General features: G+C 58.8%; 212 protein-coding genes, 1 other RNA gene and 4 pseudogenes (1 of these 217 running past the window's edge). 103 read left to right on the top strand and 114 right to left on the bottom strand.

The genetic code is table 11. The features are described from left to right. The 7 genes from MME58_RS01330 to MME58_RS01300 form a co-directional block, all read right to left on the bottom strand. Positions 1-321: the 5' portion of a hypothetical protein gene (locus tag MME58_RS01330; protein WP_055005573.1), read on the bottom strand. The gene continues 231 nt to the left of window position 1, outside the view; the window shows 321 of its 552 coding nt (coding positions 1-321); its start codon is at positions 319-321; the stop codon falls past the left edge of the window. 150 nt (positions 322-471) lie between these two features. Then, the gene (locus MME58_RS01325) at positions 472-1,050 is read right to left on the bottom strand and encodes an RHS repeat-associated core domain-containing protein (protein WP_233590990.1); all 579 of its coding nucleotides are present in this window, start codon (positions 1,048-1,050) and stop codon (positions 472-474) included. Between the two features lie 264 nt (positions 1,051-1,314). Continuing rightward, positions 1,315-1,491 carry a DUF6124 family protein gene (locus MME58_RS27645; RefSeq protein WP_122239261.1) on the bottom strand — a complete coding sequence of 59 codons (177 nt, stop codon included), beginning with the start codon at positions 1,489-1,491 and terminating at the stop codon, positions 1,315-1,317. A 524-nt stretch (positions 1,492-2,015) separates the two neighbouring features. Next, positions 2,016-3,035 carry an ABC transporter substrate-binding protein gene (locus tag MME58_RS01315; protein WP_055005575.1) on the bottom strand — a complete coding sequence of 340 codons (1,020 nt, stop codon included), beginning with the start codon at positions 3,033-3,035 and terminating at the stop codon, positions 2,016-2,018. A gap of 45 nt (positions 3,036-3,080) precedes the next feature. After that, a complete protein-coding gene (locus tag MME58_RS01310; protein WP_055005576.1) occupies positions 3,081-3,947 on the bottom strand; it encodes an ABC transporter permease in 867 nt (288 codons plus the stop codon). A gap of 193 nt (positions 3,948-4,140) precedes the next feature. Then, positions 4,141-5,022: an ABC transporter ATP-binding protein gene (locus MME58_RS01305; protein WP_055005577.1), complete on the bottom strand. Its 882-nt coding sequence runs from the start codon at positions 5,020-5,022 to the stop codon at positions 4,141-4,143. Positions 5,023-5,038: 16 nt separating this feature from the next. Next, entirely contained in the window at positions 5,039-5,935 is an 897-nt protein-coding gene (locus MME58_RS01300; RefSeq protein ID WP_055005578.1) for a TauD/TfdA dioxygenase family protein, read from the bottom strand. Positions 5,936-6,154: 219 nt separating this feature from the next. On the opposite strand from MME58_RS01300, the gene MME58_RS01295 reads away from it, so the two are divergent. The 4 genes from MME58_RS01295 to MME58_RS01280 all read left to right on the top strand — a co-directional run bounded on the left by MME58_RS01295 (position 6,155) and on the right by MME58_RS01280 (position 12,284). After that, on the top strand, positions 6,155-9,253 hold the full coding sequence (locus MME58_RS01295) for an autotransporter domain-containing protein (protein WP_055005579.1): 3,099 nt from the start codon (positions 6,155-6,157) through the stop codon (positions 9,251-9,253). A gap of 366 nt (positions 9,254-9,619) precedes the next feature. Continuing rightward, complete coding sequence (locus MME58_RS01290; protein ID WP_055005580.1) at positions 9,620-10,981, top strand: DUF6861 domain-containing protein; 1,362 nt, start codon at positions 9,620-9,622, stop codon at positions 10,979-10,981. Between the two features lie 13 nt (positions 10,982-10,994). Beyond that, on the top strand, positions 10,995-11,612 hold the full coding sequence (locus tag MME58_RS01285) for a GAD-like domain-containing protein (RefSeq protein WP_054985511.1): 618 nt from the start codon (positions 10,995-10,997) through the stop codon (positions 11,610-11,612). Positions 11,613-11,666: 54 nt separating this feature from the next. Next, complete coding sequence (locus MME58_RS01280; protein ID WP_055005633.1) at positions 11,667-12,284, top strand: GAD-like domain-containing protein; 618 nt, start codon at positions 11,667-11,669, stop codon at positions 12,282-12,284. 120 nt (positions 12,285-12,404) lie between these two features. Here MME58_RS01280 and MME58_RS01275 read toward each other — a convergent pair whose 3' ends face one another. Next, positions 12,405-13,631 carry an MFS transporter gene (locus MME58_RS01275; protein WP_054985512.1) on the bottom strand — a complete coding sequence of 409 codons (1,227 nt, stop codon included), beginning with the start codon at positions 13,629-13,631 and terminating at the stop codon, positions 12,405-12,407. A gap of 116 nt (positions 13,632-13,747) precedes the next feature. Here MME58_RS01275 and MME58_RS01270 point away from each other — a divergent pair, with 116 nt between their 5' ends. Then, positions 13,748-15,010, top strand: coding sequence for an alpha/beta fold hydrolase (locus tag MME58_RS01270; RefSeq protein ID WP_055005581.1), 1,263 nt, complete (start codon positions 13,748-13,750; stop codon positions 15,008-15,010). Between the two features lie 171 nt (positions 15,011-15,181). Here MME58_RS01270 and MME58_RS01265 read toward each other — a convergent pair whose 3' ends face one another. The 4 genes from MME58_RS01265 to MME58_RS01250 all read right to left on the bottom strand — a co-directional run bounded on the left by MME58_RS01265 (position 15,182) and on the right by MME58_RS01250 (position 19,275). After that, positions 15,182-15,964, bottom strand: coding sequence for a MetQ/NlpA family ABC transporter substrate-binding protein (locus MME58_RS01265; protein WP_054985514.1), 783 nt, complete (start codon positions 15,962-15,964; stop codon positions 15,182-15,184). A gap of 200 nt (positions 15,965-16,164) precedes the next feature. Then, positions 16,165-17,115 (bottom strand): sigma 54-interacting transcriptional regulator, encoded by a 951-nt coding sequence (locus tag MME58_RS01260; protein WP_054985515.1) that lies wholly within the window; start codon positions 17,113-17,115, stop codon positions 16,165-16,167. Positions 17,116-17,195: 80 nt separating this feature from the next. Beyond that, on the bottom strand, positions 17,196-17,777 hold the full coding sequence (locus MME58_RS01255; RefSeq protein WP_055005582.1) for an alpha/beta hydrolase: 582 nt from the start codon (positions 17,775-17,777) through the stop codon (positions 17,196-17,198). Between the two features lie 214 nt (positions 17,778-17,991). Next, on the bottom strand, positions 17,992-19,275 hold the full coding sequence (locus MME58_RS01250) for an MFS transporter (protein ID WP_055005583.1): 1,284 nt from the start codon (positions 19,273-19,275) through the stop codon (positions 17,992-17,994). A gap of 637 nt (positions 19,276-19,912) precedes the next feature. Here MME58_RS01250 and MME58_RS01245 point away from each other — a divergent pair. After that, positions 19,913-20,905 carry an AraC family transcriptional regulator gene (locus MME58_RS01245; RefSeq protein ID WP_055005584.1) on the top strand — a complete coding sequence of 331 codons (993 nt, stop codon included), beginning with the start codon at positions 19,913-19,915 and terminating at the stop codon, positions 20,903-20,905. A gap of 74 nt (positions 20,906-20,979) precedes the next feature. Here MME58_RS01245 and MME58_RS01240 read toward each other — a convergent pair whose 3' ends face one another. The 4 genes from MME58_RS01240 to MME58_RS01225 all read right to left on the bottom strand — a co-directional run bounded on the left by MME58_RS01240 (position 20,980) and on the right by MME58_RS01225 (position 25,409). Beyond that, positions 20,980-22,209, bottom strand: coding sequence for a 2-octaprenyl-3-methyl-6-methoxy-1,4-benzoquinol hydroxylase (locus tag MME58_RS01240; protein WP_055005585.1), 1,230 nt, complete (start codon positions 22,207-22,209; stop codon positions 20,980-20,982). A 51-nt stretch (positions 22,210-22,260) separates the two neighbouring features. Then, positions 22,261-23,448 (bottom strand): 2-octaprenyl-6-methoxyphenyl hydroxylase, encoded by a 1,188-nt coding sequence (ubiH, locus tag MME58_RS01235; RefSeq protein WP_055005586.1) that lies wholly within the window; start codon positions 23,446-23,448, stop codon positions 22,261-22,263. Further along, a complete protein-coding gene (gene pepP, locus MME58_RS01230) occupies positions 23,445-24,779 on the bottom strand; it encodes a Xaa-Pro aminopeptidase (protein ID WP_055005587.1) in 1,335 nt (444 codons plus the stop codon). Before pepP ends, ubiH begins: the two co-directional genes overlap by 4 nt. Before the next feature lie 75 nt (positions 24,780-24,854). Next, complete coding sequence (locus MME58_RS01225; RefSeq protein WP_054985522.1) at positions 24,855-25,409, bottom strand: YecA/YgfB family protein; 555 nt, start codon at positions 25,407-25,409, stop codon at positions 24,855-24,857. Between the two features lie 150 nt (positions 25,410-25,559). On the opposite strand from MME58_RS01225, the gene MME58_RS01220 reads away from it, so the two are divergent. From MME58_RS01220 to MME58_RS01205, 4 genes are all read left to right on the top strand, one after another. Then, a complete protein-coding gene (locus MME58_RS01220) occupies positions 25,560-25,769 on the top strand; it encodes a TIGR02449 family protein (RefSeq protein WP_002551573.1) in 210 nt (69 codons plus the stop codon). Beyond that, positions 25,766-26,095, top strand: coding sequence for a cell division protein ZapA (locus MME58_RS01215; RefSeq protein ID WP_003317331.1), 330 nt, complete (start codon positions 25,766-25,768; stop codon positions 26,093-26,095). Before MME58_RS01220 ends, MME58_RS01215 begins: the two co-directional genes overlap by 4 nt. 30 nt (positions 26,096-26,125) lie before the next feature. Next, a non-coding RNA gene (gene ssrS / locus MME58_RS01210) (6S RNA) lies at positions 26,126-26,304 on the top strand. A gap of 94 nt (positions 26,305-26,398) precedes the next feature. After that, entirely contained in the window at positions 26,399-27,010 is a 612-nt protein-coding gene (locus tag MME58_RS01205; protein ID WP_055005588.1) for a 5-formyltetrahydrofolate cyclo-ligase, read from the top strand. 45 nt (positions 27,011-27,055) lie between these two features. On the opposite strand, the gene MME58_RS01200 is transcribed toward MME58_RS01205, so the two are convergent. Then, positions 27,056-27,208: a hypothetical protein gene (locus tag MME58_RS01200; RefSeq protein WP_004655149.1), complete on the bottom strand. Its 153-nt coding sequence runs from the start codon at positions 27,206-27,208 to the stop codon at positions 27,056-27,058. Positions 27,209-27,402: 194 nt separating this feature from the next. Between MME58_RS01200 and MME58_RS01195 the strand changes: the two genes are divergently transcribed. Beyond that, a complete protein-coding gene (locus MME58_RS01195) occupies positions 27,403-27,852 on the top strand; it encodes an EVE domain-containing protein (RefSeq protein WP_055005589.1) in 450 nt (149 codons plus the stop codon). A gap of 6 nt (positions 27,853-27,858) precedes the next feature. On the opposite strand, the gene MME58_RS01190 is transcribed toward MME58_RS01195, so the two are convergent. Next, entirely contained in the window at positions 27,859-28,266 is a 408-nt protein-coding gene (locus MME58_RS01190; protein ID WP_054985525.1) for a flagellar basal body-associated protein FliL, read from the bottom strand. A gap of 130 nt (positions 28,267-28,396) precedes the next feature. Between MME58_RS01190 and MME58_RS01185 the strand changes: the two genes are divergently transcribed. Further along, positions 28,397-29,389 (top strand): NADPH:quinone oxidoreductase family protein, encoded by a 993-nt coding sequence (locus MME58_RS01185; protein WP_055005590.1) that lies wholly within the window; start codon positions 28,397-28,399, stop codon positions 29,387-29,389. A 210-nt stretch (positions 29,390-29,599) separates the two neighbouring features. On the opposite strand, the gene MME58_RS01180 is transcribed toward MME58_RS01185, so the two are convergent. Both MME58_RS01180 and MME58_RS01175 read right to left on the bottom strand, forming a co-directional pair. Then, positions 29,600-30,235 (bottom strand): hypothetical protein, encoded by a 636-nt coding sequence (locus MME58_RS01180; protein ID WP_055005591.1) that lies wholly within the window; start codon positions 30,233-30,235, stop codon positions 29,600-29,602. Further along, the gene (locus MME58_RS01175) at positions 30,232-30,897 is read right to left on the bottom strand and encodes a TonB family protein (protein ID WP_371913021.1); all 666 of its coding nucleotides are present in this window, start codon (positions 30,895-30,897) and stop codon (positions 30,232-30,234) included. Before MME58_RS01175 ends, MME58_RS01180 begins: the two co-directional genes overlap by 4 nt. A gap of 275 nt (positions 30,898-31,172) precedes the next feature. Between MME58_RS01175 and glpT the strand changes: the two genes are divergently transcribed. Then, positions 31,173-32,522 (top strand): glycerol-3-phosphate transporter, encoded by a 1,350-nt coding sequence (gene glpT / locus MME58_RS01170; RefSeq protein ID WP_054985529.1) that lies wholly within the window; start codon positions 31,173-31,175, stop codon positions 32,520-32,522. Here glpT and MME58_RS01165 read toward each other — a convergent pair whose 3' ends face one another. The 6 genes from MME58_RS01165 to MME58_RS01140 all read right to left on the bottom strand — a co-directional run bounded on the left by MME58_RS01165 (position 32,523) and on the right by MME58_RS01140 (position 38,607). Beyond that, a complete protein-coding gene (locus tag MME58_RS01165) occupies positions 32,523-33,191 on the bottom strand; it encodes a gamma-glutamylcyclotransferase (RefSeq protein ID WP_054985530.1) in 669 nt (222 codons plus the stop codon). It lies immediately after the preceding gene. A 208-nt stretch (positions 33,192-33,399) separates the two neighbouring features. Further along, positions 33,400-34,368: a CDP-6-deoxy-delta-3,4-glucoseen reductase gene (locus tag MME58_RS01160; protein ID WP_055005592.1), complete on the bottom strand. Its 969-nt coding sequence runs from the start codon at positions 34,366-34,368 to the stop codon at positions 33,400-33,402. Then, the gene (ubiD, locus tag MME58_RS01155) at positions 34,368-35,834 is read right to left on the bottom strand and encodes a 4-hydroxy-3-polyprenylbenzoate decarboxylase (protein ID WP_054985532.1); all 1,467 of its coding nucleotides are present in this window, start codon (positions 35,832-35,834) and stop codon (positions 34,368-34,370) included. Before ubiD ends, MME58_RS01160 begins: the two co-directional genes overlap by 1 nt. A gap of 127 nt (positions 35,835-35,961) precedes the next feature. After that, positions 35,962-37,221: a transcription termination factor Rho gene (gene rho, locus MME58_RS01150; RefSeq protein WP_002551560.1), complete on the bottom strand. Its 1,260-nt coding sequence runs from the start codon at positions 37,219-37,221 to the stop codon at positions 35,962-35,964. Between the two features lie 231 nt (positions 37,222-37,452). Further along, complete coding sequence (gene trxA / locus MME58_RS01145; protein ID WP_054985533.1) at positions 37,453-37,782, bottom strand: thioredoxin TrxA; 330 nt, start codon at positions 37,780-37,782, stop codon at positions 37,453-37,455. A 120-nt stretch (positions 37,783-37,902) separates the two neighbouring features. Continuing rightward, positions 37,903-38,607 (bottom strand): FadR/GntR family transcriptional regulator, encoded by a 705-nt coding sequence (locus MME58_RS01140; protein WP_054985534.1) that lies wholly within the window; start codon positions 38,605-38,607, stop codon positions 37,903-37,905. A gap of 250 nt (positions 38,608-38,857) precedes the next feature. Here MME58_RS01140 and MME58_RS01135 point away from each other — a divergent pair, with 250 nt between their 5' ends. The 5 genes from MME58_RS01135 (at position 38,858) to ppx (ending at position 43,670) form a co-directional block, all read left to right on the top strand. Next, the gene (locus MME58_RS01135) at positions 38,858-39,643 is read left to right on the top strand and encodes a transporter substrate-binding domain-containing protein (protein WP_054985535.1); all 786 of its coding nucleotides are present in this window, start codon (positions 38,858-38,860) and stop codon (positions 39,641-39,643) included. A 29-nt stretch (positions 39,644-39,672) separates the two neighbouring features. After that, positions 39,673-40,338 (top strand): amino acid ABC transporter permease, encoded by a 666-nt coding sequence (locus tag MME58_RS01130; protein ID WP_055005593.1) that lies wholly within the window; start codon positions 39,673-39,675, stop codon positions 40,336-40,338. Beyond that, complete coding sequence (locus tag MME58_RS01125) at positions 40,335-40,985, top strand: amino acid ABC transporter permease (protein ID WP_054985537.1); 651 nt, start codon at positions 40,335-40,337, stop codon at positions 40,983-40,985. Before MME58_RS01130 ends, MME58_RS01125 begins: the two co-directional genes overlap by 4 nt. Next, the gene (locus MME58_RS01120; protein ID WP_055005594.1) at positions 40,972-41,706 is read left to right on the top strand and encodes an amino acid ABC transporter ATP-binding protein; all 735 of its coding nucleotides are present in this window, start codon (positions 40,972-40,974) and stop codon (positions 41,704-41,706) included. The genes MME58_RS01125 and MME58_RS01120 overlap by 14 nt, the downstream gene beginning before the upstream one ends. A gap of 461 nt (positions 41,707-42,167) precedes the next feature. Beyond that, positions 42,168-43,670: an exopolyphosphatase gene (ppx, locus tag MME58_RS01115; protein ID WP_054985539.1), complete on the top strand. Its 1,503-nt coding sequence runs from the start codon at positions 42,168-42,170 to the stop codon at positions 43,668-43,670. Here ppx and ppk1 read toward each other — a convergent pair. Further along, complete coding sequence (gene ppk1 / locus MME58_RS01110; protein ID WP_055005595.1) at positions 43,657-45,867, bottom strand: polyphosphate kinase 1; 2,211 nt, start codon at positions 45,865-45,867, stop codon at positions 43,657-43,659. The genes ppx and ppk1 overlap by 14 nt on opposite strands. Positions 45,868-45,883: 16 nt before the next feature. Then, positions 45,884-46,894, bottom strand: a complete 1,011-nt coding sequence (gene hemB / locus MME58_RS01105; RefSeq protein WP_054988096.1) for a porphobilinogen synthase — start codon at positions 46,892-46,894, stop codon at positions 45,884-45,886. 231 nt (positions 46,895-47,125) lie between these two features. Here hemB and MME58_RS01100 point away from each other — a divergent pair, with 231 nt between their 5' ends. From MME58_RS01100 to MME58_RS01080, 5 genes are all read left to right on the top strand, one after another. Next, positions 47,126-47,788: a DedA family protein gene (locus MME58_RS01100; protein WP_054988097.1), complete on the top strand. Its 663-nt coding sequence runs from the start codon at positions 47,126-47,128 to the stop codon at positions 47,786-47,788. Between the two features lie 208 nt (positions 47,789-47,996). Then, the gene (gene elbB / locus MME58_RS01095; protein WP_054988098.1) at positions 47,997-48,665 is read left to right on the top strand and encodes an isoprenoid biosynthesis glyoxalase ElbB; all 669 of its coding nucleotides are present in this window, start codon (positions 47,997-47,999) and stop codon (positions 48,663-48,665) included. A gap of 114 nt (positions 48,666-48,779) precedes the next feature. Then, entirely contained in the window at positions 48,780-49,838 is a 1,059-nt protein-coding gene (locus tag MME58_RS01090; RefSeq protein ID WP_055005596.1) for a PA0069 family radical SAM protein, read from the top strand. Between the two features lie 205 nt (positions 49,839-50,043). Beyond that, a complete protein-coding gene (locus MME58_RS01085) occupies positions 50,044-50,784 on the top strand; it encodes a carbonic anhydrase (protein WP_054988100.1) in 741 nt (246 codons plus the stop codon). A gap of 104 nt (positions 50,785-50,888) precedes the next feature. Further along, on the top strand, positions 50,889-52,421 hold the full coding sequence (locus tag MME58_RS01080; protein ID WP_055005597.1) for a SulP family inorganic anion transporter: 1,533 nt from the start codon (positions 50,889-50,891) through the stop codon (positions 52,419-52,421). A 105-nt stretch (positions 52,422-52,526) separates the two neighbouring features. On the opposite strand, the gene MME58_RS01075 is transcribed toward MME58_RS01080, so the two are convergent. Beyond that, positions 52,527-53,177, bottom strand: a complete 651-nt coding sequence (locus MME58_RS01075) for a hypothetical protein (protein ID WP_054988102.1) — start codon at positions 53,175-53,177, stop codon at positions 52,527-52,529. Between the two features lie 269 nt (positions 53,178-53,446). On the opposite strand from MME58_RS01075, the gene MME58_RS01070 reads away from it, so the two are divergent. Continuing rightward, entirely contained in the window at positions 53,447-53,935 is a 489-nt protein-coding gene (locus tag MME58_RS01070) for a cytochrome c oxidase assembly protein (RefSeq protein ID WP_055005598.1), read from the top strand. A 63-nt stretch (positions 53,936-53,998) separates the two neighbouring features. Continuing rightward, positions 53,999-54,631, top strand: a complete 633-nt coding sequence (locus tag MME58_RS01065; RefSeq protein ID WP_055005634.1) for an SCO family protein — start codon at positions 53,999-54,001, stop codon at positions 54,629-54,631. A 314-nt stretch (positions 54,632-54,945) separates the two neighbouring features. Here the strand turns inward: MME58_RS01065 and MME58_RS01060 are convergent, their stop codons facing one another. Genes MME58_RS01060 through MME58_RS01050 form a run of 3 tightly spaced genes read right to left on the bottom strand, consistent with a single transcriptional unit; the run spans position 54,946 to position 57,451 of the window. After that, positions 54,946-55,719, bottom strand: a complete 774-nt coding sequence (locus tag MME58_RS01060) for a MetQ/NlpA family ABC transporter substrate-binding protein (protein WP_054988104.1) — start codon at positions 55,717-55,719, stop codon at positions 54,946-54,948. Positions 55,720-55,769: 50 nt separating this feature from the next. Next, the gene (locus tag MME58_RS01055) at positions 55,770-56,444 is read right to left on the bottom strand and encodes a methionine ABC transporter permease (RefSeq protein WP_055005599.1); all 675 of its coding nucleotides are present in this window, start codon (positions 56,442-56,444) and stop codon (positions 55,770-55,772) included. Then, entirely contained in the window at positions 56,444-57,451 is a 1,008-nt protein-coding gene (locus MME58_RS01050) for a methionine ABC transporter ATP-binding protein (RefSeq protein ID WP_055005635.1), read from the bottom strand. The genes MME58_RS01055 and MME58_RS01050 overlap by 1 nt, the downstream gene beginning before the upstream one ends. A 361-nt stretch (positions 57,452-57,812) precedes the next feature. Between MME58_RS01050 and katE the strand changes: the two genes are divergently transcribed. Continuing rightward, a complete protein-coding gene (gene katE, locus MME58_RS01045) occupies positions 57,813-59,963 on the top strand; it encodes a catalase HPII (RefSeq protein WP_055005600.1) in 2,151 nt (716 codons plus the stop codon). Positions 59,964-60,244: 281 nt separating this feature from the next. Here the strand turns inward: katE and MME58_RS01040 are convergent, their stop codons facing one another. Genes MME58_RS01040 through MME58_RS01025 form a run of 4 tightly spaced genes read right to left on the bottom strand, consistent with a single transcriptional unit; the run spans position 60,245 to position 63,060 of the window. Then, positions 60,245-60,961, bottom strand: coding sequence for a PA5502 family lipoprotein (locus MME58_RS01040; RefSeq protein WP_055005601.1), 717 nt, complete (start codon positions 60,959-60,961; stop codon positions 60,245-60,247). Positions 60,962-60,999: 38 nt separating this feature from the next. Further along, complete coding sequence (znuB, locus tag MME58_RS01035; RefSeq protein ID WP_055005602.1) at positions 61,000-61,788, bottom strand: zinc ABC transporter permease subunit ZnuB; 789 nt, start codon at positions 61,786-61,788, stop codon at positions 61,000-61,002. Continuing rightward, the gene (gene znuC / locus MME58_RS01030) at positions 61,781-62,578 is read right to left on the bottom strand and encodes a zinc ABC transporter ATP-binding protein ZnuC (RefSeq protein WP_054988652.1); all 798 of its coding nucleotides are present in this window, start codon (positions 62,576-62,578) and stop codon (positions 61,781-61,783) included. Before znuC ends, znuB begins: the two co-directional genes overlap by 8 nt. After that, on the bottom strand, positions 62,578-63,060 hold the full coding sequence (locus MME58_RS01025) for a Fur family transcriptional regulator (protein ID WP_003425978.1): 483 nt from the start codon (positions 63,058-63,060) through the stop codon (positions 62,578-62,580). The genes znuC and MME58_RS01025 overlap by 1 nt, the downstream gene beginning before the upstream one ends. Before the next feature lie 67 nt (positions 63,061-63,127). On the opposite strand from MME58_RS01025, the gene znuA reads away from it, so the two are divergent. Beyond that, entirely contained in the window at positions 63,128-64,069 is a 942-nt protein-coding gene (znuA, locus tag MME58_RS01020) for a zinc ABC transporter substrate-binding protein ZnuA (RefSeq protein WP_082427267.1), read from the top strand. Between the two features lie 293 nt (positions 64,070-64,362). On the opposite strand, the gene MME58_RS01015 is transcribed toward znuA, so the two are convergent. Both MME58_RS01015 and MME58_RS01010 read right to left on the bottom strand, forming a co-directional pair. Further along, the gene (locus tag MME58_RS01015; RefSeq protein WP_055005604.1) at positions 64,363-65,313 is read right to left on the bottom strand and encodes a homoserine kinase; all 951 of its coding nucleotides are present in this window, start codon (positions 65,311-65,313) and stop codon (positions 64,363-64,365) included. Positions 65,314-65,349: 36 nt separating this feature from the next. Further along, complete coding sequence (locus MME58_RS01010; protein ID WP_054984732.1) at positions 65,350-65,637, bottom strand: DUF2782 domain-containing protein; 288 nt, start codon at positions 65,635-65,637, stop codon at positions 65,350-65,352. 74 nt (positions 65,638-65,711) lie between these two features. Here MME58_RS01010 and polA point away from each other — a divergent pair, with 74 nt between their 5' ends. Next, the gene (polA, locus tag MME58_RS01005; protein WP_054984731.1) at positions 65,712-68,477 is read left to right on the top strand and encodes a DNA polymerase I; all 2,766 of its coding nucleotides are present in this window, start codon (positions 65,712-65,714) and stop codon (positions 68,475-68,477) included. Between the two features lie 241 nt (positions 68,478-68,718). Here polA and yihA read toward each other — a convergent pair whose 3' ends face one another. Continuing rightward, positions 68,719-69,354, bottom strand: a complete 636-nt coding sequence (gene yihA, locus MME58_RS01000; RefSeq protein WP_054984730.1) for a ribosome biogenesis GTP-binding protein YihA/YsxC — start codon at positions 69,352-69,354, stop codon at positions 68,719-68,721. 294 nt (positions 69,355-69,648) lie between these two features. On the opposite strand from yihA, the gene MME58_RS00995 reads away from it, so the two are divergent. The 4 genes from MME58_RS00995 to MME58_RS00980 all read left to right on the top strand — a co-directional run bounded on the left by MME58_RS00995 (position 69,649) and on the right by MME58_RS00980 (position 74,097). Beyond that, entirely contained in the window at positions 69,649-70,293 is a 645-nt protein-coding gene (locus tag MME58_RS00995) for a thiol:disulfide interchange protein DsbA/DsbL (protein ID WP_054984729.1), read from the top strand. A 9-nt stretch (positions 70,294-70,302) separates the two neighbouring features. Next, complete coding sequence (locus MME58_RS00990; RefSeq protein WP_054984728.1) at positions 70,303-71,178, top strand: endonuclease/exonuclease/phosphatase family protein; 876 nt, start codon at positions 70,303-70,305, stop codon at positions 71,176-71,178. Continuing rightward, positions 71,175-73,226, top strand: coding sequence for a GGDEF domain-containing protein (locus MME58_RS00985; protein ID WP_055005605.1), 2,052 nt, complete (start codon positions 71,175-71,177; stop codon positions 73,224-73,226). Before MME58_RS00990 ends, MME58_RS00985 begins: the two co-directional genes overlap by 4 nt. A gap of 91 nt (positions 73,227-73,317) precedes the next feature. Continuing rightward, complete coding sequence (locus tag MME58_RS00980) at positions 73,318-74,097, top strand: N-acetylmuramoyl-L-alanine amidase (protein ID WP_055005606.1); 780 nt, start codon at positions 73,318-73,320, stop codon at positions 74,095-74,097. A gap of 45 nt (positions 74,098-74,142) precedes the next feature. On the opposite strand, the gene MME58_RS00975 is transcribed toward MME58_RS00980, so the two are convergent. Next, positions 74,143-75,930 (bottom strand): KinB sensor domain-containing domain, encoded by a 1,788-nt coding sequence (locus MME58_RS00975; RefSeq protein ID WP_054984725.1) that lies wholly within the window; start codon positions 75,928-75,930, stop codon positions 74,143-74,145. Between the two features lie 10 nt (positions 75,931-75,940). Then, complete coding sequence (algB, locus tag MME58_RS00970) at positions 75,941-77,287, bottom strand: sigma-54-dependent response regulator transcription factor AlgB (RefSeq protein WP_054984724.1); 1,347 nt, start codon at positions 77,285-77,287, stop codon at positions 75,941-75,943. 197 nt (positions 77,288-77,484) lie between these two features. Between algB and MME58_RS00965 the strand changes: the two genes are divergently transcribed. From MME58_RS00965 to MME58_RS00950, 4 genes are all read left to right on the top strand, one after another. After that, on the top strand, positions 77,485-78,324 hold the full coding sequence (locus MME58_RS00965) for a BON domain-containing protein (RefSeq protein ID WP_055005607.1): 840 nt from the start codon (positions 77,485-77,487) through the stop codon (positions 78,322-78,324). 242 nt (positions 78,325-78,566) lie between these two features. Then, the gene (locus MME58_RS00960; protein WP_082427269.1) at positions 78,567-78,854 is read left to right on the top strand and encodes a hypothetical protein; all 288 of its coding nucleotides are present in this window, start codon (positions 78,567-78,569) and stop codon (positions 78,852-78,854) included. Between the two features lie 58 nt (positions 78,855-78,912). Beyond that, a complete protein-coding gene (locus tag MME58_RS00955; RefSeq protein ID WP_002555679.1) occupies positions 78,913-79,077 on the top strand; it encodes a DUF1328 domain-containing protein in 165 nt (54 codons plus the stop codon). A 2-nt stretch (positions 79,078-79,079) separates the two neighbouring features. Continuing rightward, entirely contained in the window at positions 79,080-79,547 is a 468-nt protein-coding gene (locus MME58_RS00950) for an inhibitor of vertebrate lysozyme family protein (RefSeq protein WP_054984721.1), read from the top strand. A 288-nt stretch (positions 79,548-79,835) separates the two neighbouring features. On the opposite strand, the gene MME58_RS00945 is transcribed toward MME58_RS00950, so the two are convergent. After that, positions 79,836-81,146, bottom strand: a complete 1,311-nt coding sequence (locus MME58_RS00945) for an ATP-binding protein (protein WP_055005609.1) — start codon at positions 81,144-81,146, stop codon at positions 79,836-79,838. A 163-nt stretch (positions 81,147-81,309) separates the two neighbouring features. Then, positions 81,310-82,050 carry an osmolarity response regulator transcription factor OmpR gene (ompR, locus tag MME58_RS00940; protein WP_003318889.1) on the bottom strand — a complete coding sequence of 247 codons (741 nt, stop codon included), beginning with the start codon at positions 82,048-82,050 and terminating at the stop codon, positions 81,310-81,312. A gap of 299 nt (positions 82,051-82,349) precedes the next feature. Between ompR and MME58_RS00935 the strand changes: the two genes are divergently transcribed. The 3 genes from MME58_RS00935 (at position 82,350) to gshA (ending at position 86,889) form a co-directional block, all read left to right on the top strand. After that, positions 82,350-84,671 carry a Tex family protein gene (locus tag MME58_RS00935; protein WP_055005610.1) on the top strand — a complete coding sequence of 774 codons (2,322 nt, stop codon included), beginning with the start codon at positions 82,350-82,352 and terminating at the stop codon, positions 84,669-84,671. Then, positions 84,671-85,054, top strand: coding sequence for a PaaI family thioesterase (locus MME58_RS00930; RefSeq protein ID WP_055005611.1), 384 nt, complete (start codon positions 84,671-84,673; stop codon positions 85,052-85,054). The genes MME58_RS00935 and MME58_RS00930 overlap by 1 nt, the downstream gene beginning before the upstream one ends. A 242-nt stretch (positions 85,055-85,296) precedes the next feature. Next, positions 85,297-86,889 carry a glutamate--cysteine ligase gene (gene gshA, locus MME58_RS00925; RefSeq protein ID WP_055005612.1) on the top strand — a complete coding sequence of 531 codons (1,593 nt, stop codon included), beginning with the start codon at positions 85,297-85,299 and terminating at the stop codon, positions 86,887-86,889. 118 nt (positions 86,890-87,007) lie between these two features. Here gshA and argA read toward each other — a convergent pair whose 3' ends face one another. Then, positions 87,008-88,306, bottom strand: coding sequence for an amino-acid N-acetyltransferase (gene argA / locus MME58_RS00920; protein ID WP_054984717.1), 1,299 nt, complete (start codon positions 88,304-88,306; stop codon positions 87,008-87,010). Between the two features lie 126 nt (positions 88,307-88,432). Next, on the bottom strand, positions 88,433-89,581 hold the full coding sequence (argE, locus tag MME58_RS00915) for an acetylornithine deacetylase (RefSeq protein ID WP_054984716.1): 1,149 nt from the start codon (positions 89,579-89,581) through the stop codon (positions 88,433-88,435). Positions 89,582-89,744: 163 nt separating this feature from the next. On the opposite strand from argE (MME58_RS00915), the gene MME58_RS00910 reads away from it, so the two are divergent. The 3 genes from MME58_RS00910 (at position 89,745) to MME58_RS00900 (ending at position 93,772) form a co-directional block, all read left to right on the top strand. Further along, positions 89,745-91,112 carry a CYTH domain-containing protein gene (locus MME58_RS00910; RefSeq protein ID WP_055005636.1) on the top strand — a complete coding sequence of 456 codons (1,368 nt, stop codon included), beginning with the start codon at positions 89,745-89,747 and terminating at the stop codon, positions 91,110-91,112. 413 nt (positions 91,113-91,525) lie between these two features. Then, positions 91,526-93,310 carry a type IV pilus assembly ATPase TfpB gene (gene tfpB / locus MME58_RS00905; RefSeq protein ID WP_054984715.1) on the top strand — a complete coding sequence of 595 codons (1,785 nt, stop codon included), beginning with the start codon at positions 91,526-91,528 and terminating at the stop codon, positions 93,308-93,310. Positions 93,311-93,451: 141 nt separating this feature from the next. Beyond that, the gene (locus MME58_RS00900) at positions 93,452-93,772 is read left to right on the top strand and encodes a DUF2388 domain-containing protein (RefSeq protein WP_054984714.1); all 321 of its coding nucleotides are present in this window, start codon (positions 93,452-93,454) and stop codon (positions 93,770-93,772) included. Positions 93,773-93,840: 68 nt separating this feature from the next. Here the strand turns inward: MME58_RS00900 and gcvH are convergent, their stop codons facing one another. From gcvH to MME58_RS00875, 5 genes are all read right to left on the bottom strand, one after another. Further along, entirely contained in the window at positions 93,841-94,227 is a 387-nt protein-coding gene (gene gcvH, locus MME58_RS00895; protein ID WP_054984713.1) for a glycine cleavage system protein GcvH, read from the bottom strand. A 43-nt stretch (positions 94,228-94,270) separates the two neighbouring features. Continuing rightward, positions 94,271-95,353, bottom strand: a complete 1,083-nt coding sequence (gcvT, locus tag MME58_RS00890) for a glycine cleavage system aminomethyltransferase GcvT (RefSeq protein ID WP_055005613.1) — start codon at positions 95,351-95,353, stop codon at positions 94,271-94,273. A 153-nt stretch (positions 95,354-95,506) separates the two neighbouring features. Then, positions 95,507-97,123 carry an ABC transporter permease gene (locus tag MME58_RS00885; RefSeq protein ID WP_055005614.1) on the bottom strand — a complete coding sequence of 539 codons (1,617 nt, stop codon included), beginning with the start codon at positions 97,121-97,123 and terminating at the stop codon, positions 95,507-95,509. A 253-nt stretch (positions 97,124-97,376) separates the two neighbouring features. After that, positions 97,377-98,378 carry an extracellular solute-binding protein gene (locus MME58_RS00880; protein ID WP_054984735.1) on the bottom strand — a complete coding sequence of 334 codons (1,002 nt, stop codon included), beginning with the start codon at positions 98,376-98,378 and terminating at the stop codon, positions 97,377-97,379. 116 nt (positions 98,379-98,494) lie between these two features. Continuing rightward, a complete protein-coding gene (locus tag MME58_RS00875) occupies positions 98,495-99,205 on the bottom strand; it encodes a Crp/Fnr family transcriptional regulator (protein ID WP_054984710.1) in 711 nt (236 codons plus the stop codon). An 81-nt stretch (positions 99,206-99,286) separates the two neighbouring features. Between MME58_RS00875 and MME58_RS00870 the strand changes: the two genes are divergently transcribed. Next, on the top strand, positions 99,287-99,811 hold the full coding sequence (locus MME58_RS00870; RefSeq protein ID WP_055005615.1) for an Mpo1 family 2-hydroxy fatty acid dioxygenase: 525 nt from the start codon (positions 99,287-99,289) through the stop codon (positions 99,809-99,811). A gap of 61 nt (positions 99,812-99,872) precedes the next feature. On the opposite strand, the gene MME58_RS00865 is transcribed toward MME58_RS00870, so the two are convergent. From MME58_RS00865 to dadA, 6 genes are all read right to left on the bottom strand, one after another. Next, positions 99,873-101,804, bottom strand: coding sequence for an acetyl-CoA hydrolase/transferase C-terminal domain-containing protein (locus MME58_RS00865; protein WP_055005616.1), 1,932 nt, complete (start codon positions 101,802-101,804; stop codon positions 99,873-99,875). A 152-nt stretch (positions 101,805-101,956) separates the two neighbouring features. Next, the gene (locus MME58_RS00860) at positions 101,957-102,280 is read right to left on the bottom strand and encodes a c-type cytochrome (RefSeq protein WP_054984707.1); all 324 of its coding nucleotides are present in this window, start codon (positions 102,278-102,280) and stop codon (positions 101,957-101,959) included. Between the two features lie 23 nt (positions 102,281-102,303). Then, on the bottom strand, positions 102,304-102,852 hold the full coding sequence (locus MME58_RS00855) for a cupin domain-containing protein (RefSeq protein WP_054984706.1): 549 nt from the start codon (positions 102,850-102,852) through the stop codon (positions 102,304-102,306). 125 nt (positions 102,853-102,977) lie between these two features. Then, complete coding sequence (gene alr, locus MME58_RS00850) at positions 102,978-104,051, bottom strand: alanine racemase (RefSeq protein WP_055005617.1); 1,074 nt, start codon at positions 104,049-104,051, stop codon at positions 102,978-102,980. A 75-nt stretch (positions 104,052-104,126) separates the two neighbouring features. Continuing rightward, complete coding sequence (locus MME58_RS00845; RefSeq protein WP_055005618.1) at positions 104,127-104,480, bottom strand: RidA family protein; 354 nt, start codon at positions 104,478-104,480, stop codon at positions 104,127-104,129. Then, complete coding sequence (gene dadA, locus MME58_RS00840; protein WP_055005619.1) at positions 104,452-105,753, bottom strand: D-amino acid dehydrogenase; 1,302 nt, start codon at positions 105,751-105,753, stop codon at positions 104,452-104,454. Before dadA ends, MME58_RS00845 begins: the two co-directional genes overlap by 29 nt. A 157-nt stretch (positions 105,754-105,910) precedes the next feature. Between dadA and dadR the strand changes: the two genes are divergently transcribed. Next, positions 105,911-106,399, top strand: a complete 489-nt coding sequence (gene dadR, locus MME58_RS00835; protein WP_054984702.1) for a transcriptional regulator DadR — start codon at positions 105,911-105,913, stop codon at positions 106,397-106,399. Positions 106,400-106,471: 72 nt separating this feature from the next. On the opposite strand, the gene MME58_RS00830 is transcribed toward dadR, so the two are convergent. Continuing rightward, the gene (locus MME58_RS00830) at positions 106,472-106,825 is read right to left on the bottom strand and encodes a YkgJ family cysteine cluster protein (protein ID WP_055005620.1); all 354 of its coding nucleotides are present in this window, start codon (positions 106,823-106,825) and stop codon (positions 106,472-106,474) included. Positions 106,826-106,930: 105 nt separating this feature from the next. Here MME58_RS00830 and MME58_RS00825 point away from each other — a divergent pair, with 105 nt between their 5' ends. Next, a complete protein-coding gene (locus tag MME58_RS00825; protein WP_055005621.1) occupies positions 106,931-108,247 on the top strand; it encodes an NAD(P)/FAD-dependent oxidoreductase in 1,317 nt (438 codons plus the stop codon). A gap of 6 nt (positions 108,248-108,253) precedes the next feature. On the opposite strand, the gene MME58_RS00820 is transcribed toward MME58_RS00825, so the two are convergent. Continuing rightward, positions 108,254-108,505: a DUF1127 domain-containing protein gene (locus tag MME58_RS00820; RefSeq protein WP_054984699.1), complete on the bottom strand. Its 252-nt coding sequence runs from the start codon at positions 108,503-108,505 to the stop codon at positions 108,254-108,256. A gap of 174 nt (positions 108,506-108,679) precedes the next feature. Here MME58_RS00820 and MME58_RS00815 point away from each other — a divergent pair, with 174 nt between their 5' ends. Both MME58_RS00815 and MME58_RS00810 read left to right on the top strand, forming a co-directional pair. Further along, on the top strand, positions 108,680-110,101 hold the full coding sequence (locus MME58_RS00815; protein WP_055005622.1) for an aminotransferase-like domain-containing protein: 1,422 nt from the start codon (positions 108,680-108,682) through the stop codon (positions 110,099-110,101). 72 nt (positions 110,102-110,173) lie between these two features. Then, on the top strand, positions 110,174-111,754 hold the full coding sequence (locus MME58_RS00810; RefSeq protein WP_055005623.1) for a phospholipase D family protein: 1,581 nt from the start codon (positions 110,174-110,176) through the stop codon (positions 111,752-111,754). On the opposite strand, the gene MME58_RS00805 is transcribed toward MME58_RS00810, so the two are convergent. Next, complete coding sequence (locus MME58_RS00805) at positions 111,751-112,899, bottom strand: MFS transporter (protein WP_054984696.1); 1,149 nt, start codon at positions 112,897-112,899, stop codon at positions 111,751-111,753. The two genes, MME58_RS00810 and MME58_RS00805, sit on opposite strands and share 4 nt — an antisense overlap. A 112-nt stretch (positions 112,900-113,011) precedes the next feature. On the opposite strand from MME58_RS00805, the gene MME58_RS00800 reads away from it, so the two are divergent. Continuing rightward, entirely contained in the window at positions 113,012-113,263 is a 252-nt protein-coding gene (locus MME58_RS00800) for a hypothetical protein (protein WP_054984695.1), read from the top strand. 62 nt (positions 113,264-113,325) lie between these two features. Here the strand turns inward: MME58_RS00800 and MME58_RS00795 are convergent, their stop codons facing one another. Continuing rightward, positions 113,326-114,819 (bottom strand): aldehyde dehydrogenase, encoded by a 1,494-nt coding sequence (locus tag MME58_RS00795; RefSeq protein ID WP_055005637.1) that lies wholly within the window; start codon positions 114,817-114,819, stop codon positions 113,326-113,328. A gap of 235 nt (positions 114,820-115,054) precedes the next feature. On the opposite strand from MME58_RS00795, the gene MME58_RS00790 reads away from it, so the two are divergent. Together MME58_RS00790 and MME58_RS00785 are read left to right on the top strand one after the other, a co-directional pair. Next, positions 115,055-115,423, top strand: coding sequence for a cupin domain-containing protein (locus MME58_RS00790; RefSeq protein ID WP_054984694.1), 369 nt, complete (start codon positions 115,055-115,057; stop codon positions 115,421-115,423). Between the two features lie 80 nt (positions 115,424-115,503). Beyond that, positions 115,504-115,707, top strand: coding sequence for an I78 family peptidase inhibitor (locus tag MME58_RS00785; protein ID WP_054984693.1), 204 nt, complete (start codon positions 115,504-115,506; stop codon positions 115,705-115,707). A gap of 160 nt (positions 115,708-115,867) precedes the next feature. Here the strand turns inward: MME58_RS00785 and rpmG are convergent, their stop codons facing one another. Together rpmG and rpmB are read right to left on the bottom strand one after the other, a co-directional pair. Then, entirely contained in the window at positions 115,868-116,023 is a 156-nt protein-coding gene (rpmG, locus tag MME58_RS00780) for a 50S ribosomal protein L33 (protein ID WP_002551515.1), read from the bottom strand. Between the two features lie 11 nt (positions 116,024-116,034). Then, positions 116,035-116,268: a 50S ribosomal protein L28 gene (gene rpmB / locus MME58_RS00775; RefSeq protein WP_002551514.1), complete on the bottom strand. Its 234-nt coding sequence runs from the start codon at positions 116,266-116,268 to the stop codon at positions 116,035-116,037. Positions 116,269-116,631: 363 nt separating this feature from the next. On the opposite strand from rpmB, the gene MME58_RS00770 reads away from it, so the two are divergent. Further along, positions 116,632-118,218 (top strand): ABC transporter substrate-binding protein, encoded by a 1,587-nt coding sequence (locus MME58_RS00770; protein ID WP_054984692.1) that lies wholly within the window; start codon positions 116,632-116,634, stop codon positions 118,216-118,218. 121 nt (positions 118,219-118,339) lie between these two features. Here the strand turns inward: MME58_RS00770 and radC are convergent, their stop codons facing one another. Beyond that, positions 118,340-119,014, bottom strand: coding sequence for a RadC family protein (radC, locus tag MME58_RS00765; RefSeq protein ID WP_054984691.1), 675 nt, complete (start codon positions 119,012-119,014; stop codon positions 118,340-118,342). A 135-nt stretch (positions 119,015-119,149) separates the two neighbouring features. Here radC and coaBC point away from each other — a divergent pair, with 135 nt between their 5' ends. Genes coaBC through argB form a run of 4 tightly spaced genes read left to right on the top strand, consistent with a single transcriptional unit; the run spans position 119,150 to position 124,391 of the window. Then, positions 119,150-120,358 (top strand): bifunctional phosphopantothenoylcysteine decarboxylase/phosphopantothenate--cysteine ligase CoaBC, encoded by a 1,209-nt coding sequence (gene coaBC, locus MME58_RS00760; RefSeq protein WP_054984690.1) that lies wholly within the window; start codon positions 119,150-119,152, stop codon positions 120,356-120,358. 6 nt (positions 120,359-120,364) lie between these two features. Next, on the top strand, positions 120,365-120,820 hold the full coding sequence (gene dut, locus MME58_RS00755) for a dUTP diphosphatase (protein WP_005731629.1): 456 nt from the start codon (positions 120,365-120,367) through the stop codon (positions 120,818-120,820). Between the two features lie 51 nt (positions 120,821-120,871). After that, on the top strand, positions 120,872-123,457 hold the full coding sequence (locus MME58_RS27520) for a phosphomannomutase/phosphoglucomutase (RefSeq protein WP_054984688.1): 2,586 nt from the start codon (positions 120,872-120,874) through the stop codon (positions 123,455-123,457). A gap of 28 nt (positions 123,458-123,485) precedes the next feature. Further along, positions 123,486-124,391, top strand: coding sequence for an acetylglutamate kinase (argB, locus tag MME58_RS00745; protein WP_024674997.1), 906 nt, complete (start codon positions 123,486-123,488; stop codon positions 124,389-124,391). 126 nt (positions 124,392-124,517) lie between these two features. On the opposite strand, the gene MME58_RS00740 is transcribed toward argB, so the two are convergent. Together MME58_RS00740 and pyrE are read right to left on the bottom strand one after the other, a co-directional pair. Next, entirely contained in the window at positions 124,518-125,150 is a 633-nt protein-coding gene (locus MME58_RS00740; RefSeq protein ID WP_055005624.1) for a hypothetical protein, read from the bottom strand. A 10-nt stretch (positions 125,151-125,160) separates the two neighbouring features. Then, positions 125,161-125,802 carry an orotate phosphoribosyltransferase gene (pyrE, locus tag MME58_RS00735; RefSeq protein WP_054984686.1) on the bottom strand — a complete coding sequence of 214 codons (642 nt, stop codon included), beginning with the start codon at positions 125,800-125,802 and terminating at the stop codon, positions 125,161-125,163. An 82-nt stretch (positions 125,803-125,884) separates the two neighbouring features. Here pyrE and MME58_RS00730 point away from each other — a divergent pair, with 82 nt between their 5' ends. After that, positions 125,885-126,664: an exodeoxyribonuclease III gene (locus MME58_RS00730; RefSeq protein WP_002551505.1), complete on the top strand. Its 780-nt coding sequence runs from the start codon at positions 125,885-125,887 to the stop codon at positions 126,662-126,664. Between the two features lie 67 nt (positions 126,665-126,731). On the opposite strand, the gene MME58_RS00725 is transcribed toward MME58_RS00730, so the two are convergent. After that, the gene (locus tag MME58_RS00725; protein WP_054984685.1) at positions 126,732-127,100 is read right to left on the bottom strand and encodes a DUF4870 domain-containing protein; all 369 of its coding nucleotides are present in this window, start codon (positions 127,098-127,100) and stop codon (positions 126,732-126,734) included. A 20-nt stretch (positions 127,101-127,120) separates the two neighbouring features. Next, complete coding sequence (gene rph, locus MME58_RS00720; protein ID WP_003313989.1) at positions 127,121-127,843, bottom strand: ribonuclease PH; 723 nt, start codon at positions 127,841-127,843, stop codon at positions 127,121-127,123. Between the two features lie 313 nt (positions 127,844-128,156). Between rph and MME58_RS00715 the strand changes: the two genes are divergently transcribed. The 6 genes from MME58_RS00715 to MME58_RS00690 all read left to right on the top strand — a co-directional run bounded on the left by MME58_RS00715 (position 128,157) and on the right by MME58_RS00690 (position 133,453). Further along, entirely contained in the window at positions 128,157-129,020 is an 864-nt protein-coding gene (locus MME58_RS00715; RefSeq protein ID WP_055005625.1) for a YicC/YloC family endoribonuclease, read from the top strand. 13 nt (positions 129,021-129,033) lie between these two features. Continuing rightward, positions 129,034-129,678, top strand: coding sequence for a guanylate kinase (gene gmk / locus MME58_RS00710; RefSeq protein ID WP_054984683.1), 645 nt, complete (start codon positions 129,034-129,036; stop codon positions 129,676-129,678). Positions 129,679-129,824: 146 nt separating this feature from the next. Beyond that, on the top strand, positions 129,825-130,088 hold the full coding sequence (gene rpoZ / locus MME58_RS00705) for a DNA-directed RNA polymerase subunit omega (RefSeq protein WP_054984682.1): 264 nt from the start codon (positions 129,825-129,827) through the stop codon (positions 130,086-130,088). A 60-nt stretch (positions 130,089-130,148) separates the two neighbouring features. Beyond that, positions 130,149-132,254, top strand: a complete 2,106-nt coding sequence (spoT, locus tag MME58_RS00700; protein ID WP_054984681.1) for a bifunctional GTP diphosphokinase/guanosine-3',5'-bis pyrophosphate 3'-pyrophosphohydrolase — start codon at positions 130,149-130,151, stop codon at positions 132,252-132,254. Between the two features lie 25 nt (positions 132,255-132,279). Continuing rightward, on the top strand, positions 132,280-132,660 hold the full coding sequence (locus MME58_RS00695) for a RidA family protein (RefSeq protein WP_055005626.1): 381 nt from the start codon (positions 132,280-132,282) through the stop codon (positions 132,658-132,660). A gap of 55 nt (positions 132,661-132,715) precedes the next feature. Next, positions 132,716-133,453, top strand: coding sequence for a hypothetical protein (locus MME58_RS00690; RefSeq protein WP_055005627.1), 738 nt, complete (start codon positions 132,716-132,718; stop codon positions 133,451-133,453). A gap of 50 nt (positions 133,454-133,503) precedes the next feature. Here the strand turns inward: MME58_RS00690 and MME58_RS00685 are convergent, their stop codons facing one another. Continuing rightward, positions 133,504-134,352 (bottom strand): SDR family oxidoreductase, encoded by an 849-nt coding sequence (locus MME58_RS00685; RefSeq protein WP_055005628.1) that lies wholly within the window; start codon positions 134,350-134,352, stop codon positions 133,504-133,506. A 274-nt stretch (positions 134,353-134,626) separates the two neighbouring features. Between MME58_RS00685 and MME58_RS00680 the strand changes: the two are divergent. The 7 genes and pseudogenes from MME58_RS00680 (at position 134,627) to MME58_RS00650 (ending at position 142,232) form a co-directional block, all read left to right on the top strand. Further along, positions 134,627-135,067: pseudogene (locus tag MME58_RS00680) on the top strand (hypothetical protein). Positions 135,068-135,534: 467 nt separating this feature from the next. After that, positions 135,535-136,473, top strand: coding sequence for a tonB-system energizer ExbB (gene exbB / locus MME58_RS00675; protein ID WP_055005629.1), 939 nt, complete (start codon positions 135,535-135,537; stop codon positions 136,471-136,473). A gap of 3 nt (positions 136,474-136,476) precedes the next feature. Next, positions 136,477-136,902 carry a TonB system transport protein ExbD gene (gene exbD, locus MME58_RS00670; protein ID WP_010438030.1) on the top strand — a complete coding sequence of 142 codons (426 nt, stop codon included), beginning with the start codon at positions 136,477-136,479 and terminating at the stop codon, positions 136,900-136,902. After that, entirely contained in the window at positions 136,899-137,645 is a 747-nt protein-coding gene (locus MME58_RS00665; RefSeq protein ID WP_055005630.1) for an energy transducer TonB, read from the top strand. Before exbD ends, MME58_RS00665 begins: the two co-directional genes overlap by 4 nt. Positions 137,646-137,737: 92 nt before the next feature. Then, positions 137,738-138,661, top strand: a complete 924-nt coding sequence (locus tag MME58_RS00660; RefSeq protein ID WP_032614425.1) for a hydrogen peroxide-inducible genes activator — start codon at positions 137,738-137,740, stop codon at positions 138,659-138,661. Positions 138,662-138,672: 11 nt separating this feature from the next. Next, a complete protein-coding gene (gene recG, locus MME58_RS00655) occupies positions 138,673-140,748 on the top strand; it encodes an ATP-dependent DNA helicase RecG (RefSeq protein ID WP_054984676.1) in 2,076 nt (691 codons plus the stop codon). 86 nt (positions 140,749-140,834) lie between these two features. Further along, a complete protein-coding gene (locus tag MME58_RS00650; RefSeq protein WP_054984675.1) occupies positions 140,835-142,232 on the top strand; it encodes an aminoacyl-tRNA deacylase and HDOD domain-containing protein in 1,398 nt (465 codons plus the stop codon). Between the two features lie 42 nt (positions 142,233-142,274). Here the strand turns inward: MME58_RS00650 and MME58_RS00645 are convergent, their stop codons facing one another. After that, positions 142,275-142,676 carry a GFA family protein gene (locus MME58_RS00645; RefSeq protein WP_054984674.1) on the bottom strand — a complete coding sequence of 134 codons (402 nt, stop codon included), beginning with the start codon at positions 142,674-142,676 and terminating at the stop codon, positions 142,275-142,277. A 297-nt stretch (positions 142,677-142,973) separates the two neighbouring features. Between MME58_RS00645 and MME58_RS00640 the strand changes: the two genes are divergently transcribed. After that, entirely contained in the window at positions 142,974-144,281 is a 1,308-nt protein-coding gene (locus MME58_RS00640) for a CitMHS family transporter (protein WP_054984673.1), read from the top strand. Positions 144,282-144,471: 190 nt separating this feature from the next. Here the strand turns inward: MME58_RS00640 and MME58_RS00635 are convergent, their stop codons facing one another. Continuing rightward, positions 144,472-145,335, bottom strand: a complete 864-nt coding sequence (locus tag MME58_RS00635) for a type III secretion system major pilin HrpA (RefSeq protein ID WP_055005631.1) — start codon at positions 145,333-145,335, stop codon at positions 144,472-144,474. A 176-nt stretch (positions 145,336-145,511) separates the two neighbouring features. Beyond that, complete coding sequence (locus MME58_RS00630; protein WP_055005632.1) at positions 145,512-147,005, bottom strand: YifB family Mg chelatase-like AAA ATPase; 1,494 nt, start codon at positions 147,003-147,005, stop codon at positions 145,512-145,514. 406 nt (positions 147,006-147,411) lie between these two features. Between MME58_RS00630 and MME58_RS00625 the strand changes: the two are divergent. Both MME58_RS00625 and MME58_RS00620 read left to right on the top strand, forming a co-directional pair. Beyond that, positions 147,412-150,798, top strand: a pseudogene (locus MME58_RS00625) (toxin VasX). Between the two features lie 3 nt (positions 150,799-150,801). Continuing rightward, on the top strand, positions 150,802-151,545 hold the full coding sequence (locus tag MME58_RS00620; protein WP_082427066.1) for a permease: 744 nt from the start codon (positions 150,802-150,804) through the stop codon (positions 151,543-151,545). Positions 151,546-151,608: 63 nt separating this feature from the next. Here MME58_RS00620 and MME58_RS00615 read toward each other — a convergent pair whose 3' ends face one another. The 5 genes and pseudogenes from MME58_RS00615 to MME58_RS00595 form a co-directional block, all read right to left on the bottom strand. After that, positions 151,609-152,226, bottom strand: coding sequence for a hypothetical protein (locus tag MME58_RS00615; RefSeq protein ID WP_055004938.1), 618 nt, complete (start codon positions 152,224-152,226; stop codon positions 151,609-151,611). Positions 152,227-152,339: 113 nt separating this feature from the next. Next, positions 152,340-153,290: pseudogene (gene argE / locus MME58_RS00610) on the bottom strand (acetylornithine deacetylase); the annotation flags it as partial. Continuing rightward, a complete protein-coding gene (locus MME58_RS00605) occupies positions 153,230-153,700 on the bottom strand; it encodes an aminotransferase class I/II-fold pyridoxal phosphate-dependent enzyme (protein WP_122239341.1) in 471 nt (156 codons plus the stop codon). The gene MME58_RS00605 and the pseudogene argE (MME58_RS00610), both read right to left, overlap by 61 nt. A 59-nt stretch (positions 153,701-153,759) precedes the next feature. Further along, positions 153,760-154,761, bottom strand: a complete 1,002-nt coding sequence (locus MME58_RS00600; protein ID WP_055004937.1) for a taurine catabolism dioxygenase TauD — start codon at positions 154,759-154,761, stop codon at positions 153,760-153,762. A gap of 137 nt (positions 154,762-154,898) precedes the next feature. Continuing rightward, entirely contained in the window at positions 154,899-156,143 is a 1,245-nt protein-coding gene (locus MME58_RS00595) for an MFS transporter (RefSeq protein ID WP_055004936.1), read from the bottom strand. A gap of 77 nt (positions 156,144-156,220) precedes the next feature. Between MME58_RS00595 and MME58_RS00590 the strand changes: the two genes are divergently transcribed. Further along, the gene (locus MME58_RS00590) at positions 156,221-157,129 is read left to right on the top strand and encodes a LysR substrate-binding domain-containing protein (RefSeq protein WP_235812453.1); all 909 of its coding nucleotides are present in this window, start codon (positions 156,221-156,223) and stop codon (positions 157,127-157,129) included. Between the two features lie 42 nt (positions 157,130-157,171). Here the strand turns inward: MME58_RS00590 and MME58_RS00585 are convergent, their stop codons facing one another. Beyond that, positions 157,172-157,438, bottom strand: a complete 267-nt coding sequence (locus MME58_RS00585) for an accessory factor UbiK family protein (RefSeq protein WP_055004935.1) — start codon at positions 157,436-157,438, stop codon at positions 157,172-157,174. 417 nt (positions 157,439-157,855) lie between these two features. On the opposite strand from MME58_RS00585, the gene glnK reads away from it, so the two are divergent. The 4 genes from glnK (at position 157,856) to sutA (ending at position 160,663) form a co-directional block, all read left to right on the top strand. After that, positions 157,856-158,194: a P-II family nitrogen regulator gene (gene glnK / locus MME58_RS00580; RefSeq protein ID WP_002555808.1), complete on the top strand. Its 339-nt coding sequence runs from the start codon at positions 157,856-157,858 to the stop codon at positions 158,192-158,194. A gap of 33 nt (positions 158,195-158,227) precedes the next feature. Further along, positions 158,228-159,565 carry an ammonium transporter gene (locus MME58_RS00575; protein ID WP_054986748.1) on the top strand — a complete coding sequence of 446 codons (1,338 nt, stop codon included), beginning with the start codon at positions 158,228-158,230 and terminating at the stop codon, positions 159,563-159,565. Between the two features lie 241 nt (positions 159,566-159,806). Beyond that, a complete protein-coding gene (locus tag MME58_RS00570; RefSeq protein WP_054986755.1) occupies positions 159,807-160,232 on the top strand; it encodes a secondary thiamine-phosphate synthase enzyme YjbQ in 426 nt (141 codons plus the stop codon). Between the two features lie 98 nt (positions 160,233-160,330). Beyond that, entirely contained in the window at positions 160,331-160,663 is a 333-nt protein-coding gene (sutA, locus tag MME58_RS00565) for a transcriptional regulator SutA (RefSeq protein ID WP_054986747.1), read from the top strand. A gap of 71 nt (positions 160,664-160,734) precedes the next feature. On the opposite strand, the gene MME58_RS00560 is transcribed toward sutA, so the two are convergent. From MME58_RS00560 to lptM, 6 genes are read right to left on the bottom strand one after another with little or no spacing between them, the layout of a single operon-like run. Beyond that, a complete protein-coding gene (locus MME58_RS00560) occupies positions 160,735-161,427 on the bottom strand; it encodes an HAD family hydrolase (RefSeq protein WP_055004934.1) in 693 nt (230 codons plus the stop codon). Next, a complete protein-coding gene (gene xerC, locus MME58_RS00555) occupies positions 161,420-162,319 on the bottom strand; it encodes a tyrosine recombinase XerC (RefSeq protein ID WP_054986745.1) in 900 nt (299 codons plus the stop codon). The genes MME58_RS00560 and xerC overlap by 8 nt, the downstream gene beginning before the upstream one ends. Before the next feature lie 2 nt (positions 162,320-162,321). Continuing rightward, positions 162,322-163,056, bottom strand: coding sequence for a DUF484 family protein (locus MME58_RS00550; RefSeq protein ID WP_055004933.1), 735 nt, complete (start codon positions 163,054-163,056; stop codon positions 162,322-162,324). A 13-nt stretch (positions 163,057-163,069) separates the two neighbouring features. Further along, entirely contained in the window at positions 163,070-163,900 is an 831-nt protein-coding gene (gene dapF / locus MME58_RS00545; protein WP_055004932.1) for a diaminopimelate epimerase, read from the bottom strand. A gap of 4 nt (positions 163,901-163,904) precedes the next feature. Then, positions 163,905-165,152 carry a diaminopimelate decarboxylase gene (gene lysA / locus MME58_RS00540; RefSeq protein ID WP_054986742.1) on the bottom strand — a complete coding sequence of 416 codons (1,248 nt, stop codon included), beginning with the start codon at positions 165,150-165,152 and terminating at the stop codon, positions 163,905-163,907. A 9-nt stretch (positions 165,153-165,161) separates the two neighbouring features. Next, positions 165,162-165,308 (bottom strand): LPS translocon maturation chaperone LptM, encoded by a 147-nt coding sequence (gene lptM, locus MME58_RS00535; RefSeq protein WP_082427062.1) that lies wholly within the window; start codon positions 165,306-165,308, stop codon positions 165,162-165,164. Between the two features lie 206 nt (positions 165,309-165,514). Between lptM and cyaY the strand changes: the two genes are divergently transcribed. The 3 genes from cyaY to rnk all read left to right on the top strand — a co-directional run bounded on the left by cyaY (position 165,515) and on the right by rnk (position 166,630). Continuing rightward, positions 165,515-165,847, top strand: a complete 333-nt coding sequence (gene cyaY, locus MME58_RS00530; RefSeq protein ID WP_241409115.1) for an iron donor protein CyaY — start codon at positions 165,515-165,517, stop codon at positions 165,845-165,847. A 2-nt stretch (positions 165,848-165,849) separates the two neighbouring features. Beyond that, entirely contained in the window at positions 165,850-166,086 is a 237-nt protein-coding gene (locus MME58_RS00525) for a DUF1289 domain-containing protein (protein ID WP_241409114.1), read from the top strand. A 136-nt stretch (positions 166,087-166,222) separates the two neighbouring features. Next, positions 166,223-166,630 (top strand): nucleoside diphosphate kinase regulator, encoded by a 408-nt coding sequence (gene rnk / locus MME58_RS00520; protein ID WP_005743168.1) that lies wholly within the window; start codon positions 166,223-166,225, stop codon positions 166,628-166,630. A gap of 122 nt (positions 166,631-166,752) precedes the next feature. Here the strand turns inward: rnk and MME58_RS00515 are convergent, their stop codons facing one another. The 7 genes from MME58_RS00515 to rimA all read right to left on the bottom strand — a co-directional run bounded on the left by MME58_RS00515 (position 166,753) and on the right by rimA (position 174,588). Then, on the bottom strand, positions 166,753-169,599 hold the full coding sequence (locus MME58_RS00515; protein ID WP_055004931.1) for a class I adenylate cyclase: 2,847 nt from the start codon (positions 169,597-169,599) through the stop codon (positions 166,753-166,755). Positions 169,600-169,781: 182 nt separating this feature from the next. Continuing rightward, a complete protein-coding gene (locus MME58_RS00510) occupies positions 169,782-170,030 on the bottom strand; it encodes a TIGR02647 family protein (RefSeq protein ID WP_054986739.1) in 249 nt (82 codons plus the stop codon). Between the two features lie 217 nt (positions 170,031-170,247). Then, positions 170,248-170,526 carry a hypothetical protein gene (locus MME58_RS00505; protein WP_054986738.1) on the bottom strand — a complete coding sequence of 93 codons (279 nt, stop codon included), beginning with the start codon at positions 170,524-170,526 and terminating at the stop codon, positions 170,248-170,250. Between the two features lie 93 nt (positions 170,527-170,619). After that, a complete protein-coding gene (gene gltP / locus MME58_RS00500; protein WP_055004930.1) occupies positions 170,620-171,951 on the bottom strand; it encodes a glutamate/aspartate:proton symporter GltP in 1,332 nt (443 codons plus the stop codon). A 459-nt stretch (positions 171,952-172,410) separates the two neighbouring features. After that, complete coding sequence (gene rimK, locus MME58_RS00495; RefSeq protein ID WP_003318100.1) at positions 172,411-173,316, bottom strand: 30S ribosomal protein S6--L-glutamate ligase; 906 nt, start codon at positions 173,314-173,316, stop codon at positions 172,411-172,413. After that, positions 173,313-173,789 carry a retropepsin-like aspartic endopeptidase RimB gene (rimB, locus tag MME58_RS00490; protein WP_002555826.1) on the bottom strand — a complete coding sequence of 159 codons (477 nt, stop codon included), beginning with the start codon at positions 173,787-173,789 and terminating at the stop codon, positions 173,313-173,315. Before rimB ends, rimK begins: the two co-directional genes overlap by 4 nt. Before the next feature lie 16 nt (positions 173,790-173,805). After that, positions 173,806-174,588, bottom strand: a complete 783-nt coding sequence (gene rimA, locus MME58_RS00485) for a S6 modification regulatory phosphodiesterase RimA (protein WP_054986736.1) — start codon at positions 174,586-174,588, stop codon at positions 173,806-173,808. Between the two features lie 162 nt (positions 174,589-174,750). Between rimA and MME58_RS00480 the strand changes: the two genes are divergently transcribed. The 4 genes from MME58_RS00480 (at position 174,751) to MME58_RS00465 (ending at position 178,580) form a co-directional block, all read left to right on the top strand. Next, positions 174,751-175,158, top strand: coding sequence for an RNA-binding S4 domain-containing protein (locus MME58_RS00480; RefSeq protein ID WP_054986735.1), 408 nt, complete (start codon positions 174,751-174,753; stop codon positions 175,156-175,158). A 172-nt stretch (positions 175,159-175,330) separates the two neighbouring features. Further along, a complete protein-coding gene (gene hslO / locus MME58_RS00475; RefSeq protein WP_054986734.1) occupies positions 175,331-176,233 on the top strand; it encodes an Hsp33 family molecular chaperone HslO in 903 nt (300 codons plus the stop codon). Positions 176,234-176,412: 179 nt separating this feature from the next. Then, positions 176,413-177,957 carry a phosphoenolpyruvate carboxykinase gene (locus MME58_RS00470; protein ID WP_054986733.1) on the top strand — a complete coding sequence of 515 codons (1,545 nt, stop codon included), beginning with the start codon at positions 176,413-176,415 and terminating at the stop codon, positions 177,955-177,957. A gap of 128 nt (positions 177,958-178,085) precedes the next feature. Beyond that, the gene (locus MME58_RS00465; protein ID WP_223813409.1) at positions 178,086-178,580 is read left to right on the top strand and encodes a GNAT family N-acetyltransferase; all 495 of its coding nucleotides are present in this window, start codon (positions 178,086-178,088) and stop codon (positions 178,578-178,580) included. A 23-nt stretch (positions 178,581-178,603) separates the two neighbouring features. Here MME58_RS00465 and MME58_RS00460 read toward each other — a convergent pair whose 3' ends face one another. From MME58_RS00460 to MME58_RS00440, 5 genes are all read right to left on the bottom strand, one after another. Continuing rightward, the gene (locus tag MME58_RS00460) at positions 178,604-179,176 is read right to left on the bottom strand and encodes a hypothetical protein (RefSeq protein ID WP_055004940.1); all 573 of its coding nucleotides are present in this window, start codon (positions 179,174-179,176) and stop codon (positions 178,604-178,606) included. A gap of 138 nt (positions 179,177-179,314) precedes the next feature. Beyond that, entirely contained in the window at positions 179,315-180,022 is a 708-nt protein-coding gene (locus tag MME58_RS00455) for a hypothetical protein (RefSeq protein WP_055004929.1), read from the bottom strand. 129 nt (positions 180,023-180,151) lie between these two features. Next, the gene (locus tag MME58_RS00450) at positions 180,152-180,601 is read right to left on the bottom strand and encodes a hypothetical protein (protein WP_054986730.1); all 450 of its coding nucleotides are present in this window, start codon (positions 180,599-180,601) and stop codon (positions 180,152-180,154) included. Between the two features lie 438 nt (positions 180,602-181,039). Continuing rightward, a complete protein-coding gene (locus tag MME58_RS00445) occupies positions 181,040-181,753 on the bottom strand; it encodes a cupin domain-containing protein (protein ID WP_055004928.1) in 714 nt (237 codons plus the stop codon). 131 nt (positions 181,754-181,884) lie between these two features. Continuing rightward, positions 181,885-182,742, bottom strand: a complete 858-nt coding sequence (locus MME58_RS00440) for a GNAT family N-acetyltransferase (RefSeq protein ID WP_055004927.1) — start codon at positions 182,740-182,742, stop codon at positions 181,885-181,887. A gap of 534 nt (positions 182,743-183,276) precedes the next feature. On the opposite strand from MME58_RS00440, the gene MME58_RS00435 reads away from it, so the two are divergent. The 11 genes from MME58_RS00435 (at position 183,277) to MME58_RS00385 (ending at position 196,296) form a co-directional block, all read left to right on the top strand. Continuing rightward, a complete protein-coding gene (locus tag MME58_RS00435) occupies positions 183,277-183,945 on the top strand; it encodes a haloacid dehalogenase type II (RefSeq protein WP_055004926.1) in 669 nt (222 codons plus the stop codon). A 66-nt stretch (positions 183,946-184,011) separates the two neighbouring features. After that, a complete protein-coding gene (locus tag MME58_RS00430) occupies positions 184,012-185,286 on the top strand; it encodes an NAD(P)/FAD-dependent oxidoreductase (protein ID WP_055004925.1) in 1,275 nt (424 codons plus the stop codon). Positions 185,287-185,379: 93 nt separating this feature from the next. Then, positions 185,380-187,017, top strand: coding sequence for an ABC transporter substrate-binding protein (locus MME58_RS00425; protein WP_055004924.1), 1,638 nt, complete (start codon positions 185,380-185,382; stop codon positions 187,015-187,017). Positions 187,018-187,048: 31 nt separating this feature from the next. Beyond that, positions 187,049-188,005, top strand: coding sequence for an ABC transporter permease (locus tag MME58_RS00420; RefSeq protein WP_054986724.1), 957 nt, complete (start codon positions 187,049-187,051; stop codon positions 188,003-188,005). Then, positions 188,002-188,880 carry an ABC transporter permease gene (locus MME58_RS00415; RefSeq protein WP_055004923.1) on the top strand — a complete coding sequence of 293 codons (879 nt, stop codon included), beginning with the start codon at positions 188,002-188,004 and terminating at the stop codon, positions 188,878-188,880. Before MME58_RS00420 ends, MME58_RS00415 begins: the two co-directional genes overlap by 4 nt. Before the next feature lies 1 nt (position 188,881). Further along, complete coding sequence (locus MME58_RS00410; RefSeq protein WP_055004922.1) at positions 188,882-190,723, top strand: ABC transporter ATP-binding protein; 1,842 nt, start codon at positions 188,882-188,884, stop codon at positions 190,721-190,723. Beyond that, positions 190,720-191,031 carry a (2Fe-2S)-binding protein gene (locus MME58_RS00405; RefSeq protein ID WP_054986721.1) on the top strand — a complete coding sequence of 104 codons (312 nt, stop codon included), beginning with the start codon at positions 190,720-190,722 and terminating at the stop codon, positions 191,029-191,031. The genes MME58_RS00410 and MME58_RS00405 overlap by 4 nt, the downstream gene beginning before the upstream one ends. Beyond that, positions 191,010-192,419: an FAD/NAD(P)-dependent oxidoreductase gene (locus tag MME58_RS00400; RefSeq protein WP_055004921.1), complete on the top strand. Its 1,410-nt coding sequence runs from the start codon at positions 191,010-191,012 to the stop codon at positions 192,417-192,419. Before MME58_RS00405 ends, MME58_RS00400 begins: the two co-directional genes overlap by 22 nt. Next, positions 192,416-193,570, top strand: a complete 1,155-nt coding sequence (locus tag MME58_RS00395) for an NAD(P)/FAD-dependent oxidoreductase (RefSeq protein WP_055004920.1) — start codon at positions 192,416-192,418, stop codon at positions 193,568-193,570. The genes MME58_RS00400 and MME58_RS00395 overlap by 4 nt, the downstream gene beginning before the upstream one ends. Then, positions 193,567-194,724 carry an acetylornithine deacetylase gene (gene argE, locus MME58_RS00390; protein WP_055004919.1) on the top strand — a complete coding sequence of 386 codons (1,158 nt, stop codon included), beginning with the start codon at positions 193,567-193,569 and terminating at the stop codon, positions 194,722-194,724. Before MME58_RS00395 ends, argE (MME58_RS00390) begins: the two co-directional genes overlap by 4 nt. 114 nt (positions 194,725-194,838) lie before the next feature. Beyond that, the gene (locus tag MME58_RS00385) at positions 194,839-196,296 is read left to right on the top strand and encodes an NAD-dependent succinate-semialdehyde dehydrogenase (RefSeq protein WP_055004918.1); all 1,458 of its coding nucleotides are present in this window, start codon (positions 194,839-194,841) and stop codon (positions 196,294-196,296) included. A 1,520-nt stretch (positions 196,297-197,816) separates the two neighbouring features. On the opposite strand, the gene MME58_RS00380 is transcribed toward MME58_RS00385, so the two are convergent. Beyond that, the gene (locus tag MME58_RS00380; protein ID WP_054985428.1) at positions 197,817-198,746 is read right to left on the bottom strand and encodes a 2-hydroxyacid dehydrogenase; all 930 of its coding nucleotides are present in this window, start codon (positions 198,744-198,746) and stop codon (positions 197,817-197,819) included. A gap of 284 nt (positions 198,747-199,030) precedes the next feature. On the opposite strand from MME58_RS00380, the gene gabT reads away from it, so the two are divergent. From gabT to MME58_RS00365, 3 genes are all read left to right on the top strand, one after another. After that, positions 199,031-200,335, top strand: a complete 1,305-nt coding sequence (gabT, locus tag MME58_RS00375) for a 4-aminobutyrate--2-oxoglutarate transaminase (RefSeq protein WP_054985427.1) — start codon at positions 199,031-199,033, stop codon at positions 200,333-200,335. 81 nt (positions 200,336-200,416) lie between these two features. Continuing rightward, entirely contained in the window at positions 200,417-201,073 is a 657-nt protein-coding gene (locus tag MME58_RS00370; protein WP_055006186.1) for an HAD family hydrolase, read from the top strand. Positions 201,074-201,120: 47 nt separating this feature from the next. Next, complete coding sequence (locus MME58_RS00365; RefSeq protein ID WP_054985426.1) at positions 201,121-201,609, top strand: Lrp/AsnC family transcriptional regulator; 489 nt, start codon at positions 201,121-201,123, stop codon at positions 201,607-201,609. 37 nt (positions 201,610-201,646) lie between these two features. Here the strand turns inward: MME58_RS00365 and MME58_RS00360 are convergent, their stop codons facing one another. Then, positions 201,647-202,105, bottom strand: a complete 459-nt coding sequence (locus MME58_RS00360; RefSeq protein ID WP_054985425.1) for an REP-associated tyrosine transposase — start codon at positions 202,103-202,105, stop codon at positions 201,647-201,649. A gap of 563 nt (positions 202,106-202,668) precedes the next feature. On the opposite strand from MME58_RS00360, the gene MME58_RS00355 reads away from it, so the two are divergent. Next, positions 202,669-204,165: a methyl-accepting chemotaxis protein gene (locus MME58_RS00355; protein WP_055006181.1), complete on the top strand. Its 1,497-nt coding sequence runs from the start codon at positions 202,669-202,671 to the stop codon at positions 204,163-204,165. A gap of 15 nt (positions 204,166-204,180) precedes the next feature. On the opposite strand, the gene MME58_RS00350 is transcribed toward MME58_RS00355, so the two are convergent. The 9 genes and pseudogenes from MME58_RS00350 to MME58_RS00310 all read right to left on the bottom strand — a co-directional run bounded on the left by MME58_RS00350 (position 204,181) and on the right by MME58_RS00310 (position 217,135). Further along, positions 204,181-205,764, bottom strand: coding sequence for an ABC transporter ATP-binding protein (locus tag MME58_RS00350; RefSeq protein WP_055006182.1), 1,584 nt, complete (start codon positions 205,762-205,764; stop codon positions 204,181-204,183). A gap of 1 nt (position 205,765) precedes the next feature. Next, entirely contained in the window at positions 205,766-206,788 is a 1,023-nt protein-coding gene (locus MME58_RS00345) for an ABC transporter permease (RefSeq protein ID WP_055006183.1), read from the bottom strand. Beyond that, the gene (locus MME58_RS00340) at positions 206,788-207,855 is read right to left on the bottom strand and encodes a microcin C ABC transporter permease YejB (RefSeq protein WP_055006184.1); all 1,068 of its coding nucleotides are present in this window, start codon (positions 207,853-207,855) and stop codon (positions 206,788-206,790) included. The genes MME58_RS00345 and MME58_RS00340 overlap by 1 nt, the downstream gene beginning before the upstream one ends. Position 207,856: 1 nt before the next feature. Further along, positions 207,857-209,740 (bottom strand): extracellular solute-binding protein, encoded by a 1,884-nt coding sequence (locus MME58_RS00335; protein ID WP_055006185.1) that lies wholly within the window; start codon positions 209,738-209,740, stop codon positions 207,857-207,859. A 144-nt stretch (positions 209,741-209,884) separates the two neighbouring features. Continuing rightward, on the bottom strand, positions 209,885-212,710 hold the full coding sequence (locus MME58_RS00330; RefSeq protein WP_054985419.1) for a TonB-dependent receptor: 2,826 nt from the start codon (positions 212,708-212,710) through the stop codon (positions 209,885-209,887). A gap of 100 nt (positions 212,711-212,810) precedes the next feature. Further along, positions 212,811-213,212, bottom strand: a complete 402-nt coding sequence (locus tag MME58_RS00325) for an ExbD/TolR family protein (protein ID WP_002555939.1) — start codon at positions 213,210-213,212, stop codon at positions 212,811-212,813. Continuing rightward, positions 213,212-213,898, bottom strand: coding sequence for a MotA/TolQ/ExbB proton channel family protein (locus tag MME58_RS00320; RefSeq protein ID WP_003435083.1), 687 nt, complete (start codon positions 213,896-213,898; stop codon positions 213,212-213,214). Before MME58_RS00320 ends, MME58_RS00325 begins: the two co-directional genes overlap by 1 nt. A gap of 74 nt (positions 213,899-213,972) precedes the next feature. Next, positions 213,973-214,793, bottom strand: a pseudogene (locus MME58_RS00315) (energy transducer TonB). Between the two features lie 1,187 nt (positions 214,794-215,980). Beyond that, positions 215,981-217,135 (bottom strand): cysteine desulfurase family protein, encoded by a 1,155-nt coding sequence (locus tag MME58_RS00310; protein WP_054986932.1) that lies wholly within the window; start codon positions 217,133-217,135, stop codon positions 215,981-215,983. 360 nt (positions 217,136-217,495) lie between these two features. On the opposite strand from MME58_RS00310, the gene MME58_RS00305 reads away from it, so the two are divergent. Then, positions 217,496-217,966 carry an Lrp/AsnC family transcriptional regulator gene (locus MME58_RS00305; protein ID WP_002555835.1) on the top strand — a complete coding sequence of 157 codons (471 nt, stop codon included), beginning with the start codon at positions 217,496-217,498 and terminating at the stop codon, positions 217,964-217,966. Positions 217,967-218,048: 82 nt separating this feature from the next. Next, positions 218,049-218,303, top strand: coding sequence for a hypothetical protein (locus MME58_RS00300; protein WP_054986931.1), 255 nt, complete (start codon positions 218,049-218,051; stop codon positions 218,301-218,303). 110 nt (positions 218,304-218,413) lie between these two features. On the opposite strand, the gene MME58_RS00295 is transcribed toward MME58_RS00300, so the two are convergent. Beyond that, on the bottom strand, positions 218,414-219,088 hold the full coding sequence (locus tag MME58_RS00295) for an HAD family hydrolase (RefSeq protein ID WP_054986930.1): 675 nt from the start codon (positions 219,086-219,088) through the stop codon (positions 218,414-218,416). A 459-nt stretch (positions 219,089-219,547) separates the two neighbouring features. Between MME58_RS00295 and MME58_RS00290 the strand changes: the two genes are divergently transcribed. Beyond that, positions 219,548-220,438, top strand: a complete 891-nt coding sequence (locus tag MME58_RS00290) for a hypothetical protein (protein WP_054986929.1) — start codon at positions 219,548-219,550, stop codon at positions 220,436-220,438. Between the two features lie 105 nt (positions 220,439-220,543). Here the strand turns inward: MME58_RS00290 and MME58_RS00285 are convergent, their stop codons facing one another. From MME58_RS00285 to MME58_RS00265, 5 genes are all read right to left on the bottom strand, one after another. After that, positions 220,544-220,843 (bottom strand): hypothetical protein, encoded by a 300-nt coding sequence (locus tag MME58_RS00285; protein ID WP_054986928.1) that lies wholly within the window; start codon positions 220,841-220,843, stop codon positions 220,544-220,546. A 148-nt stretch (positions 220,844-220,991) separates the two neighbouring features. After that, entirely contained in the window at positions 220,992-221,357 is a 366-nt protein-coding gene (locus tag MME58_RS00280; protein WP_054986927.1) for a histone-like nucleoid-structuring protein, MvaT/MvaU family, read from the bottom strand. 459 nt (positions 221,358-221,816) lie between these two features. Beyond that, entirely contained in the window at positions 221,817-223,364 is a 1,548-nt protein-coding gene (locus MME58_RS00275; protein WP_054986926.1) for a M10 family metallopeptidase C-terminal domain-containing protein, read from the bottom strand. Between the two features lie 250 nt (positions 223,365-223,614). Further along, a complete protein-coding gene (locus tag MME58_RS00270; protein ID WP_054986925.1) occupies positions 223,615-224,385 on the bottom strand; it encodes an SDR family NAD(P)-dependent oxidoreductase in 771 nt (256 codons plus the stop codon). A 444-nt stretch (positions 224,386-224,829) separates the two neighbouring features. Beyond that, complete coding sequence (locus MME58_RS00265; protein ID WP_054986924.1) at positions 224,830-226,260, bottom strand: IS1182 family transposase; 1,431 nt, start codon at positions 226,258-226,260, stop codon at positions 224,830-224,832. Between the two features lie 756 nt (positions 226,261-227,016). On the opposite strand from MME58_RS00265, the gene MME58_RS00260 reads away from it, so the two are divergent. Beyond that, complete coding sequence (locus tag MME58_RS00260; protein ID WP_054986923.1) at positions 227,017-227,679, top strand: hypothetical protein; 663 nt, start codon at positions 227,017-227,019, stop codon at positions 227,677-227,679. A gap of 677 nt (positions 227,680-228,356) precedes the next feature. Here MME58_RS00260 and MME58_RS00255 read toward each other — a convergent pair. Both MME58_RS00255 and MME58_RS00250 read right to left on the bottom strand, forming a co-directional pair. After that, positions 228,357-229,121: a hypothetical protein gene (locus MME58_RS00255; protein WP_055004942.1), complete on the bottom strand. Its 765-nt coding sequence runs from the start codon at positions 229,119-229,121 to the stop codon at positions 228,357-228,359. A 157-nt stretch (positions 229,122-229,278) separates the two neighbouring features. Beyond that, positions 229,279-229,614, bottom strand: a complete 336-nt coding sequence (locus MME58_RS00250) for a hypothetical protein (RefSeq protein ID WP_016566852.1) — start codon at positions 229,612-229,614, stop codon at positions 229,279-229,281. Between the last annotated feature and the right edge of the window lie 1,072 nt (positions 229,615-230,686).

Here is a 230,686-nt window from a genome sequence, read left to right as displayed (position 1 = left end):
GTCTATAGGGTAAACGTTACTTAACCTGTAAGCAGTAGCATTATCATTCCCACAACTGTAGTCGCTGCCCATTTGCAAAAGTTGCTCCTTCCATGGAAGGCTGCATGTCATTTCCCACCCTCCAGGAGCATTGCTGTCTCTTTTCCATAATTCCAGCGCAGCGCTTTTACCGGCTGACGGTGGCACTTCAAGAGGTACTGTCGAGACGACCATGCGAGGCTGGCACCCCAGCAAGGCTGACAACACTGTCACCATCGCAACCGTCTTGATACGGGCACTGTGCGGCCTGCGCAATTTGCTGATATATCCCGCCGTCTTCATTTCATTACCTCTCCATGGTGTTAACACCGGAATTCCGTTTGGAGCAACATGGCATTACCTGTTGCAGGGAACCTCAGAGTGGCACAACGGGATGGCAGCCAATACTATCAAGCGTACTAGGCATTCAAGAGCCCCTCCCGATGCTATCTCTTAAAGCCGGGTTATTTGAATACTGTCCCGGATACTGACGGCCCGGCGTGCTGCGCGCTTGGCAAGCTCTGTGCGAGCAAGATTCACGCTGCGCGCAACCAGGGTCGGCACGGAAATAGCGACAGCAATCGCCGCCAACGGACGCGCTGCCTCTGAATCAGGATCAATCCTGCTGACAATATAGGAAGAGGCCCATATCACACTGGCTGTAAGCGCCCCTACCGCAACAGCTGCTGAAATCTTCTCGGTAGTATTGGCTGATCTCCGGGGCGCTGTCGCAATGGCGTCCAAATCAAACGTTGCATTCGGAGTGGGCTTCACTTTCACCCCTCGGAGCACTGCTTTAACTGATGACCGAGCCAGCAGTAAGCCAATGCCTGCATTAAGAAGCCCCGCAGCGATGTAGGTCGACGTAAGCAATACGTCTATGAACTCACGCCCGTCAGGATCGCTGCGATTGACCGGTTCCCCCGCACAGTACGCATACGCATTCAACCCGCCCTTGCCGAACGGGCTCAGGCTGTCGGGACTATTGAAGCGCATCAGCACCGGGTTATAGGCGCGATAGCCATTGCCCAACAGGTAGTGGCCGGTGATGGAATCAAGCAGCTCGCCATTGAACCCCGGCAGCGCACCAGACTGACGGGCTGCACGAGCGATAGCACCGGCGAGCGAGGTACGGGTCGCGATACGGTCCAGCGCATCGTAGTTGTATCGGCACAGGCTGATTTACTGAGGCATGACGAGTAACCGGTTGCGATGGATGAGGCAAGGCGTGCCTCACTGCCCCTCACAATGAAGGGTTAAGCAGGCATCAGCTACTCGTAGAATTGCTAGGTAACCTCAATGCCTCTGAACGCATTCCAGCGAGCGCTCGAGCTCGGCCTTGGCCTTGGCCTTGGCCATATTGATCAGATGCACCACCGAGAACGCCAGATCACGTTTCAGGCCATTGAGGCGGTCACCGGTTTCATGAGCGCTGGCAGAAGCACAGCTCAGTATTTCGCTGACCTGTATCAGGGAGTCTTCGAGGGATGAAGGGTTTGGGGGTCATCGCTTGTTCCTTTAGCTGAAAAGGCCACCGAATGCTTGCTGCCAAACAAACAAGGGTGGCGACTTTGACGCGGGTTAGCAGACCGGTGTGGAACAAGCGCAAGCAACCGGCGCACCCGAAGGTGCCCCACGCAAAGCCGCCATAAACGGCACTTGCGCCACTTGTATCCACAAACAGGCTGCTAAACCCGGTCGCTGAAAACCCAGCGACCGACGCAGCCTAGTGTGCAGATTTGGCAGGCGCAAGGCCTCGGGATCTTCTAGGAAAGGTCATACGCAGGAAAGAGAAAGGGCCGAAAGAAAGGTCCTGCAGGACAGGTTTTTCGTGAGCGGAAGTAACCTGATTCTTTCAGAAGAGGACGCAGAGCGTCCAGAACGGCATTCCTACGCGGAGCGTTGGAACGATAACTTATCTCCCGGACGCCTATCGTTCTTCACGCTGCGTGGGAATGCCGTTCGTGACGCTCCGCGTCATCCTCAACCCGCGACGATCAGCTACCCTCAGTGCCATGCGCTTCTTCGAAGAAATAATCCTTCCAGCTTGCGGCCTTGTTTTTCAGTACGCCCAGCTCATGCAGTTTCTCGGCGTAGATGAAGGTGCGCTGCGGCGTGACGGTGAAGTCGATTTCCGGGTCGGCGACGATTTTCTCTACCAGTGGCAACGGCAGTCTGGATTGCTCGACGCGGATGTATGTCTGCGCGGCAGCGGGCTTGTCGGCCTTGATGATCTTCTCGGCTTCGGCCAGCGCGTCGTAGAACGCCTTGTAGGTCTTGGGGTTTTCGTCGTGGAACTTCTCGGTGGTATAGAGCACGTTGAACGTCGCCTGACCACCCAGTACGTCATAGGAACTGAGCACCTTGTGAACGCTGGGGTTTTCCAGCGCCTGATACTGGAAAGGCGGGCTGGAGAAGTGCGAGTTGATTTCCGAGCCGCCCGCCAGCAATGCTGCAGTGGCATCCGGGTGCGCCAGGCTCACCGAGATGTTGTCGAATTTCTTGTAGTTGTCGTTACCGAATACCTTGGCGGTCTCGATCTGCAACGTACGCGACTGAAAGCCTACACCGGCGGCAGGTACGGCAATGCGGTCCTTGTCGGTGAAGTCCTTGATGGTCTTCACGTCAGGGTTGTTCGTCAGCAGGTAATTGGGCATCGAGCCCAGCGAGGCAATGGCCTTGACGTTCTGCTTGCCCTTGGTACGGTCCCAAACGGTCAGCATCGGCGGCACGCCTGCCGACACCACGTCCAGCGCACCGGCCAGCAGGGCCTCATTCATTGCGGTCGCGCCGGAGATGCTGTTCCAGTCGACCTTGATGTCCAGGCCCTGTTCCTTGCCGTGCTTCTCGATCAGCTTCTGATCGCGCACCACGTCGAGGATCAGATAGCCGATGCCGAATTGCTGAGCGATGCTGATCTTGCCTTCAGCCTGTGCGCCCGTGCCGAACAGTGCGCCGAACAGGCCAAGCGTGGTCGCCAACACAGTCAGTGTCGGGCGTTGAAATCGAGTTTTCATATGTGCTTACCCTGATTTTTCAATAAAAGACTGTGTAACGGCGCTTCAACGCTGCATGCCCCAGCGCTTGACGGTCAGACGCTCGATGTTGGCAAACAGCAGGTTCTCGACGAGCAGGCCGATAAGGATCACCGCCGCGAGACCGGCAAAGACCTTGTCGGTATACAGCTCGTTACGATTCTGGAAAATGTACCAGCCCAGACCGCCCTTGCCGGATGACGCACCAAACACCAGCTCGGCAGCGATCAGTGTGCGCCAGGCAAAAGCCCAGCCGATTTTCAGACCGGCGAGGATCGATGGCAGCGCAGCAGGGATCAGGATGTGCCAGACAAAGCGCAGGCCTTTGAGGCCATAATTGCGTCCTGCCATGCGCTGGGTTTCCGAGACGCCCAGAAAGCCCGCGTAGGTATTGAGCGCCAGTGCCCACAGGACCGAATGCACCAGCACGAAGATCAGGCTGTTCTGGCCCAGCCCGAACCACAGCAACGCCAGCGGCAGCAGCGCAATCGCAGGCAGCGGGTTGAACATGGCGGTCAATGTGCCAAGCAGGTCGCGCCCCAGCTGGGTGGACACTGCCAGGGTGGTCAGGGCGAAGGCCAGAACAATACCGATCAGATAGCCTTGGATCAGTACGGTCAGGGAGATCCAGACCTTGCCCGGCAGCTCGCCGGAAATCAGCCCGTCATAAAAGGCGGCAGCCGTTTGCAGAAAGCTCGGCAGCAGCAGATCGTTGTTCTGCACGCGCGCGGCCAGCTCCCAGAGCACGGCAAGGGCGACCATGATCACGCATTTGCGTACCCAGCTCAGTTGCCAGATGCGCTGGGCCAGCGGCAGGTCGCGGGCCAGATCTTCCTGAGTGAACGGCTCCAGCGTGACTTCGTATTCTTCGCGAACAGGCGGTGCGAGGCTCATGGTTTGGGTTCTCGGTAGTCGTAAAAAGCGTATGCAGAACGTTCTAATAAACGGGCTTTTGTGGGAGCGGACTTGTCCGCGAAAAAGCCGGTACGCTATCCGAAGATGCATATTCTGAACTACCGCCTTCGCGGACAAGTCCGCTCCCACAGAAGACCCGTTCGCTCCCACGCCCTACGGGCAGAAGCGCGTATCAATAAGCAATGCGGATGTCCTGAAAATTCAGCTCTTGCTCGACCGGTCCGGCATCGCCTTCATCAAACAGCAAACGATGAATGCGCTGGGCGGTTTGCTGGAAGCCGACGCCGCCGAGGCTTTTCAGGTCGTACTGGTGACTGTTGATTTCCGCCCGCACACGTCCCGGATGCGGCGACAGCAGCAGGATGCGGTTACCGACCACCAGCGCTTCTTCAATTGAATGAGTAACGAACAGCAGCGTGAAACGCACCTCTTCCCACAGCTCCAGCAGTTCTTCCTGCATCTTGCGACGGGTCAGTGCATCAAGCGCGGCGAATGGCTCGTCCATCAAAAGGATTTTCGGTTGCATGGCCAGGGCCCTGGCAATCGCCACACGCGCTTTCATGCCGCCAGAAAGGGTGTGCGGATAGGCATCGGCAAACGCACTAAGGCCGACTTTCTCCAGGTAGTAGCGCGCCCGCTCCAGCGCTTCGGGGCGTTTCAGGGTGCGTGACGCCAGCAGCGGAAACATGACGTTCTCGATCACGGTTTTCCACGGCGGCAACTGGTCGAATTCCTGGAACACCACGATGCGGTCCGGACCGGGCTCGGTGACCTGATGGCCCGCCAGACGTATCTCGCCCTCGCTGGGCCGAATGAACCCGGCCACCGCTTTGAGCAAGGTCGACTTGCCGCAACCCGATGGGCCGAGCAAGACAAAACGGTCGGCCGGGTCGACTTCGAAACTGACTTGATGCGTCGCTCGCACCACTCGTTCCGGAGTGCGGTATTCCAGGCTGACGCCGCGGACTTGCAACAAGGCTTCAGTGCTGTGCTGAACAGCCGGTTGCGGTTGGGCGCTCGTGCTGGCCGTGTGGCCTTGCGCGACAGCATTCATGAACAGCTCTCCTGAATCAAAATGGCGCAGTGCCTTGAATGGTCGTGCGATGCAGTTTGCGTCGCAGATGGGCCTGGCAGCCGGCAGCCAGATGAATCAGAGAACGGTTGTCCCAGAACACCATGTCGTTGGCTTGCCACTGGTGCCGATAGATGTGCTCGGGCTTCACGCTGTGGGCGTAGATCTCGTTGAGAATCTGACGACTCTCGTCTTCCGGCAGATCAAGAATCCGGGTGGTGAAACCTTCGCTGACAAACAGCGCCTTGCGACCGGTCTCAGGGTGAGTGCGGACAATCGGGTGGCTGACCTCGACCACTTGGGCCAGTTGCTCGGCGGTCAGGGTCGGACGCCAATTGGCGGCGTTATGACCTTCGGCGTAGCGTGCGGTGTAGCTGTGAACCGCTGAACGCCCTTCGACTGCATCGCGCAGGTGTTGCGGCAATGTGTCCCACGCCAGATGCATGTCTGCAAACAGCGTATCGCCGCCTTCACTTGGCAGCTCCTGAGCGTAAAGCATCGAGCCCAGGCTCGGCAGCTCTTTGTAAGACAGGTCCGAATGCCAGTATTTGCCGGCATCGCCCAGGCCCACAGGCTTCTCGTTCTCGACAATGTTGGAGACGATCAGGATTTCCGGGTGGTTGGCCAACAGAAACTGCTTGAGCACATGGATCTGCAGCACCCCGAAGCGACGGCTGAAATCGATCTGCTGTTGCGGCGTGATCTGCTGATCGCGGAACACCACGACGTGGTGATCCAGATGTGCCTGATGCACACGAGCGAAGTCGGCATCGTTCAACGGCCTGGACAGATCCAGCCCAACGATTTCAGCGCCCACCTTTTCGGTGAATGGACGCACATCGAACGATTGCGAAGCAGGTTGAGCGGACGATGAAGCGAGGGAGGCTGCTGGCATGAGAACTCCGACTCCAGAACAGTGTGACTTAAAGACGAAACTCTATAGATATAAGAAAGAGAATTTAAATACCGTTAAGGAATATCGATAGTTCTGAATGCGCCCTGTGGCTTTTTTGAGCGCTATGACTCACATAAATGTGTCACGACAGATACATCGCACTGTAAGACCGCCTTGCTAGGGTCGGCGCCTTATTCGAACTGAGTACAGGCGCTCGCCATGCGATGTAACAAACCGGTTACCCACGTAATGATGTCGTCGTTGATCCTTTCACTGCTTGCGGTATCGGTACAGGCAGCGAGCCGTGCAAATGACAACCGGATCAATGGGGTCGATCTGCTTTCCGGGTTCGATACCTTGTGGACGACCGGAGCGACCTGGGATACCGGCACGCCGGCTGCCCTTGGCCAGAGCCTGCTCAAGCGCAACCTGCAGATTGTGGTCGACCGCGCCAATTCGCGCACACTGGCGCAGGAAACCGCCGCCTACTTCGATGACCGCCGCGACCAGAGCTACAGCGCCATCAGCGGCCTGGGCTCGTTGAGCGATGCCTACAAAGCAGGTGCGGGTGCCTTCACAACCATCACGCAATTCGACGACAGCAACAAAACCGTCAAATACGACGACAAGGGCAACGGTGCGGGCAGCTCGTCTTCGGCACTGGGCAAGGTCGTCGATCTGGTTGGTGCCGTGCGCAATGATGCCTCCACGACACCGGCCAAGTCCCACTACCTGTATCCACGACCATGGCGGCAGAGCCTGGACGGACAGAATCTGGCATTCGTGGTCGCCCCGTCCCTGCGTCCGGCCGAAAGCACCACGCCGGCCAGTGACTCGGGGTTCCCGAGCGGCCATACCAACGCCGCCTACCTGTCAGCCTACGCATTGGCCTATGCAATTCCCGAACGGTTCAGCGAGTTGATGCTGCGCGCTTCGGAAATCGGCGACAACCGTATCGAAGCGGGCATGCACTCGCCCTTCGACGTGATCGGCGGGCGCATTACGGCGACCTATTTCGCCATCGACAACCTGTCCAATACGACCAACGCCCAACTGCGCGCCGACGCTCGCGCACAGGCGCTGGCCTATTTCACGACGCAGTGTGGCGGTGACGTCAACAACTGTATGGCGGCCATTGACCCGGCGACCGACCGCACCTCTCAACACGCACAGGACAAGGCGCTGTACACCTCGCGCATGACGTACGGTTTCGATCCGGTTGGCCCGACCAACCTGGCTGCGGTGGTGCCGACCAACGCCGAAGTGTTGCTCGAAACACGCTTCCCGTACCTGAACGCCAGCCAGCGTCGCGAGATTCTGGCGACCACAGAAATATCTTCAGGCTATGCGGTGATCGATCAGTCAGGTGGCTACGGTCGCTTGAACCTGTATGCCGCAGGCGACGGCTACGGTGCATTCAACTCCAACGTCACCGTCAACATGAACGCCAGTCTGGGTGGCTACAACGCCATCGACGCCTGGCGCAACGACATCAGCGGCAGCGGCGCACTGATCAAGAACGGCACCGGTAACCTGATACTGACTGGCAATAACACTTACTCGGGCGGCACGCTGATCAACGGTGGCACCCTGACCGGTCACGCCCAGGCCTTCGGCAGTGGCACGATCACCGACAACGCAACGCTGGTGCTTGATCAGTCAACCACCGACACCCTCGCCAATACACTGACGGGCAGCGGCGCGTTGATCAAGCGCGGTGCCGGTTCGCTTAACCTGACCGGCAACAGCACCCTGTCCGGTGCGACCACCGTGCAGGCCGGTCGACTGGCGGTGAACGGTAACCTGGGCAACTCCATCGTCAGCGTGCAGCAAGGCGCGACGCTGGGTGGCAACGGCAGCGTCGGCGGCATCAATGTCGCTCAGGGCGGCGTGGTGGCACCGGGCAATTCGGTCGGGCAACTGAACGTCAACGGTGACGTCAATCTGGCTCAGGGCTCGGTCTATCAGGTGGAATCGGACGCTAACGGCAATGCCGACCGCATTGTCGCCAGCGGTCGCGCGACCCTCAATAACAGCACGTTGTCACTGGTTGAAGGCGGTAACTGGCTGGCCGCGAGCCGTTACTCGATCCTCTCGGCAGCGGGTGGCGTCAGCGGCAGGTTCGTCGCTGCGCAAACCAGTTTCGCGTTCCTCACGCCGACACTGGACTACACCGCGACCGATGTCGGGCTGACACTGGATCGCAACGCACAAACCTTCGCCAGTCTGGCGACCACGCGCAATGCCAGGGCGGTCGCACAGGGCCTGGACAGCGCGGGCGCAGGCAATGCGCTGTGGCGTCAGGTGGTGCAGGATGATGCGTCGACGGCGCAGGCTACGTTCGGCGCGCTGTCCAACGAGCTGCATGCGTCGACACAATCTGCGCTGATCGAAGACAGCCGTCTGGTGCGCAACGCCATGAATGATCGCCTGCAGCAAGCGCAGTCCGCACAGGCATTCGGCAGCAGCACACAAACCCTCGCCGGCGATGCTTCACGTGGTGTGGTCTGGACTCAGGCCATCGGTGCGACCGGTCAAACCGACAGCAGTCGTGACGCCTCGGGCCTCGAAACCCGCAGCAGCGGCCTGTTGTTCGGCGCCGACGTACCGCTCGACGAGACCTGGCGTGTGGGCGCGCTGGCCGGGTTCAGCAACAGCAGCTTCGACCTGCGTCATGCCTCCGGCTCCACCGACAGCGACAACTACCACCTGGGTGTCTATGGCGGCGCGAAATGGGGCCAGCTGGGCCTGCGCCTTGGTGCCGTGCGCACCTGGCACGAACTGACTGCCAAACGCACACTGGACTTGCCAGGCTCGTCCGAGCACTTCAAGGAAGACTACAAAGCGGCAACCAATCAAGTCTTCGGCGAACTGGGTTATTCCATCGAGATGGGCAACGCGCTGCTTGAACCCTTCGCCAACCTGGCGCACGTACGCCTCGACACCGACGCCTTCGACGAGAACAGCAACGCCATCAGCCTGGAAAACAAATCCCAGGACAACCACATCACTTTCAGTACCCTGGGCCTGCGTGCAGCGACCCGTTTGAGCGCTGGCAGCGTCGTGATCAAACCCAACGCCACACTGGGCTGGCGTCGCGCCTACGGTGACGTCACCCCGGAAAGCCGCTCGGCCTTCAGCGGCGGCAGCACCTTCGAACTCTCCGGCGCCCCAATTGCCCGCAGCGCAGCCGTGCTCGGCGCTGGCGTGGATCTGGGGTTGAGCGATACGCTGAGCGTGGGCCTGAGCTATGACGGTCAGGTGAGCAACGACGCATCGGATCAGTCGCTGAATGCTCGGGTGACGCTGGCGTTCTAAGGCTGAAAGTCTTCAACTGTGCAGCTCTCAAAAAATCGACAAATCGCGGACAAGCGAAGCGTCGCCCGGTCCGTGCACATAACGCGCTTCTGCCCGGAAAGCGTGGGAGCGGACTTGTCCGCGAAGGGCTGCGAAGCGGCCCCAGAACCGGCCACCTTGGTTGTATCTGGTGTATTGAGGCGGCCGGTTTTGCTGCCGGTTCCCGGCAGTTCGCGGACAAGTCCGCTCCTACTAATTCAGAGAGCTGCATGCGGAACATTGCGACTCAACGCGTAGGACCCGTCAGAAACACCCAGCCTGCTTTGACTTCATTATCGACCTTCTCTATCGTGCGCCTACCAGCCGGAGCAGTCAGGGAGACGCCGAATGCCGTTATGGAGCATTGTGCCAACGTGGCTCGATATAGAACGGCGCTTCAGCCGAAGCATGGGCTACCAGCCTGGAGCCAGCTTCCAGCGCCAACTCAACAATGAGCCGGTTTCAACACTACAGCTCAACCTAAGACGCGTCGGCAATATCAGAAGCGCGTTCAACCGCGGCGAATTGGAAGCGGCCCGTCGGCTAGGGCGGCGTTTCGCAGATATCGACATCTCCAGCATCATCAACGACCTGATAGACGTGGTTAGCCAAATGGCCATGATCGTCGCCGGCAGTACACTCGTCGGGGGCGCCATAGGTGCAGGGATCGGCTTCGGTTTCTTTGGGATCGGCGCTATTCCTTCTGGCGCAGCGGGTGCCGCAATCGGCCTGGAAGTCAGCACCTGGATCCTGGCAATTCTCGGCCTGGCCTCCATCGCCGAATTTTTCGTCGACGGCCTTCCGCGGATTGTCGACCATTACGTGCGTGGCATCACAGTCGCCTGGGAAGGCACCCGTGGCGAGCCTGGCCTCAACCCTTTCGGCGGCGATGATCCCCAGGTTGTAGACCGCGCCGCCTATCACATCGCCCAAGGCCACGAAGAAGTGGTGGTGCTGCTACTGGGCGCCATCGTCGCCTACCTGACGCGCGGCCGAGGCAATGCAAGCGTGCTTGCCAATGAAATGCAAGCCAGTAAAAAAGGTGCGAAGCTGGGCCAATGGATGCTCCAGCACGAAGACGCCCTGACAAGACACCCCGACCTGCAAAACGCCGGCTCTCGTAAAAGTGCACTGGACAAACAGGAACCGCCACCGCCACCGCCCAATCGACGTGCGGACGAGCCCGATCCGAAAAGACCGTCAGGCATGCCTGAGCACAAGGTGCCATGCTTTAATTTAAGTAAAAAGCACCGCAACCTTGCTGACGAGTTTGATAATCAGCTAGAAGGACAGCAAAAGGGGTTGAATGACCTAACGGTGGAGGAGTATCTGAAAGGACGGAAGGCTTTTACGGATGGAGATGTTGTAAGGGATGCGAAGGTTGCGAGAGATGCACGGAGAGCATTTAGTCTTGATATGGAAAGTAAGTTTCGAGATCAATTGAGGTTGGAAGGAAAACCCCTTGGCGAGGTAGCCGCGCTAGCCAAGAAAATGGCTTCAGAAAAGATGGCGACTCTAGCAGCACTTCATAACCCAGACCTTTTTGCTGGAGGGAAAGACATTATAGGTGACTTTGGTGATCGGCGTATAAATTCGAGTATCGGTTCTCAATGGCCAAGCCGTATAGCTGGATTGGATGCCGCCGCTAGCGGCGTACCTGATTTTGATCGCAACACTACAAAAATTAATGCAAAACTTGAAAAATGCTGATAAGGAGCTAACTATGGATGAAGATTATGAGTTTTTCCTGCAAGGCTTCGGGCCTGTAATTGAGCGAAATGAAGTTCCAGCATCAAGTATATCCCGATACCGTAATAAACTCCCCAATCAACTGCTTGATTACTGGTCAGAGTACGGTTGGTGCGGTTACGCAGATGGGTTATTTTGGACCGTCAACCCTCAAGATTATGAGCACATACTTGACCAATGGATTTCTGGCACATCACTTTACCAGCAAGATAACTATCACGTGATAGCTCGGAGTGCATTCGGCATACTCTACATATGGGGAGAAAAGAACGGATACTGCTTAACTTTGAACGCTTATATATCAAGATATTCCACCCGCAAATCAATATTTACCGGAGAAAAACTCGACTTCGGAGCAAAGGCGTTTTTTTCATCTATGATCGCCGAGTACAATGATCTAGATGACCTATTCAAGCCAGCATTGAAAAGCCTCGGGGCACTTAAAAGTGATGAAATGTACGGCTTCGTCCCTGCCTTGGCGCTCGGCGGGCCAATGGAACTTAAAAACCTACAAAAAGTAAAAACCATCGAGCACCTAACGTTTCTGTCTCAGCTCTCGCCGCTACAGGACTGGGGATTTCCTGATGTCTAAATTCGGAAGCCACGAACTGGCTTTCTTTACGACTCTGTCAGTTCGGACCGCATGATGGACGAAGACTTTGCTTTCTTTCTAGAAAAATTCGGTCCTGCGATTGAACGACATGCAGCTTCAGAGGCAAGCATCGCAAGGTACAAAAACAAACTCCCTGAACAGCTATTAAGGTATTGGGAAGATTATGGCTGGTGCGGATACGCCGAAGGCCTATTTTGGACTGTAAACCCGCAGGATTATGAGGATCTACTCACCGATTGGCTTGCAGGTAAAGAAGTCTTCAAAAATGACAACTACCACGTTATTGCTCGTAGCGCGTTCGGAGAGTTGTATCTATGGGGCGAGAAAGGTGCTGACAGTTTGTCGATAACCAGCTACATGTCACGTTACTCTACTAACAATTCGATATTTGCGGGTGGAGAAGAGGATTACGGCATCAGAGTATTTTTCTCATCGATGCAGCTCGAGCATAACGACCTAGATAGTTTTTTTGAACCAGCACTAAAAAATCTCGGGCAGCTCCAATCGGACGAAATGTACGGCTTCGTCCCTGCCCTCGCCCTCGGCGGACAGATGGAACTGAAAAACCTGCAAAAAGTAAAAACCATCGAGCACCTAACATTTCTGTCTCAGCTCTCCCCCCTTCAGGATTGGGGATTTCCCGATCTTTGACTACAGCAATGAAATAAATTATTCACCGCGCTCTTGGCGTTGCATCGTGGACGAGCCCGATGCTTTTGCTCAAAAGCCCTGACTCCATCCAGACTCAGCGAAACGGATTCAGCTCCATTTTCATTTCCCGGCCTGCCGGTCAGCCTCAACAATCGAGGCAGAGAACGGGCTGCGGGCTTTTGCAAACCACCACATCGCACCTGCCCCGAGAAGGGAAGTCAGCACGGCCAGAATCAGGATGACCTGCCGGGTGCCCAAGGGCGCCGCCAGCAAAGCCACCAGCAAACCAGCCAGGGGCTGCGACAGGTTGTTGAGCAGCGTGATCACGCCCACTGTCTTGCCGAAATCCTGGGGCGGTATCACCCGCTGCCGGATGGTGCGCATGTAGACGTTGAACATCTTGTCGAAGCCGACGATCAACAGAAAACCCAGCGCATAGCCCATCAGGTTCGGGCTCAGGGCGCTGATAAATGCCCCGATCGCAATCATTGAATACCCGACCCCGCCCAGAACCCGCAGAGGCAGCACGACACGGGCCAGGAAGAACAGGATCACGATAGTGTTCACTGCCCCCGCCGCCTGTAGCCCTGCGTAGTTATCTTTGCCTGCGCTGTACTCGCCGATCACCATGGCTGCCGAGGTCGCCAGCGTGACGCCGACGATCAGGTTGACCCCTACTGCCAGCGTGATGATCTTTTTCAATTCTGCCAGGCCACGGATATGCCCGAACGCAATCCGCAAGGGCTGCAGCCAGATGTCTTGATGCTGCTCGAACACTTCCAGCTTAAAACGGCCAAGACGTTGCCACGCCAACATGCAGAGGTCTGCCAGCAGGAATAGTCCGGCGATCCAGAGCACTACCCAGTGCCAGGCCCACACTTCAAGCATCAGTGCCGCCACAAGCGGCCCGAGGACCAGCCCTGACTGGTCGGCGATCTGGGAATAGGACAACGTTTTGGTGTAGCTGTAGTGCTGAAAGATATGTGGCATGAGCACTTCGCGCGCCATGATGCCTTGCGTGGTCAGCACCCCGCACAATGCCGAGAGCACCACGAGCCATCCAATGCCACCAAAGAGTACGTAGAGCACCATCGCCAGCACGCAGAGCAATGCCCGGTAGACCTGGCTGATGTGCAGAATTCTGATCGGCGAATACTTGTCGCACAGCGCGCCGCACAACGGAAACGCGAGAAACCTCGGTAACGATTCGACGAAAAACGCCAGCCCCGCCCATGAAGCGCTGTTGGTGGTCTGGAACACCACCAGCGGCACAATAAACAACAGGATCTGATCCGCCAGCCTGGACAGGAAAAGCGAGATGAAGAAAGCGAGGTAATCCTTACGCATGAAGAACTCCGTTCAATACTGGCAGCGCGTACGACAGTTATCATCGCTCAAGTCATAATCGGCTTGATAAATCGATGCTGATGCGCCCTCTCCTGTCAGCTTGTGGAGAAATACCGATGAACTCATCGCCAAGGTATTCGGCCGTTCTGGCCACCCTGTTGATGGTCCTGCTCGCAGCTTGCAGCGCAGTGCCAGGTACTTCCATGAAAACTGTCGCCGCTGCCCAGTCAGGCCCGGGCGAAGGCGGTGTTCCCGCATTCTACACATGGCCTGATAAAGTGCCGTCGACACCGGGCCAACTGCTGCGCTCGGAACCGCTGACGGCCACGCAGAGCCTTGAGAATGCCGGACAGAATATCCGCATCCTGTACGCCTCGACAGACGGGCTCAACAACCAGCCAGTCGCAGTGTCAGGAGCCTTGTTTATGCCCAAGGGCACGCCGCCGAAGGGCGGATGGCCGCTGATGGCGTGGGCGCATGGCACGGTTGGTAGCGCGGATGTCTGCGCGCCTTCATTTGCCGGGCGCAGTGATCGCGATACGCGCTACCTGAATGAATGGCTCGGTCGGGGCTATGCGATTGTGGCGACCGACTATGAGGGTTTGGGGACGCCGGGGCTGCATCCATTCGGGCTGAGCAGCCCGTTGGCTTATGGTGTGCTCGACAGTATTCGCGCGGTTCAGAGGGCGAATTTCAATTTGTCCTCGCGGGTTGTCGTGTTTGGTCAGTCGCAGGGCGGTCGTGCGGCGTTTGCGACGGCTGTCTACAAGAAGACTTACGCTCCGGAGTTGAACATTGTCGGCGTGGTTGCGACCGGGACGCCGTATCCGATGGCTCAATCGCGCGAGAAACATCCGGCACCGGACCCCTTCCGCGATCAGGTCTCACCATCGCTGGCCTATAATCTGTTGCGACTGAGCACCGCAGCGCTGATCGATCCGTCGTTTGTGCCTACCGATTATCTGAGCGATCGCTCGAAGCCCGCGTTCGCAACCAGTCAGCGTGAATGCCTGCAAGCCATTGAGCGCAAGGTCGTCGCGGATGGACTGACCTTCAACAACAGTTTCAAACGCTCACCCGATCCGGCGCTTGATCAGGTCAACCGCCACTCGGACTACCCGACGCTAAAGACGGACATTCCGGTTTTTATAGGCACGGGCGGCAAGGATGTCATTTCACCTGTTCGCAGCCAGATCGCGCTGGTCAAGGATGCGTGCAAGGCAGGCGACCGCGTTGAGTGGCATTACTACCCGCAACTGGATCACTCGGGAGCGGTGAATGGCTCTCTGCCGGACTCGACACGCTTTGTCGAGAAAGCGTTTTCGGGAGAGTTTATGGCGGGGAATTGTGGGGCGACTGAGTCGATGCCTCAGCGCTGATCTTGAGCCAGGCACCTGGCGTTCCTCACGCTGCAGCGTGGGAATGCCCTGGGTGACGCTCCGCGTCACAAATCTGCATCGCGCCGCACATTCAAGATCGGACACGGAACGTCCAGAACGACATGCGACGCGGAGCGTCGCACGATCGTTGGGGGAACGAGAGTCAGTGGGTCAGAACGCAGGCAGTACCGCGCCGTCGTACTTCTTGTTGATGAAGTCTTTCACTTCCTGACTGGTCAACGCCTTCGAGAGTTTCTCGATGGCATCGGTGTGGGCGTTGTCTTCGCGGGTAACGAGGAAGTTCACGTACGGCGAATCTGCACCTTCGATGATCAGCGCATCCTTCTTCGGATTGAGCTTGGCTTCCAGCGCGTAGTTGGTGTTGATCAGGGCAAGGTCAACCTGGCTCAAAGCGCGTGGCAGTACAGCCGATTCCAGTTCGCGGAACTTGAATTTCTTCGGGTTGGTCGCGATGTCTTTCGGCGTGGACAGCGCGTTGGTCGGATCTTTCAGAGTGATCAGGCCACCTTTTTGCAACAGCAGCAGTGCACGGCCTGCGTTGCTGCCTTCGTTTGGAATGGCGATGGTTGCGCCTTCAGGCAGGTCAGCCAGCTTCTTGTACTTGCTGGAGTAGCCGCCGAACGGTTCGACGTGTACGCCAACACCGGTCACCAGGCTGGTGCCTTTGCCCTTGTTGAAGCCATCCAGGTAAGGCTTGGTCTGAAAATAGTTGGCGTCCAGGCGCTTTTCGCTCAACTGGACGTTCGGCTGAACGTAGTCAGTGAACACCTTGATTTCCAGGTCTACACCTTCCTTGGCCAACGTTGGCTGGATCAGCTTCAGGATTTCCGCATGCGGCACCGGCGTTGCGCCTACGACCAGTTTTTCACCTGCGTGCGCCAGGCCAATCGAGAACACAGCCGCCAGAGCGGTCAGCAAAAACGTCTTTTTCATGCAATGTCCTTAAGGAAATCCAAGAGCGTCATCCACAAATGACCGCTGATATTCAATGGTTTGCCGCAGCGATCCGAACCCTGCGACATCATGCTGACATTACCGGTGTTTTATATTCCGATAAAATACTTTTTAGTCGAGTGCTTATGCTTTTTTGCATCACGATCCATTGTGCCTGATGACAACCGGTATGGCGCGCCTCAAACCGTGCTTTTTTCCAGCTCGGAGGTGACTGTTTCCAGCAGTTGCCGGAGCGCAGAGAGCTGCTGACGATCACCCTTTTTGAGCAGCAGATGCGCCTGACGCTCGATCAGAGTAAACGGCGCGGCAATATCCGGCAGATTGATATCTTCAGCCCGGATTTCGTCACCGTTGCTGACCAGCAAAGCAAAGTGAATGACGTTCTCCAGCTCTCGGGTGTTGCCGGGCCAGCTGTGGGCCTCCAGCGTGCGTTGTGCGTCTTCGCTGATCAGTTGCACAGGCAGGCTGAGGCGCTGGCTGTAGATCCCGACAAAATATTCGGCCAGCGGCAGAATGTTGCCTGGCTGTTCGCGCAACGCCGGCAGATCAAGGCGGCCCTCGCTCAGGTAGTGATAAAGCCGTTCGTGGAATTTTCCGGCGGCAACGGCCTGCGCCAGATCGATGCTGGTGGCGGCTACCAGCCGCACATCGACCGGGCTCGGCTGGTGCGCGCCCACTCGCGTGACCTCGTGATTTTCCAGGGCGGCGAGCAGCTTGACCTGAATTGGCAGCGGCAGGTCGCCGATTTCGTCCAGGTACAAGGTGCCGCCATTGGCCGAACCGAACCAGCCTGCGCGGCTGCTGACCGTTCCACTGTGGGCTCCGGCGGCATAGCCGAACAATTCGGCGTCGGCATACGTCGGACTGATCGCACCGCAGTTCACTGAAACGAACAAACCCGAGCGATCACTGCCACGATGGATGTGCCGCGCCAGCAACTCCTTGCCGGTCCCGGATTCGCCGCGGATCAGCACCGGTAGCGAACGGGGTGCCAACTGTTCCATTTCTTCGCGCAGCCTGCGCGAGCGCGGATCGATGAACACCAGCGCCTTGGCACGAATGCTCAGCGGGCTTTTTTCTGCATCGGGAAAGGTCAGCAGCGGCTGACCGAAATTTTCGTGAAGGCTCATGACACACTCCCGCCTGAGCCCTTGCGACGGCTCAAGCGTTTAAAAGACAGGACCCGGCGAGTCCGATAAAAAACTGCCGTTCATGCGCGACGACGCGCGTGCTGCTCCAAACGGTTTTGCAGCCGGTACAGATAGGCGAAACCTTGCTCCCATCGCTGATGGCCGGATTTGACGTTGATATGCCCGGCCTGACTCAGAAACCCGACTTCTGCGCCCCAATGACGCGCCATTTCCATGGCACGCTGGGAGCTGACCGCCGGGTCGTTGTCAGAGCTGACAATCTGTGTCGGAAACGGCAACAGGTCAGCAGGGATCGGCGCAAAGTTACGCAATGCAGGCGGGCAATTGGGACGTTCGACGTCGGCTGGTGCTACCAGCAGCGCGCCTTGCACCTGACGCAGCGTCTCCAGCGGTGCGAGTTGAGCCCAATGTGCGACGGCCACACAACCCAGGCTGTGAGCGATCAGGATCACCGGCGTGCTGTGCGCTGCAATCGTGCGCTGCAACTCTCCCACCCAGTCCTCACGTCGTGGTTTCAGCCAGTCGGCCTGTTCCACACGCGTGCTGTTAGGCAGGCTGTTCTGCCAGTGGGTCTGCCAATGATCATCAGGAGACCCTTGCCAGCCTGGCACGATCAGATACCGGATCGACTCGTTATGCATGGATTCGCCTCCTGCATGTATGCGTTCATGAGACGAGTATAGGGATGGAAGTTATATTCGCTAAGGAATAAGAAGCTATTTATTAATTCCCAAAACGAATATCAGCCGTCAGACAAAAAAAGAAGCCGCCCCCTGCCTTCGAGGAACGGCCTCTAATAAAAAATCACTTTCAGGGCAAAGAATACCCAGGCTTCGTTACAGGATTACGACGACCTCACGTTGCGGCAACAGTACCAACGCCCTGCTCGCCGACGCCCAGCGCCACGGGTTCATCGTTCTGCGGGACTTCGCGGGCAACGTTCCACACTATGATCGCGGCAACGATATCGAAAATCGCCAGCACCACGAACAGCGGGCTGTAGCCGATCTTGGTGACCAGCACGCCGAATACCATGGTGAACGCTGCCGCACCAAAAAAGCCGAACATTCCGCCCATGCCGGTAGCGGTGGCCACCTCGTTTTTACCGAATGAATCCGAGGTGATCGAATACAGCGCGCCCGACAGGGTCTGATGCGCGAAACCGCCGATACACAGCAACGCGATAGCGGTATAAGGACTTTCGACCAGCCCGATACAGGCCGGACCGATCATGCATGAACAGCCAAACAGCATGACCATCTTGCGTGACGTGAACAGCGAAACCTTGCAGTACTTGTGAAACAGCGGGCTCAGATAGCCGCCCAGCACGCAACCGATGTCAGCCGCCAGAAACGGCAGCCAGGCGAACATCGCGACTTCCTTGATGTTCATGTGACGCTCGGTCATCAGGTACAACGGAATCCATGCATTGAAGGTCTGCCAGGCAGGTTCGGAAAGAATACGCGCTGACGCAATCGCGTAGAAATTACGGTTCTTGAACAGCCGCTTCCAACTGCCCCTCTGGGCCGGTGCATCCTTGAGGCGCGATTCCTGACCACTGAGGATGTAGTCGCGCTCGGAGTCGCTCAAACGCTTCTGATCGCGAGGGTGTTTGTACAACAGCAGCCACAGACCGCTCCACACAATGCCCAGACCGCCGACAATCAGAAACGCCAGTTCCCAGCCGCTTTGCAAAATGGCCCAGACCACCAGCGGGGGCGCAAGCAATGCGCCAAACGACGAACCGATGTTGAACCAGCCGATGGCGACCGAGCGCTCCTTGGCCGGAAACCACTCGGTCGTGGCCTTGACACCTGCGGGCAGGCCCGCCGCTTCGGTTAGCCCGAGCATGCCACGGAAGATTGCCAGACTCTGCCAGCCCGTTGCGAACGCTGCGGCAGCGCAGGCGGCAGACCAGGCAACGGCAAAAATCGCAAACCCCATCTTGGTGCCGATGGCATCAATGACGTAGCCCGCCACCGGTTGCATGATGGCGTAGCACAACTGCCAGGCGACGACGATGTGCGCGTACTGCTCGGTAGAAATGCTTAGCTCGCTCATCAGCGTCGGCGCTGCCACGGACAACGTGTTGCGTGCAAGGTAATTGACGACCAGGCCGGCTGTTACCAGCCCCACCATCCACCACCGAATGCCTTTTATCTTCATCTCTTCACCCTGGTTATTTTTAGATTGGCGATGAGCGTCCCGCGGCCACGACCGTGAGGCGGCTGATTTTATGTAACTTCAGATTACGGTCTTCTCTAAAACGATGTTCGATACATTTCGTCGACAATCGCGTGAAAAAAGCGATTTACGAGATGATCGAGGCTGTGCTGATGCCTGAAAAACCAGACTGGTCATGGACTCGTTACTCTTTGAATTATTTTTATGGTTGTAATTTTTCAAAAGCCTTATGTTGTCGTACAACATGGCGCATTTATAGTCATTTGCCGTGCCGGTGTCAAATGGCAGAAATGCCGATACCCCCGCTTGCCAAGCGCTAGCGGAGGTTTACTCGGAGGACGGTCTTTTTTTGTTATACGACGACTACGCAGTCGGTGCGTGACCATGTCCGTTTTGGTCTGTTCAGGGGTGCCTGATGGGGACCGCGCATGGGGATCGCAGTCCGTCAGCAAGAAACGCGTCTAAACACTTGCACAACTGTCACAATTGCTTTCATTCTTGATAGCGGCGTCAGGCAAGGGATTTGCCATTTGAATTGCTGTCGGCACTGGCCCGGCGCTGAATTACCCACATGTCAGGGAGAGGCGTCCGCATGCCTGAGCCAAGCAGTCTCGCCAGCTGGACCCCTGCGCTGCGCAAGCAGCTCGATGCACTGGGCGTAAACAGCGACGCGCTATGCCAGAGCGCGGGTCTGGACCTGAGCATGCTGGGTGATCCCGGTGCGCAGTTTCCGCCAGACGTCACTGCCGCACTTTGGCAACAAGCAGTGCAGGCCAGCCTCGAACCGGCTCTGGGCTTGCGTGTATCGCGTTTTGTCAGCCCGACGGCGTTTCACGCGCTGGGCTACACACTGGTTGCCAGCGGCTCACTGCGTGAAGTTTTCGAGCGCATCGTACGTTACCGCTCAATGGCTGAGGACTCTCTGAAACTTGATTTCAGAACGGTCGGCGAGCGCTATGAATTCCGCTTCGGCACGCCGAAATCGTGTCAGTTGCCGGCCCATGAGTTGCTCGATGCATTTGCCGCCATCTACGTGCGCACCTGTCGCAACCGCTTAGGCAGGGGCTACGCGCCGCTGGCTGTGCATCTACAGCGTCCCGCGCCCGACAATCCGCAACCGTGGCAGGACCTGTTCCGCGCACCGCTGGTGTTCGCGGCGCCGGAGAACTTGCTGGAGTTTGCTGGCGATCAGTTCGACAGCCACCTTGATGACGGCCCGGTACAAGTGAACGGGCAGGAACCCAGTGGCGATCCGTTGCCTTCGCTGATCTGGGAGCAGCGCGTGCGCTCTGCCATCGAGACTCTTCTGCCGGACGGTGAACCGACCGCCAGAAACATCGCCGAAGCCCTGCACCTGAGCACGCGCAGCCTGCAACGTCATCTGGCCGATGAGGGCTGCTGCTACGACCTGCTGCTCAATCAATGCCGCCAGAACCTGGCGTTGTTGCACATGAACGACCCGCAAAGCTCGCTGAGCGAAATCGCCTGCCTGCTGGGCTTTACCGACACCAACAGCCTGAGCCGCGCCTTCAAACGCTGGACCGGACTGACCCCTGGCCAGTATCGCAGCGGCGTGGTGCGCTGAGCGCTGAGGGGGGGGCGCACCCTCATGTCCATGCTCCGCGTGGGTATGCAGTTCTGGACGCTCCGCGTCCGATCCTAGCGTGCTTCGATCCGCGCCAGCTCAGGTAGATCCCCCGACAGCCCCAATGCCTCGCGCACGAAGAGCGCCTTGGCTTCGGGCATTCGGTTGACCATTTTCAAGCCGGTATTACGCAACCAGCGCAGTGGCAGCGGGTTAGCCTGGAACAGCCGTTCGAAGCCTTCCATTGCAGCCATCAGCGCCAGGTTGTGCGGCATGCGACGACGCTCGTAGCGACCCAGCACACGCATGTCAGACCAGCGTTCGCCGCGCACGGCAGCATGGGTCAGGACTTCTGCCAGCACGGCGGCGTCGAGAAAGCCCAGGTTCACGCCTTGCCCGGCCAGCGGGTGAATGGTGTGCGCCGCGTCGCCAATCAGGGCCAGGCCCTTGGCAACGTAACGCTTGGCGTGACGCTGACGCAGTGGCACGCATACGCGCGCATCGGCAGACAGCACCTGACCCAACCGCCCCTCGAATGCCTGTTCCAGCTCGCCGCAGAACAGATCGTCGTCCAGCGCCATCAGGCGCTCGGCTTCGGCAGGTGTGACTGACCAGACGATGGAGCACCAGTGCTCGCCTTCCCTCTCCAGCGGCAGAAAAGCCAGCGGGCCGTCATCGGTAAACCGCTGCCAGGCGGTTTGCTTGTGAGAGTCGGCGGTCTTCACGCTGGTAACGATGGCGTGATGCAGGTAATCCCATTCACGCGTCGGCGTTTCGGTCAGGCGGCGCACCGCCGAATTGGCCCCATCGGCAGCGACCACCAGAGGCGCACGCAACTGGCGACCATCCGCCAGGGTCAGCAGCCAGTCATCGCCGGAGTGACGCATCTGCTCAAGCCGCGCATTGGCCAGTAAACCGATGTCGCTGTCATGCAGGCGGTCGAGCAACGCATCCTGCACTACACGATTCTCGATGATATGACCCAGCACATCAGCGTGCACACTGGAGGCCGAGAAGTGAATCTGCCCGGTGCCGCTGCCATCCCAGACCTGCATGTGCGCATACGGGCTGATGCGTCGCGCCGCAATGCCTTCCCATACGCCCAGCCGATCAAGAATCCGCTGGCTGGCCGCCGACAAGGCGCTGACCCGCGGCTCGAAGGTGGACTGTTGATCAAAGGGCTTGACGCTCACCGGCCCACCGTCGACCACCAGCACATCAAGACCGCTGCCCTGCAACGCCAGGGCCAGGGCGCTACCGACCATTCCGGCTCCGACAATCAGCACATCTGCGCGCGTTTCCATGGTCAAACCGTTCTCGCTTGCGGCCGAAGCCCTGTGTTTAAAGTCTGTAATTCACACATCGGATCGAGTCCCCAGGCCCATGGCCTGACGGGCGAACCAGCGTTTGGCAGCCGGCAACAGGTCCAGGCCCAGCAAGCCGAGATTACGCCCGGTGGCAACTGCCGACTGAGTGCTGCCGAACAGGCGTGTAACCTTGTCGGAGAACCCCACCGTCAACTGTTGATCCTGGCGCTGGCGCTCCCGGTAGCGCTGCAGGGTAGGCAGATCACCGAGCGAGGCGTCGCTGTCGAGCAGCGTCTCGGCCAGTGCATCGGCGTCGCGCAGCGACAGATTGAAACCCTGACCGGCAATTGGATGCAGGCTGTGCGCGGCGTTACCCAGAATCACCAGATTAGAGCGCACCTGCTCCTCAGCCTCGACCAGCGCCAACGGGTAGACATGCCGCGCACCGACCTGACGCAGCGTGCCCAGACGATAGCCAAACACGCCCTGCAGTTCTTCAAGAAAACGGCGGTCATCCAGCTCGGCAAGACGCTGCGTGTCGTTGCCCGGCCGCGTCCAGACCAGCGCACAGCGGTTTTCAGGCAATGGCAACAACGCCATCGGCCCGTCATCGGTGAAACGTTCGAACGCCTGTCCGCAGTGCGCTTCGCTCGGTGTGATGTTGGCAATCAGCGCACTCTGGTCGTAGGGCCGCTGGCGCACGCCGATACCCAGCTGCTCGCGCAGGCTGGAGCGACCACCGTCGGCGAGCACGGCCAGATCACAATCCAGTTCGGTTTCATCACTCAGGCTCAGGCGATAACCATTGGCCAGCGGCTGCATGTGCCTGACCTCGGCGGGCACTCGCCAACTGACGACATCACGATCCAGCCCCGCCCACAGAGCCTGACCGAGCCATGCGTTTTCGACGACATAACCGAGCGCCGGAACGCCCTCTTCAATTGCAGACAGGCGGGTAGCGCCAAAACGGCCACGGTCCGAAACCTGAATTTGCAGGATCGGCTCGGCGCGTCGGGTTATCTGCTGCCAGAGGCCAAGACGCTCATAGATCCGCCGCGCGCCGAACGACAGCGCAGAGGAGCGCGCGTCGTAGCTGGGTTGCCAGGCTTCACCCGGCGCGAATGGCTCGATCAGCACGATCTTCCAGCCGCGTGCCTTGGCCCCGGCCTGCAGCGAAAGTGCGAGGCTTGCACCCACCAGCCCGCCGCCGACGATAGCGATATTGAAGCGGCTCATGCGACCTGTGCCCGTGCAGCCGCCATCAGCGCCTCGATCTCGGCGACGGTCTTGGGCACGCCGCCGGAGAGGATTTCACAGCCCTGCCGGGTTACAACCACGTCGTCCTCGATGCGCACACCAATACCTCGCCATTTCTTCGCGACTTCCAGGTTGTCGGGGGATATGTAAATCCCGGGTTCAACAGTCAGTGTCATGCCGACCTCCAGTACGCGCCACTCGCCACCGACCTTGTATTCGCCGACGTCGTGAACATCCATGCCCAGCCAGTGCCCGGCACGGTGCATGTAAAACATCTTATAGGCCTCGCTCTCGATCAACTGATCGACATCGCCTCGCAGCAGGCCCAGCTCAACCAGCCCGGCGGTAATCACCTTGACCGTTGCCTCGTGCGCCTGGTTCCAGTGCTTGTCGGGACCGATGGCCTCGAAGGCTGCATGCTGTGCCTTGAGCACCAGCTCATAGATGGCTTTTTGCTCGGGTGAAAACCTGCCGTTCACCGGAAAGGTGCGGGTGATGTCGCTGGCATAACAGTCGATTTCGCAGCCTGCGTCGATCAGTACCAGGTCACCGTCCCTGAGCACGGCATCGTTCTGCTGGTAATGCAGGATGCAACCGTTGCGCCCCGAGGCCACGATGGAGCCATAGGCCGGCATCTTCGAGCCGCCTTTGCGGAATTCATAATCAAGCTCGGCCTCCAGGCTGAACTCATGCAGACCCGCACGGCAGGCCTGCATGGCTCGTACGTGAGCCCGAGCAGAGATGTCTGCCGCACCGCGCATGACTTTGATTTCTGCCGCCGACTTGTAGAGACGCATATCGTGCAACAGATGGTCCAGCGCGACGAACTCCTTGGGCGGCTGGGCACCGAGGTGTGCCTTGGAGCGAATCACATTGATCCAGTCCATCAGGTGCCGATCGAACTCGGGATTGCTGCCCATCGCCGAATAGACCCGGTCACGGCCTTCGATCAAGCCCGGCAGGATTTCATCGATGTCGTTGATCGGGAATGCATCGTCTGCACCAAAATCCCGGATCGCACCTTCCTGTCCGGCGCGCAGGCCTTCCCACAGCTCGCGTTCGGGATTGCGTTCACGACAGAACAGTACGTACTCGCCATATTCACGCCCGGGGATCAGCACCACCACGGCTTCCGGTTCGGGAAAGCCGCTCAGGTATTGAAAGTCGCTGTCCTGCCGGTAGATGTGCTCGACATCGCGGTTACGAATGGCAACCGCAGCGGCTGGCAGGATGGCGATGCTGTCAGGCTCCATCTGAGCCATCAGGGCCTTGCGGCGGCGAGCGTACTCGGACTTCGGGATCTGAATCATGGGCAGCAGGCGTCCTGATGGAGGCCACCGGTCAGTGCTGTTGCCAGCACGGGCCGGTGTCGCAGTGATGGGCAATCAGTGCAGAGAAGGCTTGGGTTGCGGCGCAGACGGTTCGTTGAATTCGGTAAACAGCAGCAATGGGGCTACGCGCATGTACTCCATGACTTCCATGTAGTCGGTCTCGCCATCTTCGGATTCTTCCAGCGCGTCCTGAACCTGGGCAATCGCCGCCAGATCCTCAAGCACAGCCTTGGCCTCGGTGCCGAGCGCCTTGTCGCCAATGGCCAGACCAAAACCCGCCAGAAATCCCTGGCACCACTGGCCCAACGCACCAGCGCGCTCGGTCAGCGGCTCGTCGTCACCCGGCAGCAGCAGCACGACAGTCATGTCGTCACCGGTGAGTTCGCCCTTGACCATCTCTTGCAGGCCGACAAGCGCCGCACGGATATTGTCCTGCGGCTCGGTTTCCAGCAGCACCGAAGCATCGGCGAACCAGCCTTCGTTATCGAAACCGGCACCTGCGCAACTGCGCCCCAGCAGCAAGCCATGCAGCTCGGCGGGGGATACCTGGTGACCGCCACTGTTGAGCAGAGTGGCGAACGCTTTGTACGGAGAATTCTGAATGGGCATGGGTAGCTAGTCGCCAAACGGCGCAATGTCTAGAATGAAGGCCTTGTATCCTAGACTATCCGCGCGACAAGATCACCCGGACGGCGGTTCGAGCTTGAGCACAAGCATCGCTCCCCCTGCCATTCATCAGAAAGTATTCAGTGGAAAACAATGGAAGACACCGACCTGCAAGCGCTGATGAAACGTGTGGAGCTGCTCCTGAAGTATGCCGAGCAACTTAAAGGCCAAAACGCACTCTTATTAGCTCAGGAAAAAACCTGGCGCGAGGAACGCGCTCAACTCATTGAAAAAAACGAAATCGCCCGGCAGAAGGTCGAGTCAATGATTTCGCGCCTTAAAGCCCTGGAGCAAGACTCATGAGCAATGGCAACAGCGTTACCGTTCAGATCCTCGACAAGGAATACTCCATCATCTGCCCTCAGGAAGAGCGCACCAACCTGGTCAGTGCCGCCCGTTACCTGGACGGCAAGATGCGTGAAATCCGTAGCAGCGGCAAAGTCATCGGCGCAGACCGCATTGCCGTAATGGCTGCCCTGAACATTACTCACGATCTGCTGCACAAAGAGCATCTGCCTGATGTACAGACCAGCGGCTCGACCCGCGAACAGGTCCGGGATCTGCTCGACAAGGTCGATCTGGTGCTCGCCACAGACACGCCCGGCACACCGGACTCAACTCGGGGCTGATTATTACGGGGCATTTCTGTATACTCGCGCTGCTCCCTGGAGTGCTTGCCAGTCGGTCATGTCCCTGAGCCGATACGCACAACCACGGGGGTTGCACGTTGGGGTTGGTGTGCATGTCCGCTCGACGGAAAGCCTTAAAACCTCCTGCAATCTCCACCTTGAACTTTCGGGTTCAAGGGCTAAACCGACAGCGGTTCGTCGGGGAGTCCATATTCAGTTCGTTGCCAGCCCAGCTGTCTGGCAACGACAATCCTGCTCTGGCTTCAACCTCCTTTCCGGATCAGCCTGCATGACCTTCCGCTCATGATCAGCGCCCAATCGCTCACTCGTCCGCAATTGCGCCGCCAGCTACGCTCAGCGCGCAGGGCGCTGAGTCGCAGCCAGCAACGTGCAGCTGCACGGGACGTTTACCGGCAACTGGCGCAGCACCCTCTTTTTCGGCGTGCCCGACATGTTTCGTTGTACCTGCCGATGGATGGCGAGATCGACCCACGGCTATTGCTGCGTGAAGCACAGCGCCGTGGCAAGGCAACCTATCTGCCGGTGCTCAACGCATGGCCACGCACCCGCATGGTTTTTCAGCGCGTACGCCCCGGCGAGACATTCATCCCCAACCGTTTCCGTATCCCCGAGCCGCGCATCGTCAGGGCAAAGCAACGCCCTGTCTGGGCGCTCGACCTGATCCTGATGCCCTTGGTAGGTTTCGATGACGAAGGCGGTCGCCTGGGCATGGGCGGAGGTTTCTACGACCGCAGCCTGGCGTATCTGGCGCGCAGAACGACCTGGCGCAAACCGGTGTTACTGGGGCTGGCTCACGAGTGTCAGAAAGTCGATCGACTGGCGCAGGCCAGTTGGGATGTACCGCTGCAAGGCACGGTATCGGATAAAGGCTGGTATGTGACGCAGACACTCTGATCGTTCAGCCAACAAGGCAATCAACGATCAAAGCAGAAACAGGGCCTAATGCCTGCCGGGGACTTTTTGCTGTTGTTGAGTGATTTCGACTGGAGCGTCATCCTTGCTGGTCCACAGGCTCTGCGCATAACCGGTTGTCACGACACCCAAGCCAAACAGAATAACCAGAATCCAGAGTAAATCAGGCTTGCGTTTCATTGACTGCCCTCCTTAGGCAAATCAATACGATGTCAGCATCGGTTCTTGTAGAGGCCGTGCAACAGCGTGGAGCTTTAAAGGGCGGCATTTTGCGGTAACGTGAACCGGTACGCAAATAGTGGCGCAAGCCGATTGTCGGTTTGTCATCAAACTGTCGGTAATACTGTGAACTTTTTGTCTCTGGAGTGAGAGCAATGGCCTATTGGCTGATGAAGTCCGAGCCTGACGAATTCTCGATCAGCGACCTGCAACGACTGGGCAACGCTCGCTGGGACGGGGTCCGCAACTATCAGGCGCGTAATTTTCTGAGGACCATGACCGAGGGCGACGAATTCTTTTTCTACCATTCCAGTTGCCCGGAGCCCGGAATCGCCGGTATTGGCAAAATTGCCAAGGCCGCTTATCCAGACCCTACTGCGCTTGACCCCGAGAGCCACTATCACGACGCCAAGGCGACTGCGGATAAAAATCCGTGGAGTGCCATTGACGTCGAATATGTGGATATCTTCAAACACGTGCTGGGGCTGGGTTATCTGAAGCAACAAAGCCAGCTGGAGCAACTGCCTCTGGTACAGAAAGGCAGCCGGCTCTCGGTCATGCCGGTCACCGCCGAACAATGGGCGGCGATCCTGGCACTGCGGTGAAGAGCGTTATTGAACGATGAAGTTATTGAACAGCAAGTCTTCGACAATCGGCTTGCCTTCTTCATCGTTCATCACGCGCTGAACCTGCTTAAGTGCTTCCTGACGAATGTTTTCCTTGGCTTCGGCGCTGCTCATGGAATCCACCGACTGCTGAGTGAACAGCGACACCAGTTGATTACGGATCAATGCGTCATTACGCTTCACGGCAGCCTCGGCATCGGCACCCGTTACACGCAAGGCAATGTCAGCCTTGTAGACGCGCAGCTTAGGGCCGCCATCCAGCGCGTAATTACCCACGAACGGAGGCGTCAGCGAAACATATGCCGCCTTGGGCGCTCCCCCTTCTTCCTTGGCTTCTTCCTGCGCCATAACGGGCAATGACAAGGCCAGCAACATCAGAATCCACGCTTTCACAGTCCACTCCTTAATCCGGTTTGCCACGTAGCTTACAGCTTATGTGTGCTTATCAGGCAGGGCCATGCTTGTTGACCCGGGAACCCGCTTAACTGACTTTATCGGCCATTACCGAAAAAGGAATAGCCCGATGAAAGCCCTGTTATGCAAAGCCTTCGGTCCTGCCAGCACACTGGCGCTCGAAGACGTCCCCGGCCCCGCGTTCAAAAAGAACGAAATCCTTCTCGACGTGCACGCCGCCGGGGTCAACTTTCCCGACACGTTGATCATCGAGGGCAAGTACCAGTTCAAGCCGCCCTTCCCGTTCTCACCGGGTGGCGAGGCCGCAGGCGTGATAGCGGCCGTAGGTGAAAACGTCAGCCACCTGAAAGCTGGCGACCGCGTCATGGCACTCACCGGCTGGGGCAGTTTTGCCGAGCAGGTCGCCGTTCCCCACTACAACGTACTTCCAATTCCGCAGGGCATGGACTTCACCACTGCCGCCGCATTCAGCATGACCTACGGGACCTCGATGCACGCCCTTAAACAACGCGGCCACCTGCAACCCGGCGAAACCCTGCTGGTGCTGGGCGCATCCGGCGGCGTCGGCCTGGCCGCCGTGGAGATCGGCAAAGCCCTCGGCGCCCGCGTCATCGCCGCCGCCAGCAGCGCAGAAAAACTCGAAGTGGCCAGAAACGCAGGTGCAGACGAGCTGATCAACTACAGCGAAACCAGCCTCAAGGACGAAGTCAAACGCCTCACCCACGGCAACGGCGCCGACGTGATCTACGACCCGGTCGGCGGCGACCTGTTCGACCAGGCCATCCGCACCATCGCCTGGAACGGCCGCCTGCTGGTCGTCGGCTTCGCCAGCGGCCGCATCCCCGACCTGCCCGTCAACCTGACCTTGCTCAAGGGCGCTTCGGTGGTTGGCGTGTTCTGGGGCTCGTTTGCGCAAAGACAACCGCAGGACAATGCTGCGAACTTCAAGCAGTTGTTTGCCTGGTTTGAAGAAGGGAAATTGAAGCCGCTGGTGTCGACGGTTTATCCGCTGGAACGGGCCGGGGAGGCGATTGATTTGTTGGGTGGGCGCAGGGCTGTGGGGAAGGTGGTTATCGTCACGCCAACAAAACCATCCAACTAACCAAAAACCAAGCGACACAATACATATATGTCATTAATACTATCGAAATCGCGATCACCGACGTCTCGAATGCGATCAGCGCTCACGGGGCGTTCGACATGAGTCAGCTTGAAGCGATTCAAATATGAGCGCGACTCACTAACCGCTCACCCACAGTGCCGAGGCCAACGCATTAATGCTTTGGTCCCGGCACTTCGCTGATACCCCTTCCTACAAAGCGTTCCTCACATTCTCTGGCAAATAATCCACGTACTTGCGCATCGGATTTTTTTGGCATTGAGCGATGACGCCCGGTGTCGCCTCTAGCAGCTCAAGAACCAGAGCCTCACGCTCGTCCAAGGTGAGAAACTGCTCTATGACCGGACTGCTCGACAAGTACAATTCTGTCCGCATTAGCGCATCCGGCTTGACATCCTTGCGCCATCTGCGCCCCTCGACCATTTCCGTATTCAACTGCCAGCACCACACCTGCTTCAGCTCGACATTGGATGCCAGCGGCGGGTTGGTATGTGGCCGCCCCGTGAAATTGAACGTGACCGTAACGGCTTCGCCCTCGGGGTGAGAGGCCGGCGGCTCCCAAGGTTCGAAGACCCACTGTTCAACAGCACTTCGGGTCAGACTGATGAACCTCGGATCGGGTGCCCCGAGCACTTCGAGGAAGCGCACGCCTCCATCGGCCTGAATGAAAACCCTGACGCTGATACTCTTTTTTGCGGAGGAACGAAGCATTGATGTCGGATAGCCCGGCTCAGGCGTATACAACGGCACCGGATACGACGGCAACGCCTGTGCTACCCCCGCCCAAAGCAACCCTGTAAACATCATGCACCCCAGCACACGGCTCATTCGCGGCCCTCCACTTGCTCGGCCAAGCCGACCATCAACGCCTTGATGGGCGTCGGCAGATAGTCGCCGTACAGACGATCGGGATTGCTTCGGCAATTGCTGACTATCATCGGTATTGCGGCACCCAGCTGCACAAGCAAGACCTGGCGTTGGGGCTCGCTACGCAGGTGGGCAACATGGCTGCCGAACAGCGCCTGCCCGGTGTACCAGAACACGTCGACTTTGCTCAGCGGCTCTTTGGGGTAGTCCTGGCGGGCGGATTTCACTTCTTCGTTGAGGTAGCCGCAACGGATGTTGCCGAGGCCGACGTTGACTTCGGTGTTGAAGCGCCGATAGCCGTGGGAGCCGAAAATCACCGGGACGGTGATTGTGGCCAGCGGTGGCGCGCCGACGGTGCCGATCCAGGGTTTATAGCGCCATTGGCGCAGTGCTTCCTCCGCTGCTGCGGCGAGCTGCGGATGGCCGCTCTCGACGGCTCTGACTTCGCGGACCTGCCCGTCGGACTTTATCCACAGCTGTGCCCGGACCTTGCCTGCATAGCGAGTCTTGACCAGTTCAGGAGGAAACACTGGTGTGGGCGTGTACACCGGCACCAGAAATGACTCCGCCGCGCCAATGGGCGGGGCCAGTGCGACGGCAATCATGAAGGCGGAAATTCTCATTGTTATATGGGCTCATCGTCTTGGTGCGCCCCGTTGGCGCAATGAAAACGATGGTAAAAGGCTGCCGGCAGGTCCGTAAGCACACGACTTCCGGTAGACCTGTAGGAGCAATCCCAAACGTTTGAAACACATACAAACGTTCGGCAAATGTTCATAAAACAACAGAAAAACGTCCGTATCTCCTACAAAAAATCAGCCCAGAGGCACTGCTTTTTTCTGTAATGAAAATGTAATATTCGCATTCGCAAAAAAAAACAATAATCAGGAGCTTCTCCATGTTCGGGTTTTTCCGCCCCGCCAGGCATCAGGCACCCCTTTCCGAAGAAAAGGTCGACAGCACTTATCGGCGTCTACGCTGGCAAATCTTCGCAGGCATCTTTATCGGCTATGCCGGTTACTACCTGCTGCGCAAGAATTTCTCGCTGGCGATGCCGTATCTGATCGACGAAGGCTATACGCGTGGCCAACTGGGCGTTGCGATGTCGGCCATTGCGATTGCCTATGGCTTGTCGAAATTCCTTATGGGGATCGTTTCGGACCGCTCCAACCCGCGTTACTTCCTGCCGTTCGGCCTGCTGGTTTCTGCCGGGATCATGTTCATCTTCGGCTTCGCGCCCTGGGCGACGTCCAGCGTCACGATCATGTTCGTCCTGCTGTTCATCAATGGCTGGGCGCAGGGCATGGGCTGGCCGCCAAGCGGGCGCACGATGGTCCATTGGTGGTCGCAGAAAGAGCGCGGCGGCGTGGTGTCGGTTTGGAACGTGGCGCACAACGTCGGCGGCGGCCTGATCGGCCCGCTGTTCCTGCTCGGCATGGGCTGGACCAACGACTGGCATGCGGCGTTCTACGTGCCGGCGGCGGTTGCGTTGCTGGTCGCGGTGTTTGCCTTCGCGACCATGCGTGACACCCCGCAATCGGTCGGCCTGCCGCCTATCGAGCACTACAAGAACGATTACCCGGAAGGCTACGATGCCAGCCACGAAGAGGAATTCAGTGCCCGAGAGATCTTCGTCAAGTACGTGCTGCGCAATAAATTTCTGTGGTACATCGCGATGGCCAACGTATTCGTTTATCTGCTGCGCTATGGCGTACTGGACTGGGCACCGACTTATCTGAAAGAAGCCAAGCACTTCACGGTCGACAAGACCTCATGGGCCTATTTTCTGTATGAGTGGGCAGGCATTCCGGGCACATTGCTGTGCGGCTGGATGTCGGACAAGATCTTCAAGGGCAATCGCGGCCTGACCGGCATGGTGTTCATGTTCCTGGTGACCATCGCCACGCTGGTGTACTGGCTGAATCCTGAAGGCAACCCGACCGTCGACATGATCGCGCTGGTGTCCATCGGCTTTCTGATCTACGGCCCGGTCATGCTGATCGGCCTGCAGGCGCTGGAACTGGCGCCGAAGAAGGCAGCGGGCACAGCAGCGGGCTTTACCGGGCTGTTCGGCTATCTGGGCGGGTCGGTCGCGGCCAGCGCGGCGATGGGCTACACGGTCGACCACTTTGGCTGGGATGGCGGCTTCGTGCTGCTGATCGGCGCGTGCATTCTGGCGATGGTGTTCCTTGCACCGACGCTGCGGCACAAACAGGTCGCCAGCACGTCCCGCGACAGCAAAGGCTGATCAGGCAGTCTCCGACTTGCAGCGCTTAAGCCGCGCCTCCAGATTCAGGTCTGGCATGGCGTGGCTGCGCAGGGCCCTGGCGGTCTGTTCTACGTAATCGCGGGTGGTTCCATAGCGTCCACTGGCGCTGGCCAGCACCTGACTCAGCACGCTGTCCGGCAGGTTGCCCGCATAGCTGGGCAAATGCCGCTCCAGCACGAAGCCCAGCGCCTGTACTTTTCTGCCGTCTTCAAGACGGCAGTTGAGCCAGTGAGGACGATACGAGGGATAGGGCATTTCGCGCTCCCACAATGCGAGTAGCGACTTCTCCAGACACTCATCAGGCAACCGATAGGCGAAGCCGGTACATGAGCCGCCGCGATCCAGCCCGAACACCAGACCCGGCACTTCCGGCGTACCGCGATGTTCGTGCGACCACAGGTAAAGCCCGCGGTGATAACCGTGCACTCGACCGCGCTGGCTCTCTACGGCGGTGCACTCGGGACGCCAGATCAGCGATCCATAAGCGAACAGCCAGACCGGACCGCCTTTATGAAGGCGCATGGTGGCGTTCATGGATGCGAGCAGTTGCTCGCGGGTAAGCTGCGGACCCAGATCGATAACGGGCGGGTACGTCAGGCCAAGGCCGTCATGCACCGCAGCGGCCAACTCGTTGATTGGATTCTCCATTTGCCTCCCTGACAGTCTGACTGTCAGTCTTTACCGAGCCCCGCTGACTCGCTCGTGGATGAGCGGCATCAGGGTGTCGTGGTTCGGTTGTTGCCACAGACCACAGGCCTGTCTTTACAAAAAATTGCCTGGCGAACGGCTGACATCGCCATCAGCGATAAGCAGGTAAAGCAATTTACACTCCAGTCAGGTCGCCGTCAGTCCGGCATTATGGACGCGGCGCGTAGGCGAACACGTCTGCGCGCATCTGATGAGCATCCATCCCGGCGCTGACAAGCGCGTCCAGTGTTCCGTAGATCATCGCAGGCGAGCCGCTGGCGTACACATGAACCGCCGACAGATCCGCAATGTCCTCGCAAACCGCCTCGTGCAGCAAACCACAGCGCCCTTCCCAGCCACACAGATCGCTGACGACCTTGTGCAGGAACAGATTCGGCAGTGTCGACCACTCGTCCCAGTGGCTGACCTGATAAAAATCTTCCGGGCGACGGACGCCCCAGTACAGATGAACAGGGTGGCTGAAGCCTGTGGAACGACAGTGTTCGATCAAGCTGTTCATCTGCGCCATGCCAGTACCGGCAGCGATCAGAACCAGTGGCCCGTCCGACAACTCGGCAAGGTGGGTATCACCGAACGGCAGCTCGACCCGCGCCATGCGGTTGCGCTGCAACTGCTCGATCAGACTGCGCGCACTGTCCTCACGTACCAGCACATGCAGCTCAAGATCACGACCGCTGTGCGGCGCCGACGCGATGGAGAATGCCGACTTCTCGCCGCTCTCCCGTTCGATCATCAGGTACTGCCCGGCGTGGTAGCGCGGCGGCTTGCCTGCCGGAGCACGCAAGCCTACCCGCCAGACATCACCACCGACCTCGACGCACTCGCTCAACTGACAGGCAAAACTGCGAACCGGCAATTCACCTTTGGCCAGCACACCATCCCAAAGCACGATGCAATCTTCCAACGGCTCTGCTACACACGTATGAATCTCGCCGTGATCAAGCGTCTGACCTGCCTGTTTTACACACCCCTCGACCAGCAATGCCGCGCAGACATGACAATTGCCGTTGCGACAGCTCTGCGGGCATTCGTACCCCAGGCGCTGTGCGGCATCGAGAATCCGCTCGCCCGGCAGGGTTTCCAGCACCGCACCGGACGGCTGCAAGGTTACGCGCATCAATCTATTCCCAACTGATTCCAGATCTCGTCCACCCGGCGTATGGTGGCTTCGTCCTTGACGATAGCCCTGCCCCACTCACGCGTGGTCTCGCCTGGCCATTTGTTAGTGGCATCCAGACCCATTTTCGATCCCAATCCGGACACTGGAGAGGCGAAATCGAGGTAATCGATGGGCGTGTTGTCGATCATGACCGTGTCGCGCTTGGGGTCCATGCGTGTGGTGATAGCCCAGATCACGTCGTTCCAGTCACGCGCATTGATGTCGTCGTCGGTGACGATCACGAACTTGGTGTACATGAACTGCCGCAGAAACGACCAGACCCCCAGCATCACACGCTTGGCGTGACCGGGGTATTGTTTCTTGATGGTCACGACCGCCATGCGGTACGAACAGCCTTCGGGCGGCAGATAGAAATCGACGATTTCCGGGAACTGCTTCTGCAGAATCGGCACGAACACTTCGTTCAGTGCGACGCCCAGGATGGCGGGCTCATCCGGTGGACGCCCGGTGTAGGTACTGTGGTAGATCGGTTTGATCCGGTGCGTGATGCGCTCGACGGTCAACACCGGGAAGCTGTCGACTTCGTTGTAGTAGCCGGTATGGTCGCCGTAGGGGCCTTCATCGGCCATCTCGCCCGGATGAATCACGCCCTCAAGCACAATCTCGGCGCTGGCTGGCACCTGCAGGTTGCTGCCACGGCACTTGATCAGCTCGGTACGCGACCCACGCAGCAACCCGGCGAAAGCATATTCGGACAGGCTGTCCGGTACCGGCGTCACGGCACCGAGGATAGTCGCGGGGTCGGCACCCAGCGCCACGGCAACCGGATAAGGCTCGCCGGGATGCTTGGCACACCATTCGCGAAAGTCCAGCGCACCGCCGCGATGACTGAGCCAGCGCATGATGATCTTGTTGCGGCCAATCACCTGCTGACGATAGATACCAAGGTTCTGGCGCTCTTTATTCGGGCCTTTGGTAACGGTCAGCCCCCAGGTGATCAGCGGTGCGACATCGCCCGGCCAGCAGGTCTGCACGGGCAGCATGCCGAGGTCGACATCGTCACCTTCAATGACGATCTCCTGGCACGGCGCATCCTTGACCACCTTGGGGGCCATGGCGATGACTTTGCGGAAGATGGGCAGCTTGGACCAGGCATCTTTCAAGCCCTTGGGCGGCTCGGGCTCTTTCAGGAAGGCCAGCAGCTTACCGATCTCGCGCAGCTCACTGACAGCTTCCGCGCCCATGCCCATGGCCACGCGCTCGGGTGTGCCGAACAGGTTGCCCAATACCGGGATATCAAAGCCGACCGGTTTTTCGAACAGCAGAGCCGGCCCCTTGGCACGCAGGGTACGGTCGCAGATTTCAGTCATTTCCAGCACAGGCGAGATCGGCATCTGGATGCGTTTCAACTCTCCGCGCTGCTCAAGCTGCTGCACGAAATCCCTAAGATCTTTGAATTTCATTAACCCGGCCATTTATCCAATAGACGCACATCGTACCTGCTCCAGCCCGCCAAGGCAGCTAATCGGCGATGCGCAGGCAAAAAAAATGGTGCCCCGAAAGGCACCATTTTTTGTTTCAGCCTGCCAGTTACTTGCGCTTCATGGACAGGAAGAACTCGTCATTGGTCTTGGTCTGCTTGAGCTTGTCGATCAGGAACTCGATAGCCGCGACTTCGTCCATCGGGTGCAGCAGCTTGCGCAGGATCCACATGCGCTGCAGCTCGTCATCAGCGGTCAACAGCTCTTCGCGGCGTGTGCCGGAACGGTTGATGTTGATGGCCGGGAACACACGCTTCTCTGCGATCTTGCGATCCAGAGGCAGCTCCATGTTGCCAGTACCCTTGAACTCTTCGTAGATGACTTCATCCATCTTCGAACCGGTTTCAACCAGTGCGGTGGCGATGATGGTCAGCGAGCCGCCTTCTTCGATGTTCCGCGCGGCACCGAAGAAACGCTTTGGCTTCTCGAGTGCATGGGCATCGACACCACCGGTCAGCACTTTGCCGGAGCTCGGGATGACAGTGTTGTAGGCACGCGCCAGACGGGTGATGGAGTCGAGCAGGATGACTACGTCTTTCTTGTGCTCGACCAGCCGCTTGGCCTTCTCGATCACCATCTCGGCAACCTGTACGTGACGGGTTGGCGGTTCGTCGAACGTCGAGGCAACCACTTCGCCGCGCACGGTACGCTGCATTTCGGTTACTTCTTCCGGACGCTCATCGATCAGCAGAACGATCAGATGCACTTCCGGATTGTTGCGCGTGATGTTCGACGCGATGTTCTGCAGCATGATGGTCTTGCCCGCCTTTGGCGGCGCAACGATCAGACCACGCTGACCTTTACCGATCGGTGCACACAGATCGATCACACGACCGGTCAGGTCTTCGGTGGAACCGTTACCGGCCTCCATCTTCATGCGAATCGTCGGGAACAGCGGCGTCAGGTTTTCGAACAGAATCTTGTTCTTGGCGTTTTCCGGACGGTCGTAGTTGATCGTGTCGACCTTGAGCAGAGCGAAATAACGCTCGCCTTCCTTCGGTGGACGGATCTTGCCAACGATGGTGTCGCCGGTACGCAGGTTGAAACGGCGGATCTGGCTGGGGGAGACATAGATGTCATCCGGGCCGGCCAGGTAGGAAGCGTCTGCAGAGCGCAGGAAACCGAAGCCGTCCTGGAGAATCTCCAGCACGCCATCACCGGATATTTCCTCGCCACTTTTGGCGTGCCGTTTAAGCAGGGAAAAAATGACGTCCTGCTTGCGCGAACGGGCCATATTTTCTATGCCAGCCTGTTCGGCCATTTCGAGCAATTCGGTAATCGGCTTTTGCTTGAGTTCAGTCAGGTTCATATGGGGAATGACGTAATCATGTATGGAGGGGGAAATTAAGCTTTTGGCTTAATGAGGCCGCGCCGCAGAGAAGGCGACAGGATCGCGTACTAAATCGAAAGGAGAGCGTCGGCGACGGCTAGCAGGGGGCAACGGAGAAGCCGTTGCGGGGCCGAATGTACCACCTGATTTTCCAGGCGTCTAGTGCACCAGCCGAAAAAAACCCCGCTATTTGCGGGGCTTTGAAACGCCTCAGATATTGGCGTCGAGAAACGCAGCCAGCTGCGACTTCGACAGAGCGCCGACTTTGGTCGCTTCAACATTGCCGTTCTTGAACAGCATCAGCGTAGGGATACCGCGCACGCCATGCTTGGCCGGGGTGTCCTGATTTTCATCGATGTTAAGTTTTGCAACAGTCAGCTTGCCTTGGTAAGTGGTAGCGATTTCATCCAGTACCGGGGCAATCATCTTGCAGGGGCCACACCACTCAGCCCAGTAGTCAACCAGCACGGCACCATCAGCCTTGAGAACTTCGGCTTCAAATGTGGCGTCGGTGACGTGTTTGATCAGGTCTTTGCTCATGGAAGTCTCCGAGGTCATAGGCTAAAACGACGCCCATCATAGCGGGCTGCAAGTCATTCAGGAAGCGAAGGTTCATTGAGTCTGGCTATGATGATGCATGACTGGAGTTATGGCACGCGCTCAACCGGAAGGCGAAACGAACACGATACCGGTACGAAGCGCTGCACCACGGATGTGGTCCTGCATGGCCTTTTGCGCAGGCCCCGACGCATGCCGTGCCAGCGCACGGAGGATCTTGCGGTGCTCCTGCCAGGTTTCCATGACCCTTGCTGCACGTATGAACGGCATTTTCTGGCTCTCGAGGAAGATGTCGGCACCTGCGGTCACGATTCCCAGCATGGCCTGATTGCCACTGGCGATCAGGATGTGCCGGTGAAACTCGAAATCCAGCCGGGCCGCAGCCTCGAAGTCACCGGCACGCAACTCCAGACGCATCGCTTCGACATTGTCTTCAAGCACATCCCGTTCGTCAGCGGTGAGGGTGACGGCTGCCAGGCCAGCGGCGAAGCCTTCCAGGGCATATCGCAGCTGGAAAGTGTCAGCCGGTGAAACCTGAGCCTCAAAAGGCCAGGAAAAACCATTCGTGCGCTGTTCTGGTTCAGAAACAGACTGCACAAATACGCCTTTGCCCGGCTGGACGCTAACCACCCCCAGTGCGCTGAGCGATGACAAAGCCTCACGCAAAGACGCCCGACTGACGCCCAGCAGGACGGCCAGATCACGCTGCGACGGCAGGCTTTCTCCAGGCTTGTAACCTTGCTCGGCAATCAACTTGCGAATGGCCCTGAGGGCTGATTCGGGTACGGCGAGTGAAGTGTGCGGCATCACTGTTCAGGCCAGTCAGTCCAGTAAAAACCCCTTTTATCCCCATACCGAAGATTCGGCAAGCGACGCCCAGCACTGGGGCGGCGGGGCTTCAAAGCGCGCCAAAGCAGGGCGCGCCGCTCTTCGACTGGTCAGACCAGTAAGACCATAAACGTCCTGCAAACCTTGAGTTATGGCACGTGATAGCCGGATGGCATGCGCTGTGCACTGGAGACAGGCCAACATCCCACGTTTCGCCCGGAGACTTCATATGACCAAGCGTTACAGCGCCCTGCTTACTGCATTGTTTGCCAGTCTGATGCTGAGCCAGACACCCGCCCACGCCAACGGCCTGGACGACGTTGTAGCGCGCGGCACCCTGAAGGTTGCCGTACCGCAGGACTTCCCTCCATTCGGCTCGGTCGGCCCGGACATGAAACCTCGCGGACTGGACATCGACACCGCACAACTGCTGGCCGACAGGCTGAAGGTCAAGCTGGAACTGACGCCGGTCAATAGCACTAACCGCATCCCGTTCCTGACCACCGGCAAGGTTGATCTGGTGATCTCCAGCCTGGGCAAGAACCCGGATCGCGAAAAAGTCATCGACTTCTCCCGCGCTTATGCTCCGTTCTACCTCGCGGTATTCGGTCCGCCTGAGTCTCCGGTCAAGGACATCGCCGACCTGAAGGGTAAGACCATCAGTGTCACCCGTGGCGCCATCGAGGACATCGAGCTGTCGAAAGTTGCACCGGAAGGCGCAACCATCAAGCGCTTCGAAGACAACAACTCCACCATCGCCGCCTACCTGGCCGGGCAGACTGACCTGATCGCCAGCGGTAACGTGGTGATGGTCGCCATCAGCGAGCGCAACCCCAAGCGCATTCCGGCGCTGAAAGTGAAGCTCAAGGACTCTCCAGTCTATGTCGGCGTGAACAAAGGCCAGCCGGAGCTGCTGGGCAAGGTGGACGAAATCCTGAACGCCGCCAAGGCTGACGGATCGCTGGAAAAAGCGTCCCAGACCTGGCTGAAGCAACCGCTGCCCGCCGATCTCTGATCACCGCTTTCCGGTCACAGGATTCACCAATGGCTTATCACTTCGACTTTACACCGGTCCTGCAGAGCATCGATCTGCTGTTGCGCGGGGCTTTGTTCACGCTGGAACTGACTGCCATTGGCACCCTGCTGGGCGTCAGCCTCGGTATTGTCGGTGCCGTTGTAAGGGCCTGGAAGATCCAGCCCTTTGCAACGATATTCGCGATCTATGTCGAGCTGATCCGTAACACGCCGTTTCTGGTCCAGCTGTTCTTCATTTTTTTCGGGCTTCCGTCGCTGGGCGTGCAGATCTCGGAATGGCAGGCGGCGGTGCTGGCGATGGTTATCAACCTGGGTGCGTACTCGACCGAAATCGTGCGAGCGGGCATTCAGGCGATCCCCAAGGGGCAGCTCGAAGCGTCGGCAGCCCTGGCGATGAATCGTTATGAAGCGTTTCGCTACGTCGTCCTGATTCCAGCGCTGAGCAAGGTCTGGCCGGCGCTGAGCAGCCAGATCATCATCGTCATGCTGGGCTCGGCGGTTTGCTCGCAGATTGCCACCGAGGAGTTGAGCTTCTTTGCCAACTTCATCCAGTCACGCAACTTCCGCTCGTTTGAAACCTACATCGTGACGACGCTGATCTATCTGGCCATGGCCCTGCTGATCCGGCAACTGCTGGCCTGGATCGGGCGTCGCTACATATCGAGGAACAGCTGATGGATTTCACCCTCTGGGACATCCTGCGCAATCTGCTGATCGGCCTGCAATGGACCGTAGCCTTGTCACTGGTGGCCTTTATCGGCGGTGGCCTGATCGGTTTGCTGGTGATGGGCATGCGCACCTCGGAAAAATCCGGCCCGCGTGTGACCGCCAAACTCTATATAGAGCTGTTTCAAGGTACGCCATTGCTGATGCAGCTCTTTCTGGTGTTCTTCGGTGTCGCTCTGATGGGCATGAACATCTCGCCCTGGGCCGCGGCGGCACTGGCCTTGACGCTGTTTACCAGCGCCTACCTTGCCGAAATCTGGCGTGGCTGCGTGGAATCGATTTCCAAGGGCCAGTGGGAAGCGTCGGCCAGCCTGGCGATGACCCCGTTTGAGCAGATGCGCTACGTGATATTGCCTCAGGCCCTGCGTATCGCGGTTGCGCCAACAGTCGGCTTTTCCGTACAGGTGGTCAAAGGCACCGCTGTGACCTCGATCATCGGCTTTACCGAACTGACCAAGACCGGCAGCATGCTGGCCAATGCCACGTTCGAACCTTTCATGGTCTATGGCTTCGTTGCTCTGGGCTACTTCATCCTGTGCTACCCCTTGTCGCTGTGCGCGCGCCATCTGGAAAGGAGACTGCATGCCTCTGCTTAGAATTTCCGCCCTGCATAAATACTATGGCGATCATCACGTCCTGAAGGGCATCGACTTGTCGGTCGAGGAAGGTCAGGTAGTGGCGATCATTGGTCGCAGCGGCTCGGGCAAGAGCACCCTGCTGCGCACGCTCAACGGTCTGGAGTCGATCAACGATGGCGTGATCGAAGTCGACGGCGAGTATCTCGATGCCGCACGAGCCGACCTGCGCACCCTGCGGCAGAAGGTCGGCATGGTGTTTCAGCAGTTCAACCTGTTCCCGCACCTGAGCGTGGGTGAGAACGTGATGCTCGCGCCGCAGATCGTACAAAAGGTCCCCAAGGCCGAAGCCGCAAGGCTGGCAAAAAAGATGCTAGCGCGCGTGGGGCTGGGCGAGAAGTTCGATGCTTTCCCGGATCGCCTGTCCGGTGGCCAGCAGCAACGCGTGGCGATTGCTCGCGCACTGGCCATGTCACCCAAGGTTTTGCTCTGCGACGAAATTACTTCGGCGCTGGACCCGGAGCTGGTTAATGAAGTGCTCAGCGTTGTGCGCCAGCTGGCCGCCGACGGCATGACTCTGATCATGGTGACTCACGAAATGCGCTTCGCCCGTGAAGTGGGCGACAAGCTGGTGTTCATGCATCAGGGCAAGGTGCATGAAGTCGGCGACCCGAAAGTACTGTTCGCCAACCCGAAAACCCCGGAACTGGCGAACTTCATTGGCACCGTAGAACACGCGTGACAAGACCGGACGCAAAGCGTCCTGAACTGCATGCGACGCGGAGCGTCGCACGATAGTTGGGTCATCGTTCCTCCAGTGTTGGAACGCAGTGTTGGACGCCCCTGTGGAAGAGGACCGGGCGACGCTTCGCTTGTGTGGGAGCGGACTTGTCCGCGAAGGGGCCGGTACATTTCGCGAATATGTATCGCCTGAAACACCGTCTTCGCGAACAAGTTCGCTCCCACGTCCTTCGGCCAGAAGCCTGTAAGCTCAATTCTCCGGACTGTGTATAACGCCGAGCACTCCAACGCGGGAACGCAAAGCATCGGCACGGCAGTGAAAGAGCTATCACGTCGATCTGATAGCCATGCGCCACGTCACAAGAGTAATACCGGGTATTTCCGGTGCCTGAACAGCTTCGCGTTGGCGGCAAGCATGGATCGTGGCACGATGGTCCGGTTATCGAACCGGATTTCCTGACCATGCCGCACTCAACACCCAAGAATTTTTCACTGATCGCCGCCATCGACCTGGGCTCCAACAGCTTTCATATGGTTGTGGCAAAAGCCAATCAGGGCGAAATTCGCATTCTTGAGCGCCTGGGCGAGAAGGTGCAGTTGGCCGCTGGCATCGATGAAGAGCGCCAGTTGACCGAAGAATCCATGCAGCGCGGTCTCGACTGCCTGAAACGCTTTGCCCAGTTGATCAATGGTCTGCCGCTGGGTGCCGTGCGTATCGTCGGCACCAATGCCCTACGCGAGGCCCGCAACCGCAACGACTTCATTCACCGCGCAGAAGAAATTCTCGGCCATCCGGTGGAAGTCATCTCTGGCCGGGAAGAGGCGCGCCTCATTTACCTGGGCGTCTCCCACACGCTGGCCGACACCCCAGGCAAGCGCCTGGTGGCCGACATCGGCGGCGGCAGTACCGAATTCATTATCGGTCAGCGCTTCGAGCCGCTGCTGCGTGAAAGCCTGCAGATGGGCTGCGTGAGTTTTACTCAGCGCTACTTCCGCGACGGCAAGGTGACACCGGCCCGTTACGCGCAGGCCTACACCGCTGCCCGCCTGGAAATAATGAGCATCGAGCATGCACTGCATCGCCTGAAGTGGGATGAAGCGATTGGCTCTTCAGGTACCATCCGCGCTATCGGCCTGGCACTTAAGGCCAATGGTTATGGCGCCGGCGAGGTCAATGCCGAAGGGCTGGCCTGGCTCAAGCGCAAGCTGTTCAAGCTGGGCGATGTCGAAAAGATCGACTTCGACGGCATCAAGCCTGACCGTCGCGCTATTTTCCCCGCAGGCCTGGCGATTCTGGAAGCCATCTTCGATGCTCTTGAACTCAAGCGCATGGATCACTGCGAAGGCGCGCTGCGTGAAGGCGTGCTCTACGACCTGATGGGCCGCCACCATCACGAAGACGTGCGCGAGCGCACGCTCAGCTCGCTGATGGAGCGTTACCACGTCGATCTGGAACAGGCTGCACGCGTCGAAGCCAAGGCGCTGCATGCGCTGGAGCAGGTTGCCGATAGCTGGGAACTGCAGCATGAAAGCTATGCCGAACTGCTCAGTTGGGCGGCCAAGGTGCATGAGATCGGCCTGGACATCGCCCACTATCACTATCACAAGCACGGCGCGTACCTGATCGAGCATTCGGACCTTGCCGGTTTCTCACGCGAAGACCAGCAAATGCTCGCACTGTTGGTGCGCGGTCATCGCCGCAATATTCCCAAGGACAAGTTCGCCGATTTTGGCGCTGAAGGCATCAAGCTGATTCGCCTGTGCGTGTTGTTGCGCTTTGCGATTCTGTTCCACCACATCCGCGGCACCCAAGAGATGCCGCGCGTAGTGCTGCGTGCCGACGGTCCGAACCTGGACGCCGAGTTCCCGAAAGGCTGGCTGGAAAACAACCAGCTGACTCAGGCCGACTTCGCGCTGGAAGCGGAGTGGCTGACCCGAGTCGGCATCGTCTTCAGCGTACGCTGAGGACCGGGTTGCTCAGGCGCTCCAGCAGGGTCGCCTGAGCGCTTCGAGCGTTCTGGTTGCCAGTCGGCATGCTGCGCACGTAACGCCCGTCCGACTGCAGCAGCCAGCTGTGGGTGTTGTCGGTCAGGTAGCTTTCCAGCTCCTTCTTCACACGCAGAATCAACTTTTTGCCCTCGACCGGGAAGCAGGTCTCGACGCGCTTGTCGAGGTTGCGCTCCATCCAGTCGGCACTCGACAGGAACATCTGCTCGTCGCCGCCATTGAGGAAGTAGAACACCCGTGTGTGCTCCAGGAAGCGGCCGATGATCGAGCGCACGTGGATATTGTGCGAGACCCCCGCAATTCCCGGACGCAGGCAGCACATGCCGCGCACCACCAGATCGATACGCACGCCGGACTGGCTGGCCTTGTACAACGCACGGATGATCTTCGGATCGGTCAGCGAGTTGAACTTGGCGATGATATGCGCAGGCTTGCCATCGAGTGCGAATTGCGTTTCGCGGGCAATCATGTCGAGCATGCCCTTCTTGAGCGTGAACGGCGCATGCAGCAGCTTCTTCATGCGCAACGTCTTGCCCATGCCGATCAGCTGACTGAACAGCTTGCCGACGTCTTCGCACAATGCGTCATCGGAGGTCAGCAGGCTGTAGTCGGTATACAGACGCGCATTGCCGGCATGATAGTTACCGGTCCCGAGGTGCGCGTAGCGGACGATTTCACCCGCTTCGCGACGCAGAATCAGCATCATCTTGGCGTGGGTCTTGAAGCCGACCACACCGTAGATCACTACCGCACCCGCGGCCTGAAGACGGCTGGCCAGTTGCAGGTTGGACTCTTCGTCAAAACGGGCACGCAATTCGATCACTGCAGTGACTTCCTTGCCGTTACGTGCAGCATCGACCAGCGCGTCGACGATTTCCGAGTTCGCACCGCTACGGTACAGCGTCTGGCGCACGGCCAGAACGTGCGGGTCCTTTGCAGCCTGACGCAGCAGGTCGACCACTGGCGTAAACGACTCGAAAGGGTGCAGCAACAGGATGTCCTGCTTGCTGACCACGCTGAAAACGTTTTCGCTGTTCTGCAGCAGCTTGGGAATGGCTGGCGTGAATGGCGGGTATTGCAATTCCGGGTGGCTGTCCAGGCCGGTAATGCTGAATAGGCGCGTCAGGTTGACCGGCCCATTGACCTGATACAGCTCGGACTCGTTCAGGTTGAACTGCTTGAGCAGGTAGTCCGACAGGTGTTTAGGGCAGGTATCGGCCACTTCCAGGCGCACCGCATCGCCGTAACGACGCGAGAACAACTCGCCACGCAGGGCGCGCGCCAGGTCTTCCACGTCTTCCGAGTCCAGCGCCAGATCGGCGTTTCGAGTCAGGCGGAACTGATAGCAGCCCTTGACCTTCATGCCCTGAAACAGATCGTCGGCGTGGGCGTGGATCATCGACGACAGAAACACGAAGTTGTCGCCAGGCCCGCAGACCTCTTCCGGCACCTTGATGACACGCGGCAGCAAACGCGGTGCCGGGATGATCGCAAGGCCCGAATCGCGACCGAAGGCATCGATGCCTTCGAGTTCGACGATGAAGTTTAGGCTCTTGTTGACCAGCAACGGGAACGGGTGCGTCGGGTCAAGACCGATCGGAGTGATGATCGGCGCGATCTCGTCACGGAAGTAGCGCCGTACCCAGGCCTTGAGCTTGGCCGTCCAGTGCCGACGGCGAATGAAGCGGACCTGATGCTTTTCCAGCTCCGGGAGCAAAATGTCGTTAAGGATCGCGTACTGACGATCAACATGGCCATGCACCAGCTCGCTGATTCTGGCCAGCGCCTGATGCGGTTGCAAACCGTCGGCACCGGCCTGCTCACGGGCAAAGGTGATCTGCTTCTTCAGGCCGGCAACACGAATCTCGAAGAACTCATCGAGGTTGCTGGAGAAGATCAGCAGAAACTTCAACCGCTCCAGCAATGGGTAGGACTCATCGAGCGCCTGTTCCAGTACCCGGATATTGAACTGCAATTGCGACAGCTCACGGTGGATATACAGGCTGCTGTCGTCCAGGTTCGGAGCGACGATAGCGGGCACCGCAGCAGCGGGTGCCTCAATGGCCGGGATTACTTCGATGTCAGGTTCAACCACGGGCGTAGCCTCCGGGACATCGACTTCAACAGCGGCTTCGATGAGTGCTTCGGTATTCATGAATGTTCCTGTGAGGCTATTGCCCCTTCAACAGTTGAGCGGCGCGGACAGCAAAGTAGGTAAGAATGCCGTCGGCACCGGCGCGTTTGAAGGCAGTGAGGGATTCGAGAATCACCCCTTCACTCAGCCAACCATTCTGGATTGCTGCCATGTGCATCGCATATTCGCCACTGACCTGATAGACAAAGGTTGGCACTTTGAATTCGTCCTTGACCCTGTACAGGATGTCCAGATAAGGCATGCCAGGCTTGACCATCACCATGTCGGCACCTTCAGCAAGATCAGCCGCCACTTCGTGCAGGGCCTCATTGCTGTTGGCCGGATCCATCTGATAGGACGCTTTGTTGGCCTTGCCCAGATTCAATGAAGAACCCACCGCATCGCGGAACGGGCCGTAGTAGGCACTGGCGTATTTGGCCGAATAGGCCATGATCCGGACGTTGACATGCCCGGCCAGTTCCAGCGACTCACGGATGGCCTGAATGCGGCCGTCCATCATGTCCGACGGCGCTATCACCTGAGCACCTGCGTCGGCGTGCGACAAAGCCTGTTTTACCAGTGCGTCGACAGTAATGTCGTTCTGCACGTAGCCCTCTTCGTCGAGGATGCCGTCCTGACCGTGGGTCGTGAACGGGTCCAGCGCCACATCAGTGATGACGCCCAGCTCCGGGAAGCGTTCCCGCAGTGCACGGGTTGCGCGCTGGGCAATACCGTCCGGGTTCCAGGCTTCGGCACCGTCCAGGGATTTCTTTTCCGGTGGTGTCACCGGAAACAGCGCCAGCGCAGGAATGCCCAGCGCAACCCAGTGCGCAGCTTCTTCAAGCAACAAATCGACGCTGAGACGCTCGACGCCGGGCATCGAGGCGATGGATTCGCGACGGTTTTCACCATCGAGCACAAATACGGGAAGAATCAGATCGTCGACAGTAACAACGTTTTCACGCACCAGACGACGGGAAAAGTCGTCGCGGCGATTACGGCGCAGACGAGTGAGAGGAAACAGGCGGTTAGCGGGGGTAAAGCTCACGGCGAGACTCCTGAGCCCGCTTACGCGGGCAAGCGCGACAGTTATAAGCCGCCATTATGACCAATGTGTGACAGTCATGGTTCGACCTGCGACTGCACGTCGCGGTCATGGCCCTTATGAGGATCCGGCCATTGTGGTTGCAAGAATCTTTAACGTCGAGACACATATCGACACTTTCATCCTTGCCTTGGGCGAGTTAGGCTGCGCGTTCATTTCGCCAGCATCCAGACAATGCTCCAGAATTTCTTGAACGAATTCGGCTACTTTGCCCTTTTCCTCGGCACCTTTTTCGAAGGCGAGACCATTCTGGTCCTTGCCGGATTTCTGGCGTTCCGCGGATACATGGACCTCAATATCGTCATCCTTGTCGCCTTCTGTGGCAGTTATGCGGGTGACCAGTTGTGGTATTTCATGGGGCGCAAACACGGCCGCAAGCTCCTGGAGCGCAAGCCTCGCTGGCAACTCATGGGCGACAAGGCGCTCCGGCTGGTGCGCAAGCACCCGGACATCTGGGTACTGAGCTTCCGCTTCGTGTACGGCCTGCGCACGGTCATGCCCGTGGCCATCGGCCTGTCGGGCTACCCACCGGGGCGTTACCTGCTGCTGAACGGTATAGGCGCAGCGGTCTGGGCTGCGGCGCTGGGTTCGGCGGCTTACCATTTCGGCGCGGTTCTCGAGGGCTTGCTGGGTAACGTCAAGAAATACGAACTCTGGGTGCTCGGCGCGCTGATACTGCTCGGCCTTGGCCTGTGGCTACGGCGGCGCATCAAGAACGCCCGCATCGCCCGTGAAGAGCGGGCGGAAAAGAGCCGCTTCTGTGCGTCGGCAGCAGCCTCCGATCTGGACACGCCTGTTACCGTGCCCGTCGATCTGAAAAAAAAATCCGACGAGTGATCATCGCTCCATTTCCTTCCCCGAGTGCAGGTTGACAGGCCTCGCTCGGTAGCAGCGCGCTGCGGCTGCCTGACCTTGTAATCCCCCTCCTTCCCCACGCAGTTGCGCAGCCGCTGAAGCGCCGAATGAACACTCGGCCCATAACGCGATCAATTAAAGGACGAATTAAAAGAAGCCCTGGGTCGCTCAAGTACAAGGAGCCGAATCGATGCAGAAAAAAGTGGCTGTAATCCTGTCCGGCTGTGGCGTCTACGACGGTGCCGAAATCCATGAAAGTGTCCTCACCCTGCTCCGCCTGGATCAACGCGGTGCGCAGGTGCAGTGCTTTGCGCCTGACATCGCCCAGCACCATGTCATCAATCACCTGACTGGCGAGGAAATGCCCGAGTCGCGCAATGTGCTGATCGAGTCTGCACGTATTGCACGGGGCGAGGTGAAGAATATCCGCGAGGCAAATGCCGAGGACTTCGATGCCCTGATCATTCCCGGCGGGTTTGGCTCGGCAAAGAATCTTTCTGACCTTGCCCTTCAAGGTCCTGCCTGCCAGGTGGAGGCCGGGCTGCTGGAACTGGCCGAGGCATTTGCCGAAGCAGGCAAACCGGTCGGGCTGATCTGTATTACTCCGGCATTGGCGGCGAAAATCTATGGCCCCGGGGTTACCTGTACGATCGGCAACGATCCCGATACAGCCGCGGCCATTACCAAGATGGGTGGTAGCCATGCGCAATGTGCCGTGGATGACATCGTCGAGGACGAAGCACGAAAACTGGTCAGCACGCCCGCCTACATGGTTGCCAAAAGCATCAGCGAAGCCGCATCGGGCATCAACAAGCTGGTCGACCGCGTGCTGGAGCTGACTCACGAGGGCGATAGCTGAGTAACCTGTTCAAATGCCGCTCGTCAGACGAGCGGTGTTTGAACAGTCTGCGATAGTGAAACACGCAGGCCCATGCCTATACTGTACATATAAACAGTATACGAGTAATGCCAGATGTCCAGCCCCTCTCCGGTCCGTGGCCGCGGTACTGCCAGCAACCCGCATAACCGTTTTGCGCCCAGCCAATCCGTGGCTGAAGATGACGGCTGGTATCAGGAAGTGCCGCTCACACAAGGCACGCAGGTGACCAGCGAGACCGCCAAAAGCATCATCACCCGTAACAGCTCGCCGGATATTCCCTTTGATCGCTCGATCAACCCTTATCGGGGCTGCGAACACGGCTGCATCTACTGTTTCGCCAGACCCAGCCATGCTTATTGGGACATGTCCCCAGGGCTGGATTTCGAAACAAGGCTGATCGCCAAGACCAATGCAGCCGCGCTGCTGGAGCAGCAGCTCTCGAAACCGGGCTACCGTTGCGCGCCCATCACGCTGGGGGCCAACACCGACCCGTATCAGCCTATCGAACGCGAATACCGCATCACTCGGGCAACCCTTGAGGTATTGCTGCGCTATCGGCATCCGGTCAGCATCATTACCAAAGGCTCGCTGATCCTGCGGGACCTGGATCTGCTGGCAGAAATGGCCAGATTGCGGCTGGTATCGGTTTTCATCAGCCTGACGACACTCGACGACGAACTCAAATGCATTCTCGAACCGCGGGCCGCAGCGCCCAAGGCTCGCTTGCGGGCCATTAGGGTATTGCGGCAGGCGGGGGTTCCCGTCGGGGTGTTGTGTGCGCCCATGATTCCGATGATCAACGACAGCGAACTGGAGGCGTTACTGAGCGAGGCGAAAGCTGCCGGCGCGTTAAGCGCAAGTTACGTAATGCTGCGCTTGCCACTGGAAGTTGCCCCTCTGTTCGACGAGTGGCTGAAGACGCATTACCCGCAACGAGCAGAACATGTGATGAGCCTGATTCGCCAAAGCCGCGGCGGAGCACTCTACGACAGTCAGTTTGGCTCGCGGATGCGCGGTGAAGGTCCCTTCGCCGATCTGCTGGCCCAGCGCTATGACTTGGCAGTCAAGCGCCTGGGATTGAACAAACGTGACGGCTTTGCACTCGATTGCAATGCGTTTTGTCCTCCGGGCGGGCAAATGTCGCTACTGTGACGAACTTGGCACTATCGTGCAAACCCGCGTCCCAGAGCCATCGCATTCAGTTTCGCTTAAGCTTGGGCAATTAGTCTGTAACTCGGAGTATCACCAGCGATAGCGCTCAAGGGATTTGTTCGTGATGCCCATCACAGGGATCACATCCGGCTCTGGTCAAACAGGCATGAAGAATCCACATCAATCCGTCAGAGAGGATGAAGACATGAGAGACATGGATAAACAGCATTCGGCTACGTCGCCCAGCACAACCAGCCATTCGGACAGCGCCGACGTAGCGTTGAAACACATCGTCGATGGCTTTGTACATTTTCGTAACGAGGTCTTCCCCCAGCAGGAAGAACTGTTCAAGAAGCTGGCTACGGCCCAGTCGCCTCGAGCCATGTTTATTACCTGCGCCGACTCGCGCATCGTTCCCGAACTGATTACCCAAAGTTCGCCAGGCGACCTGTTCGTGACGCGTAACGTGGGTAATGTTGTACCACCCTATGGCCAGATGAACGGTGGCGTATCCACCGCGCTGGAATATGCGGTCGTCGCCCTGGGCGTGCAGCACATTATTGTCTGCGGGCATTCCGACTGCGGCGCCATGCGCGCAGTGCTCAACCCTGACAGCCTGGACAAGATGCCTACGGTAAAAGCCTGGCTGCGCCATGCCGAGGTTGCCCGCACCGTGGTCGAGCAGAACTGCAGTTGCAGCGGCGAGCTGGAAACCATGCAGGTCCTGACTCAGGAAAACGTGATTTCCCAGTTGCAACATTTGCGTACCCACCCTTCGGTCGCAGCGAAGATGGCCAGCGGTCAGCTGTTCATTCACGGCTGGGTCTACAGCATTGAGACCAGCGAAATTCTGGCTTATGACGCCGAGCGTGATCGTTTCATACCGCTCGACGGTTCGGGGCCGACACCGATGGCTTCCCCGAAAGCACGCTTTTCAGCCGACTGATTACCAGTCCGACTGACGGCAAGCCCTTCTTTATCAGCTGATGGCGGCTGCGCAGGATGCGCGTCGCCCGTCTTGCCTCGTCTGAAGAATCCCGGAGAAGCGTCATGGGTATTACACAATTGAAATCCGCTTTACCACGGGAGCTGCTGGCTTCCGTGGTCGTTTTTCTGGTCGCTCTGCCGCTGTGCATGGGGATTGCGATTGCATCCGGCATGCCTCCGGCCAAAGGCCTGATTACCGGCATCATCGGTGGCCTGGTGGTGGGCTGGATAGCCGGCTCGCCGTTACAGGTCAGTGGTCCGGCAGCGGGCCTGGCGGTACTGGTTTTCGAGGTAGTGCGCGAGCACGGGATGGCCATGCTGGGGCCTATTCTGCTGTTGGCGGGTCTGCTCCAGTTGCTGGCCGGTCGATTCAAGCTCGGCTGCTGGTTCCGGGTAACAGCACCGGCGGTGGTCTATGGCATGCTGGCCGGTATTGGCGTTCTGATTGTGCTGTCACAGGCACATGTCATGTTCGACAGCGGTCCCAAACCCTCCGGGCTGGGTAACCTGATCGGCTTCCCTGCCACATTGATCCAGGCCATCGGGCCAGGCACCGGCATGCAGGCCGGTATGCTCGGTCTGGGCACCATGCTGATCATGTGGGGCTGGGAGAAACTTCGTCCTCAGTCGCTGCGCTTCGTCCCCGGCGCGCTGCTGGGTGTCGGTATCGCAACCGGCATCAGCCTGTTCATGGCCTTGCAGGTCAAACGCGTCCAGGTGCCGGACAACTTGGCTGACGCCATCGACTGGCTGCGTCCGGCAGACCTTATGAACCTGGCCGACCCGGCCATTCTGGTTGCCGCGATCGTTGTGGCGTTCATTGCCAGTGCCGAAACGCTGCTGTCTGCGTCGGCGGTCGATCGCATGCACAGCGGCCAGCGTTCGGACTTTGACAAAGAGCTGAGCGCTCAAGGCGTGGGCAACATGCTCTGTGGCCTGCTGGGTGCACTGCCGATGACTGGCGTTATCGTGCGCAGTTCGGCCAACGTACAGGCCGGTGCTACAACACGATTCTCGACGATCTTCCACGGCCTGTGGCTGCTGGCTTTCGTATTGCTGCTGTCGAGCGTGCTGCAGAGCATTCCGGTCGCGAGTCTGGCAGGCGTGCTGGTCTATACCGGCCTGAAGCTCGTCGATCTCAAAGCCTTTCGTGGCCTGGGCCGCTATGGCCGGATGCCGATGTTCACTTACGCAGCAACGGCCGTGGCGATCATCTTCACTGACCTGCTGACCGGCGTACTGGTCGGTTTCGGCCTGACCCTGGTCAAGCTGGCTCTCAAGGCTTCGCGCCTGAAGATCAACGTGGTCGAACTGGCAGGCGAGAAAGAGTTCGAATTGCGTCTGGTCGGTGCCGCGACATTCCTCAAGGTGCCAGCGCTGACACAGGCCCTAGGCACCATTCCGCAGGGCAGCACTGTGCATGTGCCATTGGGCAACCTGTCCTACATCGATCACTCGTGTCTGGAACTGCTGGAAGAGTGGGGACGTTCCAACGCCGCTCACGGCACGCGACTGCTCATCGAGCCACGCGGCTTGAAGCGTCGTCTTGAAGGGCGGGTCTACACCACAACGGGAATCGGCTCGGGCGCAGCCTGATCGTCGCCGCGCGGGAATGAAGTGGGCCGGATGGGTCTTCGCGTAGCAGCGGAGCGATATCCGGCTCCTTCCATTGCGGGCGAAGACATTGGCTGGGCCTCTGAATCAGATGGCGGAGCGCTCCAGCTCCAGGCCGATGCCCAATTGTCGTGACAGGCTTGGCCAGCGCTTCCAGGCCACACCGGTGTCAGGACTGGTCAGTTTCTCGCGGTAGGCCTCGACGGAGTCCAGCGCAAAACTTTCATCATCAAGCAGCGTGTCGACGGCATGATGAACCGCCTCGTCCAGCTGGTTTGCAAATTGCTCGCCGATCAACTGGTGGGCAATCACACTGGCAACCGTGGTATTTGACGGTATCAGTGGCTGACCAAAATGCTTGATGTACAGGTCATTCACTTCCTCGACCAGCCGATGAGCCAGATAAGCCTCGTCCAACAGGCTTTCCAGACCTTCATGTCCATCCATGATGGAAGGTGGGGCCGCGAAAAAATGCTCGGCGATTTTCAGCACTGGCTTTATCTGCCCTTCGATCCCGGCTTCCAGCGCAACCTCATGAGCAGCGTCCAGCAGATCGGGTACCAGATCGATGTAGGCGGTGACGAAACGCGTCAGCACGTCTTTTGCGTCGACATCCGGCAAGTGGATGGCGGGATGGAGATGTGGGAGCTTTTGTTCCAGCTGTTGCAGCAGGTGGCCGGTCCGGGCCTCATGTTGATGGGCTAGTTGTATCTGCTCGCGCAATGCGGCGGTGTTCATGGCGGTGGGGACTCCTGAGGGCATCAAACCCCGTGGTTCGGTTATTGAGAGTCATACGTTAGCTCGGTTAACTAAATGCCTAAGACATTTTTGCTATAAACCCCTGGCATTTATATGCATTGGCTATATCAGAGCGTTTTTTGCCGGTTTTTCGATCATACAAGCGCTTTGACGCCGGAATACGGGCACTTGCCCGGCTGTGTGCAGGCTACTCTGAAGACGCCCGTAGCCGTTTAGACACGCTGTCTGACATAAAAAGTGAGCCCTGCATGACCCACCCTGTTCTGTCCAGACGGCTTGCCCTGCGTTTGACGTGTGTGCTGGTCATCGTGTTCGCGTGCGGACTTGCATTGCCTTGGCTTTATAGAATGCTGAGCGGCAATGACAATAACGGCGACCCGGACTTTTCGCGTCAGATCGAGGTGCAGTTCAGCACGGCCAACTCTGCCGGGATGGCCTGGGCGTTCTACCCGCGTGCCCGTCAGTTGCAGGTCAATCCCGGTGCGGTCAACGAGATGATTTTCGTTGCGCAGAACCCGACCGACAAACCGATGAAAGCCCAGGCCGTACCGGGCATCTCACCGGGAAAGGCGGCGGCGTGGTTTCACAAGACCGAATGCTTCTGCTTTACCCAACAGACCCTGCAGCCAGGTGAGCGTATCGAGATGCCGGTGCGGTTCATCGTTGATCGGAATTTACCTGGCGATGTGAAGCATCTGACCCTGGCCTATACCTTGTTCGATGTGACCGCACCCTAGGTTCTGTCAGCGATATGAGCGATCATCATCGGCCGCATGCCGATCTTTGCCTGTGTTGATGCCATGACCCGTACTCAGAAAACCGTTTTTATTGTCGCCGCCATCGTTGCCCTCGTCCTTGGCCTGGTCCTCGGTCAACTGCTGCCGGGCCGCGGTTCGCAGGATCAGGCCGCTTTTAACGATGCAGGTATCGTCCTGCTACCGAAAAGCCGTCATCTGCCAGCACTGAGCATGAACGACCAGAACGGGGCGGCAGTGGCCCTTGATGGCTTGAAAGACACATGGACGCTGATGTTTTTCGGCTACACGTTCTGCCCGGACATTTGCCCGACAACGCTGGCGCAGATAAAACAGATTCGCAGTGAATTACCCAAAGCGGCGGTCGAGCGGATGCGCGTGGTACTGGTCAGCGTCGACCCTGACCGCGACACCCCGCAACAGCTCAAGCAATACCTGGGATATTTCGACCCTCAGTACATCGGCCTGACCGCGCCGGTGGCCGACATCCAGAAACTGGCCAACAGCGTGAGCATTCCGTTCATACCCGCCGATACCAGCAAAGTGAATTACTTCGTCGACCACAGTGGCAACCTGGCCCTGATCGGCCCCGACGGCACCCAGCGAGGCTTTATCCGCGCGCCGCTGAATAACCAGAAACTGGTGAAGCAATTGCCGGGACTGCTAGAGAGGGATTAGGTAGGGCATTGCAAGGAGCGGCATCGGGCTCTGGTTCCGCACAGCGGTGGACTGCGAAGCGGCCCTGAGACAGGTTACCTCGGCTGTGCCTGAGGTACCGCATGCACCGGTTTTGCTGCCGGTTCCCGGCAGTTCGCGGACAAGTCCGCTCCTACGCAATACACATCACACCGGGCTTCTGCCCGGAGGGCGTGGGAGCTTTCGGAGGTTACGACGGCTGCGATGGGCTGCGAAGCGGCCCCGAACCTGGCCACCTCGGTTGTGTCTGGCACTCCGAGGCGGCCGTTTTGCAGGTATGACGCAGCGCAATCAGATCAAAACGCCGGAACCACAGCACCTTTGTACTTCTCTGCCAGAAAAGTTTTCACTTCCGGGCTTTGCAGGGCTGCTACCAGCTTTTTCATCGCGTCCGAATCCTTGTTGTCCGGGCGGGCAACCAGAATGTTTGCGTAGGGCGAATCGGCACCTTCAATGATCAGCGCATCCTTGGTCGGGTCCAGCTTGGCGCTCAAGGCGTAGTTGGTGTTGATCAACGCCAGATCGACCTGAGTCAGTACACGGGGCAGCGTAGCCGCTTCCAGCTCACGAAATTTCAGGTCTTTCGGGTTGTTCACGACATCCGAGGGCTTGGACAGGATATTGGCCGGGTCCTTCAACGTAATCAGACCTGCCTTGGCCAGCAGCAGCAAGGCCCGGCCTTCGTTGGTGGCGTCGTTTGGCAGCGCGACGTTGGCACCGTTGGGCAGTTCTGCCAGGCTCTTGAGCTTGTCCGAATACGCGCCGAATGGCTCTACATGAACCTTGGCCACCGCCACCAGATTGGTGCCCTTGCCTTTGTTGAACTCATCCAGATAGGGCTGGTGCTGGAAGAAGTTCGCGTCCATACGGTTCTGCGACACCTGCACGTTCGGCTGGATGTAGTCGTTGAACACCTTGATGTTCAGGTCCACGCCTTCTTTGGCCAGGGTCGGTTTGACGAACTCGAGGATCTCCGCATGCGGCACTGCAGAGGCCGCGACGGTCAGGGTTTCGTTGGCCTGCGCGGACAACGCGGTGACAGCGGCAAATATGGCCAATAGTTTCTTCATGCAACAACTCCTTTGGGCCCGCGCAAGACGGGCCAATACCAACGGTTCGATCAACGATGTGTGGAATGCGCGACCAGCCTGTCGCCGATGGTCTGCAGAATCTGCACCAGCACCAGCAACAATACGACCGTCACGAACATCACATCGTTCTGGAAGCGTTGATAACCATAACGGATGGCCAGGTCGCCCAGCCCGCCAGCGCCTACGGCACCGGCCATCGCGGTAAACGACACCAGCGCAATGGCAGTCACCGTGATGGCTGCCAGAATGCCCGGGCGGGCCTCAGGCAACAGCGCCTTGACGATGATCTGCCGAGTGGTGGCCCCCATCGCCTGCGTGGCCTCGATGATGCCGCGATCCACTTCGCGCAAGGCTGTCTCTACCAGACGGGCAAAGAACGGCGTGGCGCCTGCTATCAGCGGGGGCAAAGTGCCGAGGATGCCCAGTGACGTGCCGGTAATGATTTCCGTCAACGGCATCATCACGATCAGCAGGATAATGAACGGCAGCGCACGCAACATGTTCACGATCAACCCGACCGTAGCGTAGAGCTGCTTGTGCTCCAGCAACTGACGCGGCGAGGTGAGGAACATCAGCACGCCCAGCGGCAGGCCGAACAGGATGGTGAAACCGAGCGACACACCCAGCATGATCAGCGTGTCACCAGTGGCAACCCAGATCTCGTACCAGTCGACGTTGGAAAACAGGTTCAGAAAAGCGTCCATCAGCGCAGCACCTCCATGTGAACATCGGCGGCAGTGAAGCGCGCAAAAGCGGCGTCCATGTCGCCACCGGTGATGGCCAGCGTCAGCTGACCGTACGGGGTGTCCTTGATGCGGTCGATGCGGCCGGCAAGGATGCTGTAGTCGACGCCGGTTTCCCGCGCCACGGTGCCCAGCAGCGGCGCATAGGTCGCCTCACCCTGAAAGGTAAGGCGCACGATCCGGCCTTGAACGTGAGCGAAGTCGTCACGCTGTTCGTTTTCGTCGATCTGATCGTCTTCCTGCACAAAGCGCCTGGTCGTCGGGTGCGTCGGGTGCAGAAACACATCAGCGACCTTGCCTTGCTCGACAATCACCCCGGCGTCCATGACCGCCACCTGATCGCAGACGCGACGAATCACGTCCATTTCATGGGTGATGAGCACGATGGTCAGTTTCAGCTCGCGATTGATCTCGGCGAGTAACTGCAGAACCGACGCAGTGGTCTGTGGATCCAGCGCGCTGGTTGCCTCATCGCACAACAGGATTTTTGGCTTGGTGGCCAGTGCGCGAGCGATGCCGACACGCTGTTTCTGGCCGCCCGACAGTTGCGCCGGGTATTTTCTGGCGTGATCGGACAAACCAACCCGCTCGAGCAGCTCGGCCACACGCCGGTCAATCTGATTGCGGGGCATATCGCCTGCCAGGGTCAGCGGCATCGCAACATTGTCGGCCACGGTCCTGGAGGCCAGCAGATTGAAATGCTGGAAGATCATCCCGACCTGCTGACGGAAGCGGCGCAGGCCGTTGGCATCAAGCGCAGTGACGTCTTCGCCATCAACCACGATCTGTCCACCGCTCGGGGTTTCCAGACGGTTGATCAGGCGCAGCAGGGTACTTTTGCCCGCGCCGGAATGGCCGATGATGCCGAACACCTGAGCATCGTCGACACGCAGGCTGGTAGGGTGCAGGGCCGGTATTTCCTTGCCTGCCACCCGATAGGTTTTGTGGACGTTATGAAACTCGATCACGGAGCGAACCTTGTGGGGGCGCGTTAAAAAATCAGCGCAGTGGGTCAGGATCTGTTCCCGTTTCATCGCGGGCCGCGTTGCTGAAACGGGAACAGACCCTGAAGCCACCTGCTTCGTTACCTCGGCCAGGTAAAGCCGGGCGCGCATTTTAGCCTGTCCGGCCCACTGTGCTTAGCATTTATTTGCAGGCGGCCCTGCGCAACGGGCATAACACGACCGTTGGTGATCGCAGGCCACAAATAAAAGGAACGGCTGTTTTTAGACCCGGTCACTTCTTGGATACCGTGATTTCCCGCTTACGCCAGGGAAGTCGTATTCAGCGAACCCAACTCAACGATTGGGGCGAGATAAGGAGTCTCTGATGGCTAGCAAGAAAGCACCACCTGTAACCGAAACGCTCAAGAGCGAACTGGCAGGCACCGATACGCTGGACCGTGGCAACACCAACGACAAGCTGGACAGTCTCGAGCAGTTTCGCTCGGACGCCACCCGCCAGGCGCTGCGCACCAATCACGGCGTCAAGATTTCCGATAATCAGAACACCCTGAAAGTCGGTAGCCGCGGCCCGTCGCTGCTCGAAGACTTCATCATGCGTGAAAAGATCACGCACTTTGACCATGAGCGTATTCCGGAGCGTATCGTTCACGCTCGCGGTACTGCGGCACATGGCTATTTTCAGACCTACGAAGACCACGGCACCCTGAGTAAAGCGGGATTCCTGCGTGATCCGGGCAAGAAGACCCCGGTGTTCGTGCGCTTCTCCACCGTTCAGGGCCCACGCGGCTCGGGCGACACCGTGCGCGACGTGCGTGGCTTTGCCGTCAAGCTCTACACCGACGAGGGCAACTTCGACCTGGTGGGCAACAACATGCCGGTGTTCTTCATCCAGGACGCGATCAAGTTTCCTGATTTCGTGCATGCGGTAAAACCTGAGCCGCACAACGAAATCCCGACGGGCGGCTCGGCTCACGACACCTTCTGGGACTTCGTCTCGCTGGTGCCGGAATCCGCGCACATGGTGCTGTGGACCATGTCCGACCGTGCGATCCCGAAAAGCCTGCGCACCATGCAGGGTTTTGGTATCCACACCTTCCGCTTCATCAACACCGAGGGTAAGTCGAGCTTCGTGAAGTTCCACTGGAAGCCCAAGTTCGGCGTGTGCTCGCTGGTCTGGGACGAAGCGCAAAAGCTGGCCGGCAAGGACACCGATTTCCACCGCCGCGACCTGTGGGAGTCCATCGAGATGGGCGACTACCCGGAATGGGAACTGGGCGTGCAGATCGTAGCCGAGGAAGACGAGCACAAGTTCGACTTCGACCTGCTCGATCCGACCAAGATCATCCCGGAAGAGCTGGTACCGGTTACTCCGCTGGGCAAGATGGTCTTGAATCGTAACCCGGACAACTATTTCGCCGAGACCGAGCAGGTTGCCTTCTGCCCGGGCCACATCGTGCCGGGTATCGATTTTTCGAACGACCCGCTGCTGCAAGGTCGCCTGTTCTCCTATACCGACACGCAGATCAGTCGCCTTGGTGGACCGAACTTCCACGAAATCCCGATTAACCGTCCAATTGCGCCAAACCATAACGGCCAGCGCGACGCGCAGCATCGCACCACTATCGACAAGGGCCGAGCTTCCTACGAACCGAACTCGATCGATGGCGGCTGGCCGAAAGAAACCCCTGCCGGCCCGGTAGATGGCGGCTTTGAGACTTACCCTGAGCGTGTTGAAGCGCACAAGGTTCGTGAGCGCAGCGCATCGTTCAGCGACCACTTCTCGCAAGCGACTCTGTTCTTCCAGAGCATGAGCCATCACGAGAAAGAGCACATCATCGCGGCCTACAGCTTCGAGTTGGGCAAGGTCGAGCGCGAGTATATTCGTGCCCGTCAGGTCAACGAGATTCTGGCCAACATTGACCTTGAGCTCGCCAGCCGTGTGGCGGCCAACCTTGGCTTGCCTGCGCCGACTGCCGGAACCGTGCCTGCTCGTAAAACATCGGTAAAAGAGTCGCCGGCGTTGAGCCAGGTCAATCTACTGTCGGGCGACATCGTTTCGCGCAAGGTCGCCATCCTTGTCGCCAATGGCGTGGACGGCAAAGCGGTCGAGGCCATGAAGGCCGCACTGACGGCCAAAGGCGCACATGCCAAGGTACTCGGCCCGACGTCTGCGCCGGTCAAGACTGCTGACGGCAAGAGCATGCCAGTGGACGCGTCAGCTGAGGGCTTGCCTTCGGTAGCGTTCGACGCGGTGTTTGTGCCGGGCGGCAAGGACTCGGTGAAGGCGTTGAGCGCCGATGGCGTGGCGCTGCACTTCATCCTGGAAGCCTACAAGCATCTCAAGGCCATCTCCGTTGCCGGGGAAGCCAAAGAACTGCTGACATTGCTACGCCTGGAAGAAGATGCAGGCTTGCTGGTGGTGTCCGATAGCAAATCGTTCGAGCCGTTCCTCAACGCAATTGCGCAACACCGCGTCTGGGACCGTGAAGTGAAGGCCAAGGCGGTTCCGGCTTGATCTAGACGCCAGTCTCGTTCCTACGCTCCCGCGCTCATCGTGATGCATAATCTCGATGAGCGTGCGAAATGGGAGCTTCTGCCCGCGGGGCGTGGGAGCGGACTTGTCCGCGAAAGCTCTATTCCGGGCGCTACATCATCAGCGGATGTAACGGCCCTTTCGCGAACAAGTTCGCTCCCACGGCCTTCGGCTAGAATCAAGAACGGACCTGTGTCTGGCGATGGGCACTGTGCATGGGCAAGCAGTTCTGGACGCTCTGCGTCCGATTATGAAACAACAGTTCAGGACCTGGCGGGCGTCAAAACGATATGCGCTTTTTCATTGCGCTCGATCTGGCGACGCAATTGCAGTTCAAAATCCGGATTGGCCTTCACCACCCGCTTGGTCAGCAATGTCGCCAGCCAGGGGTAATCTTCAGTGCGCGGCACCACCAGCAGCACTTCACAGTTGAACGCTACGGTATCCGCTGCGATATCGTCCAGTTGACGACGTAATGCATGCATATCACCGATTTTTAGATCAATCGTCGTACTTTCCGCTGACGGATCGATCAGCTTAGCAACCCTTCTGGCTTCCGCCGCCTTCAAGTCCGCTTCGGCTTTCTCCAGCTCGGCCTTGCGCGCGTGGGCAATAGCGCCGTTGACGCCACTGGTCAGCGCCGGTGCCTTGGGCATCAGTGCACGCGCGCGCGTCAACGCGTTGGCCGCCGCATTCATGTCACCCTTCTGCAGACTGATCTGGCTGCGGCTCAGATACGCTTCGGCCAGACGACGCTGAAAGGGCTCCAGGCGGATATCGGCAGGATTGGCGGCCTGCAAGGTCGCCAACTGATCCTCGGCCGTGGCCAGCTCATTGCTGACGATGTTCTGCTCAAGCTGAGCAAATGCGTCAGGCTGGACCTCGGAGGCGGGAGACTCGATATCAGGCGCACTCTGGCAGGCACCCAACAGGATGGAAAATGCGACAAGCAGCAGATAGCGTGGGGCGAACGGCTTCATTCCTGCGATTCTCTAGTTTGCGCAAAAAACGAGCAAGTCTACACCGCTCGCCTGGGTAGAACAAAGCTGAGCAAGAACAACGCCGCAGCGGATACCACTATAGACGGTCCCGCAGGGGTGTCCTTGAACCATGACAATGATAGCCCGACACACACGGCTATCACGCCCAACAGGCTCGCACCCAACGCCATTTGCTCCGGCGAACGGGCGTGACGCTGTGCCGCAGCGGCGGGAATGATCAACAGCGACGTGATCAACAGAACGCCGACGATCTTCATCGCCACAGCGATCACCACGGCGATTAACAGCATCAGCGCCATGCGCAACGCAGCGACGGGCAGGCCTTCGACCCGCGCCAGCTCTTCATGGACGGTCATTGCCAGCAGCGGACGCCACAGAGCGACGATCAACACCAGCACGGTCGTGCTGCCACCCAGAATCCAGGCCAGATCGGTCGGGCTTATGGCCAGCAGATCGCCGAACAGATAGGCCATCAGGTCGATTCGCACTTCATGCATGAAACTGAGCACGACCAGACCGAGCGATAGCGTGCTGGGCGCAAGGATCCCCAGCAGCGTATCGGAAGCCAGCGGCTGACGCTGCTGCAACGTGACCAGCAGTACCGCCAGCAGCAGGCAGCCGACCGTTACCGCAATCGTCGGACTGATATCCAGCAAAAAGCCCAGCGCCACACCGAGCAAGGCTGCGTGAGACAAGGTGTCACCGAAATACGCCATGCGCCGCCAGACCACAAATGATCCCAGTGGGCCAGCAACCATGGCCAGAGCAACGCCTGCGAGCAAGGCATACAGTAAAAAATCAGCCATGCTTGCAGTGGTCTCCGTGAACATGAGTGTGAGGGTGCGAAGCGCTCGCCGGAGCGTCACTCACGACAGCGCCATGCAAATCGTGGGCGTGGTCATGATGGTGGTGGTAGATCGCCAGGCTCTGTGCGTTCTTGCCGAACAACTCGACAAACGCCGGATCATGACTGACCTGCTCGGGGTGCCCGGAGCAACAGACGTGGCGGTTCAGACATACCACCTGGTCGGTCGTGCTCATGACCAGATGCAAATCATGAGACACCATCAGCACGCCGCACTGATGACGGTCACGCAAACGGGTGATGAGGCTGTATAACTCGGCCTGCCCCGCCACGTCGACACCCTGCACCGGCTCGTCGAGCACCAGCAGTTCGGGCTTGCGCAACAAGGCACGAGCCAGCAGAACACGCTGCATCTCGCCACCGGAAATACCTTGAATCGGGCTGTCGATGACCTTCTCGGCACCCACCTCCTCCAGAGCCGCCCCTGCAGCTTTGCGGTCGACACCAGGGACCAGACGCAGGAAGCGCAGCACCGACAGCGGCAGCGTCTGGTCCACATGCAGCTTTTGCGGCATATAGCCGACACGCAGCTTCGGCTTGCGCCAGACAGTTCCGGAGTCAGGCTTGAGCAGGCCCAGCACCGCACGCACCAGCGTGGTCTTGCCTGCGCCGTTAGGGCCGATCAACGTGACGATCTCGCCGGGGCTGACGCTTAGCTGGATGTTGTCCAGAACGCTTTGCCCGGACAGGGTGACGGCGACCTGCTCCAGACGTATCAATGCGTCTGTCATCAAGCGGCCTTGCAACCGGCGCAAACACCAACAATCTCGACCGTCTGGCCTTCGACCGCAAAGCCGACGCCTGCGGCGGCATCGACGACTGCGTTGCTGATAGCCGGGTGCTGAAGCTCGATTGCCGCGTGACACAGACGGCAGATCAGGAACTGCCCCTGATGCGCGTGAGTGGGATGGTTGCAACCGGTGAAAGCGTTGAGCGAGGCGATCCTGTGCACCAGACCGTTTTCCAGCAGGAAATCCAGTGCGCGGTAAACAGTCGGCGGTGCAGCACGGCGACCGTCCTCATCACTCAGCACCGCGAGGATGTCGTAGGCACCCAGCGGTTTGTGGCTTTGCCAGACCAGTTCCAGCACGCGGCGGCGCAAGGTGGTCAGGCGCAGCCCCTGTTTGGCACACAGCGCATCGGCTTCGGCGAGGGCCGAATGCACGCAGTGAGAGTGGTCGTGAGGGCGACTGGCCAGGGGAGTATTGGGCATGAGCAGCGACGATATTGGCTAGAGACGTTATTATGTTACCTGTTCCTGGCTGATATGAGTGATTCGAGTGCGCCGTCTTTTAAATCTTGTTGCTGTTTTGTGGGTCAGTCTGATGGTCGTTTCCCCTGCTCATGCCGAGGTCAGAGTGCTGACCAGCATCAAGCCATTGCAGCTGATTGCGGCGGCTGTACAGGATGGTGTCGGTACACCGGAAGTGCTGCTGCCACCGGGTGCCTCACCGCATAACTACGCGCTGCGTCCATCCGACGTACGGCGCGTGCAGGAAGTCGAGTTGCTCTACTGGATCGGCCCGGACATGGAAACCTTCCTGCCGCGTGTCATCCAGGGCCGTAAATTGCCTGCAGTTGCCGTGCAATCGCTGCCCGGCATGCACTTACGCCACTTTGGCGAAGACAATGCCTCGCATGATGACCACGAGCATGATCACGACAACGACGCAGACGAACATGACCACGACCACCGTCCCGGCAGTCTGGACTCGCACCTGTGGCTGTCGACCGTCAACGCACGGGTGATCGCTGCAAAAATGGCCACCGACCTGAGCGCCGCCGATCCCGCCAACGCAGCCCGCTACGCCAGCAACGCCGAGGCTTTCAGCAAACGCCTCGATGCACTGGACGCCCGCATCAAGCAGCGGGTCAGCGCAGTGGCAGGCAAGCCGTACTTCGTATTCCATGAAGCCTTCGATTATTTCGAAGAGGCCTATGGGCTCAAGCATGCCGGGGTATTCGCCATCGCCGCCGAGATCCAGCCCGGCGCACAGCATGTCGCCGCCATGCGCGAGCGCCTGAAGGCGGCGGGAAAGACCTGCGTATTCAGCGAACCACCTCTGCGCCCGCGCCTGGCTGAAACACTGAGCGCAGGCTTGCCGGTCAAGCTGGCAGAACTGGATGGACTGGGCGGCTACACCCCGGCGACCGCGCAGGGTTACGAGCAAGTCTTGCAAAAGCTCGCCGACGACCTGACCGGCTGCCTGAGCAGTCTCTGACTGCTACCCCACATAGCAGGGCTGCCGTGTGACGCAGAGCGTCACGAACTGCATTCCCACGCGGAGCGTGGGGACGATGGTCATCAGCTCACAAGCCGTGCCTTTAGCCAAATTGCTCTAAAGCGCTTTTCAACCGCGATGGCACTGACGACGTAGAGTGCGACGTCAGTGACGGCTGAGCTCTTACGCTGATCCACCTGACATCGCAGGACCGCCGTGTGACGCAGAGCGTCACGAACTGCATTCCCACGCGAAGCGTGGGGACGATGGTCATCAGCGACTAAGTCATGCTTTTAAAGCGCGAACGGCAACGCAATGTGCGCTTCCTGGCGCTCGGCCAGACGGCGCTCGAATTCCGCAGGGTCGTGGATCAGCACGTCCTGACCGGCGAAGGTTTCGGCAGCGATCAGGCGTGACAGCCAGAAACGCACGCAGGCTATGCGCAGCATGGTCGTCCAGAGCTTCGACTCCGCAGCAGTAAACGGACGCAGCGCTGCATAAGCGCCCAGCAAAGCGCGGGCACGCACGGCGTCGAGCTGGCCGTTTTCACGCGAGCACCAGTCGTTGAGGGCAATCGCCAGGTCATACAGCATCGGGCCGGAGCAGGCGTTGTAAAAGTCGATCAGCCCAGTCAGGTGCGTGCCTTCGAACAGGACGTTGTCCCGAAACAGGTCGGCGTGCAGGTTGGCACGCGGCAGCGCCATGATCTGTGGCTTGAGGTCTTCGATCTCCTGAAGGCTCTTTTCCAGCAGGGCTCGCTGAGTCTCGCCCAGGTGCGACAGAAAATTGCGCCCCTCGCTGAGCATCCAGTCCAGCCCCCGATCGGTTCTGCGCTCCAGCACCTGCTCGCGGGTCGCCAGGTGCAGGTTGGCCAACAGCTCGCCGATCTGCACGCAGTGCTGGGTATTGGGCTCGCTGATGTGTTTGCCCGGCAGGCGCGGCTGCAGCAGCGCCGGTTTCTCTGCCAGTTGGCGCAGCGCCTGGCCGTCGGTGGTACGCAATGCGTAGGGGACCGGCAAATTGGCGTCGTGCAGTACGTCGAGCAGTTCGATGAAAAACGGCATCTCCTGCACAGGGCCGCGCTCGACCAGTGTCAGGACAAATTCGCCCTGCTCCAGACTGATGAAGTAATTGGTGTTTTCACTGCCGGCGGCAATGCCCTGATAGTCAAGCAGACGGCCGAGCCCGTAAGGGGCGAGAAATGCTTCCAGCTCGGGCCGAGCCAGTGGAGTAAAAACGGACATGTCAGAACTGCCAACGATTAGAGTGAATGTAGGGTGCTACCAGCTGAATATTTCCCACTGAGGAATCAGCATGTCCGGTTGATCCGAACGGATAAAATTGGGACTTGTACCATCGGCGCGTACCAGAAAATAGGGCTTGCCGTGCTTAGGGGTAATCTTTACAGCATACAGAAAGCCGTTCTGGCGGTATTCCTGAATGGTTTTGTCGCCATCGGTACGGATAGTAACGTCCGGTGCCGGCGACGGTGGATCCTCTGCTGAAACTGCGAGCAAAGGACAAAGTGCCAACAGGCCGGTCAATATCAGTCGATTTACCTTGCACATGATAACCTTGTCCCTTTGTCGTCAATGGTCCGCGCATTCTAGCGCCGACCCCGCCGAAAAGGTTGATTCTGCTCATGACCCAAGCGCCGCTCGTCTTGATAGACGGTTCCTCTTACCTCTATCGCGCCTTCCATGCACTGCCACCACTGACCACGTCCAAAGGCTTGCCGACCGGTGCCGTCAAGGGCGTGCTCAACATGCTCAAAAGCCTGCGTCGCCAATACCCGGAAAGCCCGTTCGCGGTGGTCTTCGATGCCAAGGGCGGGACTTTCCGTGATGCGCTGTATACCGACTACAAGGCCAATCGGCCCAGCATGCCGGATGATCTGCGTGTGCAGGTAGATCTGCTGCATGCCTGCGTCAAGGGCATGGGCTATCCGCTGCTGTGCGTGGAAGGCGTCGAAGCGGATGACGTGATCGGCACCCTGGCGCGCAGCAGCGCGGCGGCGGACCGTCCGGTGATCATCTCGACCGGTGACAAGGACATGGCGCAACTGGTCGACGGACACATCACACTGGTCAACACCATGACCGGCAGTGTGCTGGACGTGGCTGGCGTCAAGGAGAAGTTCGGCGTCGGTCCGGAACATATCATTGACTACCTTGCCCTGATGGGTGACAAGGTCGACAACATTCCCGGCGTACCCGGCGTTGGCGAAAAAACGGCCGTCGGCCTGCTGGTTGGCGTTGGCGGCGGGCTCAAGGAGCTTTACGACAGCCTTGAAACGGTCGCAACCCTGCCGATTCGCGGGGCCAAGACCCTGGCGGCGAAGCTTGAAGAGCACCGTGCGATGGCCTTCTTGTCCTATGAACTGGCGACCATCAAGATCGACGTGCCGCTGGACATAGAGCTGGACCAGTTGCATTGCGGCGAGCCTGACCGCGACAAGCTGATGGAGCTATACGCCGAGCTGGAATTCAAGAGCTGGATCGAAGACCTGCAACGCGACGCCAAACGCGCCGGGCAAGAACTGGCTGTCGAAGAGCCGACTGTCGAGGCAAAGGACGCCGCCTATGAAGTCATTCTCGAACAGGGCCGGTTCGATGCCTGGATGAAAAAACTCAAGGCCGCGCAGCTGTTCGCCTTCGTGACCCAGAGCAACGGTACCGATGCCCAGCGCGCACAGTTGGTGGGCCTGTCCTTCGCCATCCAGACCCACGAAGCAGCCTACATTCCGCTGACACACTCCTATATGGGCGTGCCGCAGCAACTGGACCGCGACAGCGTGCTCAAGGCGCTCAAGCCGCTTCTTGAAGACCCGCAAAAAACCAAGGTCGGTCAGCACGCCAAGTTCGCCATCAACCTGCTCGCCAACTGCGCGATAGACGGCGATCAGGCTCAAGGCATCGACCTGCAGGGCGTGAGGTTCGACACCATTCTGGAATCCTATGTACTGGACTCCACTGCCACCCGCCACGACCGCGACAGTCTGGTGGCCAAGTACCTGACGCACACGCCGATCAACTTCCAGGACATCGCAGGCAAGGGGGCCAAACAGCTGACCTTCGACCAGATCGCCATCGAGCAGGCTGGCAATTATGCCGCTGAAGAGGCTGACCTGACGCTGCGCCTGCATGAAGTCTTCGAAGCGCGACTGGCCGCGATTCCGACCCTGCAACCGGTCTTGAACGATATCGAGATGCCGCTGGTGCCCGTCCTGGCGGGTATCGAGCGTCAGGGAGCACTGGTCGACGCCAACCTGCTGGGCATTCAAAGCGTCGAACTGGGCGACAAGATGACCGCTCTGGAGCGCGAAGCTTTCGCTATTGCCGGCGAAGAATTCAACCTGGGCTCACCCAAGCAGCTTGGCGTGATTCTCTACGAAAAACTCGGCATGCCGATCCTCAGCAAAACCGCCACCGGCCAGGCATCGACTGCCGAGGCGGTGCTTGCCGAACTCGCCGAGCAGGATTTCCCGCTGCCCAAGGTGCTGATGCAATACCGCTCGATGAGCAAGCTCAAGAGCACCTACACCGACCGCCTGCCGGAGCAGATCAACCCGCGCACCGGGCGTATTCACACCTCCTATCATCAGGCGGTGGCAGTAACCGGACGCTTGTCATCCAGCGATCCGAACCTGCAGAACATCCCGATCCGTACCGCTGAAGGCCGACGCATCCGTCAGGCATTCGTGGCCCCCAAGGGCTACAAGCTGCTGGCGGCTGACTACTCGCAGATCGAACTGCGGATCATGGCGCATCTGGCGCAGGACGAAGGCCTGCTGCATGCCTTCCGCAACGACCTGGACGTTCACCGCGCAACGGCGGCGGAAGTCTTCGGCGTCGAGCTGGAGAACGTCACCACTGACATGCGGCGCAGCGCCAAGGCGATCAACTTCGGCCTGATCTACGGCATGAGCGCGTTCGGCCTCGCCAAGCAGATTGGCGTGGACCGCAAGCAGTCGCAGGCTTATGTCGACCGTTACTTCGCCCGTTACCCTGGCGTGCTGAACTACATGGAGCGCACGCGCGCGCAAGCGGCCGAGCAGGGTTTTGTCGAAACCATATTCGGTCGCCGCCTGTACCTGCCGGACATCAACGCCAAGAACCCTTCACTGCGCAAAGGTGCCGAACGCATGGCGATCAACGCGCCAATGCAGGGCACCGCAGCGGACATCATCAAGAAGGCGATGGTGGCGGTGAATGGCTGGCTGGAAGAGTCCGGCCTGGACGCGCGGGTCATCCTGCAGGTGCACGACGAACTGGTGCTTGAGGTGCGCGAAGATCTGGTCGATCAGATCGGTGAACAGATTCGCCCACACATGAGTGGCGCAGCAGAATTGGCAGTGCCGCTGCTGGTGGAAGTCGGGGTTGGCAACAACTGGGACGAGGCGCACTGAGCCTGAAAGGGCGAACCTGTAAGCAGGTTCGTCAAACATTGTAAGAAATGTGAACTTTTCCTCACTGCTGGAACTTAACCATTTGGACAGGAGTCAGAGGTCTCGATTGGTTGAAAAATCGATCGTGCTCCTAGTTGTGTTAAGTGTTGGCAGTTATCCAGATCCCACCCTAAGGTCTGGACCTTAAGCCCCGGAACTTCCCCCTCCCCATGCGAAGTCCGGGGTCTTTTTTGCCTGCGATTTACTCCGCAGGTGCCTTGTCTTCCAGTTCCATCCAGTCGGCCAGCACGGTGTAGGCCTCTTCCAGCCCCATACGCTTGGGAGCCGAGAACAGCTGGATGCTCACTGCGTCACCCCAGCCCTTGCGAATCTCGGCCTGGACCTTGAGCAGCGTGTTCTTGGCTGCGCCGTAGGTCAGCTTGTCAGCCTTGGTCAGCAGAATATGCATGGGCATGTTGCTGGCAATCGCCCAATCCAGCATCAACACGTCGAAATCGGTCATTGGATGACGGATATCCATCATCAGAATCAGACCTTTCAGGCTTTCGCGACTCCCCAGATAGGCTTCCAGGTGACGCTGCCAGTGCAGCTTGAGCGGAATGGGTACTTTGGCGTAGCCGTAGCCAGGCAGGTCGACCAGACGTCGATCGTCATCCAGTCCGAAGAAGTTCAGCAGTTGAGTGCGCCCCGGCGTCTTGGACGTACGCGCCAGACTGGCATGGGTCAGGGTGTTCAGCGCGCTCGATTTGCCCGCATTGGAGCGACCGGCAAATGCGACTTCAAACCCTTCGTCGTCGGGGCATTGGTCGACCTTGGCGGCGCTGAGCATGAACGTGGCCTGTTGGCACAGGCCGAGGATGGGGTTTTTGAGTTGCATGTGATTTCCGGTGAAGGCCCTGCCTGCAAGGGGAGCGGCAGGAGGTGTCGGGTTCGTTTGGATGCGTGAGTATATAATGACACACCTGTCACCCGGCCCATACTTACACCCTGTCGGGGGGATCTGGTCAGAAGCTGGAACATTCAGACATGACCTGCTTCACTCCTTATGCAAAAAGGCCGTCCATGGCCGCCCACTTTTACAACCTCGGCGTTACACTAACGAACTCAAGCCCTCATGCCCGGTCGAAACCACCGTCGCCTGAAGGCGATTCAATCTGCTCAGGAGTAAAGCATGCGTAATCTGATCATCAGCGCCGCTCTGGTTGCCGCCAGTCTGTTCGGTGTGTCCGCCCAGGCTGCCACGCCCATCGAGGCCGGCAAGCAATACGTCGAGCTGGCAAGCGCTGTGCCTGTTGCCGAGCCGGGCAAGATCGAGGTCGTCGAGCTGTTCTGGTATGGCTGCCCGCATTGCTATGCATTCGAACCCACCATCAACCCATGGGTTGAAAAACTGCCGTCCGACGTGAAGTTCGTACGTATCCCGGCCATGTTCGGCGGCCCTTGGGACGCTCATGGCCAACTGTTTATTACGCTGGACACCATGGGCGTCGAGCACAAGGTTCACGCGGCCGTATTCGAAGCCATCCAGAAAGGCGGCAAGCGTCTGACCGACAAGAATGACATGGCTGATTTTGTCGCCACGCAGGGCGTGAACAAGGAAGACTTCCTGAAGACGTTCGACTCTTTCGCAGTCAAGGGCAAGATCGCCCAGTACAAGGAACTGGCCAAGAAGTACGAAGTGACTGGCGTTCCGACCATGATCGTCAATGGCAAGTACCGCTTTGACCTGGGTTCTGCCGGTGGTCCGGAAAAGACCCTGGAAGTTGCCGACCAGTTGATTGCCAAAGAGCGAGCGGCTACCACAGCCGCCAAGTAAGCGCACATCATGCGCCGCTGGGGCAAAGGCAGCACCCGTATCGTTGGCCTGCATGACCCGCAGGTCAACGAACATCATCTGATGCAAAACGGTTTGCCGGAGGACGGCAGGCTGCGCTTGCTCAGTTTCAATATCCAGGTCGGTATCAGTACCCAACGCTACCATCACTACCTGACGCGCAGCTGGCAGCATCTGCTGCCGCATGGTGGACGGGCGGCCAATCTGCAGAAGATCGGCGACCTGATCCATGACTTCGATCTGGTGGCGCTACAGGAAGTCGACGGCGGCAGCATGCGCTCCGGCTTCGTCAATCAGGTCGAGCACCTTGCTCAACTGGGCGGCTTTCCGTACTGGTACCAGCAACTCAATCGCAATCTCGGTCGACTCGCGCAGCACAGCAATGGTGTGTTGAGCCGCTTGCGCCCGGCCAAGATCGAGGATCATCCACTACCAGGCCCGGCCGGACGCGGGGCGATTCTTGTCCGTTTCGGCGAAGGCGAGGATGCGCTGGTGGTCGTCATGATGCACCTGGCTCTGGGCACCCGTACCAGAACTCGCCAATTGGCGTACATTCGCGAGCTGATCGGCGGTTATCGTCATCAGGTGCTGATGGGCGACATGAACACCCACGCCAATGATCTGCTGGAACACTCGCCGCTTCGGGATCTGGGCCTGCTGGCACCACAAATCGAAGCGACTTTTCCCAGCTGGCGACCACAACGCTGCCTCGATCACATCCTGCTCAGCCCGACCCTGACGCTCGAACGCGTACAGGTGCTGGCGCAACCCATTTCCGATCACCTGCCGGTTGCTGTCGAGATTCGCCTGCCTGACTCACTGCGTGGGGACTCGCTGCCTGTGCCCTCTGGTGGAAACCTTGCATGAGCGACGACGCGGAGCGTTGGAAAGAGAAGTACCTCAAAGGAATCGAGCAACAGGACAAGCTTGAAAAGCGCTGGGATGCGCGGCTTGACCTGCTGCGGCGCGGCTTGGTGCGCAGTAGCCTGGCAGCAGAAGGGTCTGATCGCGCTGTCGATGAGTGCATGAAGGAAATGCGGGAAATTGTCCGCAAGGACGATATGGACGCCGGTCTGGCAGCATTGATCCCGCGTCTCGAAAAAGCCGTGCTGGACTCGGAACATCGCCGTGAAGTGCGGGTCGGGCAGATTGGCTCGGCGCTGACCGCACTGGTTACACAACTGCAAGCGCTGCCGCTGCCAAGAGAAGTGCGCAAGCCACTCAAGCGCTTTGCCAAGGATCTTGAAGAGCGTGCGTCGCAGGCACGCGAGCTGCCCTTGCTGCTCAGCGAATTGAGTGGCTTGCAGGGTCAGGCCCTGACGCTGCTCGAAAAGCACGAAGAAGGCCCGCGTCAGGGGCTGCTGCAACGCCTGTTCGGTTCGCGGGACGAACATGGCAACGAGCACTCTTGCGAAGCCGCTCATCCCGAACATGCCCCTTCTGCCGAGGACCGGCATGAAGCGCACATTGAACCTGAAGACGCGAATGCTCATGCTTCACCAGACGTCCTCGTTGCCGGGATCGATGAGACGGCTCCTTCCATCATCGACAGAGAGATCAGGATCGAGCCACCCCTGCCGACGCCTGCCCCACAGACCGATATCACCAGCATTGCAACACCTGAAGCGCCTGCGCCATTGCCAGCCGCAGCAGCCATTGCGCCAGCGCTGATCGAACCCGTCGCCGAACCTGCTGCTATTCCCGTCGAACCTATTGATTTCACAGACATGCTGGCGCCCGTTCCGTGGGTGCCTTACCAGCAGCGGCCAATCGTGTTGAGCGTGGAAGAGCCGCCAGACGATGCCGAATCAGAAACCGAAGCGGTAGAAGACGAAGAGGGTTATTCGCTACCCACCTCGCCAGAACCCAGCTACAGCTCGGTAGCTGCGCACATTGAGGAAACACTGCTCGGCCTGCTCGACGACCTGACATTGTCGGAACACTTCCGTCCGCAGGTCGAGGATATGCAGTTACGTTTGAAACATGGGCTCAACTGGTACGAACTGCTGCCGATCCTCGACGATCTGGCGGTATTGATGCTGGCAATCAATAACGGTGGCCAACAGGAATTCGGCACCTATCTCAAACAGCTCAACGAACGGCTCGAATCCTTTCAGAGCCACTTGCAGGCCGCCAGTGAAGATCATGCCGAGGATCAGTCCACCGCACGCGATCTGAACGAACAATTGCGCGAACAGGTCGGCGGCCTGCAGATAAGCGTTCAGGACGCGTCCGACCTGACCAGTTTGAAGCAGGTGCTCGACAACCGTTTCGAAGGCTTGCTCAATACCATGGATCACTACCAGCTCAAACGTGACGCACGCGAGCGGGAAGTCGCCTCACGGCTCCAGGGATTGGCAGCCCGCGTGGCAAGCATGGAGCAGGAAGCTCTGGGTTTCAGAACCCACCTGGAAGAACAGCGCCAAAAGGCCTTGATCGACCCGCTCACCGGCTTGCCCAATCGTGCAGCCTGGGGCGAGCGCCTCGAACAGGAGATGAGCCGGTGGCAGCACGAAAAAAACAGCCTGCTGGTGTGCATCCTGGACCTGGACCACTTCAAACGCATCAATGACGGATACGGCCACCTGGCTGGCGACAAGGTGCTGAAAATTGTTGCCAACGTCTTCAGAAAGCGCCTGCGTGGCGACGATTTTCTTGCACGGTTTGGTGGCGAGGAATTTGTCATGCTGCTGCCTGCGACACCTCCCGCCATAGGGCTGACCTTGCTGGACGAGCTGCGCGCTGCAGTAGAAGCCTGCCCGTTTCACTTCAAGGGCGAGCGGGTCACGATCACCGTGTCCATCGGGGTAACGGCTTTTCGAACGGCTGAACGAAGTGAAACAGCGATCAAGCGCGCCGATCAGGCGCTGTACAAGGCCAAGGAAAACGGCCGGAACCGGGTCGAGCAAGGCTGAAACATTTTGATCTGAACGAATGCTTCGCCGCCAACGCTATTTGCACACATTTTGTTATGATGTTGCATTTCCCGCTGACGCTGCCCATCCCATGAAGCTGTATTTTTCCGCCTTCCTGCTGCTCGTCCTCACTGCCTGCGCCAGCGGCCCCAGGCTGGACACCAGTCATCCATCGGTGAACTTCGATGGCCGTGCTCAGTACGTGGTGATGCATTACACCTCGACTTCACTGGAACCCTCGCTGCAGTTACTGACCCATGGCGAGGTCAGCGCCCACTACCTGATCGGTGACGACAGCAAGGCGACCATCTACAAGCTGGTCGATGAAAGCGCACGTGCCTGGCATGCCGGCGAAAGCGAGTGGGAAGGCCGTACCTTGCTCAACTCCAGTTCGATCGGCATCGAGATCGTCAATCCGGGCTTCAAGGAAACGCCGACAGGTCGGCTGTGGTATCCGTACACCGAAGCACAGACCCAGTCGATCATTGTCCTGCTCAAGGACATCGTCAAGCGCAACAGGATCGACCCCAAACACATCATCGGTCATAGCGACATCGCCCCATTGCGCAAACAGGACCCGGGGCCGCTGTTCCCGTGGAAACGCCTCGCTGCCGAAGGTCTGGGGAACTGGCCGGACGAGCGCCAGGTTGCCCAGCGCCAGGCACTGTTGGCAACCAACCTGCCAAGCATCACCTGGTTCCAGCAGCAATTGGCTCGCCTTGGCTACAGCACTCCGCAGACCGGCGAGCTGGACGTCGCGACACGTCAGGTACTGGCCGCTTTCCAGATGCACTATCGTCCGGCACGCTTCGACGGCGAGCCTGACGCACAGAGCGCGGCCATCCTGCAGGTGCTCAATCACTCGAATTGAAGCGTATGACGGCTGATACTCGATGAGGGCCTTGTGCTCAAGCCCTCAGAGCGGCAACGCCATGTAGAACTGCGTGCCCTGCCCCGGCCTTGAATAAACGCCCATACGCCCGCCGTGCAACTGGACAATCTCCTTGCACAGCGCCAGCCCGAGCCCGGCTCCGCCTTTTTTGCGACCGACCTGCACGAAGGGTTCGAAAATTCGCCCCTGCTGCCCGTAGGCAATGCCCTCGCCGTTGTCTTCGACACTGATGATCGCCCGCTCGCCATGGCGCCTGGCCTGCAGACGAATCAGACCGTTCTGCGGCGTATGCCGCAACGCATTGTCCAACAGGTTGTCCAGCACCCGCTCAAGTTGCGACTGGTCAGCATGCAGGCGTGGCATGGGCTCCTGCATATCCAGCATCAGTACGATGTCCTGCTCGACGGCCTTTTCCTCGAATCGCGCCCTGGCTTCTTCCAGTAAGGTTTCGATGGAGCACGGTGCCAGTTTGAGTTTCTGCAGGCCGTTCTGATAACGCGAGAAGTTCAGCAGGTCATTGATGAGCTGCATCAGGCGCTGCATTTCTTCGGTGACCGTATTGAGCAGATCGGCCTCTCGGGTCTCAGGGGCGAAATGCAGACGCTCCTGAAGAAGACCGAACGCCATGTGCATGCCCGTGACCGGCGTGCGCAACTCATGTGAGGCACGCAGGACAAACTCGCTACGTACTCGCTCGAATGCGCGCTGCTCGGTGACGTCATGCAGAACCATGACCGCACCGAGGATGTGGCCTTTGGTATGGCTGACCGGTGTCATGCTGTAGGTCAGCAGTCGGGACTCGCCGTCGATTTCAATGGCCAGGTCTTCCGGAGCGCGCTCGAGCGTTCCGCCACGCAGCACCAGATGCAGCTGTTCGTCCAGCTCCGGACGGCTCAATGCCTCTCCGAGACTCTGCCCCAGGCGACTTTCGTCCCAGCCAAGCTGGCGTTGCGCCACAGGATTCAAGTGCTCCAGACGGCCCTGACGATCAATCATCAGCAAGCCATCGTCGATACTGTCGAGAACCGCTTGCAGACGCTGCTGGCCCGCCAGTAACTCATCGACATTGGTCGCCTGATGCTGACGCAGGGCTTCGGCCATGATGCCAAAGCGCCGAGTCAGAAGGTTCATCTCGGCGGCAGAGGAAATAGGCAGCGTCACCTCGTAATCGCCTTCACCAATGCGGTCGGCGGCTTTCGCCAGCGCCTCGATCGGCGCACCGAAACGACGGGCGATGCCATGCGCGGTCACAAAACCGATGCACAGCACTGCCAGCCCGACCAGCCCCAGCAAGCCCGCGATCCACAGCGCACGATCCCTGGAATTGATCTCCGCGCTGCTGATGTTCTCCAACGCCTTGCGATGCACATCCAGCAGGCCGTTGCGCAAGTTATCGAAGCTTTCGCTCAGTTGCGGGTTGCCACGTATGCCTCGCAGGTCAGTCCCGTATTGCTTCCAGGTTTCGATGAACCGCTGATAGTCGCCACGGGTCTTTTCGAACCCGTTACGTACGTTCTGCTGGGTATCCTGCGCCGACCCCTCTTCCAACAGCTCTTCAAATTGAGTCTGGATTCTTTCCAGTTCGGCTTGATCGCGGTTGGCACCCGTCATCAACACCAGTTGATCGCCCAGGTTCTGGCGCAACTTCAGACCCAGATCAAGAATGGCGAAATTGTGCTGAATCAGCGATTCCTGGGTCCGGGCCATCTGCATGACGCTGACGAGCCCCAGCAGCAGCCCCAGCAAAGCGACCGTGATAAGTGCCGAAATACTCAGAAAGAGGCGAGTGCGCAGTTTCATGGCCAGCTTCATTTAAGGCCTTTCACAGGTTGTACTGTTTACGTTTTCGATACAGCGTCGACGCATCGATACCCAGCGTTTTGGCAGCCTGATCGAGGGTTTCACTGGTCGCCAGCACGGCACCGATGTGCGCTTTTTCGAGCTCGTCCAGGCTCAAGGCCGCTCCGACACGCGGTGCATTGTTCGCCGGCTGCTCGGCCATGCCCAAGTGACTGACTTCCACACGCTCCTGCGGGCAGATGATGCTGGCACGCTCGATCACGTTACGCAGTTCACGAATGTTGCCCGGCCAGCGGTAGTTGAGCAGCGCTGCGCGGGCCTCCTCGCTGAACCCGCGCGCCGGTCGGGCATACTCCTTGACGAAGCGCGCCAGAAACCGGTCTGCCAGGGTCAGAATGTCTTCGCTGCGCTCACGCAGGGCAGGCAGATTAAGGGTGATTACGTTCAGGCGATACAGCAGGTCCTCACGGAAGCGTCCGCTGCGCACCATGTCCTCCAGATTGAGGTTGGTGGCGGCCAGAATGCGCACATCGGCACGCCGGGTAACCGGGTCCCCCACACGCTCGTATTCCTTGTCCTGGATGAAGCGCAGCAACTTGGGCTGCAGCGTCAGCGGGAAGTCGCCGATCTCGTCGAGGAACAGTGTGCCGCCATCCGCCTGGTTTACCCGGCCCAAGGTGCTTTCGCTGGCGCCGGTGAACGCCCCGCGACTGTGGCCGAACAGTTCGCTTTCCATCAATTCTGCAGTGAGCGAGGGGCAGTTGATTGTCACACAGGACTTATTCGCCCGCTTGCTCCAGCCGTGAATAGCCCGGGCCAGCTCGCCTTTACCTGTACCCGACTCACCCAGAATCAGGATATTGGCATCGGTCACCGCAACCTGACGGGCCGTTTCCAGAATGGCCATCATGGAAGGGCTGTGAGAATCCAGCCCGTCCTTCGGTTTGCGGACTTCGCCTTCCAATGCTTCAAGACGTGCAGACAGTTGTCGCACTTCAAGCTGCTTGGCGGTGGCAAGGCGCAGTTGATCCGGGCTGCACGGCTTTACCAGATAGTCGGCTGCGCCCGCCTGAATGGCGTCGACAGCGGTATCGACCGCCGAGTGCGCGGTCACGATGACCACACGCATCCACGGTGCCTGAATACGCATCTGCGCCAGCACATCCAGGCCGTTGTCTTCACCCAGGCGCAAATCGAGAAAGCACAGGTCGAATACCTGGCGTTGCATGAGCGTGTCAGCCTGGGCTGCGCTGTTGGCAGTGGCGACACTGTAGCCTTCGTCTTCCAGACAGTACCGGAAAGTGCGGAGGATGGCGGACTCATCGTCCACAAGCAGAATACGGCCCTGATTCTCAGTGGCTGCTTCCATTTTTCCTACGCTCCTTAATGAATTGTCTCAGTTAGTCTCGGAATCATCGGGCAAGTTGCATGGTCAATTCTGATTGATTCTTCGGCATGCATGGTAGCTTTCTGATCGCCTAATGGCGAACAGCCTGATTAATCCGCGTTTATGTCGTTAAAACCGTCTATTCGGAGACGAAATCCCATCGCAAAAGGAACACTCATATGTTTTCACTGAAAAAGATTGCTCTGATCACGTCCGCCGCTGCGTTACTTGGCAGCGGTCCGGTACTCGCCCAGCCTGACCTGCCCACACAGCTTGCCGAGGCGCGTCAGGAAGGTTCGATCTGGACAGCTTTCGCGCTGAACAAGCATTTGAGCCCGTTCAAGATCGATATAGATGTGCAACAAGGCACCGCGATTCTCAAGGGCAAGGTCGAAAACGAAGTGGATCGCGAGCTGGCCGAGCGCATTGCACTGGATACCAAGGGTATCGAGAAGGTTGATAACCAATTGGAAGTGGACGCTGCGGTTGCCAGCGAACCCGGTACGCGAACCCATATGGCCCAGCGATTTGAAGATGCGACGCTGGTCGCGACAGTGAAATCCAAATTGCTGTGGAGCAGCGTGACTGAAGCGCTGACCATCGATGTCGACAGCAAGGATGGGGTGGTCACCCTCAAGGGCAGGGCGCAGAGCCCTGAAGCCAAGGAGCTGGCGGGCAGCCTGGCAAGCAATACTGATGGTGTGGTGAGCGTCAACAACCTGATCAGCCTGAGCGCAGCCGATTCCATTGCAGCCAAGACACAGCCTCAATCACTGTCCCCGACCGAAGAAATGAGCGACACATGGATCACCAGCAAGGTCAAGGCGAGCCTGATTTACAGCCGGACGCTGGACGGGCTGAATATCAAAGTGGATACCAAAGCCGGAGTGGTAAGCCTGAATGGCGTGGTTGCCAACTTCGCGGAGAAGGAACTGGCCGTTGAGATCGCGCGAAATATTCGTGGCGTCAAGGGAGTGAATGGCGACGCCCTGAAGGTCATGGCGCGCAGCGCAGGCTGAACAGGCGCACGCAAAACGTCAAACGCTTCGTGCAGAACGCACGATTACAAAGGTGTAATCGTGCAGCTTGCTCGTAGGGTCTATCCCGAAAACACCATAAACTATTGATTTTATTGAATTTAAAAGCCTAATAAAAACTGGCATGCAGCCTGCAATAACTCCTTCAACAAGGTCGATACACAATGACCCATCAGATTGGACCCATCAGATTGAATGCCCACTCAGGCCAGGGGAGTTTGCAGATGAACAGCCAGCGTATTGCACAATTGCGTATCTCTCCCCTGCATATCCAGCAAGGCCTTTTCCTGCTCCTCGCCCTGCTTGTCACTCTGATCGCCATTCAGCAGTTCCAGCGTTGGAGTCAAGCCAACGAGGCAACTCAAGCCAGACAGCAATTCATCCACACCAGCAGCATCTCGTATCGCGGCGTAAGCGCTCCAGCGGTCAAGGATGTTTCCTCCAGCCTCCGCCCTGTCGATGGCCTGGTGTCTGTAGATGAAGTCGCTCCACAGCAAAAATGGGTTTTTTGACCCGACCTGAAAAAAAAGCAGCATTCATATTAAAACGGCACCAAAAAGGAGTATCACCATGTTGAGTTGGGCAATCACGTTTCTGATCATCGCCATTGTTGCTGCAGTACTGGGCTTCGGTGGTATCGCGGGCACGGCTACCGGTATCGCCAAGATCCTGTTTGTCGTATTCCTGGTGATGTTCGTTGTGTCGTTCTTCTTCGGTCGTCGCGGTCGAGGCTGATAATGCACACGTCATTTCGCACACTGGCCGCCGCCCTGTTGATGGGCGGCAGCGCCATGGTCATGGCAGCCAATGATGGACAGTCGCGGGTCAATGAACTCTTGAGTTCGGCACCCGAGTACCGCACAACCTGGGCGAAGGTCGTCAAGAAGGAAGAGCGGTTGCCGGATTGGGTGATCAACCTGTCCGGTGCTTCCCAGCAGCAGATGACAGCGGCCACCGAGGACGGCGACAAGTACCTTGTCGGACCGCTTTGCGAAACTGCCGATACGTGCAAAAGCAAGCGCCTGATCGTGGCTTTCAGCCTCGACAAGGAAGATGCTTACGCCATGTTGGTTGAAGTACCTGCAGGTCTTCCTGCAGATAAATCACCCACTCGTCATGCCACTTACCGCTACCTGGGTAAGCCTGACGAGGGTATGCAAAAGCTCTTGAATGAAGAGCTGCGCAAAGACCCTGACTGGTATTGATCCAGAAGAAAGATGTCGACTGCAGAGTCGACATCTTTCTGATTTGTGCGGCCTGAGGAAGGTGCGCGCATGACCAAGGGGCCGGGATGCGTTGATCGAATGGATCGGCGTGACCTAGGGGTACAGGGAGTACCTCCGCCGAGGGCCGGGTCAGGCAAGCTGCCGTGCAAGTCCTTGAGAAAGCTTCGACCTTTCGAGCGCTCTCCGTGACCCTGCACGGCGCTTTATACCCGCTTTATCTCCCTCGCGACTCTTCCTTGTTATACCCCCTCGTTGATTCCATTCCGGTCAGATAGCGCCCCTTGGTAGCATCAGCCCCAATGGCAGACGCACCCGAGCCTCCAGACCGCCGCCTGATCGGTTTCTCAACTCGACATTGCCGCCATGCATTGCTGCGATGCGCTTGACGATCGCCAGCCCCAGGCCAGTCCCTTTACCGCTGCGGGCACGATCACCGCGAATGAACGGGTTGAAGATGGTGTCCAGCTCGGACGGATCGATACCCGCGCCTCTGTCGAGCACGCTCAACACTACGTAAGGCGCGTTCCTGTCGCCTGACACGTAAGCAGCCACCTCGATACCGTTACCGGCATGATGCCTGGCGTTGCCGATCAGATTGGTCAGCAGACGCTTCATCGATACGCGCCTTAGCGGAAAGGGCGGAATCGGCTCAAGACACAGACGGATGCTGTCTTCATCGTTATTGAAGGGCGCAACCACATCACGCACCAGATGCCCCAGATCGACCTCTTCGATCTCTTCGTCACGCCCATCGCGAATGAACGCCAGGAACTGGTCGAGAATGGCATCCATGTCCTCGATATCCCGCACCATGCCTTCAGAGAACTCATTGTCGTTCATCAACTCCAGAGACAGGCGCAGACGCGTCAGCGGCGTGCGCAAGTCATGGGAAACGCCCGCCAGCATCAGCTCACGCTCCTGCCCGGCCTGTTCGACGTCCTCGGCCATCTGGTTGAAGGCGCGATAGACCTCGGTCATCTCGCTCGGCGTGTCACTGACCGGCAAACGCACGCTGCGGCCCTGCCCCAGTTGCCGAGCCGCAAAGACCAGTCGCTTGAGCGGCTGATTCAATTGGCGCACGAAAATCCAGGCCGATGCCGTGGAAAGCAACCCGATGGCGAGGAACCAGCCCAGCACGCTCCAGATCTTCTGGCCACGCAGCGGGTGAGGATATAGCGGTACTTTCAGCCAGCCATCCCCCAGGCTCGGTGCCCTTACCCATAGCGCGGGCGGTGCGTGCACACGCAAACGCACTTCGGTATCTGCACCCAGCTCAGCCTGCATCTGCCGCTGATAGATCTCGCTGTAAGGCCAGTGTTGCTCACCCTCCGGCACGCCACCGCCGACCACGCGAATCAGGCCAGCCGCCTCGGCAATTGCCTCGCGATCGTTTTCATCGGCCGCCCAGTAAGCGCGCAGCGTCAGCGCGACGCCGTGGCTGTATTGCCTGTCGACCAGAACGTCTTCGTTCATCAGCAGATAAACTAGCGTCAGGGCCTTGGAAAACAGCACGACGATGAGCACCAGCCAGAGCGTGCGAGAGAAAAAGCTTTGCGGGAACCAGAGCGGAGTCTTCATAACTGCAGCCATACACTTTGCAGGGCGAGCGAGGCTCGCAGGTTTGCCGAACGCGGGCCGGACCCGATGGACGAACGCAAAAAACCAGTACGTCGATAACCTTACGGAAGATTATCGACGTAACTGGCAGGAATGACGGATTTCTGTGCTGACAACCAGGTTATCAGCGACTGCCGGCACCATCCGGAACGAATACATAGCCTACGCCCCAGACGGTCTGGATATAGCGGGGCTTGGAAGGATCCGGCTCGATCAGGCGACGCAGACGGGAAATCTGTACGTCGATGGATCGCTCCAGTGCATCCCACTCCCGGCCACGGGCCAGGTTCATCAGTTTGTCACGGGTCAGCGGCTCGCGAGCGTGCATGACCAGCGCCTTGAGTACCGCGAACTCACCCGTGGTGAGCATGTGCACTTCTTCGCCACGCTTGAGCTCGCGGGTGGCCAGAGACAGTACGTAATCGCCGAAACTGACTGACTCGTCCTCGCTACCGGGGGCACCGGGCACCGGTGCAGCCTGACGACGCAATACCGCCTTGACGCGAGCCATCAGCTCGTCCGGATTGAACGGCTTGGCCAGGTAATCGTCAGCCCCCAGTTCGAGCCCCTTGATACGGCTCAGCTCATCGCCCTTGGCGGTCAGCATGATAATCGGCACCTGATTGTTCGCGGCACGCAGACGACGGCAGGCTGAAAGGCCGTCTTCTCCGGGCAGCATCAGGTCCAGCACCACAAGGTTGAAAACCTCACGGGCCAATAGCCGGTCCATTTGCTCCACGTTTGCCACGGCGCGGGCACGGTAGCCCTTGCTGGTGAAAAAACGCTCCAGGAGACTGCTCAGCCCCGGATCGTCATCGACAATAAGGATTTTTTCGCCTTCAGCATTTTGTGCGGTGCTGCTCATCGGATGCTCCTCTGATCTCGGGGCGCATTATGGCGTAGCTGCGGTGATGCGCACCTTGTGCATTGTTAGCAGATTTTACTGGAGGCGGCACTTGTGCATGCTTTTTCGCCGAAAAAAGACCACATTTGTCGGCCGATCCCCTAATCCGCCTTCGCCGGGTATAATGCGCCGCCCTCAAAGTCAGGCAACGCTGGCCATATGGCCGTTCGCCAGCGCTGAAAATAAATCCTGGCGGACGATACTCAGGCAAGGCCATTCGTACATAGCCCAGTTTTTTGCTCACAACTCCAGGTGGTTTTATGGACAGCATCAACAGCCGCATCGCCGAAGAACTCGGCGTACGCCCACAACAGGTCGCAGCGGCCGTAGCACTACTGGATGAAGGCTCGACCGTGCCCTTCATTTCCCGCTACCGCAAGGAAGTGACCGGCAGTCTTGATGACACGCAATTGCGCCATCTGGAAGAACGCCTGCGCTATCTGCGCGAACTGGATGACCGGCGTGTCAGCATTCTTGCCAGTATCGAAGAGCAAGGCAAGCTGACCCCGGAGCTGGCTCGCGACATCAAGCTCGCCGACACCAAGACCCGTCTTGAAGATTTATATCTGCCCTATAAGCAGAAACGCCGTACCAAGGGCCAGATCGCCCTCGAAGCAGGCCTCGGCGAGCTGGCTGACGGCCTGTTCAACGACCCGCGCCTCTCCCCTGAGACCGAAGCAGCCCGCTTTGTCGACGCCGACAAAGGCGTGGCCGATGTGAAAGCCGCGCTGGAAGGTGCCAAGTACATCCTGATGGAGCGTTTAGCCGAAGACGCTTCGCTGCTGGACAAGCTGCGCAGCTTCCTCAAGCAGGAAGCGGTGATCAGCGCACGCGTGGTGCCGGGCAAGGAAGAGGAAGGCGCCAAGTTCCGCGACTATTTCGAACATGACGAGCCGCTCAAGAGCATGCCGTCGCACCGTGCGCTGGCGATTTTCCGGGGCCGAAACGAAGGCTTCCTCAGTTCCGCCTTGAAAGTCGGCGAAGAACTGCCAGGTGCCATGCACCCGTGCGAACTGATGATCGGCGAACGCTTCGGCATCCAGAACCAGAGCCGCCCAGCAGACAAGTGGCTGGCCGAAGTGGTGCGCTGGACCTGGAAGGTCAAGCTGTACAGCCACCTGGAAACCGACCTGCTGGGCGAGCTGCGCGATGGTGCAGAAACCGAGGCAATCAACGTTTTCGCCCACAACCTGCACGACCTGTTGCTGGCCGCGCCGGCCGGCCAGCGTGCCACACTGGGCCTTGACCCGGGCTTGCGCACCGGCTGCAAGGTCGCCGTGGTAGATGCCACTGGCAAGCTGCTCGACTACGCGACCGTCTATCCACACGTACCGAAGAACCAGTGGGATCAGACCATCGCCGTGCTGGCAGCCCTGTGCGCCAAACATTCGGTTGATCTGATCGCCATCGGCAACGGTACTGCCAGCCGCGAAACCGACAAGCTGGCGGCCGAGCTGATCAAAAAATACCCAGGCCTGAAAATGACCAAGGTCATGGTCTCCGAAGCCGGTGCTTCGGTCTACTCGGCGTCAGAACTGGCGGCGAGGGAATTCCCGGACCTGGACGTGTCGATCCGTGGCGCAGTCTCCATCGCCCGGCGCTTGCAGGATCCGCTCGCCGAACTGGTGAAAATCGATCCGAAATCCATTGGTGTCGGCCAGTATCAACACGACGTTTCACAGCTCAAGCTGGCTCGCGGCCTGGACGCGGTGGTTGAAGACTGCGTGAACGCCGTGGGCGTGGACGTGAACACCGCGTCGGTGGCACTGTTGGCGCGGATTTCCGGCCTCAATACCACACTGGCGCAGAACATCGTTGCGCATCGCGACGAAAACGGCGCGTTCAAGACTCGCGCAGCGCTGAAAAAAGTCAGTCGTCTGGGCGAGAAGACGTACGAACAGGCCGCAGGCTTCCTGCGCGTCATGACCGGCGACAACCCGCTGGACGCTTCTGCGGTTCACCCGGAAGCCTACCCGCTGGTGCAGCGTATTGCGGCTGAAACCGACCGTGATATTCGCTCGTTGATCGGCGATGCGAGCTTTCTCAAGCGGCTGGACCCGAAAAAATTCACCGACGAGACCTTTGGTCTGCCAACGGTCACCGACATCCTGCAGGAACTTGAAAAACCGGGCCGCGATCCGCGTCCAGAGTTCAAGACGGCGGAGTTTCAGGACGGGGTCGAAGACCTCAAGGACCTGCAACTGGGCATGATCCTCGAAGGCGTAGTGACCAACGTCACCAACTTTGGTGCGTTCGTCGATATCGGCGTGCATCAGGACGGCCTGGTACACATCTCGGCACTTTCCGAGAAGTTCATCAAGGACCCGCGGGAAGCGGTCAAGGCAGGCGATGTGGTGAAAGTGAAGGTCATGGAAGTCGACATCCCGCGCAAACGCGTCGGTCTGTCGATGCGCATGAGCGACACGCCAGGCGAGAAGATCGACGGCGCACGCGGCGCGCGTCCAGGCTCTTCGCCTCGTCAGCAGAACAGCGCCCCGCGCAAGGAAACCACAGCACCCGCGCCAGCCAACAACGCCATGGCTTCGCTATTCGCCAATGCCAAGCAACTGAAGAAGCGCTGATGGACATTCCGGAGGATCTGACCCACAGCGCCTATTTCAAGATGCTCGGCTGCGAACTGAGGCGTCTGGACGAAGGCGTTGCCGAAGTTGCGTTGCCACTGGAGGCGCATCTGCGCAATCGCGGCAACGTGATGCACGGCGGGGCAATCTTCAGCCTGGTCGATATCGCCATGGGGCTGGCCTGTTCCAGTGCCCACGGTTTCGACCAGCGCAGTGTCACCATCGAGTGCAAGATCAACTACGTGCGCGGCGTATCCGACGGCGAAGTGCTAGGCATTGCCAGGGTGCTGCACGCAGGTCGTCGGACACTTGTGGTTGAGGCCGAAGTCGTCCAGGGTGGCAAGCTGGTCGCCAAGGCTCAGGGCACGTTCGCGGTCATCTAGACCGCGATAAAGGCTGATGAAAGCAATCACGGTGAACAGAACCTAGCCGTATCCACATCATTTGGGTTAATTTCGGCACCATTAGCGTGGTGCCGAGTCCATTTGGGTGGTACGACAAAGAGCAGTGATTGTGAACAGGCGCTACAGACCAGCCAGGCGACTACGCCAGTTCCTTTCTTCACCCTTGTAGACCGTCAAGTCCACCCCCATATCGGGGCGACCGATGCGTGAAGGATTACACCTTGAGCGAACTTTTAAACCGTCGTCTTGCATTGCTCGGCGAGCGTGACCACCTTTCTCTGCTGGAGCAGTGCCTGCACGGTATCGAGCGCGAGTGCCTGCGCGTTACTGCAACGGCAGAACTGGCACAGACGCCTCACCCGCAAGCTCTGGGTGCCGCACTGACCAATGGCCAGGTCACGACCGACTATTCCGAATCGTTGCTGGAGTTCATCACGCCAGCGCTGAAGAACCCGGCCGAGACCATCGACAGCCTGGACAAGATCCATCGCTTCGCCTACAGCAAGCTGGGAGACGAGTTGCTCTGGAGCCCGTCGATGCCATGCCCCTTGCCCGACGAGGAGCACATACCGATCGCTTATTACGGCACGTCGAACATCGGCAAGCTCAAATACGTGTACCGTAAAGGCCTGGCCCTGCGTTATGGCAAGACCATGCAGTGTATCGCTGGCATTCACTACAATTTCTCGCTGCCGGAAGATGCCTGGGCGCTGCTCAAGCAGACCGAGGACTTTGCGGGTGACGCACGTGACTACCAGTCGCATTCCTACATCGCGCTGATCCGTAATTTCCGCCGTTACAGCTGGCTGCTGATGTACCTGTTCGGTGCTTCACCGGCACTGGATGCGGGTTTCCTGCGTGGCCGCAAGCATCAGCTGGAACAACACTTCGATGCCGACACGTTGTACCTGCCTTATGCAACCAGTCTGCGCATGAGCGATCTGGGTTATCAGAGCGATGCCCAGGCCGATCTGACCCCTTGCTACAACGATCTGGTCAGCTACACAGACAGCCTGCGCAAGGCCGTGGCCACGCCTTACAAGCCCTACGTCGATGTCGGCACTCATGATCGTAATGGCGAGTGGGTGCAGCTCAACACCAACGTGCTGCAGATCGAAAACGAGTATTACTCCAACATCCGTCCCAAGCGCGTGACTTATAGCGGCGAACGCCCCATTCAGGCGCTGGTGGCCCGTGGCGTGCAGTACGTCGAAGTTCGTTGTCTGGACATCAACCCGTTCCTGCCTACCGGTATCAGCCTGGAGCAGTCGCGCTTTATCGATGCGTTCGTGCTGTACTGCGCGCTCGAGGAAAGCCAGCAGCTGGCCAGCCACGAGTGTTCCAGCGCGAGCTCGAACTTCCTGGCGGTGGTCAAGGAAGGGCGTCGTCCGGGCCTCAACCTTCAGCGTGACAACAGCCCTGTCGAGCTGAAAACCTGGGCAACCGAATTGCTGGAAAAAATCACTCCGATAGCCCGACTGCTCGATCAGGCGCAGGGTATCGATGAGCACATCAAGTCGATTGCCGTGCAACAGGCCAAGATCGACGATGCCTCCCTGACGCCTTCTGCCCAGGTGCTGGCCAGCATGAAAGCGCATAACGAGGGCTTTACGGCCTTCTCCCTGCGTCAGAGCCAAGTCCACGCCGAATACTTCCGAACCCATCCGCTGAGTGCCGAAGAGCAGACGCACTTCGAAGCCCTGGCCAAAACCTCCATCGAGGAACAGGCCGAGCTGGAAGCGACCGAGGAAGTAGTGGATTTCGACACATTCGTGGGTTCGTATCAGGCGAGCATTCTGTCGATCAGCAACTGATGCGCAGGTGACGCCGAGCGTCACGAACTGCACTCCCAAGCGAAGCGTGAAGCACGATCAATCGTGCGACGCTCCGCGTCGGCATACAGTTCTGAACGCTCTGCGTCCGCCGCAAGGCTTATATCGCCTTTTCGAAGATCTTCGAATTACGCTGGTAGTTGTACAGCGACGCGCGTGCGCTTGGCAGGCGGTCGACGCTGCTGGGCTCGAAACCCCGCTCGCGGAACCAGTGCGCAGTACGCGTAGTGAGAACGAACAAGGTCTTGATGCCCAGGGCTCTGGCGCGGTTTTCAATGCGCTCCAGCAACTCGTCGCCGCGCCCGCCGTGCCGGTATTCCGGGTTGACGGCCAGACACGCCAGCTCGCCTGACTCCGAATCGGCAATCGGGTACAACGCCGCGCAGGCAATGATCAGCCCTTCCCGCTCGACCACGCTGAACTGAGTGATCTCGCGCTCCAGCACTTCGCGCGAGCGACGCACCAGAATGCCCTGCTCTTCCAGCGGCGTGATCAGGTCCATCAAGCCGCCGACGTCCTCAATGGCCGCCTCGCGAACCAGTTCGAACTGCTCCTGTGCTACCAGCGTACCGCCACCGTCACGGGTAAACAGCTCGGTCAGCAGCGAGCCGTTCTCGGCATAGCTGACGATATGGCTGCGCGCGACACCGCCGCGACAGGCCTCGGCCGCTGCATCCAGCAGCTCCGCCTGATAGTTGCCACCCAGACGCTGCAAGTGCGCCGGCACCTGTTGCGGTCGCAGCTCGCGCACCAGTCGGCCCTGTTCGTCGAGCAAACCGGTCTCTGCACCGAACAGCAGCAGCTTGTCGGCAGCCAGATCGATGGCCGCACGCGTAGCGACGTCTTCGCAGGCCAGATTGAAAATCTCGCCGGTCGGTGAATAACCCAGCGGCGACAGCAGCACGATATGACGCTCGTCCAGCAAGCGATTGATACCTTTGCGGTCAACCCGACGTACTTCGCCGGTGTGCTGATAATCGACGCCCTCCAACACTCCGATAGGACGGGCAGTGACCACGTTGCCGCTGGTCACCCGCAACCGCGAGCCCTGCATGGGCGATGCGGCCATGTCCATCGACAGGCGCGCCTCGATCGAGATGCGCAGTTGGCCAACGGCATCGATCACGCACTCCAGGGTCTCGGTATCGGTGATACGCATGTCGCGATGAAAGCGCGGCGTGATACCGCGCTGAGCCAGACGACTTTCGATCTGCGGGCGGGAGCCGTGAACCAGCACCAGACGTACGCCCAGACTGTGCAGCAGCACGAGGTCATGGACGATATTGCCGAAGTTCGGGTGCGCAACGCCGTCGCCGGGCAGCATGACGACGAAGGTGCAATCGCGGTGAGCATTGATGTACGGAGACGCGTGGCGAAGCCAGTTGACGTATTCGGGCATGACAACAAGAGCCTGTAGAGAAAATGGACGAAGAAAAGAAGCACGCACAACGGTGTGGTGGTTATCGTCGGAACAGGCTTGGCAACACGCGCAATCTCCTTGTATTCACAGCTTGTAGAACCCGACTCATTGAGGCGTCAGGCAATAATGTTCGATCAGTTGGCGTAACAGACGCACTGTAGGGTCCAGACGTGACATTTCGAGGTATTCCCCCGGCTGATGCGCGCAGGCGATATCGCCCGGGCCGAGCACCAGCGTTTCACAGCCAAGGCGCTGAAGATAAGGCGCTTCGGTACCGAATGCTACTGCTGCGGCCGTATGACCGGTCAGGCGTTCAGCAACACGCACAAGTTCAGCGTCGGCGACCTGTTCGAAGGGCGCGCACTCCGGGAACAGCGGTGCGTAGTCGATCTGTACCTGATGCAGCTCGGCCAGCGGCTGCAGCTTCTGTCGAATGGCTGCCCGCAGCACCTCAGGGTCCATACCCGGCAGCGGGCGCAGGTCGAACTCCAGCGAGCACTGGCCACAAATCCGGTTCGGGTTGTCGCCGCCGTGAATACAGCCCAGGTTCAGGGTCGGTTGCGGCACCGTGAACTGTGGATTTCGATGCTGCGCCTGCCATTGCATACGCAGGCCCTTGAGTTCGCTGATCGCGTCATGCATGGCTTCGAGTGCGCTGTGGCCAAGGCTCGGGTCGGAGGAATGACCGCTGCGCCCGAGAATATCGATGCGTTCCATCATAACGCCCTTGTGCAGGCGGATCGGCTTGAGTCCGGTCGGCTCGCCGATCACCGCCGCACGACCCAGCGGACGTCCGGCCTCTGCCAACGCACGGGCACCGGCCATCGAGCTTTCCTCGTCACAGGTGGCGAGGATCAGCAACGGTTGCCTGAATGGCTGGTCCAGCAGGCCACGCACCGCTTCGATGATCAGGGCAAAAAAGCCTTTCATGTCGCAGCTGCCCAGGCCGACCCAGCGGCCATCGACTTCGGTCAGCTTCAAGGGATCGGTTTTCCACAACGCCTCGTCGAACGGCACGGTGTCGCTGTGACCCGCCAACACCAGACCGCCAGGGCCTGTGCCGTACGTTGCCAGCAGATTGAACTTGCCGGGGGAAACCTGCTGGATGTCGCAGGCAAAACCCAGGTCGCCGAGCCATCCGGCCAGCAGGTCGATGACAGGTCGGTTGGTCTGGTCCAGAGAAGGCTGAGTGCAGCTCACCGATGGCGCAGCGATCAAGGCGGCAAACTGGTCTTTCATGGACGGCAACGGCATGGACGCTTCCTGTAATCAAGACTAAACACGGCCCATCATAGGGCCATAGCAACCCAGGAATAAACCGTTTCGGGCCATGTCCTGTACACTGATGCCCTCAGCAGCCGTTCAGTCATGGGCTGCGCTCCCGTTTATCAGTATCAGCGTTTGGATTCCCCCGGCCATGCAAAAAGAAACAGAAATCAAACTCCGCGTCAGCCGCGAGACCCTCGCTGCACTGCGCGAACACCCGTTGCTCAAGAAGCGCAACAAGAGTGGCTGGGAGCGCCTTGAACTGTCGAACCAGTATTTCGATACCCCCGAGGGTGAGCTGGCACAGGCCAAAGTCGCCCTGCGCATCCGTCGCGACGGTGATCAGATCATCCAGACCATGAAGACGCGCGGACAGAGCGTTGCCGGTCTGTCCGAGCGTAATGAATACAACTGGGACCTCACCAAGACCAAACTGGACCTCAAAAAGCTCGAAGGCGATTGCTGGCCCGAACAACTGGCCGGGCTGGACAAACAAACCATCAAGCCGCTGTTCACCACGGATTTCATCCGTGAAAAAGCCGAAATTGCCTGGGGCCGTGGCAAAGCCAAAGTGGTGATCGAGGCCGCACTGGACCTGGGCCAGGTGGTGGCCGGCAAGCAGAAGGAAGAAATCTGCGAGCTGGAACTCGAGCTGCGCGAAGGCGATCCTGCCGCGCTGCTGGAACTGGCCGCCGAGCTGGCTGCGACCCTGCCGTTGATGCCGTGCGATATCAGCAAGGCTGAGCGTGGCTATCGCCTGCTCGACGCCAACAGTTATTCACTGAGCCTGCCTGCACCCGCCCTGAGTGCAGAAACTCCGCTGGATGACGCCTACTCCGCGCTGGCCTGGCACCTGCTGGGCAGCAGCCAGCGTCTGGCCGAACAATACCGTTTCAACGGCCACTGGCGTTTGCTGCAGGACTGGGTCGAGATGCTCGCCGAACTGCGCGCACTGACCAGCAGCCTTGGTCAGGCCGCGCCACGCGCCTCGACCGCACAGCTGCGCGCGTCACTGGATGCCCTGCTGGAAGACTGGCGTCCGCTGGTTCAGGCCGGTCTGGACGATGCCGATGTGCGCGGTGCCGCCCACGAGCAGTTTCTGGAAGAACTGCAGGACCCGCGCTGGGGCGAGTTCTCGTTGAACACCTCGCGCTGGTTGCTGGCGCGCAGCTGGACTGTGGAACGCAACACGCGCGGCAATCGCCAGGGCGCTGCGCTGTTGAGCAGCTGGCTGCCACGCCTGCTGGGCGAAGAGGCAACATCCCTGCAACTGAGCCGCTATCAGCAGCAGCCGGAAGATCTGGCCGAGCAACTGCCCCGTATCGAACGCATCCAGGCCTGGCTGCACTGGGCACGCGGCGCGCTGGACCTGCCAGAGCTGGACCGTCTGTACGGCGAGCTGCGCAAGCTGGAAGAACTGGCGCATCTGGACATCAGCGACGAAGTCCTTGATGCCCGCGTGCAACAGGCAATCACCGTCTTCCAGAGCCGCGCCTGGAAAACCCTGTTGCGCCTGTAAGGCCGGGTTCCTGACCCTACGCACGGCTCATCTCAAGGCGTAAGTTATAGAAGCCGACTTGGCTGACCGCGACTCTCGTTCCCACGCTCCAGCGTGGGAATGCCGCTCTGGACGCTCCGCGTCCGATCTTGAACGTGCGGTGCGGCGCAGATTTGTGACGCAGAGCGCCACGAAAGGCATGCCAACGCGGAGCATGGGCACGATAGTCCATTGGCTGGCCGCGACGTCTGCTCAGTGGAAGTCGAACAGACCGATGCGCTGAGTACCGTAAAACAGACAGCTGTCGCCCTGGCCACCGGCTGAAGCATTTTGTCTGCTCCGGCAATTCCCGGTCGCATAGAACGAGCAACGCTGTCACGCTTGGCGTCTACTCTTGTTCATCGCCCAATGACGAATTGCCTCAAGGAGCGCACATGGCAGCCCTGGCCCCCTCTTCACAGGACCGCTGGCTTGATCTGAATGACGTGTTGCGTGATCTGGTTGCCGAAGGCTATCTCGGCCAGGACGACGCAGAAACGGCCCTCACTCAACGTCGCAGTGCGGTGAACATCCAGTTGCACCCCCTCGAGTTTCTCGCTTCGCTGCAGTTCGACGATTTGAAGCGACCCGGCAAGAAGCTGGATCTGGAGACCCTGACGGCCTGGCTGGCAAAAGCCTCCGGCCAGCCCTACATGCGCATCGACCCGCTGAAGATCAACGTGGCAGCCGTCACGCCACTGATGTCTTATGCCTTTGCCCAGCGGCACAAGATTCTGGCTGTGGCGGTTGACCGCGAGTCGGTGACCATCGCCAGTGCCCAGCCGTATGTCCGCTCCTGGGAAGCCGACCTTGCGCATGTGCTCAAGCTGCAGATCAAACGCGTAGTCGCCAACCCGACAGACATCCAGCGCATGGCGATGGAGTTTTTCAGGCTGGCCAAGTCGGTCAGTGGTGCCAGCGCCTCTGAACAGAAAATGAGCAACATGGGCAACTTCGAACAGTTGCTCAAGCTGGGGGCCAGCGATCAGGAGCCCGACGCCAACGACGCGCATATCGTCAACATCGTCGACTGGCTGTTTCAATACGCGTTCCAGCAACGCGCCAGCGATATTCATATCGAGCCGCGCCGCGAACAGGGCACCGTGCGCTTCCGTATAGACGGAGTGCTGCACAACGTTTATCAGTTTCCGGCGCAGGTCATCATGGCCATTGTCAGCCGCCTGAAAAGCCTGGGGCGGATGAACGTCGCCGAAAAACGCAAACCACAGGACGGACGGGTCAAGACCACCACACCCGAGAATCGCGAAGTGGAGTTGCGCCTGTCGACCCTGCCAACGGCTTTCGGTGAGAAGATGGTGATGCGGATCTTCGACCCTGAGGTGCTGCTAAAGGATTTCGACCAGTTGGGCTTTTCCAGCGATGACCTGCGTCGCTGGCAGGAAATGACCCGTCAGCCCAATGGCATCATTCTGGTAACCGGGCCGACCGGCTCGGGCAAGACCACCACGCTGTACACCACCCTCAAGAAGCTGGCGACCTCGGAGGTCAATCTCTGCACGATCGAAGACCCCATCGAGATGGTCGAGCCCGCCTTCAACCAGATGCAGGTCCAGCACAACATCGAACTGAGCTTTGCCGCTGGCGTGCGCGCCTTGATGCGACAAGACCCGGATATCATCATGATCGGCGAAATTCGCGACCTGGAGACGGCAGAAATGGCGATTCAGGCGGCACTCACCGGTCACTTGGTGCTGTCAACGCTGCACACCAACGATGCGCCCAGCGCTATCAGCCGCCTGCTCGAACTGGGTGTGCCGCATTACCTGCTCAAGGCGACCATCCTTGGCGTCATGGCCCAGCGTCTGGTGCGGACCCTCTGTCCGCACTGCAAGGCACCGATCAACCTGAACGAAACCGACTGGCAGACACTGACCCGCCCCTGGCAGGCACCCGTGCCACCCGGCGCGCATCAGGCAGTCGGCTGTGTGGAGTGTCGCGACACCGGCTATCGGGGCAGGGCCGGGGTCTACGAGATCATGGTCATGTCAGACAACATCAAGGCCCTGATTTCTGCAGACCTGGACCTGACCGCCATGCGACGCCAGGCCTTCAAGGAGGGGACGCGCAGCTTGCGCCTGTCCGGTGCGCAGAAAGTCTCGGCAGGGCTGACTACACTTGAGGAAGTGCTGCGAGTGACACCGCAGAGCGAGCAACGCTGATCAGGGTTGAAAGGACTGATCCAGCCGCCTGCACATTATGGTGATCGAGCTAAACTGAACTACTTGGTACACCTTGATTGAACTAGTTCGTGGCTTTGGCTATCCAACCCCTCAGAACAACCACAGTTGGAGTAACTCATCATGCGTCTCAAGTTTGCTGTCGCCACCGTAGCCTTGCTTTCCATCCCAATGGGTTCAGCGATGGCTGACACCTTCTGGCGTAATGTGTTGTCCTCGGGTGCCACTACCGGTTCGACGTACCTGACCTTCAAGGATCACAAGTTGATCGTCGCGGCGCAGGACGATGCAGGCAGCTACGTCGCCAGCAACGGCGACATCCGTGGCCCGTTTCTGGAAGCCGCCATCGAACAGGTGCGCAAAGACAATCCTGGCCTGAAAGCCACGGACATGGAGCTGGCCAACGCGATTCTGGATAAAAATCTGGTCGCTGAAAACCAGTAAGTCTTGCTGGCAAATACTGCGCATAAAAAATGCCGCTCGATGAGCGGCATTTTTTGTCCAGCGATTGGTTATTCGCCGATCGCGCTCTTGTAACCTGCATCGTCCAGCAATTTGGCCAGATCGGCCTCAGCGTCGCTTGGCTTCAGCTTGAAGATCCAGGCGCTGTACGGCTCGCTGTTGAGCAACTCGGGCGAACCGCTCAGGTCTTCATTGACCTCGATCACCTCGCCCGCCACTGGCGAGTAGATGTCCGAGGCGGCCTTGACCGACTCGACAACACCGGCGGCATCAGCGGCAGCGAACACTTTACCGACTTCCGGCAGTTCTACGAACACCACATCACCGAGCGCTTCCTGTGCGTGGTCCGAGATGCCGACGGTCACGGTGCCATCTGCTTCAAGGCGTGCCCATTCATGACTTTCGGCGAAACGCAGCTCGGCGGTAATATTGCTCATTTAGTCATCCTCAACATCGGGTCAGCGGAAAACCCGCCATAGGTTAGATCAAGGTTTTGCCGTAGCGCACGAACGCTGGCTGTACCACCCGCACCGGATACCATTTACCGCGGATTTCGACCTCGGCCCGGTCAGCGGTAGCCATCGGAACGCGAGCCAGCGCAATGGATTTGCTCAGCGTAGGAGAGAAACTACCACTGGTGATCTCTCCTTCGCCAATTTCTGCGATGCGTACCACCTGATGTGCGCGTAAAACACCGCGCTCTTCAAGCACCAAACCGACGAGTTTGAAGGCACTTCCATCAGATCGCTCGCGCTCCAGCGCCTTGCGACCGATGAAATCACGTTCGGCAGGCTCCCAGGCAATGCTCCAGGCCATATTCGAGGCCAGTGGCGACACGTGTTCACCGATGTCCTGGCCATACAGGTTCATGCCCGCTTCCAGACGCAACGTGTCACGAGCGCCCAGGCCGATCGGCGAAATACCCGCGCCGACCAGCTCATTGAAAAAGCCCTGTGCCTCTTCGGCCGGCAGCATGATCTCCAGGCCGTCTTCGCCTGTATAGCCCGTCCGCGCAATAAACCAGTCGCCGTCATCAAGCCCTTCGAACGGCTTGAGCTGGTGGATCAGTTCAGCGCGGGCACTTGAAACCAGCTCGGCAATACGGGCTCTGGCCTTTGGTCCTTGAATCGCGAGCATCGCCATTTCGCTACGCTCGACCAGCTGTACATCGAAGTCGCCCAGTTGTGCCTGCATCCAGGCAAGGTCCTTGACGCCGGTCGCGGCGTTGACAACCAGCCGATAACCTTCGGGCGTGAGGTAGACGATCATGTCATCGATCACCCCGCCGCTCTCGTCCAGCATCGCGCTGTACAACGCCCGGCCCGGGGTTTTCAACTTGTCCACATCATTGGCCAGCAGGTAGCGCAGCCAGGCTTTGGCTTGCTGGCCAAGGACATCGATCACATTCATGTGAGAGACATCGAAGACCCCACAGTCGCGACGCACCTGATGGTGCTCCTCGACCTGCGATCCGTAATGCAACGGCATGTCCCAGCCACCAAAATCGACCATTTTCGCGCCAAGAACGAGGTGCAGGTCGAACAGGGGGGTACGCTGTCCCATGGGTTTCTCCTTCCGGGCGTGGCGAAGGTGCGGGCAGAAAAAATCGGCAAGCCCCCAATAAACCGGAGTTTGCAGCACGTTACAGCTGACCGAATAATCTGACAGACCGCACCAATTGCGGCGCATTGTAGCCGCAAGGTGAAGGACCCGCACCTAACCAATCTGACGGGCAGAGCGACGAATCAACCCAATGACGGGTAATAATCCTACAAGCACCAGCGACAAAGCTGGCAATGCCGCTCGTGCCCACTCGCCCTCGCTGGTCATTTCGAAGACGCGCACCGCCAGCGTATCCCAGCCAAACGGGCGCATCAGCAAGGTCGCCGGCATCTCTTTGAGTACATCGACGAACACCAGCAGCGCCGCGCTCAGGGCTCCCGGAATCAGCAGCGGCAGATACACGTTGAGAAACAACTTTGGCCCGCTGACGCCCAGACTGCGCGCAGCTTCAGGCAGTGATGGACGGATGCGCGACAGACTGTGCTCCAGCGGCCCGAAGGCGACGGCGATGAAACGTACGAGATAAGCCAGCAGCAGCGCCGAGAGGCTGCCCAGCAGCAACGGTTTGCCTGCACCACCCAGCCAGCCGGAAAGCGGAACCACCAGCTCACGGTCCAGATAACTGAACGCCAGCATGATCGAAACGGCCAGTACCGACCCCGGTAATGCATAGCCGAGGTTGGCGAGACTGACGCCGGAGCGGATTACAGGCGTGGGAGCCATGCGTCGGGCAAAAGCCAGAACCAGCGCCACGCTGACAGTGATCAACGCCGCCATGCCGCCCAGGTAGAGCGTGTGCAGAACCAGGCCAGTGTAGCGCTCATCAAGATCGAACCGGCCGCGCTGCCAGACCCAGACAATCAATTGCAGCACCGGCACCACGAAGGCACAGAGAAACACCAGCCCACACCACAGGCTGGCACCCCAGGCCTTGACGCCGCGCAGCGGGTAAAGCGCAGCGCCGCGCGGGCGCTCATTGGTCGGGCGGCTTGCACCCCGGGCACGACGTTCGCCATACAGCAGCACCAGCACGGCCAACAGCAGCAGGCTCGCCAGTTGCGCAGCGCTGGACAGGCTGAAGAAGCCGTACCAGGTCTTGTAGATTGCCGTGGTGAAGGTGTCGAAATTGAACACTGACACTGCACCGAAATCGGCCAGGGTTTCCATCAACGCCAGCGCCACGCCCGCTCCGATGGCAGGACGCGCCATGGGCAGCGCCACGCGCCAGAACGCCTGCAAGGGCGTGTTGCCCAGCACTCGCGCAGCTTCCATCAAGCCCTTGCCCTGCGCCAGAAACGCCGTGCGCGCCAACAGGTAGACGTAGGGATAGAAGACCAGCACCAGCACGATGATCACCCCACCGGTGGAGCGTACCCGAGGCAGGCGAAGACCGGAACCGAACCATTCGCGCATCAGGGTCTGTACCGGGCCGGAGAAATCCAGCAGCCCGACAAACACAAATGCCAGTACGTAGGCAGGGATCGCGAACGGCAGCATCAGCGCCCAGTCCAGCCAGCGACGCCCTGGAAACTCACACAGGCTGGTCAGCCAGGCCAGACTCACCCCCAGCAGCGTCACACCCACGCCGACACCCAGCACCAGAATCAACGTGTTACCCAGCAGACGGGACATCTGGGTTTCCAGCAGGTGTGCCCATATCTGTTGGTCAATGGTCTCCCACGACAGCAGCAGCACGCTTAGCGGCAACAACACCAGCGCAGCGATGGCGAAGACCAGCGGATACCAGCGACGTTGGACAGGATGGGCCAAGGGGGTTCTCGAAATGAGGGGGTTTAGGAGCGTGCGCACAGGTCTGCTTCTGATTCTGGCTGAAAGCCGTAGGAGCGGACTTGTCCGCGAAAAGGCCGGTACATTCTCAGAAAATGCACTATCTGAACTGACGGCTTCGCGGACAAGTCCGCTCCCACGCCCTTCGGGCAGAAGCCAGAAAGCCCTGTATTCCGGGCTCGTCAGGGCTTGTGTATACCGCTGAGCGTGGCGCGATAAAGCGGTGGGTATTAAATCAATTCCAGCCCGCGCGATCCATCATGCGGATCGCTTCTGCCTGACGCTTGCCTGCCACTTCGACCGGGATGGTGTCGGCCTTGAACTGCCCCCAGCTGGCCACTTCTTCTGACGGTGCCACTTTCGGGTTGGCCGGGAACTCCTGATTGACGCTGGAGAAGATTTTCTGCGCTTCGGGGCCGGTCATCCACTCAACGAGTGCCTTGGCCGCTTCAGGGTGCGGAGCATGCTTTGTCAGGCCGATACCCGACAGGTTTACATGGACGCCCCGATCCGCCTGATTGGGCCAGAACAGCTTCACCGCCAGATCCGGCTTCTCCTTGTGGAGACGACCGTAGTAGTAGGAATTGACGATCCCCACATCGCACTGCCCGGCATTGATCGCCTCAAGCACGGCGATGTCGTCGGAAAACACATCGGTGGACAGGTTGTTCACCCAGCCTTTCAGAATTTTCTCGGATGCATCGGCACCGTGGGTTTCGATCAGCGTGGCGGTCAGCGACTGGTTGTAGACCTTTTTCGCTGTACGCAGGCACAGGCGCCCTTCCCAGTTCTTGTCGGCCAGCGCCTCATACGTGGTCAGCTCGACGGGTTTTACCCGGTCAGTCGAATAGGCAATGGTTCGCGCACGAAGGCTCAGGCCGGTCCAGCCGTGAGTGGACGAGCGATACTGCGGGGGAATGTTGGCTTCGATCACCGGCGAGGTGAATGGCTGCAGGATGCCCATCTGTTCGGCTTGCCAGAGGTTGCCGGCGTCGACAGTCAGCAACAGGTCGGCGGTGGCATTCTCGCCTTCGGCCTTGATGCGTTGCATCAATGGCGCTTCCTTGTCGGTGATGAACTTGATCTTTACCCCGGTACTGGCCGTGTACGCATCGAACACCGGTTTGATCAGCTCGTCGATCCGGGACGAATACACCACCACTTCGTCAGCGGCCTGAGCAGCACTGCCCAGTAAAGTCAGCGTCATAGCCGCCAGAAGTCGCTTGCTTGCCTGCATCGGGTTATCTCGCGTTCGCAAATGAGGCGAAATGGTAGTGAATCCCATTTGCTATCTCAATCGAAGAGGCAGCAGAGCCGTTACCGGATGTTTCTGGACTTAATATACGCAGCTCATCAGCAAACCGCTCGGGCTCTGGAAAAGTTCGCAACCCTGCGCAACCGTTCCACATCAAACACTTCAAGTTGCAATTCCCCCAGGCGCACGATCTTGCGCTCATGCAGGTCCTGAAGCACTTCCAGCAAGGCCGGAGGCGACAGCGCCAGACGCTCCACGGCCTGAATGTCCTCCAGCACAATCAGACGACGCGCCTGACTCAGCGGGCCATAACCCTCACTCAGCATTAATAGACGCCACGCGACTCTCGCCCTGGGCGGCAGTCGGCGCATTTTCTCGGGGCTCTGCAAGGGCAAGCCGACTTTCTGGCTAAGTAATGCGGCAAACCAGCGCCAGTATTCCGGGTGCCTGTCGAGCAACTGGACAAGGAATTGCTGAGGGATCTGCAGAAAAATACTTTGCTCCAGCGAACAGACCTCAAAACGGCGAGCCAACCCGTCAAACAGCGAGACTTCGCCAAACCAGCAAGGTAATCGCGCCGGCTCTATAGACGAAAGCAGCCTCTGCTCCCGAGCACCACCGATACGCACGCAGCCCTCAAGCAACACATAAAGACCGCAGGGCAGATCACCCTTCTCGAACAGCGGCCTGCCGGGCGTCTTGCGCCTCTGGCGCGCGGCGTCCAGCAAGCTATCCTGCAAACCGGCCGGTAAATGGGAGAACCAGTGATCGGATAGCAATCGTGACCGCCACGCCGCTCCATTTGTCATTTTTGCTCCCTTTTATTCCAGGCACACGTGCTATACAACGATCTTAGCTCAAGCCGATCATCGTCTCAGGCAGGAATAATAATGAAAACCCTTGTCGATCATCTCAGCCAATATGCGGCCTATCACCGTGATTCGCGCAATATCGTGACGCACTTCGTGGGCATTCCCCTGATTGTGCTGGCTGTGGCGGTACTTCTGTCGCGTCCGGGCTGGACCATGGCCGGATTGTGGATTTCGCCTGCTGCATTGCTGGCCCTGGGCTCGACGATTTTCTACCTGCGTCTGGATCGCCCGCTGGGCGTGGTCATGGCAGTGCTGCTGGCACTGTGCATCTGGGCCGGGGCCAACCTTGCGCGACAGCCAACCATGGTCTGGCTGAGTGCCGGCGTCGGGCTTTTTGTGGTGGGCTGGATCATCCAGTTCGTGGGCCATTACTACGAAGGGCGCAAACCGGCATTTATCGATGACGTGACCGGCCTTATCATCGGCCCGCTGTTCGTGGTTGCCGAACTGGCGTTTCTGACAGGCCTGCGCAAACCGCTGCAACACGCCATCGAAGAGCGCTCCGGCCCGGTGGGGCGCAATACCCGCAGGGCTGCGCTCTAGGCGCGGTAGACCGATCGCCGGCAACGGATCGTCGTTGCCCGCGACCACTCGTTTCGGGGTTCTAGCCCGTCAGGCCGCTGGTGTTCTGCAGCCCGGCCAGCAATAGCCGTTGATACAACTCTTCACGCAAGCCCTGAGGCTGATCAAGCTGCATGCGTTGCAAGTGCTCCGGGAAAGCGTCAGGGTCCGGCGCGTCGAGGGTGGCTTTGCCCAGTTCGAGAATTTCGGTGAGTTTCAGTTTGCTTTTCAGCCAGTTCAACGCTCGCAACAAGTCGCGCTCTTCGGCTGTAAAGTCGCAACCCAGCGGGTATTCGGTAAACAGTGACGGATAGCGCGATGCCGTGTCCTTGAGGCGTTCCGGAGTGTTTTCTGTGAAGCGTGGATCAAGGCTGAAATCCCTGGGCAACTTTCCGGCCTTTTGTGCCTGCTCGATCAAGCCGGACTGGAACCGCGAGTCGGTGATGTTCAGGATGCGCTCAATTACCGTGGCGTCGGTCTGACCGCGCAGATCGGCGATGCCGTATTCGGTCACGACAATATCGCGAAGGTGCCGGGGGATCGTTGTGTGGCCATACTGCCAGACAATGTTGGAGCTGACCTCACCGCCCGATTCACGCCAGCTGCGCAGCATCAGGATCGAGCGAGCGCCCTCCAGCGCGTGGGCCTGCGCGACAAAGTTGTACTGGCCGCCCACACCGCTGAGCACTCGGCCATCTTCCAGTTGATCGGCCACGGCTGCGCCCATCAGGGTGACAGTGAAAGCACTGTTGATGAAGCGTGCATCGCGACGTTGCAGGCGCTTGAGTTCTTCCTGACCGTAAAGCTCGTTGATGTAGCTGATTGCGGTCATGTTGAACTGCGCCAGCCGCTCGCGGGGCAGCTCGCGCAATCGCTCATAGAAACTGCGCGGGCCAAGGAAGAATCCGCCGTGCACGACCACGCCATCGGGATGGGCGTCTTCATCCAGCGTGCCCATGTTGGCCAGACGTTGCAGCTCTGCGTCGGCATACACTTTGCGCCGCACGATCCCGGCATCGGCGAGTACCAGCAGGCCATTGACGAACATCTCGCTGCAACCGTAAAGGCCCGTGGCGAACGGCTGAACACCGCCTTCCCGATCGATCAGGGTCTGCCAGTTACTCATGTTCAACTCGGCCAGCAGACCGCGCCAGGTTTCGTTATCGGCCTGCCGGGCCAGCAGTGCGCCGGTCAGTGCATCCCCCATCGAGCCGATGCCTATCTGTAAGGTCCCGCCGTCACGCACCAGTGTGCTGGCGTGCAGACCGATCAAGTGGTCCTGATAGCCTACCGGCATGTTCGGGGTGGAAAACAATGTGCTGCACTCATCTGCGTCGATCAGCAGGTCAAAGGCCTCGACGTCCAGCTCAGAGTCACCCGGCATGTACGGCAGGTCGGCATGAACCTGGCCAAGCATTAGAATGGTTTCTCCGGCAGCGCGGCGCCTGGCGATCATGGGCAGCAGGTCGAGAGTCACGTCGGGGTTGCAACTCAGGCTCAACGTGCCCGGCCGCTGATCATCACGGGCCACCAGTTGCGCAACCAGGTTCAGACCGTTGGCGTTGATGTCGCGGGCGGCATGGCTGTAATTGCTGCTGACATAGTCTTGCTGGGCGGACTCACTGTTCAGCAGGCTGCCCGGCTGCATGAAGAATTGTTGCACGCGAACGTTGGGCGCAAGTTTGTCGCGCCGCAGCGCGGCCAGAAACTCCAGCTCGGGGTAATCACCGAACACCCGCTCCAGAAACGGTTCCAGAAACCGCGCCTGCAAACCCTCTCCCGGTGTTGGCCGCCCCAGTGTCAGCGCGGTATAGATCGTCAGCCGTCGCTCAGGCATCCGGCTGATGCGCTGGTACAGCGCGTTGACGAACCTGTTGGGCTTGCCAAGCCCGAGTGGCATGCCAAGGTGGATATGCTCGGGCAGTTGCGCCAGAACGTGATCGACAGCGTGCTCGATGGAACAGGAATACGGCATCCCAGCGCTCCTGAATTGTTATTAAGTGCAGGTTGGACCGATGACGGAGCGAAAGCGTTGCATGCTCGCCACGCCCATCGTTCAGGACCCTCTGCGTCCAGCATGAGGTGACGCGGAGCGTCACGAAATGCATTACCACGCAAGGGTGCACCTCACTTCAGCCCGGACATGCTCCGGATGGCGCTCTTCAATTCGTCGTCGGTGCAATCGCCGCAGGTGCCCTTCGGCGGCATGATGCCGAGGCCCTTGATGGTGCCGGCGAGCAATCCATCAAGACCGCCTTTTTGACGGGCCCGTTCTTCCCAGGCCGCTGTATCACCGATCTTCGGTGCGTTGAGCAGGCCGACGCTATGGCAGGCGACGCAATGGGCGGCAATGATGTCGTCGGAAGATCGCGCGCTGTCGGCTGCCTGAGCATCGAGCGCGCAGAACGTCAGAGCGCCCGCAAAGGTCAGAATCCTGCTGGTCAGTTTCACACGTCACTCTGCAAGGGGGCGGGTCAGAAGTTGGCAGGCGTTGCTGCACTGATCAATCGTGCAGCAACGTCGAACGGGTTGCGAAAGCGATGTGGCCGGGTGCTTTCGAAATAATAGCTGTCACCTGCTTCCAGCACGTACGTGTCGAGCCCGACCACCAGCTCAAGGCGCCCTTCAACGAGAATGCCGGTTTCTTCACCTTCGTGGACGAGCATTTCCTCACCGGTGTCGGCACCCGGCGGATAGGTTTCGGTAAGAAAGGCGATGGCGCGGCCCTGATGCGATTTGCCGACCAGCTTCATGGTCACTGCGCCGTCCGAGATATCTATCAGCTCGCTGGCCTTGTACACCACTTGAGCAGCGTTTTCCGGCACGGTTTCTTCCGAGAAGAACTCGACCATGGACATGGGAATACCGCCGAGCACCTTGCGCAGCGAGCTGATCGACGGGCTTACGCTGTTCTTTTCGATCATGGAGATGGTGCTGTTGGTCACGCCTGCGCGCTTGGCGAGTTCACGCTGGGAAAGGCCCTTGAGCTTGCGGATCGATTGCAGTCGTTCACCCACGTCCAATGCGATATTCCCCCGGTTTCTGTAAGGTCTAGTCGAGATGAACGCCATCATGGCAACAGCGTTCGATATTTACAACACTTCGACAGACACCAGACATACAGCGGCCTGGCAGACAGGGGGCTCAATCAGTCTTCGGAATAGATGCGCGGAACGCGCCGCAGATTGCAGAAGATTTCGTAGGGAATCGTTTCAGCCTGCAAGGCTACTTCACTGGCGAGCACCTGCCGGCCCCATAACTCGACACGGCTGCCAAGCCCGGCTTGCGGCACGCACGTCAGGTCGACACAAAGCATGTCCATGGACACGCGCCCGAGCAGCCGGGAGGGCTGGCCATCGATCTGCACCGGCGTGCCGGTCGGCGCATGACGCGGATAGCCATCGGCGTAACCCATGGCCACCACACCGATACGCAACGGCTGGTCACAAACGAATGTCGCGCCATAGCCCACGGCTTCACCGGCGGGCAATTCACGCACGCTGATGATCTTTGATTCCAGGATCATGACCGGTTGCAGGCGGTCTGCCAGCGGGTGTGGCTGGCCAAACGGCGTGGCGCCGTAAAGCATGATGCCGGGGCGCGACCAGTCACTCGGGATATGCGGCCAGCCCAGAACGGCCGGAGAGTTTTTCAGGCTGGTTTCTGCTGCCAGGCCTTTGCGAAAAGCCTCGAATACGGCGAACTGTTCATCACTGCATCCGCTGTTCAGCTCATCGGCGCGCGCGAAGTGGCTCATCAGAACGATTCGCGCCACCTTGCCGGTTGCCAGCAGCCGCTCATAGGCCGCCTGATACTGGTACGGATGCAGACCGACACGATGCATGCCCGTATCGAGTTTGAGCCAGACCGTAATCGGCTTGCCGAGGTGCGCCTGTTCGATGGCCTCCAGTTGCCAGGTCGAATGTACGACCGTCCAGAAGTCGTGCTCGACAATCAGAGCCAGCTCATCGGCTTCGAAAAAACCTTCGAGCAGCAGAACGGGTGCGCGGATGCCTGCCGCACGCAACTCGAGCGCTTCTTCGATGCAGGCCACTGCGAAGCCGTCGGCCTGCGCCTCCAGTGCCTGGGCAACACGTGTCGCACCGTGGCCATAGGCATCGGCCTTGATGACCGCGAGCGCCTTGCCACCGCAGTGCTCACGGGCCAGTTGGTAATTGTGACGCAGTGCCTGAAGATCGATAAGGGCGCGGGCTGGACGCATGATGACGTTTCTTGCCTGAAGGAGTGAAAAGGGTCGAAAAAGCCCGACGCCGGAAACGCATCGGGCACAGCAGTATCAAGGCAACGCAGCGACAACCGACATCTCGACGAGGATTTCCGGCTCGCACAGTCGGGCCTCGACCGTTGCACGTGCAGGCGCGAACCCCTTGGGCAGCCATTTGTCCCAGACGCTGTTCATACCGGCAAAATGCGCGTCGATGTCTTTCAGGTAGATCGTGACCGACAGAATACGGGTCTTGTCAGTGCCGGCCAGGTCGAGCAGGCGCTCGATACTGTTCAGGATCTCTCGGGTCTGTTGCTCGACACCTGCGGTCATGTCATCGCCGACCTGGCCCGACAGATAGACGGTGCCATTGTGGACAACGACCTGACTCATGCGCTCATTGGTGAGCTGGCGCTGGATTGACATGCTGTGCATTCTCCTGAGTGTTGCCGTAACGAGAGATATCGAGACCTTCGGCACTGATACGGGGTGTCTTGCGGGCAATGAGGTCTGCCAGCAAGCGGCCGGAACCGCACGCCATCGTCCAGCCCAGTGTGCCATGGCCGGTATTGAGGAACAGGTTGCGCAACGGCGTTGCACCCACAATCGGTGTGCCATCGGGAGTGGTCGGACGCAACCCGGTCCAGAAACTGGCCTGGGCCAGGTCGCCGCCCTGAGGATAGAGGTCACCGACGATCATCTCCAGTGTTTCGCGCCTGCGCGGGTTGAGCGACAGGTCAAACCCGGCGATTTCCGCCATGCCACCGACCCGGATCCGGTTGTCGAAGCGGGTGATGGCAACTTTGTAGGTTTCATCGAGAATGGTCGACGTCGGTGCCATCGCAGGGTCAGTGATCGGCACTGTCAGCGAATAACCCTTCAGCGGATAGACCGGGGCCTTGATGCCCAGCGGCTTGAGCAGTTGCGGAGAGTAACTGCCCAGCGCCAGCACATAACGGTCGGCGGTTTCCAGCTTGCCGTCGATCCATACGCCCTTGATACGGTCACCCGCCTGGTCAAGGCGTTCGATGTTCTGCCCGTACCTGAACTCGACACCCAGCGCCACGGCCATTTCTGCCAGGCGCGTGGTGAACAGCTGGCAATCGCCGGTCTGGTCGTTGGGCAGCCGCAGTGCGCCGCTGAGGATACCGGTCACACCGGCCAGCGCAGGCTCGACGCGGGCAATGCCGTCGCGATCCAGCAATTCATAAGGAACGCCTGACTGCTCGAGCACGGCAATGTCCTTGGCGGCATTGTCCAGTTGCGCCTGAGTACGGAACACCTGAGTGGTGCCCAGGCAGCGCCCTTCGTAGGCAATGCCGGTTTCCAGGCGCAGTTCATCGAGGCAGTCACGGCTGTATTCGGACAGGCGCACCATGCGCTCTTTATTGACGGCATAGCGGCTGGCCGTGCAGTTGCGCAGCATTTGCGCCATCCACAGGTATTGGTCAATATCGGCCGTGGCCTTGATTGCCAATGGCGCATGACGCTGCAACAACCATTTGATCGCCTTCAGCGGAACACCGGGTGCCGCCCATGGCGATGCATAGCCCGGCGAGACCTGACCGGCATTGGCAAAACTGGTTTCCATCGCGGCGGCAGGCTGACGGTCGACGACGGTCACCTGGAAACCGGCACGCGCCAGATAATAAGCACTGGTTGTACCGATTACACCACTTCCAAGGACCAGAACGCGCATGTCGATGACCTCATCGCGGATATCCGCTGACGTTTTGAAGTTTTAAGCAAGATTGTGCGCAGTATATTGAGCAATGGGCAGTGCTTCTCACTGTATAAACATCTATATTTGGCGTTTATTCCCGGCGATAAACGCTTTGGTAGAGGGGAAACCACCCATGCGCACTCAACACCAGTCAAATCGTGAACTGGACAAGATCGACCGCAATATCCTGCGCATCCTTCAGGAAGACGGACGTATCTCGTTCACCGAACTGGGCGAGCGGGTAGGCCTCTCGACCACGCCATGTACCGAACGGGTTCGCAGGCTGGAGCGCGAGGGGATCATCATGGGTTACAACGCCCGCCTGAACCCGCAAAGCCTGAAGGCCAGTCTGCTGGTGTTCGTGGAAATCAGTCTGGACTACAAGTCTGGCGACACCTTTGAAGAGTTTCGCCGGGCCGTGTTGAAGCTCCCGCACGTACTGGAGTGCCATCTGGTATCGGGCGACTTCGACTACCTGGTCAAAGCGCGCATTTCCGAGATGGCCTCCTACCGCAAGCTGCTGGGCGATATCCTGCTCAAGCTGCCCCATGTGCGCGAGTCCAAGAGCTATATCGTGATGGAGGAAGTGAAAGAGAGCCTGAACCTGCCGATTGCCGACTGATCCGGGGCGCATTGCGAAAAGTCGGCGAGCAAAGGTCGGGCAAGGCAAAAACAGCTACCTTACGCACAACGCCTAGACCAGTACCTGCCGGGTCGAGGCCATGTACTGATGAATCTGTTTTTCGACCCGAGGGTGAATCAGCTCGACCGGGCGACGGCCATTCGGGCATGGCAGGCTTTCGGTGGTGCCGAACAGACGGCAAATCAGCGGGCGTTCGTCATACACGGTGCAGCCTTGCGGGCCGAGGTGCACACAGTTGAGTTCATTGAGCGCCGCTTCCTGCTCCACGGCAGTCTTGCGCGGCAGGCGCGACATTTCTTCGGGCGAGGTCGTGACCGGACCGCAGCAGTCATGGCAGCCTGGCACACACTCGAACGAAGGGATATGGCGGCGCAGATCACTTATTTTCTGACGGTTACAACTCATTGAATCGACCATTCCTGCACAATGCGCAGAGTTTGCCCCAGTTGGCAGGCTCATGACAGCGGCTTATCCTCCCGACACGCCTTCCCCCGCCAACAGGACCCACTCATGAACGCCCGCGTTCGGCACCCGACGCTTCACGACGACCGGCATGTTGCCTCTTATTACGCCGCGAGCAGCCATCCGCAACCGGATCACCCTGCGCTGCAAGGCGAAGTGTCAGTTGACGTGTGCGTGGTGGGCGGCGGATTTTCCGGCCTCAATACCGCCATCGAACTGGCCGAACGCGGGCTGAGTGTTGCGCTGCTTGAAGCGCGCAAAATCGGTTGGGGTGCCAGCGGGCGTAATGGCGGCCAGTTGATTCGCGGGGTCGGTCATGGCGTCGAACAATTTGCCAGCGTCATCGGCAGCGATGGCGTGCGGCAACTGAAGCTGATGGGCATCGAGGCTGTCGAGATCGTGCGTCAGCGTATCGAACGACATGGCATCGATTGCGACCTGAAATGGGGTTATTGCGATCTGGCCAACAAGCCGCGTGATCTGCATCACCTTGCCGAAGATGCGCAAGAGCTGCGCAGCCTCGGCTACCGCCATGAGTTGAAGTTGCTGCAACCGGATCAGATGCGCGATGTGGTGGGCTCCGATCGCTACGTCGGCGGCCTGATCGACATGGGCTCCGGGCACCTTCATCCGTTGAACCTTGCCTTGGGTGAAGCTGCCGTTGCGCAGTCACTGGGCGTTCAGTTGTTCGAGCACACTGCGGTGACGAAGATCGACTACGGTCCGCAGGTCAAAGTGCATTCGGCACATGGATCAGTGCTGGCGAAAACACTCGTGCTGGGCTGCAACGCCTACCTCAACAACCTGAATCCGGAAATCAGCGGCAAGGTTTTGCCTGCAGGCAGCTACATTATCGCGACCGAACCCTTGAGCGAGACCCAGGCCCGTGAAGTGTTGCCGCAGGACATGGCGGTCTGTGATCAGCGGGTAACGGTGGATTACTACCGGCTGTCAGCCGACCGACGTTTACTGTTCGGGGGTGCCTGTCATTACTCGGGCCGTGACCCGCAGGATATCGCCGCCTACATGCGACCGAAGATGCTGGATGTGTTCCCGCAACTGGCCAGCGTGGCAATCGACTACCAGTGGGGCGGAATGATCGGTATCGGTGCCAATCGCCTGCCGCAAATCGGCCGGCTCAAGCAGCACTCCAATGTGTTCTACGCTCAGGCCTACTCGGGCCACGGCCTCAACGCCACACATCTGGCAGGCCGGTTGCTGGCTGAAGCCATCGCCGGGCAACACAGCGATGGCTTCGAGCTGTTCGCCAGGGTGCCCCACATGACCTTTCCGGGCGGCAAGCACTTGCGCTCGCCGTTGCTGGCATTGGGCATGCTCTGGCACCGACTGAAAGAGCTGCGCTGAGGAGACTCAGGGCCTCCAGAACGGTTTCATCGCTTCGATCCGCGCCTGCCGGAAATCCAGCCCGATATCGCGCAATTGATCGTCCGTCATTTCCAGCAAGGTGCGACGGGAAGTCCAGCGGTGCCGGTACAGTGCCCAGCGGCCCATGCCTGCCAGCAGATCGGCCTTGTTCGAACGAATCGTCCTGACCGCAGTTGGCCGATAGTCATTCAGTTCCTGGCTGTGAAGCGCAAGGCGCACATCGCTGAACCCGTTCATTTGCAATTCCCTCATCCTGGTTGGGTATGGGTCTATGATGAAGCGGGCGGCAAAACCATTACAGATTCAAAATTCCATTATATTTTCCATACAGAAGATGCAAAAACCGCTCTGAATGCTATATTTTTGCCCAATCTGTATTGCTCTACATCCTGCACAACCTGAGAGTACGTCATGACGCTCTACGTCAACCTCGCCGAACTGCTCGGCTCGCGGATCGAAAACGGCTTCTATCGCCCCGGCGACCGCTTGCCATCGGTACGCGCGTTAAGTGTCGAACACGGCGTCAGCCTGAGCACCGTGCAGCAGGCGTACCGGGTGCTGGAAGACAACGGTCTGGCGTCGCCGAAACCCAAATCCGGCTATTTCGTATCGAGCAGTCGTGCAGCCCCCGCGCTGCCTGCTGTCGGGCGACCTGTCCAGCGGCCTGTGGATATCTCTCAATGGGATCAGGTGCTGGACCTGATTCGCGTGGCACCTCTCGAAGCCGTCACGCAACTGGGACGTGGCATGCCGGATGTCACCAGCCCCACCCTGAAACCGTTGATGCGCGCCCTGAGCCAGTTGAGTCGCCATCAGGACATGCCGGGGCTTTATTACGACAACATTTACGGCGTGCGCAGACTGCGCGATCAGATTGCCAGGCTGATGCTCGACTCGGGCTGCAACCTGACCGCCAATGACCTGATCGTCACCAATGGCTGCCATGAAGCCCTGTCGGCGAGTGTTCGGGCCATCTGCTCGCCGGGCGACATTGTGGCGGTGGACTCGCCAAGCTTTTTCGGTGCCATGCAGACGCTGAAAGGCGTGGGCATGAAAGCACTGGAAATCCCCACCGACCCACTGACCGGCATCAGCCTCGAAGCGCTGGAGCTGGCGCTGGAACAGTGGCCGATCAAGGTCATCCAGCTGACCCCCAACTGCAACAACCCACTGGGTTACGTCATGCCCGAAGCTCGCAAGCGTGCGCTGCTGACGCTGGCACAACGGTTCGATGTGGCAATCATCGAAGACGATGTGTATGGCGATCTGGCTTACAACTACCCTCGCCCGCGCACCATCAAATCCTTTGATGAAGACGGCCGTGTCCTGTTGTGCAGCTCGTTTTCCAAGACGCTGGCACCAGGACTGCGGATTGGCTGGGTAGCGCCGGGACGTTATCTGGAGCAGGTACTGCACATGAAATACATCGGCACGGGCTCGACTGCTCCGCAGCCGCAGTTGGCTATCGCTGACTTCATCGAAGCCGGCCACTACGAGCCGCATGTGCGACGCATGCGTACCCAGTACCAGCGCAGTCGCGACCAGATGATCGACTGGGTGATGCGCTATTTCCCCGAGGGCACCCGCGCCAGCCGCCCGCAAGGAGGCTTTATGCTCTGGGTGGAGCTGGCCGAAGGCTTCGACACGCTGCGCCTGAATCGAGCCTTGCTGGGCAAGGGCGTACAGATCGCCGTGGGCAGTATTTTTTCGGCCTCGGGCAAGTACCGCAATTGCATGCGCATGAACTTCGCGGCCAAGCCGGACCGTGAAATCGAGAACGCCGTGCGTATCGTCGGCGAGACCATTGCGCTATTGAATGCGCAAACTGACTGACGCTGGCAAATCTTTCCCGGTTTTGCAGGTCTTATCGCCAAGTCGAGCCATGTCCAGACGCGGAAAACACATTTGAACAACTCATGGGCCTTGCCCTTTTGCCTGCTGGTTGCATTGTGCGTCAGCGGTTGCGCACACCAGCAAATCGCCAGCGAGCCAAGCCAGGTCATGCCGCCTTCGGGTTCTGCGTTCGGCCGCTCGATTCAGGCCATGGCCATGCCGCACGAAGGCCGTTCCGGCTTCCGCCTGCTGCCTGACAGCAGCGATGCCTTCAAGGCGCGCGCCGAACTGATCCGTAACGCCAAAAGCAGCCTCGACCTGCAGTATTACATCGTCCACGATGGCCTGAGCACACGCGCCCTGATCGATGAACTGCTCAAGGCGGCAGACCGTGGCGTTCGTGTGCGCATCCTGCTGGACGACACCACCAGCGACGGGCTGGACCAGGCCATCGCCACACTCGCCGCCCACCCGAACATTCAGATCCGCCTCTTCAACCCGCAAAACCTGGGTCGCGAGACCGGCATCACGCGCAGCCTCGGGCGCTTGATGAACCTGTCGCGTCAGCACCGGCGCATGCACAACAAACTCTGGCTGGCCGACGGCAGCGTGGCCATCGTTGGCGGACGCAATCTGGGTGATGAGTACTTCGACGCCGAACCGAACCTGAACTTCACCGATATCGACATGCTGAGCGTGGGGCCGGTCGCCGAGCAGCTCGGTCACAGCTTCGATCAATACTGGAACAGCACGCTCAGCAAGCCTATCGATGCGTTCATGTATTTCCTGCCGGACGGCGAGGATCTGGCCGAGGCCCGGCAGCGACTGGACGATTCGCTGGAACAGGCGCATCAGCAACACAAGGCGCTTTATGAGCGGTTGATGGCCTACAAGACTCAACCACGCATGAAAACCTGGCTGAACGAGCTGGTCTGGGCGCATAACCAGGCACTGTGGGACGCACCGACCAAAGTATTGGCGCAGGGCGATCCCGATCCGCATCTGCTGCTGACCACGCAGTTGGCCCCCGAACTGCTGAACACTCGCAAGGAACTGATGCTGATCTCGGCCTACTTTGTACCGGGCCACGAAGGTTTGCTTTATCTGACTGGCCGTGCCGACGCGGGCGTCAACGTCAGCCTGCTGACCAACTCTCTCGAAGCCACTGACGTGCCTGCCGTGCATGGAGGTTATGCGCCTTACCGCAAGGCGTTGCTGGAGCATGGTGTAAAACTGTTCGAGCTGCGCCGTCAGCCGGGTGATACCGAGACCATGCGCGGCAGCGGCCCGCATTTGTTCAAGAAAAGCAGCTCGCTGGCCAGCTCAGAATCAAGCCTGCACAGCAAGGCGATGATTTTCGACCGGCAAAAAGTCTTTGTCGGCTCATTCAACTTCGACCCGCGCTCTGTGCTGTGGAACACCGAAGTCGGCGTCTTGGTCGACAGTCCGCAACTGGCCGAAGAGCTGCGCGAACTGACGCTGCAGGGCATGGCCCCGTCACTCACCTACGAGGCGAAGCTTGAGGACGGCAAAGTGGTGTGGGTGACCGAAGACAATGGCCAGACCCATACGCTGCACACCGAACCGGGCGACTGGTGGAGGCGTTTCAACGCATGGATGAGTCGCGCCATCGGCCTTGAAAGAATGCTTTAAGCGGGCGCAGCCTGGGCGTCCCCGAATGCTCCGCGCCGCCTGATCAGAATCAGCAGGCCCAAGGCACCCGCCGCCATCATCAGCGGCAATGCCTCACCGCTGACCCACTGACTGCCAGCGCCCGCTATCAACGGGCCCAGCAGGCAGCCGATGCCCCACAACTGAGCGACATGCGCATTGGCGCGGACCAGTGAATCATCGCGGTAACGCTCGCCGATCAGGATCAGCGACAGGGTAAAAAGCCCGCCTGCACTGGCACCGAATACGGTCCAGAGCGGCCAGATCAGAACGCTGTCGATCAGCAGTGGCACCAGCAGACTGGACGCCAGCAACAAGACGGCGCATCCGCTAAACATCGCGCGCCGCGAGATGCGGTCAGCGAGCATGCCGATCGGCAATTGCAGCAATGCGTCACCGACCACCACCACGCTGACCATGATCAGGGCAATTTCCGGGGTAAAGCCGTGGCGTATGCAGTAGAGCGGCAACAGCGTCAGAATCAGCGCTTCGAACGCAGCAAACAGGGCGACCGCCCAGGCGATGGCGGGCATGCCGCGACAGAACCCGAACAGGTCGGCAAACGTTACGTTGCAGGACTCGGTCGAAGGCGCACCCGTGCGTCCCAAAAGCAGGAACGGAGAACCGACCAGCAGCAACACGCCGATCCAGAAACCATAGTCGGCCTGAGTGCCGATAACGCCCAGCAACAGCGGACCAGCCAGTTGGCTCAATGCGTAGGTGCTGCCATACAGCGCGACCAGCCGCCCGCGCAAACGCTCGATGACCAGCTGATTGATCCAGCTTTCACCCAGCACAAAGACAATGGTCAGAATGACACCCAGCGCCAGACGCAAGATCAACCAGATGCCGTAATACGGCAGCAGCGCCAGCGCACCGACCGACACGGCCCCGCCCCACAGGCACAGACGCATCAGCCTGGCCGTGCCGAAGCGCGCTGCCAGACGACTGGCCAGCGCCGCGCCGAGCAGCACGCCCACCGCGGGCATCGCCGCCATGATGCCAATGGCAAACGAGCCATAGCCCCAGCCTGCCAGCCGCAATGAAACCAGCGGCATGCTGACGCCCATTGCCAGACCGACACCCAGCACCGACGCCAGTACGGCAAAATAAGTACCCCAACGCATTTTCAAACTCCTGCTCGGCGTTGCGCTACGCGCTTATCGCCCTGTACAAATCCTGAAATGCCTATCGTGCCAATGCTCCGCGCTGGCATGCATGAAAAACAAGGGGAGTTCCATGGTGAGTGAGACCTCTGAATTGCTGGTCACATTGGACAAGCTGATTCTGTCATTGAAATGCACAGGTAAAACGGGGCCTGCGGAATTCTTCGCGAAGAAGTCTATCGAACTGCAGGCAGGGGGCACCGCCGATGCTGCGCTTCAAGGACTTTCGACCTGTATCGCAATTGCACAGTATGGTGATTTCACTTTCAGCGAAGAGCGGCTACTGGAAGCGGTTGTGGAAGCCGCTATTAGAGGCCGCAATTAGATAGCGCCAGACAGCTATCGCTCCTCGCGCCCCAATGTTGGAGCAAGCGTAAAGGTTGCGCCTTACAACTTGATCCAGGTGGATTTCAGCTCAGTGTATTTGTCGAATGCGTGCAGCGATTTGTCGCGGCCGTTGCCCGATTGTTTGAAGCCGCCGAACGGCGCGGTCATGTCGCCGCCGTCGTACTGGTTGACCCACACACTGCCTGCGCGCAAAGCTCTGGCAGTCAGATGCGCCCTGGAAATGTTCGCGGTCCACACTGCGGCGGCAAGACCATACGGCGAGTCATTGGCGATCTGGATCGCTTCCTCGGCGCTGTCGAACGTCAACACCGAGAGCACCGGGCCGAAGATTTCCTCCTGAGCGATTTTCATGGCGTTGTTCACCCCATCGAAAATGGTCGGCTCGACGTAGGTGCCGCCGGTGTCCTGGAGAACGCGCTTGCCGCCCGCCACCAGCCTGGCACCGTCAGCATGGCCCGCTTCGATGTAGGACAACACGGTATTCATCTGCTGCGTATCAACCAGTGCGCCTACGTTGGTTGCAGGATCAAGCGGGTTGCCGGGTTTCCAGGTGGCCAGCGCTTCAATCACCATCGGCAGGAAACGATCCTTGATGGAGCGCTCGATCAACAGCCGCGAGCCGGCGGTGCAGACTTCGCCCTGATTAAAGGCAATCGCGCTGGCGGCTGCATCGGCGGCGGCCTGCAGATCCGGGGCGTCGGCAAAGACGATATTAGGGCTCTTGCCACCGGCTTCCAGCCAGACGCGCTTCATGTTCGATTCGCCCGCATAGATCATCAGTTGCCTGGCGATTTTGCTCGAACCGGTAAACACCACAGTGTCCACGTCCATCTGCAGTGCCAGCGCCTTGCCGACGGTATGGCCGTAGCCCGGCAGTACATTGAGTACGCCTGCAGGAATACCCGCCTCAATGGCCAGCTGCGCAATGCGAATGGCGGTCAGCGGAGACTTCTCGGACGGTTTCAGGATGACGGAGTTGCCGGTGGACAGCGCAGGACCCAGCTTCCAGCAGGCCATCATCAGCGGAAAATTCCACGGCACGATGGCGGCCACGACACCCACCGGTTCGCGTGTGACCAAACCAAGCTGGTCATGGGGCGTTGCGGCGACTTCGTCATACAGCTTGTCGATGGCCTCTCCGCTCCAGCTCAACGCTCTGGCAGCGCCGGGTATGTCGACACCGAGCGAGTCGCTGATCGGTTTACCCATGTCCAGGGTCTCAAGCAAGGCCAGCTCTTCGGCGTTTTGCTTGAGCAGCCCTGCGAAACGGATCATGGTTTCCTTGCGCCGGGCCGGGGCCAGCCGCGACCAGGCTCCCGAGTCAAAGGCACTGCGCGCACTGTCTACGGCGCGCTGGGCGTCGGCGGCGTCGCAACTGGCGACCTTGACCAGCAACCGGCCATCGACCGGGCTGACACAATCAAACGTCTCGCCGGAGGCAGCTGCGGTATATTCCCCTTGAATGAAGGCACGGCCTTCGACCTTCAAATTCTGGGCGCGTTGTTCCCAGTCAGCACGAGTCAGGGTGGTCATTTGCATGTCCTCCTCTTGTTGAATGTGGGTGTGTCATGGTTGATTAAAGACACAATCTGAAATTTTTCAGGAAGGTCATCACCCTAAACCAGCGGCCTTGGAAAACCAATATATTTGACACAGACAGCCTTTAATCGGCTTTTCTGTTGATTTTATTAAACAGACCTGCTCACGACCAAGGCACTAACGCCTCGCTCGCTCGTCAAAACGTCAACGCACTCAAGAAGGGGCCAACATGAGCATCGAAAGCATCGTCGATTTCAGCGAAGCCAGCACCGCCGCCGAGCACTATCGGCCCGCACCGGAAAAAGTCTTCAAGGGCGATCCGGCGCAAACCCTCTACAACCACTACAACAGCCCCTGCGGCCAGATGAGCGCAGGCGTCTGGAATGGCGAGCCAGGGCAGTGGCAGGTGAATTATTCCGAGCATGAGTATTGCGAGATCGTGCAGGGCGTTTCAGTGCTGCGCGATGAGCAGGGCAATGCCAAAACTCTGCGCGCAGGCGATCGTTTTGTGATTCCGGCGGGCTTCAAAGGGACTTGGGAGGTGCTGGAAACATGCCGCAAGATTTATGTGGTGTTTGAAGGGGATGCACATAAATAAGTACCGCGTCATTCAGGGCTTTCTGAGGGATTCTGAGCGTGTCAAGTAAGGGACATTCACTCAAAAAAAGGATTTTGAACATGACCAACGAAGTTATCACCCAGACACTTCAGTACCTTGTAGGCAGCCGCTATGTACCTACCGTCAAAGCCTACATCAGCGAAATTACCGGTCTTCAGAAGGTGCTCGGCCCTGGCGACATGACTACCCACGACCTCAACCCGAATCGACTGAACGTCAATGTCGACAAGGCTGGTCTGGTGTCCGGCTTCAGCTTTGGCTGATCAGAAGCGCACATCTTCGCGGCACGACAGCAGCTTCGTGCTTGAAACGCCCGGCGCATAGCCGGGCGTTTGGCTGCCTGGGTACTGCTGGCAGCTACGTCAGGAGCACAGGCACAAAAAAACCCGCCGAAGCGGGGTTTTTTGTAGCCGACAGAATCAATTACTTGATTTTGCCTTCTTTGTAGATCACGTGCTTACGTACAACCGGATCGAATTTTTTGATTTCGATTTTATCCGGGGTAGTACGTTTGTTCTTGTCGGTGGTGTAGAAATGGCCTGTACCAGCGCTCGACACCAAACGGATCAATTCACGCATGATTTTCTCCCTTAAATTTTGCCGTCGCGACGCAGTTCAGCGAGCACAACTTCAATGCCACGCTTGTCGATGATACGCATGCCTTTAGCAGATACGCGCAGACGAACAAAACGCTTCTCGCCTTCAACCCAGAAGCGGTGATGCTGCAGGTTTGGCAGGAAACGACGACGGGTTTTGTTGTTTGCGTGGGAAATGTTATTCCCAGTCACCGGACCCTTACCGGTAACTTGACATACTCTCGACATGCCTCAGCCCTCTAAAACCACATGCCCAACCCGGCATGGGTTGGCCGCTTAATCTCTCAGTCATTTGGCGCCAGGCGCCGCGTTTCTTTAAGGGTCTTACCGGCTACACCTACAGTGAAGGAACCGGGCCCCTAGAAAAGAGCGCTGCTTTATACCAGAAAGCCTTTGCCGCAACAACAGGCAAAGCACTTCAGGCCGAATGAATCCGCCCTGTGCGGCGCTATGCTCAAGCAATGCGGGGGTACAGGCAAATCGACCGCTCGTCGCACCGTGACGATTGTTCTACGCCAATACATGGTCTAGGGTTAGTCCCTCACCAGACTGCGCCGGCAGATGGGGCCCTTCTGAACAGGAAATAACGCCATGCGCCTAGCTGCACTCCCTTTTTTGCTTGTTCCGCTATTGCTTCCGATTGCCGCTCAGGCATCGACCCTTGCTGTCTGCACCGAGGCCAGCCCTGAAGGTTTCGACGTTGTGCAGTACAACTCGCTGACCACAACCAATGCATCAGCCGACGTGCTGATGAACCGCCTCGTGGACTTCGATGCCAAGAGCGGCAAGCTGGTCCCGAGCCTGGCAGAAAGCTGGAGTGTGTCCGAAGACGGACTGACTTACGACTTCAAGCTGCGCTCGGGGGTAAAATTCCATACCACGGACTACTTCAAGCCGACCCGCGATCTGAGCGCCGATGACGTGCTGTTCAGCTTCCAGCGCATGCTCGACCCGCAGAACCCGTGGCACAAGATTGCCCAGAGCGGCTTCCCGCACGCGCAATCCATGCAACTGCCCGCCCTTATCAAAAATATCGAAGCGCCTGACGCGCACTCCGTGCGCTTCACCCTCAATCGAGCAGACTCGACCTTCCTTGCCACATTGAGCATGGGCTTTGCCTCGATCTATTCGGCGGAATATACCGCTCAGCTGTTGAAAGCAGGCACCCCGGAAAAGCTCAACAGTCAGCCGATCGGTACCGGACCATTCGTGTTCAAGCGCTTCCAGAAGGATGCCGTGGTGCGTTATGAGTCGTTCAAGGACTACTTTGCGGGCAAGTCCGATGTCGACACGCTGGTGTATGCCATCACCCCGGACGCCAATGTGCGGTTGCAGAAAATCCGTCAAGATGAATGCCAGATAGCACTGTCGCCCAAGCCACTGGACATTCAGGCAGCCAGCAAGGACGACTCGCTCAAGGTCGAGAAGACCGAAGCGTTCATGACCGCCTTTGTCGCGATCAACAGCCAGCACCCGCCGTTCGACAAACCGGAAGTTCGTCAGGCCATCAATCTGGCGTTCGACAAGGCCAACTACCTGAAAGCCGTGTTCGAAGGCACCGCCGAGACAGCCAATGGACCTTATCCGCCCAACACCTGGAGCTATGCCAAAGACCTGCCCGGCTATCCGCAGGACATTGCCAAGGCCAAGGCGCTGCTGGCCAAGGCCGGTGTGAAGGAAGGTTTCAAGACCACTATCTGGACGCGACCTTCCGGCAGCCTGCTGAACCCGAACCCGAGTCTGGGCGCTCAACTGCTGCAGGCTGATTTGAAAAAGATCGGCGTCGACGCCGAGATCAAGATCATTGAATGGGGCGAGTTGATTCGGCGCGCCAAGGCCGGTGAGCATGACCTGCTGTTTATGGGCTGGGCGGGTGACAATGGCGATCCGGATAACTTCCTGACTCCGCAGTTCTCATGTGCGGCCGTGCAGTCGGGCACCAACTTCGCCCGCTATTGCAACAAGACGCTGGACAAGCTGATAAACGACGGCAAGTCCATCAGCAATCAGGCTGAACGCAGCAAGCTGTACCACCAGGCTCAGCAGCAGATACAGCAACAGGCGCTGTGGATTCCTCTTGCTCACCCAACCGCTGCAGCCTTGGTACGCAAGGACGTGACGGGCTATCAGGTCAGCCCGTTCGGGAGGCAGGACTTCTACAAGGTCCAGGTCAAATAAGCCGCCATACCGCCCTGGGCCTCTTTGCGTAATTGGCGTGGAGCGAACCGGGCATAAGCCTGAACGCCCATTTCCGGGTTCTTCAGGACTTGTGTACCACGATGAGCGCGGAGCGTGGGTGCTACATCAACCCGCGCTCCACCATCGACAGCGGCTCGCCGTCGCCCACGATCACGTGGTCCAGCACATGAACATCGACCAGCAACAGCGCTTCCTTGAGGCGCTTGGTCAGGTCGATGTCGGAGCGGCTGGGCGTTGTAATGCCCGAGGGATGGTTGTGGCAGAGGATCAGGCTGGCGGCGTTGTGCGCCAGCGCCCGCTTCACTACCTGACGTGGGTGCACGTAGGACGCATTGATCGTCCCGCGAAACAGGATCTCGAAGGTCATGACCCGGTGCTTATTATCGAGAAACAGGCAGGCGAAGACTTCATGCGGCTCGTGTCGAAGCTGGGCCTTGAGGTAGTTGCGCACCTGGGCCGGGTTTTCCAGCGCTGAATCGCGGCGCAATGACTCGGCCATGTGCCGGCGCGCCATCTCCATGACGGCCTGTAACTGAGCGAATTTTGCCGGTCCCAGCCCCAGTTGAGCGGTGAAAGCGGGCTGATCAGCATCCAGTAACGATCTGAGCCCGTCGAATTGATTCAAGAGGTGACGCGCCAGGTCTACGGCGCTTTTTCCGGCCACGCCGGTGCGTAAAAAGATCGCCAGCAATTCGGCATCCGAAAGGCTCGCCGCCCCCAGCTTCAACAAGCGTTCCCGCGGGCGTTCGGCCGCGGGCCAACTGCGAATACTCATAGCACCTCCATGTGGTTGGGCACCGCTGTTCCACTGCGGTCGCTGTGCTATCTTAGCCCATCTTTTTTGCGCGACGATCTGGCCTGGGGAGGCGTCATGGCCGTCGCGTATTCACTCGACCAAAAAGGCAGGTCTATGCAGCGGCTGTATCGAAAACGCATCGTTCTTGGCGTCGGCGGCGGCATCGCGGCCTACAAGAGCGCTGAACTGGTCCGCCGCCTGCGCGATCAGGGCGCTGAAGTACGTGTCGTCATGACCAAGGGCGGAGCAGAATTCATAACGCCTCTGACCATGCAGGCCCTTTCCGGGCATCCAGTGCATCTGGATCTTCTCGATCCGGCCGCCGAAGCGGCGATGGGCCATATCGAACTGGCCAAATGGGCCGACCTGATCCTCATGGCACCGGCCACTGCCGACCTGATCGCGCGTCTGGCGCAAGGCATCGCCAACGACTTGCTGACCACCATCGTGCTGGCCACCGATGCCACGGTCGCCATCGCACCGGCGATGAATCAGGCGATGTGGCGTGATGCCTCCGTGCAGGCCAACACCCGACTGCTTGAGGAACGTGGCTTTCGTGTGTTCGGGCCAGCCTCCGGCAGCCAGGCCTGTGGCGATGTCGGCTTCGGGCGGATGCTGGAAGCCGACGATCTGGCCCAGTGCGCAGCCGACTGTTTTCAGCGTCTGAGCCTGACGGGCAAGCATGTACTGATCACCGCAGGCCCGACCCAGGAAAACATCGACCCAGTGCGCTACATCACCAACCACAGCTCGGGAAAAATGGGTTTTGCGCTGGCCGAAGCGGCTGTTGAAGCCGGGGCGCGCGTCACGCTGATCACCGGCCCGGTCAACCTGCCGACACCGGATCGCGTCTCGCGCATCGATGTCGTCAGTGCCCGCGACATGCTGGCAGCCTGTGAAGCAGCCATCCCCTGCGACCTGTTCATAGCCTCGGCAGCGGTGGCGGACTACCGCCCGGAAGTTGTTGCCCCGCACAAATTGAAGAAAGATCCTTCAAACGGTGATGGCTTGCTGCTGCAGATGGTCCGTAATCCGGATATTCTGGCGACCATCGCAACCCGCCCGGACCGCCCCTTCAGTGTCGGCTTCGCCGCCGAGACCGAGCACCTGCTCGACTATGCCGCGCGCAAACTGAAGGACAAGAACCTCGACCTGATTGTCGCCAACGATGTCGCTAATCCCAGCATCGGTTTCAACAGTGAAGAGAACGCTTGCAGCGTGATTGACCGGGCGTTGCACGCAACACTTTTCGCTCAGACCAGCAAGGCCAAGATTGCTCGCCAGCTGATCACTTTTATCGCCGAACGCATGAATCAGGTTTAACTACGAATGCACGCTCTACAAGCCAAGATCCTCGACCCTCGCATTGGCAACGAATTCCCGCTCCCGGCCTACGCCACTGTCGGCTCGGCTGGTCTGGACCTGCGTGCCATGCTCAAGGAGGACACGGTCCTCGAGCCCGGCCAGACCCTGCTGATCCCTACCGGACTGTCGATTTACATCGGCGATCCGGGCCTTGCCGCGCTGATCCTGCCGCGCTCCGGCCTGGGTCACAAACATGGCATCGTCCTGGGTAATCTGGTGGGCCTGATCGACTCCGATTATCAAGGCGAGCTGATGGTGTCCTGCTGGAACCGTGGCCAGACCGCCTTCAACATTGCGGTGGGCGAGCGCATTGCACAACTGGTGCTGGTGCCTGTGGTACAGGCGCACTTCGAACTGGTTGAAGCGTTTGACGAAAGTCAGCGTGGCGCAGGCGGCTTCGGTCACTCCGGCAGCCATTGATCGTCATTCGGCAAACAATCCGGGTTCGCAGCAAGGCTCAGGGAGAGGTCGGTGAAAGGCAGTCAGCACAGCGCTTCAAAGCACGCCGTACAGGCCGACAACTCACCTCCGGTGGCAAGCCTCGGCGGGCTTGCGTCCGGCCTCGTCCCAGCGGCTATCGGCCTGATAATCGCTGCGGCGCTGGTTTGGGTCGCACTGATGACCAGCCCGCAGCAGCAGGATCAGCTTGTCCAGGCATGGGGCGGCAGTCAGGCGGCAGCGGTGAACCTGGCGCTGCGCCAGATCAATGCCGACACTCAGTCGGCTGCCTCCGGTGCAGCGCTTGCCCAGACGCTTCAGAGCAATGATGCCTCTGCCTTGCTGGCGGCGCAGGATCGATTCACCCGCTGGGACGGCCTGGCAGGCGCGCGGCTTTACCCCAAGGGGCTGGCCGACGTCGATACGCAAGGCACGCTGCCGGTGAGTTTTGCCACGCTGGATATGCTCAACAAGGCCGCACAGGGTGAAGTCGTCGCCCCGGAGGCTCGCAAGGTCGGCGAACGCTGGCTGATCTATAGTGCGGCGCCCGTGCGTGCCGCTGCCACCCAACCGGTCGTGGGCACGTTGCTGCTGGCCTTTGATCTGCAGCGCCTGCTCAACGCCTTGCCCGCACTCCCTGCCGAGGTCGGACAAGTGGTCCTCAGCCAGCAGTTCGGCAGCGGACCGGCACAGGTTTTCCTCCAGCGCGGTCAGGCAGAGGGTGGCAGACCTCAGGTGTTCGATACCGGCTATTCAGGCTGGAAATTTGAATTCACGCCCGGTCCCGGCCTGAAAACTTCATCTTCCGTCGTGCTTTTGCTGCTGGCGCTGGTTATCGCTGCAGCGGGCATGCTGCTTGGTCTGCATCGTAACGAGCGGGCCCTGCAAAAGCGTATTTGTGCAGATGCACGGCAACTGGATCAACTGCTCCAAGAACTCTCACGCGGAAAAGCCGTCAAACCCTTCGGTTTGAGCCTCCCCGCCCTTAGCGGTCTGGCTCAGGCCCTCGCTCGTGTCTCGCTTCGCGGTCAGCCTCAGGCAGTGCCTGCCCTGGTTGCGGATGAGCAGCGCGATGCAGATATTGCCAAAGGCAGTGCTTCGTCCACAGTAGCTGCGTCACGCACCGACTGGACCGATCCACTGTTTCAAGATACCGATATCCTTGATATCGACCTTCTCGACGAAAACCAGGACTTCCTGAGATCGGAGCACCCCCTCGCTATGAACAGCCCAGCATCCGTTGCACCCAACCTTCCCGAGAATATTTTCCGCGCCTACGACATCCGTGGCGTGGTCGGAGACACCCTCCACGCTGAAACCGCCTACTGGATCGGCCGCGCCATCGGCTCCGAAAGCCTGGCGCAGAACGAACCCAACGTCAGCGTTGGTCGCGATGGCCGTCTTTCCGGCCCGGAGCTGGTGCAGCAACTGATTCAGGGCCTGCACGACAGCGGCTGCCATGTCAGCGATGTGGGCCTGGTCCCGACGCCTGCGCTGTATTACGCAGCCAACGTGCTGGCCGGCAAGACCGGCGTGATGCTGACCGGCAGTCACAACCCCAAGGACTACAACGGCTTCAAGATCGTCATCGCGGGCGATACCCTCGCCAACGAGCAGATCCAGGCGCTGCACGAGCGCATCAAGACCAACAACCTGACGTCGCAGAAAGGCAGCATCACCAAAGTCGACATCCTCGATCGCTACTTCAAGCAGATCAAGGACGACATCGTCATGGCCCGCAAGCTGAAGGTCGTGGTCGACTGCGGCAACGGCGCAGCAGGCGTGATTGCCCCGCAGTTGATCGAAGCACTGGGTTGTGAAGTGATCTCCCTGTTCGCGGAAGTGGACGGCAACTTCCCTAACCACCACCCGGATCCGGGCAAGCTGGAAAACCTCCAGGACCTGATCGCCAAGGTCAAGGAAACCGGTGCCGATCTGGGTCTGGCGTTCGACGGTGACGGTGACCGTGTCGGCGTGGTTACCAACGCGGGCAATGTGGTGTACCCGGATCGCCTGTTGATGCTGTTCGCGCTGGACGTGCTCAAGCGCAATCCGGGTGCCGACATCATTTTCGACGTCAAATGCACACGCCGTCTGACTCCGCTGATCAGCGAGCACGGCGGCCGTCCGGTCATGTGGAAGACCGGTCACTCGCTGATCAAGAAAGAGATGAAGAAAAGCGGTGCCCTGCTCGCAGGTGAAATGAGCGGCCACATCTTCTTCAAAGAGCGCTGGTTCGGTTTTGACGACGGCATCTACAGCGCGGCACGCCTGCTGGAGATCCTTAGCCAGGAGTCGGCCAACGCCGAAGACCTGTTCGAAACCTTCCCGAACGATATTTCGACGCCTGAAATCAACATCAAGGTGACGGACGTCACCAAGTTCAGCATCATCGAAGCCCTTGAAACCGACGCGCAATGGGGCGACGCCAAACTGACCACTATCGACGGTGTCCGTGTGGACTATCCGAAGGGCTGGGGTCTGGTGCGCGCTTCCAATACCACGCCGGTACTGGTGCTACGCTTTGAAGCCGAGACCGAGGATGAACTGCAGCGTATCAAGGACGTGTTCCACGCAGAGCTCAAGAAAGTTGCGCCGGATCTCGACCTGCCATTTTGATTGTTTTTCCTTTTGACTGGAGCCCTGAATGACCCTCGAACGCGATGCCGCCTCTAATGTAGCCAAGGTCCTTTCCGAAGCGCTGCCTTACATTCGCCGCTTTGTCGGCAAGACGCTGGTTATCAAGTATGGCGGCAACGCCATGGAGAGCGAAGAGCTGAAAACAGGCTTTGCGCGCGACATCGTGTTGATGAAAGCGGTAGGGATCAACCCGGTGGTGGTTCACGGTGGCGGACCGCAGATCGGTGATCTGCTCAAGCGCCTGTCCATCGAGAGCCACTTTATCGATGGCATGCGCGTTACCGATGCGCAGACCATGGATGTGGTGGAGATGGTGCTCGGTGGTCAGGTCAACAAGGACATCGTCAACCTGATCAACCGTCATGGCGGCAGTGCAATCGGCCTGACCGGCAAGGACGCCGAGCTGATTCGTGCGAAGAAGCTCACCGTCACGCGCCAGACGCCGGAAATGACCAAGCCTGAAATCATCGACATCGGTCAGGTGGGCGAAGTAGTCGGGGTCAATACCGGGCTGCTCAACATGCTGGTCAAAGGGGATTTCATTCCGGTCATCGCGCCTATCGGCGTGGGTCCGGAAGGTGAGTCGTACAACATCAACGCCGACCTGGTAGCAGGCAAGGTTGCCGAAGCCCTCAAGGCCGAGAAGCTGATCCTGCTGACCAACATCGCCGGCCTGATGAACAAGCAGGGCGAGGTCCTGACCGGCCTGACCACTGAACAGGTCGACGGCCTGATTGCCGACGGCACCATCTACGGCGGCATGCTGCCCAAGATTCGTTGTGCGCTGGAAGCGGTTCAGGGCGGGGTCAACAGCTCGCACATCATCGATGGTCGAGTGCCCAATGCGGTCTTGCTGGAAATCTTCACCGACAGCGGTGTCGGTACCCAGATTACCAACCGTAAGCGGCATTGATTCAGACGCAACACTCAAAGGCCCCGTGAGCTGACACTCACGGGGCCTTTTTTGTGGGCGGATGACTGAGATCGCTTAGTGCTCGCGTTCAGCGCGGGCGTGCAGTTCTGGACACTCTGCGTCCGATTACTGAGTCAGTCGCTGGACGCGTGCACGGTCCACGGCGAAATCCGCTTCGGCCTTTACCCGTGCGGCCTGATAGCCGGCGATATCGGCTTGCAGTTTATGCTGCTGATCGCGCAAGTCATTCAACTGATCGACAAGCGCCTGCTGAACCGGACGCCCTGCGCGCTCCAGGTCGGCAGCCTGGCCTTGCAGACTGCGCTGCTGGGCCGCCAGCCCCTGGATATTGCCCTGAGCAACACCAACCAGTGCGTCCAGCTCTGCCAGCTTGCGCGCCTTGACGCGATCTACCTCTTCCACGCTGCTATAGAGGCTCAACAGTTGCGCATCGGCAGTGGCCTGGCGCTTGTCTGCTTCGGACTGACGAATCTGCTCGGCCGTAGGCGCAGGCGGCACGACCTGTATCACCCGGCCACGACCATTGAGCACTTCGTAGCCTTTGGCAACGTAGTCAGGCGGCACCCCTTGCGTATCGATCACGGTCACACCGCGGCTGTCGACGTAGCGATAAAGACGGGCCTCGGGCGCGTCTTCAGCCTGAGCCGGCACTGACACAAGCATGCCCGACGCCAGCCAGAGCCCCAAAACGCCTAGCGTAACCAATACCGAAGCCCGCTCCCTGCCGCTGACCGCCATGGCCTCGCCCTCAGATTCCGTATTGCGCGCGATAGGCTTCGACAGCAGGCAGATGCTGCTTGAGCTGCGGATCGTCGGCCAGGAACTCCAGCACCTGGTTCAGCGACACGATACTCACCACCGGGATAGCGAAATCACGCTCGACTTCCTGAATCGCCGACAGCTCGCCATTGCCGCGCTCCTGACGATTGAGGGCGATCAAAACGCCCGCCGCAGTCGCGTTCTGGTCCTTGATGATCTGCATGACCTCGCGGATTGCAGTGCCCGCCGTGATCACGTCGTCGATAATCAGCACATTGCCGACCAGCGGAGAGCCCACCAGGCTGCCGCCTTCACCGTGAGCCTTGGCTTCCTTGCGGTTGAAACACCACGGAAGATCCCGGTCATGATGCTCGGCCAACGCCACAGCAGTCGCCGATGCGAGCGGAATGCCCTTGTACGCCGGGCCAAACAGAACGTCGAAGGCAATACCGCTTTCAACCACCGCCGCTGCGTAGAAACGCCCCAGCTGTGCCAGTGCCGAACCGCTGTTGAACAGGCCCGCATTGAAGAAGTACGGGCTGGTGCGCCCGGACTTGAGAGTGAACTCACCGAAGCGCAGAACACCGCGATCGATGGCAAAACGAATGAAATCGCGTTGATACGCTTGCATGAAAAAAGCTCCGGATACCACGGATTTAGCTAATTAGGTAGAGCTCGGGTATCATACACGCACGTGATTTTTGGGGCCATTTATGCGGATCATCAGTGTGAACGTAAATGGCATTCAAGCTGCGGTCGAGCGTGGTTTGCTCAGCTGGCTGCAAGCTCAGAATGCCGACGTCATCTGCTTACAGGACACCCGCGCCTCCACCTTTGAACTGGATGATCCAGCCTTTCAGCTGGATGGTTACTTCCTCTATGCCTGCGAAGCCGAGGTTCCCGCTCAGGGTGGTGTGGCGCTTTATTCGCGGTTGCAGCCGAAGGCGGTAATCAGCGGCCTCGGCTTCGAGACAGCCGACCGCTACGGGCGCTACCTGCAAGCAGATTTCGACAAGGTCAGTATTGCTACCCTGCTCTTTCCGTCAGGGATGAATGGTGATGAAGACCTGAATCAGAAATTCAAGCTCATGGACGATTTCGGCAAGTACATGGACAAGCAGCGCCGCAAGCGTCGCGAATACATCTACTGCGGATCGCTCTATGTGGCGCAGCAGAAGCTCGACATCAAGAACTGGCGCGACAGCCAGCAGTCGCCTGGCTTCCTGGCCCCCGAGCGTGCCTGGATGGACGAGATTGTCGGCACCATGGGCTATGTCGATGCCCTGCGTGAAGTCAGCCGCGAAGGTGATCAGTACAGCTGGTGGCCGGATAATGAACAGGCCGAGATGCTGAATCTGGGCTGGCGCTTCGATTATCAGATCCTCACCCCGGGTCTGCGCCGCTTCGTACGCAGCGCTCGACTGCCACGCCAGCCGCGCTTCTCGCAGCACGCGCCGCTGATCGTGGATTACGACTGGACCCTGACGATCTGACAGCCAGACAGGCGCGAACACGAAAAAGCCGACTTGACGTCGGCTTTTTGCGTTGCCTGAAGTGATGCTACTTGATCAGGCGCAAGGTGAACGGATAGCGATAATCGACGCCGTCATTGGCTTTTATGCCGGCAATGATCGCAAGCACTGCGGCTCCGATTCCCACCAGCGTCAGTAACGCAAAGCCGATGACCAACAGAACCAGCAGCATGCTGACGGTGGCCGCAATGGCGACTGTGATCTGAAAGTTCAGCGCTTCCTTGCCTTGCGCGTCGATAAATGGATCGGCGTCTTTCTTCAACTGCCAGATAATCAGTGGGCCGAGCAGGTTACCGAACGGAAACATCAGTCCGGCAAATGCCGACAAATGACAGAACATCGCCCACTGGCGAGCGCTTTGAGGCGGTTTGCTGAACGGTTGCAAGCTGTCACTCATTATCGGACCCCTTCTGGATATCAGTCGGCCAACGCGGCGCGCTGCAATTCAAACAGCTCGGTCATGCCTTTCTGCGCCAGCGCAAGCATCGCGTTCAACTCTTCCGGCTGGAACGGCGCGCCCTCGGCGGTACCCTGAACCTCAATGAAGCCGCCCGCGCTGGTCATGACCACGTTCAGATCGGTTTCGGCAGCAGAGTCTTCCAGATAATCCAGGTCGAGCACCGGCTCGCCCTGATACATGCCAACCGACACTGCCGCAATCATCTGCTTGAGCGGATCACCGCCTTTCAGGCCGCCACGCTTCTTGATCACTTTCAGCGCATCGGCCAATGCAACCATGGCACCGGTAATCGATGCGGTGCGAGTGCCGCCGTCAGCCTGAATGACGTCGCAATCGACGTACAGGGTGACATCGCCCAGCTTGGACATGTCCAGCGCAGCGCGTAGCGAACGACCGATCAGGCGCTGGATTTCAAGGGTACGGCCGCCCTGCTTGCCACGGCTGGCTTCGCGCTGGTTACGCTCGCCAGTGGCGCGAGGAAGCATGCCATATTCGGCGGTCAGCCAACCCTGGCCCTGGCCTTTGAGAAAGCGTGGTACGCCGTTTTCGACGCTGACGGTGCAGATCACCTTGGTATCACCAAACTCGACCAGTACAGAACCCTCGGCGTGTTTGGTGTAGTTGCGGGTGATGCGGATCGAGCGGAGCTGATCGGCGGCGCGACCACTTGGACGTTTCATCTGGGATACCTGTACTGAGACGGAAAACTGCCGGGCATTATAGAGGCCACAGCCGCCGCTGGGCATCTCTAAAAGCCGCCAATGCCGATTGGCGGCGAACAGAATGCTCTGGGTCAAGGCTTTCAACGCGTTGGCAACGTCGCAAACAGCGCCTTGCATCACTTGTCACACTGCCGGATTGGGAGCCTGCCTCGCACTGCGCTACAATCCTGCGCCTCTGCAACCAGTCGGCTTTCACGACACCCATGACCGCCGACTGTGCGCGCTCATGAACCGAATCACGCTTTTGAAACCGAACCAAGAGGTATTTCCCATGGTGCACAGCATGACTGCCTTTGCCCGAGTAGAGCGGGCCGGTGCCCAGGGCACACTGAGCTGGGAACTGCGCTCGGTCAATCACCGCTACCTGGAGCCTCACCTGCGCCTGCCGGAGTCGTTCCGCGATCTGGAGGGCGCGATTCGTGAAGCGCTGCGTCAGGGCCTGTCACGAGGCAAGGTCGAATGCACCTTACGCTTTATCGAGGAAACCGCTGGCAAGCCGCTGCAGGTGGATCTGGAGCGCGCGGGCCAATTGATCGCCGCAGCAGAATCGGTTGCTGGCTTGATCAAACAGCCTGCGCCACTGAATCCGCTTGAGGTACTGGCATGGCCGGGCGTGCTGGTCGCCGATGCCAGCGATCCGCAGGTGTTGAACACCGAGGCACTGAAGCTGTTCAATGATGCGCTGACCGAATTGAAAAGCGGACGTGGTCGCGAAGGCGCAGACCTGGCCAGACTGCTCGATGACCGGCTGTCTGCCATCGTCGAAGAGGTCGCCACTCTGCGCACTCTGGTGCCACAGATGCTGGCCGCTCAACGCCAGAAAGTGCTGGATCGCTTTGCCGATATGAAAGCCGAGCTTGACCCTCAGCGCCTTGAACAGGAAATGGTCCTGTTGGCGCAGAAAAGCGATGTTGCCGAAGAGCTGGACCGCCTCAGCACGCACGTTACCGAAGTGCGCCGTGTGCTCAAGGCTGGCGGCCAGGCGGGTCGCCGCCTTGATTTCCTGATGCAAGAGCTTAACCGCGAAGCGAATACACTGGGCTCCAAGGCCTTTGACCCACGCAGCACGCAGGCTGCCGTCAACCTCAAAGTGTTGATCGAGCAAATGCGTGAGCAAGTGCAGAATATTGAGTAAGGCTGAACCTGACATGACCCATATCACCGGCACCCTGTACATCATTTCCGCACCCTCGGGCGCGGGCAAGACCAGCTTGGTCAAGGCCCTGATGGACGCCCAGCAAGAGCCTCAGCATGGCGCTCAGGCGAAGATTCGCGTCTCGGTTTCGCACACTACTCGCGCCATGCGCCCCGGCGAAGTGAACGGTGTTAACTACAACTTCGTCGATCGTGCCGAGTTCCTGCGCATGATCGAGCACGGCGATTTTCTGGAGCAGGCCGAGGTCTTCGGCAATCTGTACGGCACCTCGCAGAGCCACCTGCAGCAAACCCTGGACGAAGGCCATGACCTGATTCTGGAAATCGACTGGCAGGGTGCCCGGCAGGTTCGGGCGCAAATGCCGCACGCCCGGTCGATCTTCATCCTGCCGCCGACCCAACAGGCATTGCGCCAGCGTCTGACCAATCGTGGCCAGGACAGTGACGAGATCATCGAAGCCAGAATGCGTGAAGCGGTCAGCGAAATGAGCCATTACAACGAGTACGAATACGTAGTGGTCAATGACGATTTCGCCGGTGCGCTGGAGGACCTCAAGGCGATATTTCGCGCCAATCGCCTGACTCAACAGCATCAGCAGGAGCAATACAGCGAGCTGTTTCAGGAGTTGCTGGCCTGATCGAGCCGTTTCAGACACCCGGCAACAGGTTAAAAACAGGCCGTTGGTGGCGTGCCGCTTGATGACTGGTGCTGTCCGCTTGTAAACTATCGAGTCCGCTCGCCCATCCGGGCATCGCGCATCCGCATTTGCTACGAGGAATACCCATGGCCCGCGTAACCGTTGAAGACTGCCTAGAACACGTGGATAACCGCTTTGAGCTGGTCATGCTCTCTACAAAGCGTGCCCGTCAACTGGCAACCGGCGGCAAAGAACCAAAGCTGGCCTGGGAAAACGACAAGCCTACCGTTATGGCACTGCGTGAAATCGCGGCTGGCATGATGGACTACGCTGTAATCGCAGAAGCCGAAATTGTTGAAGATGAGCCATTGTTCGCAGCGTTCGAGGACGAGTCCAACGAGGCCGTCTAAGCCTATGCCAGGTCGACGTAGTACGGCGCAGGGTCAAAGCCATCGGCAAGGGGTAGCGCCTTGCCGAGCATAGACGCCCTCGCCGACAGACTGTCGACCTACCTCGGCAAGGACCAGGTCAATCTGGTCCGCCGAGCGTATTTCTACGCCGAACAGGCCCACGACGGCCAACGCCGTCGTAGCGGCGAAGCCTACGTCACGCATCCTCTTGCAGTGGCGAACATCCTTGCAGACATGCACATGGACCATCAGAGCCTGATGGCTGCGATGCTGCATGACGTTATCGAAGACACCGGGATTGCCAAGGAAGCGCTCAGCGCGCAGTTTGGCGAAACCGTCGCGGAACTGGTCGACGGGGTCAGCAAACTGACCCAGATGAATTTCGAGACCAAGGCCGAAGCCCAGGCGGAAAACTTCCAGAAAATGGCCATGGCCATGGCCCGCGACATCCGCGTGATACTGGTCAAGCTCGCCGATCGCCTGCACAACATGCGCACACTGGAAGTACTGTCGGGCGAAAAGCGTCGGCGTATCGCCAAGGAAACCCTCGAAATCTATGCGCCTATCGCCAATCGGCTGGGCATGCACAGTGTGCGCATCGAGTTCGAGGACCTGGGTTTCAAGGCGATGTACCCGATGCGCTCCTCGCGAATCAACCAGGCGGTCAAACGCGCCAGGGGCAATCGCAAGGAACTGGTCAACAAGATCGAAGAATCCCTGAGTCATTGCCTGGCCGTTGACGGTATAGAAGGCGACGTCAGCGGACGGCAGAAGCATCTGTATGGCATCTACAAGAAGATGCGCGGCAAACGTCGCGCCTTCAACGAGATCATGGACGTCTACGCTTTCCGGATCATTGTCGACAAGGTCGATACCTGCTATCGCGTACTCGGTGCTGTACATAATCTGTACAAACCGCTGCCTGGCCGTTTCAAGGATTACATCGCAATCCCCAAGGCCAACGGCTATCAGTCCTTGCATACCACCTTGTTTGGTATGCATGGCGTGCCAATCGAAATCCAGATTCGCACCCGCGAAATGGAAGAGATGGCCAATAACGGGATCGCTGCGCACTGGCTGTACAAATCCAGTGACGATGAGCAGCCCAAGGGCACTCACGCCCGTGCGCGGCAGTGGGTCAAGGGCGTGCTCGAGATGCAGCAGCGTGCCGGCAACTCGCTGGAGTTCATTGAAAGCGTCAAGATCGACCTGTTCCCGGACGAGGTTTACGTTTTCACCCCGAAAGGGCGGATCATGGAGCTGCCCAAAGGCTCAACGGCGGTGGATTTCGCTTATGCGGTACACACTGACGTTGGCAACAGCTGCATCGCCTGTCGTATCAACCGTCGCCTGGCACCATTGTCCGAACCATTGCAAAGCGGCTCGACCGTTGAGATTGTCAGCGCTCCCGGCGCACGTCCGAACCCGGCCTGGCTGAACTTTGTCGTCACCGGCAAGGCACGCACGCATATTCGTCACGCCCTCAAGCTGCAACGCCGTTCCGAATCGATCAATCTGGGCGAGCGCCTGCTGAACAAGGTGCTCAACGGCTTCGAATGCAGCCTCGACAAGATCACTCAGGAACGCATCCAGCTGGTATTGAACGAGTACCGGGTCGATGTGCTGGAAGACTTGCTTGAGGACATCGGGCTGGGCAATCGCATGGCCTATGTCGTGGCCCGCCGCCTGCTTGGCGAAGGCGATCAGTTACCGAGCCCTGAAGGTCCGCTGGCGATTCGTGGTACAGAAGGCCTGGTCCTCAGCTATGCCAAATGCTGTACGCCGATCCCGGGCGACCCGATTGTCGGCCACTTATCCGCAGGCAAGGGCATGGTTGTGCACCTGGATAACTGCCGCAATATCAGCGAAATTCGTCATAACCCGGAAAAATGCATCCAGCTGTCCTGGGCCAAGGATGTGACTGGCGAATTCAATGTCGAATTGCGTGTCGAACTCGAGCATCAGCGCGGCCTGATCGCGCTGCTGGCCAGCAGCGTCAACGCGGCCGACGGCAATATCGAAAAAATCAGCATGGACGAACGCGATGGTCGCATCAGCGTGGTCCAACTGGTGGTCAGCGTGCACGACCGCGTGCACCTGGCTCGCGTGATCAAGAAACTGCGCGCCCTGACCGGTGTCACACGCATCACCCGGATGCGCGCGTAGGCCATCCAATCATCAGGAGTTCTTCATGACCAAGACTGTCATCACCAGCGATAAAGCCCCTGCGGCCATTGGCCCCTATTCCCAGGCCATCAAAGCTGGCGATACCGTCTACATGTCCGGACAGATCCCGCTGGACCCCGGCACCATGGAACTGGTCGAAGGCATCGAAGCCCAGATCACTCAGGTCTTCGAAAACCTGAAGTCGGTTGCCGAAGCGGCTGGCGGATCCTTCAAGGACATCGTCAAACTGAACATCTTTCTGACCGACCTGGGCCACTTCGCCAAGGTCAACGAGATCATGGGCACCTATTTCACCCAGCCGTATCCAGCTCGCGCGGCCATCGGCGTTGCGGCATTGCCGCGTGGCGCCCAGGTAGAAATGGACGCGATTCTCGTCATCGAATAAATCCCCCGACGGAGCGTGCCTTGCGCTCCGTTCTCCCTGAAGGAAGGAATCCGTTATGCGCTCCGCGCTCGCCATCTCGCTGCTCGCCGTCATCCTGGGCGGCTGCGCCAGCCACGCCGACCGCAATCCGGACGGCACCTGGATCAATCAGACCGCCATCGATGCGGCCGTCAAACAAGGCAACCTGCGTCAGGCTTTGCTCGCCAACGGCCCTAACCTGGAATGGAAAATCAACTCCAAAGCCAACCAGGCCATTTACTCCAATGGTTTCGAGCTCGGCGAAGGCAAGATTGTCAGTGCCGCCGAAGGCAAGTTGCACATCGATTTCTACGGCAACTTCTTCGAAGACCTGAGCGTCAAGGGTGATGAACTGGTTCAAGCGGCCAGCGAGTCAGGTCCTGAACAGCACTTCCAGAAGCCCGAAAATCCGGCACCGGAAGGCGCTCAGCCAGGCACCAGTTTCGAGAAGGCCTTGTATGGCACCTATATGGGCGGCAAATGGACGGTCGTGGAAGGCGACGGCCAGGGCAGCACCGTGCAGTTCATGCCTGATGGCAGCGTGCAAGGGCTCCCGGAAAACGATCGCTACGCACTGTGCCTGGCAGGTGACTGTGCAGCCATGAGCGGCGAGTACGACAGTATGTGGCTGGAGAAAGCCGAGAAGGGCAACCCGTGGATCTTTGCTCGCAAAGGCAAGCAGCTGGAGATATTTCAGGCTGTGAACAATGCCGGTGCGGACCAGATGCCCGAACTGCGTCCAGGCCCACGCCGCTGGTTGCTTGAGCAGCAGTAGGCAATGCCCGCGTCAGGAGCGTTCTTGCAACGCTCCTGACAGCAAACGCTCTATCCTAGCAATGCCGCATAGCCGGCCCGGTAATCCGGGTACACAGGCGCCCATCCCAAGGCCCGCGCTCTGGCGTTGCTGCAACGCTTGCTGCCCACGCGCTGTACGCTGACATCCTCCGACCATTCGGTCACCCCCAGATATTCGCGTATCCAGGTCACCACATCGGCCAGTGCGGCCGGATCGTCATCGACGCCCAGATAACAACTCTCCAGCGCCACGCCGCGCTGATCCGCCTGCAGCAGATGCTCCAGCAAGCTGGCGGCATCATCGGCATGGATGCGATTGGCGTAGACCGGCGGATCCATCCTGACACTGTGCCCCTGACGTACACGGTTCGACAGGTCACTGCGTCCGGGTCCGTAAATGCCGGTCAGCCTCACGGCTGTGGCAGGCAGTCCGCTGTTCAGGGCGACCTGCTCGGCTTCCAGCATCACCGTACCGGTGTAGTTGGTGGGCTCGGTGACGGAGTGTTCATCGACCCATTCCCCGCTCTGTTGACCGTAAACACCGCTGCTTGAAACGAAGATCAACCGCTTCGGACGCTGCCCGGTCTGCTCCAGCCAGCTCAACACATTACGCAGCCCCTCGACATAGGCCATCCGGTAGCCCGTTTCGTCACGCTGCGAGGGGGTTGCGCAATACACCACGTAGTCCAGTGCCGCGGCAGGCCATTGGGCGGGCTTTTGGGCCTCGAACAGATCGCCCTGCACACCGCGAACTCCGGCAGGAAGTTCGGAAACAGTGCGCCGCAGCCCGTGAACCACCCAACCATGAGGCAGCAGCCGGGTAGCGAGTCGAGCACCGATATCGCCACAACCGGCAATCAGAAGTGAAGGAGCAGTCATTCGATATCTCCAAAGAAGGGGGGTGTCAGTATCGTAAAAAACGCTCATCGAGACGCGACACTCGAAACAAAGCTGTAAACAGATGTAAGCGTCCAGCGCCGCGCCCTTATGCGATCACGCTGGTGACTCGTCGTTCCCAAACCTGGGGTTCGAGCATTTTCGGACGACCCCGTGTTAAGCGCAAATCACGCGGCTACAATGCGCGCCTTCAACAGGATTGGCGAAGATTCACATGCGATGGAAAGACATAAAAATAGGAGATCGGACATTCTTCATGGCGCACCTTCAACCTTTTGATCTGGCGTTTGACGTTGCGCAGTAGCAGGTCACCGTCAAGTTCGAGTTCGGGTTGCACTGCTTTACAAATGACAAGGGCAATGGCCACCTCATCCATTACAAAGGGGAGCGCCGTTACTTTTGCAGCGAGCGCTACGATTGCAGCACCCAGTTGGTGGAGTACATCCAGAAACGCTTTTTTCAGGGACTGGCCGTTCCGTTTTATACGGAAAACAGCCAACGGTATTTTTGCCTCGACCTGCATGACTATGCGATTTTTTTCTCGATCAGCAAGCCACTCGGCACCACGAACCTTCTGAAGCTTCGCGTTATCTCAGCGTATGAAGTCGCTACGTGGAGTCGGCCTACCCTGCCGAAAGGGAAGCCTCATAACGTTCGCTACATCCTTGAGATGCGGAACGCCGGAAGGCCCATATGACGGATAGCAAAAAGCCCCGTTGCCGAAGCAACGGGGCTTTTTGTAAATCTCGATATCGGCCTGTCCTTTTGCAGTTACCTGCTTATCCCGCTCACTGGCTGGGAGTGACGTGAGTCACCGAAATCGACACCCCTTGCTGCCAAGGTTCCGGTCTGTGTCGACAGCGCAATGTTAACGCTCGCATCGAATTTGATCAACCGATGCTTTGCAGCTTCCCCAGGCCTCTCCTCGTAGCCGAAGGCCATTCGTGAGCGCAGCGTGCTTTATCCGCAGAGAGGGCAGCTCCAGCAGCGTAAAAACACTCATCGACAGGCAAGCATTCGACCGAATATGTAAAAAAGATACTGTATTACTTTTGTTAACAAGAACGATTTGCAATAATGGCAGCCCATTTGTTCCCTGTGAGCGTAGAAAGCACCACGCGACGCACTGGAACCACCCCTATTTTCCTCTCAGGTCCGGCCAGCATGACACGCATTCAATCAATCGCTTCGCCTACCAAGATGCCCCGCCTGCCTCGTGCATGGCGCGGTATCGCAGCCCTTGTCTTGAGCCTGATGTTCGTTCCCATGGCGCTTGCAGATCAAGCGGCTCCGACTGCGGCACCTGCAACGTCCACTGCGCCTGTTGCGCCTGACACAGCAGCACCGGTGCAGGCAATCGAGCCCGTAGCCGAAGATAACAGCCTGGGCATGTCTCACGACCTGTCGCCATGGGGCATGTATCAGAACGCCGACGTCGTCGTCAAAGCGGTCATGATCGGTCTGGCCATCGCTTCGATCATTACGTGGACCATCTGGATCTCCAAGGGTTTCGAACTGCTCGGTGCCAAGCGCCGGTTGCGCGGTGAAATCGTCAATCTGAAGAAAGCCCGCTCCCTCACCGAAGCCAGCGCGACCGCCAGCAAGGAAGGCACACTTGCCCACCTGCTGGTACATGATGCTCTCGAAGAGATGCGCCTCTCGGCCAACAGCCGTGAACGTGAAGGGATCAAGGAACGCGTCAGCTTCCGCCTCGAGCGTCTGGTCGCCGCCTGTGGCCGCAACATGAGCATGGGCACCGGCGTGCTGGCGACCATCGGGTCCACCGCGCCGTTCGTGGGCCTGTTCGGCACTGTGTGGGGCATCATGAACAGCTTCATCGGCATCGCCAAGACTCAGACCACCAACCTCGCTGTCGTGGCACCCGGTATTGCCGAAGCGTTGCTGGCAACGGCACTGGGTCTGGTCGCCGCGATTCCTGCGGTCGTGATCTACAACGTGTTCGCCCGCTCCATCGCCGGTTACAAGGCTCAGGTTTCCGATGCCTCTGCACATGTTCTGCTGCTGGTCAGCCGTGATCTGGATCACCTGCCAGAGCCGACCGAGCGCAATCAACAACAACCGCACATGGTCAAGGTGGGCTAACACGTGGGCCTGCATCTTAACGAAGGCGGCGACGATCTCGCCGAGAATCATGAAATCAACGTGACGCCGTTCATCGACGTCATGCTGGTGCTGCTGATCATCTTCATGGTCGCGGCACCGCTGGCAACTGTAGACATCAAGGTCGACCTGCCAGCGTCCACGGCAACGCCACAGCCCAGGCCCGAGAAGCCGATCTTCCTCAGCGTCAAGACCGACAAGAGCCTGTATCTGGGCGAAGAGAAGGTTGCTCGCGAGCAGATCGGCCAGGTGCTGGACGCGCGGACCAAAGGCAAAAAAGACACCACGATCTTCTTCCAGGCCGACAAAGGCGTGGATTACGGCGATCTCATGGACGTCATGAACACGCTTCGGGGCGCGGGTTACCTGAAGGTCGGTCTGGTAGGTCTTGAGACGGCTGGTAAGAAATGATCAGTACGCGCCAAAAACTGACGCGCTATAGCGGTAGTCTGTTGTTGGTGCTGGCCGTGCACGCTATCGCAATCATCGTCGCCGTTCGCTGGCCCGCCTCCCAGGCGATCGAGCTGCCACCCGCAGCCATGATGGTCGAACTTGCGCCGCTGCCCGAGCCTGCACCGCCGCCACCGCCCAAGGTCGTTCAGCCGCCTCCACCGCCCGCCCCTGAAGAGCAGGTGCCCGTACCGGAAGTCGCGCAAGCGCCGAAGCCGGAAATCGTGGTGCCCAAAAAGGTTGAAAAGCCCAAGCCAAAACCGCAGCCGCCAAAGCCGCAGAAGAAGCCTGATCCGCCGCAGGAAAAGCCGGTTGACGAAAAACCGGTCGATACGCCGCCGACAACGGCACAACCGGAAAAAGCGGCCGCTCCAAAACCTGCTCCGGCGCCTTCGCCGCCCAGTAATGCATTGCCAAGCTGGCAGGGTGATCTGTTGAGTCACCTGGGCAAGTACAAGAAGTATCCCGAGGATGCGCGTCGTCGCGGTATGCAGGGTGTTGCGCGGCTGCGCTTCGTGGTGGACGCTGACGGCAATGTGCTTTCCTACTCGATTGCCAACACGTCGGGTAGCCCTTCGCTGGATAGAGCGACCATGGAAATGATCCGTCGCGCTCAACCGCTGCCCAAACCACCCAAGGAGATTCTCAATAACGGCACCATTGAAATCCTTGCACCGTTCGTTTATTCGCTGGATAAACGCTGAATTGTACTTTTGTTACTTGTGAGTGCTTCTGATAACGTGCGTCTATCGATCGCACCCGCTATGCTGGGGTCGCAACTTCATGGACGCACGTTATGACTCTTACAGAATTGCGCTACATCGTTACGCTCGCCCAGGAGCAGCACTTTGGCCACGCAGCGGAACGCTGCCATGTCAGCCAGCCAACGCTGTCGGTGGGTGTCAAAAAACTCGAAGACGAACTCGGTGTGCTCATTTTCGAGCGCAGCAAGAGCGCCGTGCGCCTCACACCGGTTGGTGAAGGCATCGTTGCTCAGGCGCAGAAAGTGCTGGAACAGGCTCAGGGTATTCGTGAGCTGGCCCAGGCAGGCAAGAATCAGCTGACCGCTCCGCTGAAAGTCGGTGCTATTTATACCGTCGGTCCTTACCTGTTCCCTCATCTGATTCCGCAACTGCACCGGGTCGCTCCGCAGATGCCGTTATATATCGAAGAAAACTTCACCCATGTGCTGCGCGACAAGCTGCGTAACGGTGAGCTGGATGCCGTTATCATTGCCTTGCCGTTCAACGAGGCCGACGTGCTGACCCTGCCGCTTTACGACGAGCCGTTCTCTGTCCTGATGCCGGCCGACCATCCCTGGACTCAAAAAGAGACCATCGATGCCTCGGCGCTCAACGACAAGAGCCTGCTGTTACTGGGCGAAGGCCATTGCTTCCGCGATCAGGTCCTGGAAGCCTGCCCGACACTGGGCAAAGGCAACGAAGGTTCCAAGCACACGACGGTAGAATCCAGTTCGCTGGAAACCATTCGACACATGGTCGCCTCCGGGCTGGGCATTTCGATCCTGCCGCTGTCGGCCGTCGACAGCCACCATTACGCGCCCGGAGTGATCGAAGTCCGCCCGCTGACGCCGCCTGTGCCCTTCCGCACGGTCGCCATCGCCTGGCGAGCAAGCTTCCCGAGACCGAAAGCCATCGAGATTCTCGCTGACTCTGCACGCCTGTGCTCGGTGGCACGCCCGAAAACAGTCGCGAGCTAGGCAGAAAAGAAATGAGCGAGCTTTCCAGGGTCTCGGTCACGGCGCTCAAGGGTGTCGGTGAGGCGATGGCAGAAAAGCTGGCCAGGGTCGGTCTGGAAACCCTGCAGGACGTGCTGTTTCATCTGCCGTTGCGCTATCAAGACCGGACCCGCGTCGTACCGATTGGAGCCTTGCGCCCTGGCCAGGATGCCGTCATCGAAGGCGTGGTCAGCGGCGCCGACGTGGTAATGGGCAAACGTCGCAGCCTGCTGGTCAGGCTTGGCGATGGCACGGGTGTCGTCAGCCTGCGCTTTTACCACTTCAGCAATGCCCAGAAAGAAAGCATGAAGCGTGGCACGCATCTGCGCTGCTTCGGTGAAGCACGTCCCGGCGCTTCCGGTCTGGAAATCTATCATCCGGAATACCGGGCGATCACCGGTGATGAGCCCGCGCCCGTCGAACAGACCCTCACACCGATCTACCCCACGACCGAAGGCCTGACCCAGCAACGTCTTCGCCAGCTGTGTCAGCAAAGCCTGGCGATGCTTGGCCCCAAGAGCCTGCCGGACTGGCTGCCTGACGAGCTCGCCCGTGATTATCAACTGGCTCCGCTGGATGATGCGATCCGTTATCTGCATCACCCGCCCGCCGATGCCGATGTGGAGGAGCTGGCCCTCGGTCATCACTGGGCGCAGCATCGACTGGCCTTCGAAGAACTGCTGACCCACCAGCTTTCCCAGCAGCGTCTGCGTGAAAGCCTGCGCTCACAGCGTGCACCGGCGTTACCGGTGGCGAAAAAACTGCCGAAACAATTTCTTGCCAACCTCGGCTTCACGCCTACTGGGGCACAGCAGCGTGTCGGCAAGGAGGTGGCATATGACCTGAGCCAGCCTGAGCCGATGCTGCGGCTGATCCAGGGCGACGTGGGCTCGGGCAAGACCGTGGTTGCGGCGCTGGCTGCCTTGCAAGCACTGGAAGCCGGCTACCAGGTGGCGCTGATGGCTCCTACCGAGATTCTCGCCGAGCAGCATTACATCAATTTCCAGCGCTGGCTTGAGCCTCTGGGCGTGGGTGTAGCGTGGCTGGCAGGCAAACTCAAAGGCAAGGCGCGCGCGACGTCTCTGGAACAGATCGCCAGTGGCACCCCGATGGTGGTGGGCACCCATGCGCTGTTTCAGGACGAAGTGCAGTTCAGGAATCTGGCACTGGTCATCATCGACGAGCAGCACCGGTTCGGCGTTCAGCAGCGCCTGGCGCTGCGCAAGAAGGGTGTCGGTGGCCTGATGTGTCCGCATCAATTGATCATGACCGCCACACCGATCCCACGCACGCTGGCAATGAGCGCCTACGCCGACCTGGACACGTCGATCCTCGACGAACTGCCGCCCGGACGTACGCCGGTCAATACCGTACTGGTGGCCGACAGCCGCCGCCTGGAAGTCGTCGAGCGCGTGCGTGCCGCCTGCGCCGAGGGTCGTCAGGCGTACTGGGTGTGCACACTGATCGAAGAATCCGAAGAGCTGACCTGCAAAGCCGCTGAAACCACCTACGAAGAACTGAGCAGTGCCTTGGGTGACGTTCGCGTCGGGCTGATACACGGGCGCATGAAACCTGCAGAAAAAGCCGCGATCATGGCCGAATTCAAACAGGGTGCGCTGCAACTGCTGGTGGCCACCACGGTGATCGAGGTCGGTGTCGACGTACCTAACTCGAGCCTGATGATCATCGAAAACCCCGAGCGCCTTGGCCTGGCTCAGCTGCATCAATTGCGCGGACGTGTCGGGCGCGGCAGCGCGGTCAGTCACTGTGTGCTGCTCTATCACCCGCCTCTTTCACAGATCGGACGCCAGCGGCTGGGCATCATGCGCGAAACCAACGACGGCTTCGTCATCGCCGAAAAGGATCTCGAACTGCGTGGCCCCGGTGAAATGCTGGGAACCCGACAAACGGGCCTGCTGCAATTCAAGGTTGCCGACCTGATGCGCGACGCGGATCTGCTACCCGCCGTACGCGACGCGGCGCAGGCCCTGCTGGAGCGCTGGCCGCAACATGTCAGCCCGTTGCTCGACAGATGGCTGCGTCATGGCCAGCAGTATGGCCAGGTGTGATGCAGGCTACGCTTTGGACACCGCGTGCGACCGAAAACGAATAACGTGGTTATACTTCAAAAAATGTAGGAATTTGGACATAGCTCATGACAGAAGTTGCCCACGTCAATGATCCGCACCATGCGCCGTCGGTAATCCGGCAGTTGCTTGAAAAATTGGCTATCAGCTACAACGAAGTCATGGACGGAAAAAGCCTCCAACCAGCGTGCAAGGTTCAGGCGGTGCTGGTCGAGGACGCTGTCGGTGCGCTGCTTATCCTTTTCCCGCAGAGCCAGTTGCTTGACCTCAGCCGAATCACCGAGCTGACCGGACGCCAACTGACCGCTGTGCCGCATGACCGTTTGCAGCGCATGCTTACCAAGCACAATCTGCGCGAGCTGCCGGGAATTCCGGCGCTGACCAGCTCACCGTGTCTTTACGACGAACGCCTGCTTCAGGAGCCGACGCTACTGGTAGGATCGGGCGAGCCCGGGGTGTTGCTGGAAATCAGCAGCGACGATTTCAAGGGCATGCTGAGCAAGGCCAGTGCGGCGCACTTCGGGCAGTCGGTGGCGGCAATCCGTCCAAACCTCGATCGTCCTGATGACGATCCGGCGGAAATCACCCAGGCCATGCATGCCTTTACTGCGCGTCGTATCCAGCAGCGCCTGGAAGCGACCCTTGAGATACCACCGCTGGCTGGCACTGCACAGAAAATCATCAAGCTGCGGGTCGACCCCGATGCGACCATCGATGACATTACCGGGGTCGTCGAAACCGACCCTGCACTGGCGGCACAGGTCGTCAGTTGGGCGGCTTCGCCCTATTACGCTTCGACCGGCAAAATCCGCTCGGTCGAAGATGCAATCGTTCGGGTACTGGGTTTTGATCTGGTGATCAACCTGGCCTTGGGCCTCGCGTTGGGCAAAACCCTGAGTCTGCCTAAGGATCAGCCACAAAAGACCACACCCTACTGGCAGCAGTCGATCTACACAGCCGCCGTTATCGAAGGCCTTACCCGCGCCATCCCGCGTGCCAGCCGACCAGAAGCTGGCCTGAGCTACCTTGCCGGTCTACTGCACAACTTCGGCTATCTGCTGCTGGCGCATGTATTTCCGCCGCACTTCACCCTGATTTGCCGCCAGTTGGAGGTCAATCCGCACCTGCACCACAGCTTTATCGAACAGCACCTGCTGGGCATTAGTCGCGAACAGATCGGCGCCTGGCTGATGCGCTATTGGGACATGCCCGACGAACTCGCCACTGCGCTGCGTTTTCAGCACGACCCGCACTACAAGGGCGAGCATCACGTCTACGCCAATCTGGTCTATCTGGCAGTACGCCTGTTGCGGGTCAACGGTATCGGTGCCGGACCTGAACAGGAGATCCCGGACGAATTGTTCGAACGCCTGGGCCTGAGCCGCGAAAAAGCCAACGAATCGGTGAAAAAAGTGCTGGAAGCCGAAGTGCTGCTGCGCGAACTGGCTTCGCAGTTCAGCAAGTAATCTGCGGCGAGCGCCGACGGCTCTTACGTCGGCGCTGACACCTCACTCAGGCTCGCCCTCGTCCCCCGGCAGATGCTCATCCAGATGCAACCAGGGAAGCCTGTTTTCTATCCAGATATGTCTGGATGGGGTGGCCAACCCGGGTTGATCGAGCGTTGCAATGGTGACATCCATCTCTTCAGGGCTGTTTCGGGTGAATAACGCCATGTGAGCACCGCAATTGCCGCAGAAATAGCGAACGCAGGTTGATGCGGAATCGTAGGCAGAGGGGTCGCCTGACAGCCACTTGAACGAGCCCAGCGGCACACTTATCCAGGTTACGACCGTTGCGCCCGACGTGCGTCGACAGATGGAACAGTGACAGTGAGCGATGCCCTTCAGCGGAGCATCGAACTGATAACGAACCGCGCCGCAATGGCAGCCGCCTGTGTGTATCTCGCTCATCGGTGCCTCTCCCGTTCATGCGCCACAATCCTTGTGACAATAAAAATTCCACAACGGCCGATTGAAAGGTCGGTGAAAGCTTGGGCCATTAGCATCGTCTCACTTCCGGCAAAAAGACCGGCTAGCCAGGAACGGACTCCAACGTGTTTCAGGCCCAATTAACAACAATAATGGTGATTCCGATGCTTGCTGACTTCTCGTTCCATACCCTCCTTGCGCCTCCACTCCACGTACCGATCTGCTGAGCTGACTCGTTCATTTCACGTTCTGTAGCCGTATTACGTCTGGAGTATTCCCATGCTGACTTTCCTTGGCTTTGCCATGGTTATTGCGTTCATGTACCTGATCATGAGCAAGCGCCTGACTGCGCTGATCGCCTTGATCCTGGTCCCGATCATCTTCGCCCTGTTCGGCGGCTTCGCGTCGCAGATCGGCCCGATGATGCTGGCGGGTATCACCAAGCTGGCGCCGACCGGCGTCATGCTGATGTTTGCCATTCTGTATTTTGCGCTGATGATCGACTCCGGCCTGTTCGACCCGGCCGTGCGCAAGATCCTGAAAATGGTCAAGGGCGACCCGATGCGCATTTCGGTCGGCACCGCCGTGCTGGCGCTGGTGGTGTCCCTCGACGGTGACGGCGCGACCACCTACATGATCTGCGTTGCCGCCATGCTGCCTCTGTACAGCCGCGTCGGCATGAGCCCGCGCATCATGGCCGGCCTGATCATTCTGGCCGGTGGTGTGATGAACATGACCCCGTGGGGTGGCCCGACCGCTCGTGCGGCCAGCGCCCTGCATGTCGACGCATCGGATATCTTCGTACCGATGATCCCGGCAATGCTGGCAGGTGTGGTTGCGATCCTGGCAATTGCCTACTTCTACGGCAAACGCGAACGCGCTCGCCTGGGTGAACTGCACCTCAAGGGTGATGAAGTCGATCACAGTGAAATCAGCGTCTCGCAATTCCCTGACGCACGTCGTCCAAAGCTGATCTGGTTCAACGGCGCGCTGACCTTCGCACTGATGGTTGCCCTGATCATGGGCCTGCTGCCGCTGCCGGTACTGTTCATGATCGCGTTCAGTATCGCGATGATCATCAACTACCCGAACCTGCAGGACCAGAAGGACCGAGTATCGGCGCACGCCGGGAGCGTGCTGGCGGTGGTCGGCCTGATCTTCGCCGCAGGTATCTTCACCGGCATCCTGTCAGGCACCGGCATGGTCGACGCGATGTCGAAAAGCCTGCTGGCAGTGATCCCTGATGCGCTCGGCCCGTACCTTGCCGTAATCACCGCGCTGGTAAGCATGCCGTTCACCTTCTTCATGTCCAACGACGCGTTCTATTACGGCGTACTGCCAGTGCTGTCCGAAGCCGCTGCCCACTACGGCATCAGCCCGGTGGAAATGGCCCGTGCCTCTATCGTCGGACAACCGGTCCACCTGCTCAGCCCGCTGGTGCCTTCGACTTACCTGCTGGTTGCCCTGGCTGGTATCGAGTTCGGCGACCACCAGCGCTTCACCCTGAAATGGGCGATTCTGGTGTGCATGTGCATTCTGGTTGCCGCGCTGCTGATGGGGATCTTCCCGTTCTATAGCAGCATGTAAACCTCGCAACGACATACAAAAGCTCGCCGTCGACTTGATCGTTGACGGCGAGTTTTTGCGTTTGGGGTGTTATTACACGGAGGCCGATACTGCAATGCCTCGGCCAGATGGCCAGGGGAGATCGCGCTCGCTTGCTCCGGATCCGCCAGGCTGCACATTACTTTCAGCGGCCTGTATCGCCGATGTCAGCTCACTGGTAGTTGATGCCCTTGGCGTTCTTTTCAGTGGCGCTGATCTTCTTGTCGATGGAGTCCTCACGGCCAGACTGGATAGCCTCGAGTACGTCCAGGAGCTGTTTGCGTGCGGCTTCCCGTGCTTGCAGAGCGGCTCTGGTCTTGAAAAGCGCTTCGGCGCGTTGCATTCCTTTTTGCTGCTCTCGCATCCTGTTTATGCTTTCGGCAACGCGTTGAGCCGTCTCTTTTTGCCTGGTCGAATCAGGATTGGGTGTCTGATGATCGCCATAGGCTTTAGCCGCTGTTGGCTTTGTTTGCTTTGCATTGATCCTTGCCCTGTTCCTGTCTTCCCGGCCAGGGCGTCTCGGAATAGATTTGTCCACACGAGGGCTATGGCGTTGTGCTTGATTCAGCTCGATGCCCAGCAGACTCAGCACCGAGCCTGCGGGTGGCCGCTGAGGCAATGATGACGAAGCAGAACCGGCTTGCGCGTCTGGCTCAGAGGGGCGCGAAGTGGTCGCGACCGCGTCAGGTGTCGGCTCCCAAGGATTGAGCTTGCCGGTGCTGTCCTGCATATGGACCCTGACAAGGTTCAGATCGTGATTATGGTCAGGCTCAAACCCCAACACAGGATGAAGCGTCGAGCGGCGGTCTGAGAGGGCTGGGACACCGAACATGTTGCTGCCCAAGGACGCCAGCTCGAACAGTTTCCCTTTCTCGATACTGGCACTGATGTGGTCGCTGATGGCGCTACGCACTTTACTCAACCACTTGATTGAAGCGGCATTGATCATACGCGTGGAGTTGGGAATGGAAATTTTGTCTGTGACCTCGGCAGCCGAGCCCTTGCTCGCGGCTGATGTGAGCGCCGTGATGTTCATTGAGTAATCTCCCTTTATCGCTGCTGAGTGGCGATTCGCGGTATTGAGTTCCTCACCCTGGTTACCCTTCTGCCACGGATATGACGCTCGACGGTGAGCGCACCTGGCATGAGGTCGGGTTTCTCGCTGATATAAGGCTCGCCGTCACCTTGATCGTTTTTACATCTGGAGGGCGTTCAGTTACTTGAAGGCCGATACTGCAGAGCCTCAGCCAGATGACTGCGGCTGATCGCATCCACCTGTTCCAGATCCGCCAGCGTCCGTGCCACTTTCAGCAGTCGATGCGCCGAACGTAACGAGAGGGTCAGACGCTCGCAGGCCGTCTCCAGCCAGCGCTCATCGATACTGGACAGCGCGCAGTGTTCGCGCAGCGCCGGCAGGTCGAGAAAGGCATTGGCGCAGCCCTGACGGCGTTGCTGACGCTCTCTGGCCTGCGCAACCACCGCTGCCGCGCTTGCGGTGTTTTCACTGGTGGTCGGATCGGGGTTGAGGGCAGTGGCTTCGCGGGCGACGGTCAGGTGCAGATCAATCCGGTCCAGCAGCGGACCGGACAGCTTGTTGCGATAGCGCTGCACCTGCTCGGTGGAACAACGGCAGCGCCCGGTGGGCTCACCGAGATATCCACAGGGGCAAGGGTTCATCGCCGCCACCAACTGGAAGCGTGCCGGAAAACGCACGCGATCCCGCGCCCGGGAAATCACAATATGCCCCGACTCCAGCGGTTCACGTAGAACCTCCAGCACGCGACGATCAAACTCCGGCAGCTCATCAAGGAATAGAACGCCATGATGAGCCAAGGTGATTTCGCCAGGTTGCGGACGACTGCCGCCGCCCACCAACGCAGGTCCGGACGCCGAGTGATGCGGTTGTCGAAACGGCCGCTGCGGCCAACTGGTCAGCGGCACCTGACTGGCGACCGACTGAATCGCCGCCACCTCCAGCGCTTCATGCTCGTCCAGCGGCGGCAACAAACCCGGCAGGCGGCTGGCGAGCAGCGTCTTGCCGGTGCCGGGCGGCCCGCTGAACAACAGGTTATGCGCCCCGGCAGCGGCAATCACCAGCGCACGCTTTGCGGCGGTCTGGCCCTGCACCTCACTGAGGTCCGGATAAGGCTTGGGCTGATGCAGCAGACCGCTGGACTGATACGGCGCAATCACCGTGCGCCCGTTGAAATGCGCGACCAGCTCGAGCAAGTGATTCACCGCGATCACCCGCAACCCCGATGCCAAACAAGCTTCCTCTGCGTTCACCGCCGGAATGATCAGCGTCCGCTCCGCCGCACGCGCCGCCAGCGCAGCAGGCAGCACACCCTGAATCGGCCGAATCGCTCCCGACAACGCCAGCTCGCCCAAGCACTCAACATCCTGCAACGCAACCAGCGGCACCTGCCCGCTGGCGGCCAGCAAACCCAGCGCAATCGCCAGATCGAACCGCCCGCCATCCTTGGGCAAATCAGCCGGTGCAAGGTTGAGCGTGATCCGCCGCGCCGGAAAATCCAGCCCGGAATTGAGAATGGCACTGCGCACCCGATCCTTGCTCTCCTTGACCGCCCCTTCCGGCAATCCCACCAGCGTCAGGGCCGGCAGGCCGTTTGCCAGATGCGCTTCAACAGTAACCGCCGGGGCCTCCACCCCGACCTGGGCACGACTATGAACGATGGCCAGCGACATGGATCATTCCTTGATATGAGCGATGGGCGGGTATCGTGCTTTATTTGCGGGGTGGGTGGTGAGGGGGGAATGGATACAGGGTGTGAGTGGCCAACGGGCCTTAATTGCACTCCGTCATTGCCAACATGCAAATTGGTGGATGTGCACACTCTTGCGCACAGAGCGCCTGCATCAAGCGGGCGATGGCTTCACTTCAACGGTTGTAGCCCGCATGAACGAGTTCGCACATATGAGCAAAGAACTGCGCACTATTTCGCATGTATTACCTGAAAATCGAGCCATCTTTCGATCTTGAATCTCTATCTATCTGTTTTTATTAGATAAAAACATTATCGGCATACATCTTGGAATGCACTTCTGCATACCGCGGGCGAGACGGCCCGCTTCTGCGCAGAGAACGCCCCGCATGACCAATAAACACGGCACACACCGGCAACGACGTGCTGCACTGTTCCCCAAGACACCCGCCACGGCCACCAGCCTGTGCCCCTTCAGAGGCCCTAATGTCGCCATCGTACCGGTGCGCTACGCGCTGGATCGCTCCCGTTACGATGCCGCGCCCGATACGCTGAAACCGCTGCTCAAGGCCAGCAAATGGACGCTGATGCCGAGCCTGAAAACACGCAGCTATACCCTTCGCCAACTGTACGATGGCTATGTCTATGTGTTCGACGAAACGGCCGGGACCTTTCATGAGTACGTTTCGTCAGCCGCCAATGGCCATCTGAGCCGCATCGTCTGGACAGACGCGCAGATCGGCAGCGACCGGCGAAGCGGTGCCGACGATGGCAAACCCTTCCTGTTCTATCCGCGAAACAACCGGCTTCACATCGCTTTTTCGCCGCAGCAATGGACGTGGCGCATCTGCGAACACCTGCGCTCGAACCCTGCAAGCCGTGCGTCGTGGATGAAGTCCCTGGACCTGAAGCGCTACTGCACGACCATGGCCGAGCCGGATACCTTGCCGTTGAACCGTATCGCCGAAGCGGTGGCGGACATCGACAAGGAGTATGTGGTCGATGATGACCGGTTTGCAGACTCGGCGATTCCTGCATCGCAGGCCTCCAGCGAAAAAACCAGCCGCTGTTTTCGCCAATCGGCGCTGACGTCTTCTGGCAAGGCAGCGTCGACGATCAGGACAGTTCCTGCTCATTGCTTTGGATGACCCGCTGGCAATTTTCGACGATCTGGGCATGCAGCTGGCGGCCGATCAGGCCGCTTACCGCAACTGGCAAGCCGAGCACGAACACAAGGTACAGATCGCCCAGGCCGTCACCACGCTATGTGGCGCAGAGAGCGAACCGGAGAAACTGCCTGCATCGGTGCGCGGCAATGCGGCGCTCACCCAGCAGTATCTGGGCGAGCTCGAAGCTTACTTCGAGCAGTGCATCCTTGAGCAAGCGCAGATCAACAGCAGTAACGTTCCCGGCGATTTTCTGCTGATGCCGGACATGTTCAAGAGCCTGGACATGCGCAGATCGATTGAAATGCGTTACGGCAGCGCGCCTCCGACGAGGCCCTGCAAGCCTGGAAAGATCGCCACAAATGGCGGCGCGAGGTCGATCTGAGCGGTGCGCGTCAGTATCTGCAACAGCACCTGCCAGCCGGAGACGCATTGCTGCAGCAGGTGCGTGACACGCAAAGCGATTTTCAGCGTTGGGCAACCCATATCGGTACAGACCCGCTCAAGCTGTTTGTCGATACCACTCACCCTGAAAGCCTGCTGTACCTGCAAACGGTCATGCTCAACCTGCAGATCATCTACGCTCAGGACAAAGCCGCCAGCGCCTGGCTCGCCGAGCAGGAAGCCAACGCCACTACGCTGTTCGGCAACTTGCGCTACGGCTTCTCACCCGCGCTCAAACACGCGCTGCACCAGGAGGCCAACGCGCTGCTGAACGGCCTCGGCGACGTCACCAACCTGGCCACCCGCATCGGCGAACTTAACGGCGCACTCAATCACCAAGGTTTTGCCGACAAGCCGTGGATGAAGGCGCTGAAGCAGCCCGTTCAGGACACCTTCAAAGCCCTCGGCCAACTGGCCAGCGGCGCAGGCAAGGCGACGCTCGAAAGTGTCCTGCTGGCCTGGGTGCCCATCGACAGCCGCCTGACGATGGGCAAGCAGCAGAACACCGTTGCACTGATTCGCACCCTGTTGATCGGTCAGATCCTGCTCGACTCGAAGGCGCGTATTGCGATCGATCAAAAAATGCTCGCGAAACTGAAAACCTGGATCAGTGAGTGGCAGGTACTCAACAAACAGATCAGCGCAACCCGTCGCAGCTGGCTCTACCCAACCGCTTACAACCCCCGCAAAAGCATCGCCAAGCACCTGCGCGCCCTCGAGAACAAACTTCGCCTCCACGAACTGAGCATGCCCGCCCTGCTCGACTTTCAGAACAACCAATACGCCAAGCAGTTGCAGGACGAGATTCGCCTGCACTTCCAGTCCGGCAAAGCCATCGCCAAAGACTGGCTGAGCACCGCCAGGCGCTGGCTCGACGGACTGGGAGGGATTGCCGGCTCGATCACCTGGGGCGTGATCATGCTCAACTTCATCAACACCGCCTTCACCTATCGCGACCTGACTCGGGACGGAGACTTCAGCGCCAAGGACATCGGCAAGGTTGCGTATGGATTGGGGTATAGCTTCAATCTGTTGATGGCGGTGTTTGTTGAAGCGCCTTGGAGCGTGATCAGGGATGCAACGCCGGTACTGATTGATGGCAAGAATGTGGGGATTCTGGACAGGTCCAGTGCGTACTGGAGAGCCAAGGGCAATACCGTGTGGGGTGACGCGATACGTGGGTTCAGGGTTTCGATGGTGGCGATGGGGGCATTTGGGGTAGCGGCGTCAATGTTGGAGCTATTGGACATTCAGGATGATCTTAGCAGAGTCAAGACCTCTGAAGAGATGATAGCGATGCAGTTAAAATTTGCGTCAGTGCTCATGATGGGAGCGGGCAGTGCCATTCAACTTATCGCAGGAATTTCCCAATCGATTACCCTCACTGCCGTCGCGATGAGCCCATGGTTTAGTGTAACTTTACTGCTTATTGGTAGCGCGTATCTATTCGCGACGATGGCTCTGAATTACTTCAAGCAGGACAGTATAGGTTGGTGGCTACGAAGATGTTGCTGGTCCAGATCAATTGAGTACCGATATTCAACAGACGTAGGAGGCCAGCACGAAGAAAAGTTGGCCCTTCTTATCATTCAGCTAAGTCCTCAGGTCCATGTAAAAATCACCACGCGTCTTGAGAGTCGTTATCTAGGCAAAGGGGACTATTACAGCACGGCGGTGCAAGACGGTGCGGGCGTGCAGCTTCTTCTGCCGAGCGCGCTACGCGCGCAATCGATACACTTCAATATCAGCAGTAGCAGGCGCCCATGGGGAGTACTTCCTGTGGAAAAAATAGATTCTCCGATACATTCGATAAATGAGTCATTTCTGGAGCGAGGGCAGTTCAGGCAGACTCAACATTTTGGAGCACTTGGCAACCAAGCAGCCTCCAAAGCTCACGAGGATTTCACATTTCCACTCATGCCCCCTGAAAATGAAGACCTCATATGGGAAACCTGGGTTCCTCTTGAGCCAGAAGCCATCTACCTGGAACTGCAGATAGGGTACCCCGAGAGCCTTGTTAAAGCCGACCTACAAGACATCGGCTATTTCTATCAACTTGAGCTCAGTCGCGAGGGCGATACCAAGGTCGACGGCTTGATCACTGCTGAACTTGAAATAAAAGCGCTCAACCGCAGTACTGCTTTGACTCTCGAAATAGCGGACTAAGCTATGACATCTACTTCGAAATACCCGATCGCTACAAAAAAACTCAAAAGCATCACCCACGATTCAGACGCGTTTGGACTAGCCAAAAAATATCCAAGCAGTGAGGACAGGCTGAGCTGGTCCATAAAAACCATAGCAAGGCCTCCCAAAGAAATATTTTTTGCTGGGTTGGCAGTGATTTCAATCTATGCGGCGATGCTGAGCTTTGGCCTGTGGGCAGGATGGAGTTTTTATTCAAAAGATCCGTTGCAAGCGATCTATATCGCAGCGAGTGCAGGCGGCGGATCAGTTTATTTTATTGTCTTGGGCGTTCGCCAAAAAACCATCTACAACTACACCATCACCACCAACCACGCCCTCGTAGAGTACTACCTTCACTACCCCGACTTCGCCTCTTCCTTTTTCAAAGGCATCGCCATTGCCGTGATCATGCTGTTCGTATTCGTAGCCATACTCACCGGATCACTGCTCTTCCTGATCGGCCCGGCAGCCATGGCCTGTATCGCAGCCATCAAACTATTGAATTGGGAGAACCCCATCCACCACGAACAAAGCCTGCCATGGGACGAGTACAACTTTGTCACCGTCGACCGCAAGCGCCTCATGATCATCACCCACCGCACTGATGTCACGCTTGGCTTTGAGGCGAGGTTTCAGAATGAGGTGCTGTTCAATAAATACCTGCACTTCCTTCACTCCGTACTTCCATCCACTGCCGAATTCACCGAAAAAACCTGGAAGTGGTAGCCGCCCTTGCCACCAACAGATCTCAGCCGAACCCGGCAGATCGGCTGACATACCCGTCTGACATCAGCGTCCGGGCTCAGCCAGCCGCGCATATTGGTCCTGACCGATCCATCCGACAAACGAACGATTATCGGCATTGATGAACTCGACCTGGGCCGCGCCATCCTTGAATGCCAGTACCCCGACAACATCATCCTTGACGATATAGGCGCCTCGGGTGGCCTTGGCATTCGCCGTTTTCTGCAGCCAGGCCTTGTCCGCCGTGACGGTCACCAGACCGATCCACTGCTTGCTGGCAGTTAGACTCAGGTCCAGACCGGTTGCGATTTCCGGTATCAACACATTCATGCAGCCGGGATGTTGCTGGCCCTGCCCAATCGTCAGAACCACACCATCGCTCGAGGCCTTTATGGTTCCGGGATAGGCGTCATCCAGCCAGGACGATACCGCTGCATCCTTCCCGGCCTCGACCTTGCCTTGCAGATAGAACGCACAGCTGAATGTCTCGCCGCGTGTTTCCGAGTAATAGCCCTCAAGCTGTTGCTCGGGCGTCACAGCCAGCATCAACTGCTCGTATTTGCCGGAATGCAGTGCCGTGTCCTGAGCGAAAACCGGCGTGCCGACACACAGCAACAGGGTTGCGGCCAGGGAGCAGTGAGTAAGGGGACGTTTGTCAGTCATGCTTCCATCCATAGAACGTTCGAATAGCCGGTAGGAGTGGCCAGTCCATGACTGGCGCGCCGAGACGTCAGCGTATTCCGGCGCGCAACTGTATCACTGAAATCCGGAGCGATTCACGAGTGTGACGCGAACGCCAGTACCCGTTTGAGCATCTGGTCACAGGAGTCAAGTTGCTCGACGCTGATGAACTCGTCCGGTTTGTGTCCCTGCTCCATGCTGCCCGGCCCGCAGACCACTGCCGGGATGCCTGACTGGTCGAACAACCCGCCTTCGGTTCCGAAGGCAACCGTGCCGAACGCTCGGGAGCCACAGAATCCGGCGATCAATTCCGCCGCCTGGCTGTGCAGGGGAATATCCAGCCCTGGATAGCTCGACAGTTCAGTGAAGCGAATCCCGCTCCCGGCACTGACGGCCTGCATGGCCGGCAACAGTTTTTGCTCGGCGTATACGTGCATGGCAGTGACGATCTGCTGCGGGTCCAGAGTGGGAAGCGCACGCACTTCGAAATCGAAACGGCACTGTTCTGGCACGATATTCAATGCCGTGCCGCCGCAGATCACGCCGGTCTGAATGGTCGAAAACGGTGGATCGAAGCGTTCATCAAGGGCGTCAGTTGCCCGTAACGCCTCGCCCAGGCGACCCAGCTCACCGATCAACTGCGCCGCATATTCAATGGCGTTGACGCCACTGGGTGCGTGGGCCGAGTGGCAGGCGGCACCCTGTACATCGCAACGCACCGCGACCTTGCCCTTGTGGCCCAGTACCGGCTGCAACTCCGTGGGTTCGCCGATCACACACAGCATCGGTTTCACCGGCCGCGACCGCAGCGATGCCAGTAACGAGCGTACGCCCAGGCAACCTACCTCCTCGTCATAGGACAGCGCGATATGCACCGGCATGTGCAGCGATGCCCGGGTCAACGCTGGAACCAGCGCCAGCAGGCAGGCAATGTAGCCTTTCATGTCCGCAGTACCACGGCCGTAGAGTTTGCCATCCGCTTCGCTCAGTTCGAACGGTGGGAACGTCCATGGCTGGCCGTCGACCGGCACCACGTCGGTGTGGCCATGGCAGCCATTGCTTTGTAACTGACCCAACTGGGCGTGGGGATAATGATTTCGTCACCGTCATCCAGCAGCGTCATCATGGTAATGAACAAAGCATGCTTCGCCGAAGGCGTAATAATGACGTTTTTGTCTGCAATAAGACTCAAGGCCTGTTCGACCTGGTATTTGTGTACAACGGCTTGCAGTAATGCTTTTGTGCCACGGCTGGGCGTGTAATGCGTGTCGCCCTCAGACAGTGCTTCAATGGCAGCATGTGCCACATGATCAGGTGTCCTGAAGTCAGGTTCACCGCCGCCGAGATCGACGACATCGTCACCCTGCTCACGCAGGCTACGTACCCTATCTAAAATCGCGTAAGTTTCAGAAAGCTGCAAACTTTCAACACGCTTGGAGAGTGCGCGTATCCGCATTTAGAATCACCTTGAAATATGAACATGCTGAGAAAAGTTGTGGGACGTTGACAGGAAAATCAATCGATGACGCAGCCCGCTCTGTTCCGGGACCAGTAAGACCGGAAGCTTTCGGCGGTGCCCTGGTCTTTGAAAGCGTAGGTTTTTAACAGCCAACGTGAGGCCGCGCTGTCGGGGTGCAAAATGTCGATCTTTTCCCGATTGTGCAGTCCCTCCTGGTTGGCGAAGCTCAGCAAGTCGCCAGTCAGTATGCGGTGGAGCCTGCAGTGGGAACGTATCATTGCACTTTTAAACGCGATAAAGGCATCCCGTGCTTCGACAGGGGCTTCTGCCGCAACGCGGGTCATCGTGTCGAGAAAGCGGATGGAATGGTCGTTGCTCAGAATGGCATGCTTTTCAGAAGTACTGAGTTGCCTGTTCATGTCACGCGAAAAGACATCGAAAACAGTGTAAAAATGCGGTTCACGCAAGCAGGGAATGTGCTGCGGCTCCAGATGTTTAACGATGTCGACACCATCAATATAACCGGTATAGATCAGGTCATCTTCCGGGCAACGCATGCCCAGCAAGGTGATGTAGTCTGCCCTGACCCGGTGCGCCGTACGGTCATTGTGAAACACGAGTTCACTGTCACTGAAACCGGTCAGTTGCCCACTGTATTTCTTGATTGCAATAACGTCGGTAAAGAAATCACCCTCATTTCTTGTTTCATAGGACAGTAGTGGCGTGCCGGTAAGTTGCGCAAACAGCTCAAGAAATCCCTCACTGACAAACTGTGTTTTCTTAAGGTACTTGTCCTTGACCGGGTCCTCCGGATCAAGTTCGGGGATCACCCTGTCCAAGGGGCAATTGCGAATAACATGGATCTTCTGCTGATGGTTCGTTCTTTCGGTCCGGATGGTCTGGCACGCCTCCAGGAAACGCGCGGGAACGTGAGCGTGCAAGCGGTTTATGCGCTCCGATAAACCTGAGTAGTGTGTGTAGGGCGATAAATCTAACGGCTCCAGAAGATCCAGCAATTGTGCTTTTTCTTCAGGCTCAAAGGTAAATAGCGAGATCATGCCTCTCCTCCATGGAAAGAGTTCAGTTCAATCAAGTGAAGCGTCGGGCCGTCGGCGTGTGTCGTCAGTACACGGTGTGTGCTGCTGCAAACGTGCGGCAACACGGGTTACAACTGTTTTCTGGTCGGGAAAATCTTTCAGGTTGAATGGGGTGCCAACGCATAGGCTTTTTCAACACGCGGGAACAACAGGACCGTCAACAGCGCGCAGAATGCGGCTGCCAGCCACACCACTCCCCAGGAAAAATGAGTCATGAGGGCGGATGCTGCGATAGGTGTTGCGAACAACACCACAAATACGCAGGTATTGCCCATGGCCAAGGCTGTACCCGCCCGACTTGCACCTGCCAGAGTGGCAAGTTCGGTGTAGGCGACACCGTGCCAGGCGGACACGCTGATTCCGGCGACAATCATGACGCCGATGATCAGGCCGCTGGCCAGCGCAGTTTCGCTCATGCCATAAAAACCGGCTGCCGACACGACGGTGCCCAATGCCAAAAAAGTCAGGGTGCTGAGCCAGGCGCAGGTTTTAAGATAAATGCGCCGATTTTTGTTTTTGTCGGTCCAGCGTCCACTCCATATTCTGCTGACAATCGCACCGATCTGGATGATCGCCAACGTGGTTGAAATCAGCGTGATGTCGATCTTGCTGAAATCATGGAAGAACACAGCCGCATAGGTGAGAATCGCGAATTGAGGTGCGCATAACAAACCGATGGCCAGCACAATGCGCCAGACCCTCAAATCCTTCAACGGACTCGCGCTTGTTTCCATACTCTGCTTTTTTGCCGCACTGCTGGAAAAGTCGGGTTCATAGAGCCAGAACCCTGCAAACAAGGCGGCTATCAGGCAGAACAAGGCAGATACGGTAAATACCTCTACAAACCCGTAGGTATAAGCCAGATAAGGCAACACCACCGCGCCCAAGGCGTACCCCCCTGGGACAGCCGTTTGCCGAATACTCATGGCCAACCCACGTTCACCCTCTTTGAACCAGGCCATGATCGCTCGCCCACTGGCCCCGTTGACGCTGCTGCCGAGCAAGCCAACCACGAACAGGCCTGAAGCCAGTAATACGACCGTGGGTGCGTAAGAAGCCAGCATGGCCAATATCAGTAAGGCAATCCCCGAACTGAGCAGTCCTGTCAGCAGCACGGGACGGTCTCCCCAGCGGTCAGTCAGCAGCCCCCACGGGATCTCGCTGATGGCGATGCCTAATCCTAAAACGCCCAGTACAAGTCCCAGTTCGCTGTTATCCAACTGGTAGGTAGCCCGCATATAGACTGCGGTCGCGGGCAGCCCTCCTACAACGCTGGAAAAGCTTGCGTTGGCGGCCACGCCGACACCGAGCACTTTCCAGCGATGACCGTTATCTACAGTCATAAGAATCCCACTATTTAATTGGTTGTGGATCGCAAGATTCTCATGGGAGTATCGTCTCGAATATCAAATTATTTTGCGTGTTCGTCCCGAAAAGCAGGATTGTCATGAGACCGGTAAATTTCGACTTAGATGTCATGCGCAGTTTCGTAACAGGGGTCGAACTGGGCAGTTTTGCCAAGGCCGCGCAAAAGCTCGCGCGCTCCACATCGGCCATCAGCGCTCAATTGAAAAAGCTGGAAGCTCAGGCAGGCTCGCCACTGTTCAAGAAGTCCGGACGCAAGCTGGCGCTGACGGATACAGGGGAAGTGTTACTCAACTATTCCAGACGGCTCTTGAGCCTCAACGATGAGACGGTAACGGCGGTGTCCGAACTCAAGCTCAAAGGATGGGTTCGTCTTGGGCTTCAGGAGGACCTGGGCAGTTTTCTGCCGACCGTGCTTGGGCGATTTGCCAGAGCTCACCCCGATGTTCGAGTCGAGGCGCGGATTGCACGTAATGCAGACCTGCTGAACCGCATCGAAAACGGTTCTCTCGACCTTGCGGTGGCGTGGGGAGGAGTCAAAAAGAATGGGTACCAAGAGACGATAGTGGAGTTGCCCATGCAGTGGATCGGCTCGTCTCACCGGTATCTCGACTGGCGTGTCGAGTCAGGCAGCCCGCTTCCTGTTATCGCCTTCGATGCGCCTTGCCCCTTTCACTCAAAGGCGACCGACGCATTGGATGTTGCAGGGATTCCCTGGCATCTTTCCTTCACCAGTTCCAGTCTCAACGGCTTGTCTGCCGCCACCGAGGCTGGTCTGGGCTACACCATCAGAACGGCTCTCGGCCTCCAGTCAGGCACCGAGCTTCTCAATACTGAAGACCGGGGCTTGCCGCCCTTGCCCTCCATAGCCCTCACGTTGCACAGGCGAGAGGCAAATCCCAATCCTCTGACCGAGCGGTTGTCGAACATCGTGATACAGGCGATCAGAAGCGAGGTTGTCTGACCGCATTGGTCTGGAACGCCGTTTCTGACCCCAGACTACGAGTCACTCTGCCTTTTCAGCCCCGCCTGCCTTCTCTTCCAGCTCGGCCATTCTGGCCTCCAGCGCCTCAAGGCGGGCGCGCGTACGGGCGAGGACAGCCATCTGGCTATCGAATTCTTCACGGCTGACCAGATCCAGTTTGCTGAAGCCGCTTTGCAGCAGAGCTTTGAACTGGGTCTCGAATTCGCTGCGAGGTATAGGCGTCTCACCATTGAACAGGCGGGAGGCGTGGCCGCTTAAGGCGTCAAGAAAGGCTTTGGGCGCGAGCATGATGATTTTCCTGAATCAGATGGCGGCAGTGTAACACGCAGTGTCTATAGTCAATTCGAGGGCGCGAGGTGCACGCTTATGGAGCGACATACCGTGCACATGAGCACCATTACTGTGCATTACCTGCGCCGTGAATTCGGCCTGAAGGCGTAAACCCTGCTCAAGAGCCTGTATTCAATGAATATTCGCGAGATGGCAAGCTTTCTGCTTAGTGGCTTACGACCCATGCACTGATGCAGTCGCTGTGACGAATGCAGTGCGGCAGGCGGAGCGGGGAAGTGTTTCGTCAGAAGCGGTTTTCTGGAGTTGGCCTGGCCTGATCAGGCGGCCGACACGTTACAAAGCCAGACACTGCGCTTAGACTTGAGTCGGGTTTGTTTTCCTGGGGCAAGTCCACCAATTCGGGAGAAAGTTTTCATGAAGCTAGTCACTGCCATCATCAAGCCGTTCAAACTGGATGACGTGCGCGAGTCGTTGTCGGAAATCGGCGTGCAGGGCATAACCGTCACTGAAGTCAAAGGCTTCGGGCGTCAGAAGGGTCACACTGAGCTTTATCGCGGTGCTGAATACGTCGTCGACTTCCTTCCCAAGGTGAAGATCGATGTCGCCATCGATGACAAGGATCTGGATCGAGTCATCGAAGCCATAACCAAAGCCGCCAACACCGGCAAGATCGGTGACGGCAAGATTTTTGTGGTCAATCTGGAACAGGCCATTCGCATCCGTACCGGCGAGACCGATACAGACGCTATTTAAGCCGCCAAACCCAACGCCCCAGGAGAAAACAATATGACTCTGCGTCAATTCGCAGGGCTCGGTGCCCTGTTGTCCCTCGCATTACCTGGTCTTGCCCTGGCGGCTGATCCAGTGGCCGAGCCGGTGCTGAACTCTGGCGACACCGCATGGATGCTGACGGCGACCGCTCTGGTCCTGTTCATGACCATTCCCGGTCTCGCGCTGTTCTATGGCGGCATGGTCCGCTCGAAAAACATCCTGTCCGTGATGATGCAGTGTTTCGCAATCACCGGTCTGATCAGCATCCTGTGGGTCGTCTACGGCTACAGCATCGCGTTCGACACAACCGGTATGGAAGCGGGCGTCGTCAACTTCAACTCCTTCTTTGGCGGTATGGGTAAAGCGTTCCTGGCGGGTATCACGCCGGCGAGCCTTACCGGTCCTGCTGCATTGTTCCCTGAGGCGGTGTTCGTCACCTTCCAGATGACCTTTGCAATCATCACTCCCGCCCTGATCGTCGGTGCTTTCGCAGAACGCATGAAGTTCTCCGCGATGCTGATCTTCATGGGTATCTGGTTCACTCTGGTCTACGCGCCAATCGCCCACATGGTCTGGGGTGGCGTCGGTGGCCTGATGTGGGACTGGGGCGTTCTGGACTTCGCTGGCGGTACTGTCGTGCACATCAACGCCGGTGTAGCCGGTCTGGTGGCCTGCCTGGTACTGGGCAAGCGCAAAGGCTTCCCGACCACGCCAATGGCTCCACACAATCTGGGTTACACCCTGATCGGTGCCGCGATGCTCTGGGTCGGCTGGTTCGGCTTCAACGCCGGCTCCGCTGCAGCGGCCAACGGCACAGCCGGTATGGCGATGCTGGTGACTCAGATCGCTACCGCTGCTGCTGCCCTGGGCTGGATGTTCGCCGAGTGGCTGACTCACGGTAAGCCAAGTGCTCTGGGCATTGCTTCGGGCGTGGTTGCCGGTCTGGTCGCCATTACCCCGGCGGCCGGCACGGTCGGCCCGATGGGCGCTCTGATCATCGGTCTGGCAGCAGGCGTGATCTGCTTCTTCTGCGCCACCAGCCTCAAGCGCAAGCTTGGCTACGATGACTCTCTGGATGCATTCGGCGTGCACGGCATCGGCGGTATCGTCGGCGCAATCCTGACCGGTGTATTTGCAGCACCGGCACTGGGCGGTTTTGGCACTGTCACCGACATCGGTGCTCAGGTCTGGATTCAGTTCAAGGGCGTTGCGTTCACCGTCGTCTACACCGCAATCGTGACCTTTATCATCCTGAAAGTTCTGGATGCGGTCATGGGCCTGCGCGTCACCGACGAGGAAGAGTCTGTCGGTCTGGACCTTGCGCAGCACAACGAGCGCGGCTACAACTTGTAAGCCGCCGCACACGCAAAAAAGAATGCCCGGTTTCCGGGCATTTTTTTGTCTGACGTTTGCGGATATACCACAGATTTTTGCTGTCATTGATCTTGCCCGTGTCAATGATTTCGGCACCGTGACGCAGCGCAGGTAACGATGTTGCGACAGTCTTCGTTAACTTGCAGGGAAGCCGGTTTATTGCGCGCTTTGCTTTTTTCTCAGTCGAGTTAGAATGCGCGCCGAAGGTGCGGAGAACGGTATGTGGCATCAATCCAGGATTGCCTTGCGGGCCAGGCCCCGCGGGTTTCATCTGGTGACCGACGAGATAGTCGCGGGCTTGCCCCCGTTGCGCGACTGTCGTGTCGGGCTACTGCATGTATGGCTGCAACATACCTCGGCTTCGTTGACCATCAACGAAAATGCCGATCCGGCGGTACGTCGTGACTTTGAGCGTTTTTTCAACCGTCTGGTGCCTCAGGGCGTGGACGGCTATGAACATGACGACGAAGGCCCTGATGACTTGCCAGCGCATTTCAAGGCCAGCCTGCTGGGCTGCCAGTTGGTTCTACCGGTGACGGCAGGGCGACTGGCGCTGGGCACCTGGCAAGGTATTTACCTGGGCGAACATCGGGACGCTGGTGGGTCTCGTAACGTCCTTGCCACCCTTCAGGGTGAGTGGACATAACCGCTGGGATCAGCGGTTGTTGAATTTTTCCGGTTGCCTTAGCAATTTTGGGCTGTTGGGCTATAAATAATCAGCTTTCGCAAGTCATGAGGTAGAACATGAGCGACGACGACGATACTAACGACGATCTGGTAGACGACCTGGAAGGCGAAGAGGACGGAGAGGAGCTTGCAGCTGCCTCCCCCGAAGACGACGCAGCCGAACCAGACGATTCCGACGTTCCGGCGGCACCTGCAAAAGGCAAGGCCAAGGCTGCAGTCTCGGTCGATGAACTGCCCAGCGTAGAAGCCAAGAACAAAGAGCGTGATGCGCTTGCCCGTGCCATGGAGGAATTCCTGGCGCGTGGTGGCAAGGTGCAGGAAGTGGAGGCCAATGTGGTCGCCGATCCGCCCAAGAAGCCTGACAACAAATACGGTAGCCGCCCGATCTAAGGCTGCATGACTGTATGAGAAGAAGCCCGCCGTCGCTGCGGGCTTTTTCTTGGACGCTTCTCAGGCCGTTTTCACGCCCAGCGTGCGAGTACTTCCGGCAACTGCGACAGGTTGTGGATCTCTGCATCCGGCAGCCGATCTGCGTCCCAGGCTTTGCCTTGCGGGTTGTACCAGATGGCACGCATGCCAGCCTTCTGGGCACCTGCGATATCGTCGCTGGGGTGATCACCTACATGCACAGCCGCATCGGCATCGACTTTAGCGCGCCGCAACGCTTCCACAAACGGCGCAGGGTCGGGTTTGCCGATGCCCAGATCTTCCGCACACAACGCAAAGGCAAAGTAGTCCGCCAGCCCCAGACGGCGCACGTCGGCATTGCCGTTGGTAATCACGCCCAGCGTGAACGTCTTGGCAAGAATCTCCAGAGTGGGCTGCACCTCCGGGAAAATCTGCACCTGATGACGCCCCTGCAGGAAGACTTCAAAACCCTGATCGGCCAGGTCCTGCGCCTTGTCTGACTCATAGCCTGCATCTTCGAGTGCATGAAACAGCACACGGCGTCGCAGTGCGCTGATCCGGTGCTTGAAAGACGGGTCTTCAGCCACAAGACGCGTGCGGATTTCCCACAAATGCTCGACAGGAACCGGCCCCAGCTTCGGCGCGTGTTCGGCCAGCCATTCACGCAATGCCTCTTCGGCACCGACAATGGCGGGGGCGGTGTCCCAGAGCGTGTCATCAAGATCAAACGTCACCAGCTTAATCATCTGCAGCTCCTTTACGTTTGGCTCGGGGATGGGCGCTGTCATAAACAGTAGCCAAATGCTGGAAGTCCAGGTGCGTATATATCTGCGTGGTCTTGATATCCGCATGGCCCAGTAGCTCTTGTACGGCGCGCAAGTCCTGCGACGACTCAAGCAGGTGACTGGCGAAGGAGTGACGCAGCATGTGCGGATGCAGGTTCTGCCCCAGCTCGCGCTCACCGGCCGCCTTGAGCCTAACCTGAATCGCGCGTGGACCAAGGCGCTTGCCTTGCTGAGTGACAAACACGGCGTCGTCCTGCGGATTGCTCAGGGCGCGTAGCGGCAACCAGATCTCCAGCGCCTGGCGGGCCTTGCTGCCGACGGGCAGCACGCGAGTCTTGCTGCCTTTACCCACTACCTGCACCAGCCCGTCGCGCAGGTCCAACTGGTCCAGGTTCAGACCGGTCAGTTCAGACAGCCGCAACCCTGACGAGTAAAGCAGCTCAAGGATGGCCTGATCCCGGTGCGCCAGAAAATCATCTTCAACGCCACCGTCCAGCAATTGCGCGGCACGGTCAGTGTCCAGCGTCTTGGGTAGACGCCGTTCGCCCTTGGGCGGTGACAGGCCGTTGGCAGGGTCATGCTGACAAGTACCCTCGCGATTGAGGTACTTGTAGAAGCCACGCACCGCCGAGAGCATCCTCGCCAGACTGCGTGACGACTGGCCTTGCTGATGCTGGCGGGCGGTAAAGCTGCGCAAATGCTGGATATCCAGATCATTCCAGCTCGACAGCTGCGCTTTCTGGCAATACGCCAGGACCTTGCTCAAGTCACGTCGATAGGCTTCAAGCGTATGAGGCGACACCTGGCGCTCACTGCGCAGGTGCATGCAGTAGGCGTCCAGATGCTGTTCCATGGCTAGCGGACCGAGCGTAACGAGTGAGCGAAACGTGGCAGCAGGCGGCTCAGGACATCGGCGATATAACTGAGAAACAGGGTGCCGACCGAGCTTTTGTAATGCTGCGGATCACGACTGCCGATGGCCAGTACACCATGCAGGCCCAGATGATTGAGGCTGGCGATGGCGGTAGAGCCGACTTCCTTGCCTTGCTCTGCGCCAAACAGAAACGCCAGCTCATGCTCACGCAGAGCACCGCAGATGATCTTCTCGCCAATCAGACCGCCGATGGCTTTCTGTGCTTCCGCACTGCTGACCCAGCGACCCACTTGCATCGGACTGTCGCTGAACAGAATAAGACTGACGAAGGGCACCTGAAAATCCTGACGCAGACTGTCTTCCACCGCGATGACAAGCTCGTCCAGGCTGGTGGCATCCATCAGGGCGAGGTTCAGACGTCGGGTCTTTTCGAACAGTCGGTCGTTGTCGCGAGCAACATCCATCAGTTGCGAAAGGCGATGACGCATTTCGATGTTGCGTTCGCGCAGCAGCTTGAGCTGACGCTCGACCAGCGAAACGGTATCGCCGCGCTGGTGCGGGATACGCATCGACACCAGCAGTTCGTCATGCTCGGCGAAGAAATCAGGGTGTTCAAGCAGGAAGGCGATGACCGCCTCTGCTTCAAGGTCTGGCGCTGCGCTATCGACAGGCGATTCGCAGGGTGTGCCTGTTGAAGCGGGAGGTTGATCGGTCATGCTGGTTACTCACTCAAAGACGAACTTGGCCTTCATAAACCCTGACTGCGGGGCCGGTCATCATGACGGAATGCCCCGGGCCAGCCCACTCGATGGACAGGCGACCTCCGGGCAGGTCGATCAGCAGCGGTGAATCCATCCAACCCTGGCTGATGGCCGCAACCGCCGCCGCACAGGCACCGGTGCCACAGGCCTGGGTCTCTCCGGCACCGCGCTCCCAGACGCGCAACTGCGCACGCTGGCGGTCCACAACATGAAGAAAGCCTACGTTGACCCGTGCAGGAAAGCGCGGGTGATGCTCGATCTTTGGCCCCAGTTCATGCACCGGTGCGTTATTGATGTCATCGACCCTCAGCACCGCGTGTGGATTGCCCATGGACAGCGCAGCCAGTTCGACATTCTGCCCGTTCACGTCAACGTTGTAACGGGTGGCCTGCTCCGGTGCCTGGAAGGGTATCTCTTCCGGGACAAACCTTGGTGGCCCCATATCGACGCTGATCTGCCCGTCGCTACGAATATCCAGCTCGATAATGCCGCTCTTGGTTTCGACGCGTATCTGTTTCTTGGCCGTCAGGCGCTTGTCGAGCACGAAGCGGGCAAAGCAGCGCGCGCCGTTGCCACACTGTTCGACCTCGGAGCCGTCGGAGTTGAAGATTCTATAGCGAAAGTCCACATCCGGATTGTTCGGTGCCTCGACCAGTAAAAGCTGATCGAAACCGATACCGGTGTGGCGGTCGCCCCATTGTTTGGCGTGCTTGGGCAAGATATGCGCGTGCTGACTCACCAGGTCCAGGACCATGAAGTCATTACCCAGCCCGTGCATCTTGGTAAAACGCAGCAGCATGGGATTACTCCGGCAGCAGGCTTTCGCCAGCGAACAGCTCGGCCACGGTTTCGCGACGACGCACTTCAAAAGCCTGGGAACCGTCGACCAGTACCTCAGCGGCACGGCCACGGGTGTTGTAGTTCGAGCTCATGACAAAGCCATAGGCCCCGGCTGAATGAACTGCCAGCAGATCGCCTTCGGCCAGCGCCAGCGCCCGGCCCTTGGCCAGGAAGTCGCCGGTCTCGCAGATCGGCCCTACGATATCGTAGGTACGGGGCTCGCTGTCACGCGGACGCACCGCAGTGACGTCCATCCAGGCTTGATACAGCGCTGGGCGAATCAGATCGTTCATTGCCGCATCGACGATGGCGAAGTCCTTGTGCTCGGTGTGCTTGAGGTACTCGACACGGGTCAGCAACGCGCCTGCGTTGGCCACGATGAAGCGTCCCGGCTCGAATAGCAGCCCCAGGTCACGGCCGGCAAGACGCTCGCGCACCGCTTTGATGTAATCCGCCGCCAGCGGAGGCTCCTCATCGCGGTAGCGCACGCCCAGACCGCCGCCCAGATCGATGTGGTGCAGGTGAATGCCGCAATCGCCAAGGCGATCGACCAGATCCAGCAGGCGATCCAGCGCATCGATGAACGGTTCGAGCGTGGTCAGTTGCGAGCCTATGTGGCAGTCGACCCCGATCACTTCCAGGTTCGGCAGTTGCGAGGCGCGAATGTAAACATCTTCGGCCGCCGCGATCGCGATACCGAACTTGTTTTCTTTAAGGCCCGTGGAGATATAAGGGTGAGTGCCTGCGTCCACATCGGGGTTTACCCGCAGCGATATCGGCGCACGAACGTTGAGTCCGGCAGCCACTTCCTGCAAGCGCTCCAGCTCGTCAGTGGATTCGACGTTGAAGCAGTGCACGCCGACTTCCAGCGCACGGCGCATGTCCTCACGGGTCTTGCCGACGCCGGAAAACACGATCTTCTCGGCTTTGCCGCCAGCGGCCAGCACACGCTCCAGTTCACCACGCGAAACAATGTCGAAACCGGCACCAAGGCGCGCCAGGACATTGAGTACACCGAGGTTGGAGTTGGCTTTTACGGCGAAGCAGACCATGTGCGGCATGCCGCTCAACGCATCGGCGTAGGCACGGTATTGCGCTTCGATATGAGCGCGCGAGTAAACATAGGTCGGCGTGCCGAAACGCTCGGCAATGGCAGACAATGCTACCCCTTCCGCGAACAGCTCACCGTCGCGGTAGTTGAAGGCGTCCATGGGATTCCCTTAAAGATGCTTGTGCGATTGCGATTTGGCTTGTTCGTCCGGGGTTTTGCTGTCGTCCGGCAGATACAGCGGGCCTTTCTGGCCACAGGCCGTGACAAGACAGGCAACCGCGACAAGCGCAGCAAGCGAAGAGATCAGGCGCTTCATGGCGAAATCCTTTGTAAAAGCATTAATTGCGCCCGAGTATACCGACCACCCGGCAGCTTGCCTATGCGAGGGACCTCCCGTCCGGCGGGCCTGGGATATTAATGCGCTCATGTAGCAACAACTGGCGGTTAAACTTTGCATTTGCCCGACAGCGTCCGTATCTTGCCCTTCTGCGCCATCAGCAGACACTTATCGAGGTTCCCGTAATGAGTTTGACCGAAGCGCGCTTTCACGACCTGGTCGATGCGACTCAGCAGAATATCGAAGATGTTTTCGATGAGAGTGGCCTGGATGTAGATCTGGAAAATTCGGCCGGTGTATTAACCGTCAAGTTCGAAGGCGGCTCGCAGCTTATTTTCAGCCGTCAGGAGCCACTCCGTCAGCTCTGGCTGGCAGCGAAATCGGGTGGCTTCCACTTCGAATACAACGAAGAAGAAAGCTATTGGGCGTGCGACACCAGCGATGAGTTGCTCAGCGAGATGCTTGCTCGTATCACGTTTGACCAAGCCGGCGCCGAGCTGGATTTCTCCGAGATCTGATCGTGAGCCAGACACCCGCTCGACCGCCCAAGCCGCTTTTCAGCAACGTCAGCCCGGCAGTACCTTCGCCGTGTATCAGCCTGTGTCGGCTTGATGAACACAAGGTCTGCCTGGGGTGCTTTCGCCACGTCGAAGATATTCGCGAATGGCGCTCGGCCGATGACGATCGACGTCGCCAGATTCGTCGCGACGCGGACCAGCGTCGAGCCAGCGCCAAGGTCGATCAGGCCGCAGGCTGATACCGCATCGGGTTGTGTATTTGCTGCGCTGTGTTAGTGTCAGGCCCTGCTTCTCCAGAGTGAGAAGCCCGTCAAACCCCGCCCATACGGCGGGGTTTTGTTTTATTCATGGAGAATAAAGGAGTCTGCCCAGACCATGACCACAGCACCTTCGATCATCCTCACCCGACTCGACGTACAGCGTCTTGAAAGCTTTATCGCCAGCCAGGACGAAGACACACCGGGTATCCAGGCGTTACAGGCCGAACTGGACCGTGCCGACCAGGTGGTTGGCCACGATGAAGTGCCTGCCGGCGTTGTGACCATGAATTCGCGCGTGCATTGCCGTGAGGAAGTCAGCGGCAAGGATTACCACCTCAAGCTGGTGTATCCGCAGGATGCAGGCGCGGATGGCACTGTCTCGGTTCTGGCGCCAATGGGGTCGGCCTTGCTGGGCCTGCAGGTCGGCCAGCACATCGACTGGCCCGCACCGGGTGGCAAGACGCTGAAACTGACGTTGCTGGCGGTGGAGTATCAGCCGGAAGCGGCGGGCGAGTACGAGTAATCGAAGACCCTGCAGCCGTAGAACGCCCTCCGCATTCAGGAGCGGACGCAGAGCGTCCAGAAATGCAGTCCACGCTGGAGGGTGCGCAACGAGAGGCGCGTGGGGGAAACGACAAACTTGCGTCAGGCCTGATCCATCGCCTCGTTCAGCAACTTTTCCAGCTCGGCCTTGTGGCGCAGGAAGAGGATGCTCTGCCCGTGTCGGTCATCGAGCAGGCCGGACAGGTCCAGGTCGGTGATGTAACAGCGATAGCGTTGAGGCTCCAGGCGCTTGCCAAGGATTTGCTGCGCAACGGCGGCATACAACTGATCGCCATATTCCAGCTCGGAAAACTCGCTGTTGTCGCAGTACAGAGTGGCGCTCAATTGTCCGGGCGAGGTTTCTTCGATGATTGCCTGCACGTCGTAAAACGCCTTGTCCGCTGCCGTCGGTGCCAGTCGGTGCTCGACACGTCGCGCGAGCCCCGGACCGGAGGGCAACACCTGATAGTAGAGGGTTTCCAGCGATACCGGCTCGGAAGGATCGTCCAGCGGCAATGAAGCGCCTCGGCGGTAAACCAGTGCATGGAAAAAACGCTGCAGAGGCGTCAGCAGGCTTTGTTCGTCGTGATACGGCAGGCGCTGATGCCAAAGCGAATTGTGTTCGTCCAGCACATACACGTCGGCCTCCGGCTCGTTGATCCGGTAAAACACCTGAATACATTCAGGCTGGCCGAGTGGCAGGATCAGGGCCAGGTCATGGCCGTCGAGCGCCTGCGGGTCCAGATGCAACGGACTGTACAGTGGCAGCTCTTCGCCCAGGTACTTGAACAGGCCCGGCAGACTGTTGACCACCACATGGCCGACCTGACCCGGCTTGATCTCCAGCACGTGATACTGCTGCTGCACCTGAATCAGGTAACGGTGATTCAACCGCCTGGCGAGTAACAGTCGGGCCGTGCTGATCAGGTCCTCAACACGCTGGGCGATGGCGGACGCCCGGTTATGGCAGAAACAACGCACGCGAATCTGCGGCTGCTTACCACTCTGCGGCAGGCTGCCGAGCAGTTCGCTCAGGCAGTCGAGCAGGGCGTGCGGGCCGTCGTAACGGCTGACCAGTGTTTCGTTCCAGGTATTGAGGGTGATCTGGTCCAGCGTCAGAACCAGATTTTCCCGAACCCCAGCGTAACTCAGCGAATCGGTACGCTCGGTGGTCATCAGAATATTGAGATCGCGGTGATGCCTGAGCGGGTCGACCCCCACATTGACCAGCAGCAGAATCTCACTGGGCGTACTGGGCATGAGCAACTCGTCGTCTCTGACCTCGGGCAGCGGCAGTTCAATGCTCTGCTGCAAGGCTCCCATCAGGTTGAAAAGTTCGAACTCGCTCAAGTCACTGGTGCCGGGGTGCAGCGCCACGCGGGTCGTGGCGTCGATCACATTGTTGCGATGGCACCAGGTCAGTAGCTCAAGCAGCTCCCGGCTGCGTTTGATCGGCGAAAAATTCGGCCAGTCATGAATGCCCAGATTGCCGTTATACAACGCCCACTGATGCTTGCCCGGCTCGCGTTTGTCAGGGGAGTGCACCAGCGTCAGCGTGTCTTCGGCAAGGTCCGGGGCGATGCCCGGATTGATGAACTCAACCTTGCCCGCCTTGCGCTCGAAAGCGGCATACAGACGCCGACCGAGAATGGTCAGGTCGCGCGCATTGAGCGCGTCGGCGGTGCTTTGCGTTCTGGCGAAGCGGGTCTGAAAGCGGTAGCTGTAATTCAGCTCGTTGACCAGCGCACGGCGCTCGCTGGCCACCTGACGGACTTTCCACTGGCTGCGGCTGTCGAGCAGCGCCAGTTGCCGCTCATCCCAGCCCCACTCCTTGGTCAAGCGCTCCAGCAGCAGACGCTGCCAGCCAACGTTGCGCTGACGAGGCGATCCGGTGAGCTTTTTGTTGACCTTCAGGTACAGGCTGCGCCGCACCAGCTCCAGCCGCTCCGTCTCGTTGCGTGCTTGCAGGTGTTCTTCAATACGCCGGTACACGACCACATAAGGGTCCAGCTCATCGAGATCCAGCTGATTGGCGAACACGGCTTGCTTGAAACGCAGGCTCAGGCACTGCACATGAGGATGCTCGCTGGAATAGACCTCGATCAGCAGTAGCTTGAGCACAGACTTGTAGGGCGATTCGATACCTTTGAACAACTGCCACAATCCGGCACCGATGAATTCCGCAGGAGGAATGTGTGACATCGGTCCGAGGTCGAGCACCTCACTGGCGCGGATGAAGCGTTTGTTCAGCAGGGTATGGGTGTAATCCTCATAGTTCTGCTCTTCATAGACCGGCACCAGCCACCACATCGGGGTACGGCCTGCGAGCCAGATCGCGGTGCGATAAAACTCGTCGAGCAACAGATAATGCTGGGTAGTACCACAATCGTCAGAGCTGAGCTGCGAGTCGCGCTCCCCGTTCCTGAAGCGTTGCGGGTCGATCAGAAAAAAGTGCGCCTCCGCCCCCATTGTCGCAGCCCAGGCTTCAAGTGCCTGGCATTTCTTGCGCAGTTCGGCGATGGCCTCCGGCTCAAGCTCACTGTCGTGGCAGACCCACACATCCATATCGCTTTGTTCGGCCTGAGCCAGTGTGCCGAGGCTGCCCATCAGGAACAGGCCATGAATCGGCTGAGGCGGGTTGCCGTGCCGGGCCTTGTAGGAAAAAGACCGCGTCAGGCGCTGAGCCTCGGCGAGTGCCAAGGCGTCAGGTTCGTATTGCGAGACGCCCGCAGGCGTACCGCCGGAAACATACCCAGGCAACAGAGGGTGATTGACGTGGAAGAACAGTGGCAGCAGTGTCAGAACGCTTTGCTGGCGGGTCGACATGCCTTCGAGCGCACGCGCGTATCGCCCGTCATTGAGCGACAGGAAGCGGTTACGTAACTGGCTGAGAACCTTGCGGTCGATGCCCTCATCCAGGTCGGGGCGAATTTCAGGATTACGCGTCATCGCAACTCAAGGCATCTGGCCTGTGCAGGCGTGGACTTACTGAGCAAGATGGCGGAGAAGTGTGCAGCCGAGCGAAGTGGATTCAGTCGGGTTGTTATTCTGGCGCCAGATTCCTGTATCGACCGGCGTGCAGATAAATAAAGGGCCTGCCACGCTTTTTTGCGCGCAGGCCCCGATGACCGTCAGGCAGCCTGTTTCGAGACGTTGAGGATGGTCAGCAATGACTGGGCGTGTTGGGCGGCTTCAAGTCCGAGGCTGGTCAGATAACCGCCATCGACCTGGGTCGTCAGTCCTTTATCGAAGAGTCTTTTTGCGGCCGCAACGGCAGAGGGTGCCGCCACGTGGTGGACTTTGAGGCCTTCCTGGGTGTTTCCCAGATTGAACAGTGCAAGGATTTCCAGTTCGGCAACCAACTCAGGGGTATACGACATAGGTACTCCAGACTTTTTGTAGTAATCCGACCGCGCCGGCTGGCGGGTGTGTTCTGGAATCGACGTGTCCGATCTGTGCTCGTCGGTTCTGGATGACCGTTGAAGCCGGTTTGGCGTGATGGCCCCGGAGGATCAAGCGGCAGCGGGGCATTTGCAGTGTAGTCAGCGTCTGGCGTGTTTGCAGCATATATCTCGATGGCACAATCCGACCGGGCAGTTACTGTTTTTCCGGTGGCAGTTCGGGCAGGGCGCGTAATGCGGCTTCATACCACTGCGTATCGAACGGACGGTCCTGCTCCAGCAAGGCATCGATTTCGATGGCAAGAACGTGCGCCATCATTTCAAGAATATCTTCACGCTCGTAATTAACCAGCGTGAGCATGTTGAAAACGGCCTTGGCCGCCGGCGGGTTACCGGATTCGATCTGGTTTTCGATGGCTTCGATCAGGGTCGAGGCGGCAAATTCTTCTTCGTCATTGTCGATTGCGTCGTTCATGGTCAATCCTCTGTCAAGGCAGGCAGTCTAACCGGCGACCTGAAAACAACAAACCCCGGATATCCGGGGTTTGTCAGTACACGGGTTTAAAGATCAGTCTGCTGTCGGCTGACCCGACGGCACAGGTTCCTTGCTGCGCCAGTGCGGCAGCGAGTTCCAGTAGCGCTCGCCTTTGGCATCGTCATACATGCCTTCCCAGCGCGAGATAACCAGTACCGCCAGCGCGTTGCCGATCACGTTCAGGGCGGTCCGCGCCATGTCCATGATCCGGTCGACACCTGCGATGAACGCCAAGCCTTCCAGCGGAATACCGGCACTGCCCAGCGTTGCCAGCAGCACTACAAACGAAACACCCGGTACACCCGCGATGCCTTTGGAGGTGACCATCAGAGTCAGTACCAGCATCAGTTGCGCGCCGATCGACAGGTCGATGCCGTACAGCTGAGCGATGAAAATCGCCGCAATGCTCTGATACAGCGTCGAACCGTCGAGATTGAACGAGTAACCCGTCGGTACCACGAAGCTGCAGATCGCTTTCGGCGCGCCGTACGCTTCCATCTTCTGGATCACGCGTGGCAATACGGTTTCGGAACTGGCGGTGGAGTAGGACAGAATCAGCTCGTCCTTGAAAATACGCATCAGCCTGATCACCGAAAAGCCGAAGGCCCGGGCAATCAGCCCCAGTACCACGAAGGCAAAGAAGGCGATGGCCACGTACACCAGGATCACCAGCTTGGCGAGCGGCAGCAGGGACGCGAAGCCAAAGTTGGCGACAGTCACCGCAATCAGCGCGAACACACCGATCGGCGCATAGTTCATGATCATGTGCGTGACCTTGAACATGGTTTCCGAGACACCCTGAAACAGCTTCACCAGAGGCTCACGGACCTCTGCCTGCAGGCTGGAAAGCCCCAGACCGAACAGCACCGAAAAGAAGATGATCGGCAGCATCTCGCCACGCGCCATGGCGGCAAAGATATTGGACGGGATCAGGTTGAGAATAGTCGCGATAAACGCGTGATCATGCTGTACCTCGGCGGTGGTCTGCTGATACTTGGAGATATCGACCGTACCCAGGGTGCTCATGTCGATGCCCGTGCCCGGATGGAACACATTGGCCAGCACCAGACCCACCAGAATGGCGATGGTGGTCACAACTTCGAAATAGAGGATGGTCTTCAGACCGATACGGCCCAGTTTCTTGGCGTCGCCTACGCCCGCGATGCCCACAATCAGCGACGCGACGACAATAGGGATAACGATCATCTTGATAAGACGAATGAAGATGTCGCCCGCCGGTTGCAGGAGATTGGTGATCCACCAGGCTTTTTCAGCGCTGAAATGGTTGAGCAGCGCCCCCACAGCGATACCCAGTACCAGTCCGATCAGAATCTGCCAGGCCAGACTCAGCTTTGCCTTCTTCATATTATTACCCTTGTTCAAAGTGGCTTGGGCAAGTCCAAGACCAATGCGCCGAGCGTGCTTTTTCACAGCAGTTTCAGGGCATGGGATCCCTTTGGAAATGTCCCGAGAAGGTCACCGCAGACGAGCATCCCGGCTCTGTAGCAGGCGAAAAAAGTCGCAACTATTCCCATGGCGCGCGCCTACGTCTAATGCCGTAAACGACTACCTCATGCTGGATCGGCATACAAATACCGAAAAATGTGTTGATTTATGTCAGGGTATGGAAAGGGCTATTCGGCGCAGAGGTGGCTAAAACGTCATCTTTGGCCTGATGGAGGAAAGCGGGATGGCAAAGGGAATATAGCGATGCTGAATCGATTCCTCAATGTATTTACCGGATGTACGGTAGCGCAAGCGCCCAGACCGGTGTATCCGGAGATACGTCCGTGGCCTGGGCGATCAGGATGAGACCCCGCCCTGTCAGCCTTTTCCTTTGGTGCGGGTCATGTGCGGGCCGCTGTTTTTCTCCAGGTACTCAATGATCATCCCGGCGACATCCTTGCTGGTGGTCACTTCAATACCTTCCAGGCCGGGCGACGAGTTAACTTCCATCACCAACGGGCCGTGATTGGAGCGCAGGATATCCACACCCGCCACACTCAATCCCATGACCTTGGCTGCACGCAATGCGGTCATGCGTTCTTCAGGGGTGATCTTGATCAGGCTGGCGCTGCCGCCACGGTGCAGATTGGAGCGGAACTCGCCCGGCTTGGCCTGGCGCTTCATCGAAGCAATGACCTTGTCACCGACGACAAAGCAGCGAATATCGGCACCGCCCGCTTCCTTGATGTACTCCTGCACCATGATGTCCTGTTTAAGGCCCATGAAAGCTTCAATCACCGACTCGGCTGCCGTGGCCGTTTCGCACAGCACCACACCGATACCCTGAGTGCCTTCAAGCACCTTGATGACCAGCGGCGCGCCGTTGACCATCTGAATCAGGTCGGGAATATCGTCAGGCGAATGAGCAAAGCCTGTGACCGGCAAGCCGATCCCCCGCCGTGACAGCAATTGCAACGAACGCAGCTTGTCCCGCGAGCGGGCAATGGCTACCGATTCATTGAGCGGAAACACGCCCATCATTTCAAACTGACGCAACACCGCACAGCCATAGAAAGTCACCGAAGCACCGATGCGTGGAATCACCGCATCGAAGCCCTCCAGAGGTTTGCCGCGGTAGTGAATCTGCGGCTTGTGGCTGGCGATGTTCATATAGGCGCGCAGGGTGTCGATCACCACCATCTCATGGCCACGCTCAATGCCAGCTTCGACCAGACGACGGGTGGAATACAGACGCGGATTACGCGAAAGCACAGCGATCTTCATGCAACACCTGAGGAAGTAGAGGCCGGGAACACCGGCTTGTCTTGTACGTAAGTTATGCCCGGATTGACCACCAGTTGGCCGTCGATCAGCGCTTTGGAACCCAGCAGCAGTCGATAACGCATCGACTTGCGGCAAGCCAGTGTGAATTCCACCGGCCAGATACGATCACCCAGGGCCAGCGTGGTGCGAATGACATAACGCACCTGCGCGTGGCCGTTGGAGCTTTTAATGGTTTTCATGGCCACCAGTTGCGCCTCGCAGCGACGATGCCGCAACTGAACCACAGTGCCCAGGTGCGCGTTGAAGCGCACCCATTTCTGGCCATCGCGTTCAAAAGGTTCGATTTCAGTCGCGTGCAGACTTGATGTGCTCGCGCCGGTATCGATTTTTGCCCGCAGGCCCGCCACCCCCAGATCGGGAAGCGCCACCCACTCGCGCAGGCCGATGACGGTCAGATGATCGAATGTCTTCAATGCGATTCCGTACTTCTCAAGACTTCTGCCAGGCCTCAGGTGCTATCTGCGCCAGGGCTTTGAATGCAGGCCTGGCGAACAGATAGCCCTGCATCAGGGAAATACCGCAGTCGGCGAGAAAATCCCGCTCTTCAACCTGCTCTATACCTTCAGCGATGAGCTTAATCCCCAAGTCCGAACACATTGTGACAACGCCACGAACAATGGCCTGACGAGCGCGATCCCGATGAATATTGCGGATCAGGTTCATGTCGAGTTTTATCAGGTCTGGCTGAAAATCCGCGAGCAGCGTCAGCCCGGAGTAGCCAGCACCGAAATCGTCGATGGCGGTCATGAAGCCGAACTCTCGGTACTCACGCAGAATATTGCTCAAGTGGCCGTTGTTATCCACATGCTCGCTTTCGATGGTTTCGAAAATCAGACGCTCGATAGGAAACTCATGCTGCCTGGCCGCCTCCAGCGTGCTGCGGATGCACAGCTCGGGACGATACACAGCGTTGGGCAAAAAGTTGATCGATAAACGCTCGTTCATGCCCAGTTTCGCGGCACCGGCGATGGCCGTGGTTCGACACGTCTGATCGAAGCGATAGCGATTCTGGTCGTTGACCTGACTCAGAACGGACATCGCGCCTTCGCCATTGGGCCCACGAACCAGCGCCTCGTGCGCGAAAATCGACTGGTCGTGAAGATTCACGATCGGTTGATAGGCGTAGTCAAACGAGAAATCCAGTTCCGGACTGCCCGTGCATCCCGCACACCCTTTTCTGGGGGCGGTCAACGAAGTTGGAAAATCTGTCACGTCGCGCTCCATATAGGGGTGGGGCAATGAAAAGATGAATAGCTGTTTTTGACAAGCAAGGATCGGTTACTTCATGTTCGTGTAGGTATGTGCACATCAGGGCAGTCGTACTTCCTGATGGGCCCGATAACGTTCAGACTGCCACACTGATGAGGAATTCAAATGGCGCAAAAGCCGGAAGAAGACGACAAGGTCCGTCTGGATAAATGGCTGTGGGCCGCACGCTTTTTCAAAACGCGTGCGCTGGCCAAAGCAGCTATCGAAAGCGGCAAGGTGCACTGTCGCGGCGAACGTTGCAAGCCCGGCAAGGAGCCTCGTATCGGTGACGAGTTTCAGATTCGCATGGGCTTCGACGACCGCACGGTGGTGGTAGAGGCACTGTCTGTTGTTCGCCGTGGTGCGCCGGAGGCACAAACGCTGTACCACGAAACCCCCGAAAGCATTGCCAGGCGCGAAAACGCGGCCGCTCAGCGCAAGGCAGGCAATCTGGGCGTTACCACCGACGGCAAGCCGACCAAGAAGCAACGCCGGGAGCTTTTCGGTTTCCGTGCAAGCCAGAACAACGATTGAAAAAAACGCATGGCGGCTCCGGCGATCAGCCCGAACGGCCATTCGGCTTGGAAGCGCACCGGATAGCTCCTAAAATGCCGGTCAACCCGCATGGCCGCCGACGCTTTAGAGTGCCGGACAGCGCCTCCTCAGCCGCGTGCCATCCATTGTCATTACGTCAGATACCTTTCCTATGCATGATTTACCGGACATCGATTTCACCCAGCGCTTCATCTTCGACGAAAGCGACGTTCGCGGAGAGTTGGTAGCGCTGGAACGTAGTTACGCCGAAGTGCTCGCCAAGCATACTTACCCGGAGCCGGTCGCACAGTTGCTGGGCGAACTGATGGCTGCTGCCGCCCTGCTTGTCGGCACTCTGAAATTCGACGGCTTGCTGATTCTGCAGGCACGTTCCAGTGGTGCCGTACCACTGCTGATGGTCGAGTGCTCCAGCGAACGTGAGCTGCGTGGCATCGCCCGTTATGACGAAACACTCATCACCGCCGGCGCGGGCCTGCAGGACCTGATGCCTGACGGCTCGCTGGCATTGACCGTCGACCCAAGCAAAGGCAAGCGCTATCAGGGCATTGTTGCCCTTGACGGCATCGACCTGTCGGAGAGCCTCTCCAATTACTTCGTGATGTCCGAACAGTTGGGCACGCGTTTCTGGCTCAGGGCAGACGGCCATCGCGCCCGCGGCCTGCTGCTGCAACAACTGCCGGTCGCACAGATCACCGACCCGGAAGAGCGCGACGCCAGCTGGGAGCATGTCACTACCCTGGCCAGCACCCTGACTGCTGAAGAAATGCTCGGGCTGGACAATCAGACCATTCTGCATCGCTTGTACCACGAAGACCCGGTTCGCCTGTTCGATGCCCAGCCAATCTGCTTCCGCTGCAGCTGCTCGCGCGAACGCTCGGCCAATGCGCTGGCCAGTCTTGGCCTGGAGGACGCGCAGCAACTGGTGATCGAGCACAACGGCAGCATCGAGATCGACTGCCAGTTCTGCAACGAGCGTTATCTGTTCGATGCCACTGACGTCGCGCAGCTGTTTGCTGGCGGCGGTGTCGATTCGCCATCTGACACGCGTCATTAATCATCGCGTAAAGGGCCTCAGAATACGGTGTGGGCCTCTGTAATGCTGTTCTGACAGGAGGGTCCTACCATTTCCGGGCATTTCTGGCATAATCCGGCCCACTTTTACGCTGTAGTAGTGGTTGTTTTTTTACTACAAAACCGTTTGGAGCACTCGGCTACAGGCCGACGGGGAACCTCATGACGCAAACCAACAACGCTGTGTACACCGATCTGAGCACCGACGAACTGGTCAAGGAAGCCCTTGCCCGCAAAGAAGGCGTACTGTCCGATACTGGCGCACTGGTTGTGGAGACAGGCCATCGTACTGGCCGTTCGCCGGTTGATCGTTTCATTGTTGAAGAGCCGAGCACTCAGGAGGCTATCGCCTGGGGCCCGATCAATCGCAAGTTCCCGGCCGAGAAGTTCGACGCCTTGTGGAACCGTGTCGGCGCTTACCTGGCCGAGCGCGAGCGCTTTGTTTCCCACGTTCATGTAGGCTCCGATCCTGCGCACTACCTGCCCGTCAAGATGACCACCGAAACTGCGTGGCACAACCTGTTCGGCCGCTGCCTGTTCATCAACCCTGAACAGTACAACCCGGCGGGCAAGGACGAGTGGGAAATCCAGAACGCGCCATGGTTCGTCTGTGACCCTGAGCGTGACGGCACCAACTCCGACGGCACCGTCATCATCAACTTCGCAGCCCGCAAGGTGCTGATCGCAGGCATGCGTTATGCCGGCGAAATGAAGAAGGCCATGTTCTCGGTGCAGAACTTCCTGCTGCCGGCCTCCGACGTGCTGCCGATGCACTGCGCGGCCAACATGGGCGAAGAGGGTGATGTCACCCTGTTCTTCGGCCTGTCCGGCACTGGCAAGACCACCCTGTCCGCCGACGAAAGCCGTTACCTGATCGGCGACGACGAGCACGGCTGGGGCGAAGGCGTGGTGTTCAACATCGAAGGCGGTTGCTACGCCAAGTGCATCGACCTGTCCGAGAAAAACGAGCCCGTCATATGGAAAGCCATCCAGCACGGTGCCGTGCTGGAAAACGTCGTACTCGACCCGGTTACTAAAAAAGCCGACTACGCCGACAGCAGCCTGACCCAGAACAGCCGTGCGGCCTACCCGCGTGAGCTGATCGAAAAACGCGCGCCGAAAAACCTCGGTGGCGAGCCGAACGCCGTCATCTTCCTGACCTGCGACCTGACCGGCGTACTGCCGCCTGTGTCGATCCTCAGCGAAGAACAAGCTGCCTACCACTTCCTGTCGGGTTACACCGCGCTGGTCGGCTCGACTGAAATGGGTTCGGGTTCGGGCATCAAGTCCACCTTCTCCACCTGCTTCGGCGCACCGTTCTTCCCGCGTCCGGCTGGCGAATACGCAGAACTGCTGATCAAGCGTATCCGCGGCTTCAAGTCCAAGGTCTATCTGGTCAACACCGGCTGGACCGGCGGTGGCTACGGCGTCGGCAAGCGCTTCAACATCCCGACCACCCGTGGCGTGATCGCAGCGATTCAGAGCGGCGCGTTGATCGGTGCCGAAACCGAACACCTGGACACCATCAACCTCGACGTACCGAAGTCGGTACCCGGCGTAGACACAGGCCTGCTCAACCCACGCAACACCTGGGCAGACAAAGCCGCCTACGACGAAGCCGCAAAAGCACTGGCTGGCCTGTTCGTGGAGAACTTCAAGAAGTTCGACGTGAGCGACGCCATCAAGGCTGCGGGTCCGAAGTTGTAATTAAACATCTCTAGGGCTGCACCGACGTGTGGCCCTCGGAAATGCTGAAGCAGACGCCTCGACTTGTCGGGGCGTTTGCTTGTCTGGAATACTGATTTCCATTTGTGGCGATGACAAAGAGGTGGTTTGTGACCGCGATTCAGGTACGTCGTTTTGTGCCGAACGATGGGCAAGGTGTGTCGGCATTGATCCTGCCCATCCAGCGTGAAGAGTTCGGTATTCCCATCACCGCCGAAGATCAGCCTGACCTGAAAGCCATTCCGGAGTTTTACCAGACCGGTACGGGCGATTTCTGGGTGGCTGTGCAAGGTGAACGAGTGGTTGGAAGCATTGCGCTCAAGGACATCGGTGCAGGGCAGGCAGCGTTACGCAAGATGTTTGTCGCTGCGCCGTTTCGCGGTAAAGAATTTTCGGTGGCTGCACGACTGCTGGAGCGCCTGGTCGAGGAGTCGACTCGCAGAGGCGTGGTAGAGGTATTTCTGGGCACGACCGATAAATTCCTCGCCGCACATCGTTTCTATGAAAAGCACGGCTTCAGAGAGATCGCGAAAGAAGAACTGCCTGCAAGCTTTCCCTTGATCGCGGTGGACAGCAAATTCTACGCGCTGAGCCTGAACCCCTGAGCGATAAGGCGTTGCAGGCCTGTCTAACCCAACGGATTGAACCCGCTCGCCGCACTGCAATAGCGCTGGCGAGTGGCGGATTCGGGGAGGCGCTTGCACTGCTCCTTGAAGTGCACCTTGGCGCCTTTTCGGCATTCCCGGTACTCAATCGAGCCTCTGCGCCAGTTACGGCATACGCTGGTGCCGTCAATTTGAGCGTTTTTAACCATCCATTCAGCATAATAGGTCCGCTTCTTGTCCCACTGCCACACAACTGCCGAATCGATAAATTGCGCTGCTGCGAGCCTGCGCTGCGGCATCTGCTGTTGCGCTTTGTATTGGCTCATGTAACGCGCAGACACCATGCCCTGCGTGGTTGAGCCGGGTGATGTCTTTTGGCTTTTACCGAATCGACAAGCGACGACTGTTTCGTCGATGAGATTATCCGCCCCCATGCACTCACGTAGCGTTTGGGGGCGACCCGGTGTTTCGTGCAGTGGCAGGGCAGCAAGCTCCGGTGCGTCGGCAACAATGGCAGCAGGAGGTAGCGCGGGCGTGGCATCGATTATTTTCGGCAAGTGCCGATAATGAAACAGGCCATAGCCGCTCAGCCCCATGAGTACAAGCACGCTCAGTAGATTGCGCTGGAACGTCGAAGTCCTCCTCGACTTGCGCCGCGGAGCACGCGCGACTGCGTCCTCCTCATCGGCACTCAGGTTCTCGTAAGCCTTACGGTCATTCTTCATCCCTGGCAATCAAGCCTCCTGAATGGCTGACTGGCTTTTCAGTGTGTTGAAAATATTCATGGCCGAGCTATCCCCTGAGGTGATGTTGGCGGCGTAATTGGCGGGGTATTGCGTTTTTTCTATGGGGGGCAGCTGGTCGTAGTGGGCGAGAAGCATGACCAGTGTTTGCGTGCTTTTGCCAGTTTCGTTGTATTCGTCGGTATATCTTTGGCAGATGGCCCTTTTCCATATTTGCTCTTGATTGTAGTGTTCGGAATACGCTGCACCTCTTTCGTTAATTGTGAAGTCGCTGTCTTCGTCGTACATGATCAGCCTCAGTTGGTCCTGAGACAGCCCCGCAAACGGATTTGTTCCTGCCCCGTTCTGGAACGAAGTCGCTTGCCTGGCCCTTTCGAGCAGTACAGGGTCGTCCGTATCCGGTATCTCTGCATCGTGCAGTTTTCTATTGGCGTAATAACTGTTGCCTGCAATTTTTTCAATGATGCTGTTTGCCAGAGCGCCCAGACTTTTGAAGTCATGACTGTTGTCGCGAGTTTGGGCGCGCGCGGCACTATTGCTCAATTGACTGGACAGTGGCGAGAGAGTGGCGCTGTCAATGGCTGACGCAGAAATAAGCTCTTTCAGGCTGGAACTTATAGTTGTAGAGGAGGTGCTTTTCTCGACGGTCGGTAGTGCACTGTTAGACGTAGGGCGTGCGATGGATGTTGTATCAATCATGCTGCGTCCTCGCGGCAGAGGCCAATCCATGGCTTTATATTCACTTTCTGTATCGGCCAGGCCAGAGCCAGCTTTAGTTTTTCTGCTGAAAAACCTGCGTGTCAAAATGCGACACGCACGCCACGGAGCTTATTTCATCGTGAATTCAGCAGCCCACGCATAGGTGGAGAGATTGGTGGCACGAGAGGTCGCAGTACAGACGGCGCCACCTTCGGAATTTGCGGTCCGGTTCCACTTTGGCACCTTGACCCCGCCCGCACCTGGAAGCTTTATAAAGGTGGTCGAGAATAAGCAAACTTTGGAGCCCATGACGTAGCGGACACTGGCGTAACTTGTATCCGGTGACAGGGTGCTTTGCGTGGAGTAACTATCTGAATCCCCAGGCTTGACGTTTGGGGCAATAGCTGTTCTGGCATTCCGCTGCGTCGATATTTCGTTGCGAGTGACAACTTTATATTCGGCAACCTCCGTGCCCAGATTTTTAAATGTAACAGTCACCGGCGGCCCCGCGTGCGCAGCAACAGCGGCGCATAGTGTGGCGAGCGTGAACGAGGTCAGTAAGACTTTTTTGATTTTCATGATCGGTAGTTCCTGAGTCGAGTAATTAAATTCGTATTTTTTAAATAAAGCTAACGCAAGACGTCATTGAACGTTATTCATTCGCGACCGCAGCCTCTCATCCAGACAAAAACCGCTGGTGCGTGAGTGCTGAGGACGTGAGCACCGTTCTCGTAAAGCATTCTTGATGTAGAGGGCGTACAGAGGAAAATCCTATGCTTAAACATGGGGAATTCCGCTGGGCGGGCCAGAAGAAAAGATTAACTTTTCGCCGTCCGTGGTGATGTTTTAGCACGATGGGCGGGGAAGAAAAGTAGGAAGTTTCTGATTCTTGCTCAATCAGCCAATGACTATTATTATTCTTGTTTTTCAGTATCGAGTTGGGTTAACTGCGCTGGCAGACGTTATAAGTGTGCAGATTAGAGCGCCCCGCAGAGCTGAAGGGCGCATTCCTGTGTCTCACGTCACCGCATAAAACTTGCGCACATACCCCGTACTGGTCCACTTGCAAGGCGCGCCCTGTACAACGAATACGGTGTCGCCTGTGTTCACGGTCAGGCTTGGGCCGTTTTCCAGGCTCAGCACCACGCTGCCTTCGATCAGGTTCATCAGTTCATGGATTTTGTGCGGACGCGAGATGCGCTCGTAGGGCGTGGAATCCCAGACGCCGATACGCAGGGTGCTTGCGGTGTCTTCGAACAGGTTGTTGCTGCGGCACTGCGGCAGTGCGCTGATCATGATGCTCGGGTCTGGCGGTGAGGACGGTGTGAGCATGGCGAGGCGGTCGAGCGCGGTGAGGCCGGGTTTGTCGGGACCGCTGGCCTGAGTGGACGCGCAGAACGCCCAGAGGCTGTCCGGTTGCGCGTCAATGCGTACCTGCGTGCCTCGGCCGATCACTGCGCTTTCACCCGTCTTGATCGTGATGCTCTCGGTGCCGTAGGTCAGGATGACGGATCCGCGATGCATCACCAGCATTTCGGTGTAGGGATAGGCCTCCACTGACAATGACGTGCCGAAGTGAACGAGGCCAGCCGCAATACCCTGTTCATCGATGAACGCCGTGCGGCGGTCGTTATCGAACGGGTCATGCGCATCGATGGGGCCAGTGGTGAATTCGGTATCTACCGGGCTGAGGTCAGCGCGGGCCAATAGCAGGGCAGTGAGTTGGGGCATTGGTCAGGCTCCTGAAGTTGAAGCATTGATGATCGTTCCCACGCTCCGCGTGGTAATGCATTTCGTGACGCTCTGCGTCACCTGTTCGAGACCGGACGCGGAGCATGGGCACCTTGATGCCTTCCGGGCGATCAGCCGATCGCCTGGGTAATCAGCGCAAACTGGCGCACGCCCTGGCTGGCTTGCGGGATTGCGCCCATGCTCATGCAAGTCACGCTGTCGACGCGCTTGAGGCCGGCCTCGTCCAGCCATTCCGCCAGACCGCAGTCAACGGGAATGTCGATGCGTACAAAGGCATAGGGCACTTTGGCCAGCAGTTGCTCGATCATGTGTTTGGCTTGTTCCACGGTCTGGGCGACGACAGGGCCGATACACAGGCCACGGCCGAAGGGTCGCAGCAGGGCGAAAGCCTGCAACTGGCCGTCGCGCTCGATGCCGACGGCGTGCTCAAGGTTGTTCAACACATCACCCAGCGTTACCGAGCGATCCATGCCCGAACCCGCATTGGCCAGCTCCAGCACGCGGGCATGGTCAGCGTCACTCAGAACGCGGCAGCGTTCCAGTGCGTCTAATGCGGTCGTGCCAGGCAGTTGCGCCTGTCCCTGACGTTGCTGGACTTCGCCAAAACTGACAAACCCCATTTTCGCGTAGAGCGGCGCACCGGCCAGCGTGGCGTTGAGGATCGCCGTGCGCGGCGGAACACTGCCCACGGCCAGCTCCATCAGCTTGCGGCCGATGCCTTTGCCCTGGTAATCGTCGCTGACGATAACCAGGCCGATGGTGGAAAACTCGCCCTGATGGCAGGCAAAGGCGCTGCCAATCAACCGGCCGTTGTGCAACGCGACAAAACCCTGGGCGACGCGTTGCAGCATGGCCCAGTCCTCAAGTCGATGCGGCCACTTCAAGGCAATGGATAACTCATGAGCGTTGCCGACATCGGCTGCGGTCATGGGGCGAAATTCAAAGTCGAGGCGTTGCTGAGCGAGCATGACGTGTCTCCGTCCAGAAGGATGCACCGGCAAATAAAAGGATGCGGCAGGCTTGCTGTATCCCACCTGCTGCAGGCGCTGACAAGAGGTCTGCAAGCATTCGGCAGATTCCACAAACCGCCGTTCGCCAGACCACAGTTACTGCTTAAAACGGGCGAGTGCCCGGCAGCAAATGCTTGTGGTTTTTCCTCGGCTTCAAGCTCTTTATATAGCTGCTGGCATTTGCTGCTCGCAGATCGCCGGCGCGGCGCAGTTTCTGCGGTGCAAACCCGCGTGTTTGAGCCCGAGCGCCCTGAAAAGAGTCACAAAAGTGCCGAAAACCGGGGTTTGCCCAAGGCTGGAGCGCCCCGCAAAGTCTGCTGAGCACGCACCTCAAAACGGTGGTTTCTATCAAGCAGCCATCACTTTTAACGCCATATGCTGATTTCACGGTGTTGTAATGAGGTTGTGCTGCAGCGTGCATCACCGCCCTTGAAAATCAGGCCGGATTGCTCGTCATGCCATGACCTCAACGAACTTTCAGGACCGCACACAATGAGCTTTCTTCGACCAAAATTCATTACGTTCGACTGCTACGGCACGTTGACCAATTTCCACATGGGCACCATGACGCGCGAGCTCTTTGCCGACCGCGTTCCGGCTGAACAGATGGATCAGTTCGTCAAGGATTTTTCGGCGTATCGTCTGGATCAGGTCATGGGTGACTGGATGCCATACGACGAAATCCTCAAGGTCGCGCTGGCTCGTACCTGCAAGCGCTGGAACGTTGAATACCGCGAAGAAGGCCAGCTGTATTACGACGCCGTGCCTACCTGGGGCCCGCACGCCGACGTGCCCGCGGGCCTGGCAAAAATCGCCGACAAGATCCCGTTGGTGATTTTCTCCAATGCCAGCGACAGCCAGATCATGTCCAACGTCGAAAAGCTTGGCGCGCCGTTTCACAAGGTGTTCACCGCCGATCAGGCCAAGGTCTACAAACCGCGTCTGGCCGCGTTCGAATTCATGCTCGATAACCTGGGTTGCGGCCCGGAAGACATCTTGCATGTGTCCTCAAGCTTCCGTTACGACCTGTTCTCGGCGCATGACATGAAGATCCGTAACAAGGCCTTTGTGGCTCGTGGCCACGAACAACCCGCCAACAGTTTCTATGAATACCACCAGATCCCGGATATCGGCGGACTGGCCGGGCTGGTCGGCCTCTAAGCCGGGCAAACCGTGCAACACCGGCATTTTTCAAGGTGCTCTTCGATGAGTGACAAGGGGAACAGAATGCGCAGTGAGTCTTACTGGCTCGATACGGCTCCAGACTTTACCGGCGCGCAGGACGGCGCAGTGGAGGGGCAGGCTGACGTGGTGGTGGTCGGTGGTGGTTTCACCGGCCTTGCGGCGGCACGTGCATTGGCCTTGAAAGGTGCCAGCGTGGTGGTTCTGGACGCGGGCCGGGTGATCGGCGAAGCGTCGGGGCGCAATGGCGGGCAGTGCAACACCGGCGTAGCCCAGGACTATGCGTCGTTGAGCGCGACGCTGGGTGCCGATCAGGCACGCGAGTATTACAAGGCCTACGAAAGTGCGGTGCAGAGCGTCGTCACGGTGATCGAGCAGGAAAACATCGCCTGCGACATCAAGCGTAACGGCAAGCTCAAGCTGGCCGCCAAGCCAGGCCATTACGACGGATTGGCGCGCACGTGCGAGCTGATTCGTCGTGAGGTGGATGCAGACGTCGAGCTGTTGTCCGCTCAGGATGTGCGTGCCGAAATCGATTCGAACGAGTTTCACGGCGGCCTGTTGCAACGCAACGGCGTGCAGATCCACGTCGGACGTTTTGGCCTTGGCCTCGCCGATGCAGCCGTGCGCCATGGCGCGAAGGTGTATCAGGGCGCCACGGTGAAGGACTGGAAGGCCAACCGTGGCGGTTTTGTGGTCAACACGTCGAAAGGCTCCATCCAGGCCGGACAGGTGTTGCTGGCAACCGGTGCCTGCCAGCATGGCGGACTGGGCTGGTATCGCCGGCGCATTGTGCCGGTCGGCAGTTTCGTCATCGCCACCGAAGTGTTGCCGCAGGCACTGATCGACCAACTGTTCCCCAACCAGCGCGCTTACGTGACCAGCCGTTTGATCGGTAACTATTTCCGCCTGACCCCGGACAACCGTCTGCTGTTCGGCGGGCGGGCACGCTTCGCGATGTCCAACAGCAGTTCCGACGCCAAAAGCGGCAAGGTGTTGCAGGCGGCGATGGTGCAGATGTTCCCGCAACTGGCCCATGTCAGGGTCGACTACTGCTGGGGCGGGCTGGTGGACATGACCTCCGACCGTCTGCCGCGTGCAGGCGAACACAACGGCGTCTTCTACTCGATGGGTTACAGCGGCCACGGTGTGCAGATGTCGGTGCACATGGGCCGGGTGATGGCCGAGGTCATGGAAGGCAAGGCGCTGGCCAATCCCTGGAAAGACCTGAACTGGCCAGCCATTCCCGGCCACTTCGGCAAGCCGTGGTTTCTGCCTTTGGTAGGCGCGTATTACCGCTATCAGGACAGCCGCCACTGAGTTTTTGTTTAACCGTCGTCGTGTGTGCTTGAAGGACGCTCCGGCCAACCGTGAGCAACTCGGAATTTCCCCTTTTCGACAGGTAGAACTGATATGGCTGATAACAAAACCGACTCCGCATTGATCACAGGCCAAGACAGCCTGCGGGTTTTCGAAGGTCTCAATCGTGGTCTGTCGCGACGCGATGCGTTGCGCATGCTCGGTGTTGCAGGTGTGGTCGTGGCGGGCTCCTCCAGCCTGTTCGGCGCAGCGGGCAAGGTCTTTGCCGGCGACGCGGATGCGCCTGTCAAAGGCAAGCCGGGCGGCCGTATCCGGGTCGCGGGCATGTCCAGTTCTACCGCCGATACGCTTGATCCGGCCAAAGGCGCGCTGTCTACCGATTACGTGCGCCATTTCATGTTCTACAACGGCCTGACCCGTTTCGACAGCCATCTGGTTCCGCACATGGAACTGGCCGAGAAGATCGAAAGCGACAACGCAACGGTCTGGACCGTCACCCTGCGTCAGGGCGTGACCTTCCACAATGGCAAGGCATTGACCGCTGGCGACGTGGTGTTCTCCCTGTCACGCCACAAGGACCCGGCCACCGGATCGAAAGTCCTGCCGCTGATGGCGCAGTTTTCCGAGATCAAGGCCACCGGCCCGCTGGAAGTGCAGATCACCCTCAGCTCGCCCAACGCCGAACTGCCCTCGATCCTCGCGGTTTCGCACCTGCTGATCGTGCCGGAAGGCACTACCGACTTCAGCAAAGGCATCGGCACCGGCCCGTTCACCGTCAAGGAATTCAACCCCGGCGTGCGTTCGGTCAGTGCGCGCAACCCTAACTACTGGAAGCCAGGCCTGCCGTACCTGGACGAGATCGAATTCATCGCAATTGCCGACGAGCCGTCGCGGGTCAACGCGCTGCTGTCCGGCGACGTGCACATGATCAACGAGGTCAACCCGCGCTCGACCACACGCATCGCGGCCAGCGCCAGGCACCGTGTGGTGGATGCACCGTCCGGCAACTACACCGACCTGATCATTCGCCAGGACCAGATGCCCGGCAAGAGCCCTGAATTCACCGAGGCCATGAAGTACCTGCTGGACCGTGAACAAGTCAAATCGGCCGTGTTCCGGGGCTATGCCCGCGTCGGTAACGACCATCCGATTGCGCCAGGCTCGCGCTACTTCAACGCCGACCTGCCACAGCGCGCCTACGACCCGGAAAAAGCCAAATTCCTGCTCAAGAAAGCCGGCATGGAAAAGATCACCATGGCCGTCGCTGCATCCCCTGCCGCCACCGGTTCGGTGGACATCGCCGTGCTGCTGCAACAGTCGGCCAAACAAGCCGGGCTGACGCTCAATGTCAACCGCCTGCCGGGTGATGGTTACTGGTCCAACCACTGGATGAAACACCCGCTGAGCTTCGGCAACATCAACCCGCGGCCGAACGCCGACGTGATCTTCTCGCAGTTCTTCCAGTCCTCGGCACCGTGGAACGAATCCGGCTGGAAAAACGATCAGTTCGACCAGTTGCTGCTGCTGGCCCGCGGCGAGACCGACGACGCCAAGCGCGCCAAAATGTATGGCGACATGCAGACTCTGGTAAGCCAGAACTGTGGTATCGGCATCCCCGTGTTCATCAGCAATATCGACGGTGTGGATAAGCGTATCCAAGGCTATTCCAGCAACCCGCTGGGCGGTTTCATGGGTTACATGTTCAGCGAGCAGGTCTGGCTGGACGCGTAAATGCAACGCCGAACCGAGCAGGAGGATGCAGATGAATAGCAACACACTCTGGCTGATCGTGCAGCGCTTCGGTGCGGCGATCGTGACGTTGTTGATCGTTTCCATCGTGGTCTTCGCCATTACCGCGGTGTTGCCCGGAGACGCGGCACAACAGGCCCTCGGGCAATTCGCGACGCCTGAACAGGTCGCGGCATTGCGTACAAAACTGGGCCTGGATCAGCCAGGTGTGGTGCGTTACCTGCATTGGTTGACCAACCTGCTCAGTGGCGACTTCGGCGAGTCGGTGTCCAACGCAATGCCGGTGTCCGAGCTGATTGCCGGACGCTTTCCGAAAACCCTGATGCTGTCGGCAACCACCGCGCTGGTCTCGGTGCCGGTAGCGCTGGCATTGGGCATTGGCGCAGCGATGTACCGTGGCAGTCGTCTTGACGGTGCCCTGAGCTTCATCACGCTGACACTGGTGGCGGTGCCCGAATTTCTGGTGGCCACCCTGGCGGTGCTGGTATTCGCGGTCAATCTGGGCTGGCTGTCGGCGTTGTCGTATGGCGGGGACGTCAGCTCACCCTGGCAGTTCATGCGCACCTACGCGCTGCCGGTGATGACCCTGTGCTGCGTGATCGTGGCGCAAATGGCGCGCATGACCCGCGCCGCCGTCATCGATCAACTGGACAGCCCGTATGTGGAAATGGCTCGTCTCAAGGGCGTCAGCCCGGTACGTATCGTATTGCGTCACGCCTTGCCGAACGCCATCGGGCCGATCGTCAATGCGGTAGCGCTGAGCCTTTCCTACCTGCTTGGCGGGGTGGTCATCGTTGAGACCATCTTCAATTACCCCGGCATCGCCAGCCTGATGGTCGATGCGGTGACCAACCGTGACATGGCCCTTGTTCAGGGCTGCACGATGCTGTTCTGCTCCGCTTACCTTGGGTTGGTGCTGATGGCCGACCTGTGTGCAATTCTTTCCAATCCGAGGCTGAGAACCCAATGACCCTATTCATTGCGAAATCGACGCCCGCAGCGCCGGAACCGGTGCTTCGCAAAAAAGCGTCACGCCCGACCTCATGGCTTGGCCTGCTGGGCGCTACGGTGTGCTTCATCTGGTTGATGATCGCGTTGTTCGGCCCCTGGCTCGCACCGCATCCAGTGGGCGAAGTGGTTTCTGACAACATGTTCGAAAACATGAGCGCAGCCTATCCGTTCGGCACTGACTATCTGGGCCGCGACATGCTCAGCCGCGTGCTGGTCGGTGCGCGTTTCACCGTGGGCCTGGCATTGATCTCTGCCGTACTGGCCAGCGGCATCGGTACGCTTTGCGCTCTGCTGTCGGTCGTTGCGCCGAAATGGCTGGACGAAATCATCAGCCGTCTGATGGACGCATTCATCTCGATCCCCAGCAAAATGCTGGCGCTGATCATGGTGTCGGCGTTCGGCTCGTCCGAGGTGCTGCTGATCTGCACGGCGGTATTGAGCTACACGCCAGGCGCGTTTCGGATTGCCCGCAGTCTGGCCGTGAACATCGAAGCGCTGGAATACGTGCAAGTGGCACGTACCCGCGGCGAGGGCCGTGTCTATATTGCCTGCCGGGAAATCCTGCCGAACATGCTTAACCCGGTCATGACCGACCTGGGCCTGCGCTTCGGTTTCATCGTGTTACTGCTCAGCGGCATGAGCTTTCTGGGCCTCGGCGTGCAGCCACCCGATGCCGACCTTGGCTCGTTGGTGCGGGAGAACATCGGCGGGCTCAGCCAGGGGGCTCCGGCCATCGTGACTCCGGCGCTGGCCATCGGTACGCTGACCATTGGCGTCAACCTGTTCATCGACCGGCTGGCCTCGCGGCGCGGTCGTCGTTCGGGAGGGCATTGAGATGAGCCAGTTGATTCGTGTGCAAGACCTGCGCGTGGTCGCAGAAGGCGATCAGGGCGAGCTGGAGATCGTCAAGGGCGTCAGCTTCGCGCTGGAAAAAGGTGAAGTGCTGGCGTTGATCGGCGAATCAGGCTCCGGCAAGACCACCATCGCACTGGCCCTTCTGGGTTATGCCCGACGCGGCTGCAAACTGGCCGGCGGGGTGGTTCAGGTGGGCGAGCACGACATGCTTAGCCTGCCCGAAAGCCAATTGCAGGGCCTGCGCGGCAATCGTGTTTCCTATATTGCGCAAAGCGCCGCAGCCGCCTTCAACCCGGCCAAAAAACTCATTGATCAGGTGATCGAAGGTGCGCTGATTCACGGTCTGGGCAGCCGGGCAGACTTGCAGACCAAGGCCGTCGAACTGTTCCGCGACCTGGCTTTGCCCAACCCGGAGAGTATCGGCCAACGCTACCCGCACCAGGTTTCGGGTGGTCAGTTGCAGCGCGTTATGGCGGCCATGGCGCTGATCAGCGATCCGTTGCTGGTGATCCTCGACGAACCGACCACGGCACTGGACGTCACCACGCAGATCGACGTACTGCGTGCCTTCAAGCGGGTGGTTCGCGAGCGTGGTGCGACTGCCGTCTATGTCTCCCACGACCTTGCAGTCGTGGCGCAGATGGCCGATCAGATCGTGGTACTCAACGGCGGGCGGATCATCGAACAGAGCAGCACTGCGGCGCTGCTCAAAGGCCCGGAGGACGCCTACACCCGAAGTTTGTTGGCGGCTGCCCGGCCTGACGCGGTACTGAAACCGGCCAGCGAAGTGGTCAAGGACAGCACACTGCTGACCATCAGGGGCCTGACCGCAGGCTATGGCAAAAAGAACCTGCAAGGCATGCCGATGATTCGCGTGCTGGAAGACATCGACCTGACCATCCGCCGTGGCCAGGCCGTCGGCGTGATTGGCGAGTCCGGCTCGGGTAAATCAACTCTGGCCCGTGTGGTCGCCGGTCTTCTGGATCCGGCGCACGGCAGCCTGACGTTCGACGGTTCCGAATTGTCCGGCACCCTGGCTGGGCGCACAGAAGAGCAGTTCCGGCGCATCCAGATGGTGTTCCAGAACGCCGACACGGCGCTCAACCCGATGCACAGCATCAACGCAATTCTGGCTCGTCCGCTGAAAATGTATTTCGGACTGAAGGGCAAAGCCTTGCGCGAGCGCATTGACGAGCTGATGGACTTGGTACGCCTGCCCCGCGATCTGGCCGAGCGGCGGCCCAACGAACTGTCGGGTGGCCAGAAACAACGCGTCAACCTGGCCCGCGCACTGGCGGCCAAGCCGGACCTGATCCTCTGTGATGAAGTGACCTCGGCGCTGGACACCGTGGTGGGCGCGTGCATCCTTGAACTGCTCGGCGAGCTGCGCCGCAAGCTGGGTGTTTCCTACCTGTTCATCAGTCATGACATCTCCACTGTGCGCGCACTGTGTGACGACATCGTCGTGATGTACAGCGGCCACAAGGTCGAAGAGGGCAGCCGCGAAGCCTTCAGCCGCGTGCCGTTCCATCCGTACACCGACTTGCTGGTGCATTCGGTGCCGGAACTGCGTCAGGGCTGGCTGGAAACCTGTGGTGTAACCAGCGGCAAACTGCCGCCCATCAGCGCCCCGGCCAACAATCCGGAACTGTGCACCTTTCTCAATCGCTGCCCGGCCCGTGTCGAAGGCCTGTGCAACAAGACCGCGCCGGGCCGCCGCGTGATCGCAGGCGGCAGCGAAATCCTTTGCCACCGCGACAGCGACGAGCTGCAAGCCGTGCAACAGAACCTGAACCCTGTGACCGTCGGAGCCTACGCATGAACGGCCGTTTTGTGAGACTGGGCGAGCGTGATCGCCCAGTCGTGAGCCTGCTGGTCGATGGTGCGCCCATCGAGGCATTGCAGGGCGACACCCTGATGGTGGCCTTGCTGACCCGCAAAAGCACACTGCGCCAGTCCGAGTTCGATCCGGGACGTCGTGCCGGTTTTTGCCTGATGGGCGCCTGCCAGGACTGCTGGGTCTGGACACGCAGCGGCGAACGGCTGCGCGCCTGCTCAAACGAAGTCCGCGACGGACTCGATATCGTCACCACCCAACCGGAGGCGAAATGGCCACTTCTTCACGGTTAGACGTTCAGAACCCTGCCGGCCCGAGGGTCGTCATCATTGGTGCCGGCCCGGCAGGCACCCGTTGTGCTGAAACATTGGTGGCTGCGGGCATCAAGCCGATCCTGATCGACGAAAACCGGCGTGACGGCGGGCAGATCTATCGCCGTCAGCCAGAGGGCTTCAAGCGTGACTATTCAGCGCTGTACGGCACTGAAGCGGCCAAGGCGCGTGACCTGCACGAAAGCTTTGATCGCCTGCGCTCGCAGATCGACTATCGCCCCGACACGCTGGCCTGGAACCTCACGTACGGCGAACTTTGCTGCGCCAGCCAAGGCGTGCATACCATGGTCGAATACGACGCGCTGATCCTGTGTGCCGGTGCCACGGACCGGCTGATGCCGATCAAGGGCTGGCAACTGGCAGGCACTTACAGCCTGGGCGGCTCGCAGATTGCGCTCAAGGCTCAATCCGTCTCCATCGGCAGCCGCGTGGTGTTCATGGGCAGCGGTCCGCTGCTGTATCTGGTCGCCAGCCAGTACGTCAAAGCGGGTGCCGATGTGGCCGCTGTGCTCGATACCTCGCCGTTCAGCAAGCGCCTTGGCGCGATGCCCAAGCTGCTGTCGCGCCCCGGCCTGTTGTTCAACGGCATGAAATTGCTCGGCCAGCTATACAGCGCCAAGGTACCGGTACATCTGGGTGTGCAGCCCGAAGAAATCATGGGCAGCGAACAGGATGGCGTGACCGGCGTGCGCGTGAAGCTGGCCAATGGCACCTCGCTGAACATCGATTGCGATGCGTTGGCGCTGGGTTATCACCTGCGTCCGGAAACCCAGCTGGCGGACCTCGCCGGCTGCCAGTTACGCTTCGACGAAGCGTCAGGGCAATGGGTGCTGGCGGTCGATGAAGAGGGCCGCACTTCGGTCAAAGGCGTTTATGCCGCTGGCGACGGCGCGAAAATTCGCGGAGCCGATGCTGCCGAACAGGCGGGACGCCTGGCGGCAATGGCGCTGCTGGAAGATCTTGGCCGGCCTGTGGATAACGCGCGCAAGGAAGAGGTGCGCAAGAACCTGGTCGTCATGGATCGTTTTCGTGTCGGGCTGGCACACGCGTTTCCCTGGCCTGCTGCCCAGGCCGCTGCGCTGCCCGATGACGCCATTGTCTGCCGCTGCGAGATGATCAGCGCAGGCGAATTACGCAGTGTCGTGCGTGAAAAGGGTGCCTGCGAAGTCAATCGTGCCAAGGCCTTCAGTCGCGTCGGCATGGGCCGCTGCCAGGGGCGTTATTGCTCTCAAGCCGGTGCCGAGGTCATCGCTGCCCAAGCCGGTGTGCCGGTCGAGCAGGTCGGTCGCCAGCGCGGTCAGGCACCGGTCAAACCGTTGTCGATGCTGATAGACGAGGTGACCTCATGAAACAACCAAAAGTCGATGTGCTGATTGTCGGCGGTGGCTTCATGGGCTCCGCGTCAGCGTTCTTTCTGCGCCAGCGCGGCAAGTCGGTAACGCTGCTGGAGCGCGATGTGATCGGTCAGTACGCCAGCGGCGTCAACTTCGGCAACGTGCGGCGTCAAGGCCGGCACCTTGGTCAGCTGGAACTGGCCAACCGTTCCAGAGCCCTTTGGCAGCGGCTGCCGGAGTTGATCGGTGAGGACCTGGAGTTTCTGCCCAGCGGTCACATGCGCGTCTGCTATCGCGAGGATGAAATCGCCGAACTGGAAGCTTACGCAGCAGCCCCGCAAGCCCGTGAGCTGGACCTGAAAATCTATAGCGGCAAAGCTTTGCACGAGCGCTTCGAATTTCTTGGGCCAGACGTGAAAGGCGGCTCTTACGCGCCGCACGACGGCCACGCCAATCCGCGCCTCGCAGCGCCCGCATTTGCACGCGCCGCGACGCGTGCCGGGGCACGCATCGAAGAGCGTACTGAAGTGGCGCATGTCGAAAAAACAGGCAACGGTTTTGAAGTCACCACCACCGACGGGCGCATCTTCACCGCCGACCAGTTGCTGATCACGGCGGGTGCCTGGGGTCAGAAACTCTCCGAGCAGTTTGGCGAACCCGTGCCGCTGGAAACCAACGGGCCGCAGATGGCCGTGACCGAGCCGGTGCCTTATGCGCTGCCGACAGTGATCGGCGTGTTCACCAAAATCCCTCACGAAGTGATCTACTTCCGGCAGATCGCACGCGGCAACATCATCATTGGCGGTGGTTTTCGCAGCAAGCCCGACATGATCAACCGCCGTGCCAGCGTCGAGCCGCGCAGCATCATCAATCAGGTCCAGCAAATGCGCCGTCTGTTGCCAGGCGTCGGCAACCTGAACATCATCCGCGTATGGAGCGGCATCGAAGGCTACACACCGGATTCGCTGCCGGTGATGGGCCGCAGCGGCAAGGTCGACGGCCTGTTCTACGCGTTCGCCTTCTGCGGCCACGGATTTCAGCTCGGTCCAGGCGTGGGCGACGTGATGGCCGAACTGATCAGTACAGGCGCGACCAGCACCTCGATCAGCCCGTTCGACATTCGTCGTTTTGACATTCGCACCGACCAAGTGAGTAAAGCCTCATGAGCCCACGCGCACTGGAAATCCTCAAACGCCTGATCGCCTTCGACACCGTGTCGTCGGAGCCGAACATGGCGCTGATCGAATACGTCCGCGAACTGCTGGCCAGCAAGGGCATCGAGTCGCTGATCGTCAAGGACGAAACCGGCAAGAAAGCCAACCTGTTCGCCAGCACCGGCCCACGCGACGTGCCGGGCGTGCTGCTGTCGGGGCACACCGATGTGGTGCCTGCGGCCGGCCAGGCCTGGACGATGCCGCCGTTTCAGGCAACCCTGCGTGACGGGCGCATCTACGGCCGTGGCACCTGTGACATGAAAGGCTTCATTGCCCTGGCCATCGACGCGATGCTCGATGCTGCGGACATGGCGCTTATCCGCCCGCTGCAACTGGCGCTGTCCCACGATGAGGAAATCGGCTGTGTCGGGGTGCGCCGTCTGTTGGATGTGCTGCATCTGGCACCGGTGCGTCCGTTTCTGTGTGTGGTAGGCGAGCCCACGCTGATGCAGTTTGCCGTCGGACACAAAGGCAAAGCGTCCTATCGCACATTCTGCCGCGGCCAGGAGGCGCATTCCTCACTGGCACCCCGCGCAATCAACGCGATTCATCTGGCCAGCGATTTCATCGCCGAGCTGCGCAAGAGCCAGCAACGGATCGAGCAGCAGGGCGCGCGTGACGAGGGCTACGACATTCCTTACAGCACCGTGCAAATCGGCCGTATCGATGGCGGCAAAGCGCTGAACATTGTGCCTAATCTCTGCACCATGGAGTTCGAATACCGCAACCTGCCGGGCGACCACCCTGATCTGCTGCTTGAGCAATTGCGCGAGCGTGCCGAGGTGCTGGTGCGTGAAGCGCGGCAGCTGTCGGGCGTGGCCGCCATCGAGATTGAAGTCATGAACGAATACCCGGCGCTGGAGACCCATCCCAGCGTTGAAGCAGTGCGTATGCTGCATGCGTTTGCCGAGCCCGGCACCCAGCACATCAAGGTGTCCTATGGCACCGAAGGCGGCCTGTTCGCAGGTCGACTCAACGTGCCGGTGGTGGTCTGCGGGCCAGGCTCCATCGAGCAGGCGCACAAGCCGGACGAGTTTATCGACGAGAGCCAGCTGAATGCGGGCGAGCGCTTTTTGCAGAGCCTGCTGGGGTCGTTGAAGCAGTAGAGGCTGCCGTCCGGGGGCAAATTTCAGCATCGGACGCTGCCGTTACTGCGCTTTCAGCATCCTGGACTGCGGCGTCTGCCTAGACTGGCAGTCATCCCGGAACAGGACTCGACCATGCTCAAGAATCAGTTGAAAGACCCCAGCCTGCTGGTAGACCGCGCCTACGTTGACGGGCAATGGATCAGCGCGGACGGTGGTGCAACACTGACCATCAACGACCCGGCGACCGGCGAGGCGCTGGCGCACGTTCCGGCCCTGCAAGGCGTCGAAACCCGGCGAGCCATCGAAGCGGCAGATCGTGCCTGGCCAGCCTGGCGCGCACGTCCCGCTGCCGAGCGTGCTGCACTGCTGGAGCGCTGGCATCAGGCGATGCTCGACAACGTCGACGACCTCGCGCTGATCATGACCCTTGAGCAGGGCAAGCCGCTGAACGAATCGCGCGGCGAGATCCGTTACGGTGCCAGCTTCGTCAAATGGTTCGCTGAAGAGGCGCGCCGCTCCTACGGGGAAACCATCCCCGCGCCCAGCGCAGACCGCCGTTTGATGACGCTCAAGCAGCCGGTGGGTGTCTGTGCAGCGATCACCCCGTGGAACTTCCCCAACGCCATGATCACCCGCAAGTGCGCACCAGCGCTGGCTGCCGGTTGCCCGATCATCGTCAAGCCATCGGACCTTACGCCATTGTCAGCCCTGGCGCTGGCGGTGCTGGCCGAGCGCGTGGGCATTCCTGCCGGAGTGTTCAACGTCATCACCGGCCTGCCGATTGGTATTGGCGAAGAGCTGACCGGCAACCCGGTGGTGCGCAAGATTTCCTTTACCGGCTCGACGCCGGTCGGCCGCCTGCTGATACGCCAAAGCGCCGAACACATCAAGCGCCTGAGCCTGGAACTGGGCGGCAATGCGCCTTTCATCGTGTTTGACGACGCCGATCTGGAACAGGCAGTGGCAGGCATCATGCTCAGCAAATTCCGCAACGCCGGGCAGACCTGCGTGTGTGCCAACCGGATTCTGGTGCAAAACGGTATCTACGACCGTTTCGCTACCAGGCTGGTGGAGGAAGTGAGCAAACTCAAGGTCGGCAACGGTCTGGAACAGGGCGTGACCATCGGCCCGCTGATCAACCCGGCAGCGGTCAGCAAAGTCACTCGGCACATTGACGATGCGCTGAGCCAGGGGGCGAAACTGCTGCATGGCGGCCGTCCAGAGGGCGACAGCCAGTTCGTACAGCCCACGGTACTGGGCGAAACCCATGCAGGCATGTTGCTGGCCAACGAAGAAACCTTCGGCCCGGTTGCGCCGCTGATGCGCTTCACCGACGAAGCCGAGGCGCTGGCGCTGGCCAATGCCACACCTTATGGCCTGGGTGCGTATTACTTCACGCAGGACCTGCGCCGCTCATGGCGCTTCGGCGAGGCCCTGGAGTTCGGCATGGTCGGCCTCAACACCGGCATCATTTCCATGGAAGTCGCGCCCTTCGGCGGCATCAAACAATCCGGCCTGGGCCGCGAAGGCTCCAGCTACGGACTGGATGAATACCTGGAAGTGAAGGCGTTTCATGTGGGTGGGTTGTAGCGCGCAAAACGTGCGAAGCTCTGCGTGTCCACAATCTCTCGTTTTTTGTAGGAGCGGACTTGTCCGCGAACTGCCGGAAACCGGCAGCAAAACCGATGCATACGGTGCATCAGACACAATCAAGGTGGCCTGTTTTAGGACCGCTTCGCAGCCCATCGCGGACAAGTCCGCTCCCACGCCCTCCGGGCAGAAGCTGTATTGATTCTGCCCGGGGGTGTGGGGATCGTGCGACGCTTAGCTTGTCCACAACCGCCCGTTTTTTGTAGGAGCGGACTTGTCCGCGAACTGCCGGAAACCGGCAGCAAAACCGATACATACGGTGCATCAGACACAATCAAGGTGGTCTGTTTTAGGACCGCTTCGCAGCCCATCGCGGACAAGTCCGCTCCCACGCCCTCCGGGCAGAAGCTGTGTTGATTCTGCCCCGGAGTGTTGGGATCGTGCGACGCTCCGCTTGTCCACAACCGCCCGAGACGTAGGAGCGGACTTGTCCGCGAACTGCCGGAAACCGGCAGCAAAACCGATGCATACGGTGCATCAGACACAATCAAGGTGGCCTGTTTTAGGACCGCTTCGCAGCCCATCGCGGACAAGTGCGCTCCCACGCCCTCCGGGCAGAAGCTGTGTTGATTCTGCCCCGGAGTGTTGGGATCGTGCGACGCTCCGCTTGTCCACAACCGCCCGAGACGTAGGAGCGGACTTGTCCGCGAACTGCCGGAAACCGGCAGCAAAACCGATGCATACGGTGCATCAGACACAATCAAGGTGGTCTGTTTTAGGACCGCTTCGCAGCCCATCGCGGACAAGTCCGCTCCCACGCCCTCCGGGCAGAAGCTGTATTGATTCTGCCCGGAGTGTTGGGATCGTGCGACGCTCCGCTTGTCCACAACCTCCCGTTTTTTGTAGGAGCGGACTTGTCCGCGAACTGCCGGAAACCGGCAGCAAAACCAGCTGCTTCGATGTACCAGACACAGCCGAGGTGGCCTGTTTTAGGACCGCTTCGCAGCCCATCGCGGACAAGTCCGTTCCCACGCCCTCCGGGCAGAAGCTGTGTTGATTCTGCCCCGGAGTGTTGGGATCGTGCGACGCTCCGCTTGTCCACAACCGCCCGAGACGTAGGAGCGGACTTGTCCGCGAACTGCCGGAAACCGGCAGCAAAACCGATACATACGGTGCATCAGACACAATCAAGGTGGCCTGTTTTAGGACCGCTTCGCAGCCCATCGCGGACAAGTCCGCTCCCACGCCCTTCGGGCAGAAGCTGTATTGATTCTGCCCGGGGGTGTGGGGATCGTGCGACGCTTAGCTTGTCCACAACCGCCCGAGACGTAGGAGCGGACTTGTCCGCGAACTGCCGGAAACCGGCAGCAAAACCGATGCATACGGTGCATCGGACACAATCAAGGTGGCCTGTTTTAGGACCGCTTCGCAGCCCATCGCGGACAAGTCCGTTCCCACGCCCCTGGGCAGAAACGCTGTTCTCAATACTCATCGCAGCTGAGTATTGCGACAGTTAGCAGTCAATAACCCTGCCCGCGATCCACCTGACCCAGCATCGCTTCACCCCGCTCGAAGCGGCGAATGTTGTCGAGCAGGCCGGGAAACGCGCTTTCCGGCTGGGTCATGGCAGCGACGTGCGGGGTTAGCAGGATCTTCGGGTGTTGCCAGAACGGATGGTCGGCAGGTGCTGGCTCTTGCTGCAATACATCCAGTACCGCAGCGCTCAGTTGGCCGCTGTCCAGAGCTTCAAGCAGATCCGCTTCCACCAGATGCCCGCCACGGCCCATATTGATCAGTGCAGCACCTTGAGGCAGTCGCTCGAAAAGCTGCCGATTGAGGATGCCTTCGGTTTGCCCGGTCAGCGGCAATACGCACAGCAAAATATCGCATTGCCCGAGAAACGCACCCAACCGCTCTTCACCCGCATAACACGTCACACCCTCGATCCGATGCTCGCTGCGCGCCCAGCCCGACAGCTCGAACCCGAACGGTTTGAGGCTCGACAGAATATGCTGCGCCTGCAAGCCCAACCCCATCACGCCCACTCGACGCTGTTGCGCTGGCATCAGCGGATGAGCCTTCCAGAGGCCCTCAATCTGCTGCTGCCGATAGCGCAGCATGCCCCGGTGCAGACTCAGTACCGCAAAGGAAGCGTACTGACACATTCCATGACTGATACCCGGGTCCAGCAGACGCACCACCGGCAACGATTTCGGAATGCGGCTCAGATCCAGCTGATCCACGCCCGCAGACAGGGCGAACAGCACTTTCAGGTTGGGCAGCAGTTCCTGTAGATCATCGGGCGCCAGCCAGGCCCCCAGGTAATGGATGTCGGCCGGATCACCAATGTCCGGCCACACCCGCCATTCAATGTCAGGCGCATGCTCGGCAAACAGAACTCGCCATCGTTCGGCGCGTGCGGGGTCGGCTTTGTAGAGCAGGGCGGGCATGGGCGTTTCCTGAGGATGAAAGGGGAACCCCATCATGCCGCAAGTCGGGAGCAGGATATGTTGAAACGCCGTCTTCCCGGGCGCTCGACTATCTGAAAAGCGGCGTTGCCCGGCAGATTGCATGGTGCTCGCAGGGCATGAAGGAATCTGCCGTTTGCGAGGCGAAAAACAGTCGATCTGGACATCTGAGAGGGTAAGTTCGGCGTAGATCATTTCGCTGAACGCTTAACCTGAACAGCATCGCAGCCACCCCGCCGGCTGCCAGGCCCACGACAGGTAAAACCATGAACAGCAAAGTCGACGAAACACCTCATCTGCTCCGCCAGCGCGACCAGTTCGTGCCGCGTGGCATTGTCACAGCCCATCCGCTGGTCATCGACCGGGCGCAGGGTTCTGAACTGTGGGACGTCGATGGCAAACGCTATCTGGATTTTGTCGGCGGTATCGGCGTATTGAACATCGGTCACAACCACCCGAATGTGGTCAAGGCGATTCAGGCGCAGCTGACCAAGGTTACTCACGCCTGCTTTCAGGTCGCGTCCTATCAGCCCTATGTCGATCTGGCCAAACGCCTGAGCCTGATGATCGCAGGCCAGAGCGGTATCGATCACAAGGCAGTGTTTTTTACCTCCGGTGCCGAAGCAGTCGAAAACGCGGTGAAAATCGCCCGCGCCCACACCAATCGCCCGGCGATTATCTCGTTTCGTGGCGGCTTCCACGGCCGTACGCTGCTTGGTACCACGCTGACCGGCATGAGCCAGCCGTATAAACAGAATTTCGGCCCCATGGCTCCCGAGGTGTTTCACACGCCATACCCGAACGCATATCGCGGCGTGACCACCGAAGTCGCCCTGGCGGCTCTGCATGAGCTGCTCGCCACTCAGGTTGCACCGGACCGCGTGGCGGCCATTCTGATCGAGCCGGTGCAGGGTGACGGCGGCTTCCTGACCGCACCTGTCGAATTCCTCAAGGCGTTGCGTGCACTTACCGAGCAACACGGCATCGTGCTGATCCTGGATGAAATCCAGACTGGCTTCGGCCGTACCGGCAAGTGGTTCGGTTTCGAGCATGCCGGTATTCAGCCGGATCTGGTCACTGTCGCCAAAAGCCTCGCGGGCGGGATGCCGCTGTCGGGCGTGGTCGGGCGCGCCGAGATCATGGATGCACCGCTTCCGGGCGGCCTGGGCGGCACCTACGGGGGCAATGCGCTGTCCTGCGCCGCCGCGCTGGCGGTGATCGACACCTACGAGCAGGACAATCTGCTGGCACGTGGCGAACAGCTGGGCGAACGCTTGCGCGCCGGCCTGCTCGCGCTCAAAGGCCGTTACGACTGCATCGGCGATGTGCGCGGCACAGGCTTTATGCTCGCCATGGAACTGGTCAGGAACGACGCTGCACGCAGCCCGGACGCCGATCTGAACCAGAAGATCATCGATCAGGCCCGCATCGGCGGCCTGCTGGTGATCAAGTGCGGTGTGTACCGCAACGTACTGCGCTTCCTTGCACCGCTGGTGACCACCGAGCAGCAGATCGATGAAGCGCTGAGCATTCTCGATGCTGCCTTGGCACGAGTATTGAAGTCCAGCTGAGCGCAAGCGTGGTCGCGGTCGTCGCGAGACGCTGCGACCACGAGCGCTGGAGATCATTGTTGAATGGAGACGTTGCCTGCCATGGGGCTTATTGATTACCGCGCACTGCTGATCGATTGTGATCAAGTTCTGGTGGACCGCGATTCAGGGGTCTGGGCGGCGTTGCAGTCGTTGCTGGATAACGGTCTCGACACACCGGAAAAAGATCAGGTGCTGACTGAATTCAATGACGTGGTCCGCACGTTGTATCCACGGTTTGACGAGCTGGGTTTCAGCGGTCTGCTGTGCTTTGCGCACCGGCAACTGGCCGAGCGCCTTGGCATCAAGGCCAGTTGGGAAGAGGGCATGACCTTCGCCCGCTCGGTGCCTGACTGGACAATGTTCGAAGACGCACCCGGCGCAATGCTCTACCTGCGCAAGTTCTATCGGTTGCTGGTGTACGCTGATCGGGATCTGCAGGATCGCAGCCTGCTCTGCGAACGGCTGGGGCTTGAGCCTGACAGCCTGCTGTCCCTGGCCACGCATCCGCTGGACGACCCAGGCTGGCTTGCCGGGATGGACCTGGAACCCCACGAAACCCTTCTTGTATCTCGCCCGCCCGCCTCGGCGCTGAACACCGGCGGCCTTTGCCTGATCCGCCGCAGCCGGGAACAGCATAGCCAGCCCTGCACGGCCGACCTGTGCATAAACAGCATGGCCGATCTCGTCGCTCAGCATCAGCTGTCTTTACGGCGCTGATTTTGCTAGAAGGTAGGCACCGTGAATGGCAATACAAGAGGTAGGTAATGGAAGGCTTGGTCAAACTGGATCGGATTGATATCAATATCCTGGTAGAACTCCAGAGAGACGGGCGCATGACCAACGTCAGCCTGGCCGATGCCGTCGGGCTTTCCGCGAGCCCTTGCCTGCAACGCGTCAAACGTCTTGAGTCGGCAGGTTACATTTCCAGTTACAAGGCGCACCTCAATCTGGCAAAGATCACCGAGTCGGTCACCGTATTCACGGAAATCTCTCTCAGCGATCACAAGCGTGAAGACTTTGCCAAATTCGAGGCCAACATCCGCCACGTGGACGAAGTGCTGGAATGCCACCTGATCAGCGGTGGCTACGATTACCTGGTGCGCTTCATGACCCGCAGCATTCAGCACTATCAGGAGGTGATCGAAGAACTGCTGGACAAGAATATTGGCATCTCCAAGTACTTCAGCTACATCGTCATCAAATCCCCGGTGATGAAAGACGGCGTGCCGTTGCGCAAGTTGTTGCGGCATTGAAACAGCGTAAATATATTCCACTGTGTGGATGTGGGATTCAAACCCATATCGCATCCCACAGTGGATAATCTCCTATCTTCTTGACCAGTCCTGCGCGTAGCGGGTTTGCGACGATATAGCGAGCCAGACCGAGCATGTCCTGCTCATTGCGCACAGCCTGATCGTGATAACCGGACTGCCATAGGGTATCGGGATGGGCTCTGATTTTTCCGATGGTTATCGAACTGCGTGCTTTAAGCTGTTGCATCAACATGGGCAGGTCATTCTTTTTGAGCTCAAGAAGCCAGTGAAAGTGGTCAGGCATTACGACCCAGGCAAGCGACCTGACCAGTTCCTGCTCTTCGCATCGTCTCAGCTCTCGAACCAGCAAGCGCCCGAGACGAACATCGGCGAATACAGGTTCGCGTCCTCGTGTCACTGAAGTCACCATGTATATCTGGCCTATTGCGGAATATCGGCCTGTACGCAAACGTTTTGACGCAGAGTAAACATGCATTCCCTTGCCCCTAAAATCACTTCATCGGTGAACTTTAGTGCGTGGCACGTGGATCAACTGAGTAATGCTTTACAGCATGTAATTTCAGTGATTCATTCGGTGTCTGATGATCAGTCTTCGTGGACAAGTCCACTCCCACAGGAGTGCAGGAGTGCAGGAGTGCAGGAGTGCAGGAGTGCAGGATCACAGGATCACAGGATTACAGGATTACAGGGCCACAGGGCCACAGGATCACAGGATCACAGGATCACAGGATCACAGGATCAGGATCACAGGACCACAGGATTACAGGGCCACAGGATCACAGGATCACAGGATTACAGGGCCACAGGGTCAGGATCACCGGTTGATGTGGTGGGAGCGGACTTGTCCGCGAAGAGGCCCGGCCTGCCCACCAACGGATGCCCGCTCCATCATCGCGCCTGAATACCGAGTAAATAATCTATTTCTGAATTTATGGCATAAGGCCACTATCTGGGCGGCACGTTGGCCGGGCTTTTGCTCGTCCAGACCTGAAAACCGACAGGGCCCCTGTCGCCATGGATTTCAAAAGGATGTGTTCGATGCCCGCAGCCCCCCGTTTCCTCGACCATTACCGCAAAGCCGACCGGATTATGCTGGGCCTGATCTGGCTGTTGTTCATCTATGCGCTCGGGTTGGCATTCTGGTTCGATACGTTTACCCAGGCAGTCGTGGTCGGCGGCGGCACCGCTGTGGTGCTGACCGGCCTGTATCGCGCCGTTGGTGGCACCCGATTGATGCGCTGCTGCGTAGGCGTGGGCCTGATGGTCATGGCCGCGCTGCACATCAACCAGGCACATGGGCTGATTGAAATACACTTCGGCATCTTTGTGTTTCTGGCAGTACTGACCTTCTACCGCGACTGGCTGCCGATCCTGGTCGCCGCCGTCACCATTGCCATCCACCATGTCGGCTTCCACGCTCTGCAGCATGCCGGCTTTCCGGTGTACGTCATGCACCATGGCGGTGGCTGGAGCATGGTGATCGTGCATGCGGTGTATGTGGTGGTCGAAAGCGCCATTCTGGTCTACCTGGCGGTGCAGAATCAGGCCGAGGCGGTCGAGAATCAGGACATGCTCGATCGCATGCTGGCCACCACCAACCAGTTTTCCCCTGATAGTCAGACCAGCGAGCGGTCGGGTAAACGCGTGCCGCTGGCGCTGCGTTTCGAACAGTTTCTGGCGCAGATCACCGGCCTTGTCGACGGCGTGGTGCGCGACACCCGCGGGCTGGGGGAACTGGGCCATGACCTCGCCAAGGCCAGCGGTACGCTGGAAACCGGCGCGCAACATCAGCTCAGCGAGATTGCCCGCATGACCGGCGCGATGCAGCGCATGGGCGATGCCATGAACGATATCTCCAGCCACGTCGCCCAAGCCGTGCAGCGCGCCGGTGACGCCAGCGATCAGGTGGCGCATGGGCGGGACAGCGTCGACCGCGCACAGAGCGAAATCACCCAGCTTGCAGCGCGCATCAACACCACCGATGAAACCGTGCAGGCGCTCGCCAACCAGTCAGAACAGATCGGCAAGGTGCTGGACGTGATCGGCAGCATCGCCGAGCAGACCAACCTGCTGGCGCTCAACGCAGCGATTGAAGCCGCCAGGGCCGGAGAGCAGGGCCGGGGCTTTGCGGTGGTGGCCGACGAAGTGCGCAACCTCGCGCAGCGCACAGCGTCGTCGACCAAGGAAATCCAGACCATTATCGAAGACCTGCAAAGGGGCAGCCGTCAGGCGGCTACGGCCATGAACGACAGCCTGCAAGGCGTCGGGCGTTGTGTGGAAAATAGCCAGCGGGCGTCGGAATCCCTGCGTGCGGTGGGCGAAGGCATCGGGCATATCACCCAGCTCAACGGCCTGATTGCCACGACCACGGAACAACAGTCCACCGTCAGCCGTGAAATTGCCGATCAACTACGCTCGGTGCAGACCATCGCCGAGCACACCGCTGCCAATATCGGCGTACTGGCGACCAGCAGCCAGAGCCTTTCGCCGCTGGCCATACGCCTGGAGGCGCTGGGCCAGAGTTTCCATAATTAGCCTTCCAGTACAGGCTCAGGCAAACACCAGCCCGGACGAACGCAGCAGCTCCTGAGTGTAGGCCTGCTGCGGTGCAGCGAAGATCGCACGCGACGGGCCTTGCTCGACGACTTTACCGTCCTTGATCACGATCAGGTCATGGGCCAGCGCGTGAACCACGGCCAGGTCATGGCTGATGAACAGGTACGTCAGATCATGACGAATCTGCAGGTCGCGCAACAGTGCGACGATCTGTTTTTGCACCGTACGGTCGAGCGCTGAAGTCGGCTCGTCGAGCAGGATCAGATCCGGTTCAAGCACCAGCGCCCGGGCGATGGAAATACGCTGGCGTTGACCTCCGGAAAACTCGTGGGGGTAACGGTGCCGCGTCGCAGGGTCCAGCCCGACCTCCTGCAAGACGCGAATGACTGTCTGCTCGCGTTCTTTCGGCGTACCAATGTCATGCGTCACCAGTCCCTCGGCAATGATCTGCTCCACGGTCATGCGCGGGCTGAGGCTGCCGAACGGGTCCTGAAAGACCACCTGCAACTGGCGACGCAACGGGCGCATCAGGTGCTGACTGTGCAGGCTCAGCTCCTTGGTGCCGAAACGGATGCTGCCCTCTGAATCGACAAGACGCAAAATCGCCTGGCCCAGGGTAGATTTACCCGAGCCCGACTCGCCGACAATCCCGAGCGTCTTGCCCTTGAGCAGCTCGAAACTCACCCCGTCCACCGCCTTTACATACTGCGGCTCGCGCTTGAACCAGGCTTTGCCCAGCGGGAACCAGACTTTCAGGTCCTGAACCGACAGCAGCGTGTTGCTGTGCGTGGAGGGCACCGGCTCGCCATCCGGCTCCGCGTTGATCAGCAAGCGGCTGTAAGGGTGCTGCGGGCTGTCGAACAGCGTCTGGCAGTCGGCCTGTTCAACGATTTCGCCCTCGCGCATCACGCAGACCCGCTGTGCAATGCGCCGCACCAGATTGAGGTCATGACTGATTAGCAGCAGCGACATGTTCAGCCGCTGTTGCAGGGACTTGAGCAACGCCAGAATCTTCACCTGCACAGTCACGTCCAGCGCTGTGGTCGGTTCGTCGGCAATCAGCAAGTCAGGCTCGTTGGCCAGCGCCATGGCGATCATGATGCGCTGACGCTGACCGCCCGACAGTTGATGCGGATACGCCTTGAGGCGTGACAACGGATCGCGGATGCCGACCAGTTCCAGCAGCTCCAGCGTCCTGCTCAACGCAGCCTTGCCTTTCAGGCCCTTGTGGGTCATGAGAATTTCGCCAATCTGTTTTTCAACCGTGTGCAACGGGTTCAGCGAACTCATGGGTTCCTGAAAAATCATCGCCACGCGATTGCCACGCAGGCTGCGTAATTGCTTGTCGCTGGCGTGAACCAGGTCGAGCCCGTCATAACGAATCGAGCCCTGGGTGCTGACGGTTTTGGCGGGCAGCAGGCGCAGAATCGAATGCGCGGTGACCGACTTGCCAGAGCCGGATTCACCCACCAGCGCCAGGCATTCGCCACGGCGGATGTCGAGGCTGACGCCATGCACCACTTCGTGGCCTTTGAAGGCGACCCGCAGGTCGCGAATTTCAATCAGGTTGTCTTGCATGTCAGCTCCGAGGATCGAATGCGTCGCGGCAGGCTTCACCGATGAACACCAGCAGAGAAAGAATCAGGGCCAGCGCCACGAATGCAGTCAGCCCCAGCCACGGTGCCTGCAGATTGCGCTTGGCCTCACCGATCAGTTCGCCCAGCGAAGCACTACCTGCCGGCATGCCGAAGCCGAGAAAATCCAGCGCAGTCAGGGTGGCGATGGCACCGGTGATGATGAACGGCAGGTAAGTCAGGGTGCTGGTCATCGCGTTGGGCAGAATGTGCCGCCACATCAGCGCGGCATCGGTCAGGCCCAGCGCGCGGGCGGCTTTCACGTACTCCAGATTGCGCCCGCGCAAAAATTCGGCACGCACCACATCCACCAGCGACAACCAGGAGAACAACGCCATGATCCCCAGCAACCACCAGAAATTCGGTGATACGAAGCCGGACAGGATGATCAGCAGATACAGCACCGGCAACCCCGACCAGATCTCCTGAATACGCTGACCGATCAGGTCGGTCATGCCGCCGTAGTAACCCTGAATCGCCCCGGCGCAGACCCCGATCACCGTGCTGATCGCGGTCAACAGCAGCGCGAACATAATGGAAATCCGCGCGCCGAACAGCACCCGCGCCAGCACGTCACGGGCTTGCTCGTCGGTACCCAGCCAGTTGGTGCCATCGGGCGGGCTGGGCGATGGCGCGTCCAGATCGTAGTTGATGGTGTCGTGGCTGAACGGGATCGGCGCGAAGAGCATCCAGCCGTTTTTCGCGGCGATCAGCTTGCGCACGTACTCGCTGGAGTAATCCGGTTCGAAGGGCAGCTCGCCGCCGAAATCGGTTTCCATGTAGGTGTGCAACACCGGGTAATACAGTTGCCCGTCGTAGCGGATCAGCAACGGCTTGTCGTTGGCGATGAGCTCGCCGCACAGGCATATCAGCATCAGGCCGATGAAGATCCACAGCGACCACCAGCCACGCCGGTTGGCCCTGAACAGGTCGAAACGTCGCCGGGTCTGGGGAGAAAACTCGAACATCAGGCGCTCCTCGCGGAAAAATCGATGCGCGGGTCGACCAGCGTGTAACACAGGTCGCCTATCAGTTTGATCAGCAGGCCGAACAGCGTGAACAGGAACAACGTGCCGAACACCACGGGGTAGTCCCGAGAGACCGCTGCCTCATAACTCATGCGCCCCAGCCCATCGAGGCCGAAGATGGTTTCGATCAGCAGCGAGCCGGCAAAGAACACCTCGATCAAGGCCTGCGGAATGCCGGCGATCACCAGCAGCATGGCGTTGCGAAACACATGGCCGTAGAGCACGCGATGCTCGGTCAGGCCCTTGGCGCGCGCAGTGACCACGTACTGACGGCTGATCTCGTTGAGGAAGCTGTTCTTGGTGAGGATGGTCAGCGTGGCGAAGCCGCCGATCACCAGCGAACTGACCGGCAACACCAGGTGCCACAGATAGTCCTTGATCTTGCCCCAGGTACCCAGGCTATCGAAGTTCTCCGAGAACAAACCCTGCGCCGGAAACCAGCTCAGATAACTGCCTCCGGCGAATACCACGATGAGCAGGATGGCGAACAGAAACGCGGGCGTGGCGTAGCCGATGATCACCAGCGTGCTGCTCCAGACATCAAATGCACTGCCATGCCGCACCGCCTTGCGAATGCCCAGCGGGATGGAAATCAGGTATGTGATCAACGTCGCCCAGAGCCCGAGCGACAGCGACACCGGAAGCTTCTGCGCAATCAGTTCGGTGACCGGCGCACCGCGGAAGAAGCTGGTGCCGAAATCCAGCTGTGCGTAGTTCTTGAGCATCAGCCACAGCCGCTCGTGCATCGGTTTGTCGAAACCGTAATGCTCTTTGATCTGCTCGATCAGCGCCGGGTCCAGCCCGCGTGTGCTGCGGCTGGTGGTGCCGGTTGCAGCCACTTCACCACCACCGCCGCCGACACCGTTGGGGCTGAAGCCCTGGATACGGGCGATGGCCTGTTCGACCGGGCCACCGGGGGCCGCCTGTACGATCAGGAAATTGACAATCAGAATGGCCAGCAGCGTGGGGATGATCAGCAGCAGGCGTCGAATCACATAAGCCAGCATCTCAATACTCCTTGGCAGCGGCGGGCTTGCCGGTCAGTGCAGCGGCCTGATCGTTGGTCAACGGAGTCGGGCTGATCTGCCACCAGGTTTCCAGGCCGACGTCGTAGACCGGGGCCACATCAGGCATGCCAAAACGGTTGGCGAACACCAGCGGCGTGCCCTTGGAGTAGTAGTTGGGGATCATGTAGTAGCCCCATTGCAGAACCCGATCCAGCGCCCGTGCGTAGAGCACCATGTCATTGCGCGTGTGGGCGCTCACCAGCCCGTCGATCAGCGTGTCCACTGCAGGGTTACGCAACACCATGGCGTTGGAACTGCCCGATTCCGTGGCGCTTTGCGAGCCGTACAGGTTGTACAGCTCACGGCCTGGGGAAATGATCGGATTGCCGCTTTTGGGCAGGGTCACCACGATCATGTCGTAGTCCCGGGCATTGAGCCGGTTGATGTACTGCGCCGAATCGATACGCAGGAAATCCAGAGTGATACCGATCTGCGCCAGGGTGCGCTTGAACGGCAGAATCAGGCGATCGAAACCGCCCTGACCATCGAGAAAGCTGAACACCATCGGCTCGCCCGCCGCGTTGACCAACTTGTTGTCTTTCGGGTGCCAGCCCGCTTCGGCCAGCAGCTTGAGGGCCTGCAACTGTTTGTCGCGGATGTAGCCGCTGCCGTCGGTCTTCGGCGGCTGATACACCTTGCTGAACACCTCATCCGGCACCTGGCCGCGCAAGGGCTCGAGAATCTTCAGCTCGTCCGGAGTGGGCAGCTCGGTGGCGGCCATGTCGCTTTTCGGAAAGTAACTCTGCTCGCGCACGTAGAAATTGCGCATGACCCGTCGGTTGATCCAGTCGAAATCCCACAGCAGCGACAGCGCTTCACGGACGCGGCGGTCCTTGAAGATCGGGTTGTCCAGGTTGAACACGAAACCCTGCGCGGCGACCGGACGCTGGCGAGCGAGGATGCGCTTTTGCAGACGCCCGTCGTCGATCGCCGGGCCGCTGTAGCCGACCACGAAGCCGGACGAGGAGTACTCGCGGTTGTAGTCGAATGCCCCGGCCTGCAGCAGTTGCCGGGCGATTTCCGTGTCGCCGTAAAAGTTCACGGTCAGGGTGTCGAAGTTGTACAGGCCGCGGCTGACCGGGAGGTCCTTGCCCCACCAGTCCTTGACCCGCTCGAAGACCACGCTGCGCCCTGCATCGACCTTGGCGACCCGGTAAGGGCCGTTGCCCAGCGGTGGCTCGAAGCCGCCGCCGTTGGCGAAGTCGCGGGTCTTCCACCAGTGCTCGGGCAGGATGTGCAGGCTGGCAATGTCCAGCGCCAGCGTACGATTGAGGTTGTTCTTGAAATCGAAGCGAATCTGCAACGGTCCTTCGATGGTGACGTTCTTGACGTCGGCAAACATGGGGCGATAGCTGAAGCTGGCCTTGGTGGTCATCAGCTCGAAGGTGTAGCGCACGTCTTCTGCGGTGACGGGCTTGCCGTCTTCGAAGCGTGCCTTGGGATTGAGGAAAAAACGGATCCACAGACCGTCGGGGTCCATCTCCATCTTTTCAGCGATCAGGCCATAAACGGTGTACGGCTCATCCAGCGAGCGATAGGCCAAGGGTGAGTACACCCAGGTATCGACCTGCACCACATTGATGCCCTGATCGACGTAAGGGTTGAGGTAATTGAACTGGCCGATTTCTTCCGCTGAACGGGTCAGCGAACCGCCTTTTGGGGCGTTCGGGTTGACGTAATCGAAGTGCTGGAAGCCAGCCGGGTATTTCGGCGCCTCGCCATAGACGGTCAAGGCGTGGGTCGGCGCAGCCTGCGCGACCTGCCAGCCACTGCACAGCGCAACGCCCATAAGCAGGCGCTGCAGGAATCGGTTAAGACGCGACATGGTAGGGCTTTCCTCGTACGCACTGAATGATCGAACACTGCGAAAAAGCCCCCGGCCGGGGAAGGTGGATGAAACCTGGGCCGGAGGGGGCGAGCTCGCAATCTGATGTGGCCCACGGAGCGTGTATGGGCCACATCGTCACACTCAGAAGTGGTAAGTCGCGCGGGCGAACAGGGTGCGGCCCAGCGGGTCGGCGTAACGAGGATCGTAGCCGGACTGGAAGTTGTAGGCCTGGTTGGAGAACGGCGGGTTGCGGTCGAACATGTTGCGTACCCCGGCATCGATATCCAGCACCTTGTCGAAGGTATGACCCACCGACATGTCCCACAGCGCATACGACGCGACCCGTGCATTGGTGGTGCGGTCATAGTCGTTGTAGCCGCTGGTGAAGCGGTTGGTGATGGACGCGCGGGTATCACCCAGTGCCCAGGTGCCGGTCAGGACGTGTTTCCAGCGCGAGATCACGCCGTCGCCCTGGAAGTCGCCGACCTTGTCGGTGTACGGGCCGTCGATGATGTTCTGGAAGTCATAACGGGTCACATAGGTACCTGTCATGCCCAGACCGAACTGACCATAAGGTGTGTTCGGAAAGCGGTAGTCGAGCGTTACGTCAACGCCGCTGGTCTTGACGATACCCAGGTTGGCGTTGCCGGTGACGATGTTGGCAATCGAACCGTCAGCGGCACGCACGTAGCGGTCAGCGTAGGTGTTCGGGTCATCGAAAACAGTCGACTCGGGGAACGCCTGGATCTGATTGGAAATGTGAATCCACCAGAAGTCCAGGCCCATCGACAGATTGTTGACCGGCTGATAAACGAAGCCGAGGGTCATGTTGCGGGCTTTTTCCGGGGCCAGCTCGGTGTTGCCTCCACCGTTGTTGAGGAACTGCTGCTGGCAATCGCGACCGGCGTTACCACCCGGCTGAACGACGCCACCGGCACACAGGACCGGGTCGTTGTAATAGCCCTGAGTGAAGGTCGTGCTACGCGGGGCATACAGTTCATAGAGCGACGGTGCGCGGAAGCCTTCACTGTAGGCACCACGGACTACCAGTTGCTTGAACGGCTGATAACGGAACGAGTATTTCGGGTTGGTGGTGCTGCCGAAGTCGCTGTATTTGTCGTGACGAACGGCGGCAGTCAGCTCAAGGCTGTCCAGCACCGGAACGTTCAGTTCGGCGTATTGCGCCTTGACGCTCCTGTCGCCTTCGACGCTGCCTGCGGCATCTGCGCCCAGGCTGCTGATGTCGTTGACGTAGGCTTCGTACTCCTGATGCATTTTCTCCTTGCGGTATTCGCCGCCCAGCGCCAGACCCGCAGGGCCTGCACCGAACCAGTCACCGATTTCCCGGCTGATACGCGCATCAAGCCCGGCTACCCTGCCCACGGCGCTGGAGTATTGGCCGTGATATTCGCTGGCATCGATCAGCGCCTGACCGGCGGTGGTTTGCGGGCCGAACGGGTTAAGGGTGCCATTGGCCAGGCCATTGAGCATTGCAGCGTCACTGACATACCCGTTGGTGAGCGATGACAGGACTTTGTTCTGGTTGTAGGAGGCCCCGACGTTGTAGTCCCAGCCGCCCACCAGACCGTCGAAATTCAGCAGAAAACGCTGGCTGGTGTTCTGGTCACTGGACCCGCGTGGCCCGGCGGCCGTTTCTCGCCAGGCAGTGTTGATGGGTTGGGTCGGGTCGAGGGTGAAGTCGGTCGGTGCCGGAGTAATGCCGTTGCCTGGATAAAAAGGCGACGATGAGTCCAGAGACAGGCCGGTGAGGGGCGCTGGTCCGATATCGGTATGGTTGTTGTTACGAGCCCAGAAGTATTCGAGGCTGACGTTATGGTCGTCTGCCAGCTTGCCGGTGGCCTTGCCGAAAAACGAGGTCTTTTCGGTCTGCGGAATCAGGTCGATGTATTCGCGAGTACTGAACCGGCAGATGCCGTTGCTGGCGATCAGGTTAGGACCGCCGCAGTTTCTGCCCAGCGGGTTGGCCGAGTTGTCACCCTGGAAGTAATTGCCGGGATAAGCCGTACCGGAGGTCTGATTGAGCCCGCGTCCTGGCACGTAATCCCTGGCAAACGAACGGTCGTTGGCGTCCAGGTTTTGCTGCTTGTTGTAGTTGAAGACGCCCATGACGTTGAAGCGGTCTTGCTCCAGATCGCCAAAGCCCCAACTGGCGCTCATGTCTTTGGTGGCACCGCCACCACTGGCAGTTGGCGTCTCGCCGCCCAGGGTCAGGCTGCCGTCGGTCAGGGATTTTTTGGTGATGAAGTTGATTACACCGCCGATGGCGTCGGTGCCATACAGCGCCGAGGCACCGTCACGCAGCACTTCCACGCGGTCGATGGCCGCGAACGGGATCATGTTCAGGTCGATGGCGCTGCCGTTGGGCGTACCCACACCGGACAACGCATTGTTGGCCAGACGACGGCCGTTGAGCAGCACCAGCGTCTTGTTCGCACCAATGCCGCGCATGTCCGCGAAGGATGCGCCTCCCGTTCCGGCTCCGACCGAGCCTGCGCTGTTGTTGATCGACTGGCTGCCGGTGATGCGCTGGACCATTTCCTGGGTAGTGGTCACGCCCTGTTTCTTCAGGTCGTCGGCGCGCAGGATGGTGATCGGCACGGCAGTTTCGGCGTCGACCCGGCGGATCGCCGAACCGGTCACTTCAACACGTTGCAGCTGGGTCGTGGCAGGCACAACCGCTGCGCTTGTGGACACGGCAGAACCGCTCGTGTCCGCATCGACGGCGTCTGCCGCCTGAGCACCGCTCATGCCCATGGCCAATGCACAGAGCAAGGCACGTGGATGACGCCGGACCGCGAGGGCCAGTGGTTTGAGGGTGCAACCGGGAAGATTCATCAGCATGGTTAGTTCCGACTTGGTCCAGACGTTATTGAAATGGCCTTGTGAGCCCTCTGTTCCCGACGCGGTTGTGCCGAGCGGGAGTTCCACTTCTTCTTTTTCCAGCAAGCAGCTCCCCCTCCAGAGGCTTTTCAGCCCACGGACAACCGCATTTACGGGGGGCAGGTCAGACGGCTTCGCGCGGCGAAGCCGGCAAATCACCTGAGGGTCATTTCGCTGTCATGACGGATATCTTCGTAATGCCGGAGCGTTCGATGGACGCCATGGCCTTGGCCACCTGGCCATAATTCACGGCGGTATCGGCCTGCAACTGGACGCGGATCTCCGGGTCCTTGGCCTTTTCGTCCTGCAGGCTTTTTTCCAGCAGTTCCGGGGCAATTTCCGATTTGGCGAGGTAGAACTTGCCGTCCTGATCGACGCTGACCACCACCGGGTTTTTCTTCTCGGCGGGCGCGACCGCATCGGTCTTGGGCAGGTTGACCTTGATCGCATTGGTCATCAGCGGGGTGGTGACGATAAACACCACCAGCAGTACGAGCATCACGTCCACCAATGGCGTGACGTTCATTTCGCTGAGCACTTCATCGCTGTCTTGAGTGGAGAACGACATTAGCTGGCCTCCCGAACGGCATGGCCATTCTTGCTGGCGATGGGCTGACGGGTTACCGCGAAGGCGCTGCGCTGGGCGAGGGCGTCAAAGTCGTGGGCGAAGTCATCCATGTCGGCCACGGCGAGCTTGAGTCGGCGCAGGAAGAAGTTGTAGATCAGCACCGCAGGCACCGCGACCGCGATACCGACACCGGTGGCGACCAGCGCGTGGCCGATGGGACCGGCGACCGCTTCAAGACTCGCCGAGCCGGTCACGCCAATGCTTTGCAGCGCCTCCATGATCCCCCAGACCGTACCGAACAGGCCGATGAAGGGCGCGGTGCTGCCGATACTGGCGAGAATGGCCTGGCCGCTTTCCAGCGCGCGACGCTCTTTTTGTATCTGCTGGCGCAAGTTGCGCTCCAGACGGTCCGAGCGGTTGATGGTGTGAGCCAGTTGCTGCGTGGTACGCGGCGATTCGTCGACCGCCATTGCTTCGAAACCGCTGTTGGCGATACGCGCCAGCGCACCGGGGTATTGCGCAGAGTGCTCGGCAGCGGTCAGCAGGTCTGGCGCACTCCAGAACGCCTTGGTGAATTGCTTGTTCTGGGATTTCTGCCGGACGTACTGTGCCGACTTGATCAGCAACAATGCCCAACTCAGTACGGAAAAAAGAATCAGTGCCCAGAGCACAGCCGGGACGATCATGGAAGAGAGCGATGCGTTCATGGTTTAAACCTCACCAGCTTTGATAATTGAATGTTCGGTTGTCATGTGCCGGGTCATTCCGGCAACTTGAAGTCGATGGTCTGCGTCGCGAAGCCTTCTATCGGCGTGTCACCGCGTTTGGCCGGTATGAACTTCCAGTTGCGCACAGCCTCCACGGCCGCTTCGTCCAATACCGGTTTGCCGCTGGATTTGGTCACCTCGACTGCGCCAGCGCGGCCGTTGGGCAGCACCTTGATGCGCAGAATCACGCGACCTTCCCAACTGCGGCGCAAGGCCAGCCCCGGATACTCCGGCGGCGGATTACCCAGGCTGGCGAGCCCGGATACAGCGGCGCTTTCCTTGACCGGAGCCGGCGGCGCAGCAGGTGCGGCTGGCGCGGGCGCAGGTGTCGGCGGCGCAGGCGGACTGGGTGCGGCAGCGGGCGTTGGCGCAGGAGGCGTCGGCTTTTTCACCGGCTCGACTTTCTTGACCGGCTTGGGCTTCTCGACCTTTGGCTTCTCCACGGGCTTGGGTGGCGGCTCGACCGCGTCAGGGTCCTCGACCGGCTGTTCCGGTTCAGGTGGCGGCGGCGGGGTGGCGGAGGTGGGGGCTCGGGTGGCGGCGGTTCCGGTGTGGGCGGCGTCGGGCTGGTCAGTTCAATGGTCATTTCCGGAACTTGTGGTGCAACTTCCGGCACCGCTGGCTGGGCAGTTTGCATGGTCCACCAGATCACACCGTGAATAAGTACCGACGCAGCAATCAATACCATTACTTGCGGCTTGTTGAGGCCGCCCGGGCGTGATGTATTGGCGCTGAAAGGAATGCCCTGCCACGCCGTCGAAGTGTCATCGGGCGAGGGTAAGGGAACCGCTTTCATTATTACCGCATCCTTCATTAACGCTCCCTCGGGTAGTTAAAGGGCAATAAGAATCCGTTCGAATATCGTGTGAATATTCGATGGATGGATACCTGCATACGGGTGATAGGCAGGGCATCGCGGTGTCTGCATGCACGGCAGGCTTAAACAGGAAAACCGGATTACATCAGGGCGCTGGCATTGCTCATCCTTGGCTTCTTATTGTCATGTACGCGAACGTACAACTCTGTTCCCGAAGGCTTACATTGCAACCGCTGTGCCAGAAAGCCCACGCGGGAACCCTTGTTCCAGAGCGGGTGTCGCATTCATGTAACTATTTATCGAATCCCGATTTCAGAAACTTGAAAAACCCTCGAACACCTGAAACGTCGTACAAAACAATAGGCAAATAAAGACCCTCTGCTACGTCAGACGCGTTCGAAAAATGTGACCAATAAGTCACTTTGCAGGATGCACCAATACTGTGTAACAAGGATCAAATTGGTGCGTTATTTGATCAGGTGTTCATAACAGGGTGCTCCGTCCGGGCTCGGGTTAATACACGGTTTCATCACAACAGAAATAAAGGTCATGGCCCGCAGGGTGGCCAAATGGAATGCCTGAAAATAAAAAAGGGCTGCCGCTCTTTATATGTGAGTTAGCCGCTAATGAAAAAGACGACAATTACGCTTGTTGCGCGCACCGTTTCGCAAGGCACTGATTAATCGTCAGAACCTGCAAAAGCACGCTCAAAATGACTTACGTCCAGACGTGCAGAGTCGTCGAAAAACAACACGCATATCGGGATAAAACGAAAACGACCGGGCAGGCGTCGCCTGAGGCAGGTGATGCCCAAGGGATAAACGGCCAGCGTAACGTTGGTCTGACACAAGACTGATAGGGCACGGCTAGATTCCTTTCCTGGCGAGTGGCGAGACTTGTGGTCTGCCCCTGCACTGTTTGTGGACGCTCTGGCGTCCGTTGACTGCACTTTGGTGCGTGTAGGCACCCCTTGAATGCAGCGTGCACCATGGGTTTATGGCACGGGTGTTCCACTTGAAAGAACTGTGCCAATTTGTGTCTTTTTGTATCTGGAGGGGTACATATTCTTCAACTGCGAGCTGCGAGTGGCGAGCTGCAAGACAGAAGCGTTGGCGGGAAAGTAAGAAGAGGCAGGAAGCCGCCCGCTGCGAGGGCGGCTTGAAACGCTGTGCAGCCGATCAGAATTACCAGAACGCAGCAGGCGCGCTGAGCGCCTTGCTGAACACCTCTATGGCGCGTTCGACATCTGCCTGCGTGGTGTAGCGGCCAAGGCTGACGCGCACGCTGGCCAGCGCTTTGGCGGAGTCCATGCCCAGAGCAAGCAGCACATGCGAGGGCGCATTGCTGGCCGAATTGCACGCGGACGTCGAGGACAAAGCCAGGCTGTGGGACAACTGCGAGCTGGTGAAGCCACTGCGGGTAATGCACAGGTTCAAAGTGTGCGGGATGCGTTGTTGCGGACAGCCATTGAGTTGTACGTCCGGCAGGGCAAGCAGGCCTTCGCGCAAATGACAGCTCAATTCGTTGATACGACGGTTCTCGGCATCTGCCTGACTGATCGCCAACGCAAAGGCTGTTCCCATGCCGACGATCTGATGGGTGGCCAATGTGCCCGAACGAAAACCGCCTTCATGTCCGCCACCGTGTATCTGTGCCTGCAACAGCGAATGTGCACGCGGGCCGACATACAGTGCGCCGATGCCTTTTGGGCCGTACGCCTTGTGTGCCGAGAACGACATCAGATCGACAGCGAGGCTCGCCAGATCAACCTTCACCTTGCCCACTGCCTGCGCAGCGTCCACATGAAACAGCGCACCGTGCTCGCGCACCAGGGCGCCAATGCTGGCGATATCAGTCAGCGTGCCCAGTTCGTTGTTCACCAGCATCAGCGACACCAGCAGCGTGTCTTCGCGCAACGCAGCCTGTACCGCGTGAGGCTGGATAAGGCCTTGAGCGTCGGGCTTCAGCCAAGTGACGGGAAAGCCCTGGCGCTCCAGAGTGCTGACGGTGTCGAGCACGGCCTTGTGTTCCAGCACGCTGGTGATGATGTGCCGACGTTGTGCGCTGGCATCATGGGCGATGCCCTTGATCGCCAGGTTGTTGGACTCGGTAGCGCCGGAGGTCCAGACAATGGTCTCGACAGGCGCACCCACCGCATCGGCCACCTGCGCGCGCGCCTGTTCAACGGCCTGCCGCGCCACCTGCCCATAACCGTGCCCGCTGGATGCCGGATTACCGAAATGACCTTCGCGCCCCATACAGGCAACCATGGCTTCGATGACCTGCTCGTCGACAGGCGTGGTGGCGGCGTAATCCAGATAGAGCGCAGAGGTGGTCATGGGCAATTCGCTTTGTAATCGAGTCAAAATCAAGGTCTGGCATTACCAGACCGACTGCCTGAAAGATTACTGATCCACGTGCGAAATTTTATTGATATTTGCTCGGGAATGAGCGCCCAAAGCGAAAAATTATTCGATCAGGATTGAATTTCTACGAATAAAACTTCTAGGATGCCGCTTGAGGCGCAGAATCACAGCTGGATACCCATCGCTCCTCACGCTCCGCGCGGGAATGCAAGGTGCTGCACCGTTGGGTGACGCAGAGCGTCACGAAATGCATGCCAACGCGGAGCATTGGCACGATAGTTACCGCAGTCAGACACCTATCGTCCTCAGGGCCACCAAAACAGGAAACCACCAATGGACAAGTTCGACCGGGCAATCCTCGACATCCTGCAAACCGACTGCACCCGCTCTGTCGCAGACATCGCCGAGCGCATTGGCCTGGGCAGCACGGCGTGCTGGCGGCGTATTCAGAAGCTGGAAGAAGCCGGCATCATCGACCGCCGTGTCGCGTTGCTCAATCCGCAACGGCTCAACGTATCGGTCAGCGTGTTCGCCGCGATCCGCACCAACCAGCACAACGCCGCCTGGCTCGAACAATTCCACGCCGCCGTCGGTGAACTGCCTGAAGTGGTGGAGTGCTATCGCATGGCGGGCGACACCGACTACATGCTGCGCATCGTCGTGGCCGACATCGCAGGGTACGACGCCGTCTACAAACAGCTGATCAGCATTCCGGGCATCAGCGACGTCAGCTCAAGCTTTGCAATGGAACAGATCAAGTTCACCACCGGCCTGCCCCTGCAATATGCGTCATTTGGCGGTTAAGGCCGCCACGCCTGTCGATTGAATCGAACCCTCAGCGCAATGCCACGTCCACTTTCTTTGGCAAACGAAAAAGGTGGCTGACATGACAACCGATCACATCCTGACAAGCAGCGTGCCCAAAGAAGACCCCGCCAGTCCGGAACTCGGCCAATACGACCGGGAAGCCGACCCGGTCCTCGCCATGAACTCGAATAAACCCGGCGTCGGTTCGGCAACAGGCGATGAAGTGAAAAAGCGTACCGAAAATGATGAGGCTTACGAAGACGACGAGCCGGAAGTCTATTCGGACGACCCCGATATCGTGGCGGATGAAGGCGGCGGTGTTTCACCGGGTTAAGGCCGGGTGAAGCAAGTAAACCCCGATATCGACGTGGTGTAACAGCTCAAACGCGCTCACGAAGAAGACGTTGAGCTGCTCACACAGGCGGGAATGCTGAACCCGATCACTCAGGGACGAGAGGCAATCTCGTCCAGATGGTTCAGCAAGTCCAGCGGGTCCTCATAAACCCTCAAGGCACCTGCCCGCTCAAGCTCGCCAATGTCATAACCGCCCGAGAGCAGCCCCACGCCGGTTGCCTTGCAACGACGTGCCGCCAGCATGTCCCAGATCGCATCGCCGATCACCAGGCACTCATCAATCGGAGCGCTTATCTTCTGCGCAGCCGCCAGGAACAGGTCCGGATCAGGCTTGCCATATCTCACGTCATCGCGCGTAACAATGTTGATCTTGTCGATGTCCAGCTTCAGGGCTTTCAGGTTGATCGTCGCCGTATCAATCCCGCCGCTGGTAGCGATGCACCACTTGAGGCCTTCTTTATCGAGCGTCTCAAGCAACTCGACCGCACCAGGCAGCGCGATGATCTGCCCCTGAAGCCGCTCATATGCCTGGGCATGTCTTTCGCTAAGCCGTTCGGCTTGTTCTTCGCTGATGTTCAAGCCGGTTTCACGCGACAACGACTTCAACATCAGCCCGCCGCTCATGCCGATCTTGCGGTGAATACGCCACATCGCAAGCGGGATGCCTTCGGCATCTAGCGCCTCTTTCCAGGCGGCGACGTTTTGATAGACGCTGTCGGTCAGCGTACCGTCCAGGTCGAAGATGAAGGAAGTCTGGGGTCTCATAGGGTTACTCTTTTTGAATGCGGATTGACCATCTGACGAGGTCCGGAGCGCTGTGGTCGACACCTGTTCGGCGGTATCGGAATGTGGCGTTCATCAATGAAGCGAGGGCTGTACCGGGGCTTCGAATACGGTATTGCCAGATGGAGGGAAAGGACTGGTTTTTTGAGGTCACACACTTTCGAGTGTACGCGGGAGTGGCGGTTCGATCTTTCGCGCGGCGGGCAGTCTGGTAGCAGAAAAACCTGATGGCTTTTCAGCGGCGCTGAGGACGCTCCAGCCGCGTTAACGCTATACGTAACCCTTCACCAGCGCCTACCCGCGCCGCCTCATCATGGATAACCGGGTTAAAACAATCATCGACAGAACGCCCGCACGCACGCTGCTTTTTACAATTCGTTTAATTACGTTAGCCAACAGGCGGCTTAAACTCGTGCGTTTGCCGTGCAAGGGAAGCAAACGATGAGCATCAACCAGTTGCGTAAAGATGTAGAAGAACACTTTCAGCGGTTTGAGCGGGTGCCTTTCAAAGAGGCTTGGCGTCGGCGTGATGCCCGTATCTGTCTGATCTGGATGGCTGCGTTAATATTGGCATTTTCAGGGGCACTGATATTTTTACCTGCGCCTACCCTGACTGACTACGTTCCCCGTTTGCTGCCAGTCCTGCTGACTTCCCTGATATGCACAGTACATCTGGGAGAGGTGTACGCGCGGATCCGAGCAGAGCAGATGGGCGCCACTTCGATTACCACGCCCTCCGAACGGTTAAAGCTGAAACAGGACTGGCTATGTACACGCTATAACTGCGGACCCGGCGAGCTTGTCGATAAAGCGAGGGCGCTTAGACATCTTTGGGAGGAGCGTCAGGAGCTCAAGCAACTGGCCAGTCACGACACGATGGGGCCACGTATTGCTGCGTTTTTTCGGCTACCTGACCCTGGCAGATTCATTGCAGCACTCTTCACTATTGCCGCGATCTTTACAACGATGGTGACCTTGGGCAGCAGCATCGACGCCATCTTCGATGCCTTGCAAGACTGGCGAACGATAGGTTCCACTGTTGTGATTGTTACCTTCCTGTGTAGCGAAATCATATTGCTCTGGATCATGGTCACCAGCATGGTCCGCGAGGTGGGCCCCTCGATACTTGAGCAGATCGGGCTGCTGCCTATGAGTAGCCGTCGGGTGTATCGGTATTTGCTTGCCGTCCATGATGCGAGTGAGCCTGTTATGACCATTCGCAGAGATGTGCCTGGAGTGCTGAAGCTGATTTCGGTGTTTTTTATGCCGGTAGGGGAAATATGGGCGAAGGTGCGGACGCGGTTTTTGACAGGCTCGGCGGTCGGAGCCTGAATGAGATATTGAGGTGACATCGTGCCAATGCTCCGCGTTGGCATGCAGTTCGTGACGCTCTGCGCCACAAATCTACAGTCTGGCCGAGATGTTTAATCAGGCCGATTATTGATAAGTATCGGCATCTTCAGCCGGATAAAACTCACCTTTGCTCCCCATCCTTTCCAGCCGCTCGCGCACCAGCACTTCAACGCTGGCCACTGCCGCCTGATCATCAGGGTTGACCAGTTGCAAGCACAGACGCCGTGCGTTCTGATCGTGGGTCCCCTCGCTGAGCATGTCGTGAGTAACGATCTGCTCGCCACGCCACAGGCACAGTTGGGTATGCGTCCCGCCGAGCCATATTTCGTTGACTGATCTGAGGTCAGTGGTAGCCAGTTGGTCCACAGTGATTGTCTTGTCCATTGCGCTGTACCTTTTAAGTGAATCGATACAGGTCAGACGCACTGGCGCAGCGGGTCGTTCCCGACATCGGCATTTGGACCGCGTGAACGGTGATTAACCGATGCTCAAGATCAACCCCGGTCAATCAACCGTTGCATGGCGCAAGGCTTTATTTCTTCAGCCAGCCCTCGACAACATCAGCACCGTGTTCTGCTTTCCACTCCTTCAAGGCTCTGTGATTCCCGCCTTTGGTTTCGATCACTTCACCGGTCTTCGGATTCTTGTACACCTTGAGTTCACGTGGTTTGCGCGTGCCCGCCGGTTTATCGGCAACTTGGCGACGCGCTGAGGTCTGCGGGTCCAGCAGATTGACAATGTGTTTGAGGCTGAAGCCGTAATGCTCAAGGAGCTTGCGCAGCTTGGTTTCGAACTCGATCTCTTTCTTCAGGCCCTCGTTGCCTTTCATGGTCTCCAGTGCCTGGAGTTGCTCGGCGAGGTGTTTTTCCAGCTGACGGTATTCTGCGAGTTTGGACATTGTATTTTCCTTATAAACAGGTGTGCGTAGTTATTGAGAGAGATAGCGCCCGTTACAAGTTCAGCCTATTTTCCGCAGGTCGGTGGACTTTAATACGTCGGAGTAACGCCATAAGCCGGAGTGCCCGGCTTCCGGTTACTTTCAAGAAATTCGATTTTCCGAGTGCAGAATCAACAGCGGTTTCTGTCTATCTGTTCTGCACGCTAGAAGAAAGTTTTGATTGGCCTATTTCCTGACGCAATAAAACGGTGACTTCGTCTGTTGACTGCCCGACAGCGAAAAGCAACAACGGGAGGCGAGCGCTTTGACAGCGACTCAAGCCTCGGCAGTTCTGTCTGAACGGGCCTCACCTGCGCTGCGGCGACAGGCAACTGACTGCCCGCATAGATACTGCCCCTGGAGGTGTCCATACAGCTAACGACGGTATGGGGTGTCGACAGGCGAGTTGCTCAGGTAATGTCAGCTCACGAGGTCGACGGCGATTTGCCCAACGAGTGCCACGTCTGTCGTATCGGCAACCACCAGGTCGGCATTGGTGAGCACTCGCGTGTAATCGAATCCGGCTAGCGTGACCTGGAAAGCGTGCCCATCGGCGCCTGGCTCGTTACTACGCAGGTAGGTACGCTCGGTGTATTCATCGTAGGTCATGCTCAAGGTGCCGTCGCGGCCGTTGCCCAAACCGGTCACGCCAAGCGCAGCGACGTCGAGCTTGTCCTGGCCCCAGATGAAATCAGTGATCAGGTCGCTGCTGCCGGCATGGCTGTCGGCGCTGCTGGTGAACACAAAACGGTCGTTGCCTGTGCCGCCGGTGAGCTTGTCCGCACCCAACTCACCGGTCAGCACGTCGTCACCGGCGTTGCCCTCGAGGGTGTCGTTTCCGGCGCCACCGGTCAGGGTGTCGTTGCCCCAGTAACCATAAAGGGTGTCTGACTTATCGCCGCCGACCAGATTCACCGGGGTGATCGGCTGCGGGCTGGTCACAACCGTCGCATCACTGGGCGGGGCGAACAGCACAGTGCTGGCGTTGAGCTCATTGACGTGGTTGCCGCTGAGCAGAATTTCAAAGCGGTTACCGTTGGCATCGGCTTCTAATGATTTAAGTGCGGTGGCATCGCCAGCGAGGTTGAGAACCACCTTCAGCGTACCGTTGAAGCCATTACCCAGCCCGGTGAAGCCCAACGCAGACACGTCGATCATGTCATGACCGTTGCCACTGAAGTCGGTGATCAGATCGCGGCTGCTGTAACTGCCGCTGGCATCGTTGCGGTAGCTGTCGCTGAGCCGGGTATACACGAAGGTGTCGGCACCCGCGCCGCCACTCAGGGTGTCCCCGCCTGCGCCGCCGAATAGCCGGTCATTGCCTGCACCCGCTTCGACGGTGTCGCGGCCAGCGCCGGCCTTGAGCGTTTCGCTGCCGTCGGTGCCCACGAGCAGGTTGCTCTGCGAGGTGCCGTTGATCAGCGGTTGCAGGTTGGCATCGGTAATAACGCCGCTGTTGGCCAGGAACTGTACTGCAAAACGATGGCCGTTATTGTCCTGCTCGTAGCTTTCCAAAAAGTAAATGCCGCGCAGAGGCTCGCTACGTATGTGCAGGGTATCGCCATAGCCATCGCCTAAATGGCTATAGCCCAAGGCCGACACGTCGAGGATATCGTGGGCGGGGTCAAAATAGTTGATGGCATCGGTGTACTCGCCTCCGCCTTTGATATAGCTGTCGCCGATGCGGTCGAAGCGGAATACATCGTTGCCGGCCCCGCCGTTCAAAGAGTCGCCTCCGGCACCGGGGACCATCACATCGTTACCGCCCCCGCTGACTATATGGTCGTTACCGCTCCCGCCCATCAGCAGTTCATTGGCCAGCCCACCGCGCAGGAAGTCGTTGCCTGGAGTGCCCTGCACGATGAGTTCGACCGGGTTGCTGCTGACCTTGCTACTGGCGGTTATGACCTGCACATCCTCAAGCGCCGCAGGGTTGGTGACGTCCTTGCTGTCGACTAACGGGGTCATGCCGTGCTCCTTACTTGCGGTTGTTCCACTGAGAGAGTGATATGACGCAAGTAATGCCGTCTCGTTGATGGCAGTGGGCTTTGTCCGACGAAAGGGTTATAAGCGGCGGCGCTTAGCGTGGAGGAGGGATACGGCCGGAAAATTACTGATTCGTCGCAAAGGCTGCCTGAATCCCCCGAATAACTCTCTCTGACCCGAAACAGCCGTCATACAGGACGGACAGCAATCTCATCCTCACAAGTGAAACAAGTCACCAGACAATAGGCTTGTCGTCCCAGGCCCAGAAGGTCCCGCTGTCGGTCGGTCCATGTGCGCCTAACACCTCAATAATGCGATCCGCTGAAAACGCCGGTTCGAACAGTTGGCCTTCGGGTACGTTCGACTGGAATGGTTGAGACAGTTCCGTGTCGGTCGTGCCTGGGTGTATTGCCAAGACAGTAGACGCCGGGTTAAGGCGTTTCAATTCGATACTTGCCGTGTGCAGCAACTGGTTCAGCGCTGCTTTGCTGGCTCGGTAGCTGTACCAGCCACCCAGTCGGTTATCGCCAATAGAGCCAACCCTCGCGGAGAGCGCCGCGAAGGTAGAGGGTTGTTTGCGCAATAACGGGAGCAGGTGTTTGAGCAGCAGGATCGGTGCAAAGGTATTGGTCGCGAAGCTCGCTTGCAGGCTCGCAAGTGTCAGTTGTGCGAGGCCCTTTTCGGCTTTTGCGCCGTCCTGATGAAGTATGCCCAGCGTGCTGATGACGAGGTGCAGATGCTCGCATCCATCAAGCGCCTCGCTCACGAGTGCTTCGAGGGATTGCTCATCGCGCGCGTCGCAGTCGACCCGTTTGATGCGTTGGCCATATTGCTCTGCAAGCGTTGCCAGCTCTGTGGAAGTGCTGGCTTTTCGCGCGACAGCCCACACTTGAGCCACATCATCGCGAGCAAGCAACGCCGCGCACAGTGCCAAGCCGATACCTCGGCTGGCTCCGCATATCAGCACGTTAGCCTCGCTGTTCAGTTCGGGTATCAAACTCATAAGGCACCTTGGGGAGCATGGCTGAAGTGTTTTTGACTTCGGGGCAGGACATTGCGTTCAGGCGGACAGTTGCTTACCAATAGAGAGCTCGACGAAAGGGGGCTTATGCAATCTTGCGGATCGGTTGAGGACTCGTTTACACAGTTTTCGCCATGCAGCAGCCGACTTAGAGGCATTTCAATTCGGCTTGCGGCGAGTGGCCGCGTCTTGACGAGCACTCAGAACCAAGCAACATAGACCAGCAGATTCTGGCCAATTGCGGCCTGTCGCGAGGGGCCGCAAACGGCCCAGAGTGTGTAAAAACGGGCCAGTGCAAAGTCGGCACGTAGCACCGACGGTTTTTGCTACGTAGTTGCTCGCGGTAAGCCCTGCGGGTCGTCACTCGGGTCTTGGAGACTTCAATAAAGCCCCTACGATGCCAGGTGGGCAACAAAGCCAACCATTTCAGGCTGACAACGCCTTCATTAAGCTGCTGGTGCCAAGCATTTTCATAATTCGCTTCATGTTGTAGGCGAGCACGTTCAAGCTCATTTCTGCACTGACGCCTTCCAGCCTTCGCGTCAAAAAATGCGTGGCGCCCATCCACTGTTTGAGCGTCCCGAAGGGATGCTCAACTGTGCGCTTTCGGACTCGAATCATGTCCGGCGCGTTGCTCAGCCGGACCTGCATCTCTTCCAATATCGCCTCATGCGCCCAGCGCCGAATACGGCGTAGCTTGCTCGGTGTGCACTGTATTTTTAAGGCGCAGCCTTGACACTTTGAACTCCAATAACGATGCAGCTTCATGCCTTTCTCGACGCTGGAGAAACGCCATATCAGCGTTTCTCCAGCTGGACATACATAATGATTGTTCGCCGCGTCATAGATAAAGGCATCGTTGTTAAAACGCCCATCAGCTTTGGCTCCAGAGGTCATTGGCTTGGGCACATACGCGGTGATATCAGCGTTGTGACAAGCCAGGATTTCCTCACCTTTGAAATAGCCTCGGTCGGCCACCACCGAAAGCGAATCTGATGCCATGGCCTCGCGCGCCTGCTTGGCCATTGAACTGAGCTGATCACGGTCGGAACCGACATTGGTCACCTCATGAGCAACAATCAAATGGTGCTGAGCATCGACTGCTGTTTGCACGTTGTAGCCAACGATTCCTGTACCTCGCGTCATCATTGAACGCGCATCTGGATCGGTCAGTGACACCTGTTTATCGGGTGAGTCGTTGAGCCGTATTTCAATCGCCTGAAGCTCCTTCATTTGCACTTTGAGCTTGGCGATTTTCTCTTCCAGCCGCACCGTCTTGGCTCCAGAGGATGTGGGCTCTTGCCGATCCGCAGTATCAAGTGCCGTTAGGTAACGGCTGATGTTCGATTCGATTTCTTCCATGCGCCGCTTCAGTTTGGCGCTGGTGAAATTTCGGTCGCGGTTGTTGACGGCTTTGAATTTGCTGCCATCAATGGCAACCAGATTTTCACCGAATAATCCCAACTGTTGACATAGCACTACGAACTGGCGACAGACGCCTCGGATAGCCTTGCTGTTGTCTTTTCGGAAGTTGGCGATGGTCTTGAAATCCGGCATCAAACGCCCGGTTAACCACATCAGCTCGACATTGCGTTGAGCTTCTCGTTCCAGCCGCCGACTCGACTGAATGCGGTTGAGATAGCCGTAGATGTAGATCTTTAGCAGGATCGCGGGGTGGTAAGCCGGTCGTCCAGTATCGGCTGGAATGGCACCTTCAAAACCTAGATTAACCAAGTTGAGTTTGTCGACGAAAACGTCAACTACTCGTACCGGATTGGTATCGCTGACGTAGTCGTCGAGGCTTTCGGGAAGTAAGGTGCCTTGGCCTCGGTGTTCACCTTGGATAAAGCGCTTCATAGGCAATCCCCGCGATAAAATCCTCAGCAATCATAGCAAGGGATCACGGAGTCGTTTCTACATACGCCGGGGCAATCGCAGACACCAATGGATGCCTATATATAGAAGGTCTGGGGGCAGCGACTCTGATTGCTCAGCCTCAGGCTCCGAGATACCCTTTCTCCTCCTGACAGATAGGCGCGGCCAACAAATCATGTCTACTTGCTATTCCATTCAAATCACGCCAGAAAGACCATTGCCGGCCTTTTATTGCATTGCTGAACATCTATGGGGAACCGGATGTGATGTTGACTCTGACGGTGACTGCGCAGGTTCAGATGATCGCCAATGGACGGAACTGACATTGTCGCTTCGCGGCACATCAGGAGAACGTATCGACATTGACCCGCTCTCGCTCATGCCTCTTACCCTCGTAATCCGTTCATCGCACGCCACCCTCTGCCAAAGAGCGGCCGACTACATCGTATCGGTTTCCGGCGGCACTATCGGCGCAGCTGCTAACGTCAATACGGTATGAGTGCGGGGACACGAGGCTTATAGATTTCCGGCAGCTGAAGAACCTAAAAGTGAACCCCTTGGCGCTTTTACACACTCTGGGCCCTTTGCGGCCGTTCATAATCCAAGATGAAGAGATGCAAACACCTCGTACCTCACCCAGTTAGCTAACCATGCGCTCAAACCATTCGCTTCGTTCGCCGACGCGAGCTAAACAATGTACCTTAACCAAAGGCCAAGCTATTCAAGGGAAACAAAAACATGGAAGCATCAGAAATTCTAATAAGCTTTATTGTGGGCGCCGCCGCCAGCGCGCTCATAAGCGCGGTGATTTATTTTCTTCAAAAGAAGACTGATACCATACTAGTTTCAGCAACAGAACTGCACAGTCAATCGCTAAAGCTAATAGAAGAAACACAGGAACTGCACAGCTTAAGAACTGCCATTTTACGAAACCAACAAGACATTCAAACCGAAATTTTAAAAGCTGGAGAGCATGTATCCCATCATATAAAAGAGCAAATTGAAAACCTTGTATTGAGCACAAATCATCCTGATTTTTTTGTTTCCACAAAAACGCTCAATTTAACTCCTCCAAGCAATACACAGGATCCTGACACACCTGTAATTGGTGACCTAATAATCAACAACAATGTTATTTCGCACGGAGAAAGAGTTGGAATAATGTTCAGGGTAAATGATGAAAAATGGAATTTTTCCGTTCCCTCTGGTGCCGCCATCCACCATCCCGGCGGCATCTTAACACCAAATAAAGTTACAGCCAAATATATGAGCTTTGAGATCATCATACCCGCGAAAGGAAGCCAATGCCCAATCACATTTTTGTTGATTGATGAAGCCGGCAACCAAAACACACAGAAAATCACGATCCCCATAAACCCAACTCACAAACAAATACTATAGCTGCAGACTAATGTTGTTAACGTCGCTCACTTAGCGGACTGGGGAGGGCTAAAACACGCCCCCTTGGTCATACACCTTGGGGGTTTTGCAATGCGCGGACATATGGAGTTGATAAGCTTTGTGAAAGAGTTGAGTGATGGATTGTTCGACTATCTGCCTGAGGATCAAAGAACGGGACAGCTTACCGTCGAAGACGGTAATCGCGCAATAGATGTCAAGCAAATCTTATTGCTCTAGTCTCTCACTGAAAAAGATATAGCCATTTATATACGGCTCCAAAGTTCGGCGATTTTTCAGTTGATGAGATACTGTCGTGGTATGAACTTTATTTTATTCCTGAAATATCTGGTGTTGAAAAGCATGTTTTTTTAGCAGAATACTCAAATCAATTGAATCGCATACTGAAAAGAAAAAGAAATCTTTTATTATTAAATTTTTTAGTTGTACAGGATACAAGTGATTCTACATTATCCCATTAAAAATTTCGTCGATGGAGCAGATGCTGAGCATCGCAGATTGTCGTCTTGGTAGCTAATTTTTGAGTTCATCAGGCGTCAGCGCCATCTGAAGGCCCAGATGCAGCAGTCAAAACCGCTATAAGCAGGAAAATCTTGGGTGTGGTGCTTCTGAAGCACCACACTGATGCATACACGATTTCGGCGGATCAGCTATAAACCCTACCGCTTCGCCAACAACCGCGCCAACCCAGCCGTCACCACGACAGCCAGCAAAACGGCAGCCGTGATAGACAAAAGCGCGCCCCATTGCAATATGGAGTACCTAAGGGTCAGGTAGAAACTCACCACCCCGACGGCACCAATGGCATTGCCCCGGATGATCGCCGCCAGTTCATAACGCCCGCCTTGAACGTGGACAAATACAGCAAGCGGCCAGGCGATCACCGGGATCGGCGCAAGCAGCCCACTGACCACAGGCCCGAGCCAGGTGGCACTTGCGGTAATCGCCAGCAGCAGAAGGGTGGCCGTCAGCATTCGCATCGGAATGACCCAGCGCGGCAGCGCAATGTAGGACGCTACGTCCGGCGGCGTCTGTTTCGAGGTGGCGACGATGATCAAGGCAACCATCAGCAGCGTGAAAATGATCGACAGCGCCAGCAAGCCCAACAGGTTCATCAGAAAGGCCGTCGCGCCATATACCGCCAAGGCCAGGACGCATCCCGTCAACGCTGAAACGCGTCGAGTGACCAGAAAATAAAACAGATACGTCGCCTGAATCGCCGCCAGCCCGGCCAACGCGCCCGGCAACGCCATCGATGCGAATTCGGTGCCTTGCTCAAGGCTGAGAAACAGCATGACCAGCGCCGAGGTCATTGGCAGTCCGGAAAGCAGCCCCGCCACGCCAGCACCCCAGCGCCTGGCCGCCAAGGAAATGGCCAGCATGAGCGCGGGGGTGACGAGTAACTTGAGGTAGAAGGCCGTCATGCAGAAAACTTCACATCGGGAGGTCGGGCAGGATGCTAAACCTTTAGCGGTTGGCAGCGATACGTGTCTGCTATTAAACCATCGCCTGGCAGCGCATCCGCCAATAGCCAGAAACAGAAAAGCCCGGCGAACCGGGCTTTCTGAAACCGAGCAGCGCTTATTTAGCGGTTTTCAGCTTGATCACGTCACCAGAAACGGTGGTGGTATAGCCGTTCAGCACCCAGGCCCAGAACCACTTTTCCTGCACTTGGGTATTGATCAGCGCATCGCCACCCTTGGCCTGAATGGCGCTGTTCTGCGCGCGAACAAAACGGTCGTTCTGACGAATCGGGATCAGACCGAAGAGCATCAGGCCGGTGGCGCTTGCTTCACTGTGACCGACGACGGTGTATTGGCTGCTGTCGTATTGCGGGGTTTTCATAGGGGTGCCGGTGCAACCTGCCAGAACCAGACCACATACTGCTGCAGCGACAACTTTACTAACTGACTTCACGATAAAACTCCATGGAAAACGCCCGGATCCAAATCTCGGGCGGCGGTACTTTACTCGCTGGAGTCGTGGTTTAGGTATTTTTATAGTTTCGTCGAAACGCTCTTACCATCGCGCGTCCGCTAAATCTGATAGGGGTTGTTTCCGGTTGTAGCGGGGTGGTGCTTGCCAGCAGCGCGGCTTGAGCCGGCGCATTTCAATGTTGATCAGCGACCCAAGGCATCGCCCGCCCGTTCCGGTTCGGCGGACATCTTTTCGGGAAGCCTGCTGCCATCGCCCATTGCCAATAGCTGAGCCGGAATCTCTGACGGGGGCAACATTGAACACTTGCAACACGCTGTCTGTGGTCTCTGTAGACCAATAGCAAACATACGGGTCAAAGACCCGAGAAACACATGAACCAAGGGGTAACCGCGCTACTGTCATGCCCTTCGTACTCAGCTTGTCCTCGAAGATCGTAGAGGCATAGAGACAAACTGATCGTCGCGGGAATAGCTAAAAGGTTTAGCGCCCACAAATAGAAATTACCGGATTCAAGCGTCACCAGGGCAATCATGTTAATGACCACCGTGACGATGATCAGAACATTGCATTTGAGGTGCCCACGCCTGGAGGAGGCAAAGCTTTCCCAGTCATAAATCAGCCACTCGTGAGAAAAGACTCCGCATTCGGGGCACTTATGGGTAGGCGGCAGCCTGATGGGGATATGACCGCAGCTGGGGCACCGAGCCTTCATAATGTTATCCACTGCCAGACGATGTTCCTGATTACGTTTTCCTGGCGATGTCATCGCAAAAGGCACCTGGCCTGTCGAGGAGCACTCTAATCTGGCGGAGGTTAGCAGGGCACCCTCTTTTTTTCATCTTATTGCCCGGTAGTCGCTTTTAGCTCAGTACCACTGGATCTGACAGTCTGCATACGGACCTCGGCAGTCCTTTTCTGGCCGCAGTAGGGCGCGCGGTTGTAGGGGTTGCCTAACAATTCAGCTCGTCAGCATTTGTCGATGCAGACCAGTGTGGCCATCGCTTTAAAGCTGTTGACGAGTTTGTCGTAACGCCTACAGATCCGACGTTTT

Source organism: Pseudomonas syringae pv. tagetis, from assembly GCF_022557255.1.
GTDB classification, from domain to species: domain Bacteria; phylum Pseudomonadota; class Gammaproteobacteria; order Pseudomonadales; family Pseudomonadaceae; genus Aquipseudomonas; species Aquipseudomonas caricapapayae.
Note: the sequence above shows the minus strand (reverse complement) of the source record. Positions and strands in the feature narration are given on the sequence as shown.

Excerpts from the sequence above, each read along its gene's own strand:
- MME58_RS01315 (WP_055005575.1), bottom strand. The coding sequence starts at position 3,035 with ATGAAAACTCGATTTCAACGCCCGACACTGACTGTGTTGGCGACCACG.
- MME58_RS01310 (WP_055005576.1), bottom strand. The coding sequence starts at position 3,947 with ATGAGCCTCGCACCGCCTGTTCGCGAAGAATACGAAGTCACGCTGGAG.
- MME58_RS01305 (WP_055005577.1), bottom strand. The coding sequence starts at position 5,022 with ATGAATGCTGTCGCGCAAGGCCACACGGCCAGCACGAGCGCCCAACCG.
- MME58_RS01300 (WP_055005578.1), bottom strand. The coding sequence starts at position 5,935 with ATGCCAGCAGCCTCCCTCGCTTCATCGTCCGCTCAACCTGCTTCGCAA.
- MME58_RS01295 (WP_055005579.1), top strand. The coding sequence starts at position 6,155 with ATGCGATGTAACAAACCGGTTACCCACGTAATGATGTCGTCGTTGATC.
- MME58_RS01290 (WP_055005580.1), top strand. The coding sequence starts at position 9,620 with ATGCCGTTATGGAGCATTGTGCCAACGTGGCTCGATATAGAACGGCGC.
- MME58_RS01285 (WP_054985511.1), top strand. The coding sequence starts at position 10,995 with ATGGATGAAGATTATGAGTTTTTCCTGCAAGGCTTCGGGCCTGTAATT.
- MME58_RS01280 (WP_055005633.1), top strand. The coding sequence starts at position 11,667 with ATGGACGAAGACTTTGCTTTCTTTCTAGAAAAATTCGGTCCTGCGATT.
- MME58_RS01275 (WP_054985512.1), bottom strand. The coding sequence starts at position 13,631 with ATGCGTAAGGATTACCTCGCTTTCTTCATCTCGCTTTTCCTGTCCAGG.
- MME58_RS01270 (WP_055005581.1), top strand. The coding sequence starts at position 13,748 with ATGAACTCATCGCCAAGGTATTCGGCCGTTCTGGCCACCCTGTTGATG.
- MME58_RS01265 (WP_054985514.1), bottom strand. The coding sequence starts at position 15,964 with ATGAAAAAGACGTTTTTGCTGACCGCTCTGGCGGCTGTGTTCTCGATT.
- MME58_RS01260 (WP_054985515.1), bottom strand. The coding sequence starts at position 17,115 with ATGAGCCTTCACGAAAATTTCGGTCAGCCGCTGCTGACCTTTCCCGAT.
- MME58_RS01255 (WP_055005582.1), bottom strand. The coding sequence starts at position 17,777 with ATGCATAACGAGTCGATCCGGTATCTGATCGTGCCAGGCTGGCAAGGG.
- MME58_RS01250 (WP_055005583.1), bottom strand. The coding sequence starts at position 19,275 with ATGGTGGGGCTGGTAACAGCCGGCCTGGTCGTCAATTACCTTGCACGC.
- MME58_RS01245 (WP_055005584.1), top strand. The coding sequence starts at position 19,913 with ATGCCTGAGCCAAGCAGTCTCGCCAGCTGGACCCCTGCGCTGCGCAAG.
- MME58_RS01240 (WP_055005585.1), bottom strand. The coding sequence starts at position 22,209 with ATGGAAACGCGCGCAGATGTGCTGATTGTCGGAGCCGGAATGGTCGGT.
- ubiH (WP_055005586.1), bottom strand. The coding sequence starts at position 23,448 with ATGAGCCGCTTCAATATCGCTATCGTCGGCGGCGGGCTGGTGGGTGCA.
- pepP (WP_055005587.1), bottom strand. The coding sequence starts at position 24,779 with ATGATTCAGATCCCGAAGTCCGAGTACGCTCGCCGCCGCAAGGCCCTG.
- MME58_RS01225 (WP_054985522.1), bottom strand. The coding sequence starts at position 25,409 with ATGCCCATTCAGAATTCTCCGTACAAAGCGTTCGCCACTCTGCTCAAC.
- MME58_RS01220 (WP_002551573.1), top strand. The coding sequence starts at position 25,560 with ATGGAAGACACCGACCTGCAAGCGCTGATGAAACGTGTGGAGCTGCTC.
- MME58_RS01215 (WP_003317331.1), top strand. The coding sequence starts at position 25,766 with ATGAGCAATGGCAACAGCGTTACCGTTCAGATCCTCGACAAGGAATAC.
- MME58_RS01205 (WP_055005588.1), top strand. The coding sequence starts at position 26,399 with ATGATCAGCGCCCAATCGCTCACTCGTCCGCAATTGCGCCGCCAGCTA.
- MME58_RS01200 (WP_004655149.1), bottom strand. The coding sequence starts at position 27,208 with ATGAAACGCAAGCCTGATTTACTCTGGATTCTGGTTATTCTGTTTGGC.
- MME58_RS01195 (WP_055005589.1), top strand. The coding sequence starts at position 27,403 with ATGGCCTATTGGCTGATGAAGTCCGAGCCTGACGAATTCTCGATCAGC.
- MME58_RS01185 (WP_055005590.1), top strand. The coding sequence starts at position 28,397 with ATGAAAGCCCTGTTATGCAAAGCCTTCGGTCCTGCCAGCACACTGGCG.
- MME58_RS01180 (WP_055005591.1), bottom strand. The coding sequence starts at position 30,235 with ATGAGCCGTGTGCTGGGGTGCATGATGTTTACAGGGTTGCTTTGGGCG.
- MME58_RS01175 (WP_371913021.1), bottom strand. The coding sequence starts at position 30,897 with ATGAGAATTTCCGCCTTCATGATTGCCGTCGCACTGGCCCCGCCCATT.
- glpT (WP_054985529.1), top strand. The coding sequence starts at position 31,173 with ATGTTCGGGTTTTTCCGCCCCGCCAGGCATCAGGCACCCCTTTCCGAA.
- MME58_RS01165 (WP_054985530.1), bottom strand. The coding sequence starts at position 33,191 with ATGGAGAATCCAATCAACGAGTTGGCCGCTGCGGTGCATGACGGCCTT.
- MME58_RS01160 (WP_055005592.1), bottom strand. The coding sequence starts at position 34,368 with ATGCGCGTAACCTTGCAGCCGTCCGGTGCGGTGCTGGAAACCCTGCCG.
- ubiD (WP_054985532.1), bottom strand. The coding sequence starts at position 35,834 with ATGAAATTCAAAGATCTTAGGGATTTCGTGCAGCAGCTTGAGCAGCGC.
- rho (WP_002551560.1), bottom strand. The coding sequence starts at position 37,221 with ATGAACCTGACTGAACTCAAGCAAAAGCCGATTACCGAATTGCTCGAA.
- trxA (WP_054985533.1), bottom strand. The coding sequence starts at position 37,782 with ATGAGCAAAGACCTGATCAAACACGTCACCGACGCCACATTTGAAGCC.
- MME58_RS01140 (WP_054985534.1), bottom strand. The coding sequence starts at position 38,607 with ATGCCGCACACTTCACTCGCCGTACCCGAATCAGCCCTCAGGGCCATT.
- MME58_RS01135 (WP_054985535.1), top strand. The coding sequence starts at position 38,858 with ATGACCAAGCGTTACAGCGCCCTGCTTACTGCATTGTTTGCCAGTCTG.
- MME58_RS01130 (WP_055005593.1), top strand. The coding sequence starts at position 39,673 with ATGGCTTATCACTTCGACTTTACACCGGTCCTGCAGAGCATCGATCTG.
- MME58_RS01120 (WP_055005594.1), top strand. The coding sequence starts at position 40,972 with ATGCCTCTGCTTAGAATTTCCGCCCTGCATAAATACTATGGCGATCAT.
- ppx (WP_054985539.1), top strand. The coding sequence starts at position 42,168 with ATGCCGCACTCAACACCCAAGAATTTTTCACTGATCGCCGCCATCGAC.
- ppk1 (WP_055005595.1), bottom strand. The coding sequence starts at position 45,867 with ATGAATACCGAAGCACTCATCGAAGCCGCTGTTGAAGTCGATGTCCCG.
- MME58_RS01100 (WP_054988097.1), top strand. The coding sequence starts at position 47,126 with ATGCTCCAGAATTTCTTGAACGAATTCGGCTACTTTGCCCTTTTCCTC.
- elbB (WP_054988098.1), top strand. The coding sequence starts at position 47,997 with ATGCAGAAAAAAGTGGCTGTAATCCTGTCCGGCTGTGGCGTCTACGAC.
- MME58_RS01090 (WP_055005596.1), top strand. The coding sequence starts at position 48,780 with ATGTCCAGCCCCTCTCCGGTCCGTGGCCGCGGTACTGCCAGCAACCCG.
- MME58_RS01085 (WP_054988100.1), top strand. The coding sequence starts at position 50,044 with ATGAGAGACATGGATAAACAGCATTCGGCTACGTCGCCCAGCACAACC.
- MME58_RS01080 (WP_055005597.1), top strand. The coding sequence starts at position 50,889 with ATGGGTATTACACAATTGAAATCCGCTTTACCACGGGAGCTGCTGGCT.
- MME58_RS01075 (WP_054988102.1), bottom strand. The coding sequence starts at position 53,177 with ATGAACACCGCCGCATTGCGCGAGCAGATACAACTAGCCCATCAACAT.
- MME58_RS01070 (WP_055005598.1), top strand. The coding sequence starts at position 53,447 with ATGACCCACCCTGTTCTGTCCAGACGGCTTGCCCTGCGTTTGACGTGT.
- MME58_RS01065 (WP_055005634.1), top strand. The coding sequence starts at position 53,999 with ATGACCCGTACTCAGAAAACCGTTTTTATTGTCGCCGCCATCGTTGCC.
- MME58_RS01060 (WP_054988104.1), bottom strand. The coding sequence starts at position 55,719 with ATGAAGAAACTATTGGCCATATTTGCCGCTGTCACCGCGTTGTCCGCG.
- MME58_RS01055 (WP_055005599.1), bottom strand. The coding sequence starts at position 56,444 with ATGGACGCTTTTCTGAACCTGTTTTCCAACGTCGACTGGTACGAGATC.
- katE (WP_055005600.1), top strand. The coding sequence starts at position 57,813 with ATGGCTAGCAAGAAAGCACCACCTGTAACCGAAACGCTCAAGAGCGAA.
- MME58_RS01040 (WP_055005601.1), bottom strand. The coding sequence starts at position 60,961 with ATGAAGCCGTTCGCCCCACGCTATCTGCTGCTTGTCGCATTTTCCATC.
- znuB (WP_055005602.1), bottom strand. The coding sequence starts at position 61,788 with ATGGCTGATTTTTTACTGTATGCCTTGCTCGCAGGCGTTGCTCTGGCC.
- znuC (WP_054988652.1), bottom strand. The coding sequence starts at position 62,578 with ATGACAGACGCATTGATACGTCTGGAGCAGGTCGCCGTCACCCTGTCC.
- MME58_RS01025 (WP_003425978.1), bottom strand. The coding sequence starts at position 63,060 with ATGCCCAATACTCCCCTGGCCAGTCGCCCTCACGACCACTCTCACTGC.
- MME58_RS01015 (WP_055005604.1), bottom strand. The coding sequence starts at position 65,313 with ATGTCCGTTTTTACTCCACTGGCTCGGCCCGAGCTGGAAGCATTTCTC.
- MME58_RS01010 (WP_054984732.1), bottom strand. The coding sequence starts at position 65,637 with ATGTGCAAGGTAAATCGACTGATATTGACCGGCCTGTTGGCACTTTGT.
- polA (WP_054984731.1), top strand. The coding sequence starts at position 65,712 with ATGACCCAAGCGCCGCTCGTCTTGATAGACGGTTCCTCTTACCTCTAT.
- yihA (WP_054984730.1), bottom strand. The coding sequence starts at position 69,354 with ATGCAACTCAAAAACCCCATCCTCGGCCTGTGCCAACAGGCCACGTTC.
- MME58_RS00995 (WP_054984729.1), top strand. The coding sequence starts at position 69,649 with ATGCGTAATCTGATCATCAGCGCCGCTCTGGTTGCCGCCAGTCTGTTC.
- MME58_RS00990 (WP_054984728.1), top strand. The coding sequence starts at position 70,303 with ATGCGCCGCTGGGGCAAAGGCAGCACCCGTATCGTTGGCCTGCATGAC.
- MME58_RS00985 (WP_055005605.1), top strand. The coding sequence starts at position 71,175 with ATGAGCGACGACGCGGAGCGTTGGAAAGAGAAGTACCTCAAAGGAATC.
- MME58_RS00980 (WP_055005606.1), top strand. The coding sequence starts at position 73,318 with ATGAAGCTGTATTTTTCCGCCTTCCTGCTGCTCGTCCTCACTGCCTGC.
- MME58_RS00975 (WP_054984725.1), bottom strand. The coding sequence starts at position 75,930 with ATGAAGCTGGCCATGAAACTGCGCACTCGCCTCTTTCTGAGTATTTCG.
- algB (WP_054984724.1), bottom strand. The coding sequence starts at position 77,287 with ATGGAAGCAGCCACTGAGAATCAGGGCCGTATTCTGCTTGTGGACGAT.
- MME58_RS00965 (WP_055005607.1), top strand. The coding sequence starts at position 77,485 with ATGTTTTCACTGAAAAAGATTGCTCTGATCACGTCCGCCGCTGCGTTA.
- MME58_RS00960 (WP_082427269.1), top strand. The coding sequence starts at position 78,567 with ATGAACAGCCAGCGTATTGCACAATTGCGTATCTCTCCCCTGCATATC.
- MME58_RS00955 (WP_002555679.1), top strand. The coding sequence starts at position 78,913 with ATGTTGAGTTGGGCAATCACGTTTCTGATCATCGCCATTGTTGCTGCA.
- MME58_RS00950 (WP_054984721.1), top strand. The coding sequence starts at position 79,080 with ATGCACACGTCATTTCGCACACTGGCCGCCGCCCTGTTGATGGGCGGC.
- MME58_RS00945 (WP_055005609.1), bottom strand. The coding sequence starts at position 81,146 with ATGAAGACTCCGCTCTGGTTCCCGCAAAGCTTTTTCTCTCGCACGCTC.
- ompR (WP_003318889.1), bottom strand. The coding sequence starts at position 82,050 with ATGAGCAGCACCGCACAAAATGCTGAAGGCGAAAAAATCCTTATTGTC.
- MME58_RS00935 (WP_055005610.1), top strand. The coding sequence starts at position 82,350 with ATGGACAGCATCAACAGCCGCATCGCCGAAGAACTCGGCGTACGCCCA.
- MME58_RS00930 (WP_055005611.1), top strand. The coding sequence starts at position 84,671 with ATGGACATTCCGGAGGATCTGACCCACAGCGCCTATTTCAAGATGCTC.
- argA (WP_054984717.1), bottom strand. The coding sequence starts at position 88,306 with ATGCCCGAATACGTCAACTGGCTTCGCCACGCGTCTCCGTACATCAAT.
- argE (WP_054984716.1), bottom strand. The coding sequence starts at position 89,581 with ATGCCGTTGCCGTCCATGAAAGACCAGTTTGCCGCCTTGATCGCTGCG.
- MME58_RS00910 (WP_055005636.1), top strand. The coding sequence starts at position 89,745 with ATGCAAAAAGAAACAGAAATCAAACTCCGCGTCAGCCGCGAGACCCTC.
- tfpB (WP_054984715.1), top strand. The coding sequence starts at position 91,526 with ATGGCAGCCCTGGCCCCCTCTTCACAGGACCGCTGGCTTGATCTGAAT.
- MME58_RS00900 (WP_054984714.1), top strand. The coding sequence starts at position 93,452 with ATGCGTCTCAAGTTTGCTGTCGCCACCGTAGCCTTGCTTTCCATCCCA.
- gcvH (WP_054984713.1), bottom strand. The coding sequence starts at position 94,227 with ATGAGCAATATTACCGCCGAGCTGCGTTTCGCCGAAAGTCATGAATGG.
- gcvT (WP_055005613.1), bottom strand. The coding sequence starts at position 95,353 with ATGGGACAGCGTACCCCCCTGTTCGACCTGCACCTCGTTCTTGGCGCG.
- MME58_RS00880 (WP_054984735.1), bottom strand. The coding sequence starts at position 98,378 with ATGCAGGCAAGCAAGCGACTTCTGGCGGCTATGACGCTGACTTTACTG.
- MME58_RS00875 (WP_054984710.1), bottom strand. The coding sequence starts at position 99,205 with ATGACAAATGGAGCGGCGTGGCGGTCACGATTGCTATCCGATCACTGG.
- MME58_RS00870 (WP_055005615.1), top strand. The coding sequence starts at position 99,287 with ATGAAAACCCTTGTCGATCATCTCAGCCAATATGCGGCCTATCACCGT.
- MME58_RS00865 (WP_055005616.1), bottom strand. The coding sequence starts at position 101,804 with ATGCCGTATTCCTGTTCCATCGAGCACGCTGTCGATCACGTTCTGGCG.
- alr (WP_055005617.1), bottom strand. The coding sequence starts at position 104,051 with ATGCGTCCAGCCCGCGCCCTTATCGATCTTCAGGCACTGCGTCACAAT.
- MME58_RS00845 (WP_055005618.1), bottom strand. The coding sequence starts at position 104,480 with ATGTCAATCCAGCGCCAGCTCACCAATGAGCGCATGAGTCAGGTCGTT.
- dadA (WP_055005619.1), bottom strand. The coding sequence starts at position 105,753 with ATGCGCGTTCTGGTCCTTGGAAGTGGTGTAATCGGTACAACCAGTGCT.
- dadR (WP_054984702.1), top strand. The coding sequence starts at position 105,911 with ATGCGCACTCAACACCAGTCAAATCGTGAACTGGACAAGATCGACCGC.
- MME58_RS00830 (WP_055005620.1), bottom strand. The coding sequence starts at position 106,825 with ATGAGTTGTAACCGTCAGAAAATAAGTGATCTGCGCCGCCATATCCCT.
- MME58_RS00825 (WP_055005621.1), top strand. The coding sequence starts at position 106,931 with ATGAACGCCCGCGTTCGGCACCCGACGCTTCACGACGACCGGCATGTT.
- MME58_RS00820 (WP_054984699.1), bottom strand. The coding sequence starts at position 108,505 with ATGAACGGGTTCAGCGATGTGCGCCTTGCGCTTCACAGCCAGGAACTG.
- MME58_RS00815 (WP_055005622.1), top strand. The coding sequence starts at position 108,680 with ATGACGCTCTACGTCAACCTCGCCGAACTGCTCGGCTCGCGGATCGAA.
- MME58_RS00805 (WP_054984696.1), bottom strand. The coding sequence starts at position 112,899 with ATGCGTTGGGGTACTTATTTTGCCGTACTGGCGTCGGTGCTGGGTGTC.
- MME58_RS00800 (WP_054984695.1), top strand. The coding sequence starts at position 113,012 with ATGGTGAGTGAGACCTCTGAATTGCTGGTCACATTGGACAAGCTGATT.
- MME58_RS00795 (WP_055005637.1), bottom strand. The coding sequence starts at position 114,819 with ATGACCACCCTGACTCGTGCTGACTGGGAACAACGCGCCCAGAATTTG.
- MME58_RS00790 (WP_054984694.1), top strand. The coding sequence starts at position 115,055 with ATGAGCATCGAAAGCATCGTCGATTTCAGCGAAGCCAGCACCGCCGCC.
- MME58_RS00785 (WP_054984693.1), top strand. The coding sequence starts at position 115,504 with ATGACCAACGAAGTTATCACCCAGACACTTCAGTACCTTGTAGGCAGC.
- rpmG (WP_002551515.1), bottom strand. The coding sequence starts at position 116,023 with ATGCGTGAATTGATCCGTTTGGTGTCGAGCGCTGGTACAGGCCATTTC.
- rpmB (WP_002551514.1), bottom strand. The coding sequence starts at position 116,268 with ATGTCGAGAGTATGTCAAGTTACCGGTAAGGGTCCGGTGACTGGGAAT.
- MME58_RS00770 (WP_054984692.1), top strand. The coding sequence starts at position 116,632 with ATGCGCCTAGCTGCACTCCCTTTTTTGCTTGTTCCGCTATTGCTTCCG.
- radC (WP_054984691.1), bottom strand. The coding sequence starts at position 119,014 with ATGAGTATTCGCAGTTGGCCCGCGGCCGAACGCCCGCGGGAACGCTTG.
- coaBC (WP_054984690.1), top strand. The coding sequence starts at position 119,150 with ATGCAGCGGCTGTATCGAAAACGCATCGTTCTTGGCGTCGGCGGCGGC.
- dut (WP_005731629.1), top strand. The coding sequence starts at position 120,365 with ATGCACGCTCTACAAGCCAAGATCCTCGACCCTCGCATTGGCAACGAA.
- argB (WP_024674997.1), top strand. The coding sequence starts at position 123,486 with ATGACCCTCGAACGCGATGCCGCCTCTAATGTAGCCAAGGTCCTTTCC.
- MME58_RS00740 (WP_055005624.1), bottom strand. The coding sequence starts at position 125,150 with ATGGCGGTCAGCGGCAGGGAGCGGGCTTCGGTATTGGTTACGCTAGGC.
- pyrE (WP_054984686.1), bottom strand. The coding sequence starts at position 125,802 with ATGCAAGCGTATCAACGCGATTTCATTCGTTTTGCCATCGATCGCGGT.
- MME58_RS00730 (WP_002551505.1), top strand. The coding sequence starts at position 125,885 with ATGCGGATCATCAGTGTGAACGTAAATGGCATTCAAGCTGCGGTCGAG.
- MME58_RS00725 (WP_054984685.1), bottom strand. The coding sequence starts at position 127,100 with ATGAGTGACAGCTTGCAACCGTTCAGCAAACCGCCTCAAAGCGCTCGC.
- rph (WP_003313989.1), bottom strand. The coding sequence starts at position 127,843 with ATGAAACGTCCAAGTGGTCGCGCCGCCGATCAGCTCCGCTCGATCCGC.
- MME58_RS00715 (WP_055005625.1), top strand. The coding sequence starts at position 128,157 with ATGGTGCACAGCATGACTGCCTTTGCCCGAGTAGAGCGGGCCGGTGCC.
- gmk (WP_054984683.1), top strand. The coding sequence starts at position 129,034 with ATGACCCATATCACCGGCACCCTGTACATCATTTCCGCACCCTCGGGC.
- rpoZ (WP_054984682.1), top strand. The coding sequence starts at position 129,825 with ATGGCCCGCGTAACCGTTGAAGACTGCCTAGAACACGTGGATAACCGC.
- MME58_RS00695 (WP_055005626.1), top strand. The coding sequence starts at position 132,280 with ATGACCAAGACTGTCATCACCAGCGATAAAGCCCCTGCGGCCATTGGC.
- MME58_RS00690 (WP_055005627.1), top strand. The coding sequence starts at position 132,716 with ATGCGCTCCGCGCTCGCCATCTCGCTGCTCGCCGTCATCCTGGGCGGC.
- MME58_RS00685 (WP_055005628.1), bottom strand. The coding sequence starts at position 134,352 with ATGACTGCTCCTTCACTTCTGATTGCCGGTTGTGGCGATATCGGTGCT.
- exbB (WP_055005629.1), top strand. The coding sequence starts at position 135,535 with ATGACACGCATTCAATCAATCGCTTCGCCTACCAAGATGCCCCGCCTG.
- MME58_RS00665 (WP_055005630.1), top strand. The coding sequence starts at position 136,899 with ATGATCAGTACGCGCCAAAAACTGACGCGCTATAGCGGTAGTCTGTTG.
- MME58_RS00660 (WP_032614425.1), top strand. The coding sequence starts at position 137,738 with ATGACTCTTACAGAATTGCGCTACATCGTTACGCTCGCCCAGGAGCAG.
- recG (WP_054984676.1), top strand. The coding sequence starts at position 138,673 with ATGAGCGAGCTTTCCAGGGTCTCGGTCACGGCGCTCAAGGGTGTCGGT.
- MME58_RS00650 (WP_054984675.1), top strand. The coding sequence starts at position 140,835 with ATGACAGAAGTTGCCCACGTCAATGATCCGCACCATGCGCCGTCGGTA.
- MME58_RS00645 (WP_054984674.1), bottom strand. The coding sequence starts at position 142,676 with ATGAGCGAGATACACACAGGCGGCTGCCATTGCGGCGCGGTTCGTTAT.
- MME58_RS00640 (WP_054984673.1), top strand. The coding sequence starts at position 142,974 with ATGCTGACTTTCCTTGGCTTTGCCATGGTTATTGCGTTCATGTACCTG.
- MME58_RS00635 (WP_055005631.1), bottom strand. The coding sequence starts at position 145,335 with ATGAACATCACGGCGCTCACATCAGCCGCGAGCAAGGGCTCGGCTGCC.
- MME58_RS00630 (WP_055005632.1), bottom strand. The coding sequence starts at position 147,005 with ATGTCGCTGGCCATCGTTCATAGTCGTGCCCAGGTCGGGGTGGAGGCC.
- MME58_RS00620 (WP_082427066.1), top strand. The coding sequence starts at position 150,802 with ATGACATCTACTTCGAAATACCCGATCGCTACAAAAAAACTCAAAAGC.
- MME58_RS00615 (WP_055004938.1), bottom strand. The coding sequence starts at position 152,226 with ATGACTGACAAACGTCCCCTTACTCACTGCTCCCTGGCCGCAACCCTG.
- MME58_RS00605 (WP_122239341.1), bottom strand. The coding sequence starts at position 153,700 with ATGCGGATACGCGCACTCTCCAAGCGTGTTGAAAGTTTGCAGCTTTCT.
- MME58_RS00600 (WP_055004937.1), bottom strand. The coding sequence starts at position 154,761 with ATGATCTCGCTATTTACCTTTGAGCCTGAAGAAAAAGCACAATTGCTG.
- MME58_RS00595 (WP_055004936.1), bottom strand. The coding sequence starts at position 156,143 with ATGACTGTAGATAACGGTCATCGCTGGAAAGTGCTCGGTGTCGGCGTG.
- MME58_RS00585 (WP_055004935.1), bottom strand. The coding sequence starts at position 157,438 with ATGCTCGCGCCCAAAGCCTTTCTTGACGCCTTAAGCGGCCACGCCTCC.
- glnK (WP_002555808.1), top strand. The coding sequence starts at position 157,856 with ATGAAGCTAGTCACTGCCATCATCAAGCCGTTCAAACTGGATGACGTG.
- MME58_RS00575 (WP_054986748.1), top strand. The coding sequence starts at position 158,228 with ATGACTCTGCGTCAATTCGCAGGGCTCGGTGCCCTGTTGTCCCTCGCA.
- MME58_RS00570 (WP_054986755.1), top strand. The coding sequence starts at position 159,807 with ATGTGGCATCAATCCAGGATTGCCTTGCGGGCCAGGCCCCGCGGGTTT.
- sutA (WP_054986747.1), top strand. The coding sequence starts at position 160,331 with ATGAGCGACGACGACGATACTAACGACGATCTGGTAGACGACCTGGAA.
- MME58_RS00560 (WP_055004934.1), bottom strand. The coding sequence starts at position 161,427 with ATGATTAAGCTGGTGACGTTTGATCTTGATGACACGCTCTGGGACACC.
- xerC (WP_054986745.1), bottom strand. The coding sequence starts at position 162,319 with ATGGAACAGCATCTGGACGCCTACTGCATGCACCTGCGCAGTGAGCGC.
- MME58_RS00550 (WP_055004933.1), bottom strand. The coding sequence starts at position 163,056 with ATGACCGATCAACCTCCCGCTTCAACAGGCACACCCTGCGAATCGCCT.
- dapF (WP_055004932.1), bottom strand. The coding sequence starts at position 163,900 with ATGCTGCTGCGTTTTACCAAGATGCACGGGCTGGGTAATGACTTCATG.
- lysA (WP_054986742.1), bottom strand. The coding sequence starts at position 165,152 with ATGGACGCCTTCAACTACCGCGACGGTGAGCTGTTCGCGGAAGGGGTA.
- lptM (WP_082427062.1), bottom strand. The coding sequence starts at position 165,308 with ATGAAGCGCCTGATCTCTTCGCTTGCTGCGCTTGTCGCGGTTGCCTGT.
- cyaY (WP_241409115.1), top strand. The coding sequence starts at position 165,515 with ATGAGTTTGACCGAAGCGCGCTTTCACGACCTGGTCGATGCGACTCAG.
- rnk (WP_005743168.1), top strand. The coding sequence starts at position 166,223 with ATGACCACAGCACCTTCGATCATCCTCACCCGACTCGACGTACAGCGT.
- MME58_RS00515 (WP_055004931.1), bottom strand. The coding sequence starts at position 169,599 with ATGACGCGTAATCCTGAAATTCGCCCCGACCTGGATGAGGGCATCGAC.
- MME58_RS00510 (WP_054986739.1), bottom strand. The coding sequence starts at position 170,030 with ATGTCGTATACCCCTGAGTTGGTTGCCGAACTGGAAATCCTTGCACTG.
- MME58_RS00505 (WP_054986738.1), bottom strand. The coding sequence starts at position 170,526 with ATGAACGACGCAATCGACAATGACGAAGAAGAATTTGCCGCCTCGACC.
- gltP (WP_055004930.1), bottom strand. The coding sequence starts at position 171,951 with ATGAAGAAGGCAAAGCTGAGTCTGGCCTGGCAGATTCTGATCGGACTG.
- rimK (WP_003318100.1), bottom strand. The coding sequence starts at position 173,316 with ATGAAGATCGCTGTGCTTTCGCGTAATCCGCGTCTGTATTCCACCCGT.
- MME58_RS00480 (WP_054986735.1), top strand. The coding sequence starts at position 174,751 with ATGGCGCAAAAGCCGGAAGAAGACGACAAGGTCCGTCTGGATAAATGG.
- hslO (WP_054986734.1), top strand. The coding sequence starts at position 175,331 with ATGCATGATTTACCGGACATCGATTTCACCCAGCGCTTCATCTTCGAC.
- MME58_RS00470 (WP_054986733.1), top strand. The coding sequence starts at position 176,413 with ATGACGCAAACCAACAACGCTGTGTACACCGATCTGAGCACCGACGAA.
- MME58_RS00460 (WP_055004940.1), bottom strand. The coding sequence starts at position 179,176 with ATGGGGCTGAGCGGCTATGGCCTGTTTCATTATCGGCACTTGCCGAAA.
- MME58_RS00455 (WP_055004929.1), bottom strand. The coding sequence starts at position 180,022 with ATGATTGATACAACATCCATCGCACGCCCTACGTCTAACAGTGCACTA.
- MME58_RS00450 (WP_054986730.1), bottom strand. The coding sequence starts at position 180,601 with ATGAAAATCAAAAAAGTCTTACTGACCTCGTTCACGCTCGCCACACTA.
- MME58_RS00445 (WP_055004928.1), bottom strand. The coding sequence starts at position 181,753 with ATGCCCCAACTCACTGCCCTGCTATTGGCCCGCGCTGACCTCAGCCCG.
- MME58_RS00440 (WP_055004927.1), bottom strand. The coding sequence starts at position 182,742 with ATGCTCGCTCAGCAACGCCTCGACTTTGAATTTCGCCCCATGACCGCA.
- MME58_RS00435 (WP_055004926.1), top strand. The coding sequence starts at position 183,277 with ATGAGCTTTCTTCGACCAAAATTCATTACGTTCGACTGCTACGGCACG.
- MME58_RS00430 (WP_055004925.1), top strand. The coding sequence starts at position 184,012 with ATGCGCAGTGAGTCTTACTGGCTCGATACGGCTCCAGACTTTACCGGC.
- MME58_RS00425 (WP_055004924.1), top strand. The coding sequence starts at position 185,380 with ATGGCTGATAACAAAACCGACTCCGCATTGATCACAGGCCAAGACAGC.
- MME58_RS00420 (WP_054986724.1), top strand. The coding sequence starts at position 187,049 with ATGAATAGCAACACACTCTGGCTGATCGTGCAGCGCTTCGGTGCGGCG.
- MME58_RS00415 (WP_055004923.1), top strand. The coding sequence starts at position 188,002 with ATGACCCTATTCATTGCGAAATCGACGCCCGCAGCGCCGGAACCGGTG.
- MME58_RS00410 (WP_055004922.1), top strand. The coding sequence starts at position 188,882 with ATGAGCCAGTTGATTCGTGTGCAAGACCTGCGCGTGGTCGCAGAAGGC.
- MME58_RS00405 (WP_054986721.1), top strand. The coding sequence starts at position 190,720 with ATGAACGGCCGTTTTGTGAGACTGGGCGAGCGTGATCGCCCAGTCGTG.
- MME58_RS00400 (WP_055004921.1), top strand. The coding sequence starts at position 191,010 with ATGGCCACTTCTTCACGGTTAGACGTTCAGAACCCTGCCGGCCCGAGG.
- MME58_RS00395 (WP_055004920.1), top strand. The coding sequence starts at position 192,416 with ATGAAACAACCAAAAGTCGATGTGCTGATTGTCGGCGGTGGCTTCATG.
- argE (WP_055004919.1), top strand. The coding sequence starts at position 193,567 with ATGAGCCCACGCGCACTGGAAATCCTCAAACGCCTGATCGCCTTCGAC.
- MME58_RS00385 (WP_055004918.1), top strand. The coding sequence starts at position 194,839 with ATGCTCAAGAATCAGTTGAAAGACCCCAGCCTGCTGGTAGACCGCGCC.
- MME58_RS00380 (WP_054985428.1), bottom strand. The coding sequence starts at position 198,746 with ATGCCCGCCCTGCTCTACAAAGCCGACCCCGCACGCGCCGAACGATGG.
- gabT (WP_054985427.1), top strand. The coding sequence starts at position 199,031 with ATGAACAGCAAAGTCGACGAAACACCTCATCTGCTCCGCCAGCGCGAC.
- MME58_RS00370 (WP_055006186.1), top strand. The coding sequence starts at position 200,417 with ATGGGGCTTATTGATTACCGCGCACTGCTGATCGATTGTGATCAAGTT.
- MME58_RS00365 (WP_054985426.1), top strand. The coding sequence starts at position 201,121 with ATGGAAGGCTTGGTCAAACTGGATCGGATTGATATCAATATCCTGGTA.
- MME58_RS00360 (WP_054985425.1), bottom strand. The coding sequence starts at position 202,105 with ATGCATGTTTACTCTGCGTCAAAACGTTTGCGTACAGGCCGATATTCC.
- MME58_RS00355 (WP_055006181.1), top strand. The coding sequence starts at position 202,669 with ATGCCCGCAGCCCCCCGTTTCCTCGACCATTACCGCAAAGCCGACCGG.
- MME58_RS00350 (WP_055006182.1), bottom strand. The coding sequence starts at position 205,764 with ATGCAAGACAACCTGATTGAAATTCGCGACCTGCGGGTCGCCTTCAAA.
- MME58_RS00345 (WP_055006183.1), bottom strand. The coding sequence starts at position 206,788 with ATGTTCGAGTTTTCTCCCCAGACCCGGCGACGTTTCGACCTGTTCAGG.
- MME58_RS00340 (WP_055006184.1), bottom strand. The coding sequence starts at position 207,855 with ATGCTGGCTTATGTGATTCGACGCCTGCTGCTGATCATCCCCACGCTG.
- MME58_RS00335 (WP_055006185.1), bottom strand. The coding sequence starts at position 209,740 with ATGTCGCGTCTTAACCGATTCCTGCAGCGCCTGCTTATGGGCGTTGCG.
- MME58_RS00325 (WP_002555939.1), bottom strand. The coding sequence starts at position 213,212 with ATGTCGTTCTCCACTCAAGACAGCGATGAAGTGCTCAGCGAAATGAAC.
- MME58_RS00320 (WP_003435083.1), bottom strand. The coding sequence starts at position 213,898 with ATGATCGTCCCGGCTGTGCTCTGGGCACTGATTCTTTTTTCCGTACTG.
- MME58_RS00310 (WP_054986932.1), bottom strand. The coding sequence starts at position 217,135 with ATGACCACCTCTGCGCTCTATCTGGATTACGCCGCCACCACGCCTGTC.
- MME58_RS00305 (WP_002555835.1), top strand. The coding sequence starts at position 217,496 with ATGGACAAGTTCGACCGGGCAATCCTCGACATCCTGCAAACCGACTGC.
- MME58_RS00300 (WP_054986931.1), top strand. The coding sequence starts at position 218,049 with ATGACAACCGATCACATCCTGACAAGCAGCGTGCCCAAAGAAGACCCC.
- MME58_RS00295 (WP_054986930.1), bottom strand. The coding sequence starts at position 219,088 with ATGAGACCCCAGACTTCCTTCATCTTCGACCTGGACGGTACGCTGACC.
- MME58_RS00290 (WP_054986929.1), top strand. The coding sequence starts at position 219,548 with ATGAGCATCAACCAGTTGCGTAAAGATGTAGAAGAACACTTTCAGCGG.
- MME58_RS00285 (WP_054986928.1), bottom strand. The coding sequence starts at position 220,843 with ATGGACAAGACAATCACTGTGGACCAACTGGCTACCACTGACCTCAGA.
- MME58_RS00280 (WP_054986927.1), bottom strand. The coding sequence starts at position 221,357 with ATGTCCAAACTCGCAGAATACCGTCAGCTGGAAAAACACCTCGCCGAG.
- MME58_RS00275 (WP_054986926.1), bottom strand. The coding sequence starts at position 223,364 with ATGACCCCGTTAGTCGACAGCAAGGACGTCACCAACCCTGCGGCGCTT.
- MME58_RS00270 (WP_054986925.1), bottom strand. The coding sequence starts at position 224,385 with ATGAGTTTGATACCCGAACTGAACAGCGAGGCTAACGTGCTGATATGC.
- MME58_RS00265 (WP_054986924.1), bottom strand. The coding sequence starts at position 226,260 with ATGAAGCGCTTTATCCAAGGTGAACACCGAGGCCAAGGCACCTTACTT.
- MME58_RS00260 (WP_054986923.1), top strand. The coding sequence starts at position 227,017 with ATGGAAGCATCAGAAATTCTAATAAGCTTTATTGTGGGCGCCGCCGCC.
- MME58_RS00255 (WP_055004942.1), bottom strand. The coding sequence starts at position 229,121 with ATGACGGCCTTCTACCTCAAGTTACTCGTCACCCCCGCGCTCATGCTG.